The sequence below is a fragment of the Prosthecobacter fluviatilis genome, from assembly GCF_055388355.1.
In genome coordinates this window covers 286,515-517,200 of sequence record NZ_AP043782.1, presented here as the reverse complement: position 1 = coordinate 517,200, position 230,686 = coordinate 286,515, and the positions used below count along the sequence as shown (strand labels likewise).

General features: G+C 62.7%; 148 protein-coding genes and 1 tRNA gene (2 of these 149 only partly in view). 79 read left to right on the top strand and 70 right to left on the bottom strand.

All coding sequences use genetic code 11. From position 1 onward, the window contains the following. The 5 genes from ACZ5WW_RS01805 to ACZ5WW_RS01785 form a co-directional block, all read right to left on the bottom strand. Positions 1–938 carry the 5' end (the start) of an FtsK/SpoIIIE domain-containing protein gene (locus ACZ5WW_RS01805; RefSeq protein WP_377169452.1) on the bottom strand. The gene continues 2,713 nt to the left of window position 1, outside the view, so 938 of the gene's 3,651 nt are visible here — the first part of the coding sequence; the start codon lies at positions 936–938; the stop codon falls past the left edge of the window. Continuing rightward, positions 922–1,122 (bottom strand): hypothetical protein, encoded by a 201-nt coding sequence (locus ACZ5WW_RS01800; RefSeq protein ID WP_377169450.1) that lies wholly within the window; start codon positions 1,120–1,122, stop codon positions 922–924. The genes ACZ5WW_RS01805 and ACZ5WW_RS01800 overlap by 17 nt, the downstream gene beginning before the upstream one ends. A 12-nt stretch (positions 1,123–1,134) precedes the next feature. Further along, a complete protein-coding gene (locus ACZ5WW_RS01795) occupies positions 1,135–1,632 on the bottom strand; it encodes a hypothetical protein (RefSeq protein ID WP_377169448.1) in 498 nt (165 codons plus the stop codon). Positions 1,633–1,671: 39 nt separating this feature from the next. Next, entirely contained in the window at positions 1,672–1,944 is a 273-nt protein-coding gene (locus ACZ5WW_RS01790) for a WXG100 family type VII secretion target (protein WP_377169446.1), read from the bottom strand. A 318-nt stretch (positions 1,945–2,262) separates the two neighbouring features. After that, positions 2,263–4,911 (bottom strand): PSD1 and planctomycete cytochrome C domain-containing protein, encoded by a 2,649-nt coding sequence (locus ACZ5WW_RS01785; RefSeq protein WP_377169444.1) that lies wholly within the window; start codon positions 4,909–4,911, stop codon positions 2,263–2,265. Between the two features lie 81 nt (positions 4,912–4,992). Here ACZ5WW_RS01785 and ACZ5WW_RS01780 point away from each other — a divergent pair, with 81 nt between their 5' ends. Next, positions 4,993–5,598, top strand: coding sequence for a hypothetical protein (locus ACZ5WW_RS01780; RefSeq protein ID WP_377169442.1), 606 nt, complete (start codon positions 4,993–4,995; stop codon positions 5,596–5,598). A gap of 153 nt (positions 5,599–5,751) precedes the next feature. Here the strand turns inward: ACZ5WW_RS01780 and ACZ5WW_RS01775 are convergent, their stop codons facing one another. Both ACZ5WW_RS01775 and ACZ5WW_RS01770 read right to left on the bottom strand, forming a co-directional pair. Beyond that, positions 5,752–7,125 carry an aspartate aminotransferase family protein gene (locus ACZ5WW_RS01775; protein ID WP_377169440.1) on the bottom strand — a complete coding sequence of 458 codons (1,374 nt, stop codon included), beginning with the start codon at positions 7,123–7,125 and terminating at the stop codon, positions 5,752–5,754. A 143-nt stretch (positions 7,126–7,268) separates the two neighbouring features. Further along, positions 7,269–12,266: a beta strand repeat-containing protein gene (locus ACZ5WW_RS01770; RefSeq protein WP_377169438.1), complete on the bottom strand. Its 4,998-nt coding sequence runs from the start codon at positions 12,264–12,266 to the stop codon at positions 7,269–7,271. Between the two features lie 291 nt (positions 12,267–12,557). On the opposite strand from ACZ5WW_RS01770, the gene typA reads away from it, so the two are divergent. Next, positions 12,558–14,402: a translational GTPase TypA gene (gene typA / locus ACZ5WW_RS01765; protein WP_377169436.1), complete on the top strand. Its 1,845-nt coding sequence runs from the start codon at positions 12,558–12,560 to the stop codon at positions 14,400–14,402. 300 nt (positions 14,403–14,702) lie between these two features. Here typA and ACZ5WW_RS01760 read toward each other — a convergent pair whose 3' ends face one another. The 4 genes from ACZ5WW_RS01760 to ACZ5WW_RS01745 are packed head-to-tail and all read right to left on the bottom strand — an operon-like array spanning position 14,703 to position 44,470. Beyond that, positions 14,703–15,281 carry a DUF417 family protein gene (locus ACZ5WW_RS01760; protein WP_377169434.1) on the bottom strand — a complete coding sequence of 193 codons (579 nt, stop codon included), beginning with the start codon at positions 15,279–15,281 and terminating at the stop codon, positions 14,703–14,705. A 50-nt stretch (positions 15,282–15,331) separates the two neighbouring features. Beyond that, positions 15,332–16,192: a helix-turn-helix transcriptional regulator gene (locus tag ACZ5WW_RS01755; RefSeq protein ID WP_377169432.1), complete on the bottom strand. Its 861-nt coding sequence runs from the start codon at positions 16,190–16,192 to the stop codon at positions 15,332–15,334. Positions 16,193–16,211: 19 nt separating this feature from the next. Continuing rightward, positions 16,212–17,114: a DUF4159 domain-containing protein gene (locus ACZ5WW_RS01750; RefSeq protein ID WP_377169430.1), complete on the bottom strand. Its 903-nt coding sequence runs from the start codon at positions 17,112–17,114 to the stop codon at positions 16,212–16,214. Between the two features lie 44 nt (positions 17,115–17,158). Then, complete coding sequence (locus ACZ5WW_RS01745; protein WP_377169428.1) at positions 17,159–44,470, bottom strand: autotransporter-associated beta strand repeat-containing protein; 27,312 nt, start codon at positions 44,468–44,470, stop codon at positions 17,159–17,161. A gap of 708 nt (positions 44,471–45,178) precedes the next feature. Between ACZ5WW_RS01745 and ACZ5WW_RS01740 the strand changes: the two genes are divergently transcribed. Then, a complete protein-coding gene (locus ACZ5WW_RS01740) occupies positions 45,179–45,415 on the top strand; it encodes a GIY-YIG nuclease family protein (RefSeq protein ID WP_377169426.1) in 237 nt (78 codons plus the stop codon). A gap of 639 nt (positions 45,416–46,054) precedes the next feature. Here the strand turns inward: ACZ5WW_RS01740 and ACZ5WW_RS01735 are convergent. The 10 genes from ACZ5WW_RS01735 to ACZ5WW_RS01690 all read right to left on the bottom strand — a co-directional run bounded on the left by ACZ5WW_RS01735 (position 46,055) and on the right by ACZ5WW_RS01690 (position 60,029). Next, on the bottom strand, positions 46,055–50,485 hold the full coding sequence (locus ACZ5WW_RS01735; protein ID WP_377169423.1) for an autotransporter domain-containing protein: 4,431 nt from the start codon (positions 50,483–50,485) through the stop codon (positions 46,055–46,057). Between the two features lie 571 nt (positions 50,486–51,056). Next, entirely contained in the window at positions 51,057–51,998 is a 942-nt protein-coding gene (locus ACZ5WW_RS01730) for a hypothetical protein (protein ID WP_377169421.1), read from the bottom strand. Positions 51,999–52,005: 7 nt separating this feature from the next. Further along, entirely contained in the window at positions 52,006–53,670 is a 1,665-nt protein-coding gene (locus ACZ5WW_RS01725) for a right-handed parallel beta-helix repeat-containing protein (protein WP_377169419.1), read from the bottom strand. 137 nt (positions 53,671–53,807) lie between these two features. Continuing rightward, positions 53,808–53,894 (bottom strand) — tRNA-Leu (locus ACZ5WW_RS01720). A gap of 20 nt (positions 53,895–53,914) precedes the next feature. Next, positions 53,915–54,544 carry a hypothetical protein gene (locus ACZ5WW_RS01715; protein ID WP_377169417.1) on the bottom strand — a complete coding sequence of 210 codons (630 nt, stop codon included), beginning with the start codon at positions 54,542–54,544 and terminating at the stop codon, positions 53,915–53,917. A 22-nt stretch (positions 54,545–54,566) separates the two neighbouring features. Next, positions 54,567–55,577 carry a flotillin-like protein FloA gene (gene floA / locus ACZ5WW_RS01710; protein WP_377169415.1) on the bottom strand — a complete coding sequence of 337 codons (1,011 nt, stop codon included), beginning with the start codon at positions 55,575–55,577 and terminating at the stop codon, positions 54,567–54,569. 51 nt (positions 55,578–55,628) lie between these two features. After that, a complete protein-coding gene (locus ACZ5WW_RS01705; RefSeq protein ID WP_377169413.1) occupies positions 55,629–56,099 on the bottom strand; it encodes an NfeD family protein in 471 nt (156 codons plus the stop codon). Positions 56,100–56,170: 71 nt separating this feature from the next. Next, complete coding sequence (locus tag ACZ5WW_RS01700; RefSeq protein WP_377169411.1) at positions 56,171–57,598, bottom strand: transglutaminase-like domain-containing protein; 1,428 nt, start codon at positions 57,596–57,598, stop codon at positions 56,171–56,173. 116 nt (positions 57,599–57,714) lie between these two features. Next, positions 57,715–58,134 (bottom strand): hypothetical protein, encoded by a 420-nt coding sequence (locus ACZ5WW_RS01695; protein ID WP_377169409.1) that lies wholly within the window; start codon positions 58,132–58,134, stop codon positions 57,715–57,717. A gap of 65 nt (positions 58,135–58,199) precedes the next feature. Continuing rightward, positions 58,200–60,029 carry an arylsulfatase gene (locus ACZ5WW_RS01690; RefSeq protein ID WP_377169407.1) on the bottom strand — a complete coding sequence of 610 codons (1,830 nt, stop codon included), beginning with the start codon at positions 60,027–60,029 and terminating at the stop codon, positions 58,200–58,202. 166 nt (positions 60,030–60,195) lie between these two features. Between ACZ5WW_RS01690 and rpmE the strand changes: the two genes are divergently transcribed. Together rpmE and prfA are read left to right on the top strand one after the other, a co-directional pair. Continuing rightward, positions 60,196–60,456: a 50S ribosomal protein L31 gene (rpmE, locus tag ACZ5WW_RS01685; protein ID WP_377169405.1), complete on the top strand. Its 261-nt coding sequence runs from the start codon at positions 60,196–60,198 to the stop codon at positions 60,454–60,456. 99 nt (positions 60,457–60,555) lie between these two features. Next, the gene (gene prfA, locus ACZ5WW_RS01680; RefSeq protein WP_377169403.1) at positions 60,556–61,635 is read left to right on the top strand and encodes a peptide chain release factor 1; all 1,080 of its coding nucleotides are present in this window, start codon (positions 60,556–60,558) and stop codon (positions 61,633–61,635) included. Between the two features lie 23 nt (positions 61,636–61,658). On the opposite strand, the gene ACZ5WW_RS01675 is transcribed toward prfA, so the two are convergent. The 7 genes from ACZ5WW_RS01675 to ACZ5WW_RS01645 all read right to left on the bottom strand — a co-directional run bounded on the left by ACZ5WW_RS01675 (position 61,659) and on the right by ACZ5WW_RS01645 (position 72,194). Further along, complete coding sequence (locus ACZ5WW_RS01675; protein ID WP_377169401.1) at positions 61,659–62,258, bottom strand: hypothetical protein; 600 nt, start codon at positions 62,256–62,258, stop codon at positions 61,659–61,661. A 25-nt stretch (positions 62,259–62,283) separates the two neighbouring features. Continuing rightward, positions 62,284–62,766: a hypothetical protein gene (locus ACZ5WW_RS01670; protein WP_377169399.1), complete on the bottom strand. Its 483-nt coding sequence runs from the start codon at positions 62,764–62,766 to the stop codon at positions 62,284–62,286. Between the two features lie 57 nt (positions 62,767–62,823). Next, positions 62,824–65,070: a S9 family peptidase gene (locus tag ACZ5WW_RS01665; RefSeq protein ID WP_377169397.1), complete on the bottom strand. Its 2,247-nt coding sequence runs from the start codon at positions 65,068–65,070 to the stop codon at positions 62,824–62,826. A gap of 84 nt (positions 65,071–65,154) precedes the next feature. After that, the gene (locus ACZ5WW_RS01660; protein WP_377169395.1) at positions 65,155–65,472 is read right to left on the bottom strand and encodes a DUF2149 domain-containing protein; all 318 of its coding nucleotides are present in this window, start codon (positions 65,470–65,472) and stop codon (positions 65,155–65,157) included. Further along, positions 65,469–66,068, bottom strand: a complete 600-nt coding sequence (locus ACZ5WW_RS01655; RefSeq protein ID WP_377169393.1) for a MotA/TolQ/ExbB proton channel family protein — start codon at positions 66,066–66,068, stop codon at positions 65,469–65,471. The genes ACZ5WW_RS01660 and ACZ5WW_RS01655 overlap by 4 nt, the downstream gene beginning before the upstream one ends. Beyond that, positions 66,065–70,015 (bottom strand): cobaltochelatase subunit CobN, encoded by a 3,951-nt coding sequence (locus tag ACZ5WW_RS01650; protein WP_377169391.1) that lies wholly within the window; start codon positions 70,013–70,015, stop codon positions 66,065–66,067. The genes ACZ5WW_RS01655 and ACZ5WW_RS01650 overlap by 4 nt, the downstream gene beginning before the upstream one ends. 7 nt (positions 70,016–70,022) lie before the next feature. Next, the gene (locus tag ACZ5WW_RS01645) at positions 70,023–72,194 is read right to left on the bottom strand and encodes a TonB-dependent receptor (RefSeq protein ID WP_377169388.1); all 2,172 of its coding nucleotides are present in this window, start codon (positions 72,192–72,194) and stop codon (positions 70,023–70,025) included. A 217-nt stretch (positions 72,195–72,411) separates the two neighbouring features. Between ACZ5WW_RS01645 and ACZ5WW_RS01640 the strand changes: the two genes are divergently transcribed. The 7 genes from ACZ5WW_RS01640 (at position 72,412) to ACZ5WW_RS01610 (ending at position 81,641) form a co-directional block, all read left to right on the top strand. Then, positions 72,412–74,853 (top strand): DUF1592 domain-containing protein, encoded by a 2,442-nt coding sequence (locus ACZ5WW_RS01640; RefSeq protein ID WP_377169386.1) that lies wholly within the window; start codon positions 72,412–72,414, stop codon positions 74,851–74,853. 84 nt (positions 74,854–74,937) lie between these two features. Next, complete coding sequence (locus ACZ5WW_RS01635; protein ID WP_377169384.1) at positions 74,938–75,312, top strand: four helix bundle protein; 375 nt, start codon at positions 74,938–74,940, stop codon at positions 75,310–75,312. 43 nt (positions 75,313–75,355) lie between these two features. Then, positions 75,356–76,738, top strand: coding sequence for a DUF1552 domain-containing protein (locus ACZ5WW_RS01630; protein WP_377169382.1), 1,383 nt, complete (start codon positions 75,356–75,358; stop codon positions 76,736–76,738). Continuing rightward, the gene (locus tag ACZ5WW_RS01625; RefSeq protein ID WP_377169380.1) at positions 76,738–78,003 is read left to right on the top strand and encodes a hypothetical protein; all 1,266 of its coding nucleotides are present in this window, start codon (positions 76,738–76,740) and stop codon (positions 78,001–78,003) included. The genes ACZ5WW_RS01630 and ACZ5WW_RS01625 overlap by 1 nt, the downstream gene beginning before the upstream one ends. Before the next feature lie 56 nt (positions 78,004–78,059). After that, positions 78,060–79,319 carry a hypothetical protein gene (locus tag ACZ5WW_RS01620; RefSeq protein ID WP_377169378.1) on the top strand — a complete coding sequence of 420 codons (1,260 nt, stop codon included), beginning with the start codon at positions 78,060–78,062 and terminating at the stop codon, positions 79,317–79,319. Positions 79,320–79,360: 41 nt separating this feature from the next. Further along, positions 79,361–80,800, top strand: a complete 1,440-nt coding sequence (locus tag ACZ5WW_RS01615) for a Gfo/Idh/MocA family oxidoreductase (RefSeq protein ID WP_377169376.1) — start codon at positions 79,361–79,363, stop codon at positions 80,798–80,800. A 211-nt stretch (positions 80,801–81,011) separates the two neighbouring features. Continuing rightward, entirely contained in the window at positions 81,012–81,641 is a 630-nt protein-coding gene (locus ACZ5WW_RS01610) for a hypothetical protein (protein ID WP_377169374.1), read from the top strand. Between the two features lie 142 nt (positions 81,642–81,783). Here ACZ5WW_RS01610 and ACZ5WW_RS01605 read toward each other — a convergent pair whose 3' ends face one another. Continuing rightward, positions 81,784–82,281, bottom strand: a complete 498-nt coding sequence (locus ACZ5WW_RS01605) for a phosphatase domain-containing putative toxin (protein ID WP_377169372.1) — start codon at positions 82,279–82,281, stop codon at positions 81,784–81,786. Positions 82,282–82,415: 134 nt separating this feature from the next. On the opposite strand from ACZ5WW_RS01605, the gene ACZ5WW_RS01600 reads away from it, so the two are divergent. The 5 genes from ACZ5WW_RS01600 (at position 82,416) to ACZ5WW_RS01580 (ending at position 88,282) form a co-directional block, all read left to right on the top strand. Next, positions 82,416–82,946 (top strand): sigma-70 family RNA polymerase sigma factor, encoded by a 531-nt coding sequence (locus tag ACZ5WW_RS01600; protein WP_377169370.1) that lies wholly within the window; start codon positions 82,416–82,418, stop codon positions 82,944–82,946. Further along, positions 82,907–84,223, top strand: coding sequence for a FecR domain-containing protein (locus ACZ5WW_RS01595; protein ID WP_377169368.1), 1,317 nt, complete (start codon positions 82,907–82,909; stop codon positions 84,221–84,223). The genes ACZ5WW_RS01600 and ACZ5WW_RS01595 overlap by 40 nt, the downstream gene beginning before the upstream one ends. Positions 84,224–84,276: 53 nt before the next feature. After that, positions 84,277–86,001, top strand: a complete 1,725-nt coding sequence (locus tag ACZ5WW_RS01590; RefSeq protein ID WP_377169366.1) for a sulfatase-like hydrolase/transferase — start codon at positions 84,277–84,279, stop codon at positions 85,999–86,001. Between the two features lie 77 nt (positions 86,002–86,078). After that, the gene (locus tag ACZ5WW_RS01585) at positions 86,079–86,858 is read left to right on the top strand and encodes a PEP-CTERM sorting domain-containing protein (RefSeq protein ID WP_377169361.1); all 780 of its coding nucleotides are present in this window, start codon (positions 86,079–86,081) and stop codon (positions 86,856–86,858) included. After that, complete coding sequence (locus ACZ5WW_RS01580) at positions 86,855–88,282, top strand: sulfatase (protein WP_377169359.1); 1,428 nt, start codon at positions 86,855–86,857, stop codon at positions 88,280–88,282. The genes ACZ5WW_RS01585 and ACZ5WW_RS01580 overlap by 4 nt, the downstream gene beginning before the upstream one ends. Positions 88,283–88,308: 26 nt before the next feature. Here ACZ5WW_RS01580 and ACZ5WW_RS01575 read toward each other — a convergent pair whose 3' ends face one another. The 3 genes from ACZ5WW_RS01575 to ACZ5WW_RS01565 all read right to left on the bottom strand — a co-directional run bounded on the left by ACZ5WW_RS01575 (position 88,309) and on the right by ACZ5WW_RS01565 (position 93,025). Further along, the gene (locus tag ACZ5WW_RS01575) at positions 88,309–88,662 is read right to left on the bottom strand and encodes a cupin domain-containing protein (RefSeq protein WP_377169357.1); all 354 of its coding nucleotides are present in this window, start codon (positions 88,660–88,662) and stop codon (positions 88,309–88,311) included. Positions 88,663–88,896: 234 nt separating this feature from the next. After that, entirely contained in the window at positions 88,897–91,470 is a 2,574-nt protein-coding gene (locus ACZ5WW_RS01570) for a PAS domain S-box protein (RefSeq protein WP_377169355.1), read from the bottom strand. Further along, the gene (locus ACZ5WW_RS01565) at positions 91,460–93,025 is read right to left on the bottom strand and encodes a sensor histidine kinase (RefSeq protein WP_377169353.1); all 1,566 of its coding nucleotides are present in this window, start codon (positions 93,023–93,025) and stop codon (positions 91,460–91,462) included. The genes ACZ5WW_RS01570 and ACZ5WW_RS01565 overlap by 11 nt, the downstream gene beginning before the upstream one ends. A gap of 244 nt (positions 93,026–93,269) precedes the next feature. On the opposite strand from ACZ5WW_RS01565, the gene ACZ5WW_RS01560 reads away from it, so the two are divergent. The 4 genes from ACZ5WW_RS01560 to ACZ5WW_RS01545 all read left to right on the top strand — a co-directional run bounded on the left by ACZ5WW_RS01560 (position 93,270) and on the right by ACZ5WW_RS01545 (position 97,727). Next, entirely contained in the window at positions 93,270–94,073 is an 804-nt protein-coding gene (locus tag ACZ5WW_RS01560; protein WP_377169351.1) for an SDR family NAD(P)-dependent oxidoreductase, read from the top strand. Positions 94,074–94,355: 282 nt separating this feature from the next. Next, on the top strand, positions 94,356–94,949 hold the full coding sequence (locus ACZ5WW_RS01555) for a TPM domain-containing protein (RefSeq protein WP_377169349.1): 594 nt from the start codon (positions 94,356–94,358) through the stop codon (positions 94,947–94,949). Positions 94,950–95,054: 105 nt separating this feature from the next. Continuing rightward, on the top strand, positions 95,055–95,945 hold the full coding sequence (locus ACZ5WW_RS01550; protein ID WP_377169347.1) for an N-acetylmuramoyl-L-alanine amidase-like domain-containing protein: 891 nt from the start codon (positions 95,055–95,057) through the stop codon (positions 95,943–95,945). A gap of 888 nt (positions 95,946–96,833) precedes the next feature. Further along, positions 96,834–97,727 carry a nuclease-related domain-containing protein gene (locus ACZ5WW_RS01545; protein WP_377169345.1) on the top strand — a complete coding sequence of 298 codons (894 nt, stop codon included), beginning with the start codon at positions 96,834–96,836 and terminating at the stop codon, positions 97,725–97,727. Positions 97,728–97,940: 213 nt separating this feature from the next. On the opposite strand, the gene ACZ5WW_RS01540 is transcribed toward ACZ5WW_RS01545, so the two are convergent. From ACZ5WW_RS01540 to ACZ5WW_RS01515, 6 genes are all read right to left on the bottom strand, one after another. Next, the gene (locus ACZ5WW_RS01540; protein ID WP_377169343.1) at positions 97,941–99,941 is read right to left on the bottom strand and encodes a prenyltransferase/squalene oxidase repeat-containing protein; all 2,001 of its coding nucleotides are present in this window, start codon (positions 99,939–99,941) and stop codon (positions 97,941–97,943) included. A gap of 207 nt (positions 99,942–100,148) precedes the next feature. Further along, complete coding sequence (locus ACZ5WW_RS01535; protein ID WP_377169341.1) at positions 100,149–100,628, bottom strand: ExbD/TolR family protein; 480 nt, start codon at positions 100,626–100,628, stop codon at positions 100,149–100,151. A 12-nt stretch (positions 100,629–100,640) separates the two neighbouring features. Next, on the bottom strand, positions 100,641–101,069 hold the full coding sequence (locus ACZ5WW_RS01530; RefSeq protein ID WP_377169339.1) for an ExbD/TolR family protein: 429 nt from the start codon (positions 101,067–101,069) through the stop codon (positions 100,641–100,643). Between the two features lie 53 nt (positions 101,070–101,122). Then, positions 101,123–101,980 carry a MotA/TolQ/ExbB proton channel family protein gene (locus ACZ5WW_RS01525; protein ID WP_377169336.1) on the bottom strand — a complete coding sequence of 286 codons (858 nt, stop codon included), beginning with the start codon at positions 101,978–101,980 and terminating at the stop codon, positions 101,123–101,125. Between the two features lie 47 nt (positions 101,981–102,027). Then, complete coding sequence (locus tag ACZ5WW_RS01520) at positions 102,028–102,966, bottom strand: tetratricopeptide repeat protein (protein ID WP_377169334.1); 939 nt, start codon at positions 102,964–102,966, stop codon at positions 102,028–102,030. A 31-nt stretch (positions 102,967–102,997) separates the two neighbouring features. Next, complete coding sequence (locus ACZ5WW_RS01515) at positions 102,998–105,880, bottom strand: tetratricopeptide repeat protein (RefSeq protein WP_377169332.1); 2,883 nt, start codon at positions 105,878–105,880, stop codon at positions 102,998–103,000. 334 nt (positions 105,881–106,214) lie between these two features. On the opposite strand from ACZ5WW_RS01515, the gene ACZ5WW_RS01510 reads away from it, so the two are divergent. From ACZ5WW_RS01510 to ACZ5WW_RS01490, 5 genes are all read left to right on the top strand, one after another. Beyond that, positions 106,215–106,994, top strand: a complete 780-nt coding sequence (locus tag ACZ5WW_RS01510; protein ID WP_377169330.1) for an ABC transporter ATP-binding protein — start codon at positions 106,215–106,217, stop codon at positions 106,992–106,994. 8 nt (positions 106,995–107,002) lie between these two features. Further along, positions 107,003–108,109: a sialidase family protein gene (locus ACZ5WW_RS01505; protein ID WP_377169328.1), complete on the top strand. Its 1,107-nt coding sequence runs from the start codon at positions 107,003–107,005 to the stop codon at positions 108,107–108,109. 12 nt (positions 108,110–108,121) lie between these two features. Next, positions 108,122–110,095: a hypothetical protein gene (locus ACZ5WW_RS01500; protein ID WP_377169326.1), complete on the top strand. Its 1,974-nt coding sequence runs from the start codon at positions 108,122–108,124 to the stop codon at positions 110,093–110,095. Between the two features lie 76 nt (positions 110,096–110,171). Continuing rightward, a complete protein-coding gene (locus ACZ5WW_RS01495; protein WP_377169324.1) occupies positions 110,172–111,089 on the top strand; it encodes a hypothetical protein in 918 nt (305 codons plus the stop codon). 682 nt (positions 111,090–111,771) lie between these two features. Beyond that, positions 111,772–113,040, top strand: coding sequence for a right-handed parallel beta-helix repeat-containing protein (locus ACZ5WW_RS01490; protein WP_377169322.1), 1,269 nt, complete (start codon positions 111,772–111,774; stop codon positions 113,038–113,040). Between the two features lie 304 nt (positions 113,041–113,344). Here the strand turns inward: ACZ5WW_RS01490 and ACZ5WW_RS01485 are convergent, their stop codons facing one another. Further along, positions 113,345–114,007 (bottom strand): hypothetical protein, encoded by a 663-nt coding sequence (locus ACZ5WW_RS01485; protein WP_377169320.1) that lies wholly within the window; start codon positions 114,005–114,007, stop codon positions 113,345–113,347. Between the two features lie 225 nt (positions 114,008–114,232). On the opposite strand from ACZ5WW_RS01485, the gene ACZ5WW_RS01480 reads away from it, so the two are divergent. Further along, a complete protein-coding gene (locus ACZ5WW_RS01480; protein ID WP_377169318.1) occupies positions 114,233–114,736 on the top strand; it encodes a hypothetical protein in 504 nt (167 codons plus the stop codon). A gap of 281 nt (positions 114,737–115,017) precedes the next feature. Here ACZ5WW_RS01480 and ACZ5WW_RS01475 read toward each other — a convergent pair whose 3' ends face one another. Beyond that, on the bottom strand, positions 115,018–115,476 hold the full coding sequence (locus tag ACZ5WW_RS01475) for a hypothetical protein (RefSeq protein ID WP_377169316.1): 459 nt from the start codon (positions 115,474–115,476) through the stop codon (positions 115,018–115,020). Between the two features lie 806 nt (positions 115,477–116,282). On the opposite strand from ACZ5WW_RS01475, the gene ACZ5WW_RS01470 reads away from it, so the two are divergent. Beyond that, entirely contained in the window at positions 116,283–118,304 is a 2,022-nt protein-coding gene (locus ACZ5WW_RS01470; RefSeq protein ID WP_377169314.1) for an alpha/beta hydrolase family protein, read from the top strand. Between the two features lie 12 nt (positions 118,305–118,316). Here ACZ5WW_RS01470 and ACZ5WW_RS01465 read toward each other — a convergent pair whose 3' ends face one another. Continuing rightward, positions 118,317–120,197 carry an alpha/beta hydrolase family protein gene (locus ACZ5WW_RS01465; RefSeq protein WP_377169312.1) on the bottom strand — a complete coding sequence of 627 codons (1,881 nt, stop codon included), beginning with the start codon at positions 120,195–120,197 and terminating at the stop codon, positions 118,317–118,319. Positions 120,198–120,328: 131 nt separating this feature from the next. On the opposite strand from ACZ5WW_RS01465, the gene ACZ5WW_RS01460 reads away from it, so the two are divergent. The 6 genes from ACZ5WW_RS01460 to ACZ5WW_RS01435 are packed head-to-tail and all read left to right on the top strand — an operon-like array spanning position 120,329 to position 124,564. Next, complete coding sequence (locus ACZ5WW_RS01460) at positions 120,329–120,640, top strand: ArsR/SmtB family transcription factor (RefSeq protein ID WP_377169310.1); 312 nt, start codon at positions 120,329–120,331, stop codon at positions 120,638–120,640. Between the two features lie 15 nt (positions 120,641–120,655). Next, on the top strand, positions 120,656–121,138 hold the full coding sequence (locus ACZ5WW_RS01455) for a DUF6428 family protein (RefSeq protein WP_377169308.1): 483 nt from the start codon (positions 120,656–120,658) through the stop codon (positions 121,136–121,138). A gap of 9 nt (positions 121,139–121,147) precedes the next feature. Continuing rightward, positions 121,148–121,831, top strand: a complete 684-nt coding sequence (locus ACZ5WW_RS01450) for an MIP/aquaporin family protein (protein WP_377169306.1) — start codon at positions 121,148–121,150, stop codon at positions 121,829–121,831. Between the two features lie 39 nt (positions 121,832–121,870). Then, positions 121,871–122,200: an arsenite efflux transporter metallochaperone ArsD gene (gene arsD / locus ACZ5WW_RS01445; protein ID WP_377169304.1), complete on the top strand. Its 330-nt coding sequence runs from the start codon at positions 121,871–121,873 to the stop codon at positions 122,198–122,200. After that, a complete protein-coding gene (arsA, locus tag ACZ5WW_RS01440; RefSeq protein WP_377169302.1) occupies positions 122,197–124,008 on the top strand; it encodes an arsenical pump-driving ATPase in 1,812 nt (603 codons plus the stop codon). Before arsD ends, arsA begins: the two co-directional genes overlap by 4 nt. 49 nt (positions 124,009–124,057) lie before the next feature. Next, entirely contained in the window at positions 124,058–124,564 is a 507-nt protein-coding gene (locus ACZ5WW_RS01435) for an arsenate reductase ArsC (RefSeq protein WP_377169300.1), read from the top strand. A 13-nt stretch (positions 124,565–124,577) separates the two neighbouring features. Here the strand turns inward: ACZ5WW_RS01435 and ACZ5WW_RS01430 are convergent, their stop codons facing one another. Continuing rightward, a complete protein-coding gene (locus ACZ5WW_RS01430; protein ID WP_377169298.1) occupies positions 124,578–125,225 on the bottom strand; it encodes a hypothetical protein in 648 nt (215 codons plus the stop codon). A gap of 275 nt (positions 125,226–125,500) precedes the next feature. On the opposite strand from ACZ5WW_RS01430, the gene ACZ5WW_RS01425 reads away from it, so the two are divergent. The 12 genes from ACZ5WW_RS01425 (at position 125,501) to ACZ5WW_RS01370 (ending at position 150,140) form a co-directional block, all read left to right on the top strand. After that, the gene (locus ACZ5WW_RS01425) at positions 125,501–126,334 is read left to right on the top strand and encodes a PEP-CTERM sorting domain-containing protein (RefSeq protein ID WP_464694205.1); all 834 of its coding nucleotides are present in this window, start codon (positions 125,501–125,503) and stop codon (positions 126,332–126,334) included. Positions 126,335–126,391: 57 nt separating this feature from the next. Beyond that, positions 126,392–127,525, top strand: a complete 1,134-nt coding sequence (locus ACZ5WW_RS01420) for a type 2 periplasmic-binding domain-containing protein (RefSeq protein ID WP_377169294.1) — start codon at positions 126,392–126,394, stop codon at positions 127,523–127,525. Positions 127,526–127,672: 147 nt separating this feature from the next. After that, positions 127,673–128,320 (top strand): hypothetical protein, encoded by a 648-nt coding sequence (locus ACZ5WW_RS01415; RefSeq protein WP_377169291.1) that lies wholly within the window; start codon positions 127,673–127,675, stop codon positions 128,318–128,320. A gap of 208 nt (positions 128,321–128,528) precedes the next feature. After that, positions 128,529–130,190, top strand: a complete 1,662-nt coding sequence (locus ACZ5WW_RS01410; RefSeq protein ID WP_464694204.1) for a ShlB/FhaC/HecB family hemolysin secretion/activation protein — start codon at positions 128,529–128,531, stop codon at positions 130,188–130,190. A 50-nt stretch (positions 130,191–130,240) separates the two neighbouring features. After that, positions 130,241–132,094, top strand: a complete 1,854-nt coding sequence (locus tag ACZ5WW_RS01405; RefSeq protein ID WP_377169286.1) for a DUF2341 domain-containing protein — start codon at positions 130,241–130,243, stop codon at positions 132,092–132,094. Positions 132,095–132,100: 6 nt separating this feature from the next. After that, positions 132,101–132,505 (top strand): ExbD/TolR family protein, encoded by a 405-nt coding sequence (locus ACZ5WW_RS01400; RefSeq protein ID WP_377169284.1) that lies wholly within the window; start codon positions 132,101–132,103, stop codon positions 132,503–132,505. A 22-nt stretch (positions 132,506–132,527) separates the two neighbouring features. Beyond that, on the top strand, positions 132,528–133,235 hold the full coding sequence (locus tag ACZ5WW_RS01395) for a TonB C-terminal domain-containing protein (RefSeq protein ID WP_377169282.1): 708 nt from the start codon (positions 132,528–132,530) through the stop codon (positions 133,233–133,235). Positions 133,236–133,280: 45 nt separating this feature from the next. Then, positions 133,281–135,224 carry a putative porin gene (locus ACZ5WW_RS01390; RefSeq protein ID WP_377169280.1) on the top strand — a complete coding sequence of 648 codons (1,944 nt, stop codon included), beginning with the start codon at positions 133,281–133,283 and terminating at the stop codon, positions 135,222–135,224. Between the two features lie 2 nt (positions 135,225–135,226). Then, on the top strand, positions 135,227–135,934 hold the full coding sequence (locus ACZ5WW_RS01385) for a hypothetical protein (protein WP_377169278.1): 708 nt from the start codon (positions 135,227–135,229) through the stop codon (positions 135,932–135,934). Between the two features lie 13 nt (positions 135,935–135,947). After that, positions 135,948–136,844 carry a peptidylprolyl isomerase gene (locus ACZ5WW_RS01380; protein ID WP_377169276.1) on the top strand — a complete coding sequence of 299 codons (897 nt, stop codon included), beginning with the start codon at positions 135,948–135,950 and terminating at the stop codon, positions 136,842–136,844. A 20-nt stretch (positions 136,845–136,864) separates the two neighbouring features. Continuing rightward, entirely contained in the window at positions 136,865–148,309 is an 11,445-nt protein-coding gene (locus ACZ5WW_RS01375; RefSeq protein ID WP_377169274.1) for a filamentous haemagglutinin family protein, read from the top strand. 43 nt (positions 148,310–148,352) lie between these two features. Further along, the gene (locus ACZ5WW_RS01370) at positions 148,353–150,140 is read left to right on the top strand and encodes a hypothetical protein (RefSeq protein WP_377169272.1); all 1,788 of its coding nucleotides are present in this window, start codon (positions 148,353–148,355) and stop codon (positions 150,138–150,140) included. A gap of 52 nt (positions 150,141–150,192) precedes the next feature. Here the strand turns inward: ACZ5WW_RS01370 and ACZ5WW_RS01365 are convergent, their stop codons facing one another. The 4 genes from ACZ5WW_RS01365 to ACZ5WW_RS01350 all read right to left on the bottom strand — a co-directional run bounded on the left by ACZ5WW_RS01365 (position 150,193) and on the right by ACZ5WW_RS01350 (position 153,448). Further along, a complete protein-coding gene (locus ACZ5WW_RS01365) occupies positions 150,193–150,420 on the bottom strand; it encodes a TIGR03643 family protein (protein WP_377169270.1) in 228 nt (75 codons plus the stop codon). After that, entirely contained in the window at positions 150,417–151,427 is a 1,011-nt protein-coding gene (locus tag ACZ5WW_RS01360; protein ID WP_377169267.1) for an ADP-ribosylglycohydrolase family protein, read from the bottom strand. Before ACZ5WW_RS01360 ends, ACZ5WW_RS01365 begins: the two co-directional genes overlap by 4 nt. 10 nt (positions 151,428–151,437) lie before the next feature. Then, complete coding sequence (locus ACZ5WW_RS01355; protein WP_377169265.1) at positions 151,438–152,301, bottom strand: hypothetical protein; 864 nt, start codon at positions 152,299–152,301, stop codon at positions 151,438–151,440. Between the two features lie 160 nt (positions 152,302–152,461). Next, entirely contained in the window at positions 152,462–153,448 is a 987-nt protein-coding gene (locus ACZ5WW_RS01350) for an NAD(P)/FAD-dependent oxidoreductase (protein ID WP_377169262.1), read from the bottom strand. 814 nt (positions 153,449–154,262) lie between these two features. Between ACZ5WW_RS01350 and ACZ5WW_RS01345 the strand changes: the two genes are divergently transcribed. The 3 genes from ACZ5WW_RS01345 to ACZ5WW_RS01335 are packed head-to-tail and all read left to right on the top strand — an operon-like array spanning position 154,263 to position 157,814. Continuing rightward, positions 154,263–156,377, top strand: a complete 2,115-nt coding sequence (locus ACZ5WW_RS01345) for an AAA family ATPase (RefSeq protein WP_377169260.1) — start codon at positions 154,263–154,265, stop codon at positions 156,375–156,377. 32 nt (positions 156,378–156,409) lie between these two features. After that, the gene (locus ACZ5WW_RS01340) at positions 156,410–157,498 is read left to right on the top strand and encodes a 5-methylcytosine restriction system specificity protein McrC (RefSeq protein WP_377169257.1); all 1,089 of its coding nucleotides are present in this window, start codon (positions 156,410–156,412) and stop codon (positions 157,496–157,498) included. A 13-nt stretch (positions 157,499–157,511) separates the two neighbouring features. Then, on the top strand, positions 157,512–157,814 hold the full coding sequence (locus ACZ5WW_RS01335; protein ID WP_377169255.1) for a DUF7957 family protein: 303 nt from the start codon (positions 157,512–157,514) through the stop codon (positions 157,812–157,814). A gap of 115 nt (positions 157,815–157,929) precedes the next feature. Here the strand turns inward: ACZ5WW_RS01335 and ACZ5WW_RS01330 are convergent, their stop codons facing one another. Next, complete coding sequence (locus ACZ5WW_RS01330) at positions 157,930–159,063, bottom strand: sensor histidine kinase (protein ID WP_377169253.1); 1,134 nt, start codon at positions 159,061–159,063, stop codon at positions 157,930–157,932. Then, positions 159,060–159,758 (bottom strand): response regulator transcription factor, encoded by a 699-nt coding sequence (locus tag ACZ5WW_RS01325; RefSeq protein WP_377169251.1) that lies wholly within the window; start codon positions 159,756–159,758, stop codon positions 159,060–159,062. The genes ACZ5WW_RS01330 and ACZ5WW_RS01325 overlap by 4 nt, the downstream gene beginning before the upstream one ends. Positions 159,759–159,965: 207 nt before the next feature. Here ACZ5WW_RS01325 and ACZ5WW_RS01320 point away from each other — a divergent pair, with 207 nt between their 5' ends. After that, on the top strand, positions 159,966–160,364 hold the full coding sequence (locus ACZ5WW_RS01320; protein ID WP_377169249.1) for a hypothetical protein: 399 nt from the start codon (positions 159,966–159,968) through the stop codon (positions 160,362–160,364). Positions 160,365–160,523: 159 nt separating this feature from the next. Beyond that, positions 160,524–161,414 (top strand): UDP-2,3-diacylglucosamine diphosphatase, encoded by an 891-nt coding sequence (locus ACZ5WW_RS01315; RefSeq protein ID WP_377169247.1) that lies wholly within the window; start codon positions 160,524–160,526, stop codon positions 161,412–161,414. A gap of 186 nt (positions 161,415–161,600) precedes the next feature. Here ACZ5WW_RS01315 and ACZ5WW_RS01310 read toward each other — a convergent pair whose 3' ends face one another. From ACZ5WW_RS01310 to ACZ5WW_RS01300, 3 genes are all read right to left on the bottom strand, one after another. Beyond that, complete coding sequence (locus ACZ5WW_RS01310) at positions 161,601–162,629, bottom strand: hypothetical protein (RefSeq protein ID WP_377169245.1); 1,029 nt, start codon at positions 162,627–162,629, stop codon at positions 161,601–161,603. Positions 162,630–163,241: 612 nt separating this feature from the next. Continuing rightward, positions 163,242–164,018, bottom strand: coding sequence for a hypothetical protein (locus ACZ5WW_RS01305; protein WP_377169243.1), 777 nt, complete (start codon positions 164,016–164,018; stop codon positions 163,242–163,244). Between the two features lie 74 nt (positions 164,019–164,092). Further along, a complete protein-coding gene (locus ACZ5WW_RS01300) occupies positions 164,093–164,221 on the bottom strand; it encodes a hypothetical protein (protein ID WP_377169240.1) in 129 nt (42 codons plus the stop codon). Between the two features lie 142 nt (positions 164,222–164,363). Here ACZ5WW_RS01300 and ACZ5WW_RS01295 point away from each other — a divergent pair, with 142 nt between their 5' ends. Further along, positions 164,364–165,557, top strand: a complete 1,194-nt coding sequence (locus ACZ5WW_RS01295; protein WP_377169238.1) for an efflux RND transporter periplasmic adaptor subunit — start codon at positions 164,364–164,366, stop codon at positions 165,555–165,557. 12 nt (positions 165,558–165,569) lie between these two features. Next, a complete protein-coding gene (locus ACZ5WW_RS01290; protein WP_377169236.1) occupies positions 165,570–168,776 on the top strand; it encodes an efflux RND transporter permease subunit in 3,207 nt (1,068 codons plus the stop codon). A gap of 257 nt (positions 168,777–169,033) precedes the next feature. Here ACZ5WW_RS01290 and ACZ5WW_RS01285 read toward each other — a convergent pair whose 3' ends face one another. Continuing rightward, a complete protein-coding gene (locus ACZ5WW_RS01285) occupies positions 169,034–172,090 on the bottom strand; it encodes an SEL1-like repeat protein (RefSeq protein WP_377169234.1) in 3,057 nt (1,018 codons plus the stop codon). A gap of 158 nt (positions 172,091–172,248) precedes the next feature. Here ACZ5WW_RS01285 and dinB point away from each other — a divergent pair, with 158 nt between their 5' ends. The 4 genes from dinB (at position 172,249) to ACZ5WW_RS01265 (ending at position 175,523) form a co-directional block, all read left to right on the top strand. Beyond that, on the top strand, positions 172,249–173,328 hold the full coding sequence (gene dinB / locus ACZ5WW_RS01280) for a DNA polymerase IV (protein WP_377169232.1): 1,080 nt from the start codon (positions 172,249–172,251) through the stop codon (positions 173,326–173,328). Between the two features lie 154 nt (positions 173,329–173,482). Beyond that, positions 173,483–174,433, top strand: a complete 951-nt coding sequence (locus ACZ5WW_RS01275; RefSeq protein ID WP_377172273.1) for an IS30 family transposase — start codon at positions 173,483–173,485, stop codon at positions 174,431–174,433. Between the two features lie 64 nt (positions 174,434–174,497). Then, positions 174,498–174,731, top strand: coding sequence for a DinB/UmuC family translesion DNA polymerase (locus ACZ5WW_RS01270; RefSeq protein WP_377172264.1), 234 nt, complete (start codon positions 174,498–174,500; stop codon positions 174,729–174,731). Positions 174,732–174,899: 168 nt separating this feature from the next. Next, the gene (locus tag ACZ5WW_RS01265; RefSeq protein ID WP_377172266.1) at positions 174,900–175,523 is read left to right on the top strand and encodes a hypothetical protein; all 624 of its coding nucleotides are present in this window, start codon (positions 174,900–174,902) and stop codon (positions 175,521–175,523) included. A gap of 487 nt (positions 175,524–176,010) precedes the next feature. Here ACZ5WW_RS01265 and ACZ5WW_RS01260 read toward each other — a convergent pair whose 3' ends face one another. Both ACZ5WW_RS01260 and ACZ5WW_RS01255 read right to left on the bottom strand, forming a co-directional pair. Beyond that, positions 176,011–176,961, bottom strand: coding sequence for an IS30 family transposase (locus ACZ5WW_RS01260; RefSeq protein ID WP_464694180.1), 951 nt, complete (start codon positions 176,959–176,961; stop codon positions 176,011–176,013). Positions 176,962–176,976: 15 nt separating this feature from the next. Next, on the bottom strand, positions 176,977–177,717 hold the full coding sequence (locus tag ACZ5WW_RS01255) for a transposase (RefSeq protein ID WP_377172275.1): 741 nt from the start codon (positions 177,715–177,717) through the stop codon (positions 176,977–176,979). Positions 177,718–177,798: 81 nt separating this feature from the next. Here ACZ5WW_RS01255 and ACZ5WW_RS01250 point away from each other — a divergent pair, with 81 nt between their 5' ends. The 3 genes from ACZ5WW_RS01250 to ACZ5WW_RS01240 all read left to right on the top strand — a co-directional run bounded on the left by ACZ5WW_RS01250 (position 177,799) and on the right by ACZ5WW_RS01240 (position 180,055). Further along, entirely contained in the window at positions 177,799–178,749 is a 951-nt protein-coding gene (locus tag ACZ5WW_RS01250) for an IS30 family transposase (RefSeq protein WP_464694180.1), read from the top strand. A gap of 18 nt (positions 178,750–178,767) precedes the next feature. Next, positions 178,768–179,232, top strand: a complete 465-nt coding sequence (locus ACZ5WW_RS01245; RefSeq protein WP_377170208.1) for a hypothetical protein — start codon at positions 178,768–178,770, stop codon at positions 179,230–179,232. 349 nt (positions 179,233–179,581) lie between these two features. After that, complete coding sequence (locus tag ACZ5WW_RS01240; RefSeq protein WP_377170210.1) at positions 179,582–180,055, top strand: hypothetical protein; 474 nt, start codon at positions 179,582–179,584, stop codon at positions 180,053–180,055. Positions 180,056–180,079: 24 nt separating this feature from the next. On the opposite strand, the gene ACZ5WW_RS01235 is transcribed toward ACZ5WW_RS01240, so the two are convergent. Further along, positions 180,080–182,212: a hypothetical protein gene (locus ACZ5WW_RS01235; protein WP_377170212.1), complete on the bottom strand. Its 2,133-nt coding sequence runs from the start codon at positions 182,210–182,212 to the stop codon at positions 180,080–180,082. A 264-nt stretch (positions 182,213–182,476) separates the two neighbouring features. Between ACZ5WW_RS01235 and ACZ5WW_RS01230 the strand changes: the two genes are divergently transcribed. From ACZ5WW_RS01230 to ACZ5WW_RS01205, 6 genes are all read left to right on the top strand, one after another. Then, a complete protein-coding gene (locus ACZ5WW_RS01230; RefSeq protein ID WP_377170214.1) occupies positions 182,477–182,929 on the top strand; it encodes a hypothetical protein in 453 nt (150 codons plus the stop codon). 117 nt (positions 182,930–183,046) lie between these two features. Continuing rightward, positions 183,047–184,264, top strand: a complete 1,218-nt coding sequence (locus ACZ5WW_RS01225) for a TolC family protein (protein ID WP_377170216.1) — start codon at positions 183,047–183,049, stop codon at positions 184,262–184,264. Positions 184,265–184,278: 14 nt separating this feature from the next. After that, a complete protein-coding gene (locus ACZ5WW_RS01220; protein ID WP_377170218.1) occupies positions 184,279–185,403 on the top strand; it encodes an efflux RND transporter periplasmic adaptor subunit in 1,125 nt (374 codons plus the stop codon). A gap of 3 nt (positions 185,404–185,406) precedes the next feature. After that, the gene (locus tag ACZ5WW_RS01215; RefSeq protein WP_377170220.1) at positions 185,407–188,541 is read left to right on the top strand and encodes an efflux RND transporter permease subunit; all 3,135 of its coding nucleotides are present in this window, start codon (positions 185,407–185,409) and stop codon (positions 188,539–188,541) included. Positions 188,542–188,567: 26 nt separating this feature from the next. Next, on the top strand, positions 188,568–189,356 hold the full coding sequence (locus ACZ5WW_RS01210) for a hypothetical protein (RefSeq protein WP_377170222.1): 789 nt from the start codon (positions 188,568–188,570) through the stop codon (positions 189,354–189,356). A 58-nt stretch (positions 189,357–189,414) separates the two neighbouring features. Next, a complete protein-coding gene (locus tag ACZ5WW_RS01205) occupies positions 189,415–189,900 on the top strand; it encodes a hypothetical protein (protein WP_377170224.1) in 486 nt (161 codons plus the stop codon). A 547-nt stretch (positions 189,901–190,447) separates the two neighbouring features. On the opposite strand, the gene ACZ5WW_RS01200 is transcribed toward ACZ5WW_RS01205, so the two are convergent. Together ACZ5WW_RS01200 and ACZ5WW_RS01195 are read right to left on the bottom strand one after the other, a co-directional pair. Continuing rightward, on the bottom strand, positions 190,448–192,514 hold the full coding sequence (locus ACZ5WW_RS01200; protein WP_377170226.1) for a transglycosylase domain-containing protein: 2,067 nt from the start codon (positions 192,512–192,514) through the stop codon (positions 190,448–190,450). A gap of 20 nt (positions 192,515–192,534) precedes the next feature. Continuing rightward, positions 192,535–194,472 (bottom strand): peptidoglycan D,D-transpeptidase FtsI family protein, encoded by a 1,938-nt coding sequence (locus ACZ5WW_RS01195; protein ID WP_377170229.1) that lies wholly within the window; start codon positions 194,470–194,472, stop codon positions 192,535–192,537. A gap of 338 nt (positions 194,473–194,810) precedes the next feature. Here ACZ5WW_RS01195 and ACZ5WW_RS01190 point away from each other — a divergent pair, with 338 nt between their 5' ends. From ACZ5WW_RS01190 to ACZ5WW_RS01175, 4 genes are all read left to right on the top strand, one after another. Beyond that, on the top strand, positions 194,811–194,957 hold the full coding sequence (locus ACZ5WW_RS01190; RefSeq protein ID WP_377170231.1) for a hypothetical protein: 147 nt from the start codon (positions 194,811–194,813) through the stop codon (positions 194,955–194,957). Positions 194,958–195,184: 227 nt separating this feature from the next. Then, on the top strand, positions 195,185–195,562 hold the full coding sequence (locus tag ACZ5WW_RS01185) for a hypothetical protein (protein WP_377170233.1): 378 nt from the start codon (positions 195,185–195,187) through the stop codon (positions 195,560–195,562). Between the two features lie 230 nt (positions 195,563–195,792). After that, the gene (locus tag ACZ5WW_RS01180) at positions 195,793–196,641 is read left to right on the top strand and encodes a hypothetical protein (protein ID WP_377170235.1); all 849 of its coding nucleotides are present in this window, start codon (positions 195,793–195,795) and stop codon (positions 196,639–196,641) included. 187 nt (positions 196,642–196,828) lie between these two features. Continuing rightward, positions 196,829–197,116, top strand: coding sequence for a hypothetical protein (locus ACZ5WW_RS01175; protein WP_377170237.1), 288 nt, complete (start codon positions 196,829–196,831; stop codon positions 197,114–197,116). Between the two features lie 1,050 nt (positions 197,117–198,166). Here ACZ5WW_RS01175 and ACZ5WW_RS01170 read toward each other — a convergent pair. The 4 genes from ACZ5WW_RS01170 to ACZ5WW_RS01155 all read right to left on the bottom strand — a co-directional run bounded on the left by ACZ5WW_RS01170 (position 198,167) and on the right by ACZ5WW_RS01155 (position 201,062). Beyond that, on the bottom strand, positions 198,167–199,192 hold the full coding sequence (locus ACZ5WW_RS01170) for a ComEC/Rec2 family competence protein (RefSeq protein WP_377170239.1): 1,026 nt from the start codon (positions 199,190–199,192) through the stop codon (positions 198,167–198,169). 209 nt (positions 199,193–199,401) lie between these two features. After that, positions 199,402–200,091 (bottom strand): zeta toxin family protein, encoded by a 690-nt coding sequence (locus ACZ5WW_RS01165; protein WP_377170241.1) that lies wholly within the window; start codon positions 200,089–200,091, stop codon positions 199,402–199,404. After that, entirely contained in the window at positions 200,088–200,309 is a 222-nt protein-coding gene (locus tag ACZ5WW_RS01160; RefSeq protein WP_377170243.1) for a hypothetical protein, read from the bottom strand. The genes ACZ5WW_RS01165 and ACZ5WW_RS01160 overlap by 4 nt, the downstream gene beginning before the upstream one ends. A 117-nt stretch (positions 200,310–200,426) precedes the next feature. Then, positions 200,427–201,062: an adenylate/guanylate cyclase domain-containing protein gene (locus tag ACZ5WW_RS01155; protein ID WP_377170245.1), complete on the bottom strand. Its 636-nt coding sequence runs from the start codon at positions 201,060–201,062 to the stop codon at positions 200,427–200,429. Positions 201,063–201,554: 492 nt separating this feature from the next. Here ACZ5WW_RS01155 and ACZ5WW_RS01150 point away from each other — a divergent pair, with 492 nt between their 5' ends. Beyond that, the gene (locus tag ACZ5WW_RS01150) at positions 201,555–204,968 is read left to right on the top strand and encodes a hypothetical protein (RefSeq protein WP_377170247.1); all 3,414 of its coding nucleotides are present in this window, start codon (positions 201,555–201,557) and stop codon (positions 204,966–204,968) included. 90 nt (positions 204,969–205,058) lie between these two features. Here ACZ5WW_RS01150 and ACZ5WW_RS01145 read toward each other — a convergent pair whose 3' ends face one another. Next, positions 205,059–205,661, bottom strand: coding sequence for a DUF4919 domain-containing protein (locus ACZ5WW_RS01145; RefSeq protein WP_377170249.1), 603 nt, complete (start codon positions 205,659–205,661; stop codon positions 205,059–205,061). Between the two features lie 149 nt (positions 205,662–205,810). On the opposite strand from ACZ5WW_RS01145, the gene ACZ5WW_RS01140 reads away from it, so the two are divergent. From ACZ5WW_RS01140 to ACZ5WW_RS01130, 3 genes are all read left to right on the top strand, one after another. Continuing rightward, positions 205,811–206,425 carry a class I SAM-dependent methyltransferase gene (locus ACZ5WW_RS01140; protein WP_377170251.1) on the top strand — a complete coding sequence of 205 codons (615 nt, stop codon included), beginning with the start codon at positions 205,811–205,813 and terminating at the stop codon, positions 206,423–206,425. A gap of 341 nt (positions 206,426–206,766) precedes the next feature. Continuing rightward, positions 206,767–207,351, top strand: coding sequence for a hypothetical protein (locus tag ACZ5WW_RS01135; protein WP_377170253.1), 585 nt, complete (start codon positions 206,767–206,769; stop codon positions 207,349–207,351). Positions 207,352–207,490: 139 nt separating this feature from the next. Continuing rightward, positions 207,491–208,231 (top strand): hypothetical protein, encoded by a 741-nt coding sequence (locus tag ACZ5WW_RS01130; protein ID WP_377170255.1) that lies wholly within the window; start codon positions 207,491–207,493, stop codon positions 208,229–208,231. 300 nt (positions 208,232–208,531) lie between these two features. Here the strand turns inward: ACZ5WW_RS01130 and ACZ5WW_RS01125 are convergent, their stop codons facing one another. Both ACZ5WW_RS01125 and ACZ5WW_RS01120 read right to left on the bottom strand, forming a co-directional pair. Continuing rightward, positions 208,532–209,137 carry a hypothetical protein gene (locus ACZ5WW_RS01125; protein ID WP_377170257.1) on the bottom strand — a complete coding sequence of 202 codons (606 nt, stop codon included), beginning with the start codon at positions 209,135–209,137 and terminating at the stop codon, positions 208,532–208,534. Between the two features lie 67 nt (positions 209,138–209,204). Continuing rightward, positions 209,205–210,623: a DUF1552 domain-containing protein gene (locus ACZ5WW_RS01120; protein WP_377170259.1), complete on the bottom strand. Its 1,419-nt coding sequence runs from the start codon at positions 210,621–210,623 to the stop codon at positions 209,205–209,207. A 188-nt stretch (positions 210,624–210,811) separates the two neighbouring features. Between ACZ5WW_RS01120 and ACZ5WW_RS01115 the strand changes: the two genes are divergently transcribed. After that, positions 210,812–211,018: a DUF7660 family protein gene (locus ACZ5WW_RS01115; RefSeq protein ID WP_377170261.1), complete on the top strand. Its 207-nt coding sequence runs from the start codon at positions 210,812–210,814 to the stop codon at positions 211,016–211,018. 114 nt (positions 211,019–211,132) lie between these two features. Here the strand turns inward: ACZ5WW_RS01115 and ACZ5WW_RS01110 are convergent, their stop codons facing one another. Further along, complete coding sequence (locus ACZ5WW_RS01110) at positions 211,133–211,438, bottom strand: hypothetical protein (RefSeq protein WP_377170263.1); 306 nt, start codon at positions 211,436–211,438, stop codon at positions 211,133–211,135. Between the two features lie 274 nt (positions 211,439–211,712). Beyond that, a complete protein-coding gene (locus ACZ5WW_RS01105; protein WP_377170265.1) occupies positions 211,713–212,468 on the bottom strand; it encodes a hypothetical protein in 756 nt (251 codons plus the stop codon). Between the two features lie 262 nt (positions 212,469–212,730). Between ACZ5WW_RS01105 and ACZ5WW_RS01100 the strand changes: the two genes are divergently transcribed. The 3 genes from ACZ5WW_RS01100 to ACZ5WW_RS01090 all read left to right on the top strand — a co-directional run bounded on the left by ACZ5WW_RS01100 (position 212,731) and on the right by ACZ5WW_RS01090 (position 215,958). Continuing rightward, the gene (locus ACZ5WW_RS01100) at positions 212,731–213,207 is read left to right on the top strand and encodes a hypothetical protein (RefSeq protein ID WP_377170267.1); all 477 of its coding nucleotides are present in this window, start codon (positions 212,731–212,733) and stop codon (positions 213,205–213,207) included. Between the two features lie 398 nt (positions 213,208–213,605). Further along, entirely contained in the window at positions 213,606–214,841 is a 1,236-nt protein-coding gene (locus ACZ5WW_RS01095) for a hypothetical protein (protein ID WP_377170269.1), read from the top strand. Positions 214,842–214,899: 58 nt separating this feature from the next. Next, positions 214,900–215,958, top strand: coding sequence for a hypothetical protein (locus tag ACZ5WW_RS01090; protein WP_377170271.1), 1,059 nt, complete (start codon positions 214,900–214,902; stop codon positions 215,956–215,958). Positions 215,959–217,187: 1,229 nt separating this feature from the next. Here the strand turns inward: ACZ5WW_RS01090 and ACZ5WW_RS01085 are convergent. Together ACZ5WW_RS01085 and ACZ5WW_RS01080 are read right to left on the bottom strand one after the other, a co-directional pair. Then, positions 217,188–219,704, bottom strand: a complete 2,517-nt coding sequence (locus tag ACZ5WW_RS01085) for a DUF1592 domain-containing protein (RefSeq protein ID WP_377170274.1) — start codon at positions 219,702–219,704, stop codon at positions 217,188–217,190. A gap of 353 nt (positions 219,705–220,057) precedes the next feature. After that, positions 220,058–220,210 carry a hypothetical protein gene (locus ACZ5WW_RS01080; RefSeq protein WP_377170276.1) on the bottom strand — a complete coding sequence of 51 codons (153 nt, stop codon included), beginning with the start codon at positions 220,208–220,210 and terminating at the stop codon, positions 220,058–220,060. Positions 220,211–220,458: 248 nt separating this feature from the next. Here ACZ5WW_RS01080 and ACZ5WW_RS01075 point away from each other — a divergent pair, with 248 nt between their 5' ends. Then, the gene (locus tag ACZ5WW_RS01075) at positions 220,459–221,166 is read left to right on the top strand and encodes a DUF4231 domain-containing protein (protein ID WP_377170278.1); all 708 of its coding nucleotides are present in this window, start codon (positions 220,459–220,461) and stop codon (positions 221,164–221,166) included. Between the two features lie 1,480 nt (positions 221,167–222,646). Here ACZ5WW_RS01075 and ACZ5WW_RS01070 read toward each other — a convergent pair. Beyond that, on the bottom strand, positions 222,647–224,554 hold the full coding sequence (locus tag ACZ5WW_RS01070) for a hypothetical protein (RefSeq protein ID WP_377170280.1): 1,908 nt from the start codon (positions 224,552–224,554) through the stop codon (positions 222,647–222,649). A 72-nt stretch (positions 224,555–224,626) separates the two neighbouring features. After that, positions 224,627–230,686 carry the 3' portion of an AAA-like domain-containing protein gene (locus tag ACZ5WW_RS01065; protein WP_377170282.1) on the bottom strand. Its footprint extends 312 nt past the window's final position, so the window shows 6,060 of its 6,372 coding nt (coding positions 313–6,372); the start codon falls outside the window, past its right edge — the gene reads right to left on this strand; its stop codon occupies positions 224,627–224,629.

The window sequence follows — 230,686 nt, the reverse complement described above, 5'->3', positions numbered from 1 at the left end:
AGCGGGGCGCTGACCTGGGCGAGGGCGGCGGCCTTCTGCACCTCAAAGCGCTGCACATTGCGGACGAGCAGGCGCTCGTTGCGCGCGAGGCAGGCGGGGATCTGCGTGGCAAGCCTGCGCAGCATGGCCAGCCGATATTTTTCCGCCACTTCCTCCGTGCGGTTCCAGTCGGCGGTGACGAGGGCGTCCGTGTGTTCAAATTCGGCCTGGAGCTGGGCTGCGGCGGCGTCTTTGGCGGCATGGAGCTCCTGCAGGCAGGTTTCATAGTCCAGCACGGCGGCGCTGAGCTCCAGCAAGTCCACGCGGGGTTTGGAGAACATCTTGAACATGCCGGAGCTCTTGCCGGAGGCGAGCTGCTCTTCGAGGCCCTGCGCATGGCCCTCGATGTCGGCGATGCGGGCGGGGATGTCCGCCAGGGTGAGGCTGGTGTTGGGTGCGGGGGCGGTCTTGCGGCCGAGGCGTTCGCCGGTGGCTTTGAGCACCGCGAGCAGGCGCTCTTTCGCCGCGGTCAGGCGCACAAGCAGGGCGTCGGCGCTGTGCTCGAGCTGCTGGAGGCCGCGCTTGCGGATGGCGTCTGCATGCACACGGCGCATCTGCTGCCTGCCGAGCCAGCGCTCGCGCTCTTTCTGCACCATGGCCTGGAGATCGCGCTTGATGCGGTCTTCGTAGCGTTTGAAGGAAGTCCGGCGCACCGCATGGCGTGCGTGGATGGTTTTCACGTACTCGTCCCACTGGGCCGCCATTTCACTGACGGTGGCGGCGTGCTGCGCGTCAAAGGCCTCCAGCTGCTGGAGATGGGCCTGCTCTGAGGTGTAGCGTTTGGAGCGGGTCTCACGGGAGATCTGCTCGCTGCGCGTGGAGAAATCACCCACGGTTTCACGCAGCGAAGTGTGCAGGGAGGCAATGCGAGAGGAGCGAAGGTCAGGGGAGCTGTTCACAGTCTTTGCGGATCTTTCGGAGCAGGTTTTCGAGTTCGTTGATCATGGCGCCGGTCTTGGTGACGAGGCCGGGCAGCGGCTCCAGATACGTCTTTTCAAACTCCAGCGCCTTGGCATCGCGCCAGTGCACCTTGGTGGCATGCCAGTGCTCGGAAAGCTCGCGGGCGTTTTGGATGAGATTCATGAGGGCAGTCGGTCAGGAGTCGGAACTCGCTGGAGGGGCGGGAGTTTCGTTGTAGGCCTGAAGAATTTTCTGAATTTCGACGAGATAGGCCACGGCTTTGGCGAGATCTGTTTCAAGGTAGTCACGCAGGGAGTCCGTTTTGCGCGCCAGGGGATCGACGGTGCGGTCAAAGTCCCGGCCCCAGGCCTTGGTGCGCTCCGCCTTGGCCTGTGCCTCCTCGAGTGCGGCGCGGGCCTTGCGCACCGCCATCTGCTGAGCGGCGGGGTTGTCCACAAACTCGGACATGCGAGCGCTCATGAGCTCCTGCTGCGCCTGGTCGAGCTTCTTCTGCCGCATGCGGATCTGCTGCTGCCAGTAGGCCGGCTGCTCTGTCTGCACCCAGCCACGCGTCTTTTTCACAGAGTCCTGCACGGAGTCAAGCACCTGCTGAGTCTTGCTGATGAAGATGATGAGGGCAGCACGAAAGGCCTCGATGGAGTCGAGGTTGGAGATGCGCGCCTGGTCAGCCATGGGGCGGGTGTTCTTGGTTCCTGGGGCCTGGTTCCTGGATTAGCGCTGGCTGAGGTACTCCTCGATGCGCTGGGCCTTGCGGAGGAGGAAGGGGGTGTGCTGCTCGGACATCTCCATGAAGCGCTTGATGGCCTTCATGGTGGTGTTGAACTCGGCGGCGAATTTTTCGTGCTCGGCGTCCTGCCAGGTCTCGCCCAAGGCGGTGAAGCGGCTCTGCAGGGAGGCGGAGCGCTGCTGCATTTCTGTGTTGAAGCGCTTCAGCTCCTGCGCAAAGCGCCGGACCTCCTCGGGGTTCATGATTGCCTGAGCCATGCGTCAATCATGTAGAAGGAATGCAGATTGACGAATGGTTTTGCGACGAATTTGGCTGGCTGCACACTCCCACGATACGCTGTGCCGGCATCTCCTGGCCTGCATGCGGAAGTTCGCCTCCGTTCCTGAGCACGTTGGGAAATCGGAGGCCGGTCAACCTTGCGTGACATCCCCCTTCCCCCACGGCGCGGGAATCACAGAGCCGTTGAGGGCGCCTATGTTTTATAGGTCTTGGGCTTACCTCGTTTCGACTCAGACGCGAGATGAACCACGCTGAAAACACGGCGCGTGTTCTCGCGTGGGGAGGCACCGCGCCGTCTAGTCCACATACAGCAGCGCATTGGAGCTGAGGAGGGCGTGGCAGAGGGCGGTGAGGCCGAGGAAGGCGGGGTCTCCGGGGGTCTTGGACGGTGCGCCCAGCTGGACCTCGAGCGGCGTCGGGTTCGCCTTGTAGAACTCCGTCTGCGCCTGCACAAACTCGACGCTCTGCTGCACATCGGACTCCGAGGGCGACCTGCCGCTGACGAGCCTGAAGGCGTAACGCACCTGATCGGCGGTGTCTTTGCCGCCTTCGCTCTGCACGCGCTGGGCGAACTGCTGGGCATGCACGCGCATGGTGGTGCTGTTCATGAGCAGGAGGCTCTGCGGGCTTACGGTGGTGACGGTGCGGGCATCGCAGCTGGGCTCCATGATGGGGGCGTCAAAGGTGGCAAACATCTCCAGCGGGCGGGAGCGCCGGGCCTGCACGTAGATGCTGCGACGGAATTCATCACCATTGAGCGGGATGACTTTGCCGGAGGGACGGCCTGCGGTGTCCGTGGTGTCGATGCCGATGACCACCTGCCCCTCTTCATTGAACATGACGGGCACGGGAGCGCCGCCCACCTGGGGATTGAGCTTGCCGCTGACGGCGAGCAGGCTGTCGCGCAGGATCTCGGCCTCCAGACGGCGGACGCTCATGCGACTGAGGTAGGAATTGTCGGGGTCGATGCGGTCGCGCGTGGCATCCCTGGTGGAGGCCTGGCGGTAGGTGCGGGAGGTCATGATCTGGCGGTGCAGCTGTTTCAGACTCCAGCCACGTGCCATGAAGTCGGTGGCCAGCCAGTCGAGCAGCTCGGGGTGCGTGGGCTTGGTGCCGAGCTGGCCAAAGTCCCCGGCACTGGTCACGATGCCTTTGCCAAAGTGGTGCATCCACACGCGGTTCACCATGACGCGGGCCACGAGGGGGTGCTTGCCGTCGGTGAGTTCATTGGCGAGGGCGAGACGGCGGCCGGTGGTGGGCAGCGCGGCGTTTTTCTCGGGGATCTCGATCTTGCGGAAGGCGGCGAGCACGGTGAGGTCGCTGGGCTTCACCTGCTCCTTGGGCTGGTCAAACTGGCCGCGGTTGAAGATGTAGGTGGCGGGCACGGCCTCAGGCTTCTTGGGCAGCTCGGTGAAGGCATGGAGAAACTCCTGCTTCGGCTTGGTGGCGCGCACGTCGGCGGCTTCTGCGGCCATCTTCTTCAGTGTATCCGCGTGCTTGGTCTTGTAGGTGGTGTCGTAGAGGTAGAGGGAGCCGGAGCTGAGCTGGTTCACGCGAGGCCAGGCTTTGAGGAGCTTGGTCTGATCTGCGGTGCGTTTCTTGACCTCGGTGCGGTAGGCGGTGCGCAGGGCGGCGCGGTCGGCCTCGGGGGCTTTGAGGAGTTCCTTTTCCAGCACTTCGGTGATGAATTCCTCGGCCTTGGCCGTGCGTGCGGCGTCGAGCTTCTTGGCCTCGATTTCGATCTTGGCGGATTCGGCGATTTCCTTTTCCGTCAGCAGCGAGACGAGGCGGCTGCCGGGGCCGCGCCAGGCCTTGGTGTCAAAACCGGGCTCAAACACAGCGCGCAGGCGGTAGTAGTCCGCCTGAGAGATGGGATCGTAGCGGTGATCATGGCACTGCGCGCAGCCGATGGTCAGACCATAGAGCGAGGTGCCCACCATTTTGAGCGTGTCGGCGATGTTGGCATTCTGTGTGGCGGCGTCGTTTTTCTCTCCGGTGCCGTTGGGAGACATGCGCAGGAAGCCGGTGGCGGCGAGTTTTTCGATGGCGTCCGGCGAGAGGTCCTTGTACGGCTGCGGCACCATTTCATCTCCGGCGAGCTGCTCGCGCACGAACTGATCGAAGGGCTTGTCCTTGTTGAAGGCATTGATGACGTAGTCGCGGTACTTCCAGGCCCAGGGGCGCTCCAGATCGCGCTCGCCAAAGCCCTCGCTGTCGGCATAGCCAGCGGCATCCAGCCAGTGACGGCCCCAGCGCTCGCCATAGTGCGGGGAGGCCAGCAGGCGGTCCACCAGATGCTCGATGCTGAGCTGCGGATTTTTGATGTAAGCGGCGACGAATTCATCCACCTCCGCAGGTGTGGGTGGCAGGCCGATGAGGTCAAAGCTGGCACGGCGGATGAAGGTGACGGGATCGGCCTCAGGTGAAAAGGACAGCCCTTTTTCTTCAAGCTTGGCGGCGATGAAGGCATCAATGCTGGTGGCGCCTTTTTTCTCCACCGGGGGCTTCACGGCGTGAATGGGCTGCAGCGACCACCAGGCGCGCTCTTCATCGGTGAAGGCGTGCTCCGGGCCGAGCTTTTCGGGCTCGGGGCGGGCGGTTTTGGCCCCTTGGGCCACCCAGGCTTCGAGGGTGGCGATGTCCTTGTCTGCGAGCTTGGTTTTGCCCTTGGGCATCTCGCCTTTTTTGACGAGGTCGATGAGGTGGCTCTCGGCCACTTTGCCGGGGACGATCACGGGGCCGTCCTTGCCGCCTTTGAGGATGAAGCGCGCCAGGCGCACATCCAGCCCGCCCTTCATTTCGCCGTCTTCACCGTGGCAGTGGAAGCAGTGCGTTTTGAGAATGGGGCGCACGTCTTTTTCAAACATCACGGGCGCGGCCACCGCCCAGGCGGGCGAGGCAGTCAACAGCACGAGGGCGAGGCGTGAATGGAGGCGGCGTGTCATGTGGTGAAATTACGGGGTGGCGGGCTTGGCTCTTGCATCCCGGTCTCAAAGCTGATGTCATGGGCAAAGACAGCTTTTTCCATGCCAGCCGAGTCCATCCTTGCGCACCCGAAGCCGACCTACTGGCTGAGCTACCTGCTGGTCATGCCGGTGGCGGGTTTCATCTTCAATGCGATGATCCTCCTCGGCCTTGGCGGCCTGCTGGGCTTCAAGCCCACCGGCGCTCAACTGCTCGGCGGCTGGGCCATCACGACGGCGCTCCTCACCTTTTTTGCGCTGAACATCGACCGGCGGAAGCCGCACTTTGAGCTCACAGACTCCACACTGCGCATCGGGCGAGGGGCGTATGCGACAGTGATCCCGCTGGAGGAGATTGAATCCGCAGTGTTTGGCCTGCCAGCCCACACGCCCTGGTGGTTCCGCATCATGCGGTTTGCACCGCAGAGCCGTGGCACGCATGGGTTCATTTCCATGACGCGGGCGAACACCTTGTTCCTCCGCTTTGGCAGCGGGCGCTACGTGCCGCTGTGCCTTTACTACACCTGGATGCAAAATGGACGTGAGTTGATGGAAGCGCTGCGGGAGCGGCTGAGAGAGAAACTCGTGGGCGCTGAAAGCTACACGCCAGCGGAGATGAAGGCGCTGGGGCTGGCGAAGTTTAACCGCGTGGGTGTGGTGCGGGGGTGACGTGTTGGCTGGCGGTCTTAGTAGCATCGGGTGCGAATGGACATTCGCCCGAAATGGACATTCGCCCGAAAGAGATGAGGGCATCGGCGTTCCCAGCAAAAAGCTGCGCCCGGCATGACCCGTGGCGCAGCTCGCAGCGATGACTTCCCTTCCCTACTTCCCGGCGACAGCGTCATCCACGGCGCTGTCGAGGACGTCGCAGGCTTCGATGAGGGCTTCTTCGGTGACGGTGAGGGGGGGGCAGATCTTGACGGTCTGGCCCCAGGCGCCGACGGGGGCGAAGAGGAGCAGGCCGCGCTGGTAGCAGAGCTCGATGATGCGGTGGGCGAGATCGTGGTTCGGCTCCTTTTTGCCGGGAAGAACAATCTGCAATCCGGCGACGAGGCCTGCGCAGGTGACGTTTCCAACGACGTGCGGGTGGCGGTTCTGGATGGCCTTGCAGCGCTCGTGCAAGATGGGACCGAGGCGGGCGGCGTTGCCGGTGAGGTCTTCGTCGAGCAACTTCTTGATGTTGGCCACTGCGGCGGCGCAGCAGACGGGATTGCCTGTGTGCGTGCTGGTCATGCTGCCAGGGGGGAACTGATCCATGATCTCCACGCGACCGATGACGGCGCTGAGAGGCATGCCGCTGCTGATGCCTTTGCCGCAGCAGATGATGTCTGGTGTGACGCCGTAGTGCTCGAAGGCCCAGAATTTGCCGGTGCGGCCAAAGCCGGCCTGCACTTCGTCAAAGGTGAGGACGACCTTGTGTTCATCGCACCAGGCGCGGAGTTTCTGAATATACTCCACGGGGGCAAAGTCGGGGCCGACGCCCTGATAGCTCTCGATGATGACGCCGGCGATGTTGGCTCCGGTGAGGCCTTTGTCGGCGATGGTTTTGAGGAAGGTGTCAAAGCTGGTGTCTTCGGTCCAGTAGCCGTCCGGGAAGGGCGCATTGAGAATGGCGGGATCTTCATTGACGATCCAGGCCTTCTGCCCGGCCATGCCGCCGGCCTGCTGGCTGGCGAGGGTGCGGCCGTGGAAGCCACGGGTGAAGCCGATGATGCCAATCTTCTCTTTTCCGCCAACCTTGATACCGTGGCTGCGGCTGAGCTTGATGGCGCACTCGGTGGCTTCACTGCCGGTGCTGAGGAGGAAGACTTTTTTCAAGCCTTCCGGGGAAACGGAGGCGATGAGTTCGGCGGCTTCGGCGCGCTCCTCGCTGGGGAAGACGTAGTTGTGGATGAGGCCGCTGTTGATCTGGTCGACCATGGCCTTGCAGATTTCCGGAGCGGCGTGGCCGGCATTGGTCACGAGCACACCGCTGCTCCAGTCGAGCCACTTGTTGCCGTACTTGTCGAAGATGTGGATGTCCAGGGCCTTGTCCCACACGATGGGGGGCATGCCGCGCATGGACTGGGGCTCAAAGTGACGCAGTTTTTCCAAAGTGGGCACAGAGTCCGGATGCGGCAATGGCGTGCAGATGCGGCGGTGCTTGGTTTCGACGTAAGGGACGGTCTGTGGTGTGATGCTGAATTCTTTGCCCATGGGACGATACTGCACGCGACTTTATTTGCGTGCTACTCGCTTTGCAGCAGGTCGCGGTATTTTTGTGCGCATACGAATTATCTGGCCGTCAATATAAATGTGCCGGCGGATGAAAAAGGCGGCAGCACAGCGGCTTTCAGCCCTCACTTCCGCCTGCGCCGCAGCACCATGCCCAGCGCTGCGCAGAGCAGCAGCAGGCCGCGTGTGGGCTCGGGCACGGCCACGACGACGAGCGTCAGAGCGCCGGCGTCGAGCATGCTGCTGATCTGCCAGAGGCCCGTGCCGGTGATGTCGGGGAGGTCGAGGTTGCCTTCATTGCCGTCGGCGTTGGCTCCGGTGCGGAGGTTGGTGCCGGTGCTGAAGCCGTTGAGGCTCACGACGCCGCTCCAGTCCAGCAGGGTGAAGGTGTCGCCAACGGCGGCAGTGTAGCCGGTGCCGTCCACCATGAGGTTGCTCAAGCTGCTGAGCGTGAGCGTGCCGGTGATGCTGATCCGGTCGGCGGCGAGGTCTGTCCCGGCGCTGGAGCCGGTGATCTGCAGCTCGGCCACGGCGCTGCTGGCGGCCGGAGTGAAGGCCAGGCTGTGGGTGTACAGTGTGCCCGTGGCCGCGCCGCCGCTGTCGCCGGGTCTGATGACGCCGGAGACCACGGTGGTGCTGCCAGTGATGCTGCCCGTGCCCGCCAGCACGGCGGTGGCTCCGTTGACGGTGAGCGCGCCTGAGCCGCTCTGGCCAAAGCCGCTGACTCCGACCTGCAGGGTGCCCGCGCTCACGGTGGTGGTGCCGGTGTAGGTGTTGCTGCCGGTCAGGGTGGCGGTGCCTGCGCCCACCTTGGTCAGAGCCCCGCTGCCGGAGACGACGGCATTGATGGTCAGATCTCCGCTGCCACCCACGCTGGAGTCAGAGGCCAGGTTCACGCTGGTGAGATTGGCCGTGGCGCTGCCGGTGCCGCCGCTGAGGCTGACAGCTGGCGCGCCGGAATAACCGCCGCCACTGGCTTCCAGCGTGACGCCGTTGAGCACAAAGGCTCCGTCGTTTCCCACCGCCGTGGCAGCCGCCCCGGTGCCGCCGGCAATGGTGACCGCAGGCGTGGAGGTGAAGCCGGTGCCCGGATTCACAATGGTAAGACCTACCACGGTGTAGTTGGAGTTGTTGCCCGCCACCGTGGGGTCCTTCCCGAGCACCAGCACCGTGCCACCGGTGAATTTGGCGGTCGGTGTTCCGGTGAAATTGCTGCCCGCACTCGTGACCGTGATGCTCACCACCTTGCCGTTGGCGTCCAGATTTGCGACCCCTGTGGCCCCGTTGGAAAGGGTGACCGTGGGAGCCACCGAGTAGGTCGTGGTATTGGATGTGACGGTGTATGAGGCGCTGGTCACCCCCACCGAAGCGATGACAACCGCCCCCGTGCCACCCGTTACGGTGACTGTGGGTGCCAGTCCGTAGCCGGAGCCGCCGCTGGTCAGCGTGAGGCTGCCGGTGCCGAGCCCGAGCTGGGCCGTGGCGCTGGCGGAGGAGCCACCGGATGAGGGATCGACCGCCACAGCGGCCGCAGCCGACCAGCCGGCGGTGCTCACGCCGGTGAAGCTCAGCGAGGCCACACCGCTGCCGATGCTGGCCGCCGTGCCACTATTATTCACCAGGGCACCGTCGCCGCCCACGCCCGTGCCATTCAGCGTGATGACCTCCTGCACCTCCGTCTGACCGTTGAGGTCCAGCGTTGCACCGGCATTTACCGTGGTGCCGCCTGCGCCCGCCGCCAGGGAGGCTCCGCCGCCGCCCAGCGCCCTGGTATTTCCCAGCATGAGGGTCCCCTGGTTCACGGTGGTGGCTCCGGTGTAGGTGCCCGCCCCGGCCAGCACAAAGGTGCCCGCGCCGTCCTTGATGAAGCCCACGTTGTTGTTTGCGCCGGTGTTGTTGGGAGCTCCCGTGCCGCTCCCTGAGCCGAGGCTGCCGCCGTAGGTCTGCGTGCCGGAGGAGACGCTCACTTCCAGCAGGCTGGTGGAGGTGAGGCTGCCGCCGATGACGGCATTGGCCGTGCCGGTGCCTGCGGTGATGAGTCCGGCGAGGCTCTGGGAGAAGCCGCTGAGCTGCAGCACACCGGAGGTGGTGCCGGTGCCGAGCGTGACCGTGGTGCCGGTGGGCAGGCGGTCATTGCCCAGGTCGATGCGCAGCGTGCCATTTTCCACGAGGGTGCTGCCTGCGTAGGTGTTGTCTCGCGAGGTCAGGGTCAGCACGCCGTTGCCGGTTTTGTCGAGCCCGCCGGGGCCGGTCACACTCCCGGTGATGATCATCTGGGAGAGGCTGCCGATGGCGGTGCCGTTTTCCACCTGAATGCGTGAGGTGCTCTGCAGCGCCACCTCGTTGATGATGGTGGTCTTGGGGTCCACAAAGGCGGAGCCCGGCGTCTGGTCGGTGAGACGGATGGCTCCGTTACCGCCAAAGCCGTTGCCGTTGATGATGAGGCGGCCGTTGGCGGCATTGGCCCCGAAGGTGTCTGTGGCGTCGTCATTCACCTCATAGGTGCCACCGCTGTTCACGGTGATGCTGGGCACGCTGGTAAACTGCTGGCTGTTCATGCGCAGCACGCCGTTGTTGATCACGATGTCTCCGCTGAAGGTGCTGACGCTGGTGCCCACCGCGATGCCGCCGGTGCCTGAGAGGGTCAGCGTGCCGGTGCCGGTCAGCCCATTCCCCTGCACTGCCTGCACTACGGAGAAATTAAAGGTGGCCCCCGCAGAGCCGATGGTGATGACGTGACCGGGAGCGAGAGCGTCATTGCCGATCGTGCCCAACGTGCCGCTGGCCAGGATGAGCGTGGCGCCATTCAGCGTCAGCCCCGTGGTGCCGGTGCCGAGGTTTGCACTGGCGGTGACGGAAAGGGAGCCGCCATTGACGATGGTATTCCCGGTGTAGGTGTTGGTGGCGGTGAGCACGAGCGCGCCATCGCCGGATTTGACGAGGTTGGTGCCGCTGATGACGGCATGAATGCTGAGTGTGGAAGCGCTCTGCTGGTGGATGATGAGCTCCCCTGTGGAGGTGGCGAGCACGCCGCGCCTGCTCGTGGCACCGATGCTGGTGGCCCCAGCCGTGGAGGACACGAGGAGGCCGCCGCTCTCCAGCGTCAGCGTGTCTGCGGCTGCGGCAAAGGCGATGGCCGAGGTGCCGGTGAGGCGCAGCGTGTTGGTGGTGGCCCCTCCGGCCCCCAGGGTGGTGGTGGTGGCGCTCAGGCTGGTGTGCTGGCCGCTGCCAAAGCCGGTGGTGTAGCTCCCCGCCGAGAGGGCGGAGACGTTGCCAAAGCCGTCATTCACCGCCCAGTCATTGAGCTGGTAGGTGGCGTATGCGCCGAGAATGTTCATGGCACTGTTGCCAGTGCTCACGCTGGTGTTGTTGGCTGTGGCGGTGGTGATGCCCGCGACTCCGGAGCCGATGCCGACCGGATTGAAATTCACGGTGGCACCGGTGTTGCGGGTGATGCCGTTGAGCACCAGCGTGATGTTCTGACTGCTCCCGCTCGTCACGGTGATGCGGGCTGCACCACCGAGCACGCCGGAGCTGTTTCCCAGCGTGAGTCCGGCCACGGTTTCGGATGACCCCGAGTCGCTGCTGCCTGTGAGACTGAGAGAGCCGCCATTGAGGATGAGCGCAGAGGAGGCGCTGAGCTTGGCGGCATTGTTCAGGCTGTAGTCCAGCAGCAAGGTGCCGCCGCTGACGGTGGTCGCGCCCATGTAGGTGTTGCTTCCGCGAAAGGCCACCGTGCCGCCGCCGACGAGGGTCACGGTGTCCCCGCTTCCCGTGGCTCCAACGGCCTGCAGCAGCCCGCCGGTAAACTCCACGGTGCCGCCGCTCACGGAGCTCAGGGTTATGCCCTTGGCCGCGCCGCTGTCTGTGCCCAAAATGACATTGCCTGCGTAGGTCACCGTGCCGGAGGCATTGAGCCCGCCCACCATCATCACGCCAGTGTTGCCGGACTGCAGGCGGATGTTTCGCCCGATGGTGACGCCTGCGGTGTCGATGAGCAAACGGGCCAGGCCTGAGCCGCTGGTATTTCCCACCAGTACGTCCGAGGTGGCATTTCCCAGCGCACCGGCACTGCCGCTGGGCGCATTGGCAGAGACAATGAGGCGGCCGGCCGCGATGGTGGTGGTGCCCACGTAGTCGCTCGCCGAGCCGGACATCACCAGCGTGTGCGACGCGCCCGACACCACGAGGAAGGACAAGCTGTCTGTGCCGGAGAGCTTGCCCGAGAACACATAGTACCCTGCAGAGGTGACGGTGATTCCCGCCGCTGTCTCCAGGATGGTGCCGCCGCCCGAGATCGCACCCATCGTTTCAGGATTGGCGCCAAAGTCAAAGGTGGCGCCGCTGGCCACGTTCAGCGTGGTCGAATTTCCAAACAAGTCCCCGGCGCTGCCGCTGAAGCGCACTGTGCCCGTGCCGCTGACGTTGATCGTGGTGTTCGTCATCCCGCCCATGTCGGCGATGTTGATGAACTTGCCGACCGTGGAGTTGTTGATCAGGTTGATCACCACGCCGGTGTTGGTGCCGGCGTTGGAGTAGGCCGGGCCGTCGCCCAGGGTCAGGGTGCCGGTGCCGCTGTTGATGAAGGTCTGCTTGGTGCCGTTGGCAAAAGTCTGCGCGCCGGTGCTGAAGGTCAGCGTGCCGGAGCCGGCATTGGTCACGGTCGTTTCCCCATCCCAGATCACGGGCGCTGTGATGGTGGCGCTGCCAGGGCCCGTAAGCGTGATGACGGATAGCATGGCGTGGTCTGAGCTGGCATTTGTGAAGTCCAGCGCATTGGTGGTGGGAGAGCCCGCAAGGGTGATGGTACCTGCGGTGTTATTAAAGAGGAGCTGGTTCAGCGTGAAGTTGCTGATGTTGTTCGTGCTCGTGTAGCTGGTGGAGCCGCCGAAGACGAGGGAGGTGGCGGTGTCACTGGCAGGCACGGTGGCGCCAGACCATTTGGCGGTGTCATTCCAGCTGCCCGTACCGCCGGACCAGACGGACTGGGCGGGGGCCTGCTGGGCCAGCAAAAGGGCCACGCTGCACAGCGCAGCACGAGGGGACAGCAAAGAAGACGCACTGCGGCGGAACGGGACCGCCAGGCGGCGTGCGACGGCCGCTTGAGCAAAAAGAGGGGGCATGGGGGTCCGGCCTCATAAGCAGATCCATCACCGCCAGACCAACACTTCACGGTGAAGATAACGTTTCATAAACCAATGATTTTGAATGAATTGGAAACAGAATCGTCACACAAAAGACATTTGGGCTGGCGCACCTGTACATCATGTCACTTTGCCGCCTGGGAGGGCCTGCTTCCCCGGCCCCGGACAGCCACCGGCTTCCGCTCCATGCCCCAAAACGGGTGCAGCGAAGTGGTTGCCTATGGCCCAGACGCTGCTACTCTCGCGGCCCCCTTCCCCTCAAACTGCCCCATGACCCCTGACAAAATTCGCAATATCGCCATCATCGCTCACGTCGACCACGGCAAAACCACGCTCGTCGACGGCCTGCTGCGCGCCAGTGGCAATTTCCGCGAGAACCAAGCCATCGCAGAACGCGCCATGGACTCCATGGATCTGGAGCGCGAGAAGGGCATCACCATCAAGGCCAAGAACACCTCCGTTCACTGGAACGACTACATCATCAACATCGTGGACACCCCCGGCCATGCCGACTTCGGTGGTGAAGTGGAGCGTGTGATGAAGATGGTGGACGGCGTGATGCTCGTGGTGGACGCCTATGAAGGGCCGCAGGCGCAGACGCGCTTCGTTTTGAAGAAGGCGCTGGAGCAGGGCATCAAGCCCATCGTGCTCATCAACAAGATGGACCGCCCGCACATCGAGCCCCAGAAGGTGCACGACAAGGTGCTGGAGCTCTTCCTGGAGCTGGACGCCACTGAAGAGCAGTTCAATGCCGCCTTCGTTTACGGCAGCGCCCGCGCAGGCTGGGTCACCGACTCCCCCACTGGCGAGCAGCACGACATGACCTTCCTCCTGGGCAAGATCGTGGAGCACATCCCCGCTCCGAAGGCGGAAGTGGAAGGCTGCTTCGAGATGCTCGTCTCCAACATCGACTGGGACAACTTCGTGGGCCGTGTGGCCATCGGCAAGGTGACCCGTGGCAGCGTGAAGCTGGGAGACAAGGTCTTCCTCCTGGGCAAGACCCCGGAAGAAAAAGCCATCCCGGTGAAAGTGACGAAGGTCTTCCAGTACACCACCCTGACCACCAGCGACTCCGTGGAAGGCATCGCTGGCGACATCGTCGGCATCTCCGGCTTTGAAGACGTGGACATCGGCCAGACCGTGGCCGGCAGCGCAGACGCCGTGGCCCTGCCCTTCGTGGCCATCGACCCGCCGACCATCGTCATGCAGTTCGCCGTGAATGACGGCCCGCTGGCCGGACGCGAAGGCGAGCACGTGACCTCCCGCAAGATCCGCGACCGCCTGGACCGCGAGCAGAAGATGAACGTGACCATCAGCGTGAAGGACACGGACACCGCCGGTATCTTTGACGTGAGCGCCCGTGGCGCCATGCAGATCGCCGTGCTGGTGGAGCAGATGCGCCGCGAAGGCTTTGAGGTCCTCGTCTCCCGCCCCATGGTCATCATGAAGCGCGTGAACGACGAACTCGTCGAGCCCTTTGAAACCCTGTACGTGGACGTGCCGGACGACTACCTCGGCGGCGTGATGAAATCCATCTCCGAGCGTAAAGGCAAGATCGAAGACATGAGCGCGCACAACGGCCGCACCAGCCTGCAGGCCTATGTGCCGACTCGCGGCCTCATTGGCTTTGAGTTTGAACTGATGAACCTGACCAGCGGTCACGGCATTCACAGCCACCTCTTCCGCGAATACGCCCCGCACGCCGGACCCATGCAGACCCGCAGCACCGGCACGCTGGTGAGCACCGAAGCAGGCGAAGCCACCAGCTACGCCCTCGACACCATTCAGGTGCGCGGCAAGCTCTTCATCGGCGCAGGCGAGCAGGTGTATGACGGCATGATCATCGGCGAAAACCCACGCGCCGACGATCTGCCCGTGAACCCCACACGCAGCAAGCAGCTCACCAACTTCCGCGCCGCCGGCAACGACAAGGGCATCCAGCTCACCCCGCCGATCCGCTTCAGCCTGGAGCGCGCCATCGAGTACATCGCCCCCGATGAACTCGCCGAGTGTACGCCCAAGAGCATCCGCATCCGCAAGCGCATCCTCGACAGCAACGTGCGCCAGCGCGAGAAGAAGAAGACCGAAGCGCAGCTCGAAGGCGCGGCTGCGTAAGGCGGCAGTCAGCAGTCAAAGAGTCAAAAGCTAACAAGAAGGCCAAGGCATCACCGCCTTGGCCTTTTTGCTGTGTGGGTGGCGCGACGCCTACGCCTGCATCGGAGCTACCTCTTTCGGGCGTCTGCTGGCACACGTAGAATCAAGGAGTCAGCGGGCGTCCCAAACGGCCCTATGCTCGGAGGAGATGTGCCATGCGCCACCCGTCCGGCCTGCGAAAGCGGTAGCTGCGCTCGTTCCTCGCTCCGCGACCGCACTCCAAATGGGCGGCATTGCGCCATGGACTCAGGAGTGCGGACCTCAACGCTCTCTTTTGCGCAAATAGGTGGCGGCAGAATCAGCCATCGTAACCCAGGCGGCACCGAGCATGATGAAGTCCTTCACCACCAGCCGGCCTCTGCCGCTCAAGAGCGGAAAGCCATGCTCTGTATTGCCCAGATTGGGCACCCAGCTTTCGGGGGTCGTCACCAAAAAGGACAGGGTTGTGAGCGACATGATGACGACGAGGGCGCTGCCGACCGCTGCGACCTGCGGCAGCCAGGGATTCAGGGCGATCATGAGTCCATAGAGCACGATCACCGCACCGAGCCCCAGCGCAAAGGTGTAGGTGTGGTTCGCCTCATGCCAGGCGCGGTTGGCCGGCACCAGTGCGCCCTCAGGGTTCATATGCTTGGTGTACTCCGGAGCGGGATGCTTGTAGAAAAAGCTCATGACCGGGCTGTTGGCCACGAATGGCACGATGCCGTCCGCTTCATACTTGTAGATCTTGAGGGCCCCGATCCAGACCAGAACGACAATGAGGCCAAAACGGGTGAGCGAAAAGCCAAGGCCACGGCTGTTTGCGGCGAGAGTGAATGCTTTGTCTGTGAGAGTGTTCATCCGGCAAGCTATCATGCGCGCCGCTGGCCCGGAATGGACGAACAGCCCGATCACATGGACAAATTGGCACCGCCCCGGCTCAGCGTCTCCTGCTCACGGAAGACAGCCGGAGAGCAGCCAAAAGCGCGCTTGAAGAGCCGGCTGAAATAGAACTCATCATCAAAGCCCACCTCATAGGCGACTTCCTTGACGGGCTTGAGGGTATGCAAAAGCTGCCACTTGGCATGCTTCATCACCCGGTCACGGATGATCTCGGCCAGAGTCTTGTGAAAGTGGGTTTTGGAGAGCCGGGCCAGTGTCTTGGGTGAAATGCCCAGCAGCCGCGCGTATTCAGACGGACTGTGCAGAGTCTGGTAGCGGGTCTCCAGCAATTCCCTGAAACGGCGCAGCGCTTCAGGCCGCCGGGTGGCCGCCAGTCCGTCAGAGCCCTGCTGCTCAAGCTTCAGGCGGGTGGCTTTGATGAGCAGAATCTTGAGACAGGAGAGGAGCACCTCCTGGTGGGCCACCGCCTGCTGCCGCAGCTCATGGTCCATCTCTTCCATCAGCCGGCCAAACTGGAGCAGCAGCCCGGCATCCAGCCTCACCAGCGGCACGTCATACACTTCGTTGAAGAGCACTCCATTGCAGCCCACGGCGTGGTGATGCGTCTCGATGCAGAAAAAGTTGGCGTGAAACTGCAGCATCCAGCCGGATGCCGCACGCTTCGTCACGAATGACACACGCTGGTAGGGGTTCAGGCAGAGCAGCACCGGGGCTGCAAAATCGTGCACGGCGTAGTCCACACGCACCATGCCGCTGCCCTGCTCCAGCAAAAACAGCGTGAAGCACGGCGTGCGTGCCAGCTTGCTGACGCCCGTGAATGAAAACCTCCGCACTGCGAGGCTCGGCAGGGTGGCGTCAGGCGGGTTCATGCTGAGATCATGCGCCCCATCAGTGCGTCAGCGAATAAAAGATGATGTTGATGCCCAGCGGGTACGCATACTTCTCGGAGAACTCTTTGAAGTACCACGGGTCCGTGCCTTCCTGCTCCCAGCCTTCGCCGGTGTCGGTGTTCCAGCAGATGACCATCATGAGGCGGCGCTTGTCGTCGAAGTAGCCGCGGTAGTGCACGTGCTCGGAGCCGGGCTTGTCGAACTCATAGGTGATGCCCTGGTTGATCACATACTCGGCAAAGCGAATGTGCGGGATCTGCGGCTTTACCTTGAGGGGGAAGACCATGTGGAAGATCTCATGCTCCAGCGGGATCTCCTCGATCTTGCGGTCCGGCCAGATCTGCTTGAGGGCCACCTCAAAGTTGTCCCACTCGCGCGTGCCCCAGAAGTCGTCCACCATGATGAAGCCGCCGTTGAGCATGTACTCGCGCAGGGTTTTGGCCTCTTCGTCAGTGAGGTCGATGTCTCCCACCTCGATCATGTAGAGAAAGGGAAAATGGCGGATCTGCTCGGGGTGGATGTCCACCACAGCGCCGTTGGGGTTCACCTGCAGGGAGGTGAGCTGCTGCAGGCGGTAGGACATGTTCATGTCCGAGTCCGGATAATCGGTGGCCCATTTGCGGTTGGAGCGCCCCCAGCCACGCCCGCCACGGCTCATGGAGTTGTAGCGCACGCGGGCAAAGGTGAAGGTGTCATTCGGCAGCTCCTTGCTCACCGGCCAGGTGGGGTAGCCCTCTTCCTGGCCCCTGCGGGTGTCTCGCGGATCTTCCGGCACGCTGCCATCCTTGACGCCAAACTGGGTCGGCCGCCCGCCTTGCGTGTCTTGCTCCACCGCCCAGACGACGCAGCCGAGCAATGCCAGGGCGATGAGGAGGACGGGGGCGGATCGGGGTTTGCGCATGAATCTGATAACGTGGCTCGTCACCGACTCCTGCGCACTTCTTTTCATGCCATGGGTCCTGCCTGAGGCCTGCGGCGGCGCAGGAAGAGGGCGGCCAGCCCAAAGAGCAGGAGCACCATGCGGCCGGGCTCTGGGACGATGACGATGATGCCGTAGGTGGCAAAGGCGGAGGTATCCCAGAAGAGGCCGGAGCCGAGTTCGGGAAGGACCAGGTCGCTGGCGGTGTCGAAGGCGGAGCCGCCGGCTGGAGTGCCGATGCTGCCCGCCGTACCGGAGCTCACCGAGGCCCAGTCCATCAGCTTGAAGACATCTCCAAACGCCATTCCGGAGGCGTCTGCAGTCTGCACCAGAACTGTCGGAGTGCCACCGGCGCTGGCTCCGAGGCTCAAGGTCTGTCCTGCCAGACTGAGGGAGCTGTAGGTGCCGCTGACGGTGTTCCACTGGGTGTAGATGGAATCAGGTGTGCTGCCGACTCCTGCCATGGCATGAATGCCGAGGTAATCGGCGGCCGTCACGTCCGAGGTCCAGCCAGAGTCCAGGGCCTGGGCATTATGGCTGCTGGAGGTGACTTCAAACTGGATCTGCGAACCTGAGTTGACGGTGAGCGCACCGGTGAGGGTGAGCTGGCCGGGAGTGCCACCGGCAGCATCCCCCGGACGGAGGACGCCTACGTTCGAGAGACTGCCCAGGGTGACCGCTCCGACTGTGCCGGTGCCAGAAAGCGTGGGAGCAGCGAGCTCGTTTGCCGAGACGACGGCGGCGGCGACCGGCGCGCCGGAGACCCCGGAGACGGTGGAGGTGGTGCCCGTGCCCGAGACAGTGATGGCGGAGGAGGCTGCCGAACCGCTGCCGCCTGAGCCAACCTGCAGGCTGCCACCAGTGACCTGCGTGTCTCCCGAGTAAGTATTGGTCGCGGTGAGCAGCAGTTTGCCGGAGTCCTGTTTGATCACACCGCCGGTTCCTGTCTGCACCGCAGCGGTGATGGTGGTGTCTCCTGTGCCGGCGACGGTGAGGTTCATGTCTGCTCCCGTGATGGTCGAGCCATTGACCACAAGAGCATTGCTGCTGCTGTTGGTCCAAGTTTGTGAAGCACCGAGAATGACGCTCATGCCGAGGGTGCTGGTTCCTGCGCCGCTGCTGTGGGTGATGCCGCCCGCGCCGATGGTCAGGGTGTTGGCGTCGCTGCCGTTGTTGCCGATGGTCACAGCACCTGTGGCGGAGCTGGTGAAGGTCAGGCTGGCAATGGAGGTGGCGGAGCCGAGGTAGCTCGTGGTGAGATTGGAGGCCTCAGGAGTCGTCGTGTTGAAGAACACATCGGTGGTCGCGTCCGGAGTGGCCTGGGTGTCCACGTCGCTCGCGGCGTCCGTGCGCCAGTTGGTCACGCCACCGGCGTTGTTGGTGCTCCAGCTGCCATCGAGAGAGCCGGACCAATAGGCTGTGGTCGGGGCCACCACGGTGACGTTCAGCGCCGTCTGCGTGGTGGTGTTCTGCGCACCTGCGAGCGTCAAGTTGTAGGTCTTGCTGCCCCAGGCGCCGGCGAGTGTGAGTGTCGTGTTGGCGAGGGTGAAGTTGTTTGTGCCCGTGCCGGTGAAGCCACCGCCTGCGGTGATGAGCTGGATGACGCCTGTGGCGATGCCCGTGGCTCCGGTGACGGCGTTAAGATTGATTGTGGCACCAGAGGCGATGCTGGCGTTCTTGGTGACCGTGATCTTGTCCGCACCGCCATACACGCCCGAGACGGCGGACACGCTGCCGATGTCAAAGTAGAGGTTGGAAGTGGAGGACGCCGTCAGGCCGGTCAGCGCGAAGGTGGCGCCTTCGAGAATGTTGAACGTACCGAGCGCACTGTCACGCATGTCGAGTTTGGAGCCTGCGCCCAGGTTCAGGCTGGCCCCTTCGGTGCTGATGGTGGTGCTGCCGACATTGATGACCGTGGTAGGCGCGCCGGTGGCCACGGTCGCCATGAGGGACACACCAGAACCGACGGTGATGGCGGTGTTGCCCAGTGTGGCAAAGGTGGCGCTGCCGCTCGTGTTTTGGATCTGCAAACCACCCGCTGTGCCGCCGATGGTGGTGGCACCGCTGTAGGTGTTTTTTCCGGTGAGCGTCTGGAGTCCCGTGCCGGTCTTGACCAGGATGAGATTTCCCGTGGTGGCCACGCCGCCCTTGGTGTCGGTGAGGATGCCTGCGTACGTCGTGCTGGTGTTGTCTGCACCGACGGTCAGTGTGGCCGAAGTACCGGTGACGGAGTTGGTGATCATCCCGCCGGTGGTGGTGGTGTCTCCAGCGAGGGAGCCGAGAGTTTCAGACTTGCCATTGAGATCGAAAGCAGCACCCGCGGCGACGATAAGGGCCGAGGCGTCTGGAATCACCGCGGCGAGGCCGAGCTGGAGCACGCCGCCGGAGACAGTGGTGGAACCGCCGTAGTTGTTGGCCGAGGAGCTGAGGATCAGGGTGCCCGCGCCCGCCTTGGTCAGGTTTGTGCCGCCGGTGATCTGGCCGCTAATGGTAGCGGTGACCTGTGGGCTTGCGACGGTGATGGTGTGCGAACCCGCAGCGAGGGTCATGGTGTTGACCAGAGTCAGGTTGTGCGTGGCGGCCGTGCCGCCAAAGGTGAAGTCGCCGACGACGTTGGTGGCATTGCCAATGCTGCGCGCGGCGGTACCGGCCAGGATGGTGGTGCCGGAGCCGATGGTGATGGTGCCCGTGCCGTAAGGCGTGGTGGCTGCGGTGTTGTCAAAGATCACCGTGCCCTGCTCAATGTTCAGGCCGCCGGCCAGCACATGCGCCGTGGAACCGCTGAGAACGAGCGAGCCCGTGCCGCGCTTCTTGATCGTGCCACCGCCCGTGGTGGTGAGCGGCGCGGAGATGATCAGGCCTTCGGGAGAGAGGCCGTTCACGGTGATGACGGGAGACGCATTTGTCAGCGTCAGCCCTGTGCCGCTGATGGTCGGCGTGCTGGCCAGATTGTCATTGGTCACGGTGATGGCGTTGGCGGCGCTGAGATTGAGCAGTGTGGCCGTGGCCACCGTGGGTGTGGCCGTGCCGCCGTTGCCATTGAAGGTCAGGCTGGAGAGCGTGTTCGTGCCAAACATCGTCAGCGTGCCGCCGCCGTTGATCAGCACGCTGGCGGATTGAGCGATCTGGTTGGCGATCGTTTCCGTGACCGTCGCGCCGTTGTTGATGACCAGGCTGTAGCCCGTGATGGTGGAGCTGCCGTTGGTGCCCGCTCCGGCGGCAATCGAAACGTTGCTGGTGCCATTTGCGCTGGCATTGCTGAGAGTCAGCGTGCCTGCATTGACCACCGTGCCGCCGGTGTAGGTGTTGTTGCTGGCGCTGGAGATGGTGAGGCCCGCCGTGCCGGATTTGACGAGGCTGACCATGTTGCCGCTGACGCCTGCGTTGTAAGTGCCGTTGTCCGCGATGACCAGTCCGGTGGAGAGCGACATGAGGCCGGTGTTGTTGGCGTAGATGTCCAGCTCGGCTGCGGTGCCGTTGTTGGCTCCCGCCGTCAGAATTCCGTTTTGCAGGGTTGTGGTTCCGGACGTGCCAATGCTGGTGCGCATGATGCCACCTGATGTGATGATCAGCGCACCCGCCCCCAGATCGAGAATCTGCGCCCCGGCTGCGGCTCCGGTAAGCTGCAGGGAGTTCACGGTGTTGCCACCTGCGGCGAGGTTGATCGCAGCGGTGATCCCGCTGAACTGATAGTTGCCGCTGGCGGTGGTGGTGCTTTGAGAGCCTGTGGCGCTGACAACCGTGTAGGCCGCGGCGTTCAGGGCGGAGATGCCGGCGGCGGTGAGTGCGGCATTCCCCGTGGCAGTTGTAGCGGAGGCGTTCTGCGAGATGGTAAACACCGTCGCGCTGGTGATGCCCGTGATGTAGGAACCGACGGGAATGGCCGTGCCACTGATCTGCTGGCCGACGATCATGGTGGTGGTGTCCCCTGAGGTGAGGGTCACGATGTTGCTGTTGAAGGTCGTCGCGACGTTTCCGGTCAGTGTCTGTGCCGAGATGTTGGTGGCCCAGTTGTCGTTGGTGGCGGCTGTCGCTCCCACCGTGGCCCAGCCACCGAGCAGGCCGCTGGCGAGCGTGCCGCCATTGAGGTTGTTCACAAAAATCTGCGCGCTTCCGGGCAGCGTCTGGCCTAGAGCCGTGCCAGTGAACATGGCGACCGCACCTGTGCCGATGGTGCGTGTGAGATTGTCGATGGTCAGCGCCGCGGTGTTGTTGGTGGCGGCAGCAGGAGCGGTGACGGTGATCGTGCTGAGCCCCTGATTGAGTGCCACGCCCGTGCCCATGCCGATGGTTTCAGCGGTGGATGATTGATTGGCCCCGGTGAGATTGATGGTGCCGGAGTTCAGGGTGATGGCCGCCGTGCTGGAGATGCGTGTGTTGCTGGCAGAGAGGCCGCTGTTCACGAGAGAGAGCGTGGCACCGCTGACGGTGAAAGTGGTGCTGGCGAGAGATCCGCTGTCCTGCAGCACGAGGGAGCCTCCCTGAACATTGGTCGTGCCCGTGTAGGTGTTGGCGCTGGTGAGTGTGAGGGAACCAGTTCCGGCCTTGTAGAGATTGATGGCGTTGTTGCTCGAGCCACCGCCGATCACACCGCCAAAGGTGGTTCCATTGGAGGTGGTGAAAAGATTGGCAGTGGTCGCGCTGATGATGGAGCCGCCGCTTCCGCCGACGGTGTTGTTGTTGCTGAGTCCGGCCACGGCCTGATCCTTGCCATTGAGATCCAAAGTGCCGGCATTGACGAAGAGATTCTGTAGTGTGGCCACGGTGGCGGTGGGGGCGACGAGAAGGGTGTTGGCGGAGCCGCTGTTGAGCTTGAGCACGCCGCCGTTGATTGTCGTGGGTCCGGCATAGTAGGCGGCGTTGTTCAGATTCAGCGTGCCGCCGTCCGCCTTGACCAGACCGCCGGTGGTGCCAAGCAGGAAGGCATTCAGATTGAGCACGGAGGTGCCGGTGACGTGAATTTGGAACTGGACGTTTCCGGACGTGGTGATGGATCCGGCATTGATCGTGCTGGTGCCATCATAGGTATTGAGGATGCCACCGGTGTTGAGGAGCAGTGCATTGAGCACGCCGGTGTTGGTGTAGTTTTGAATGACCGAGCCCTGGGCAGCCTGGCCGCCCCCAGTGGAGGTGATGGCAAAGGCGGTGTTCAAGGTCAGACTGTTGAGCGAGGTCGCAGCGTTGTAGGTCTGCGTGGCGCTGAAGTTGCCAAAGTTTGTGGTCAGACTGCTGGTGAGCGTGGTGGCCAGCTCGCTGGTGGCCATGGCGCGCAGGTAGGTGCCTGCACCGGTGTCTTTCACGAGGAACCCCGTGCCCGTGCCTGTGGCGGAGGCGTCTGCGATGATGTCCGCACGAATGGTCATGGTGCTGGTTCCACTGGCGCCGCCGCCCTGGGTCACACCGGCTATGGCCACGCCGGCGGTAGCACTGAATGCACTGGACGTGGTCATGTTTGCAAGGCCAGCTCCGGTGGTGGAAGACAATCCGCGGATGAGCAGGCTGCCGCCGCTGGCCAGGGCTTCCGCTGTCAGTGTGGTGGCGGTGAACGTGGTGTTCCCGCCTGTGCCGCCGTTGAGGGTCAGGGAGCCGCCGCCATTTGAGACGGTCAGAGTGGCGACGGTTTCAGATGTGTTAGTGCTGGCCACGCTGGTGCCGTTCAGTATCACGGAGCCGCCCTGGATGGTCAGCGCCTTGCCGCCGAGACGGTTGGTCAGATTGTTCAGGGTGTTGTCAATGGTGAGCGAGCCGGTGGAGGCGATGGTGTCTGCAAAGGAGATCATGCCAAAGGCGCCGCTGAGAGTCACCCCGCCCTGATACACCGTCATGCTGCCGCTGGCGGTGTTCAGATTCGTTAGGGTCAGCGTGCCGCCGCCGATCTTGGTAAGGCCGAGCGAGGTGCCCTGCGCCATGATGCCGTCAAACTGATAGCTGCCGCTCGCACCGTTGCCCACCGTGAGGACCGCCGTTCCCGAGGCTGTGACGAGACCGGAGCCAGAGAGTGCGCCGATGGTAGTCGCCATACTGGCGATGTCAAAAACACCGCCAGCGCCCACAGACACCGCACCGGTGAGCGGAAGCGCATTGGCCACCCCCATCTGGAGCAGACCGCCGCTGACCGTGGTGGTGCCGGTATAGGAGTTGCCACCGCTGCTGAGCTTCAAAATGCCATTGCCAGCCTTGTTCAGACCTGCAGAGCCGGAGATGGCGCCGCCCAGCGTGGAGGTGTTCTGCGGGCTGCTGACGGTGATGGTGCGAGTGGCGCTGCCCAGATTGACAGCACCATTGAGGATCACGCCATTGGCAGCCACCATGCCACCAAAGGTGAAGTCACCGTTGACTGTCACGTTGTTGGATACGGTCTGAATGGCGGCGCCGGACTGCAGGGTGGTCCCTCCGGCGATTGTCAGCGTGCCGATGCCTAGCGGACCTGTGCTGCTCTGAATGAGCGGAACGCCCGCCGCTGTCAGCGAACTGCTGGCGCCAAGGATAAGCGTGCCCTCATTCAACTGAACGCCTCCGTTGAAAGTGCTGGCACCACCGAGCACGAGCGAGCCAGAACCAGCTTTGATAATGCCTGCCGCAGAGCTGGTGCCACCGATGAGGTTCTGAATGACGTTATTCAAAATCAAATCAATCGGCGAGAGCCCGGAGGTGGTGATGGTGCGATTCAGCGCCGCGAGCTCCCAGATCGTTGCATTCGAGATAATTGGCGTGCTGCCGTAACTGTCATTGACCGCCGTGATGGCATTGGTCGTACCGCTGAGCACAAAGGTGCCGCCAGTGATGTTGGTCGTGGCCTGCGCTCCACCGGCGCCATTGAAGGTCAGAGTGGCGAAGGCATTGGTGCCGACGAGGGTCAGCACGCCGGCATTGCCATTGAAGGTGATGTTGCTGCCGGAGGCTATCTGCCCGCTGAGAGTTTCCGTGACATTGCCGTTGTTGAGGATCAAATCTCCCGGAACTTGGACACTGCCTAGGGTGCCGCTCAAAGTCAGCGATCCCGCCCCCTGGTTCACAATGGTCGGCCCGGAATAGGAATTGGAATACCCGCCGATGGTGGGCGAGCCGATCGTGGTGGCCACATTGGTACCGGCAGTGACGCCTGCGCCCGTGGTGATCGTGAAGGTCGTGGGCCCCGTGATGGCGGTAATGAATTCACCGGCGGGAATGCTCGGATTTCCTGTGACAGGCATGCCCACATAGAGGCCAATGGTACTGGCCACAGTGACCGTAGCAGAACCCGCCGTGGTGCTGGCCTGCACTCCGGTGATGCTGCCGCCGGAGGGATTGAGCGCGGCACCGATGGTGAACGGAGCAGACGTCACAGTCATAAGTGCTGGAACGGAGAGCACAAAGTGTGTACTGTCTGTGATGCTGCTGACCGTGGCCCCTATGGGGATGCCTGCACCATTGACGCTTTGACCGGGAACAAGCCCGGCTGTGCTGGCCACCGTGACCGTCGCGCTCGAAGCGAGCGTGGCGCCCGACACCGTGAGTCCTACTGGCTGCAGCCCAAAGTATTCATTCGCAGCACCGGTCGTCGTGGCGTTTTGGGAGAGGGTGACCATGGTGACGCCCGTGCCCTGAACGATGCCGGTAACGGTGGCCCCTTGAGGGATGCCATTCCCCTGCACCGACTGGCCGACGAACAAGGTGGGTGTGCCCAGAACGGTGATGGTGTTGCTGCCGCTGACCGTGCTCGCAGTGAGTGACTGTGCAGTCGGCGCCGAGGCGGTGGTGGTGATGATGGTGGCTACACTGCCGCCGGTGCCAGTGGCTGGGGCGGAGATCGTAAAGATTGTCGGACTGATGATGGACGTGATCGTCGCGCCTGCCGGAATGTTCGCATTTCCTGAGATGACCTCGCCAATATAGAGACCGCTCGTGGAGGTGGAAAGGGTCACGACATTGCTGCCCGCAGTGGTGCTGGCCAAGGCGGTGGTGGCGGTGGATGCGGCGATCGTTCCGAAGAGCACCGTGGCGGCACTGGTGGGCACTGTGGAGAAAGAGCCATTCAGCGTAACAATGTTTCCGGAGACACTGGCCACCGTGGTCGCGGTGAGCGCGCCCCCCCCTGCGGCAGCAGCGGCGAGGCTCACGCTCATGCCAGGGTAGATGACACTGCCGGCAGGGACGGTGATCGTATTGCTGGTGAAGCCGCTGTTTGGAATGGTCAGCACCTGCGAGGTGGGCAGGGAGAACTGAGTACCGGCGGCGGTGGTGCTGCCCGTAACGACATTCGCGCTGAGCGTGTAGTGCGTGGCGTCCGTGATGCCGATGACCACTGCCCCTGCGGTCTGCCCCGCGCTGGCATTGACCACCTGACCGATCGCAAGGCCGGCGGTGCCTGTCACCGTGACGATGTTTGAACTGGTGGTGGTGGAGGTCGTCCACACCGTCGGCAGAACATTAAGCGTCGTGGTGCTGGCGCCGGACTTCACGAGCGTGAGAAGGTTGCTGTTGCTGTAGTTCGTGATGGCGCTGTTGATCGTGGCCGTGTTGTTGGCGTAGTTGTAAAGAGTGGAGGACGTGTTGGTGGGTGCCCCAGCAGTGAGACGGCCGCCAGCAAGGACACTGGCTGCGCCGTTGGTGAGCAAACCGCCGGAAGCGATGTCGATGGCATCTCCCAGCGTGCTCTGTGTCACAGTCGAGACGGCGGAGATGCGCAGGGAGTTGATTGTGCGGCTGGTGACGTTGGTGGCACTCGCGGCAATGGTGATGTTGTCAGTGGCCACGCCAGCAGTGAGCAGGCTGGCAGAGTAAGCACCAAACGGCGTGGTGCTGTTAATGGAGAGGCCAAGTGCGCCCACACCCATGGCTCCTGTCACAGGATCAATGGTGGAGCGATAGCTGGCAAAGTCTGTGCCGCCCACCACCGCCCAGCCGCCGATGATGCCATTCACGAGCGTGGGAGCCGAAGTGATGATGATTTGAGAATTGGACGACGCCGTGAGGGGAGCGAGACCATTCATGCCGAGAACGGAGGCGCCAAGCGTACCACCACCCACCGTAAAGTTGACGGTCGCGGTGCCGCTTTGATTCAGGCTGGCGAGTGTCCATACCGCAGACCCCGTACCTGTGGCGCTGCTGCCGAACAGGTTGGCAGCGATGATGCTGCCACCGGAGACCAGATTGAGAGCACCGGCAATGCCCAGGGCATCGGTTCCCTGCTTTGCACCGAGGGTCAAAGTGCCGCCTACCAGATTAATGGAAGACGAGCCGGTGCGGGATGTCAGCGCAGACAGCCCGGAATTGTCCAGAGTCAGGCCAGAGTAATACACCGTAATGGCACCGTCGTTGGTGATCGTGCCACTGTCCTTGAGGGTCAGCGTGCCGCCACGGATGTTGGTGAGCATGTTCGCGTTGCGACCGTCCGTATTGGTCAGCACCAGATTGTTCCCGCCTGATTTATCGAGGGTGATGTTTCCGGCAATCGTACCTAGGAAGGTCGTCGTCGCCGTGCTGGGAATGGTGTAAAGCGTGGCGGTGGTGCCGGTGTTTGTCACCGTGCCCGCCGCGCCGGGCAGAAGATTGCCATTGGTCTGAGTCAGGGATGCGATGGCCTGGCTGAAGCCATTGAGATCCACGGTGCCGCCGTTGAGATTGAGCGCGGCTGTAGTGACGACGGTGGCCGTGGGGATGACGAGGAGGGTGTTGGCACCGCTGGTGAGATCAAGCTCTCCGGCATTCACAAAGGTGGCCCCGGAGATGAGGCTGGATTTTTGCAGATTGAGGATACCGCTGTCAGCCTTCACCAACGCACCGCTGCCGACGAGGTAGGAGTTCACGGTGAGCGTGTCCAAGGTGTGGAATATGAGTCCTGCCGCCCCCTGGGTAAGCGCACCGCCGGTGAATCCAGCGTTGCCCGTTTTCGAGACCACGGCCCCGCTGGTGATCGTCAGTGTGTTGAGCGCGCCAGATGCATTGAAGAGCATGGTGCCAGTGGCAAGACTGGTGGCGTAGTTCACGGCGATGCCACCGCCGGTCGAGGTCACGCCACCGCCGCTGCTCAGGGTCAGCGAGTTGATGGTGGTCGATGCGTAGAGATTCAGATTCTGCGAAGTGGCAAAGACATTCGATCCGGCAGCTGCATTGGAGGCCGTACCGACCAATGCGGTGATGGCCCCTGGAGTCGCCGTGCCGAGATAGCTGCCGGTGGGTGCAAAGTAACCGAGCGCCGTGTCCGCCGAGGTGAGGAGGCGGAAGCCGTTGGTGTCTGAAGTGACTAGGCCAGTGCCAGTGCTGTCAGAGCCGATGATGTCGGGGCGAATGCCACTGACCAAGGTGGGGGTGGTGGCGAAGACATTGACGCGTCCTGTGCCGGCTGCGGCTCCGCCGAGGATGCCTGTGGTGGAAATGACGAGCGTCCCGGTGTTGGTGGCGCTCTGGGCGGTGACTGTTGTGATGTTCACCGTCGTGCCGAAGGCTCCCGTGCTGGGCGTGAGGTTGAATAGGCTTTGACCGGCCACGAGGGTCATGGTGCCGAGTGTTTCGGTGAGTGATGCATTGTTGTTGCCCAGGTAGTTCAGCGTACCGCCCTGGAAGTTCAAAATGCGGGTCGTGCCGGAGATCGCCACTGCGCCACCGAGACGGTTGTTGATCGCATTGGCGGCAGCGCCGCTGTTGTCCAGCGTGAGCACGCCTCCCTGGGAGAGTGTTTCTACTGCGAAGCCGATCTTTCCGGTCGTGCCGCTGAGAGTGACCGTGCCGGCATTCACCAGCAATGTGCCGCTGATGCCTGCGCTGCTGTCGCCGGTGAGCACCCAGTTGCCGGAACCAATCTTCGTCACATTGAGCACACCGCCTGTGGAACCGGTTGTGAAGTAGTCGCTGCTGAAGGTCCCGGCAAAAGTGCCCCCGGTACTGTCACCAGTGACAAGCGTTCCCGCCGTGGCCACGCTGAAGTTCTTGATGATGGCCCCTGCGACGCCCGTGATCGTCCCCACCTGCAGGTTGGTCTGGCCGCGCATGTCGAGAATGTTGCCGCTGTAGCCCAGATTGATCGTGGTGCCCGCGTAGTTGGAATTTGCGCCGAGCACGATCGCACCGCTGGAACCGTCGGTGAAACCGAAGGTGTTCGCGACATAGCTGACACCGCCGAACTGAAGCGCTCCGGTTCCGGCTTTGAGGATCGTGCCGCTGGAGAGAATGTTGCTGTTGATGGTGAGACCGAGCTGGTTGTTGCCGTTCACCGCGGCATTGGTGACTGGATCCACGGTCACCGTCGTGCTGCTTGCGAGGCTGAGCAGCCCGAGCAGGGCCGGCACCGCACGCACATCATCAAGACTGGTGGAGGTGATGCCGCCCGTGAGAGTCAGCGCACCTGCGCCCGTGAGGACGATCGGTCCATTCCCTGCGGTGCCTCCACCCTGGCTGTTGAAGACGAGGCTGCCGATGGTTTCATTAAAGCCATTGAGCGTCCACTGCGCACCACCGCGCACGGTCACGGTGGCGCTGTCGGCGATCTGCTGCGAAGCCAGATTCACCACCTGGGCATTCGCGATGGGCATGGAGTCCGTGGCATTGTTATTGCCACCGCTGATGATGAGACTGCCGGTGATGGCATTGCCTGCACCGCTGAGGTTGTTGAGATTCACCACCATGGCGTTCACATAGGCAGTGCCCAGATAGGTATTGGCTCCGGCCAGTGTCAGCGTGGGTGTGCTGGTGCTCTGGCTCAGACCGTCCATGACGAGGTTCAGACCGCCGCTCACACCATTGTCGATGATGGAGGAGTTCACCGTGAGGACGTTGGCTCCCACGTGCAGGAAGAGTTCAGACTGCCCTGAGCCCGCTGTGAGCTGGCCTCGAACCGCCGTGCTGCCGATCGATGTTGCAAAGTTGTTGGTTCCCACGAGCAGACCGCCGCTGGTGAGTATCAGCGTATCGGTGCCCGAGCTGAAGGAAAGGGCGCGTGCCGCCGTGAGACCGTTCCAGGTCAGCGTGTTCACGACGGCGCCGCCGGTTGGCACGGTGATGGCCGTGTCACCGAAGCGCAGATTGCTTGTGCTGGTGGAGGTGGCAAAACTGGTGGTCTGCATGGCAGCGGTCAGTCCCCGCACCCCGGTGACAGGATCGTAAGTGGCAAATTCTGCGTTGGCCGTTGTGCTGGCGACGACAGAGTCCAGCCCGATAACAGTGGCCCAGCCGCCGATGATGCCATTGGTCAGAGTGGGCGCCGTGGTGAAAAGGATGGAGGGGTTGTCTCCCATCGTGCCGGTGCCTGCATAAAAGTTCAGCGTGGCCCCGAGGCTGCGTGAAAATGCCCCCGTGATGTTCAGGGTCGCCGTCCCGATGCCCGTCCCTGCCCCGGCGCCGGCCCCTACGTCCAGACGCAGTTCGTTTGCTGCGCCGGTCAAGGCAAGGCTTCCAATGGAAGCACTGCCAGCAGTGCCGCTGCGGCTGATGAACTGGAAGGCACCGCCATTGAGCGTGAGCGGCACGTTTGAGGCAAGACGGTTGCTCATGGCCTGAATGCCGGTGTCGTTCCACTGAAGGACCGCGTTGCGGACGAAGATACCGCTGGTGGCGGAGAGCCTGCCCTGATCGATCAGGGAAACGACACTCCCCTGAATCGTAGTGCTGCCGGCATAGCTGTTGTTGTCATGCATGGAGAGTGTGAATGCCCCTGTCTTGACGAAATTGATGATGTGCGACGCGTCTCCGGTGATCTGCCCCGCCCAGTCCGCTGCGGCACTGCTGGCGATGGTGAGGGTGGAGGCCGTGGTGGAGGTATTGGTCACGACGCCGCCTGTACCGGGCAGAATGCCCACGCTGGTAAAGTTGCCAGTGGTCTGCGTGTTGCCATTCAGGTCCAGCGTAGCGCCTGCATTCACGGTGAGCGCGCTGGCGTTCAGCGTAGAGGTGAGCGTGGAAATCGCAGGACCGGTGGTGGCAAGGAAGAAGAGGCTGTTGGTGGTGGGAGACGCGGCAGCAAGCTGCAGCGTCCCCAGATTGATGCGCGTCTGACCGGTGTAGTTGTTCTGCGCTGCACCCAGGATCAGGGTGCCATTGCCGCTCTTTGTCAGGCCGCTGGTGGATGGAGCGATGACGCCACCCAGAGCGGCATTGACCGTCAGCGTCGTGCCGCTGCCAGCGGTATGTATGATGATTTCACGCGTAGAACCACTGGCATTGGCCGCATTGATAAAGCCGCCGCCGACCGCGCCGATGGTGGAGCTCACAGTGGCCAGGATGCCGCCGCTCTCCACGGTCACATTGCGTCCGGAGTTGATCGTCAGCGTTGGATTCAGGGCTGTGCTGAAGGTCAGGGAGTTGACGTTCGTCGATGTATAAGCAGTGGCTGCCGTACCCGCATAAGTGCCGATGGCGGCACCGGCCGTGAGAGCCGTCGTCGTGTTGAGCAGGATGTTGTTGGAGGCCGTGAAAGTGGTGTCCATTTCCGTCCCTGCCACCAGTGCACGAAGTCCATTTGTCCCATAGAAGGCGAAGCTGACACCAGAACCGCCGCTGCCAGTGTCATCCACGATCATCCAGGGAATGATGGCCGCGTTCTTGGCGGCGGCAGCTCCCGCCTGACCGATGGCCGTGGGCGCGCCACCGAGCACCACGTTGGTCTTGCCGACCGTGAGCACAGCGGCGGTGCCCAGGCCGGCACCACGAATGAGCAAGGTTCCCGTGTTGGCCGCACGAGTGATGGTGTTCGTGCTGGTGGTGGACAGCGCCAGGGTGGAGGTGGCATTGACATCCAGCGTGATCAGATTGAAGCCGCCGGCAATCGTCAGGCTGTTGGCCCCCAGGGATTCATTCTGCGCCGTGATGTTGCCGGTATTGGCCGTCAGCAGCAGCGTGCCGCCGTTCATGGTAATGGCGTGGGAATTGAGCCGGTTCACCGAAGTGGCACCGAGCCCGGTGTAATCGAGCTGAAGCGTGTTGGAGGGGGTGAGGCCGGTGACGGGGCCGCCGTTGATATTGATCGCGGTGGTGGTGGTGCCTAGCATCGTGGTAGATGCGCCGGAGATCACCACTTTGCCCAAGGCCACGGTCAGGCCCGTCACGGTGGAGGCGGAGGTCACGCCGGTGAGTCTCAGGGTGTTGGCCCCCACCTTGGTAAGTGTGGTGCTGCCGGTCACCTGCGCCCCGAGTGTGAGATCGCCAAAGGTGGTGGCGCCAAGCCCGCTGGTTGAGTTGATGTAGTTCGTACCGATGCTGGTGGCGCCCCCGAGCGTGACAACGCCTGCGTAGCTGGCTGCGGTGGTGGAGGTGTTGATCAATGCGCCGAGCGAGCTGACGCTGCCGTAGCCTGTAATCGTGCCGCTGCCGCCGTAGCCGACGCCGGAGATGGTCAGGGCGTTGGCATTGGTGAGTGTCATGCCGTTCAAGTCGAGAACGGCACCGGTGGCAATGGTGATCGTGTTGGACGCAGCGCCCAGGGCTCCGGCGTTGCCCAGCTTGAGCGTACCGAGCGAGATGCTGGTATTGAAAACCTGGGTGCCGTTGCTGGCATTGAGCGTCAGAGTATTCGTACCCTGTTTCGTCAGAGTGATGCCGCTGCCGCCCACAATGGAGTTCAGCGTGAGGTCGCCATTGCCACCCACCGTGGAGCTGGAGCCCAGGGTGAGTATGCCGCTCAGGCTGGCGGCGGTGAGGCTGCTGTTCCACAGGGCGCCGCTGGAGCCTGCGGCAAGAACGGCCGTCGGTGTGGCGGAGGCGGAGGGAATGAGCGCCCCCGCGCCATTGATCGTCACATTTCCAGCCACCGAAGTCTGGCCATTGAGATCAAGCATGCCTGAGGCATTGAAGTAATAGGTGCCGGAAGCGCTGGAGACAGCGGCCTGGGAGAGCGTCACCGTGGTGCCGCTGATGGCGGTGATGTACGTACCCACAGGGATGCCTGTGCCGGAAACGCTCATGCCGACCTGCAGGGAAAGCGAGGTGGCTGTGTCAGCGCCTGCCAGCGTGAGCGTCGTGGAACCGCTGGTCACTGTTGGCAGAGAGGTCGTCGAGGAGTTGATGTTGCGAATGAGCGTACCGCCGAGGCTGGCCGTGGTACCGCCGCTCAGGGCTGACGCACTGTTGAGCTGGACAAAACCGGACTGGATGACGAGGTCGCCTGTGAAGCCGGTATTGCTGCCACCGAGGATCAAAGAGCCGGTGCCTGCCTTGTACATGGCATTCGCAGTGCCGCCACCTGCATGAGTGATGGCACCGATCAAATTGAGAGTTCCCGCGCCCTGGCTGGCGGTGTTTGTGGTGGCGATGACCACGCCGTTCCCAATCGTGATCGCCCCATCCACACCGACCCATCCTGCGCCGTAGATGCCGTTCGCACCGTTCACGATGTTGAGCTTCGAGTTGTTGTTCAAGACCATGGCCGTGCCGGTCATTGGCGCGATCACAGCGCCCAGCGGCGAGGCAAGCGTGTCGATGGTGGCCGAAGCGCCGGCAGCGAGGGTGTAGTTGTTGTTAATGATCGCCGCAAAGTTGTAGCTGTTGGCCGCAGTCGGCGCCGCCGTGGCATAGAAGAGATTGCTGGAGGAGATGGACTGGAAGCCGCCCGTGGCCCCGGCCACGGTATTGCCCACGCCATTGCTGGCTGTGTCAGCACCTGAGTAGAGCAGCCGGTAGGAGCCGGAACTCGTGGCATTGTAGGCGGTGTAGGTGATGGTATGGTAGCCGCTGCTAAGCGTGATCTGTCCATTCCCCGTGGCCTCGGTCAGCCCGGCATGAGGACCGATGTCGCTGATGAGCAGCTGACCGTCGATGTAAAGCACGCTCGCGTCATCCGAGGCGCTGCGAAAAGTGTAGGTGCCGCCCGTGGTGATTTTCAGCAGCCCTTGCAGCGTGCTGATGCCGTTGGTGAATGAGGCCGAGGTCGCTGCCGCACGATTGTTCATGCTTGCATCGTTCAGCAGGCCCACGGTGCCGACGCCGGAGAAGCCGATGCCCGCCACATTGACATTGAGAACTCCCTGCGCGGCAGCAAGGCTGCTGTAGCCGGCATTTAAACCACCAGCCGTGTAGCCAGCCGGCGTGGTGGATGGCGCTGTCGAGGGCGCTTGAATCAGCAGCGGGTAGTAGCTGCTGCCATTGTAGCTGGAAAGCTCAATAGGATTGGTGGCAACGGTCGTGGTCGTGCCCTGAGTCACGATGTCGGGGAAATACAGGGAACCCAGGCCGATGTTGACCGGCTTGTTTCCAGCCGTGTAACCGTAGACGTAGGCCGTCGTGCCAGCTGCGACGTTGAAGCGGGGAGCCCCCGTCGTGTCTGTGACGTTTTGGAAGATGATCGAATACGCGTTGGCGCTGGTCAGATTCAGCACCTGCGTTCCGGTCATCGTCAGCTGCGGCACTTTGATGGCGTTGCCTGTGCCGTTGCCAGAGACCGTCACGCCGATGCCGGCCGCATTGCCCACGAAGAGGTTCGCATAGTTGGAGTCCGGATTGACGGTGATCGACAGTCCCTGATAAACAATGAGACCGCTGTTGCTCAGACCATTGTTCTCAAGCGCCAGAGTGCCATTGCTGGTGATCGTAACATTGGCATTGGCCAGAGGCTGTGGAGTGTTGCCTGTGACTCCCCCCAGCACCATGACACCTTCATTGACGATGATGGAACCGCCAAAGCTGTTGTTGTTGGTCAGAGCCAGAGTGCCAAGACCGGTCTTGATGATGCTCGAAGCCCCGCCGCCCGCACCACCGTTATCGGTGATGACACCACCCAGCGTGAGGAATGTTCCGGGAACATCCACATTCACCGTTGTGCTGCCAGAATTGAGGGTCAGAGATCCGTTCAGCGTCAAACCATTTGGTCCTTTGTAGCTGAGATCATTGCCACCCAATACCAGCGCATTGGAGATCACGTTGGCGGCTGATGTCGAAGTCAGGTAGGTGCCTGTGCCGATGGTGAACGTGCCCGTGCCGAGAGGCCCGCTGATCACCGCGCCACCCACGCCAGCGGTAATGCTGCTGCCACCGATGGCTATGCCACCTGCAGAGAGATTCACACCACCGTCAAATGTGCTGGCACCGCTCATTTGCAGCAGCCCGTTGCCCGCCTTGGTGATGCCAACGCCCGCACCTGTCGTGCCGATGCCCACGATTGGAGAAGCAATGGAGAGAGAGGCCGTCAGCTGGGTGACCGTGCTGCCTGCGATCTGGATGGGGTTCACCGTGATGGTGTTCTGGCCCGTGGCGAGACCGAGGGATGCAACGCTGATGAGGGAGACGGTGGCTGGATTGCTGGAGCTTGCTGTGATGGGAGCTGAACTCGATAGATTGAGCACGCTCACCGGTATGGTCGTGGCCGTGGTCACGGTGGGAGCCCCTTCACCACCGTTGTTGTTAAACACAAGACTGTTCAGCGTCTGCGTGCCGGCCAGATTCACAGTGGACTTGCCGATGATGGTCAGGGTGTTGCTGGACTCTATCTGGCCGCCGATGCCGACCGCATTGCCTCCGGAAGCGCTGATGCCAACATTCAGCGTGGTGGCGGTCACGCCGGTGGCGGCGCCCACGAGCGTGAGTCCGCCGCCCGGAATCACGATGGTGCCGGCGGTCGCGGCCGCGAGATTCACGGTGCCCTGATTGATGACCGTGCCACCTGTGTAGGTGTTTGCAGCGGTGAGTGTGAGTGTGCCAGTGCCAGCCTTGTTCAGGCGCGTCACACTCCCCAGGCCGTTGTCCTGAATGATGGAATTGATCACCATGTCGGAGGCAAAGGTCAGGGTCTGCGCGCCGCTGGTGGAAAGAGCATTGTAGTTGATGGACAACTGGGTTCCGCTCAGCACCTGGGTGATGTATGCGCCGGTGGGGATGCCCGTCCCGCTGATCGCCATGCCTGCAAAGAGACCAGTGGTCGAAGTGATGGTGACCACGTTGCTGTTGGCCACCGTGCCCGTACCGGCGACACCCGTGCCTGTGACAGTACTTGCGGTGTTATATACCACCAGCTCAGAAGTGCCCGATGTTGCCGTGCCGCCTGTAGTCAGGAAGCCGCGGACCCCGGGCGTGCCGATCATGGTGGACCCCACGCCGCTGTTGCTGTGAAGGAGCCCCCCCTTGATGATGTTCAGCACATCGTCCGGGCTGGTGAACGCCAGGTCGTTTTCAGCCACACCGGCAAAGCGCAGGTAGTCCGTGGTCGCACCGCCAGACGGCAGAGTGATCACCTGGTTGATGCCGGCGATGCCGTTGAGAATGTTGGTCACGTTGCCTGCGCCAAAGCCGTTGAGCGTGCCGCCAGAGTAGGTGTTCAGCACGTTGGCTCCCGCCACCGCCGTGGTGGTGGTGACGGTACCTCCGGACATGTAGCCGCCGGCGTAGCCTTGATATCCAACGGTTCCCACTGCGCCGATGCCCATCGAGGGATTGAAGCCCGCCCATGTGTCCGAGTTGGCAATGGCCCAGGCCCCGATGACGCCGGTGGCGGTGCTGTACCCCATGCTGGCGCTGTTGGTGACGAGAATGCGCGGGTTCGAGCCATCAGCCCCCAGCGTGGTGCCGAGGAAGTTCAGGATGGCGTCCGCTGTGCGTGTGATGCTGGCGAAACCCAGGTCTGCATTCGAAAACGTACCGGTGCCCCCGATGGCCACCGAGATGGTGCTGACACCCGAGGCTGCAGTGAGGGCCCCCAGGCTCTCGGCAGTGTAGGTGTTGGCGCGTCCGGTGAGAATGATGTTGCCAGCGTTGATGGAAATCGTCGCCGCGTCATTGATGCGGTCATTGTTGTTGGTGAACAGATCCGTGTTGTTGTTCAGGCTGAGGTTCGCATAATTCAGCGTGATGGAGGAGGTGTTGGAGAGCGTGGCATTATCCTGAAGCGTGAGCCCGCCCCCCAGAATGATCGTGGCACCGTAGTAGGGGTTGGCGGAAAGCATCAGGGTGGTGTTGCCGTTGACCCGGGCAAACGTGATGGCATTGGCCAGGCTGCCGGTGATGCTGCCTGCCCAGGTGCCAGTGGTGGCGTTGGAAACCAGCAAAGCGGGTCCATTGCTACTGGTGACCGTACCGCCAGCCCCAGGAACCACGCCGCCATTGCTGCTGAAGTTGCCCACGTATTGCACGGTGCCGTTCAGATCCAGCGTGGCTCCGTAGTTCACCGTCAGCGCGCCTCCGTTGTCAAACAGGGTGTTGTTCCCGGCCGCAAGCTTCGTGGTGCCGCCGTTGAGAACAGTGGCCCCGGTGTAAAACTGCCGGGCGGTGATGTTGAGATTTCCGCTGAGCCCCTTGGTCAGCCCGCTGATGGCTACACTGGCCACGGGGCTCGCTGTGTTCGGGAAGAAGTTGGTGCCTGCGAGATTTTGATTGGTCACCAGGGTGCCGACGAGCGTGCCGCCGAGATTCAAGGTGGAACCGCTCGCCACCTGGATGATGGCTTCCGTGCCCGTCGTGCTGGGATTGGCAGTGGTGGTCACGTTCACCGGCGCCAGCACAATGCGTGTGGCGTTCAGCGTGTTCGTACCGCCATTCACCAAAATGCCACCGCTGCTCAGGGTGAGTGAGAGATCGCTGGCCAGCCCCGTTGCGGCATCCGTGCCCACACCCACGGTGAGGCCGTTGCCGTTGATGGAGAGTGCATTGAGCATGCGACCGCCCGGTGCAGCCCCGGCTGAATAGAGTGCATTCGTGGTACTGCCCGTCACCTGCAGCGTGATCGTCGGCGTCGAGATCAGGCTCGCAAGTGTGACATCAGCTGGAGTGCTGTAGTTGGTAAAAGTGGTGAGACCATTGGCCCCCATGGCCGCCCAGGAGGTGCCTCCGATGGTGATGCGGGGAAGCAGCGCATTGGCGGAAGAGGTGATCGCCCCATACGCAGGCACACCGAAAGTGATCCCACTCCCGGAGGCCACTCCGGAAGCAGCCACAGCCTGGCTCAGTGTGACCGTGGTGCTGGTGAGGCTCGAAATCGTGGTGCCGTTCAGGATGCCGACACCCGTCACAGCCTGGCCGGTGGCAAGCCCCGTCGTTGAGGCAACGGTAAGGGTGGTCCCTGTCACGGTGGCTGCGCTTGTGTTCAACAAGCTGCCAAAGTTCACCTGGTTGGTGCTGGTGCCGAGGGCCACATTGGAGGTGACATCCAGTGTGCTGCCGGCGTTGACGGTCAGTGAGGAGAAGTTCAGCTTGGTGGTGCCGCCGTTGCTGGTGATGTTCATGGCGCTCTGGCCGCTTGTCCCCATGACCAGAGCCCCGGCTCCTGTGCCGGCTGTGCCCTCAATGCTTCCCGCGCTGTTGCCGATGAAATTGAACGTGCCACCGGCGAGTGTCAGCGGATGATTGGCCAGACGATTGCCCAGGGCGGATCCGCTGTTGTCCAGCGTAAGTGTTGCGGAAGGATTCACGGTAATGCCGGACGTGCCGCTCAGGGCGCCAGCCGCTCCGTTGATCACCGTCGTACCGCTGTTCAGCGTGGTGGCTCCGGTATAGAGGTTGGCTGCCGTCAGCGTCAGCGTACCGGTGCCCGAATAAGCGAGGGCGTTTGCGCCTGTGCCTGCGTTATAGACACCGCTGATGAGCACATTGCCAGAACCGGCCAGAGTCAGGGTTGAGGCGGCGGTGTTGGTGATCCCCCCGGAGAGAATGAAGGATGACCCGCCGGCAATGTTGTTGGTCATCAACCGGCTGGCCCCAAGAGCCAGCACACCGGCAAACTCAATCGAGTTGCTCCCGGACAGCACGGTCACAGAACTGGTGATAGACACGGGATTGACGATGGCATTGGTCCCTGTCAGCGCCAGGGAGCCGGCACTCAGCGTTCCCCCGCCAAAGGTGAAAGTTCCGGCCGAGGTGCCAAAGGGATTCTTGGCATTCACGATGACATTCCCCTCCGTCAAGCTCACCCCGCCGGTATGCGCATTGCTCGCGTTCAGGGTCACTGTGCCGAGCGTGTTGAAGGTCAGCAGCGAAGTGTAGGTCGAGGGCAGGCCTGCATTGAAGATGGTGTTTCCTGTGCCTCCGAGGGTCAGCGCCGCACTGGCAGTCACCGAAAAAGGACCGCCGAATGTCAGCGTGCCACTGGGGGCGATGTTGTTGAAGATGGAGCCTGCAGCTCCCAGGTTGATGATGGTGGTGCCGGTGAATGCGATGGAGTTCAGGCCATTGAAGGTGAAATTGATGCCGGAAGAGCCCGTGAGAGAAACGGTGCTGGCGATGGTGGTTCCCGCCGAATTCAGCGTAAACATCCCGCCTGTGGCTCCCAGAGTGAGCAGTGTGCCTGCGCTCATGCCCAGCGGATTGGCGCTGCTGGCGGAGATGGTGCTCCAGCCGGAGCCAATGCCCAGGAAACCATCGGAGATGGTGACGCCGCCGGTAAAGGTGTTGGCCCCGTTCAGGATCCAGACACCGCCGTTGCCCTTGGTCAGGGACAGGCTTCCCCCATTGTCTGCCAGCACAGAGGTGATGGTGTTGGCATCGCGGCTTTCCCCCGTCAAAGTCAACCCCTTGGCACCGCTGCCAAGATTGATGATCTTGGTGATGTTCAACGCTCCGCTGCCACTGGAGTCGATGGTGTTGCTGGCGGTGGTCGTGTTGAGATTGATGGTGCGTGTGACCGTTTCGCCAGTGCCGACGTAGAGGAGGTAGCCACCGGCAGTGGTGCCATTGCCGAGGTTCAGCGTTCCGGTGGCATCACCAAAGGAACTCGACATGCCGCCTGCCCCAATGCTTTGAACCGCAAAGGCACCTCCCCCGCTGATGAAGGTGTTGCCGGTGTAGGTGTTTGCCCCATTGATGAGGAACATGGTGCCTGCGGGTGTGGACAAAGTCAGCGAGCTGCCGGTGGCTCCGCTGATGTTACCGGCCAGCGTGTAGATGTCAGCAGCGGTGGTTCCATTGTCCGTGACGGTGATGGTTCTTGCGCCCCCGTTCAGATCGATAGGATTCAGAATGGTCGTGTCTGAAAGTGCGGTGGCAGAGCCCAGCAGCAAGGTGCCGCTGGTGAAAGTGGAAGAGCCAAAGGTCAGCGTCGACAGCGACGAAAGACCGCCGATGGCAACAATGAGCGAAGAGCCTGATGCCGCAAAGCCACCGTTGGAGGAACCTGAGAGCCACTGCACCTGCCCTGCCCCCGTGCCCAGACTGCGTGTGAAAATGCCGGAGGTCTCCAGCACCCCGCCTGCCAGCACCAGATTGCTGTTGGCAGAGAGACTGCCGACACTGCCAAAGGTCAGGGACGTTCCGCTGGCCACGGTGTTTGCGGTGCTCAGCCGGATCTGCAAAGGGCCGAGGATGCTGGCAATCGTGGTCCCGGGGGCAATGCCGGCACCGGTGACCGTCTGGCCCACCGCGAGTCCCGCCGTGCTGGCGAGATCCAGCACCGTCGAGGCGGTGGCATTGGCAACAGTAGTCGCTGTGGTGAGCGTGGAGCCTGCGTCCTGGGCGCGCAGAGTGCCCGCCGAGATGGTGGTGGCGCCGCTGTAAGTGTTGGCGGCGTTGCCGAGGATCCACAGGCCCGTGCCCGCCTTGGTCACGCTGAGCGCCGTGCTGTCTATGGTGTTGTTGATAAGCTTCAGGTCGATCTCGTTGTCTCCCGTGGAGTTGCCCTGCAGCGTCAGCGTCTTCGCACCGGAGGTGGAGAAGGCAATAGATCCGGTGTTGGTGAACCAGATGGCTGCGTTGTTCTGGTTGCCGGTGCCGACGGCTGAGTTCCCATATCCTCCTGAGGAATCCAGGGCTCCATTGCCCGCGAGTGTGAAAAGGCGGTTCGTCTGCACGGACGGTGACTGGATGGTCGAAAGGAAGGAGTTGCTGTTTTGCCCTATGTATTGAAGCACGCCCGCCGCAGCACCTGCGGAGCTGCCGAGGACAAGGCTGGCGGCATTCCCCTGGGCGCTGCCAGTGCCAATGCTGCTGACGCTGCCGTAATTGGCCAGGAGTGACACGGCCAGAGTGCCCTGGGCGATGGTGGTCACACCGCTGTATGTGTTGTAACCGATGCTGCCCAGTGTCTGCCCAGTGGGAGTGGTGCTGGAGACGGCTCCGTTGAGAGGATTCAGATACTGCGTGCCCGAGCCGTTTTTGGTGACATTGAGCACGCCATCACCATCTTTCAGCAGACCGGAGAAACCGGCGCTGGCCGTGGTGGTGACGTTGTACGCACCAATGTTCAGCGTGGCTGCCGTGTTGCTGCCGCCACCGCTGTTGGTGACAGTGCCCGCACCTGTGAGCGCGCCGATCGTGATGGTATTGCCCGCGCCTGCGGCGTTGAGGTCGAGCACGGCATCCTGGCGGACAGCGGTAATGTTGCCAACAGTGGTGATGGCGCCCAGCGTGGCAGTGGCGCCCGACAGCTGAAGGGTGCCTGCGTCGATGTTGACGTTGCCGGTGAAGGCATTCGCGCCGCTGATGATCAGCTTGCCCGAGCCTGCCTTGGTCAGAGCCCCTGCACCGCTGCTGATGGCTGCGCTGATGGTGAGAGTGTTGTCGTTGTTGCTGCCACCGGTATAGACGATGATTTCACTGCCTGCACCGCCCAGCGTGAAAGATGCGGAGCTGGCGCTGATGGTGGCCGAGCCTGTGGAGTTGTCGAAAAGTACGCCGCTGGTGCTGCCCGCCGTGCCGAGTGTCAGCACTCCGCCAAGGGTCAGAGAAGTATTGCCGGAGATCTTGAGCGCATTGATCGTTTCCGGCGCCGTGGTGGTGACTGTGCCGCTGCTCAGCCAGTAGGTGCTGGTAGCGGTGGAAAGCGAGGCGGGCAGCCCGGACACATAGCCCGCATAGGCAGACACCACGTAGGGCCCTGTGCCCGTCACGGTGGCAAAGTCCACCGCGCTGGTGGTTGGGTTTGTGTAGTAGGCGAAACCGTTGTTCGTGGTGAGGCCGATGATTCCGTTCACCAGAGTGGGCGAAGTGGTGAAGCGTATGGCAGTGCCAGCGCCGGCACTGAAGTTAAGCACCGCACCTGCGCCGCGCGTGCCGATGGGGGTGGCATTGCCAAAGGTAAGTGTCGGCGTGCCACCGTTGGCCGTGGTGGTGATGTTCCCCTGTCCTGCAGTGGGAATGAGCTGCCCGACGGTCATCGCCGTGGCTCCTGCGGCCGCAGATCCAAGCATCTGAAAAGTGCCTCCGGCATATCCGTTTCCAGTGAGGACATCCGTGGAGAACACCAGGTTGTTGCTGCTTGTCAGCGGCGCGGAGCCGTTGCCGCTGGCTGCCGTGGGCTGGACCTGCAGCGTACCGCCCGCCACCGTCACTGTGCCGCTGAAGCTCTGCGCCACACCGGTGGCCCCGACACTGCCAAAATACAGCGTGCTGCCTGCACCGATGGCAGTGGCAATGGTGTTGTTGAAAACCACATTGTTGCCGTAGATGGCCGTGATGAAAGTCCCGGCAGGCACGTTGGCCCCCGTCACGCTTTGGCCCACGACCAGTCCCGAGGCATTCGCCAGAGTGACAACGTTGGTGTTGGCGGCGCCGTTAAAGCTCAGTGCTGAGGAGGCGGCAATGGCTGCGGTCGTGGCAGCACTCAGCGTGATGGTGTTGGTGGTGCTGTTGATCGCTGTAATGTAGGTGCCCGCTGGAAGGCCCGCGCTTGCAGTAACGATCATCCCCACATTCAGCCCCGTCGTGCTGGCGAGTGTCACAGACGTGCTTCCTGAGGCGGTACTGCCGCTGGTCGCAATGGTGGGAATGGTGGCCGCAGATGAGGCCTCACCGCCAAAGACGATGGAAGCACCGCTGCTGATGGCACCGGACGTGCCCACACTGAGGGTGACCGTGGTGGCCGTCAGCGCACTGATGTATGTCCCCGCGGCGATGCCTGTACCGAAGACCTGCTGTCCCACCGCCAGCCCATTGGTACTGGCAAAATTCAGCACCGTTCCGCCACTTGAGGTGGTGTTGTTCGTGGCCACCGTGGCGCCTGCGGCCACTGCTGCAGCTGCGTAGGAAGAAGCCGCCGGCGCATAGAGCCAGGTGCCGGAACCGCCTTTGATGAGCGAGGTCCTGTTCGCCGCGAGAACACCATTGTCCAGGATCACGCCAGTGATCTGATTGATCACCGCAGCTGTGCCCGTGTTGTTGTACCCTTCCAGGTAGAGTGTTTTGGCCCCCGCTCCCGGAGCGGCGATGCTGCTGGTCAGCGTGAGCCCCGTGGCCCCAGTGTTTGCCGCCGCCTGCTGCTGATTGGCAAACAGCACCGCCCCACCCGTCGTGCCTGAAAGCAGGATGGCCTTGTTGGAAGTTTCCCCCACACCGCCTGCGGCTGATCCCAGGTAATTCAGAATGCCGTTGGTGGTGGTGCTTCCAATCTGGATGCCACCACTGCCCGTGCCCGTGGTAGTGTTCACATTGAGCGCACTCAGGGCATTGACGTACACACTGCCGTTGGTGATGTTAAATACGCCGACATTGGTGGAGGCTGTACCTTGAATGGCCAGAGCACCATACCCGGCCTTGGACCAGATCTGGTCCACGTTGCCCACGGAGCTCAGCAGGTTGCCGGTCAGCAGCACATCACCGTTGGCGGTGATGGTATAGGTCCGGGTGGCGGTGCTGTCCTGGGAGAGAAAGCTCGTGTTCAGCGTGAGCAGTCCGTTCAGGCTGCTGGTATAGCTGTGGTTGTTCCCGGCGGTGGCAGAGAAGCCATAGGCGATCGTCCCTCCAGACCCAATGGTGATCCCATAGCCGTCATTGCCGTTGAAAGTGGTCACGAGCGCGCTGGTGGAAAACAGTGCTTCATTGAGACCTGGAGAGACGACGCCGTTCACACTGGCGCCGCCAATGGTGACGGTTTGATTGATGCCCACACCTCCGACTGAGCGCCCGGCATAAATGGTGGAACCAGCGGCATTGACATAGGCAACCGTCTTTTTCGAGAAGTCCGTGTTGCCTTCATCCACGCGCAGTTCGTAGGTGCCGGCGTAGGAATAAATGGATTTGATGTCAACGGCGGCTCCCAGGGCACCCGGCGAGTAGGCACGGAGGAAAGAGCCGGTCACTTCCACTGCTCCGAGGAAGTTGTTGTAAGGGTTGGCCAGGGTGACCTGACCAAGCAGACCGCCGCCACTCCAACGGTAGAATGAAAGAGAGCCCACAGTCCCTCCGGTCACGAAACCGTTGAAGCTGGAGTTGCCATAGCCGTTGATCTGAAGGTCAAGCCCGCCGGCAATGTTGATCGTGGAGGCACTGGTGAAGTTCATGGTTCCAGCGACAGAAGCCACACGTGTCTCGGTGTTCGAGGCTGCGGTGAAGATGCCGCTGAAATTATTGTTGCCGATGTTCACCAAGGCATATCCGGCGCTGTTGTTGGCACCACTGATGCCGTAGCCCGCCACGCCCAGATTGCGGGTAAAATTGAGCCCTGTGGTGCCGCCCTGCACCACCAGCGCACCACCGGCGAGCGAGCTGTTCAAGCCCGCAACGGAGATCGTCGTGGTGGAGGCCCCCAGCTGCCCCATGTTGCTGATGACCAGGGTGCCGCCGAGGACGTTGGTAAATCCGGTGTAGCTGTTGTTGTTGGTCAGGTACACCACACCTCCGCCCGTTATCGCCAGGGACCCGCTGCCGGACAGCAGACCGGCAAAAGTGTTCCATGAACTGGAGTTGGCGATGTTTGTGTTCACAGAATAGCCGCCCACAGCCGAAGTAAGCGCTCCGCCGATCGTCAGCACCGCGCCATTCCCCAGCACCACGTTTCCGCCCAGCGCACCGCCGCCAGAGAGAGAGCCCACGGATTGATTGAAGCCATTGAGATCCAGCGTGGCTCCCGCGACATTGGCCAGAGAGAGCGCCGAGCCCGCACTGAGAGCATAGGCGCTTCCTGCCTTCAGGGTACCTGCCAGAATGCTGGTGGCCCCTGTATATGAGTTGCTGCCAGAAAGTGTCACGATGCCCGTGCCCGTGCTGTTGATGGTCAGCCCTCCTGCGCCACTGATGCCACCGCTGCTCGTCATATCCCCGCTGGATGTGTTGGCGAGGGTGAGAAGGTTGCCACCATTGGTGATGCTCCCCACAATGGAAAGCAGACCACCGGAGCTGTTGGTGAATGATTCGGCTGCACCCAGCGCCAAAGTCAGCTTGCTGTCACCGATCGTGATCGTCCCGCTGGAAGCCCCCACCGCAATCCCCCCTGCCCCGAGGGTGAGAACCTGCGCCAGCCCGTTGCTGACGAGTGTGTACCCGGAGGTATCAAAGCTCAGCCCGCCAGCGGTGATTCCTGCGGCCAGGGTGACCAGACCGCCCGCGCCCTGAAAGGCCGCCGTGTTTCCGCCTGCATTATTCCAGATGTCATCAGTTCCACCTCCAAGCCAGTTGGAAGTGGTCATGTCCCAAGTACCGGCACCTCCACTGCCACTTTGATCCTGCGCGGGATCCCAGATCACAGTCGCTGCGCTCAAAGGCACAGGCAGCGTCATCAGAGGCATCAGCAAAAACAGACACATGCCTGTGAATCGGGCCAGAATGGAGAGCTGATTGTCTAAAGCTCCGGGACGATTGGTCGATCTTATTTTCTTGAACAGTGTTAGGTTGTTCAAGGCATGGGCATGCCTGAAAAAAGCAGAAGAAAAGCGCTTCATAGAGGGTGGAACGAGCGCCTCTCAATTCAGCACGGGCTGATCCAACACCCAATTCTCCAACACCCCGAATTCCGCTTATTAGACGCTAAATGTGCACATTGACTCCATTAAAGACATTTCGAGGGTCATCGTGGCACGCACCATGATGAAGTCCGTTCGTCGATGAGACATTCCATCTCATTTTTTGAAACACCCCATGCGCCCCTATGGGCTCACAATCCTGGCATTCCCAGCCCCCCTGCGAATCTGGCTTCTTTGATGGTATGAGAGTCGAATGGCAAGGAAATGCCGGTCACGAGAGATTGCGCATTTTTATGGCCATCGGGTTCTCTGAGAACTGGATCAGACCAAATCCATGGTAAAGCAAAACGTTCCGTACACGGAATGTGCATTGGATATCGTCCGAAGGGTGGATTCTTTCTGGCGATCAAAGCAGCAGACCACACGCATCCTTGTCGCTCCTGAAACGAAAGGCCTAAAAAACGTGTTAACGGAAATGCTGCTGCACCTGCCCCCCGGGAAAGGAGTGCAAAGGCTGTCATTGCACCCGTTGCACCTGGCAGATTGTGATGAGTGCTTGCAACCCAATGCACATCTCCTCCCCCAACAGCTCAAACTATTCCACTTCGAGAATCCCCTTTCAGTGTGGTTGGGCTCTGCCTTCTTTCGGGCACTCCGTCTGTGCCTGGGGTCTATTTCTTTTACGACAAGGAGGGTGACCTGCCATACATCGGTAAGTCGTTGGATCTCAAAAAGCGCATTGCTCGCTATCGGTATGTGACTCCGGAGAAAAAACCAAGCGAACGCTGAAACTGGTGCATCGGAGTGTCAGGATCGAATGGAAGGAATGTGCTACGCAACCCGACGCCATTGAGCTTGAGCACATGCTGCCTCCAGAACATCGACAACCATTTAATCGTGCTGGTGTATGGAAGGTGGCCCCATGGCGGCTGAAAATTGATGCCCCGTCCGAAAGATTGAATCTTGAACTGGTTCGTGAGGAAGGCGGCACCGGCCCTCATCCATTCGAGTGACTTTAGCCGCCTCCAATGTCAAAATGAGCGCCAGGTAACCAGACCTCATACACTTTGTTCGCTGAATGGCAGTCCGGACCGCGTCACCATTCGCGGGATTGCTTGGAAAAAGTGCCGGCCTGGACGGCGCATGCGTGGCATTGCCCACCGGCTGTTCTTTGGCAGGAGCTGGATTCAAAGGCGTAGGGCGAGAGGGCGCAGTGTCTCCTGGGAAACCCGTCGGCCGCCCCGGCGTGGCTGGCCCCCAGGATACGGATTTGAAGCTGAAGCCTGCATCAATATCTCATGATGCTGCGAACCAGCACCGCCAGTTCACCTGGTTTCATTATTCCAAATTGGCTGGCTCGCAGGTTCACTTCGCGACCGCAGTCCATATTAGAGGTGGGTCGCGAAGGCTGAGAAGCGGAGGCGCTGATCAAAACTTGTAGCCGAAGCGGATGCTGCCGAAGTGGGCTTCCATGTTGTTGCGGAAGAGCTGGACCTGGTAGCCGAGGAGCATGCTGAAGTCGGGGGTGAACTGGAAGTTCACGCCGGTGCCAAGGACCATGTAATCTTGGCCGGGAGTCTGATTGCCACCAGCGGCGGTGAATGGGGCATTGATGAGGCTGACGCTGGTGCCGTTGTTTTTGAGGTTCTGGCGCTCGTAGCTGAGGCGGAACTGCGGGGTGATGTCCGCCCAATCAGTGTGGAATTTCTTGGAGGTGGACCAGCCGACGCGGGTGACAAGGGACTCGAAGGTCTGCTTGTTGAAGCGCAGCGCGCCGAGACCGCCGCCGGTTTCGCTGTAGGCGTCCACGGTGCCGTGGAGGTAGTCGATGCCGATGAAGGGACCGGTGACGAGGCTGCGATCCGGGAGGAAATGGAAGTTCCAGCCGGTGTTGTATTGGATGGCGTTGGTGTAGGCGTCGGTGGCACCGGCGGCGGATGGGAGGCCGAGGCCGGGATTGCGCTGGGAGCCGAGGTCGTAGGCGCCAAAGGAGTAGAGCAGGCTGCCCCAGAAGCCTTTGCGAGCATACGCGAGGTAGGCGGAGAGCATGGGGCCTTCGAGATCGATCTTGCCGAGGCCGCCGGTGTAGGTCTGGGAGCTCTGGAGGAAGGTGACGGCAAAGCCGAGGGTGAGGCCGCGGGAGAGGTGGCGCTCAATACCGACGCTGGAGGCCCAGGAGTCGATCTGCACGCCGGACTGGGTGCTGATGGGATTGAGCTTCACGTTGCCGTAGTTGACGGTGGTGAAGACTTCCCACTGGCGGCTGCGCAGCACCTTTTTGGCGATGGGGTTTTTGTCCTCGGGGCCGTCTCCTTCTCCCATGACGACGCCGTAGTCGAGCGCGGCGGAGATGCTGCCATCGGACTCCTCTTCCTCTTCACCGCCGCCGCTGCGGAGATTGAAGAGGTGGTTGTTGATGTCGTTGAGGCCGGTTTGCACGCCGGAGATGATGGCCTGACCCTCAGCATTGGCCATGGCGAGGCCGCTGCTGTAGGCGGTGAGTTCGGGGCGACGGTCGGCGATGGAATAGATGCCGGTGGTCTGGTCAAAGGTGCCGAAGAAACCTGTAGCGAGGCCGAGGGCGCTGTCATTGACGGCAAGGTGGCCGGTGATGGTGCCGCCTCCGGAATTGAGCTCGATGACTTTCCACTGATCGCCACCTGCAAAGACGGGCGTGACGAGCTGATTGCCAATGACAAGGGTGCCGCCGGCGGAGGCATCGAGGATCCCGTGCAGATTGAGCTGATCTGCGGCAGTGGAGATGCCGGTGTTGTCTCCCAGGCCTGCGCCCGTGTAGAGATTGACCAGGATGACGCTGTCTGCGCCCATGACGATGGCTCCAGAGCCGGAGGTGGTGACTGAGAGCACCTGCGCGCCGGGAAGAGCGGTGGGATCTCCAACGCTGATGGCACCATTGACGAAGATGGATCGGTCCGGCGTCAGCTCCACCTTGCCTGACCCGGCCAGAGTGCCCGCGGTGCCGACGGTGAGATCACCTTTGCCGAGGAAGTTCACACTGCTGTTGATGGCAAGCAGAGCGTTGACGGTGGTGGCATTGTTGACCGTGAGGGTCTGCTTTCCCGAGCCGGAGATGCCGGTGTCGCTCTCGATGGTGAGGCTCTTGATGGTGGTGTCCACGTCCAGGTTGGTCTGAGTGCTGCCCACGCCGGTGGCGGAGAAGGTCACATCCGTGAGGGCGCCGGGCAGTGCGGCGGTGTCGGTGACGCCATCCACGGTGGTGGCCCAGTTGCTGGTGCCGGAGCTAAGGGAGGACCAGTTGCTGTCCACCTTGCCGGTCCAGTAGGCGGTGACGGGACGGGTGTAGACCAGTTTCAAGGTGGTGCCGTCATACACGAGCGTGAAATCTGTGGGCAGCGGGGCGCTGAGGGTGAAAGCGTGTGCGCTGTCGAGGCCGCTGGCAGCGGTGATCAGGGTGTAGCTGGTGGCCGTGAGGTCGGAGGTGGTTTCCAGAGAAAGGATGGCACCGGCGGCGATGGTGGCGGCTCCGCTGAGATTCAGGCTGGTCAGGAGAGTGCCGCCGCCCTGCAGGGAAAAGACGCTGCCGCTGTCAAAGGTGGCGCTGATGCCGGAGAGCGCACCGAGGCCCAGGAAGTTTCCGGGTTTCAAGACGCCGCCACTTTGCACATGAAGATTTCCGCCGAGCGTGCCCATGCCGCTGAGGGTGGCGGTGTTTTCCACGGTGACACTGCCGGTCGCGGCGGTGAAGTCTCCATTGATGAAGACGGTGCCGTTGCTGATGACTGTCTCTCCAGTGTAGGTGGCGCTGCCATTGAGCAGGGTGGTGCCGGTGCCTGCCACACGCAGCCCGCTGCCGCCATTGTCCAGGATGGGGGCGTTGATGGAGACGGTGCTGCTGTTGTAGTTGTTGATCTGGAGCATGCCGGCTGCCGTGGCTGCGGTGAGGCCTGAGGCGACGGAGTCGGTGGTGATGACGTAGGTGTTGCCGCCGGTGCCGCCAAAGTTCCAGACGTCCGTGCTGATCACTGCGCCAGGTGCCAGGGTGAGGATGCCGGAGGAGGCGGTGGTGTCCACCGTGATGCTGCGGGCAGACTCTGAGGCGCTGACGACCAGGGAGGCACTGCCTGCGGTGGAACTGCCGCCGTCATTGTTGTCGATGCGGTAGTCCGTGCCGGCGGTTGCGCCAGTGGCCGGGAGCAGGTCCGTGGTGGTGAGGCGGATGATTTGATTGAGTGCATTGACTGTGGCCAGGCCAAAGCCGGTGGAGTCGGTGACGGTGAAGCCCGGATTGATGGCGCTGCCGGCGGTCTGGCCGGAGAGCAGGACGACGCCGCTGCCCACGGTGCCTCCGTTCGCGCCACCGGCGGCGGTGTTGAAGTTCAGTGAGGAGCCTTTGCCTGCGGAAGTCAGTGCGCCCAAGTCCAGGGTGTTGCTGTCCCCGATGACGATGCTGCTGCCCGTTCCTGCAACGGTGGTGAGGCCGTTCACGGTCTGGGTGCCCGTGCCGGTGAGGCTGAGGGTACCACCGCCGAGGGTGAGGGCGGAGCTGCTGGAGATAATGTCCGCCGACACAGTGCCAAAGCCCAGCTCCAGCGTGCCACCGAGCACGGAGGTCTTGCCGGTGTAGGTGTTCGCCGCAGTGAGGGTGGTGGTGCCGGGTCCGATGTGGTTCACCGTGAGATTGCCATCCAGCGTGGGGGAGAAGTAGAGGCTGCCGGTGTGGTTGAAGTTCACCACGGCGGTGCCGTCACCACCGAAGATGCTGGCCGCATTCAGCGTGCCCGCCGCGCCTCCGGTGCCGAGGTTCAGCGTGCCGCTGCTGCCGCTGTTCGTCCCCATGTACAGCGTGCCGCTGCCAGAGTAAACTGTGATGATGCCGCTATCCGTGAGGTTCACCACCCCTGTGCCGCCATAGCCGAGGTAAGAACTGAGCATGGTCCATGTCCCACCGCTCACATTCACCGTGCCGCTGCTGCCAGTTTGGGTGCCAATATAGTTCGTCGTGCCGCTGGCGTTGACAGTGCCGCTGGTCAGGTTCAAGACTCCGGTGCCGTAAAGACCGACGGTGAAAGCGCTGCCGCTGGTCCAAGTCCCGCCGCTCACATTCGCAGTGCCGCTGCTGCCGGATTGGTTGCCGACATAGGCGACGTTGTTGCTGAGGCTGCCGCCGGAAATGTTTAGCAGCCCGGTACCGGAATAGCCGATATTAAGAGAGCCGTTTACCCAGGTCCCGCCGCTCACATTCGCCGTGCCGCTGCCGCCCCCGTTGTAGCCAAGATTGAGCTGGCCGGCTCCGGCGCTGCCGTACAAAGTACCACCGCTGCCGCCAGAGAGGTTCAGCACGCCGGTGCCATCATTGCCGACGAGGAGAGCTGAGCCGTAGGTCCAGGTCCCGCCGGTCACATCCACCGTGCCGCTGCTGCCTGCCTGATTGCCGATGTAGTTAAAATCTCCGCCGCCGAAGCCGAAGCCGATGGTGCCGCCGCTGATGAGAAGCCGGGCGACGTCTCCGGACTGATCGGCAACGAAGAGGCTGGCATTCATCTGGGAGAAACTGGCCCCGTCCACCACCTGAAGCGTGCCGGCGCGTATGTAGGTGTCGTTGGTGTAGGTGTTGAGGCCGGAGAGAATCAGGGTGCCTGCGCCCGCCTTGATCACCAGGCCCGTGCCGCTGATCACGCCGCTCTGCGTGGCAGTGCCTGAGAGGATGCTCAGGGTGGTGGGGTCATTTGGCGAACTGGTGCTGTAGCTTGTTGCATCTGTCTGGCCGTCAGTGTAGTCGATCTGGACTTGGGCAGCGAGCGGGGTGGTCAGCAGTACTGCCGTCAGGCAGCTGAGCAGGTAAGTGGTCAGGCGGTGGAAACGACGGGTGGGGAGCATGAAAAAAAAGATGAAGCGTGGTTAATTAACTGCCAGTGAAAGAGATGGCCATGGTTTCTTGTTTCACTTAAGACTAGCGTCGTGCGCAGCGGACCAATCAACATGGGGGAGTGCCCAGGCTGATTGTAACGCCGGGCACTGCTTTATAGATTTTTCCGTTCAAGAAAACCGCGCCGATTAAGAAATTCTTTAAAACAAGAATGCCGCCAATCAAGCCAATTGAAAAGGATTTCAATGGTTTTTTGTTTAAGGCGTTTGAAGCGACTATTTGCCAGGCAAATCTCTGAATTGGGCAAGCGATGAGCCTATGTAATGGCAAGGGGGTTCTTTGCTGTTGCGGAAGGGGGCAGAAACAGAAAAAACACGCCCCGCAATCGGGACGGTGATTTAAGTGAGGCTCCGGGACAAGAGCCTGAGCAGGTCCGCCTTTGGGGCGTCGGTGTCCCTACAACTTTTTCAAAGAAGCGATCAACCAACCATTCGCAAGCTGGCAAGGTTCCGGGAAAATGGCTGCTTCTGGAAGAAATGAGCTAAAAACAATATCCAGAATATTTGCGATTTATTATGCGGCTCAGCGCGTGGTCATGGGGCCCATCTTGACGACCTCGAGTTCTCTGCCCTTCACCTGGCGAATGGGCAGGAGTTCCTCATGGTGCCAGCGATCATCCGGCGCACCGCTGATGAACCAGTCGCCGCCGTTGTCTGCCAGGATCATGCCGTGCGTTTTGAGGCCTTCCAGGATCACTTTGGCCGCGCCTGAAAATCTAGAGGTGTCAAAGCTGGCCTTCAGGCGCACACGCATGCCCATGGGGGGCAGGTTGTCATCCTTGTGCGGACTGGCGAAGTGCGTGGCGGGCGGCACATAGGCACGGCGTGACTTTTTGACCGTGAAGCGCAGCGCATGGGCGAGCTTCTTCGTGCCGCAAATCTCATCGTAGCGAGCCAGGCCGGGCATGATGGGCAGGCCAGCGGCATCGGCACTGGTCCACCCGGCGGGGCGCGGCTTGGGCGCCTTCAGATCAAAGACGCTGCCGCTGTAGGCCTGCCATTCTTTGCCACCGGAGAGCGGAAATGCGCGGTAGATCTCATAGAGCTTCCAGTTGTCCTTATCGAGCACGAGGACGTGGCGGTCGCCATCGCTTTGGCTGCCGCCTTCGATCCAGGCATCCGGCGGGATGGGATAGGGGCCGGGATCGCTTTCATCTTTGGCTTCTCGGAAGATGACCGGCACCTTTGGCTGATCACCGCTGACAACGTAATAGGGGATGCCGCCGGGCTGCCCCTGCCACACGAGGCCGAAGTCCTCATGCAGTCCTTTCTCCGCGCCGATGGCCGCTATGATGGCGTCGCTGAGCGGATCGACCTCGTCTTTGGACACATCCCGGTTCCATTCGTCCCCAGCAGGCATGAGCAAAGCGCCGCCGAGGTCGGCATTCGGTCCCGTCTTGAGTTCAGGATGCTGCGCGAGGGCGCAGGCGGTGAAAACGCAGAGAAGCAGCGTGGCGGTTTTCATGGAGGAATCACTTGGGCTCGCCATCCGGCGGGAGAGTCGTTTCGCGAGGACCATAGACGGGCGCGTTCATTCCGGCCTCATGGGCACCCATGTCAGCCGCCGAGCCAGTGAAGGCGTCGTTTACATTGGGAAAGGGTCTCGCAATGTCTGCGGCCGCAGACTGGGGCTTGAGGCGCAGATCGGGCGGCTCATAAAATTTGGCGGGATCTTCAGGAAAGCTGGGATGTGCCAGCACCCCCAGCGTCACCTGCACTCCATGAGGCTCAAACTCGATACCTGGCAGTTTGCTGAAGGTCCAGGAACGCAGCTTGCCTTCAAACGCAAGGCCGTGCGTGGCGTAGGCATTGAAGTCGATGACGCAGTGCCCGCCGAAATTCTGCACGTCTGCTGCGCGCCCGCGCCCGGGGCTGTAGCCGCCGTATTGCCTCCCCTTTGTCACTTTGCCGCCGATGAAGAGGTTGTTTTGGATCAAGGCATGATCAAAGGGCTCCCCGGTGTAGTTGCCAAAGCCATCGCCCGCTTTGACGACGGTGTTGTGCAAGATGACATCGCCGACGCTGTAGCGGTGCAGCTTGAAGGCGCCGTAGGTGATGTTGAACATGACGTTGCGGATGAAGTAGTTCGGGCCGCCGAGGCCGGGCTGGCTGCTGATCCCGACAAAGCAGTTCGTCAGGCGATTGCGCATGATGCGGCAGTTGTGATGGGCAAAATCCGCCTCGATGCCGTCGTCGAGCCCGGCGCTGATATCGTTGTTGAGGATGTCATTGCACGCCTGCACCACCGCGCCGCCATCCTCCATGTGGGAGATGCAGTCGCGGAAGCCGCTGACACGGTTGTGGCGGATCACATTGCCGCTGCCGGTGAATTCGATGCCCTCGCCTTCATTGTCGCCGCCCGCCCCCATGATGGAGGGGTCCCACTGGCGTATGCCCGTGATCACGTTGTCCTCGATGCAGGCATTTGTCATGCCGGGCTTGTAGGCCTTGATGCCATACTGGGCGGTGATCTTGCAACGCCTCACCACACAGTGCTCGGTGTTGTTCAGGCGCACCGGGCCATTCACCGTGATGCCTTCCAGATACACCCACTTTCGGTCGGTGAGGCCCGCTTCCCTGAAAACGGCCTTCCCGCTCGTGCTGCGATAAATGACGGGCTTTCCCGGCTCGCCATCGCGATTGAAGCGCACCTCGCCGTAGTCGCCATCGGCCAGCAAAAGCACCTCGCCGGGCTTCACGCTGTTGATCTCGGCCTTCGTGCCGTTTCTGATCACCGCGTCCTTGGCTGCGACGGCTTCGGGCCGCGTGCTTGCCTTGATGATGCGGGTGGCATCTCCACCATCAGGATCATGCAGAGTCAGGGCGATCTCATACTCCGTGCCAGGCCGCAGATCGAAGACGCTGCCGCTCAGGCGATTGGTCCAGGAGATGATCGGATCGGTCTTCTGGCTTGATCCCGCCGGGACGCGCTTGAGAGGCATGCCCGCGCGCCATTCGGCAGCCCCAACCGGACGAAACTTGATGTCACAGACCGCATCGAGATCGTCATCTCCCTCGATCTGCCATTCGACGGCGAGATTCGTGAGGGTGGGAAACGGCGAGGTGACTTCACCCGGCGTGGTGGAGTCACCCGCGTGCAAGCTAGCCAGCAAAAAGAACGGCAGCAGTCGAGTCATGGAGTTTCGTAGTGCCTGCCCTATGGCCGGACAAGCGGTAAATAAAGCCGCCAGGGTGGCTTCACTTCACCCGCACAGGACGGCATGGATGGAATCCTCTTTGGCCCCCGCTGAAACCTCTGCTGCAGCTTCTTTGATGGTACCGGCGGTCGGACTCGAACCGACACATCCTCACGGATACAAGATTTTGAGTCTAGCGCGTCTACCAATTTCACCACGCCGGCATGCTCAAAGAAGAGTTCGTTTAATTAGCGAACTCGTCGGAGGTTTGCAAGGCTTTTGGCGGGCCAAGTATCTCCTGCATCAAAATAGCCTGCCGCATCTGCGCGGGATCACGGCGCAAATGGCGCAGCGTGGCCAGGATGGAGCCTGTGGGGGCCTCCGATTTGGCGGGGTGGCTGGCTGGAGCTTCAGCGAGGGCTGCGGGTGACGGCGCTGCGACCACCGGCGGCACGGGCGGCGGAGCCGGAGCACGGGCCGCCTGCACGGAACGTTGCTGCACAGGCTGCTGACGCTGCTGCGGGCGCTGGGCCTGCGCTTTGCGCTGCTGCGGCGGCACAGGCCGGGCGGGAGCCGAGGCCTGCCTGGCTGTCTCCTGCAGTTCTTTCCAGGCTTTGCGCAGTTCATCCCACGGGGATGGCACCACCACAGGTGGCAGGGGGGGCTTGGCGGGGGGCGCAGGCTGCCCGGTCTGCTTGCGCCAGGCGGCTTCGCGGCGGCGCTGCTCCTCGGGGTCCGGAGGGGGCGTGGGTGCCGCTCCCTTCCTCAGTTGCCAGCTTTCCCACAGCCATTTCACAAAGCCCGCCAGCACGGCGATGACAATGATTGCCGCCTGAAACGGATCAAAATCGCTGCTCAGCAGAATGGGGTGCATGGTCACGACGACGCTTGCAGGGTTACTTCGCACCGGGGGAGTCCCCGGCGATCTTGGTGCGCATCTCGGTGTCTGCGAGCACGTTCTTGTATTTGGCAAAGTCCATCACACCAAGCTGGCCGTTGCGGAAAGCTTCGGCGATCGCCAGCGGCACCTGGGCCTCGGCCTCCACCACACGGGCGCGCATTTCCTGGGTGCGGGCAGACATTTCCTGCTCCAGCGCCACGGCGGCGGCGCGGCGCATTTCCGCCATCGCCTGCGCGATCTTCTTGTCGGCCTCGGCCTGCTCTGTCTGGAGCTTGGCACCGACGTTTTCACCCACGTCGATGTCGGCAATGTCGATGGAGAGAATTTCAAACGCCGTGCCGGCATCCACACCTTTGTGGAGCACGAGCTTGGAGATGGCGTCAGGATTTTCCAGCACGTCCTTGTACGAAGACGAGGAGCCGATGCAGGTGACGATGCCCTCACCCACACGGGCGATGACGGTTTCCTCCGTGGCACCGCCGACGAAGCGGTCCAGATTGGTGCGCACGGTCACCCGCGCACGCACGCGCAGGGAGATGCCGTCCTTGGCCACGGCGTCGATTTTCCCACCACGGCCCATGTCCGGGTGCGGGCAGTCGATGACCTTGGGATTGATGCTGGTGCGCACGGCTTCCAGCACCGTCTTGCTGGTGCCTTTGCAGGCCAGGTCGATGGCGCAGGCGCGGTTGAAATCGAGCGGGATGCCCGCCTTGTCAGACGCAATCAATGACAGCACCACGTGCGTCACCTCACCACCGGCGAGGAAGTGCGCCTCCAGCTGATCCGTGCCGATGGGGATGCCGGCCTTCGCGGCGGTGATGCGGGTATCGACGATCAGCGCATTGGGCACACCCCGCAGCCACATGGCCAGCAGGGTGGGGAAACTGACCGGCGCATTGGCGATACGCGCGCGCAGCCAGAGATTGAAAAACTTGGCCACCAGCAGGAAGAGGACAAGCGCGACAATGATGGTGGCGCCGATGATGAAAATTTCGAGAGAAGCCATGAGCGGGTTTGTTGGGGGTTGGGGAAATGAAAGGGCAGGAAAATCAGACCGTCAGAGCGTGCGCACGAGCAGGTTGCCAGGCTCCGTCGCGATCACCTCAATGCGTGCACCGGCCGCGGCGAGGCCCGTCTGGCAGCGCACTTCGTAGCGCTGGCCGGCGATCTCCGCACGCCCCAGCGGGCGCAGCTCGGTGAGGGCCACGCCCTGCGCACCCGGCGCGGCTCCAGCTGCGGCCGGGGTCTCGATGCTCGTGGTCAGCGTGAATGACCGGCGGAAAAACTTCACGGCGAACCACCGCAGCCAGACGGCCAGCACTCCCGTGGCACACACCACGATGCCCAGCACCAGACCCAGCCTCTGGGCAGGGCTCCAGCCTGCGAGCTCCTCAGACTTCAGGGCCAGCCACACCGCTGCAAACAGGGCGATCGTGCCTAGGATGCCCGCCACCCAGCCAGGCAGGAAGGTTTCCAGCATGATGAGCAGGATGCCGAACAGCGTAAGAATGGCGATGCTGGCGAGCATGAGTGCACCAAGCTGGATGCTGCAGGACGGGGCGTCAACACGTGATCACCCTCCACGCCTTCCGGCGGAGCTCAGGGCTGACGCGGCGGCACCATGGACTGACGCCAGTCTTTGGCCCCCACGGGAATGTCTCCCAGGTTGAGAAGCGTTGGCGAAGCCGGGCTGGCAAATGCCATTCGGGAGGGACGGCCACCCTCGCCTGCCGCACTGGTTTCGAGCAGGTTTTGTGTGCCCATTTTGATCGCAGTGCCCGTCGGTGCACGCGCCAGGATGGGGTCTCCCCCCAGCTCGGTCCGGGGCTCGACACGCGTCCAGGCATTGGCAGACCAGTAGTCCCCCTTCCAGTTGCGGTTGGCGCTGGTGGGCACGTAGATGGCAAACCGGTCAAACAGCACCTCCGGCACGTAGCGGCTGCCCACACGGCTGGCCAGCGGCGGGTCGCTCGGGTCAGGGCGGCTTTCCGTGGATTCGAGCAGGTACTCCTTGTCCTCGATCTTCACCACGCACCAGGCGTGGCCTCCCAGGTCTCCGTAGCGCCCCAGCGCCACGCGCACCTGAAAGCCGCGGGACATGAGCCAGTCCGCCAGAAAGATGGAGGAGTCCTCGCAGTCGCCCCGCTGCAGCCGCTGCGTCTCATCTGCAAACTGCCAGCAGTCCGTCTGTTCCGGCTTGGCAAAGCTGCTGCCCGCCTTCGCGCCGGGGTCGTTGGTGTAGCGGCAGTTGGCATGCACGGCGGACCAGATGGTGAAGAGCTGCTGCACACGCGACTGGTTTTTTGCAAACACCGCCGGGGGCGCGTAGCCCGTGAGGAACTCGTTTACGTAGTGAAACTTGCCCGCGCTGTCCGCCGCGATCACCGCATACTTGCGGTGGCACTTCGGGCACTCCAGCGCCATGCTGCGCTGCGCCTTGGAGAGCTTCATGAAGTGCGGCTGCTTGCAGTGCACGCAGGTGCTGAAAAAGGGCTCGTCTCCAGATTCTGAGAGCGCTTCAGGCGTGAAATCCCGCAGCCTCTGGCCCAGCACCAGCAGGGCCTCATGCATGAGCCCGCTGGCTCTTGGCCGCAGGCCGATGGCCATATGCGTCATTTCCGGCTGCGCGCTGTGGGCATGCTCATGAAAGCGCTGCAGCAGCTCGCGCAGGCTCGGGCTGCTGGCCACACACACCGAGACCCGGTAGTAGCGCGGCATGCCGTCCTGCACCAACTCGGTGACTTTGTCGAGGTTGGTCGTGTCGATCTTGGGAAACTCCCGGTCCAGCCAGGCCTCCATTTCAGGGTCCACCCGCAGCGTGGGGGTCTTTTCCGCCATGCGCGAGTAATTGAACTGGTCCACCAGATCAACGCGGAACTTAGCTGCGCTGTACTGCGCGCCGGGGCTCGTCATCAGCTCCCCGACCCTCATCTCCCAACCTCTCAGCCAGCCTTCCTTCATCGCAACGATCCCCCCCGCCAGCAAGGCAGCAGAGGTGATGGACCAGAAGATAAGGCGACGGCTCATGCGGACAGTAAATTATAGTTTTTATAACACTGCGCGCAACGAAAACCACCCGCTATGACAAAGTAATTACGTTTAAATCCTCCCCATGGGGCGAGTGCCCCCACTCAGCCCGGCAGCTACTTTTTCACCTGAAACGGAATCTTCGGTGTGTAGGGCCACAGCTTCGGGGCATTGACTCCCACAGCCTCAAACAGCGTGCTGGGTTTCTGAGCCACCACGTCGGTCAGATCGCCAAACCAGGCGGCCTGCGGGTTGCCGGGGAGGCTGGAGACAAAAATACCCCCACGCTCGGCACGGCCAAGCAGCACGCCCTTGGTGCGAATGCGCTCCGGCGCCAGGTAGTAGGTGCCCTTGTCAGAAACGACCAGCGCTGTGTACAAACCGGCGGGAAACTCCACCTTCCCCTGGCCGCATTCGCGGAGTTCACCCGGACCGACCACGATCCCCGAAGTGCCAGTGGACACGGGGGCCACGGAACCACAGGAGGCAAGCAGCAGCGAAGCGAGGGCAAGGAAAAGAGCGCGGGACAGTTTCATACAGGTTGGGTTGGCAGATCTTCGTGATCAGAGACCCCTTACGGTATCAGGATTCATGCCATGAATCACTTTGTCTTCAGGGTCAGCGTCACACGCCGCACCTCCATGACCGTCTGGCCGGGGATCTCCAAGGCACGCAGCGTGAGAAGTCCGCGCTTGGCGGAAAGATTGATCGTGCCCAGCGGCAGGCTGTGAAAGTCGCGCATGTAGCTCTCCCCTTTGCGCGGCGCGCGGTCCTGATCATCCTCCAGCGGCGGGTACCAGCCGGGGCCGACTTTGCCCGTCGCCAGCGCCCCCTCAAAGCTCAGCTCCACCAGCGCCCCCGCATCCGCCTCCGGGCAGGCGTAGTCGATGTTCACCTCATACTCCCCGGCGGTGTGCACCTCGATATCCCACGTCATGCTGTCCTCCTTCGTCCTCCAGTTCACAAAGTAGGAGCAGTTGGGCGCGTTGGAGCTGCGTTTCACCTCACCATGCGGGACGCCATCGCGCGCAGGCAGCATGGTGATGGGGAACTCCGTGTAGCCCACCGGGTAGGGCCGATCATCCTCAAAGGGCTCCGCGCCGGGGTTTTTTCCTTTCGGCTTCGCCTTCCCCTGCCCTTTGCCTTTGCCACCACCGGCTGCGGGCACGTAGGGCTTTCCAAACACCTCCTGGTGCCAGGCCGTCGCCTTGGCAGCGAGCTCGGCGGCGATCTGCGGCTGCTCCGCTGTCACGTCCTTGGTCTGGTTCGGATCCGCCACCATGTCGTAGAGCACGCCGCTCGCATCCAGCCGATGAGTCTCCGACCGCACGCTGAGCCTGCCGCCGTTGTAGTTCATGAGCTCACGCGGCCCGCGCTTCCACTCGCCGCCGAGCAGCAGAGTGGAAAAATCCCAGCCGTCCAGCGGCTTGGTGCTCACCGGTTTCACCCCGGCCAGCGCCGTCAGCGTCGGCAGCAGATCGATCGCCCCCGAGATCCGCGTGACCCTGCTGCCCTCCTTGATTTTCCCCGGCCAGCGCATGAACAGCGCCGAGCGCACCCCGCCCTCATCCGTGGTGCCCTTTTTCCCCTTCATGCCGCCGTTCCAGCGGAAGCTGTTGGGGCCGTTGTCACTGAAATAGACCACGATGGTGTTTTCGCTCAGCTTCAGGTCATCGAGCTTCTTGAGCACACGGCCCACGTTCACGTCGATGTTGTCCATCATCGCCAGCACGGTGCGGCTCACGGCCAGGTCTTCCTTTTCCCCCTCCTCGCCGCGCATCGTCACCGGGGAGTCTTTGAACTTGTCCCAGTGCTCGTCAGGCACGCTGAAAGGCGAGTGCGGCGTCGTCAGCGGGATGTAGCAAAAGAAGGGCTTCTCGCGGTTCGCCTCGATGAACTCCATCGCCTTTCCCACCAGCACGTCCACGATGAACCCCTTGGCGCGGAACATCCTGCCGTTGTGCTCCAGCGGCGGGTCAAAGTACTCGCCCCAGTGGCCCGCCGTGTAGCCCACGTATTCCTGAAAGCCGCGCGCATTGGGGTGGTAGGGCCACTGGCTGCCATTGTGCCACTTCCCAAACGCCCCCGTCGAATAGCCCGCAGCCAGAAAGGCGTCCGCGATGGTCTTCTCATCCGTGTTCAGCCGCTCCAGCCCGGTGGACACGCCCTTCACCCCGCCACGCGAATGGTAGCGCCCCGTGAGAAACTCCCCCCGCGTGGGCGCGCACAGCGCACAGACAAAAAACCGGTCAAACTGCGCCCCCGACTGCGCCAGCTTGTCGATGTTCGGTGTTTTCAGGTTTGTATTCCCATGGATCGAGTAATCCCCCCAGCCCGAATCATCCGCCAGCATCACCACCACATTGGGCGCCGCCGCGTGGAGGTGGGTGCAGACAAGGAGGGAGACCAGAAGGCAGAATCGGTGGAGCATGGTTGGGCGCGGAAACGGAGCCGGAGAGGTAATGCTATCAACTCCTTGCCGTTCCTGGCATTACTCCTCTCTTGACCAAACCCCGAAATCCACTACCATGCCCGTCCCCACGCCCCGGCGAAAGCTGCGTACCGCGCCTCGCCGAACCACGTGGAGCCCCACCACCATGAAAGAAAACATCCATCCCAAGACCACCGAGACGACCATCACCTGCACCTGCGGTGCCGTGTACAACACGATCTCGACCGTGCCGAACCTCCGTATCGGCATCTGCTCCGCCTGCCATCCTTACTTCACCGGTGAGCAGCGCTTCATCGACACCGCCGGCCGCGTGGACAAGTTCGCCCAGCGCTACGGCTCCATCCGCGCCCGCCGCACCGCTCCGAAGCTCGCAGCCGCCGAAGCAGCCCCTGCTGCCGAAGCCTAGCTCTCAGCCCCCGCTATTTAGTCAAACGGTGTCCATGCCTCGCGCTGGGCACCGTTTTCTTTTTGTCTCCGCTCTCCGCTTCCCCTTCCCCCCGCCACCATGGACTACTCAGGCGTCATCGCCGGTAAACGCACCCGCTTCGCCGACCTCGAAGACATCATCGGCCGCCCGAACTTCTACGACGATGCCAAGAAGGCCGGGGAACTGCTGCGCGAGCACCGCAGCCTGCAGAACCTCCTCACCCACTGGGCGGATTTTGAAAAAACGCAGGTCGAGCTGGCCGACAGCCGCGTGATGGCCAAATCCCAGGAGGACAAGGAATTCGCCGAGATGGCCGCTGCGGAAATCCCCGTGCTGGAGCAGCGCCTCGTCGATCTGGAAAAGTCCATCCAGGAATCCATCCTGCCTCCTGATCCGCTGGAAGGCCGCGACATCATCCTCGAAATCCGTGCAGGCACCGGCGGCGATGAAGCATCCCTCTTTGCCGCCGATCTGCTGCGCATGTACACGCGCTTTGCGGAAGGCCGTGGCTGGAAGATCGAGCCTCTGGACAGCAGCCCCTCCGAAGTGGGCGGCCTGAAGGAAGTCATCGTCAAAATCAGCGGCGAGGACGTGTACCGCGTGATGAAATACGAAAGCGGTGTGCACCGCGTGCAGCGCGTGCCCGCCACGGAGGCGCAGGGCCGCATCCACACCTCCGCCGCCACCGTGGCCGTGCTGCCCGAGGCCGAGGAAGTGGACTTTGAGCTCAAGCCTGATGAAGTCCGCATCGAAGTCTGCCGCTCATCCGGCGCAGGCGGCCAGGGCGTGAACACCACCGACTCCGCCGTGCAGGTGCTGCACATCCCCACCGGCACCATCGTCCGCTGCCAGGACGGACGCAGCCAGATCAAAAACAAGGAAAAGGCCCTCAGCATCCTGCGCTCGCGCCTGCTGGAAAAGAAGCAGCAGGAAGAGGCCGCCAAGTACTCCGCCAACCGCAAAAGCCTCATCGGCAGCGGCGGGCGCGAAGAAAAAATCCGCACCTACAACTACCCGCAGAACCGCGTGACCGATCACCGCATCGAGCTCACGCTCTACAATCTCGACCAGTTCATGGAGGGCCGCATCGAAGGCATCCTCCAGGCCCTGCTGGCCAGCGATCTGAAGGAGCGTCTGGCCGAGGCCGGGCTGGCGTGATGGGACAGGCGCTCAAACCCTGATCAGGAAACCCAGCTCTCGAAGGCTTCTTCGATGAGCTTGGGGCCGTCCTCGGTGAAGGCCCACAGGTGAAGACCGCCCCGGGCAAACAGCGGCCCCAGGGTGGAGCAGTCATAGTGCACGCCGATGGGGGTGTCCGCGTCCAGGTTAAACCGCTCGCGCAGCGCCGTGAAATCCACGCCTTGCTCACCTTCCTCCAAGAAGCGCGACTGCAGCACGCAGTGGCACACATACCCAGGGTCGGGGTTGATCGCCATGCAGAAGTCAAAATCCGTCTTCCGGACATAGACCAACCTTCCGCTGGTGTCCCGGATGATCTCCCGGGCGGCCACCAGGCCAGGCTCGTCCATGACAAAAACAATGATGGGTTCCTTGTCCTCCGGCCTTTCTTCAGGAGGACGCATGTGCGCAAGAACATTCCGCTCCATAATGAGCTGAGGCCCCCAGTTTTCGAGCCAGCTCAAAAGATGCCCGCCGAGAATGCGGCACTGCATCTCCTGCAACGGCGTGAGGCTCTTCCGTGCGGGGATCGGCTCTTTCTCGAAACACTCCTTCACGAGGTTCCGCAATTCGTTCGCCCAAATTTCTTTGTAGGTGCTCATGAGTGATCTCCGTCCTTGCCTGCTTTCAGCGGTGGTAGTGCGGCACAGCTGGCAGCGTGCGGGCATAATTAAACACTCCGGTTCCTGCAGCCGGGCGGAAGACAAAGCCGTCCACCGCGTGCTTGCGCGAAAACCATGCCGCCTTGGGGTGAAACGGCGCCACGGGCAGGCCGATGTATTTGCCATGCTCAGTCTCCGCAGTCGCACACTGCACCACCACCAGATTTCCCCGGTGCGTATAGACCTTGAGCGGTTGCAGCTTCTGAATGCCCGGGTCCCAGTAGGCCGCAGGCACCTCGCGCCGAAAGGTCTCGCGGTGTTTCAGCAAGGCTTCATCATACGAGGCCAGCGTGCGCCACGCATCCCTCTGCAGGCCCTTGTGAAAGGTAGAGCCCGGATCTGCATGCTGCTCCTGCATGCAACTGCTTAAAAAGACCAGCAGCGCCACCATGAAGCCCGCACTCATCCGAGTCAGCAGAGTGCTGCGTGAAGGGATCTCATTCATCATTCACATTCAGCATTGCCCCCTGAACATTCAACCTTCTTCTGAAATGCGACCGCGAGCTCATTTCACAGGCAGATGCTGATGCAGGTAGTTCGTCATCAGTTCATACAGATGACGCTGGGTGCCTTTGCCGCTGTTGATGGCGTGATCACGGTTCGGATAAGGCATGACGGTGAAGTGTTTGTTTTTCGCCACGAGTTCATTGATCAGCTTCTCCGTGCCCTGGTAGTGCACATTGTCATCACCCGTGCCGTGCACGATGAGCAGATTCCCCTTCAAAGCTGCGGCATGAGTGATGGGAGAGCCGAGCCGATAGCCTTCTGCATTTCCTTTGGGCAGCCCCATGTAGCGCTCCTCATAAATGGTGTCATAGAGGCTGCGGTCGGGCACCGGTGCCACGGCCATGGCCGTTTGATAAAGATCGGGGTAGCGAAAGATGGCGTCCAGGCTGCTGCTGCCTCCGCCACTCCAGCCCCAGATGCCCACACGCTGCGGATCGAGGAAGGTGAAGCGCTGCAGCAAAGCCTGCGTGGCCGCCGCCTGCTCCTGGGAATTGATGACACCGAGCTTGAGATAGATGCCCTTGCGCCAGTCACGTCCGTGCGGGCCGGGCGTGCCGCGTGTGTCCACACTGGCCACCACATAGCCCTGCTGCGCCAGCATCCAGTGCCAGAGCCCGCGCTGCCCACTCCAGACATCCTTCACCGTCTGCCCGGCGGGCTCGCCATAAACATGCATCAGCAGCGGATGCGTTCGCGAATTGTCCAGATCCTGCGCGGTGATGCAAAAGGCATCGCATGAGATACCGCCGCCGATGTCCACGCGCATAAAATCGACCTTCGGCAGCTTGAGCGCCGCGAGCTTTTCACGCAGCCGCTTCTGCGATCTGAGCACGCTCTTCGTTTTGTGGTCGGGAAGCGAGACCAGCTGAATCACAGGCGGCGTGGTCGCCGTCGAATATGTGTGCACGGCCCACTGTGTATCCTCGCTCAGGCTGTAGGTGTGTGTCCCCGGCTGGTCCGCAGGCGAGAGCCGCTGCGGCTCGCCATCTTTGAGACCGATGCGATAGAGATACCGCTGCGTGGCGTTCGTGGGAGAGGCGTCATAGTACAGCCAGCCGCCTTTGGCATCGACCTGCCTGACATCCATGACATCAAACTCCCCCTGTGTGATGGGTGTCACCTCACCCGCCAGGGTGGCGCGGTAGGCATGGCGCCAGCCGCTGCGCTCGCTGAGCCAGAGGAAGTCATCCCCGATCCAGCGGACGGGGTTCATGTTGTCCACCCAGGCTTTGTCCGTCTCCGTAAGCACCACCTGCGTGGCCCCCGTGGCAGGATCTGCACGCATGACATGCAGCGTGTTTTGCAGGCGGTTGAACTGCTGCAGCAGCACCGCCTTGCCATCCGGCGTCCACTCGGCATGCGGCAGGTAATGCTCACGCGGATCTCCGGGCACGGCCAGCCAGGTGATGCCACCGCCTGCGGCAGAGACCACCCCGAGGCGCGTGGCTGAGTTCTTTTCGCCTGCCTTGGGATACGGAAATGTGGTGATGCGCGGATAGCGGCCATCGGCCTGGTTCACCAGCGTGAAGAGCTTCACATCGCGGGTATCAAACTGCCAGAACAGCAGGCGCGCGCCATCCGGGCTCCAGCGAAAGCAGTCGCGCAGCTCCAGCTCTTCTTCGTTCACCCAGTCGGAAGCGCCGTTGATCAGTGTGGCGGAGCCATCCGCCGTCACAGCGGTGATCTTCATGTCCGCCAGGCTTTGCACGTACAGGTTGTTCTTCTGCACGTAGGCCACGCGGCTGCCGTCGGGTGAAAACTTGGCAAACATCAGCGTCGCGGGCGCGGCATCTCCGCCGACCTTGCGCAAAGCTCCGGTGGCCACGTTCAGCACCCAGTAGTCGCCCCGTGTGTTCTTGCGCCACACCTTGCGCGTGTTGGCAAACAGCAGCACCTGCGACTCGTCCTCAGAGAACTCAAAGCTGTCCACGCTCAGCGGCTTCTTTTCGCCAGGAGCCGTCAGCGTTTTCGCCGAGGCGATGACCGTCTGCAGGCCCGTGGCCACCTCATGGCGCACGAGATCTTTGCCGGGAATGTCTTTGCCCTCCTTGTCCTTGCCCAGCGGTTCGAGGGAAAAGTAACACGCCCCCTTCTTGCTCCAGTGCAGCGCTTCCATTTTCTCCTCCTTGTACTCTTCGTCGGTGAAGATGGAGGCCAGCGTCAACTGCGCGGGATCACCTGCAGCATGCGTGAATGTTGCCCCTTGGAGGGCGGCCAGCAGAAAACAAAGCAGGCGGAATTTCATAAAGCCGCCATTTAGCGACATTGCATGCCGCGCTTCAATCCTTGAGTTGCGCCCGTGCAGCGGAAGCAGGAGCTCCCCGCCGCTTCACTTCTGCTTGTCCTTCACGTAGATGATCTCGCCGGACTTCAGCCTGTAAGCCGTGCCCAGCCGCTCCCCTTCACCGCTCTTGCTGGCCTTGCTTTCCTGAAAGCGGTCGATCTTGGTGCGTGCGGCATCAATGCTCTCCGCCGTGGGCGACTTGTCCGCCTGAGCCTCTGACGCGGCGGTGGGCTTGGGCAGGTTGAAGTAACTCACCACGGCCAGCAGCAGAGCGGCGGCAAAGGCGATCCACACATCAAAGAGATTGATGAGACCGGTGGCGGGGTCATCCCCTTCGGAGTCGTCCCACAGGCGCTTCTTCATGGCAGGGCTGGTTTGCTGGCATTGGCGAAGAGGTGCTCCAGCGTGCTCAGATCCCGCTGATACCAGTTCTTGCGCACGAGATTCATCGTGTAGGAGCAGCAGCCCAGCAGCACGCCTACCACAGTGGCGGTGAAGGCGACCACGAGATTGCTAGAAAGCGTGGCCAGATCTCCGGAGGCCAGCCCCGTCAGCGCAGGCCCCAGCGGGATGAGCGTGCCCATGAGCCCGAGCATCGGCGCGATGCGAGTCATCCAGGTGAGGCGTGACAAGGAAGACGCAACCTCAATCTCAAGATCCACCAGACAGTGCGCCAGATCCCCCGCCCCGCCCCATTGTGAAAGGAGCTGATGCAGCCGCGCGGGCAGGCCCGTGGTGGCGGTGCTGAGAATGCTCAGCATCCGCACCTGGTCCGCGCCCTCCACGTGCGCGCGACGCAAGGCGGTGATGACGGCTCCAACCTGCCGACGCCCCAGCCACTCGCGCAGCAGACCGCCCAGCAGCATGGCGCTCCAGGCCACGAGGATGATGATGGCCGCCAGCGTGGGCAGCAGCACGGCCTCGGAGATCAGGGAAAGGAGTTGTTCGAGCAGCTTCATGAAGTGGAACCGGACTTCCTGAAGAAGCCGAAGAGCATCAAAAGCACAGCTGCGGCTCCGATCAACCAGGCGAATGAATTCCACGTCGGTTCCAGCACCGGCCCCGCAGGCTGCGGCTTGCTTTCAGCGGGCGGCGTCTGCGGCTGCGCCTGCTCTTTCGCCTCGCCGATTTGCGGTCCGCTCACTTTCTCCACCTTCGCATCCGGTGCGGCGGCGCTCTCTTGCAGCTTGGCCTTCATGGCCTGCGCCAGCGCGGCAGATTCCTGGTCTCCCGGCGCATTGAGCTTGGCGCTGACAAAATCCGCCATGCGTGTGTTCCCGCCGCTGACGAGGCCGCCGGAGTCGCCATGCACCTTCACCGAAGTGGCATAAAGCTTCGTCAAAATCTGCAACTGCTCCGGCGTGGCCTTCCACAGGTCTTTGCGCGCAGCCTCGATCAGCGTGGCGCTGATCTCCTGCATGGCGTGCGGAGACACGCGCTCAAACCATTCGGGCAAATTGAGCTTGTGCTTGTCCTTCACGAGCACGTCATAAACCTCATCCCACGTCTCCTGCGTGACGCTCTCACGCCGCGTGACGGACCAGCCAAAGGTGTTCTTGACCAGTTCGGCGATGTGCCCTGCCCCGGCGTAGTCGTGGGATTTCATTCCTTCCAGCCAGCGGCGGTTCAGCAGCTCAGATTTCAGATTGGCCGCCAGCACTTCCTCAAAGTCGCGCACCCGCGCACCGCTGGGATCGCGCACATCGGAGATGACTGCGGCGGGAGATTTGCCAGTGACCTTCTTCACCGCCATGCTCAGACCGCCGAGATACTCGTACGCGTGATGATTCGAGAGCTGGCTGGTCATGTTCGAAGCCCACACGCGCAGCACGGTGTCGGTGTTTTGCAGCGCCTCTTCATAGAGGCCGTCCACCTTCTCGCCCCACGTGTCCTGGGTGTACACAAAGCTCATGTTGTCCGTGTACACATCGGTGATCTCATCGTCCTTGTCCCACACGCCCGAGCGCGGCACGAGGTAGAGGATGTGCGTGCCGCTCATGTTTCCCGGCTTGGTGCCAAAGATGCGCGCCGCAGCATACTGCTCTGCACGCGCGGCGGAGTAGCCGCGCGTGAGCAGGCGCTCCTTGGTGGCCGCCACCGCCTCGCGCACCGGATTCACACTCTCAGCAGCCGATGCAGCCAGACGCACGGCCTTGTCCAGCAGCGCCACACGCGTGGGAAAGTTTTCTTTATACTGCCCGCCCATGGCGACGAAGACCTCCACACGCGGCCTCCCCAGTTCCTCCGCAGGGATCAGCTCCACATCGATGACGAGATTGTTCTGGTTCCAAATCGGGCGCACGCCGAGCAGCGCGAGCACCTGCCCCTCCATCACGCCAAAGTCGCGCATCGTTTCCATGCCGTTCAGATCCATCGCAATCTTCTTCGGCTTGCGTGTGCGCAGCAGTTCATCCACCAGCTTGCGCGCGGTCTCCCACGCGGGGCGCGTCGGGATTTCCTCAGGGTTGAGCGAGTACAAATTACGTCCGCCCGGTGCCGTCGCCGGATTACGAATGGGGTCCGGCCCCGGTCCCGGCTCGATGTAATGTCCACCCAGCGCCGTGAGCAAACCGGCGTGCTCCTTGCCGGCGTCCAGCAGGCGTGCGCGCACATCCCGTGCAAAGGCCACATCCTTCTCCAGGTCCGTCGTCATCCGCACATCGGCGGGCGGTGCGCCATCCAGCACGGCGCGCAGAAATGCCTCGGCTGCAGCGCGATCCTGCTGTTTGTGCTCCAAAGCCGCACGATGAATCCCGCGCGTGGAGGCCAGATGATCCAGCAGCGGCTCGCCAAGAATCTGCGCCAGATACGGCACCATCTCGGCCTCATGCGGCCCCTCACCCAGCACATGCAGGCGCAGCGGCGTGCGTGACTCCAGCAGATTGTGCAGATGCTCGTCCAGCCGCGTGACGGCGGCGTCATCCAGCACCTCGGCACCAGCGCCATGCAGCTTGGCGTCGCGTGCCTGCTGGCTCACACGCTTGCGGTACTCCTCCTTGAGCAGTCCATCTTCCAGCGTGCTGAATTTGTGAATGTCCTCGTGCAGGTTTTTGAAATCGCCATCCAGCCCGGCGGCGAGGGTAGGCGGCGGCAGGTGGTCCACCAGCGCAGCGTAGGAGCGGCGGCGCGAAAGCGTGGCCTCGCCCAGGTTGTCCGTGATCCACAGGTTCACCACCGGCATGTGACCCACGCAGATGTCGCTCCAGCAGTCTTTGGAAAGCCCCGCCTCCTTGCCCGGCAGCAGCTCCAGAGTGCCGTGCGTGCCCCAGTGTACAATGGCGTCCGCATGATACTGCTCCTCCAGCCACCAGTAGAAGGCCAGATAGTTGTGCGGGGGCGGCACATCGCGGTTGTGCAGCAGGTTTTCATCCTGCTTCTCGCCGCGCTCCGGCTGCGGCATGAGGATGAGATTTCCCATCTCCAGCTTCGGCAAAACAATGTGCGGCTCACCGTTGCGCTTCACCACCATGATGCGTCCGGGTGGCGGTCCAAATTTCTCCACCACCGTCTTCCGCGCCGCTTCGCTCAGCTTCGTGTTGAACCACTCCTCATACTGATGCAGCGGCACCAGCACCGGCTGCGATTCATCCACCAGCTTCTCCAGATCTCCCTGCACCCACGGCCCAATGTTCCGCCCACCGCGCTTCATCGCCTCGATCAGCGCTGGGGTGTTTGCCGGAGTGTCTTTCAGCGTGAACCCGGCCTCCTTCATTTTCGGCAGGAAGCGCATGAAACTCTCCGGTGCGTCAAGGAATCCGCCCGTGGGGCTGCCGCGCATCAGGTCATCCTGGCCCAGCCCTTTGTTGTAATAGATGAGTGCGATTTTCTTCTCCGCATTGCTCTTGCGCTTCAGCGAAGCCCAGCGCGCAGCACGCGCAGCGAAGGCCTCGATGCGGTCCGGGATCGGCTCATGCAGGCGGAAGCCCTGGATGTTTTCCTTCAATCCACCCACCACCACCGGCTCCAACGTGCCCCAGGACTCCTGCAGCGCCATGAACATGCCTACATCCCGGTGCGAGAGGCCGCGCGGATCCTTCAGCCATTCTTCATTCGTGGTGGCCAGCATGGAGATGGGCCGCAGGTAAGGTGCATCCAGTTCCTTCAGCAGCGCCGTGCTCTGCCACATCGCACCGTGGCGATCCTCAATGAGAATCGTCGGTGCCGCCGCACGCGTCAGCTTGGTCACGTTCTCTTCGCGATCGCCAAACACCGGCACCACATTCAGCCCCCGCTTTTCCAGCGCGGCGATCTGCGCATCGATCACCCGTAGATCATGCGTGATCCAGAATGACTGCTGCAGGATGAGCACCGCCACCGAAGCTCCCTCCACCCAACGCTGCTTGCCGCGTTTGAAGGCGATGAACTCGTTGATGTCTGAAAAGGACTCCTCCCGCGCCGGATCATAGTAACCCGAGTCCGGGATGAGCACCGGAGGCTCGATCTCCCCCGGCTGGCCGCAGTGCTTTACCATGCAGTAGCGGATCAGCCGCCGCACATTCACCGTGCCATTCGGCCGCCAGTAGGTCGGCACCGCTTCGTCCTTGAGAAGCAGCCCCGCTTTTTCGATGTCCATCTGGCTTCCGCGCGCATCCAGCGGGATCACCCGCTGCTCCGGATTCAGCGCCCGTGCCTCCTTCAGCCGCTGCGTGAGCGCAGGCGCCTGCTCCGCCTCCAGGTTCAGCACAAACACCAGCCGAAACTGTGCAGCCAGCTCCGCCTTCTGCGTCTCATTGAAGGCCTTCCCTTTGAAAAACTCCACCTGCACGCCGCTCTCACGGCAGGCTGCCTCCACCTGCGGCATCGAGCGATCCCACACGCCGATGAAGGCCCATTTCAGCGCCTCCGCAGCGCTCAGATTCCCTGCCAGCAGCAGGCAAAAACTCAGCCAGCAGAAGATGCCACGCATGGTTCTCTTAGAAGGTGAAGCGTCCGCCGACCACGACATTGAAGCCCGCCGCCTGAATCTGCTGCTGGGAGTATGCCTGGCGGTATTTGGTGTTGAAAACATTGTTCAGGTTGAGTGTGAGAGAGAACGAACGCGGCCCCTCTTCCCAGACCTTCCACCCGGTGCGGATGTTCGTCACGAAGAAACCCGGGATTTGGAAGTTCTGGTTGATCGGAGGGTTCGTCGCGCTGGGAGAGCCGTAGGCCGGATCGGTGGAGAAACCGGCGTCGATTTCATCGCTCGGATTGTGCCGGATCAGCGGCCCGGCCCAGAGTTCGGAAAGCTCCACCCAGCAGCGCTTTTCATCGCTTTCAAAGCGCACGCCAAAGTTGCCGTACAGCGGCGGAATGAAACGCAGCGGCACATTCTGAGACTGGTTCTGGCCGTAAGTCCACGTCGTGTTGTTGAAGATCGTGAAATGGCGGTCGATGTCATAGCTCAGCGAGAACTCCACGCCCGTGATGTACCCCTGCGCCGAATTCGAATTCCGCGTCGCATTGTAAGTTGTTCCACCGATCACCACCGTGCCCGAAGTGGTGGAGGTGATCAGGTCGGACAGCTTGGTGAGATAGCCCGTGAGCGAGCCATTGAGCTTTCCCGTATGCACCCGCGCACCGATTTCATACGTGATGCTCTTCTCCGGATTGATCATCGTGCTGGGCAATGAAGCGGTCTTGCTCGAAAACACCGGCGTGCCTGCACTCAGCAAATCGCTGTAAGTGGGGGAGCGGAATCCCGTGGCCACATTGGCCACCAGATCAAAGGACTTGGTCGCCTGATACACCGCACCCACGTTCCACGTCACCGCATTCCAGTATTTGTTCGCCGCCAGATCGCTGACCGTGTAGCCCGCCCCAGGAATGACGTCCAAAGGTTCCGGGTTCGAATGCAGATGCGTGTTCTCATAGCGCGCGCCCACATTCATCAGCAGCTTTTCCACGGGCTTGAAGTCCAGCGTGACAAAGGTGTCAAAGACCTCATAGGTGCCGTCCGGCGTGATGCCTGCCGGCTGGGAGACGGTGGTGACGCCCGTGGCCAGCACGGTGGAGTTCAGCATCTGCGAAGAGTTCAGATTCTCATGCCGGTAGTCCATGCCAAAGACCAGCCGGGTGCTTTTGCTCGGGCCAAAGTGCGCTGCGTTTTGAATGCCCACACCCCAGACGTCCTGGTTTGTGTCGGTGATGGTGTTGTTCAACTTCAGCGGCGCCGAAGTCGTGTCCTGGCGGCGCTCACGCACCTGGTCGTAGTACTGATAGTAGCCGTACACCTTGAGCTCGTCGCTCAGGAATCCCAGGTCCGAGGCGGTGTAGTCCAGCTTCACGATGCCGCGGCGCTCCAGCGGGCTGTAGATGCGTGGCAAACCACTGCTGGCATTCAGCTTTGACTGCACATAGCTGTTCACATTCGTGCGCTCATTGCCCACCCATGAAAGGCGGAAGACATGCCCCTTCACCGGCTGAAACGCCAGATTGGCATACCCGCCGCTGGTGTGAAAGCTGGTGGGAGCCATCGCCCCGCTGGGGGTGTGATAGTTGCCCGCATCCTGCACCGACCACCCGGCGGCAAACGCCCAGGTTTCATTGCTCGCATGCGTGTTCACCGCACTGGTAAACTCCGTGTTGTTGCTGCCGTAGCGCGAGTACACATCTCCGCCCACGTTCAGGCTTTCGGAAAACTCCCCACGCTTGGAAAACACATTGATCACCCCCCCGATGGCATCGCTGCCATACTGCACGGAGCCCGCACCGCGCACCACCTCCATGCGCCCGACGGCATCGATGGGGAACTGGTTGAAAAACGGATTCGGCCCGGAAAAGATCCCGCCGTTGTTGATGCGGATGCCATCCCAGAGATACACCAGCTTGTTGCCCATCTGGCCGCGGATCACCGGCGAGCCCTGCGCCGCCACCTGGTTCACCCACACTCCCGGCTGCTCCTGCAGCATCTCAGAGGGGCTCGTCGCCTGGTAGCGCTCGATGCGCTTCTGCTCCACCACATTGGTGGACTGCGGCACCTTCTTCTGATCCTGCGCCGTGCGGGACGCCGTGATCACCATCGTGGGCAGATCCTCCCCTTCCTCTTTCTTCGGCTTTTCAGCCGCCTGCAAATGCGCGGCAAGGAGCGCGCTCAGCGAAAACATCAATCTGGGAAAACGAAAATGGGAGACAACCATTCGTTACGCTTTGGCAGCCCCCGCACAATGCGCAACGCGTGCACCGGTTGAAAGTGCAACAATGGACAAAAATTGTCCATTCAAGCCCCTAAAAGCACTCAAAATGAACCTCACAGCTTCCTCCCCCCGAAAACTCGGGGTCGTCGCACAAAGGCTGAATCGGCCACGTATTGCTACTGACTCCATGACCCGTTTCGTTTTCAGCCTCTCCACCCTCGTTTTCATCAGCTCAGGCCTGCCAGAAGCCCTCGCCGCAACCGAGCCGTATGACGCCTTCCTGCAGAAGCACTGCATCAGCTGTCATGGCCCTGACAAGGAAAAGGGAGATCTGCGCATCGACAAGCTCTCACGCGATTTCAAACTGGGTGCGGACACCCACCACTGGGCGGAGATGATCGAGCAGGTGAATTCCGGCGAGATGCCGCCCAAAAAGGAAAAGCAGCCTACGCAGGAGGAGATCGCAGAATTTGTGACCAGTCTGGATGCGCACATCAAGCAGGGCCGCGCAGCACGCATGGCGGCCCGGCCTGCAGTGGCCCTTTATCGCCTGAGCCGGAAGGAGTATCAAAACACCGTCTATGATCTTCTCGGCGTGCGCTATGATCCGGCCAAACCGGGAGAGCTCAATGAAGACACCCTCTGGCATGGCTTTGAGCGCATCGGGTCGGAGCTGTCGCTCTCGCCCTCGCATGTGGACCGCTACTACCGCGCGGCGGAGCTGGTGCTGGACCGCGCGTTTACCGCCGCCTCAGCCGAGGCGCGCAAAGTCCACAAGACCGCCGCAGACATCCGCTACAACGGCGGCAAGGAGCAGCAGGTCGCGCTCGATCGCTTTGGCATCAAGCGCCCGCTGCGCTACCTCATGTTTCCCGGCAACACTCAGAATGCGCTCTCGCCCAACTGGTTCGGCAAGACCGGGCCGGAGCACAGCGGCCTCTACAAGCTCCGCATCCAGGCCAGCGGCATCCGCCCGCTCGGCGGCCAGACCGCCCACCTGAGCATCGGCAAGCGCACGGGCGAAGAAACGGTGGACGGCTTGATCGAGTTCGACATCACGGCCACGGAGGACAAACCCCAGGTGTATGAGTTCGAGGTCTTCCTCGAAATGCCCGCCACGCTGGACTTCTGCGTGGTGGCCACGGATGTGGTGGACCGCCGGCAGGGCGCCGCCTTCCGCAATGCGCTCAGCAGCCGGGGCGGCTACATTTTCACCCACAGCAGCGAGACCACACTGCTGAATCCGAACGCGCCGCAGATGTTTGATGACAAGGGCAACGGCCTTTTCTCCACCGTGCTGCTCGACTGGATCGAATGGGAAGGGCCGCTCGTGTCTGACTCAGAAAAGGCACGGCGCAAAGATGTGGTGCCGCCAGATGATGCCACGCCCGAGGTGGTCGCTGCGCATTTGCAGCGCTTCGCCGAGCGCGCCTGGCGTCGCCCCGTGAAAACGGAAGAGCTGGCCGAGTATTTGAAATCCTATGCTGATGAACGCGCAGCAGGCGAAAAGATGGCCGATGCCTATCGCGTCGCCTTGCAGGGCGTGCTGACCTCCCGCCACTTCATCTACATCGTCGAGGGCGACACCGTGGCCCGCGAGCAGCTCACCGACTCGGAGCTCGCCACCCGGCTTTCCTACCTCCTCTGGAGCTCGATGCCCGACAGCGGCCTCTTTGCCGCAGCCAAAAGCGGCGCGCTGAAGGGCGATGCCCTCGCCAAAGAGGTGGACCGCATGCTCGCAGACGGCAAGACCAGCCGCTTCATCGACGACTTCGCACGCCAGTGGCTGCAGCTCAACCGCGTGGGCATGTTCCCGCCGGACAAGAAGCTCTACCCCGCCTACGACGCGTGGCTGGAGGAAAGCATGCGCTCAGAGCCGGTGGAGTTCTTCCGCGAGATGTACGCCAAAAACCTGCCCCTCGACAGTTTCATTGATTCAGACTGGACCATCGCCAATGCCCGCCTCTGTGAATTCTACGGATTGCCTGAGCCCAAGTCCGGCGCCTTCCAGCGTGTGTCGCTCAAGCCTGAAAATCGTCGCGGCGGGCTCCTCACCATGGGCGCCGTGCTCGGCCTGACCTCCGACGGCACGCGCCATCGTCCGGTGCATCGTGGCGTATGGCTCAGCGAGGTCGTCCTCGGCAAGCCGCCGCCCCCGCCCCCGGCCAACGTGCCCGCCATCGAACCTCCAACGCCGCAAAGCGCCAAGGCAACCCTCCGCCAAAAGATCGAAGCCCACCGCGCCGACGCGAACTGCGCCGCCTGCCACGCCAAGATCGATCCCCTTGGCCTCGCCTGGGACAACTACGACGCCATCGGCCAGTGGCGCACCCATGAGAAAGTCCCCGCCGGTGTGGGAGCAGATCCCCTGATCAATCCTGCCGGCACCATGCCCGACGGCCGCGCATTCAAAGACGCCACCGAGTTCAAACGCCTGCTCCTCGAAGATCGCGATGAAGTCGCCCTCGCCTTCATCGAGCACCTCAGCACCTACGCCCTCCGCCGCGCCCTCTCCTTCGACGACCAGGACGACCTCAAACTCATTCAGGCGGAAGCCAAGAAGCAAGGCTATCGTATTAAAGATACTATCCGCGCCGTTGCCCTTTCAGATCTCATCCGCAAACGCTGAACTAGGACTGTTCTTCGTTCCTTGTTCTTCGTTCTTAGTTGTCCAACCAGTTCCGAACCAGCAAACCAAGAACCGCAGCCTCACATGACAATCCGTCGATTCGAAGACATAGAAGGCTGGCAGCTTGCACGAGAGCTGACGAGGCAAGTCTATGCTGTGGCCATGCGCGGGGTGTTTGCCAAGGATTTTGGACTTCGGGATCAAATGACTCGGGCGTCAGCTTCGACCATGCACAACATTGCCGAAGGATTCGATGGAGGAAGCAATGCAGAGTTCGTCAAGTTCCTGCGTTATTCACAACGTTCATGTTCCGAAGTACAGAGCCAGCTCTATGTCGCGTTTGACCAATCTTATATTTCGCAAACGGAGTTCGAATCCATCTACGAACAAGCAGCACTGACCCATGCCAAAGTGGGCGGGTTCATCCGCTATCTCTTGAACACTCCCAACGCGCGCTAACTCTTTAACAAAGAACCAAGAACAAGGAACCAAGAACACATTTATGAGCAACTATCTCTCTCAAAACTGGCTGATCGATCGCCGCCACGCGCTCAAGGCGCTGGGCTCATTCGTTTCGCTGCCCCTGCTTGAATGCATGGTGCCACTTAAAGCGGCTGCGGCTGAGAAGATCACGGCCACGCCGAAGCGCAGCGCCTTCATCTACCTCGCCAACGGCGTGCACTCGCTCAATTACCAGATCACCACGGCAGGAAAAGATTATCAATTCTCCCGCTCGCTGAAGCCGTTGGAGAAGCACCGCGATGTCATCACGCCCATCAGCGGACTTCATCATCCCGGAGCGCTGAGCCATCACCACAATTGCATCTCCGTCTGGCTCACCGGCGGCAAGCTGGGCCCGTCCGACCGCAACACGATCTCGGTGGACCAGAAGATGGCCGAAGTCTCCGCGCCCCACACGCGCTACCCCTCCATGGAGGTCGCCATCACACAAGACTCTCTGGCTTGGACCGCAGATGGTGTCCGCCTGCCCGCGATGCGGCGTTGCAGCGAGATTTTCGCCTCCCTCTTTGAAGAGCCGAAAGGCGGAAAAGCAGTGCAGCGCAGAGCCTTGCGCCGCAAAGGCAGCGTGCTGGACGCCAACCTCGCGGAAGTGCGTCAGCTTGAGAAAAAGATGGGCTCCGCAGACAAGGGCCGCCTGGAGCAGTACCTCACCTCCGTGCGTGAGGCGGAGATCCGCACGCGCCGGGCCGATGCCTGGCTCGACACTCCCCTGCCCGTCATCTCCGAGGCCGACCGCCAGCGCACCAACCGTGACATCGCCGCCACCCGGGCGGGCGATTACTTCCGCACCGTCTATGACCTCATGGTACTCGCCTTCCAGACGGACGTCACCCGCGTGGCCACCTTCAGCCTCGGCGGCGAGGGAGATGCCATCTCCATTCCTGAAATCGGCATCACCGAGTCGCGCCATCAGCTCAGCCACCACGGCGGCGACTTCGGCTACATGGAAAAGCTCACCAACTACGACACCTTCGCCATCGAGCAGTTCGGCTACTTCCTCACCCGCCTCGCGGAGACCAAGGATCTCAGTGGCAAGCCGCTCCTCGGCACCACCATGGCGCTCTTCGGCAGCGGCATGTCCTACGGTCACAGCCATGGCAATGCCAACCTCCCGCTGGTCTTCGCCGGCGGCACGGATCTCGGCCTCAAGCACGGCAGCCATCTCGACTTCAACAAAAAGGCCGCCTCCTTCCAGGGCTACGCACTCGGCGCGGACGGCGCGCTGACCACCGCTCACTACCAGCTCTGCAGCCGCCCGGCCAACTCCGACGCGCACATGAGCAATCTCCTCCTCCTCATGGCCCAGCGCTTTGGCGTGGAAATCGACCAGTTCGGCGACAGCAATCAAGTGATCGCGCTATAATGAAACAATTCCTTCTCGTTCTGGGGTCCTCGTTCCTTGTACTCGGTTCATGCACCGCATCTGCGGAGGACGCCCCCTTCCGCCCCGAGGCGGGCAAATTCCCCCCTTTGGAAAAAGCTCACACCTACCGCGGCGAGCTTGTGTTCGTGGATCACGCCACCCGCCGTGGCAGCCTTCGCGTGCAGGGCTCGGGCATGTTTTTCCGCAATGACCCACACCCCTTTGCCATGCTGCCTTATGGTATCGTGCGGTATCACGGCGCCCCGGCGGATCTGAGCGACATCCCGCTCGGCACCGTGCTGCATGTCCGCGCCTACCTCCCCCCGGACCCAAAGCTCTCATCTGTTCCGGTGCTGCCGGTGAACAACAAGACCCTCGACGCCAACCACAATCGCGGCGCCGGCATCGCCCCCGCCGAAAACCACGTCCTCCTCCTCGAAGACGAGCCCAGCCACTGCCAGCGCGAGGGCTTGGTCTGGAAGCTCAAAGATCTCGACATCAAAAACAACGAGGGAATGATCATCGCCATCCGGGAGCCAAGGCAAGGCGGCGACGCCAAGGCTGCCGAGGAGAAACTGACCTTTGATGCCGCCACCCGCGTCTGGCGCGGCAAGGAAGCCCTCACCATCGAGGACCTCGTTGCAGAAGGCATCTGGCCTGCGGAAGGAAAGAAATCCCTCGCTGGCCAGGCCGTGCAGCTCGGCATCTGCTGGAAGCCCACTCCCGACGGCATTTTCACCCGCTTTCACATCTCCGACATTTGGCTCGACGATGCCTCGTTACAACGCAGCGCCCACCAACAAGCCGAAACGCACAAGGCCTTCATCCGCAGCCGCTGGATGCCTGCGTTCATCGACGCCGTCGAGTATGGCAAGTTCGGCCGCGCCACCGTGACCGCGACCCTCTTTGGCGGCATGGACGCCGCCCTCTATGCCGATTTCACTAAAGGCAGCGGTGCCATGATGAACGCAGTCGAGAACACCCTGAAGCACACCCATGGTGCCTACGGCCCCGGCCACATGGCCTCGCGCGGCACATTGAAAGAAGTCATCAAGACACCGGGAGAATCCCCCCTCGGCAGCAGCGGCATCCAGATCACGTTTGAGACCGACCTCATCATTGAAGGCATTCGCCCTGGCAGGACCGTGCGCATCCGCCCCAATGTCTGGCCCCTCGTCAACGTCCCCCGCGAAGAATACCTCAACGACGGCTCCACCAGCGTTGACGAGCGCTTCCCCACGCCCTCCATCTTCACCAAATACTGATGACTCTTGTTCTGGTTTCTTCGAACTAAGAAGCAAGAACAAAGAACTTTGAAGACATGAGATTCGCCATCCTCACCGCCCTCGGGTGCGTGCTCAGCACCTTTGCCCCTGCCGCAGACGAGCCTTTCCGGCCTGTGGCGGGCAAGTTCCCCCCATTGGAAAAAGCCCACGCCTACCGGGGCGAGCTCGTGTTTGTGGATCATGCCAACCGTCGCGGCAGCATCCGCGTGGCGGGCAATGGCGTGTTTCGCCGGAACGATCCCCACCCCTTCGCCATGCTGCCTTATGGTATGGTGCGGTATCACGGAGCACCCGCAGACCTGCGTGACATCCCGCTCGGCACCCTCCTGCACGTCCGTGCCTTTCTCCCCCCGGACCCCCAGACCTCCGCCGTCCCCGTGCTGCCGGTCAACAACAAGGAAAAAGACGCCAACCACAGCCGCGGCGTCGGCATCGCCCCCGCCGAGAACCATGTCCTCCTTCTTGAAGACGAGCCCAGCCACTGCCTGCGCGAGGGTTTGGTGTGGAAACTCAAAGAACTCGACCTCAAGAACAACGAGGGAATGATCACCGCCAGCCGCGAGCCCAAGTCTGGCGCAGACGCCAAGGCCACCGAAGAAACGCTCACCTTCGACGCCGCCACCCGCATCTGGCGCGGTCGTGAATGCCTGGCTCCGGCAGACCTCATCGCCGAAGGGATCTGGCCCGGCAGCGGCAAGAAACCGCTCGGCAGCCAGCACGTTCTGCTCGGCATCACATGGAAGCCCACGCCCGGCTCCGTGTTCACCCGCTTCCACATCTCGGACATCTGGCTGGACGATGCCGCCACGCAGCGCGCCGCCCAGAGCCAGACCGAGGCCCACCGCACCTTCATCCGCAGCCGCTGGATGCCCGCCTGGGTGGACGCCGTCGAGTACGGCAAGTTTGGCCGCGCGACCGTGACAGCCACCCTCTTCGGCGGCATGGACGCAGCTCTCTACGCCGATTTCAAAGAACGCAGCCCTGCGCTGGTGAATGGAGTCGAAAACACCCTGAAGCACACCGAAGGCGGCACCGCCGGCCCTTCCCAGATGGCCGCACGCGGCTCCATCCTCGGCGTCACCAGACTGCCCGGAGACGCCCCGCTCGGCAGCAGCGGCATCCAGATCCGCTTTGAGACCGACCTCATCACCGAAGGCCTCCGACCCACCCGCGTCATCCGCATCCGCCCCGCAGCCTGGCCCGATGTCCACCTGCCGCGTGAAGAATACCTCGACGGCGGAAACCTCAGCCTCGACAACCGCTTCCCGACGCCTTCCATCTTTCCAAAGTATTGAGTGCTCCACGTTCTTCGTTACAATCCTTCTCACTTCCAACCATGAACACCCCTGAAAACTCTCCCGCCCCGACTCGCCGCAGCTTCGTCAAAAAGTCCCTCGCCGCAGGCCTTGGCTTCAATTTCATTCCCGCCTACCTCACCAGCGCACGCGCGGCGGACAATCCCCAGCTGCCGCCGAGCAAACGCATCAATCTCGGCTGCGTAGGCATCGGCGGCCGTGCAGGCAGCGTCATCCCCGGACTCACGGAAGGCGGCGCAGCTGTCCCCGTGGCCTTCACAGACGTGGACTTTGTCACCGCAAAGACGGAGAAAAATCTCACGACCTTCCCGGATGTGAAGCGCTTTCACGACTTCCGAGAGATGCTCGACAAAATGGGCAACGACATCGACGCCGTCAGCGTCGTCACCCCGGACCACACCCACTTCACCGCCGCCATCCACGCCATGGCACGCGGCAAGCATGTCTATGTGGAGAAGCCCCTCACCCACACCTTTGAAGAGGCGGAAATCCTCATGCGTGCGGAGAAGAAGTTCAACGTTGTGACACAGATGGGCAACCAGGGCCACACCTCCGCCGGTGCGGAGCAGTTCAAGCAGATGCTCGCCGCCGGCATCGTCGATGACATCGTCAAAATTGACGCCTGGAAGTCACCTTCCCTCTGGTTCATGAACGCCGCCGAGCGCGCGCTCGTCAAAGGCTACCCGCCCGAAGAGCCCATGCCCGAGTCCCTCAAAAGCTGGGACCTCTGGTGCGGCCCGCAGGAGGTGAAGCCCTTCAGCAAGATGTACCATCCCTTCAACTGGCGCGGCTTCCACCTCTATGGCGGCGGCATGTTTGGCGACTGGGGCGCTCACATCATCGACTTCGCCCATGATCACCTCAAGCTCGGCCTGCCCACCCGCATCACGCCATTGGCGCTCGCCGACTACAACCAGATCGCCTACCCGCTGAGCTCCGACATCCGGTTTGAATTCCCTGCCCGTGGCGAAAAAATGCCCGCCGTGGAGCTGCACTGGAAAGCAGGCGGCGACACCAAGATCGAGATCGCGGAAAAATTTGGCGATCCCGGCCCGGACGGCAAAATCACCCTCCCCAATCCCGGTGCCACCGGCTCCCTCCTGCACCGCAAGCAGGGCGACTACCTCGTGCAGCGCGGCTCCCACGACCGGCATTCCCTCGTGTATCCGCGCTCCAAGATGGTCGAGTTCAAAGACGCACTGGCCCTCCATCCGCCAAAGTACAATCACTTCCAGAGCTTCATCCAGGCCTGCATGGGCAATGGCAAAACCGAGTCCCCATTCAGCGTCGGCGGCCTGCTCACCCAGGTGCTGAACCTCGGCACCATCGCTGAATACCTGAACGTCGATCTTCAGTTTGATCCGGCGACCAAGCGCTTCATCAACAACGACGCCGCCAACGCACGCCTCTCCGGCCCGCCACCGCGCGCCGAGTGGGCCGACTGCTACAAGCTGGCATAAGGAAGCACCCTGTTCCTCCGGCCTGCGATTCGGCAGACCGGAGGACTCACCATTCCATCGGCCATGAGGCGAGCTTGTGCCGCCACATCCTCAAAACTTCCAGGCTGACAGGATCACAAAAGAGTTTTCGGAAGCTGGCCATGACCCGGCGCAGCAAGTGCCCGGCTTAAAAAGCGTTTGCCTCCTCATGCCACGGCTTCATCCTTCCGCCATGATCCGCACCCTGCTCTCCGCCGTGGCTTTGGGCATCGCCCTGCCAGCAGCTTACGCACAAACCAGCCCTGCCACCCCCGCTCAGGCTGTGGTAGACAAGGCCCTCACTGCAGTAGGCGGCAGGGACAAGCTGCTCAAGATTTTCCGCTTTGGAGAGACCTTTCATTTTGGCGACAAACCCGAGCCGCCCGAGGGGAAAAAACGCACGAGCCGGACTTCCGTCATCGAGCTGCCCAATCGCTGGTGGCTAGGCAAGAAGGAACGCGGCGATGAGCCCGCCAAAGAAGATGTGCGTGCCTGGTCGCTCGATCTGCTCGTTGATCCCAAGTCCCAGTTCGAGCCCATCGCGGAGATCACCGACGAGGGCAAGGCCTGTGAGGGCGTGCAGGTAAGCGGCAATGTGACACCGCCCATGAAGTTTTACTTCGACAAGGAAAGCCACCTACTTCATCGGCTCGACTGGCGTGGAGACTTCTACCGCTTCAGTGACTGGAAGGAGCACGATGGTCTGCGCTACGCTTCAAAGACCATCATCTACAAGCTCAAGGACGGGAAACCCTGGTTCTACCACGAGATCACCTCCATGGAGCGCCTCACCCAGCTTCCTGACGGACTGGCTAAGCCGTGATGTTGGCAAAGCCACCCCCGCTCATGCATTCTCATGCAGCGGATCGCTGTCCATACCCCGCGTTGTCTTTTATCCTGTCTGGCCACGGATAAGCGTTCAGTCTGCGGGCAGTCCGCCGACTTCATCCTCATCCTTTGCTGCCTCACTTGGCCCTGTACCTCCCCATCCACCGCTTCGCGCAGTCCACCTGCTCGCTCGTTTCCAGGCAGCACTTCCGCCGCGTACGGATCCACTTCACAGGATCGCTCCCCGCCGGGATCAAACCCGCCTTCGCACACCACGCCACGATGAACTGCCCCGTGCGCCCGCAGCCCGCCACGCAGTGTACCACCACAGGCTCACGGGCCGCATGGTGCGCATCCATCAGCGTCATAAACCTCTCCATCTGCGCATCCGTCGGCACCCCGTAGTCCGGCACATCGATGTGATAATACGCAAACTGCGGCGGCACATCCTTGCCGTTGTCAAACTCGCAGCAGTTCACCACCGCGCGAATGCCGTGCTCGTCATACAGGTCATACACATACGGGTCCGGCCACCACGACGCCGCGATCACCCCCTCCACAATCCAGGTGAAAGGCTCGGTGCGTTCAGGCTGGCCTCGTTCAGGCCAGTACCAGGGGCGGATCAATGATGGCATGGGGCTGGAGTTTTCTCATACAGCTTGATTCCCGCAAGCAGTCAATCAGCCCCTGAAGCGTTCTTAAATTCGTCCCCGTCACGTCATGTTGTTTTTTTCCGGCAACTCGCACATTCTCCGGCAGTATTCAGTACATGCCCGGCGATTTCCAAACCCATGCTCCTTTCCTCCGTCTCTACGTGGAGCATGAGCCGTCACTGCGCGGCTACGTGCGTTCGCTGGTGCCTGCCTTGCAGGATGCCCAGGATGTGATGCAGGAGGTGGCCGCCGCCTTGTGGAAGCGCTTCCACACCCTAAGTTCGCATGAAGACTTTCGCCGCTGGGCCTTCGGCGTGGCACGTCTGGAGGCCTTGGAATACCTGCGCAAGTGCCGCCGTGACCGCCATGTGTTTGGAGACGAAATGTTCGAACTGCTCGCGGCTGAGGCGGAGGAGGCTGCGGATGATCTGGTGGAAGAGCGCAAAGCCCTGGATGTGTGCCTGCAAAAGCTGCCCCATGAGCAGCGCAGCCTCGTAGAGAGCGCCTACGCACCCGGCGTGCGCATCGATATGCTGGCACAGCAGCTCGGGCGCACCGCCATGGCGCTGTACAAGACGCTCCACCGCATTCGCATGGCACTGATCGAATGCGCCAGAAAGCAGCTCTCCAGGGAGGAGCTGGCATGAGCCCGGAGCACGAAAAGGACATGGACCTCATCGCACGCTATCTCGCGGGTGCGGCCACGGCGGATGAAGTTCTTCTGCTGGAGAAACGCCTGCGGGCAGATACCGCGCTGCGTCGTGAGTTTTTAAGCCATGCCAATGTGGACTCCGCCCTGCTGGCGTCGGTCAATCCTTCGGTCCCCAGGGCCAGGCCCGCGCCGGCACGCTGGCGCACGGGGGTGAAATGGCTCGCTGCGGCTGCCGCTGTCGCACTGGGCGTATTTTGGTTGCAAGGCAACGGTGTAGAGGCCCGCGTGCTCGCATCCAGCTCCGGAGAGTGGCGGGTCGGCCAGGTGAAAAGCCTGAGTCTGCTCGACTTGAAAACCGGAACATTGCAGCTCGGCCTTACAAATGGCGTGGTGCTGGATCTCGTGGCTCCAGTGCGCATGCGCTTTGAAGATGCGATGCGCGCGCAGGTGCTGGCTGGCAGTGTGACGGCGGACGTAGGCCCTGCAGGCAGCGGGTTCACACTCGACACGCCCAGCGCTCATGTCGTGGACCTTGGCACCCGTTTCGGTGTAAACGTGCTGGATGATGGAGACACAGATGTGGCGGTGTTTCAGGGCAAGGTGGAGGTGCACGAACCCAAAGGCTCTAGTCATAATAGCAACGCCGTCACCCTGCATGCTGGAGATTCCGTGCGTGTGAGCTCGCAGGCGATCATCCGACGTCAGGCATTGATCGCGACACGCGGAGAGAGCGCCTTCATTCTCGCCCCACCTCCGCCCGATGCGTTGGTGACAGGTGTGTCTGACAACATTGAAGGAGACGACTTCCGCAGCTTTTACACCCTCCAGCGTGGCGCGATGCATCCCGGGGTACGTCCTTACTCCACGCTTGGCAGGCCACGCTGGCATGCTCTGCCCGGAGAAAGTTTTCCAGAGGAACTCCTCGGTGCAGACGTGATCGGCACTTTCTCCGCAGACCGCCATGAGCGTGAACTGCAACTCCAGGTCAAGGTCTCACGCGCATGCACGGTGTACGTGATGCTCGACTCCCGCAGCCAGGTGCCGGACTGGGTACGGCGAGACTTTACAGACACAGGCCTCCGGCTTAGCAGCGGACCGTGGGCGGACAATCCGGTCGTTCAGGGCATGACTGCGGATGGCAGCGGGGAGATTCATGTGGACTACACGGTTTGGAAAAAAATCCAGCCATCTGCAGGCTCCGTCACCCTGGGACCGCCCTATCCGGCAGGAGATGCAGTTCATCGCGCCATGTATGGCATCGCGGTGAAGTGATTTTTTCCGGCAACTGAAGACGGCAGCGGCAGTGCTTCATGCAACCAGCCATCATGCACCGCTTCATCATTCTTCTCATCGCCATCTGCCCGCTGCTTGCACCTGCGGCCCCCAACGTACTCTTCATCGCCATTGATGACATGCGGCCCGACCTTGGCTGCTATGGAGCCACGCATGCAAAGACACCCAACATCGACCGCCTCGCGGCGCGCGGCATTGTTTTTGACAAGGCCTACTGCCAGCAGGCGGTGTGCAGTCCCTCGCGCACGGCCATTCTCACCGGCCTGCGGCCCGATGTGACGAAGGTCTGGGATCTCAACACCCACTTCCGTGCTGCGCAGCCGGACTGCGTCACGCTTCCTCAGTACTTTCGTGAGAGTGGCTATCACACTGTGGCGCTCGGCAAACTGGAGCATCATGGTTTTGAAGACGGCCGCTCCTGGTCGGAGCCGCGCTGGTTTGCCAGCGGGCAGTTGGTCAGCGTGGACCCTGCCGACTGGACAAAGCACACCATCACCAGCTTCGACGGAGTACAAAGCGAGTATGCGAATCCCGTTTCCAAAACCGAGGGCAAGAAAAACTCGAAGGGCAAAATCAAGACCGGCCCAGCCTATGAGGTCAGCCCAAAGTCGGATGACGAGCTGCCTGACGGAGCCACCGCTGCCGAGGCCGTGAGACGGCTGAGCACTCTCAAAGCCAGGGGCGAGCCCTTCTTCCTCGCTGTCGGATTCGTAAAGCCGCACCTGCCCTTCGTGGCGCCCAAAAAATACTGGGACATGCATGATGCAAACGCCATTCCGCCACCGGCGATCGATCACATGCCCACCGGCACGCCGGACTTTGTAGGACATACCAACAGCGAGGTTCATGCCTACCTCGGCGTGCCAGCCGAGAATCCCATTCCTGCCGACTTTGCCAAAACTCTGCGCCACGGCTACCACGCCTGCATCAGCTACACAGACGCCCAGGTCGGACGCCTGCTGGATGCGCTGGAGAAGGAGGGCTTGGCGGACAACACCATCATCATCCTTTGGGGCGACCACGGCTGGCAGCTCGGTGATCACGGACTCTGGCACAAACACACCAACTTTGAAATCGCCGCTCGTTCCCCACTGCTCATCAGCCTGCCCGGTAGCGTCAACGCAGGCCGCCACTGCGCCGCCCCCGTGGAGTTTGTCGATGTCTATCCCACTCTCGCAGACGTCTGCGGTCTGCCCATTCCCTCTGGCCTCGGTGGCAGCAGCCTGAAGCCATACCTTCAGAATCCTGATGCGCCGATGCAAAAGCCCGCCATAAGCCAGTACCCCAAATCATCCAAAGAGCACGGCGGCTCTCTCATGGGCTACAGCATCCGCACCGAAGACTGGCGCTGCACCTTCTGGCGCAAGCGCGGAGGTGAAGACATAGGCTTCATCGAACTCTACGACGAGAAAAACGACCCGAACGAAACCGTGAACCTCGCCAGCAAGCCCGAGCATGCAGAACTCATCGCTTCATTGAAGAAACATCTGCCTCCTCCCGGCTCAGATGCGCAACCGCCCAAGACTGCCAAACCTGCTCACTCCCCCAAAAAGAAGGCGATGTCCTATGACCCCAACGAGCCCCGCGACAAACGCTATGACCGCCTCTATCCCGGCAAGGCACGGCTCACGCTTGATGAATACCTCTCAGGCCAGGGCGGCGATTCAGATTCCGCCAAAGCTCGCTTCACCAAACAGGACAAGGACAAAGACGGATTTGTGAGCCGCGAAGAGTTTATCGGCGGATCCAAAAAGTAACCCAGCCCAGAAACTGAAAAATGTTTCGAAAGACCGGCAAACGAACCTCTGGCCGGCAGTGAATTCAGACACCCACCATGAAGTCCCGTTTGTTTTATTGCCTTGCACTAGGTCTGCTCCTTTCTGCACCGCTCCACGCCTCGATCACCCTCGTGGGCTCTCCTCAGATCGCATCTGACAACGCCACAACCGGAAACACCACCTTTTCCGGCGTCACCGTGATGGCAGGTGATTATGTGGTCGTCGCCACCGCTTCAAACAAGAGTTTCGCTCAAAACCAGCTCACTTACTCGTGGTCGGGCACCGAGGGAAGTTCGGGCGTCTCCACCAGTCTCAGCGTAGAGCAAAGTTTTGCCTCCTATCTTTCCTACACCTCCGTGATCACTGCAGGCACCTATGATTTCAATGTGCTTGCTGCCAATAGTACCCTGACCGCCAGCAGCGCCCTCTACATCCTCCGCTCGGGAGCCGGGGAAACAATTACCGTGGCAAACACCGCCTCCCAGGCAAGTGCTTCCGCATCAGCCGCCAACCTGTCCTACCTGTTCGGCAGCAATCTCACCAGCGCCATGGCCATCGAAGCCGCGACAACCCGCTTTGGCGGCGCATTCACGCTCGACTCGAACTACATCACACCGAACTCAACCGCCGCATCCAGTGGCCGCCTGCTCAGCTACAGCACAGGTGTGACAGGCAGCACCTGGTCGTCAAGCAATCCCTTTACAACCACTCCTTCGGACATTGCCGCCATCGGGGCCGTTTTCACTACGACGGCGTCACTCACACCTGAGCCCTCACGCACACTGCTGCTTGCCGCCGGACTGGTGGCCATGATTCTTCGCCACCGCCGCCCATGAAATGCTTCTCCATCCTCCTTTCCGTCATCTTTTTGCTGCAGTCATGCTTTGCAGCAGAGACTCGCCCAAATGTACTCTTCATCCTTGTTGATGACTTCGGTTCCCATGATCTGGGCTGTTACGGTTCCGCACTCTACGAGACACCAAACATGGACCGCCTGGCCGCGAGCGGCGCGAAGTTCACCCAGGCTTACGTGGCATATCCTCGCTGCGTGCCATCGCGTTTTGGCATCTTTACTGGCAAACACCCCGCCCGTGTACAGGGAAAGAAAGACAGTCCTCATGTTGAACCCGACCGGGATGCAACCATCGGCCAGGCATTCAAAGATGCAGGCTACTCGACGTTTTACTGCGGAAAGTGGCATCTGGGCGAAGGTCCGTCCAATCCCGACAAGGTCGGCTTTGACACCATCGTCGCCGCGGGTGCCGCAGGTGCGACAAAGTCCCACTTTGCACCCTACAACACTTCACGCAGCAAAGGTGGTGGTGGCGGCGACGAAAAAGACGACATCGTCGGTCTCGATGACGCCCCCGAGGGTGAATACCTCGCCGACCGGCTTACTCAGGAGACCCTGAAGTTCATCGACACGCATAAGGACAAGCCCTTCTGCGCCGTGCTGGCCCACTACGCAGTGCACACCCCCATCGAAGCCAAGCCTCACCTCACCCGGCGCTACTCCGACAAGCTCGTCACGATGCCCAAGCCCGCTGCCGAATGGGAAAAGGAAAGCGCCGGCGAAAACCTCCTCGTGCAGAACAACGCCACCTACGCCGCAATGATCGAGAGCGTGGACCACGGCGTGGGCCGCCTGCTGAACCAGCTAAAAAAGCTGGGCATCGAAGACAACACCATTGTCATCCTCGCCAGCGACCACGGCGGCCTCAGCTCGCGGGGAAGCAAGCGCGAGGTGGCTACTTCAAACCGCCCACTGCGCGCAGGCAAAGGACACCTCTATGAAGGTGGCCTGCGCATCCCCCTGCTCATTCGCTGGCCCGGCCATACGAAGCCCGGCACGGAGATAGCCACTCCCGTGTGGTCGCTCGATCTGTTCCCCACTCTCGTGGAGATGGCAGGCATCGCCACACCGGCAAACGCTGGAACCGACGGCATCAGCCTCATAGGCCTGTTGCAGGGAATATCCATCCCTTCTCGCGACACCTTTTTCTGGCACAATCCCGCCCCTCGCCCCACAAGCACGGGAGACTGGTTTTCATCAGCGATTCGCATCGGCAGCCTGAAGCTCATCGACTTTCCCGAACAAAAACAAGTCGAGCTCTACGACCTCGAAACTGATGTGGGAGAATCCAAAAACCTCGCCACCGAACGCCCCGCAGACCGTGATCGCCTTCTCGCTAAGCTCAACGCCTGGCGCCAGGAAGTCGGCGCATCAACGGCTCCGAAACTCAATCGTAAGAAAAAGTGAGCCCCTCTGGATTGGAAAGCGCTCAGTTACTGAAAATAGGTATCCTCATGCGCATACGGCGGCGCACAGCAGCAAAGAAAGTGCAGCGTCTGCGTAGCGGTGATCTGGTGCCAGGCGCCGGGCGGGATGAGGATGGCGTCTCCGGGACCTACAGGGCGGGTCTCGCTGTCGATCTCCATGGTCCCCTGCCCTTCGAGGATGAAGTAAAACTCCTCGCTGAGCTTGTGGTAGTGGCGGTCGGTTGGCTGGCCTACGGGAACGGTGGCCTCGGCGAGGCTCTGATTTTGCACCGGGGCGTTGGTGCGGTCCAGGATGCTGCGGATGGTGCTGCCGTCCTTGGTGGTGAAAGGGGCCTGCTTGGAGAGCTGATTGAGGGTCATGGGCTTTCCTCCAGACTCGTTGCTACCGCCGGTCCCGCCACTTGAAAATGCACGTCCGGCAGATCATTCTGGCAGCTCTTTGACTCCGGCTCTCAAAACAAGACGGCCCTTGGCTTCCGGCCAGCACCGCAGCCGTCAGAGTGAGCCGCCTGCCATTGGAAAACAGCAGACATGCCCACCGCACGGATGCCCCGCCACGCGGACGGACCATCCGAAAAGGATTTTGTAAGCGGCCTAGGCCACCAGCCCCAGCTCTGAGGAGGGCTGGGGTGAGCGATCGGAAGCGAGCAGCTCGCCGATGGCGGTGAGGATTTCGTTGGCCGAGTACGGCTTGTTGAGAAAGGTGTTGATCTGCAGCGAGGCCAGCGCGGCGGCCTTGTCCTGCCGTCCTTTGGCGCTGCCCATGCCGCTGGTGGCAATGATCTGGATGGTGGGGTCCATCTTCTTCAGGGTGCGTGAAAGCGTGACGCCATCCATGAAGGGCATCATGATGTCGGTCAGCACGGCTTTGATCTCCCCGCGGTTCTGCGAAAACTGCGCGATGGCCTCGGTGCCGTCTCCCGCGGTGATGACTCGGTAGCCATGCGCACTGAGGGTCTTCTGCACGACATCGCGGATGACCTCTTCATCGTCCACGACGAGGATGAGCTCTCCCTGCCCGCGCGGCGCCTGCATGTCGGGGGCGGCGCTGCTCATGGCCACCGCATCGGGTGTGGCCGGGAGATAGATTTCAAACACGCTGCCCATGGCCACACGGCTGCGCAGATTGACGAATCCCTGGTGGCTTTTGACGATGCCCATCACCGTGGAAAGGCCCAGCCCGGTGCCCTTGCCTGTTTCCTTGGTCGTGAAAAAGGGATCAAAGATCTTGTCGATCACCTCGGGGGCGATCCCTTCCCCGGTGTCTGAAACACGGATCAGCACATAGGGGCCGGGCCTGGCGTCCACATTCATCGCGGCAAAGTTTTCGTCCAGACGGGTGTTTTCGATGTTCAGCGTGAGCACGCCGCCGGCAGGCATGGCATCGCGGGCGTTGACACACAGATTGAGCAGCACCTGATGGAGCTGGGTGGGGTCTCCCATGACGGGCCAGATGTCCTCGGGCGTGCTGGCCGTGAGGGTGATGTTTTTGGGAAAGGTGCCGGACATGATCTTCATCATGTCCTTGGCGATCTGGTTGATCTCCACGACGTGGCGCTGGCCGCTCATGTCGCAGTTGACGGTGAGCAGCTGCTTGATGAGGTCCGCGCCGCGCTGGGCGTTGGTCTCGATGTTGGCGAGCATTTTTTCAAAGTCCTCCGGCGGCAGGTTGCGGCGCAGCATGAAGGACGAGATGAAGATGGGCGTCAGGATGTTGTTCATGTCGTGGGCGATGCCGCTGGAAAGCCGCCCGACGCTCTCCATGCGCTGCGAGCGCAGAAACTGAGCCTCCATGTTTTTCTTTTCCGTGATGTCCTCGACCACGGCCACAAAGGATCTCACACCGTCGATTTCCAGCACGCTGATGCGTGAGCGCGTGATGAACGAGCTGCCGTCTTTTTTGCGGGAGCCCATCTCGCCCATCCAGGCGCCTTTTTCGCGCAGCACGCCAAAGAGCTCGTCCATGGCACGCCGCCCCTCCTCCGCCGGCAGGTTGCGGATGACAGAATAATGCTGGCCGATGAGCTCGCCGCTTTCATAGCCAAACATGGTGTTGCAGGAGTCGTTGCTGAACACAATAAGGCCGTCCTCATCGCAGACGGTCACGCCTTCGGCCATGCTTTCCAGCACCCGTCCCTGCATCTTGAGAGCCTCATCTGTCTTCTTGCGTCCGGTGATGTCGGTGTTGATCGCCAGCACCGACTTGGGCTGCCCGGCCGCATCGCGCACGAGCGTCCAGTGCCCCACGATCACCAGACCGCGTCCATCCCTGCTGATCTGCTGCAGCTCTCCCACCCACTCTCCTGTCTGAATGACCTGCTCGCTGGCCCTTTGGAAGGCTTCGGGGTCTTTGTACAGCAGCTGCGCCACGGAATGACCGGCCGCCTCCTGCGCGCTCCACCCATACAAGCGCTCCGCGCCTTTGTTCCAGTAGGTGATGCGATGCTCCAGATCATGCGCCAGGATGGCGTCCTGCGCCTTGTCGAGCAGGGAGGCCTGCTCGCGGAATTTTTCCTCCAGCATGCGCCGCTCGGTCATCTCACGCTTGAGCTCCTCATAGGCCTGCTCGGCTTTTTCACGATGGCGCACGGCATCCGCCATCATGCTGACGGCTGCGGCCTGCGACTCCTCCAGCTCACGTGTGCGCTCGCTGACCATGTGCTGCAGATCACCAAACTCCACCTTCGACTCCTGCAGCCGCAGCCACTTTTGCGTCAGCGCATTGGCCATCTGCAGAATCTCGATGGTGTCGAAGGGCTTCTTGAGCACCATCAGCCGGTCCTGCGGGTTGATCTTCGCCTGCATCTCGCTCCATGAGCAGTCTGAAAAGGCGGTGCAGATGACCACCTGCAGGTCTGGGCAGACCTGCCAGATGCGCTGGGTCGTTTCGATGCCGTCCCAGCCCGGAGGCATGCGCACATCCACAAACGCCATGGCATAGGGACGCCCCTCAGCCATGGCCTTCTCCACCATCTTCAGGCCTTCCTCCCCTTGGGAGGCGGTGTCGATCTCAAAGAGCATCACGGTCGGCGCGCCAAACAGCCTGGCCTCAGCCGCCTGCAGCTCCGCATCTTCAGAATCTGCGTCGCTGAGAATCTTCCGAAAATCGTCATGGATGGCCTGGTTGTCATCGATGACAAGGATGCGGCGGTTGAGATTATCGGTCATGTTTTTCATCAGATGAAGGTGGGGGATTCGACAAAGGGAGTTCCAGGGTAAAGACAGCGCCGCAGCCTAGGCCGTTGCTGTCGGCAGTGAGTTTTCCGCCCATTTCACGCGCCGCCAGAGCGCCGCTGTGCAGGCCAAAGCCGTGGCCGTCTTTCTTGGTGGTGAAGCCGTGCTGAAAGACGCGCGTCAAATTTTCTGGCGCGATGCCTGCGCCGTTGTCGATGACCTTGATCAGGACGGAGTCCCCCTCTCCCTGCAGGACCCGCACCTTGAGCAGCTTGAGATCTCCCGCCTGGGCCAGCGCCTGGGTGGCATTGCTGAGCAAATTCACCAGAATGGGCATCACTTTATGGCGGTCCAGCACGACTGGCGGCACCTCCTGGAATTCCCGCACCAGAGACACTCCATGGCGCGTGAGGCTGATGCCGCAGATGTTGATGGCGTCTTCAATGATTTCCACCACATCGAGCGTTTCATGCACCCCGGCCACACGTGCATGGCTCTGCTGCATGGAGACGATCTGCTTGATGTGCTCGATGTTGTTTTGCAGCAGCTTCACCTCGTCCAGGATGGATTTCTGGGGCTCGGCCAGATTTTCAGCCAGCTTGACGAGGTAGCCGGGCAGCTCCTTGCCGCGCGGGTCCTTGGTAAGAAAGTCCGGAAGGTCCTGCTCATGCTCCCTGAGGAGCTGGGCCACGTTTTTCAGGCTGGAAATTCTGAAATGCCGTATCTTCCCGGCCACGGTCTCCGCAGACACATTCACGCTGTTGAGCACGTTCCCGACGTTGTGGAGCACATTCGTCGCCACCTCCGCCATGCCGGCCTGCCGGGACGTCAGGACCAGTTGCTTGTGCGCCTCGGTCAGCTCCGCCGTGCGTTCGATCACCTGGTGCTCGATCTGCGCATTGATGCTCTCCAGCCTGCTGCGGCGCTTGGCCACCTCCAGGGTCTCGGTGAGGTTCTGCTGGATCGAAATCATCAGGAAGACATCTTCGATCAGCACCCAGCCGACGTGCTCCAGCCATCTCCACTGGCTCACCTCCGTCACCCCAAAGATCGACTGCGGCCACAGGACGCCGCGCACCAGATGGTCTGCTGTCACCACCAGTGTGGCCGTCACGAGCACACGCCAGTCCCGGTAGAAGGCCAGAAAAGTCAGCGAGCCAAAGATGTGAAAGTGTGTCTCAAAACGGCCGCCGGTGAGATGAATGAGCAGGGCTGACGTCAGAACCTGGGACACGGCAATGACATGGCGCGTCACCACGCGCCCAGGCCGCCGCCAGGCCAGCAGCACCGGGGGGGCGCTGATGGCTGCGCCTAGGCAGATGGCCGCCCAGACATGCCACAGCGGGAGAATGGAGGAGCCATTCCATGCCTTGGGGGAGATCCATACGGCGATGACGATGCCGCCGAGCCACTGCATGACCATGAGCTTGGCGAAGAGGCGGTCGGTGAGGATGTGGTTGCGCCTCTGGGAGAGGCGGTAAAGCCGAGCGGTGCGTTCTTCCTCGACCGCTGCCATTTCTGCGCTCTTTTTGCCTGCTACGGAGTACATGCAGAGCCTCCCTGCGGGTTCATTGTCGCAAGTGCCGCCTTTTTTGCGTCATGGAGTTCCATTAATATCATCAGATAAGCGCATATTTAACATTATTTATAATTTCTGTAAATTGATATAAGCATAGCTTTGGACAATTTTCAGGCCGATTTCGGCCGTTTGGAGGCCAGATCTGGGGGCAGCGCGGGTGCATTTGGAGGAAAGCGAGTTGCTGCCTGCGTGGCTTTTGGCTACTTCTGACCGTATGCCTGATGGATTTCCCCTCGAAAAGTGCCGTGCTGTGATCACTGGAGCGTCTTCTGGACTGGGGGCGGAGTTTGCGCGGCAGCTGGCGCCGCAGGCGGAGGTGCTGGTGCTGGTGGCGCGGAGGGGGGAGGCGTTGGAAAAGGTGAAAATGGAGCTGTCCGGGACGCGGACAAAAGTGCTGTGCTGTGTGTCGGATCTGGCAACAGAGGCGGGCCGAAGGGCTGTTTTCACGTTTTTGGCGGAAAATGGGGTGAGGCCAAATTTGCTGATCAATAATGCGGGGATGGGCGACTACGGGTGCTTTGCGGATTCGCCGACGGAAAAGACGCGGGGGCTGATTGAGCTGAACATCACGGCGCTGACGATGCTGACGCATGAGATGCTGCCGCTGATGGAGAGACCGGGGGGGATTGTGAATGTGAGCTCTCTGGCGAGCACGCTGCCGATGCCTGAGCTGGCGGTGTATGCGGCGAGCAAGGCGTATGTGACGAGCTTTTCGGAGGCGCTGGCGATCGAGCTGGCTCCGAGGGGGATCACGGTGAGCTGTGTGTGCCCGGGGCCGACGCCGACGAACTTTAGCCAGACGGCGAAGCGGGCGGATGGGAGTGACACGAACCGGGATGGTCAGGGTCTGCTGCGGATCCCGCCTGCGCAGGTGGTGGGTGAGGCGCTGGGGGCGCTGCGGGCGGCTCGGGCGTGTGTGTTTCCGGGAGTGGGGGTGTCGATCGCGGGGCGGGTGTTTCGGCTGATGCCGAGGGGGATTCTGCGGTGGGTGCTGAGAAGACGAAGTGCGAAGGTGTGAGCTGGGGAACGGATGAAGTGTTCATGCCATGCCCTTTGCGGCATGGGCGGGCGTGGCTGTTTGTCAGCGTGCGGAGGACGCTGGGGCGTATGGATGCGCTGGTGGTCGGTCGGTTTGGCGGCGGGAGTGGTGGAAGGTGGGGGAACGCTGGGCGCCAAACACAACCAACCTACGTCCGGAGCGCGGCGCGTGGTCTGAGATGGTTTCTAATGATCGTTGCGCGGGGGTGGTGGGGTGATGTACATTCGTGGTGTGCGCTGTCCTGCCTGCCGAGCTCCTGCGATGGAAACTGACGCTGCCTGCGGGCAGTGTGGGTTTTCGCTGGAGGTGGCGGATCGGGCGTTTGGGATCGCTCCGGCACTGCAGCGTCCGATCGCGGATGTGGCGGGTGTGCTGGGGGCGCTGGCGGTGAGGCGTGCGGGGCATGTGATCGCGGAGGTGGAGCGGCGGTTTCCGCAGGTGGGGATCGCGGTGGTGCTGATGGCGGTGCCGGTGGAGGCGCCGCTGCTGCCGTTTGCGTTCTGGCTGTTCAACCGCGGGAGTCTTTCGAGCGCGGTGGACAAGGGCGGGGCGAACCGGCTGGTGATGCTGCTGGTGGACACGGGCTCTGACCGCGCGATGACGATGGTGGGCTATGGCCTGGAGCCGTTTGTGCAGGAGACGTGTCTGCAATCGTGCCTGCAGGCGGCGGAACAGCCGCTGCGGCGGAGGCGGTATGGGCAGGCGATCGAGTCGTTTGCGCGGGAGCTGGACCGGCAGCTGGTGGAGCTGTGCCGTCTGGTGCCGAGGCAGTTTGGCCTGGTGGATGAGGCGCTGTGGTTGAATGCGGGGGCTGCGGGTGATGGGGCTTTGGGGATGGCGGAAAATTTGTATTGATGTAGGGTTTGAAATGTCTTGGGGGGCTGGCTTTTTCATGAGGCGGACAGGAGTGTCTGCGGTCCTCTCTGCCGGGCTTTTAAATTTTTGAATCTCTTTTGGACCATGCTGACACGTCGCTGCTTTTTATCTCTGAGTCTGATGGGCGGATGCCCTGCGCTGCTGCGTGCGGGGGAGTTTCTGCCGCAGTCGGTGACGTTTAAGGGGCGGGAGAAATTTGAGGAGGTGGTGGCGCGGGCGATGGCGGAGAACTGGGCGGCACTGCCGATGGGGGCGCGGGTGGCGCAGTTTGGGCTGGCGCTGCGGGGCATCCGGTATGTGGGGTGGACGCTGGAGATTGATGACCGGGTGGAGTCGCCTTCGGTGAATTTCACGGGGCTGGACTGCTGGACGTTTTTTGAGGTGTCGCTGGGGCTGGCGCGGATGATTGGGCGGCGGCAGCGGGCTTATGCGCCGAGTGATCTGCTCAGGGAGATCGAGTGGACGCGGTATCGCGGGGGTGTGTGCCATGGGAACTACCTGGACCGGATTCATTACCTGGATGAGTGGTTCACGGACAACGCGGCGCGTGGGAACATCCGGTCTGTGACGCGGGAGGTGGGGCCGGTGGTGAGGCTGACGGGACGTGGCAATGATGAGATGTCGCTGAATCCGAAGCTGTACCGTTATTTGAGGGCGTCCCCTGCCCTGGTGCCGCAGCTGAGGCAGATGGAGGCACGATTGGAGAAGGTGCCGTTTGATTTCATTCCGAAGGACCAGGTGGCTGCGTGTGAGGGGCGGATTCAAAGCGGGGACATCATCGGGATCGTGACGAACCGGGCGCATGTGTACTGCTCTCATGTGGGGCTGGCGCTACGGACGGCTGACGGGGCCTGCCGGTTCATGCATGCGTCGGCGACGTATAAGAAGGTGGTGGTTGATAAGACGATCCATGAGTATTTGCACTCGGTGAAGAGTCATGCGGGGATCGTGGTGGGGAGGCCGACGCAGCGTTGACGGTTGTTTGGCTGAGGAGAGCCGGAGGTTTCAATCACGGAACACACGAAATACGAGGAAGGCCGGACCGAGCCTGGAGACGGAATTTGCACCGCAGAGATTGGAAAGACGCAGAGATGAGGCGGGTGCGAGAGCGGAGGTTTTTTTAACCGCTGATGAGACGCTGATATGACGCTGATTTAGAAGCTGAGGTCGAGATGTGAGGGGGGAGATTGGCCGCAAAAAGCTCAAAACCGATCCCCAAAAAAACGGAGTCGGAGTTTGAACCGCTGAGGAGGGACTGACTGTTACGCTTTTATGATTCCTGAAAGGAATTCTGCACCGCAGAGATTGGAAAGACGCAGAGATGAGGCGGGGTTGCGAAGGAGCGGGGGCGAGAGCGGAGTTTTTTTAACCGCTGATGAGACGCTGATATGACGCTGATTCAGAAGCTGAGGTCGAGATGAGAGAGGGAGGAGATTGGCCGCAAAAAACTCAAAACCGATCCCCAAAAGACGGAGTCGGAATTTGAATCACCGAGGGGATGCTTATCGGTCACGCAGTCTGCGGCGGTGGGGCGTTGGGTGGTCGCGGTGTGTGAAGAAGGGGCGGGTTGGCTGCCAGGAGGTGCTGGTAAAATCAAGGGGAGCCGCGCTGAAGCGCGACACCCCGGGGGATCTAGGAGGACTCTGTTAAGTGCGGAGGAGTTGGTCCGGCGGTCTTGGGTGATTGGGATGCGCTGGCCGACAGGCAGGAGTGCCTGTCGTACTTCAATCCTTGACGCTGGCCAAGGGGCGAGGTGGGAGTGAATCTGGGAGAAGGCGATGGTGATATGCAGCGGGGTGAACACCATCCTTGCAAATTGACCGTGGACCGCCTCCGGAGAAGCACCTAGAAGATGAGGCATTCATGACTTCCCCAACAAGCTTATACATCATCGTGGGCTCTCTGCTGGTACCGTCGTGCGCGGTGCTGGGCATGGCCCATGTGCTGCGCTGGCGCAGGGAGAAACGCCAAAGACTGGCGCGCGCACCTATTTCTGAAAAGCTGCTGAGGCCTGCAGGAGAATCTCTGCGGCTGAGGATCGATGATCTTGCGGAGCAATTTGGAGAGCGCCTGTCCTTTGCCATGATCCTGCCGGGGGCGATGCTGGCTGCGGTGCTGCTGATGTCTCCGGATAGCAGCATTTCCCGAAGCCGTGCGGTCGCGGCGTTCGTGATCTGCACGATTTTGCTGCTCATCCTGCTGCGACGTGCATTCCAGAATCATGAGGAGCTCTCAAATTGCAGGCTGGGCTTTCATGGGGAGCGGGCTGTGGCGGAGGAGCTGAACCAGCTGATGGCTGAGGGGTGCCGCGTGTTTCACGATCTGCCGATGGAGCCGTACGGCAATATTGACCATGTGATTGTCTCCACGGCGGGTGTCTTTGCGGTGGAAACCAAAATGCGCCGCAAACGCCCGCCCCCCCAAGGGAAACGGGACTGTGATGCTGTGTTTGACGGTGAGGCCGTCCACTTTCCCACATGGACGGAGACGAGGATGGTGGACCAGGCGAGGATGCAGGCGGAGCGGCTGAGCACCTTTTTGACGAGTGCTGTGGGCGCGGCAGTGGCTGTGCAGGCTGTGCTCACGCTGCCAGGCTGGTTTCTGACGAGCCGCGTGCCACCCGGCAAGGTGCGAGTGCTTAATCCGAAGGGGATTCGAAGCATCGCTGTGGATGCGCGTGCCTTAAAGCTGAGCGCGGAGATGATCCAGCGCATCTGCCACCAGCTGGAGGCCAAATGCCGTACGGTGGAGCTTTGAAGGGAGCGGCGTTTTTGCTGGACATGAATGTCTGTGGGACAACAGCCTTGAGCGTGAGCGTTGGAGCTGCGCCACGTTCGGAATCGCAGCGGGAGTGCCTTGATGACGCTGCTGGCAGGCGTGGTGGCGGGGACGCTGGGCGACAGGCTGGAGCGCCTGTCGTACTTTCCGGAGGGGCGATTTGCCGAAGCGTGGCGGGGGCGGGCTTTTTGATTACTTGTCGAAGAAGGAGGCTTCTTCGCGGTCGCCGACTTTGAGGTAGCGGTAGTAAACTTCAAGCTGGAGGGTGCAGAGGCACTGGCGGTAGATGGGGTCTGAGGCGTCGCCTGCGGGCCAGTTGGGGCGGCCGGCCTTGAAGGAGCCGTCTGGCTGCTGGGCGCTGAGGACCTGGGGGAGGAACTGCTGGTTGTAGAACTTCCAGTCTTCGCCGCCCTGCTGGAAGAAGGCCTGGGTGTAGTAGTACCAGCAGTAGAGGTTGCAGTTTTTGTTCCAGTCGAGGGGTTCGGCGGTGATGAAGTCGGTGAGGAACTTGATGCCTTTTTTGATGGGGGTGGTCTTGCCTTTGGCCATGGTCTGGAGGCCGAGGATGCCGACGCCGGAGAGGGACCACTGGTTGTAGTGGGCGTCGCGGTTGGCTCCTCCAAAACCGCCGTCCTTGGTCTGCTTCTCTTCGAGGTATTTGGTCATCTTGGTGATGGAGCTGTGGAGTCCATCAATCTTGAGGCCGGTGTTCTTGGCGGCTTTGAGGGCCTGGAACTGCCAGCCTGCGACGGAGAGGTCTTCGCGGCTTTTTTTGCCTGCATAGAAACCGGTCTCACCGTCATAGACCCAGCTGCCGCTGTCCTGCTGGTTGTCGATGATGATTTTGACGCCCTGCTCGAAGGCTTCGCGCATGCCGGGGAGGCTCTTGCTGCCGAGGCGGGCGAGGGTGTACATTTCACCGAGGGCGTAGGTGGCGATGCCGTGCTCATAGACGGGGGCGTTGCCTTTTTCACCCTGGCTGAAGAGCTTGTTTTTGTTCTTCTTCTGCGCCTCGATGAGGAACATGATGCCCTTCATGACGTTGTCGCCGTAGAAGGGGGATTCGGGGGTCTCGCAGCGGCCGAGGTAGCAGAGGAGGGCGAGGCCGGTCATGGCGCACTTGTTGGTGCGGCCCCAGGAGCCGTCTGCGTTTTGCTTGCCTTTGAGCCATTCGAGGGAGGCGGACACGGCGGCCTCGCACTCGGGGGTGCCGCCGTTTTGACGGAGCTTTTCAAGGCGCTCCTGCGTGGAGCAGCGGCTGCGCATGGAGGGTGGCAGGGTGACGAAACCGCCTGCGGCTCCCATGCCGCCCATGCCTTTGCCAAAGCCGCCGCCGGCTCCGGCCATGCCGAAGCCTCCGGCTCCGCCGAGGGCGCCGCCGCCCATCATGGCGCTGACGTCTGGCATGTCGAGGGAGTCTGGCGGTGCCTCGGGCAGCGAGATGGCTGCGTTGACGCTGGTGCTCACCAGCTTCTTCATGGGCATGTTTTTGTTGATGGAGCTGCGCTTCTTCTGCTGCACTTTGTGCTGCAGGTCGGCGCTGGCTGCGGCGCCCTGGGCGGTGCCGCCGCCGGGGAGGAAGTCCACCTGCTTGTCCATGACGCCGGACTGGAAGACGATGAAGAGGGCGAGGACGCCGAGCCCGGCGTGGATGAGGATGCTGAGCAGGAGGGAGCTGGCACCGGCTTTGCGCCAGAGCTGCACGAACTTGTTCGGCGGCTTGGCGATTTCGATGTGGGTGAGCGCGGGCGGGTGGTAGATCTCGCCGACGTGATGCTCGGAGGCGGGTGAGGCTTCGGCTTCGCCTTCGTCTGCCGGGGTGGCGGGGGCGGCTGCCGTGACCACGGGGGCACTGGGGACGGGCATGGCCGGGGCTACAGCGGCAGGCACTGGCATGGCTGCGACGGGCACGGCGGTGCTGACGGGCCTAGGAGCCGGTGCGGATGTGGGGACGGCACCGGTGGAAGGCACGGGTGGCGGCGGCATGGCCGGCATGGGCATCTGCGGCATGTAGCCTGGAGGGTAGCCGGGCATCTGGGGCGGGTAGCCCTGGGGCATGGGGTAGCCGGGGGGATAGCCAGGCATCTGCGGTGGGTAGCCCTGAGGATAACCCTGCGGGTAGCCCTGGGGATAGCCGGGCATCTGGGGCGGATAGCCCTGGGGCATGGGGTAGCCGGGGGGATAGCCGGGCATCTGTGGGGGGTAACCCTGCGGAGGAGGATAGCCCTGGGGATACCCCTGGGGCGGCAAGGGCTGCGTGGCTCCTGGATTTGGAGGCTGCGGCGGGTTTTGCGGTGTTCCTGGCTGCGAAGGATTCATGAAAGCGTGCTTTTCAAAAATAGAAGACCGATCTGCCGCCCATTTCTTGGGGGCAGATCGTGAAAAAAAATGGAGTCCTGATCAGAACCCTTCGTCGCCACCGACGGTGAAGGTCACGTTGGCGACCTTGGCGACTGCGAGGGCATTGAGCACGTCGATGACGCGCTCATAGGTGGCCTGCTCTTCAGCCTGGATGGTGACGATGACCTTGGCGTTGCGGTTGTCCGCCTCCTGCTTGAGACGCTTGAGGGTGCTGATGAAGTCGGGTAGGGACTTGTCAGGACGGTTGCTGTCGAACTCCTCTTCATTGAGGGTGACGGCGCCTGATTCTTCAACTCCGACGATGATTTCATCGGGCATTTCCTGGGGGGCGTCGGCACTGGGCGGTGCGAGGCCGGGAAGCTGGCTCTTGAGCTCGCGCTCCACCTTCACGGAGCCGACCATCACCATGAAGAAGAGCATGATGACGAACACCACGTCGATCATGGGAGCGATCTGGAAGCCGACAGCAAGCTGTTCAGACTCGATTTCGCGATGCTTTTTTTTGCCGGGGGCAGACATGAGGGGATGGAATTACTCTTTGTTCAAGGCGGAGAAGGAGATGTCATCAATGCCCGCCTGGGCGATGACGCTCATGACGCGCTGGATTTCGATGGCGGGGAGACGTTTGTCTCCGCGAATGACGGCACGGTACTTGGCGTTGGCGTCGTGACGTGCCCGGAGCTTTTCGACCAGGGGCTCCACGACATCATAGGAGCTGTTTTCGAAGAGGATGGTGGCCTTGCCATTCGTCCAGCGGACGTTGATGTTGGCCTCGTTCTGAACGTCCTTTTCCTTTTTCTTGGCGTCTTTGGCGACGGGGAGCTGGATCTCCTTGTCGATACTCAACACCTGTGCCGAGGTGATGCTCATGAAGAAAATGAGCAGCACCAAGAGCACGTCAATCATCGGAGCAATCTGGAACTCCGGTTCGCCATCACCACCGCCGCCGCCGCCGCCCATAGTGTTAGAAGGTCAAGGGTTGAGTATTGTGTAAGAGAAAGGATGGGGTGAGATCAGGCGGCAGAAACAGCCTGAGCGTCGCCTGCGACCCAGTTTGGAATGGCGGCGTAGAACTCTTCTTCACCGACGTGGGCGTCCTTGAGGTGGTGGTAGGGCATCTTGCGGAAGAGGCCCATGACGATTTCCTGGAGATCGCTCATGGAGACCTGGAGGCGATTGCGGAGGAAGTAGAAGAACATGAAGGCAGGAACGGCGATGAAGAGACCGGAGGCGGTAGCGATAAGCACCTCACCGATAGCGCCGGAGAGCTTGGCGGGGTCCCCTGCACCGCTGGTCTTCAGGGTGGAGAAGGCGCGCATCATGCCCGTCACTGTTCCGGTGAGACCGATCATAGGGGTGCAAACACCGATAACGGAGAGGTAGTTGATGCGGGTCTGGATGGCGGCGTTGACCTTGTTGAGCTCGGTGAAGAGAGCGGCTTCGGTGGCTTCATGGCCGTCACCGAGGAAGCTGAGGCCGACACGGGTGGTGTTGGTGAAGGGAGAGGGGCTGCCTTTGCAGAACTGGTAGGCGCCGACGTAGTCACCGGCACGGAAGAGGTCCTGAACCTGGGCGACCTGGGCGGGAGGGGCGGCCTTTTTGATGCCGGTGCGCATCCAGAGATCCACGGTGAGCCAGACGAGGGCGATGGAGCAGGCGGTGATGGGGTACATGACCCAGCCGCCTTCGATGAAGCGGTCGATCATGGACTCGGTGTGGACGGCCTCAGCGCCGCCTTCCGGGGGAGCGGCGTCTTCAGCGTAAAGGTTGAACGAAGTGAGGACTCCCAGGGCCAGCAGGACGCAGAGGAACGCGCGGGCAGGGCCGTGTGGGATGTGGCGGGTCATGTTGGTGGCAGTGTTGGTTTGCATGGGGAAGTGATTGAGGCTTTGGAAAGGGTTCAGACTTGGGAAACGGTTCAGGCTTTGGGCTTGGAGTCGGCGGCTTTGGCGGGTTCGCCTTCCTTGGGTTTGGCAGCGTCCGACTTGCCGTCTGCGGCGGCGGCTTCCGCCTCCTCTTCGGGGACATTCTTCATTCCGGCAATGGCGGCTTTCTCCTTGGTGGCGGTTTCTGCGACGGGGGAGCCGGGGTAGGACTCGCTGATGCGGGCGAGGAAGGCGTTGGCGTCTTCGTAGCGCTTCATCTTGATGAGGGTCTTGGCGGCGTTGAGCTCGGCCTCGGGGACGCGCTGCATCTGGGTGCCGTAGAAGACGGGGATGCGGAGGTAGGCGAGGAGGGCCTTTTCCCATTCCTTTTTGCGGGTGTAAACGTCTGCCATGATGGCCCAGAGGGAGGCGCCGATGGCGGAGTCGTCGGTTTCCTTGAGGATGCTCTGGGCTTCGACGATGATGCCGGTGTAGTCGGAGGTGGTCTGGCGCTCGATGTCGAGCTGGATGATACGGAGGCGCATTTTCTGAGCGTCGGAGAGCTTGAGTGCGCGGAGGGAGGGGAGAGATTTGACGACGTCGTCGAACTTGCCGCCCTGATTGAGGGCTTCGATGTAGCCGAAGAAGATGTCCACGTACCAGTTGCCTTCGATGCCTTCGAAGTTTTCGAAGAAGTCCTTTCCTTTCTTGAGGACGGCGATGGCGTCGTCGGTCTTGCCCTTGGCGAGGAGGTCGGCGGATTCGGTGAGCTCAGCGGGATAGGGCCACTCGAGGGAGTCGATGTTTTTCTTGTCGATGATGCTGGTGGCCTTGTTTTCACCGATCTGGACGGTGCGTACGATCTTGCCGTCCTGAATGGAGAACTCGGAGGAGAAGACGCGGTTGCCGTCCTTGAGGACGATGGCCTGGCCGAAGGCGGAGCCTGCGGCGAAGACGGCGAAGAGGAGCAAAAAGCGGGCGAACGATTGCATGGGGGTCGTGGGATGGGCTCGCATCTGAAAATTACATGGTCGGGAGGAGTTTTTCAGCCTCTTTCTTTTCCGGCTGATTCTCGAGGTCCTTGCGGCCGATCATCTCCTGGAGGGTGGCCTTGGCTTCGTCAGACTTGCCGAGAGCCTTGAAGGATTTGGCGCAGAGGAGGTAGGCCTTGGCCATTTCATCCTTCCATTTCTGGTGTGCGATGAAGACGCGCTGGAAGTAGGCGATGGCGGCCTCGTGCTTGCCATTGAGGGACTCGATCTCCCCGAGCATGCGGAGGGCGTTGGCGGTGGCGTGGCCGCGCCATTCCTTGGTGTTGGCGACCTGCTCAAAGATCTTCTTGGCGTCTTCGTACTTCTTGAGTTTGACGAGGGTTTTGGCCTCGCCCTGGGTGGCGTCGAGGACGTGGGAGCTGCCGGGGTAGTTGTTGAGGGCGTCGCGGAAGAGCTCGAGGGCTTTGTCGTACTCGCCTTTTTCAAAGGCGATCTCTGCGAGGCCGACGGGTGCGCCGTCGGAGAATTCGCTGTCCTTGAAGAAGTCGCGGAGGCGGATGTAGCAGCCGGTGGCTTTGTCGAGGTCGCCTTTCTTGCGGGCGCTGTCGCCGACGATGTTGAGGAGCATGGGGCTGAGGTCGTCGGGCTTGGCGACTTCGATGATGATGTTGAGGTACTTTTCAGCCTTGTCCGGAAGCTTCATGGTCTTGGCGAGCCAGGCCTTGGCGAAGAGGATGCGCATCTGGGCGGTGCCGTTCATGGCGGCCTGAGGCGGGCTGAGGAGGGCTTCGAGCTGCTTTTCGACGTCCTCAAAGGTGAGATCCGGCGCGGGTGGCGGTGCGGGAGCGGGTGCGGCTTCGCCGGGCTTGGCGGCGGCTGGGGCCGTGGAGGCGGCAGCGGCGCGGCGGCGCTTGGGTGCGGAGATGGAGACGAGCTGCTGGATGAGGCCTTCGACCTGCTGATTGGCGACGATGGGGATGCGGGTCTTGATGTGCTCTGCGAGGAGCTTTTTGGCGTCGTCGACCTTGCCTTCCTTGATGTTGGCGCGGCTGATCCAGAGGATGGCCTTGAGGGAGAGGTCGTCGTTGTTTTTGTGGGTGTTGTAGTAGCGCTGCCAGATTTCGGAGAGCTCCTTCCACTTGCTGGCGCCGACGTAGAGGTCTGTGAGCTGGTCGAGGGAGTAGTTGAGGACGTCGTCGGACTTTGCCTTGTCGACGGCGAAGGCGAACTGGATCATGGCGTTTTCATAGTCCGCGCGCTGATTGTAGATGTCTCCGAGGAGGGCGTGGACCTGGCCGATGTTCTGGTCGTTGGGCTTGTCTTTGACGATGCTGAGGAGCTCGGATTCGGCGGCTTTTTTGTCGCCGCCCTGGAAGTCGATGAAGGCGAGGCGGTAGCGTGCGTCGACGACGTACTGGCCGGCGGCGTTTTCCTTGATGTAGGTCTTGAGCGCCTTGGTGACGCTCTTGGAGTCGTTTTGGTAGAAGTAGGTGAGGGCGATGCGGTACTGGATGTCGTCCTTGTAAGTGGTGGTGGGAAACTCCTGGAGGATGGTTTCGTAGGTGGTGCGGCATTCGTCGAAGCTCTGGAGCTCAAACTGAACGCTGCCGATGAGGAAGCTGAGGCGCTCCTTGTCAGCCTTGGGGAAGCTTTTGGCTTTTTTCCAGGCTGCGATGGCCTCCTTGAGCTGCTTGTTCTGGTAAGCGAGCATGCCGAACATCATGGAGACTTCGCCGACCATGTCGCTGTCCGGGAAGGCTTCGATGAACTCCTCGCAGAGCTGGCGGGACTCCTTGATGCGCTTGAGGGAGGAGTTGACCATGATGAGGCCGTACATGCACTTGTCGCGCTGGGCGAACTGCTTGAAGTCCTTGACGACGACTTCGAAGGCGAGGATGGCCTGCCAGAGGCGGGAGGGGTCGCCGACGCCGCTCTCGCTGGGGGCGCCCATTTCATAGTAGCAGCGGCCGAGGCGGTAGTAGAGGGAGGCGTCGTAGTCGGTGCGCTTCTCGATTTCGGCCATGATTTCCTTGTTGGCCTTGAGCTTGGTTTCGATCTCGTCTTTGCGGACGCCTTTGGCGGTCTTGAGCTGGGCTTCGAGCTTGGCGATCTGCTCGTTCTGGATGCGTGAGATTTCGGCCTTTTTGCGAACGAGCTGATAGGCGCCGAGGGCCTCCTTGTAGGCCTTCTTTTCCATCATTTCATCGCCGAGCTTGAGATAGATGTTGTTCATCTGGGCGATGCTGTCGCCGCCGGAGGCGAAATTGCGCACCTTGTCCATGAGCGCGGTTGCCTGGTCGAGCTGGCCGCTGGCGACGTAGATGTTGGCGGCGAGCATGGCGGCCTGGATGGACTCTGCGCTGCGGATGCCGTCTGCGAGGACGTTGGTGAGGATTTTGAGGGCCTCCTCCTTTTTGTCCTGCTTGTTGAGGGTGTCTGCAATGATGAGGCCGGCCTCGGCCTTCTTTTCGGGGGATTCGCGGACGACGTTGGTGAGGACTTCGATGCCTTTGTCCTCCTTTTTGCTGGCGATGTAGGAACGGCCGAGGGCCATGTTGACATCGATGATGGCGGAGCCTTTGGGGAACTCCTTCACGTAGGCCTCAAGGGCCTCGATGGCCTTGGGGTAGTCGTTGAGGTTGTAGTAGCAGGCGCCTTCGGTGAAGAGGATGCTTTCGAAGGGCTTGTTGTTGAGGTTCTTCTTGGCAATGGCGAGCTTTGAGAGGGCCTCCTGATACTTGGCCTCGGCGAAGAGTGCGCCGGCGGCATTGATGAGGGCTTCGGTCTCCTGCTGGATGTTGAGGGCAGCGGGTGCTGCGGGGGCCGCAGGAGCGGGAGCAGGTGCAGGCGGAGCCTGGGAAAATACAGGCGTGACAGCGGCCAAAGCCAGGGCGGCACAGAAAAGGGGTCTCATGAGTTGCAGGGAGCGTTGCAGATCAGCGCAAAATAAGAAAAAACTACAACGACGCACAAGCTGGAATTCATGCTTGTGGTCGCAAGCGATGTGGTTTTTTGGCTGGGCGTCTGGAGAAACTGACATTTTTCAAGAAAGGGATTTGAGATTAGCAGGATGGATATTTTTGTCACGGGAGAAAAATCAAAAGGACAAATTCTATCCAAACGGATTCTTTTGAAGCAGAGTGACCCGGCGAACGAGCGAAAGGCCTGAACGCGAGCCCCTGGCGTTCATTGAAGACGACGTCAACATGGCTCGACATCGGGTGAATGTGATTCAATGATGCGGGAGCATGAACCTGCCTGTACTCGAAGTCACTGATCTCACTTTCCGCCGCGGCCGCCCGATCCTGAAAGGGATCTCATGGAGGGTGGAGGCGGGCGAGCACTGGTGCATCCTGGGGCCGAACGGGTGCGGGAAGACGTCGCTGATCAACCTGATCACGGGCTATGACAGTGCGACGGGCGGGAGCCTGAGGATCGGGGAGAGTGTGTTTGGGGATGATGACTGGCGGGAGGTGAGGCGAAGGGTGGGGCTGGTGACGAACACGCTGACGACGTACCTGGAGAGCGGGGAGCCGGTGATCGATGTGATCTCAAGCGGGAGGGAGGCGAAGCTGAACCTGATCGAGGAGCCGCCGGCGGCGGTGCGGCGGGAGGCTGCACGGCTGCTGAAGCAGGTGGGGTGCGAGTACCTGAAGGAGGCGGTGTGGGGGCCGCTCTCGCAGGGTGAGAAGCAGAAGGTGCTGATCTGCCGTGCGCTGATGGCGAAATTTCAAGTGCTGATCCTGGACGAGCCGTGCGCGGGGCTGGACCCGGTGGCGCGGGAGAACTACCTGAGGTGGATGGAGTCGCTGGCGGTGCAGCCGGACTCCCCTTCCCTGGTGATGGTGACGCACCATGTGGAGGAGATCCTGCCGAGCATCACGCACTGCCTGCTGCTGAAGGACGGGCAGGTGCATGCGGCGGGGACGAAGGAGGAGGTGCTGAACAGCCGGAACCTGAGCGAGATTTATGGGGCTCCGCTGAAGCTTGGGAGGCGCAAGGGACGTTACTGGCTGCATCTTGCCTGACTCCAGCCATGAAACGATGCTTCACCGCCCTGCTGATCCTGACGGTTTTCACCCACGGGGCGGAGGTGGTGTTTGAGCGGGTGCCTGAGGGCGGGGTGCAGCCGCAGGTGGCGGCCACGAGCGCCGGCACCCTGCATCTGGTGTATCTGAAGGGGGACCCGCGGGGTGGCGATGTACGCCATGCGGTGAAAAAAAGAGGGGCTGCCGGGTGGAGCGCGCCTGCCACGCTGAACAGCACGCCGGGGACGGCGGTGGCTGCGGGAACGATCCGGGGGGCGCAGATGGCTGTGGGCCGGGACGACTCCCTGCATGTGGTGTGGAACGGCCCGGGCGGCAAAAACGTGCCTGCGCCTCTTTATTACTCCCGGTCTCTGAACGGCGGGGCGAGCTTTGAAACGCAGCGTGACCTGCGCGCGGACACGCAGGCTCTGGATGGCGGGGCATCGGTGGCGGCGAGCGCGAAGGGGGAGGTCTTTGTGGTCTGGCACGGGGCGCCTGCAGGAGCGGAGCCCGGGGAGATGCACCGGCGGGTGTTCATTCTGAAATCGGGCGACAATGGCGGCAGCTTCTCCAAGCCGGTGGTCGCGAATGCCGATGATCCGGGGGTGTGTGCGTGCTGCTCTCTGAAGGCGTTTGTGAGCCCGGGCGGGGAACTGCTGACGCTGTACCGTGCGGCGCGCAGCCCGGGGCAGCGGGACATCACGCTGATGACATCACGGGATGGCGGGGGGACTTTTGAGCACCGAAACGTGGGGCCGTGGGCGATCCAGGCGTGCCCGATGAGCAGCGCGAGTGTGGTGGCGGCGGGGAGGAAAACGCGGGCGGCGTGGGAGGCGGAGGGCAAGGTGTACACGGCGCTGCTGGATGAGAGCTCGGCGGCGCTGGCGGTGTCTGAGGACAAGGCGAGGCACCCTGCCCTGGCGGTGAATGCGCGGGGTGAGACGCTGATCACGTGGAGCGTGGGGACGGGATGGCAGAGAGGCGGGCAGCTGGGCTGGCTGGTGCTGGATGCTGCCGGCAAGGCGACAGGCGAGCGCGGCATGAAGCCGGGGGTTCCGGTCTGGGGCTTCAGCGCGGCGTATGCGGAGGGCGACCGGTTTGTGATTCTCTACTAACAAATAACAGCCATGCGCACGGTCTTCCTCCTTTGCTGTGTGTTTGCCGCTTCTTTGAGGGCGCAGAGTCCGAGCGGCCTCTTCACGCTGCTGCACACGAAGCCTTTTGTGGCGGAGGTGACGAGCGTGAGCAGCAGCGCGGGAGGCTTCAAGCTGGCGCTGCGGGCGGATGATGGGGCTGAGAGCAGCTATGAGTACCGCAGCTCGAACCCGACGAGGGAGCAGCAGTTTGTGGCGCAGCTCAAGGAGCACCGGCGCTACGCCTTTCCGCAGTGCCTGATGGATTTCCTGGGGCTGGATGAGACGGTGAGGCTGGTGCGCATCCTGCCGAGGACTGCCTCATTGATGCCCACCGCGCCCAGTGTGCCGAGCGGGCTGATGGATCTGGGGCGCGAGCATCCCTTCCGTGCGACGGTGCTGGACGCAGGGCTGGGTGAAAAGAGCTGCGCGATGGTGCTGATGGGGGCGGATTCGCGGCTGTATCTGGCGAGCGGGCCGTACCCGAGCGATGTGGCCCCAAAGGTGGCCGAGAGGCTGAAGCGCGGGGAGACGTATGAGTTTCCTGCGGCGCTGGAGGATGTGCTGCTTTCCGAAGATCAACGCGCGGCGAGGGCGCGGCCGAAATCGGCTGAGATCGCGGTGCTGGGGCGGTACATCGGGGCCTGGAGCGGGACGGTGGAGGGGGATGCGACTGCGAGGGTGCAGATGAACTGCCACTGGCTGGCGGATGGCACGGGCATCTGGCGGGAGCTGCACTTTGCCCGTGAGGGCGCGGAGGAATCGCCCACGGTGGACATTGCGCGCATCCTCTATCATTCGGGCGCGAAGGCGTATGTGAGCGCGGATCCTGCGGCGGGCGGTGCCACGGCGCTGACGAGCACGTGGGATGAGGCGACGCGGACTTTCACCTCGGTGCTGCCCGCGCCAGAGAGCGGACAGACGCGGATCAACACGGCGACCTTTACGACGGAGGCGCGGATCGACTGGAAAACGGTGACGCGGGATGCGAGCGGCAAAGTGATGGCGACGAAGCGCGGGAGCTATGTGCGCACGGCCAGGAAGGTGCCGCCGGTGAAACTGCCGGCGGCGGCGCCGAAGGTCGCGCTGGAGTCGCAGCCTGCCGGAGGAAATGGCAGCTATACGGCGATGAGCAGCACCACGGGCATGCTTTCGATGGTCACAGCAGGGCAGCAGAAGGTGGTGGCACCGCGTGCGCTGATGGAGCCTGTGATCGACACGGATCTTTTCAAAATGCGCGAGCTGCCGCCGTTTCGTGGGAGGGTGACGCACCTTGAATTCAACGCGGACTCGATCAGAGCGACGGTGGAGCGGGTGGATCAGCGGCAGGTGAAGATCCACCACACGCGTGATGCGGACTGGGATGAGGCGGTGAAGATGGCGAAGCGGCTGAGGCCGGGCACGATGCATGAGTTTCCAGCGGCGCTGGCGGAGGGGTACCAGCCGCCGGCGGAGGGATCTGTGGCACTGCCGAGCACGGATGCGATGCGGGCGCTTTCGGCCTTCATCGGCGAATGGAGCATGCACTGGACGGCGGGACCGGGCCGGGACCGGAATGACAAGATCACGGTGAACTACTTCTGGAGCCATGACGGCACGGGGCTGTGGCGGGAGGTGCATCTGCCGGAGGGCATCCGCACGGGCTCCGGCACGGGCGGTGCGGCGCAGGGGGATGCGAGGCCTTATGTGGAGGCGTCTCTCACGACGTATGATCCGGCGACGCAGAAGTATTCTGAGACCTACTCCTCCTCACCCAAGGGGGACGGAAGTGTGGACGTGGAGTGGGATGCGAAAACGCAGACGTATTCGCTGCTGATGAAGGCGGCGCCATCGGCTGCCGGCCTGCAGAACCGCGGCATGCGGCGGATTGTTTCGCCGGAGAGGATCGAGTTTCACACGAAGACGATGACGGCTGATGGGAACGTGCTGAGTGAGAGCGGCGGGTATTACAGGAGGATCGGGCCTTGATTCCGAAAAGCGGGCGTGGAGAGAATGACAAAAGGCTTGTCATTTTTTCCGCCACCTGATAATTCGGGCGGATTCCATGAGCACGCCCAGCAAGCCTCTCCGCCAGCCCGGCCTGATCGTTTACCTGTGCGGGCTGGCCACTTCGGCGCTGGTGCTGTGGGGGGTGCAGGTGGCGAATGAGAACGGTGAGAACATCATGGGCTGGTATGCGAACGGGATCATCCCTGCGGGGGCGTTTCTGGTGGGGATCGCGAGCGGCGTGGGGTATGCGGTGGGGTCGCGGCTGCTGCAGGTGAAGCTGAGCAAGGCGTTTGTGTTTGGGATGATCACGACGGCCATTGTGGATTACTTTGCGGCGCACTACCTCACGTATCTGAATGTGATTGAGCTGCATCACATCCCGGCGGAGCGCTACGGCTTCATCGACTACTTCCGGGAGATCAGCGAAGGCATGGCCTTCAAGGACAAGCACTCCGGCGAGCCGGGGAGCCCGCTGGGGATGTGGGGCTATGTTTACAAGGTGCTGGAGATCGGGGGCTACTCGGTGGGGGCTATGTTCCCTTCCCTGATGGTGTTTGGGATGCCGTACTGCAAGGGCTGCCAGCAGTACCTGAAGAAGCACCGCACGGGGTACCTGCATGCGCCTGAGCCGTGGAGCGTGGTGAAGAAGCTGAAGAAGAAGGAACGCCTCGCCGCGCTGCAGGCGTCGATCAAAGACCTGATTGGACGCGCGAATGAGTTCACCGGGCCGATTGCTGCTGCGCCGCTGGCGGAGACGGAGGCGGCACTGGCGACGCTGGATCAGACGATCAACAAGGATGCTGCTGCGCGCATCACCTACACTTTGAAGAAGTGTCCGAGGTGTGATGCGCACCATCTGGAACTGAGCCTGTTTAATTACACGGAGGACAAGAAGGTGGCGAACTCGAACGTGGCGAAGATTGACAAGACGAAGGTGGTCGCTGCCGATTCAACGGAAGCGGCGGCGGCTTAAGGGGGATCGCTGATGCAGACTTGGGTGAGGGAGGTGGGGCGAGATGAGATGTCTTGGGTATGAACGCGGAGGCAGGGACTGCGAGATCAAGCGCCTCTTTGGTGGGCGCGCATGCTTCGATTTAGCATTCCACCACCATGCTTCATGTTATGAATGGCGCACATAATGACTGGCATGAATGGCACTCGGTTAAGCGCATGGATTTGTGGGATGGGGAAGGCTGGCCACTTCAGCAAGCCGTGCTTTTGGAGTGCGGTCGCGCAACGACGAAGGAGTGAAGCTACCGCTTTCGAGGGGTTCACGGCAGGCGTGGGAGCTGGGGCTGGCGGGGGCGTCACCGGCTGCCGCTTTCGGGTATGTGCTGGCAGGCGGAGTCTCCGAGCACGACCAAAGCGGTAGCTGCGTTCGTTCCTCACTCCGCGACCGCACTCCATATCGGAGGCTGCAGTGCGCTCTATGGCATGCGTGGCCAAAACGCCGCCAGCCAGACCTGCAAAATGAACGGCACCCCGCCTTGAACGAGCGCCATTCTTGCCTGGCATGTTTTGTGGGTGGAGCGAGGCATCAGGGATGTTCGCCCAGAGGCCGACAGAATGTCGGCGCTCCCAGGACAGAGGGCTGAGGCGCGAGTTTTGAGAGGAGATGGGGAAAGCCGAGGGGGCTGAGGGGCGTTGGTTCGGGGATGAAACGATTTTTGCTGTGCCTGATGTTTGTGAGTCCCCTGCCCTCGGCTGAGCGGCCTGGGGTGACGGTGCCGCGCCAGACGAGCGGTGATGCTGCGGTGCAGCCGAAGTGGGAGGAGGGGCTGAGGATCACGGTGGGGGTGAAGGATGCGGACATCGTGGGGAGTGACCAGCGGGCGATCCAGGCGGCGGTGGACTCTGTGGCACGAATGGGCGGCGGGACGGTGCACATCCAGGCGGGGACGTACCGGCTGCGGAATGCGGTGTATTTGCAGTCGGGGGTGAACCTGACGGGCGAGGGCGAGAAGACGGTGCTGATCAAAGAGCCGTCTGTGATGACGCCGCTGAAGCTGGACAGTGACTGGTATGACCAGGAGATCACGCTGCACGATGCGAGCGGATTTCGCGTGGGGGACGGGGTGTGCCTGCGGGCGAAGGATGCGAAGACGGGACGGCAGACGGTGATCAAGCGGACGCTGGTGGCGAGGAGCGGCAACCGCTTCAAGCTGGACAAGGCGCTGCGTGAGAACCTGTGGCAGATGAACGAGGCGACGTGCGCGACGCTGTTTCCGCTGCTGAGCGGTGAATTGGTGAACGATGTGAGGATCGAGAATCTGGTGCTGGACGGCAACCGTGAGCACAATGCGGAGCTGGATGGCAACTATGCGGGCTGCATTTTTCTGCAGGACTGCAACCGTGTGCACATGAGCGGGGTGACGGCGCGGAACAACCACGGGGACGGGATCAGCTGGCAGATCTGCCATGATGTGGTGGTGGAAAACTGCGTGAGCGAAAACAACAGCGGGCTGGGTTTGCACCCGGGGAGCGGATCGCAGCGGCCGATCATCCGCAACAGCACGCTGCGTGGGAATGACATCGGGATTTTCTTCTGCTGGGGCGTGAAGTATGGGCTGGCGGAGGGGAACCGGATCGAGGGGAACCGCGTTGGGGTTTCGATCGGCCATCGGGACACGGACAATCTGGTGACGGGGAACACGATCCGGGGCAGCAAGGTGAACGGGCTGCTCTTCCGCCCGGAACGGGGGCCGGACTTTGCGGGGCATCGCAACCGGATCGAGAAGAACCGCTTCATCGACAACGCGCCGGAAGGCGGGGCGGTGATCGACATCCAGGGTGGGACGGAGGCGATCACGATCAGCGGGAACGAGTTTACGGAGACGCGGGGCGGGAAGGCGCGTGTGACGGTGAAGCAGGGGCCGGAGACGAAGGGGATCGTGATTGAAGGGAGCCGGAGCGAGGGGTTTTAGCTAGCTGCGTGCATGCGCAGAGGTTTGAAACTAAACCCACACGTGTGAGGCAGCCGCGATGTGAGGGAAGGCAGGAACCGACGCGGATTGGGTTGGAGAAAGAAGAGCTGCTGCGACGAAACGAAAGTCGGCTTGGCTTTGGGAGATTGCCCGATCACGCGGCTCTTTGGTCGGCGCGAATTCTTCATTTTTGCTTTGGAATCCAATGCTTTATGACATTCATGACGTACATAATGCCTGGCATTTTTTCTTACGCAGTGGATGGCTTGAAGACCCACTATGCCCGGATGCCAGGGGCTTTACTTCACTTTGCAGGTTTAATCAGCGTGGGCAGTGCAATTGGATGATACTTCCTCACGAAGTCAGCATAGAATGCCAGCGCTTCCTCAATGGTCGGATCTAACTCTTCTCGGGTCTTTCCCGTCTCCAAATGATACCATATCCATCCAGTTGTTGAGTTGTGGAAGTAGCGATTCGTGACATCGAGATCGCGAAGGATTTTCAGATTATCAACTTCCTTGTGATCCTCATCATGCTTTATCCCCTCTTGATGCATTCCAATGTTCTGTGTGGCAATCTGGCGTGGGAAGTCCTGGCGCTTGATCTCATCGAATGCAGTTCCGTTTTGATCTATCCTGCAGTAAGCGAACTGAGTCAGTCCCTCAGTGAGATTGATTTGTTTATAGATTAAATAGAGAGCGCCCTTCCAAGATCGCAGACTGACGGGATGCTGTAGGTCATAGTATCCAGCTTGACCCCTGTGATAAGCCCCCGCCCAATAGACTGTCTTGCCATTCCACTGGCAACGAAACCATGCCCGTCCTTCTTGGCCTTCAATGCGGAGCCATTCGCCAGGTGCAACTTCGACTTCGCCATTCCAGTTTGCGGTAGGCCTGTTACCCCCGCAGCCCGTCAAGTAGGCCAAGCAGATGAATGCAGCAGTGAACAGCCAGTGTAGAGTTCTCATCGAAGCAATGTTGATTTTTTCACCGTCTGATAGCCTTGAATTTATCTTGCGTACATAATGCCTGGCATTTTTTCTCTTTTTCTCAACAGCAAACGAAGGACCGTAGTCATAAAGATGAAAAGCATTGGGAGGCGGGAACCGTTAAGACTGATCCTGTAACCGGAACGGTGCTAATAAATAAATACGGACGGCCTCGACTTCAGAGCGACAAATCCAAGGTTGATTATGAATAATCGTCAGAAAGAAACCCGCCGTCTAACAGCACTTCCTCTTTACCTTAAAGAGCTTTCCACGTTGGTGGGGAGAATCGTGCATGAAAGCGAATTATCGCCATTTACACAAATGGAAATTGTTCGTGAAAAGCTACGCTCCGTATCGAAGGGGTCTTGTCGTTCAGTCACTCTGCCATTCGAAGCGCGAACGGGAGTTGAGTTTGCTCAAATAATTGATCAACTTAGGAGGCTTAATTCTTCGTCGATCTACTTGTGGCCGAGCCGCGCAAATGAATGCGGGCTTTTAGAGGTCGCTGATTTGAATCAGATTAAATTCTCCTTTCCGTTCGACCTTAATCCAGACGGTATTTTAGTTGTAGCCACTTCGGATGGCAACGATTCGATGTTGCTGGAATGGAGCGATGATGAGCGTGGCGTGAGGATGCTTGAAGTTGAGTTCCGAGGTCCGAATTGGAGCAAACCCCAAATTGAAATTGAACCACGCCCCAAGCAATAACGTTGCGGTGGAGCCAGGTCAGCCAGCTTGTGAGAACGCCCGGAACGAACCCGCCGGAGAGTGGCGACGAACGCGGAGGCGTTGAATTGAACGTATCCGTCATCCATGCCCCCGTCGCAACGGTCTTGATTGTGCCGGTCCAACTACATCGGCAGGACGGCTGACTGAGCCAGCGCCTGGCGCAGCGATGCCTGCTCCGTGGCCCAGGCCTTGAGCGTGAGCCGGAGTGCATAATGCCTGGCATTTTTTCCGACCGCAAACGCGGTGGATGGCTCGTGGGTTCATTTTTCATTGCCCTTAATGACTATTTCGTGCGGAAATCTGTCAATATCGAAATGGTCGATCACCATTATGGTGTTGCCGTCTATCAAAATAGTTACGTCCCAAACTTTTGCAAAATCCCCCCATATTTTCCTGAGTGAAACCGAGTCTTCACTATGCGAAATCCCAAATTTCCCAACACGCCCCGTTGCAATCACCACCCTTAATTCTTTTGCCAGATACCTAGCACTATTAATTTCAAGTTCCGGAAGTTTTCTTTGCATTACTTCTTGCAAGGCAAAACAAGATAGAAAGAAATCGTCTTCATTGATATTGAATGGATTAAAAACTATCGAATCAAACGCCGACGCTAGCGTGTACTTCTCATCCGCCGAGGTTTTTTGAGAACAATATGACAGATCTAGGATAAGCATTGTCAAAACAGCTAACTTAAACCCAAGATTACTTATTGTTTTCATGCACTTATTTTGCGTTGTATTCCGACCTCAGATGACGCACACAATGACTGGCATTTTTTTCTCGTGGGTTCACAATTTCATCCACCGATTGATTGCATAAACTTAGCCAAAACATTCCAGTCACCTTGATGCGTTGCGGCGAATTTTTCTGGTGAAAATTTGATGTACTCAATTCGTTCTATATTCCATTAATAGCACAGGAGTTCGATTTTAAACTCTCTCAACATCTGAGGAATGTTATGCACATGATTTGCTTCACATCTTACTGCATCAACATTGGATGCGTTGTCTCTGATGAGAAGAATTGAACGCTCCAAAATTGACATGAGCGCAAGCTTTGCGTTTTGTTCGGCATTCATCAATAAGCAGCCAGCTTTGCATAATGCCTGGCATTTTTCTTGATTTCATTATTTCAAATAGGCTGGCGCGTCCCGCGCTATTGGTTGGCGCGTGGTTCATTCTGGATGCAGAATCGAGGTCAATTACTTTAATCTCCACCGATTTGTATGGTGACTTAGGCATTTTTGCAAATATCGAATGGTATCAACCATGCTTCCGTTAGGAATCTTGCTTTTAGCAAAACGGATAACCGTGACAGTTTTCGCAATCGAGACGACGCCCTCAAAAGGCAGATTCGTTAACACAAGCGGTCCATCTTTCGTAGTGGCCCGGTCCATGACTGGCCGAAGGCTGCCCTGCCCGCTTCACCTGAGGTGGCGCGGCGCGGTGGAAATGTGAGTTTGCGAGCTTCGTGATGAACTTTGGGGGTTCATGGCGTTTGTTTGGGCTCTGTCTTTTTCCCCACCATGAAATCCAAGCTGCTGCTCCTTGCCGTTCTCGCTTCGTCCCTTGTCCGTGCTGAGGACAGCCGGGTGCAGGCGCCGAAGGATCTGAACGGGTACTTTCCGTTTAATCCGCCGTCTTCGCTGAGCGAGTGGGAGGCACGAAGGGAGCAGGTGCGGAAGCAGATCCTGGTGGCGGAGGGGCTGTGGCCGATGCCGACGAAGACGCCGCTGAATGCGGTGGTGCATGGGAAGGTGGAGGGGGATGGCTTCACGGTGGAGAAGGTGTACTTTGAGAGTGCGCCGGGATTTTTTGTGACGGGGAGCCTGTGGAAGCCGAAGGTGATCAAGGGGAAGGTGCCGGGGGTGATGTTTGCGCACGGTCACTGGAAGGATGCACGGCTGTCGCTGGCGGAGCCGGACAAGCTGCGCGCGGAGATCGCCACGGGTGGGGAGCGCTTTGAGCGGGGCGGGAAGAGCATTTTTCAGTCGCTGTGCGTGCAGCTGGCGCGGATGGGCTGCGTGGTGTGGCAGTGGGACATGCTGAGCGATTCGGACTCGGTGCAGATCCCGCGTGAGATCGTGCACACGTTTGCGAAGCAGCGGCCGGAGATGAACACGACGGAGAACTGGGGGCTGTACAGCCCGCAGGCGGAGGCGCACCTGCAGTCGATCATGGGGCTGCAGACGTGGAACGCGGTGCGGGGGCTGGATTTCCTGCTGTCTTTGCCGGAGGTGGACCCGGAGCGCACGGCGATCACGGGGGCGAGCGGCGGGGGCACGCAGACGATGCTGCTGGCGGCGATCGATGACCGGATCAAGCTCTCCTTTCCGTGTGTGATGGTGAGCACGGCGATGCAGGGGGGCTGCACGTGCGAGAACACGTCGCTGCTGCGGATCGGGACGGGGAATGTGGAGTTTGCGGGGCTGTTTGCGCCGAAGCCGCAGGGGATGAACACGGCGAATGACTGGACGAAGGAGATGGCGACGAAGGGTTTTCCTGACCTGCAGAAGCTGTACACGACCTACGGTGCGAAGGACAATGTGTTCCTGCTGCGGGGGGAGCACTTCCCGCACAACTACAATGCGGTGACGCGCTCGGCGTTTTACACGTTTGTGAACAAGCACTTCAAGCTGGGCTTCCCTGCCCCGGTGATCGAGCAGGACTATGAGCCGCTGACGCGGGAGCAGCTGACGGTGTGGGATGAGAAGCACCCTGCGCCGAAGGCGGGTGATGCGGAGTTTGAGCGGAAGCTGCTGAAGTACCTGGCGACGGATGCGGAGAAGGTGCTGCGTGAGGCGGACGCGAAGGTGCTGCGCGAGGGGATCGAAGTGGTGACAGGCCGGACGTATGACAAGGCGGGCGAGGTGGAGTGGACGCTGAAGGACAAGCAGGACCGTGGCGACCACCTGGAAATGACGGGGACGCTGACGAACAAGACGTACAACGAGGAGGTGAGCGTGGCGTGGCTGTACCCGAAGGCGTGGAACGGGCGTGTGGTGGTCTGGCTGGATGACGCGGGCAAGTCCGGCATCTCGGGGAACAAGGAGGTGAAGGAGCTGGTGGCCGGCGGTGCGGCGGTGCTGGGGGCGGACCTGCTTTTCCAGGGGAGCGAACTGGCAAAGCAGAACCGGCTGGTGGCGAATCCGCGTGAGTTTGCGGGATACACGTACGGGTATAACAACGCGCTGTACGCGCAGCGTGTGCATGATGTGCTGACGCTGACGACCTTTCTGCGAAACACGAAGGTGGGCAGCCACCCGAGCCCGAAGACGGTGTGTGTGGCGGCGTTTGGGGAGCAGACGGGGCCCATCGCGGTGGCGGCACGTGCGCTGGCGGGGAGCGCGATCGACCGCGCGGCCGTGGACACCCATGGCTTCCGGTTTGGCAAGCTGCTGGACTACCGTGACCCAATGTTCCTGCCGGGTGGTGCGAAATACCAGGACCTGCCGGGGATGATGGCGCTGCAGGCCGGGCTGCCGCAGTGGGTGAAGGGCGAAGGCCAGGAGCCGAAGGGCACGGCGGTGAAGTGGCTGCTGGAGTAGAGCAGGCCTGGATCAGGCCCACTCCACGCGGACAAACTCGGGCGCGGAGCCCGCCCATGGCGCAGGGGTGGTGTCGGTGTCGCCGGGGAGTGTGTGGCGGGCGCAGAGGCCGAGCTGGTCGATCTGCGCCCAGCTTTGGGGGGAAGATCCGTCGCGGCTGGTGAAGTCCCTGAGCTCCAGGGCGAGGGTCTGCGGCTCTGCGGAGCCGGTGATCTCGCGCCTGCAGACGTAGGTTTTGCGCGGGCCGCGATAGCTGCGCCATTCGTTTTCCTCGACGACGAAGGCCATGCGGTTTGTCTTTGGCATCCTGAGGGTGATGGCGAGCCTGGCGCCTGCGGGGCCGCGCCAGAGGGGATCGGTGACTTTGCGGGTCCACATCTGCTGATGGGAGGTGTTGCCCTGATTGAGGACGTACCAGTCGCGCAGGCCGTGGCTGAAGTCGTCGATGAGGCGGGTGGGCTGTGCGGTGAGGGGCACCTGGGATTTTTGCAGTTCTTCCGCGCTGCGGGTGTGGAGGAGGGTGCTGATGCAGACCTCTGTGACAGGCGTGCCGTAGCCGCCGAGCACGGAGAGCGAGACGGGCTGAGGCAGGGTGAAGTACACATTGGCAAAGGCGTGCAGGGCGGACTCGCGCGCATGCAGGGGGAGCCGGGCGGTGAAGCCGCCGCCTGGCTGGGGGGTGACGTCTGCGCTGCGCCAGAAGCGGGCGCGGGGGTCGTCATCGATGGAGTAGAAGATCTCGCAGCGTGCCACGGGCCAGGGGTGTGCAGCGGGCTGCACCTGCAGGGCGGGTGCGGGTGTGAGGAGGAGCTGGCTCTGAGGTGTGGCGGGCAGCGGGGGGCCGCCTTTGAGGTGGTGGTCAAACCACAGGGGCATGGTGACGGCGACGGCCGGGGTGAGGCGGTGATTGAGGTGCGGGGCCCAGCTGTAACGTGTGGGCTGGGGGATGAGCGCATTGGTGCGGTAGACGTCGTCCATCCAGCCATGGAAGTCATTGGTACCGCTGCGGTGGAGGACCGGGCAGGCGATGCGGGGGGCGTAGCTTTCAAAGCTGAGGGTTTTGCGGAAGAGCTCCACGTCCCCCTTCACGGCGTCCTGGGGGTCTGACTTCACGCCGCCAAAGACATGCGGCTGCCAGCGCCAGCCCTGGCCGCCGACGGCAGGCACGGCGGCCTTTACGCGCGAGTCTGTGCCGGCGACATACATGGTGAGGTTTCCGCCCATGGAGTAGCCGTGCACGCCGAGGCGTGCGGAGTCCACGCCGGGCTGCTGCGCGAGGAAGGTGAGGCCACGGCGGCAGCCGAGTGCCAGAAGATACCAGTTGTTGTTTTTCGGGTGCTCGCGGTCCTCGAAGAGCTGCTTTGGACCGGGCAGGATGGAGGCATAGCCGGGGACGTTGAGCTGGGTGGGGTCCACGGCGCCCCAGTCGGTATTGGGATCGCCAGGCAGGGCTTTTTCACACGAGTTGAAGGGGGGCTTTCCGGTGCCGCTGCCGCCCCAGTTGACAGAGAGGGCGGCGTAACCGCGCGAGACGAGGAGCCTGACCTCCGCGACGGAGCCGCGCTGGCCGCCGCCGTGGATGTGCATGACGGCGGGCAAGAGGCCCTGAGCCTGATGCGGAAAGCCATAGACGGCGGACATGAAGGCCTTGGTGCCTTTGAAGGTGCCGATGAGGTAGCAGACATGGCGGAGGATGGCGCCGTCTTCCGACCACTCGCGGATGACCTCGGACTCGAGCGGGTCTTTGAGCGGGTCAAAGTCCGCCCAGAGCTCTGCCACGGACTGAGGGACGGCGGGGTCTGCGGCGTGGGCAGGCAGCACGAAAGCGGGAATGGCGGCGGCGCTGGAAAGGAGAAAACGGCGGCGGCCGGAGGTGAAGTCTGGGGGATGCATGCGTGAGGTGGAGAGTACGCGGATGCGGCGGAAACTTTCCACGGAAGATGGTGGGAGGGTGCGCCGGGGGAGGAAAGGAGTTGCGCGGGGCGACTATTTGGTTATTTTGCCAAATAACCAACCGATTGACCATGCCCGCGAGCAAAACCGTCTCAAACAAACGAACCGCCGTGATCAAGGCGCTGGCGCACCCTTCCCGGCTGCTGATCGCGGAGGCGCTGATGGACGGGGAGATGTGCGTGTGCGACCTGAAGGAGCTGGTGGGCGCGGACATGTCCACGGTGTCCAAGCACCTGAGCATGATGCGCCAGGCCGGGGTGCTGGTGTCTGAGAAGCGGGGGCTGAACATTTATTACCGGCTGGCGTGCGACTGCCTGGGGGATTTCCTGCGCTGCCTGGACCAGCTGGCGCCGAAGAAGGCCACCACCAAACCCTGCTGCTAACTGCTTTTTCCTACCATGAACATCACCGAATTTCTCACCCACCTGAACTCGAATGCGGCCAAGCCGCTGCTGTTTGTGCTGCCGGACGGCGGCATGATCCCGGCGCACTACCACGTCACGGAAGTGGGGCATGTGATGAAGAACTTCATCGACTGCGGCGGCACGCGGCGGACGCTGGAGACCTGCCTGCTGCAGACGTGGGTGCATGATGATGTGGAGCACCGGCTGCTGTGCGGCAAGCTGGCGGCGATCTTTGAACGTGCGGACGATGTGCTGCCGCACCACAACCTGCCGGTGGAGATCGAATACGAGGACGGGGTGGTGGCGCAGTTTCCGGTGGAGCGTGCGGAGGTGATCGACGGTGCGCTGGCGTTTCACCTGGGGCTGAAGCACACGGACTGCCTGGCGCGGGGGATCTGCCTGCCGGGCGAGTGTGCGCCTGCGCCGAAAGCGGAGGCGGCGGCCTCCTGCTGCACGCCGGGCTCCAAATGCTGCTGAGACCTCCCTATGAAGAGACAACGCCTTGCTGAATTTCTGGGTACTTTCGCGCTCGTCTTTGCGGGCACGGGGGCGATCGTGATCAATGGCGCAAGCCACGGGGCCATCGGGCATGCGGGGATCGCGCTGACCTTCGGGCTGGTGGTGATGGCGATGATTCACACCTTTGGCGATGTGAGCGGGGCACACCTAAACCCTGCGGTGACGCTGGCGTTTGCGGTGGCACGGCGCTTTGCGTGGCGGGATGTGCCGGGGTATCTCGGTGCGCAGATGGGCGGGGCGCTGGCTGCGAGCATTTTGCTGAACGGGCTGTATCCGCATGATGCCACGCTGGGGGCCACGCTGCCTGCGGGGTCTGAGATGCAGAGCTTTGTGCTGGAGCTGGTGCTGACGGCGATGCTGATGCTGACGATTTTGAGCGTGTCCACGGGTGCGAAGGAAAAAGGCATCACGGCGGGCATCACCATCGGCGGAGTCGTGGCGCTGGAGGCGATGTTTGCAGGACCGGCGTGCGGCGCCTCGATGAATCCTGCGCGGTCGCTCGCGCCTGCGCTGATCTCAGGGCACACGGAGCATCTGTGGATTTACCTCGTGGCGCCCGTGCTCGGGGCGCTGGTGGCGGTGCCGCTGTGCAGCCAGCTCCAGGCCAAAGGCTGCTGCGATGGCCAGTGCGGGCCAGGCCCGTCCGCGTAAAGATTTGAAAAAAACATCCGACACAACCGATTCACTCCCATGAAGACCATCCAAGTCTATGATCCGCCCATGTGCTGCTCCACGGGCATCTGCGGGCCTGACATTGATCCTGATCTGGTGAACTTTGCGGCGATGCTCTCGCAACTGGGCGCCCATCAGGTGAAGATCGAGCGCTACAACCTGGGGCAGCAGCCGATGGCGTTTGCGCAAAATGAGGCGGTGAAAGCGATCCTGGAAAAAGAGGGGACGGAGGCTCTGCCGCTGATTTTCTGGGATGGCGAGCTGCATCTGCAGGGCCGGTACCCAACGAAGGCGGAACGGCCCGCGTGGTTCATCGCCGCGCTCGGCACCAAGGGGGCAGCATCATGAACCTGCCACTCTACCGGCCGACTGCGGCAGAGAGCACCCGCTTCCTGTTTTTCACCGGGAAAGGCGGGGTGGGCAAGACCTCGCTCTCGTGCGCAACGGCGCTGGTGCTGGCCGAGGTCGGCAGGCGTGTGCTGCTGGTGAGCACCGACCCGGCGTCCAATCTGGACGAGGTGCTGGGCACGCGGCTGAGCAACCGGCCGACGGCCATTCCCGGGGTGCCGGGACTGAGTGCGCTGAACATCAACCCGAGCGAAGCGGCGGCGGCGTACCGGGAGCGGCTGATCGGGCCCATGCGGGGGCTGCTGCCTGCGGCGGCGCTGCGGAGCATGGAGGAGCAGCTGTCCGGCTCGTGCACGGTGGAGATCGCGGCATTTGACGAATTTTCCGCGTTCATCGGGAATCCTGACGCGGCGCGGGAGTACGATCATGTGATCTTTGACACCGCCCCCACGGGCCACACGCTGAGGCTGATGAGTCTGGCGAAGGCGTGGGACCAGTTTCTGGACAGCAACACGAGCGGCACCTCGTGCCTGGGGCCGCTGGCGGGCCTGGAAAAGCAGCGTGAAATCTATGCCGCGACAGTGAGCACGCTGGCGGATGCCGCAGCGACGACGCTGGTGCTGGTGAGCCGTCCGCAGCATGCGGCGCTGAGGGAGGCGGAGCGGACCTCGCGTGAACTGCGCGCGATCGGCGTGGGGAACCAATGCCTGGTGATCAATGGCACCTTCACCACCGCCTGCACGACGGATGAGGTGGCGCAGGCGATGCAGCAGCGAGGGCGGGCGGCGCTGGAGAAATCTGCCGGATTCATCGAGAGCATGCCGAGCTTTGTCGTGCCGCTGCGCTCCATCAACATCCTGGGTGTGGACGGACTGCGCGTGCTGATGAACGGCGATGACTCCGCACGTGCCGACGCAGGAGGCGCCGCCGTGGGAGCGGAGCACGGGTGGAGCCCGCCGCCGATGGAGAGCCTGGCCGATCTGGTGACCGACCTGGAGAAGCAGGGGCACGGCGTGATCATGACGATGGGCAAAGGCGGCGTGGGCAAGACCACGGTGGCTGCAGCGGTGGCCGTGATGCTGGCGCAGCGCGGGCATGCGGTGCACCTGAGCACCACCGACCCGGCCGCGCATGTGGCGCAGACATTGGCCGGCCAGGTGCCGGGCCTGAGCCTGAGCAAGATCGACCCGGCGGCCGAGACGGCCGCGTACACGCAGGAGGTGATGGCCGCGCAGGGCGCCCAGATGGATGAGGCGGGGCGCTCGCTGCTGGAGGAAGATCTGCGCTCTCCGTGCACGGAGGAGATCGCGGTCTTCCGCGCGTTTGCGCGTGAAGTGGGGCAAGGGACAAGGCGATTTGTGGTGCTGGACACGGCACCGACGGGACACACGCTGCTGCTGCTGGATGCGAGCGAGGCCTACCAGCGCGAGCTGGAGCGGCAGGCGCGGAGCACGCAGCCGGAGGAGGTGCTGCGGCTGCTGGAGCACCTGCGAGATGCTGAGTTTACCCGCATCCTGCTCGTGACGCTGCCGGAGGCCACGCCTGTGCATGAGGCGGCCGCGTTGCAGGCGGACCTGCGGCGGGCGCGGATCGAGCCCTATGCGTGGGTGATCAACCAAAGCCTGCTGAACAGCGGCTCCGGCGATGCGCTGCTGCAGCGCCGTGAAGAGGCGGAGCACCGTTACCTGAGCGAAGTCGCCACGGAGCAGGCCCGCCGCACCGCCTGGCTGCCGTGGCAGCCGGAGGAGCCTGTGGGACCAGAGGCGCTGGCGCACCTGGGCAGCGCCAGACTCGCGGTGCAGGCCTGAGCTTCTTTTGTTTTACAACTCTCCATCCATTTACCCAAACAACTCCCCCATGAACAAACCTACCATCCTCATTCTCTGCACGGGCAACTCGTGCCGCTCCCACCTTGCCGAAGGCATCCTGCGCCGTGCGCTGGGAGAGGGCTACACGGTGGCGAGCGCGGGGTCGAAGCCTGCGGGCTACGTGCATCCTCTTGGCATCAAGGCGATGGCGGAGATCGGCATCGACATTTCCGGCCACCATTCGAAGCACTTGAGCGAGTTTTTGAACCAGGAGATCGAAACGGTGATCACGGTGTGCGGGAACGCGGACCAGGCGTGCCCGATGTTTCCGGGCCAGGTGAACCGGCACCACTGGGGCTTTGACGACCCTGCGCATGCGACGGGTACGGAGGAGGAGCAGATGGAGGTCTTTCGCCGGGTGCGCGATGAGATCCGCGAGGTGTTTGAGTCCTATGCGTCCGGCAGGAAGAACCAGGCTGCGATGGCGGCCAAGGCGGCACCGCTGGCTGCGCTGGCGTACAGCGACGGGCATGCGGACGAGCAGAAGATGAAGTGAGGTGACCGCGGGCTCAGCGGGCTGCCGGTGCGGGCGATGGGAAAACGGGCAGCACCGGCCTGCCCTGGGCGGGAGCGGGTGCCTGGACGGGGATGTGGAGGGGCAACGGGGGCTCCACGGTGCTGACTTTGACAGTGGGAGAGGCTGGAGGAGTGCGCTTTGCAGAGGGCAGCGGAGGAAGCTGCCCGCCTTTGGCTGCGGGTGCGGGCTTTGAGGTGGCCATGCGGCTGGTCTCGGCAGCGGCGAGCTGGCTGAGGTAGGCGGCGTCGTAGGTGAGCGAGGCGACCTGAGAGCCCTGCGAGATCTCCACGCGGCACTCGGCACGACGGCTGGTGAGGTGGACGGAGATGAGGCGCAGGCCTGAGGGTGAGGGATGGTCTTTGCGGAGGGGGGTGCGCTCACCGGTGCGGACATTGACGATGACGACGGTGGGGCTTTCCGCAGCGCCGTAGTGCGCGCCGATGGCGAGGTCTCTGGCGAAGGAGTCCTGGGCGAGGAGGGACGCGGCGGTTTTGAGCGTGAAGGGATTTTTGCTCCAGCCTGCCTCATAGCGCGAGGCGGGATACGCCTGGGGCGGGGTGAAGACGGCGGGCTCCTGCGCGCGAAGAGGCGCCGCTGCGTGCATGGCGAGCAGCAGGCAAAAGATGCCGTGTGCAGGCATGAAGCGAGGAGAAAGGACTGGGGCTAGGAGGTGAAGCACGCACATGACCTATGCAGCATGGATGAGACGGCGAGTGTGACATCTTTTTCGCCGAGGAGCGTTTGACAAAACGCGGCAGGGCCTGCGGAAGGGCGGACGAGTGCAACCATACTGTAACAGTGATGATCTCGCCGGGGTGTGCGCGGGGTGGCATAGCAGGGCGTGCCGGAGACCGGCTGTTTCCAGCAGTCTGCCCCGGCCCACTCCCGACACTCAGCGCAATATCACACACACTAATGAAACTGACCAAACTATTCAGAGCAGGCATGATTGCCTTGGTCTGCGGCGCGTTCTCCGCGTCTTCTCTCCGAGCGGCCATGACCTACACGCAGGGCGACCTGCTGCTGGTCTTCCGCCAAACCGGAAACAACCAGACCTACATGGTCGATCTCGGCTCCGCGACGACATTCCGTGACGCCACCAACACCATCAACCTGGGCATCACCGGCATCGCCGCGGACCTGTCCGGAGCGTTTGGCAGCAACTGGTACACGGACGGCACCGTCTATGCGTCCATCGTGGGCGGCAACAACCAGCCGACGGCTCTGCCTGGCGACGGTACGGGCGGCACCCTGCCCTACTACAACAAGTCGATCTACGTTTCCAAGTCCGGAACGGGGAGCCTTTCTGACACACCCTTCAACACGCTGGCGCAGTCCACCGTGGCGACCATGGCGAACACCATCGGCGTGACGCTGGGCAACGTGTTTGCGGCGGGCACGGCCACCGGCAACAACAGTGCGGGCACCTTCATCCCGACGGCCACGGCCAACGACTACACGGACCTGATCCCGCCGACGGCGGCAAACTACTTTGGCGGTCTGACGGCCTCCACGGAAGTGAACCCCAACGGCACGTTTGACCTCTACCGCATCCTGGCAAACACCAACGGAGCCACCGATGCGCCCACCGGAAACGGTGTGTCCCAGTACCAGGGCGCGTTCACCATCTCCAGCGCTGGCGCGGTCAGCTTTGCGCCGCAGGTCAGCGCTGTGCCGGAGCCTTCACGCGTGATCCTGATGGGCCTGGGCCTGTCCGGTCTGCTGCTGCGCCGCCGCCGCAAGGCCTGATTGCCCGCCAGTCATCCAGCCACTCTTCACCTTACTTTTAACTGTTCACTGAATCTCATGAAAAATTCCTTCCTGAAAGTCGCCACCCTTGGCGCCCTGCTTACCACCTCCGCCTCTGCGGCGAACTACACGATCAACCTCACGGGCTCCACAGCCTTCCGATCCTCCACACACGCCGCCATCGTGGCGAACCTGACGAGCCCGACCTTTGCCTACACCGACAAGGCCAGCAACGGCCGTGACAAGGCGACGTACGTGATCTTCAAGGGCACCATCGGCTCTGACAACTACACGATCCGCTGCACGTGGTCGGGCTCTGTGGAAGGCGTCATCGACGTCGGCCACCAGAACTCCATCCCTGCCCTGCCGACGAGCCAGGCGACGACCACCAGCCCGGGCACGGCGCTGGTGAACTCAAGCGAGGCGACCTTTGCCACGGCAACAATGACGCCCGATGGCGCGATGTCTGACGTGTTCCAGAGCTCGACGTCCGAGACCGCGACGCTGAACGACAAAGTCGTGGCCGTGGTGCCGTTCAAGTTCATCGCCAGCAACGGAGCCCCGGCCGGGATCGACAACATGACGCCACAGATCTTCCGCACGATCTACGGCCCAGGCGGCGCGCCGCAGTCCATCCTGACGGGCAATCCTGCCGACACGAATTACGTGATCGGTGTGGGCCGCGACATCGGCTCCGGCACACGTGCCACGGCGATGGCTGAATCTGGCTACGGAATCTTCACGGCCCCTTCGCAGTACATCATCACCACGGCAGGCAGCAGCTGGAGCATCGGCAACGCGGTGTCGCAGTCCGGCACGAGCGGCTACACCAGCGGCAGCACGCTGGCGGGAGACCTGGCCAAGTCGTCCTCTGACGGCCTGGTGGCGGTGGGCTACGTGGGCGTGGCCGACTTCAACGTGAACAACGTGGAACTGAAGTACAACGGCGTGAGCTACTCCGCGGCGAATGTGTACAACGGCAAGTATACCTTCTGGGGCTATGAGCACCTCTTCACCCCGACGCGTGTGTCCACCGCCACAAGCGGCAACGACCTGGCGGCGAAAAACTTCTTTGCGAACGTGGGCACCACGCTGGCAAGCAACCCCGGCGCTGCCGGCCTGAACCCCGCCAACATGCAGGTGCATCGTGACGGTGACGGCGCGACCGTGCTGGCCGGACCGCTGCCATGATGCTGATGATCTCTCCGAGACTTTAAAAAACCCAGGGGTGGCAGGGCTTCGGCCTTGCCACCCTTCTCGCGTCTCAAGCCGCTGCTGCCTGACGGATGAAGCGCCTCACGATTTGCACGATTTCAAGACAGCCCCCCTTTCCAACCCATGATGCTTTCCCCCCGCATAATAGTGCCAGCCGGAGCCGCTGGCGCTCTGATCATGACGTTTGCCGGATTTCAACTGGGGAGCCCCAAGCAAGCCAGGCATGGCATGGCGGTGCCGCCGCCGGTGGCGATGGCTGCTGTGAAAGAAAAGCCACGCGCTGCAAGCGTGCCGGTGACGGCAGGGAGCCGCACCTCCAGGGCAGTGAGCGAGCCAGCCAACACCCCTGCCACGGCGAACGCGCAGCCCGCAGCAGCCGCTGCGCCGCTGACGGCTGAGAACCAGAAGATACCAGCCCCTCAGGGGAGGCTGATGCAGGGACAGGCCCGCAGCGGCATGACGAGCCCCAGAGCGGCGCTGCCTGCGGCTGCCAAGACGCCGGAGTGGCCGATGATTTTTAAAATGACGGATGCCACCGCTGGCGGTGTGCAGACGCTGCCGGCGCAGTACCAGGCGGCGGTGCAAAAGCTGCAGGACCAGTTTGTGAAGGAGGTGGGCGGGACGCAGCAGAATGCGGCCGACCCCGCATATGCGGACCGCTGGCTGAGCGCGACACAGCGCGCGGATGATCTTCTGAGAGCGCAGATCGGGTGGCAGGCATTCAATGCGTACTCCCTGTCTCTGGCGAAGGCGAACGGGGCTCCGCAGTGAGCGAAGCGCGTGAATAAAAGACGCAAGCGGAGCGCCTTCGGTGTCAGCATTGTAACAATTCTGCGTGCTGCGAAGGGAGATGCACGCGAGAGGGCGGCAACGTGTGACGCATTCGTAACAGCGGCCAGCTTGAGAGGGGCTGCGGGTGAAGGAAAAGGAAGGCGCTCCGAAACACGCGCCAATGCCGCCCCTTCTCTTTCAAACAAGCTTGAAAAAAAGCGATGCCAGCCGGACCCACCGGGAACTCTGCCGAAGCGTGCGCACCCTGGCATGCATGGCGGGACTGGGCGCCTTTGGCAGCCTGGCGTGCCACGGGGCGACACCACCGGACACGACCACCACGGCAGAAAATGCGACGCCGCCCACGGCGCTCTCCCAGCTGGGAAACCTGTATGTGCGGGAGTATCGTGTGCGTGGAAACCACCTGCTGAAGGCGGTGGAGATCGAGGAGGCGGTGTACCCCTACATGGGGCCGGGGCGTTCTGAGAATGACATCGAAGGAGCGCGCGCGGCGCTGGAGAAAATTTACAAGGACAAGGGCTACCAGAGCGTGGGCGTGCAGGTGCCGGCGCAGACGGGGAACCGTGGTGTGATCTACCTGGAAGTGGTAGAAACGCCGGTGGGACGCCTGAGGGTGAAGGGGGCGCGGTATTTCCTGCCGAGCAAGATCAAGGAGCAGGCGCCCTCGATGAAGGAGGGGACGGTGCCGAACTTCAACGAGATCAGCAAGGACATCGTGGCGCTGAACCGGTGGAGGGACCGCAAGATCACGCCGGAACTGCGCGCGGGCGTGGTGCCGGGGACGGTGGACATCGACCTGAAGGTGGAGGACAAGCTGCCGCTGCACGGGAGCTGGGAGATCAACAACCAGCACAATGCGAACACGGTGCCGCTGAGGCTGAGCGGATCGCTGAGCTACAGCAACCTGTGGCAGATGGGGCACACGCTGGGAGCGAGCTTTCAGATCGCGCCGGAGAGGATGAGCGACAGCGCTGTGTATTCCGCCTTTTACCAGGCGCCGGTGCAAAGCGTGGAAGGGCTGAGCGTGATGCTGACGGGCACGGTGCAGGACAGCAACATCGCGGCGCTGGGCGGGACGACGGTGATCGGGAAAGGGCAGATCGTGGGCTTCCGGCTGATGAAGACGCTGCCGTCGAAGCAGGGGTACTTTCACTCGATCAGCTTTGGGATGGACTACAAAAACTTTGTGCAGGATGTGAACGCGGCGGGGACGCTGGTGTCGTCCCCCATCGCGTATTACCCTTTCAACCTGTCCTACAGCCTGAGCCATGTGACGGAGAAGACGTACACGGAATTTAACACGGCGCTGACGTGGCACCTGAGCGGGATGGGCGGCTCGCAGACGCAGTTTGCAGCGCGGCGGTTTGCGGCGACGGACAGCTTTTTCTACCTGCGCGGGGACCTTTCCCACACGCATGACATCGCGCAGGGGTTTCAGGTGTACACGCGGGTGCAGGGGCAGGCGACTCCGGATGCGCTGATCAACACGGAGCAGACTTCGGGCGGCGGGTACAACACGGCGCGCGGCTACCTGATCGCGACGCGGCTGGGGGACTCGGGTGTGTTTGGCACGCTGGAGCTGCGCAGCCCGAACTTTCTGGGCTCTGCGAAGGACCGCGAGAACCAGTGGAGGCTGTACGCCTTTCTGGAAGGCGGCAAGCTGTACACGAACAAGACGCTGCCTGCGGAAAAGCGGACCTACGACCTGGCGAGCGCGGGCTTTGGCACACGGGTGCGCTACCTGAACCACCTGACGGGCTCGGTCGATCTGGCGATGCCGCTGATCTCGCAGCCGAACGCCCTGGCTCACGACCTCTTCCTTCTGTTCCGCCTGGGAATGGACTTCTAGGCCGACCCCATTTTTTCACCCTCTCAATGCACAGCCCCAAACTACGCTTCATGTCCCGCACTCCACGCTTTGTAAACTCCGTGCTGCTCGCCCTGGCGCTCACGACGACCTTTGCCGCCGCTGCTGAAAACTGGTGGGATGCAAAGTGGCCGACACGCAAGAAGATCGAGATCGACACCACGGGCAAGGGCGTGGCGATCGCGGAGCCGATCGGTACGACGGCGGTGCTGGTGCGGCTGCATGAGGGTGTGTTCAGCTTCATGTCGGCGAAGGAGGACGGGAGCGACCTGCGCTTTGTCTCCGAAGACGGCAAGACGGTGCTGAAGCACCATGTGGAGAAGTGGGACTCGCTGCTGAACGAGGCGTATGTGTGGGTGCAGGTGCCGGAGCTGAAGCCTGCGAGCGCGACGGCGATCTGGCTGTACTACGGCAACACGGAGGCGCCTGCGCCGGAGGCGGCGAAGGAGACGTATGATGCGAGCACGACGCTGGTGTACCACTTTGCGAAGGGAGGCACGGACTCCTCTGCGACGGGTGCGAATGCGGAGGGTGCGCCGACGCCGACGGGGGCGCTGATCGGCGATGGTGTGAGGCTGTTTGGACAGACGCCGGTGAAGGTGGCTGCGCCGCCGCTGCCGGAGTGGGCGCCGGGAGCGCCGCTGACGGTGTCTGCATGGATCAAGCCGAGCGCGCTGCAGCCGAATGCGGTGATCCTGAGCCGGCGCGAGGGGACGAACGCCTTCATCCTGGGCCTGGACAACGGTGTGCCGTTTGTGGAGGTGAACAAGCAGCGGAGCAGCCCGGGAGCGCCCATCGCGGCAGGCGGCTGGCACCATGTGGCGGCGGTGGCGGACGCGGGCACGATCACGGTGTATGTGGACGGGAAATCCTACGGGGCGCTGACGGCGGCGATGCCGCTGCTGAAGGGGCCGGTGGAGCTGGACAAGGACAGCTCGCCTGCGGCGGGAAGCCTGGCGGGCTTTACCGGGGAGCTGGACGAGGTGCAGATCTCGAAGACGGCGCGGCCTGCGGGGTACATCCACTTTGCGGCGGTGAACCAGGGCACGGCGGCGGACAAGGACAAGCTGCTGAAGGTGGGCGAGGACGAGGCCTCCGACCATGAGGAGGAGGGCGAGATCATGAAGCACCTGACGCTGATCACGGACATCTCGAAGGATCTGACGTTTGACGGCTGGGTGGTGATCTTTCTGTGCACGCTGCTGGCTGTGGTGGGCTGGGGGATCGCGGTGGGCAAGGTGATGTACCTGAACACGATTGAGAAGGCCTCGAAGGAGTTCATGAAGCGGTGGGAGAAAATCTCCAACGACCTGACGGCGATCGACACGGAGGATGCGGACAGCGTGCAGAACCTGGGCGGCAGCGTGAGCGGGAAGACGCAGAAGCTGATGAGGCAGTCGCCGCTGTACCAGCTCTACCACCTGGGGGCGCAGGAGATCAGCCACCGCATGAAGAGCTTCCGCCAGGTGACCTTCAACCCGCAGGAGCGGAAGGAAGCGAAGGTGATGGGGCTTTCGGGGCGGTCGATCCAGGCGATCAAGGCGACGCTGCACGGCGGCATGGTGCGCGAGGTGCAGAAGCTGAACGGGAAGCTGGTGTTTCTGACGATCGGGATCGCGGGCGGCCCCTACCTGGGACTGCTGGGAACGGTGATCGGGGTGATGATCACGTTCGCCGTGATTGCGAAATCCGGCGAGGTGGAGGTGAACTCCATCGCACCGGGTATCGCGGGCGCGCTGCTGGCGACGGTGGCGGGCCTGGCGGTGGCGATTCCGGCGCTGTTTATCTACAGCTACCTGAGCAGCCGGATCAAGGACGTGGTCTCGAACATGGAGACCTTCATCGACGAGTTCGTCACGAAGATGGCGGAACACTACAAGGAGTAACATTCTATGCAGGCTGACAGCAAATCATACGACGACATCAATGTGACACCGATGGTGGACCTCTACCTGGTGCTGCTGCTGATCTTCATCATCATGACGACGGCGGGGGTGCAGGGGGTGAAGGTGAACCTGCCGCGCGGGGGGCCGTCCACGTCCAAGCCGATCGAAGGGCCGAAGATGCAGGCGGTGACGGTGGACGACCAGGGGAACATCAAGCTGAACGCGTCGGTGGTGACGATGGACGAGCTTTCGAGCAAGCTGGAGGCGATCAAGGCCTCGATGCCGGACGCGCCGGTGGTGGTGCGCGGGAGCACGGGGACGTCGTACCAGACGATCATGGACGTGCTGACGGCGGTGGGCCGTGCCGGCTTTACGAACATCGGCCTGGCGACGCAGGCACCCAAGAAATAACCCCGCAGACAGGCACCATAACATGGCATCTCCTCACATAGAAGACGACGAGCCTGGATTTTTCCGGCGCTATCTCTGGCTGATCATCCTCGGCGGGCTGGTGCTGGCGGGCGGGGGCTACTTTGCGGCGAACCGCAAGCCTTCAAAGTCCACGCCGAAGAAGAAGCTGGAGATGATCTCGATCTCCATGCCGCCACCGCCTGCGCCGCCTCCCCCACCTCCGCCGAAGAAGGAGGAGCCACCGCCTGAGGAAGAGAAGAAGGAGGAGGAGATGATCGAGCAGGCGCCGGAAGAGATCGCGGAGAAGCCTGATGACAAACCGGCCGACAAGCCTGCGGACGAGCCGCTGGGCACGGCCATCGGCGGTGGTGACGGCAGCGGCCTGGGCATGGGCGGCGGCGGCGGTGGCGGCGGAGGAATGATCGGCGGCACCGGTGGCAAAGGCGGCAGCAAGTGGGGCTGGTATGCCGGGCAGGTGCAGAACCGCCTGGCGGATGCGCTGAGGAACCACCCGGTGACGAAGCGTGCCGGATTCAGCAACGTGATCAAGATCTGGTCTGACAACACCGGGCGCATCGTGCGTGTGAAGCTCACAGGGAGCACGGGCGACAGCAAGGTGGACACGGCGATCGAGAACGAAGTTTTCAAGGGGCTGGTGCTGAATGAACCGCCGCCCGACGACATGCCGATGCCCATCAACCTGCGAATGACCGCGCGCAAAGCGAACTGACCGAACGCCCCTTCCCTACCCTTTTCCTTTTTTTTCCTGCTCTCCATGCTCACTCCAAAACAAGTCTGGCGAAGAACGTACGCCTGTTTCACAGCCTCCCTCCTCGCCGCATTGCAGCCTTCGCTGATGCTGGCTGCGGAACCCACCCTGCCCGAGCCGCTGCCGCTGCTGGCCGAGAATGCGGCAGCCGCCCCTGCTGCTGCGGCGGCGGGAGTGCCTGCGCCGATCGCGGCAGATCCTGCGGCCGGTGCGGCTGTGCTGCCAGACCCGAATGGTGCGGCTCCGCAGCCGATCCTGAACGCGCCTTCGCAGAATGTGACGCTGAACCTGATCAACCGTCTGGTGCAGAAGGGCATCCTGACGCATGCGGAGGCGTCTGACCTGATCAAGGGTGCGGAGGAGGATGCGGCGTTTGCGAAGGCGCAGGCCCAGGCGCTGGCGGAGACGCAGGCGGCGGTGGTGGCGCAGAACGCGATGCCGCCGGTGCAGCCGGACGCCGAGGAAGTGCGGGTGACGTACATCCCCGAGGCGGTGAAGAACCAGATCCGCGACCAGCTGCGGACGGAGGTGCTGGCGCAGGCGCGTGAACAGCACTGGGCCGCGCCAGGCACGGTGCCGGAGTGGACGCAGCGCCTCAAGATTTTTGGGGACGTGAGGACGATGTACCAGGGCTTCAGCTTCCCGGACGGCAACAACACGACGGGTGTGTTCCCGAACTTCAACCAGATCAACACGGGGCAGCCTTTTGATGTGTCCGGGACGGTGTTTTCCCCGCAGCTGAACGTGAACAAGCACCGTGACACGTACCTGATGCGGATGCGCCTGGGATTTGACATCGACCTGGAGGACGGGTTTACGGCGGGCATCCGCTTTGCGACGGGAAGCACGAACACGCCGGTCTCGACGAACCAGGCGCTGGCGGCAGCGGGGCCGGGAGGTCAGGGAGGACAGGGAGGGAACTTTGCGAAGTACCAGCTGTGGCTGGACCGCGCGTTTGTGAAGTATGATGCGTCGCTGGCGCAGGATTCGCACATCGCCTTCTGGCTGGGCCGGTTTGACAACCTGTTCATGACCTCGAGCGAGATCATGTGGGACGAGGACGTGGCGCTGGACGGAGTGGCCTTCAAGCTGGACAACAGCTGGACCCCCAACTTCAAGACGTGGCTGAGCGGCGGAGCGTTCACGGTGTTTAACACGGCGCTGAACTTCCCGGACAACAGCCCCAACAAGGCGGCGAGCTATGACAAGTACCTGTTTGCGGCGCAGTTTGGCGTGGAGTTCAAGCCGGCGGATGACATCGAGGTGAAGATGGGGATCGCCTACTACGACTGGAAGAACATCGAGGGGCGTCTTTCGGACCCGTTTGTGCCGCTGAACAATGTGGATGCAGGAAGCACGGACGACAGCCGCCCGCTGTTTGCGCAGAAGGGGAACACGTACCGGCCGATCCGCAACATCACGCCGAGCGCGCTGAACGGGTTTGGGACGACGAACCAGTTCCAGTACTTCGGCCTTGCGACGCCGTTCCGGCAGATCGCGTGGAGCGGGCGGATGGACTTCAACTACTGGGAGCCGATGCAGGTGTCGCTGCTGGGAGAGTTTGTGAAGAACATGGCGTTCAACCGTGCGAACATCAACTCGGTGGCGGTGAACAACCGCACGGGCGGGGGCACGGGGAACTTTGCGGGTGGAGACACGGCCTGGTACATGGGCGTGAACGTGGGCAAGCCGTACAGCCTTTTCAACGAGCGCGGGGACTGGAACATGGGAGTGGGCTACCGCTACGTGGAGTCTGACGCGGTGGTGGACGGGTTCACGGACTCGAACTTCGGCGGCGGCGGGACGAACATGAAGGGCTACACGCTGAGCGCAGCGATGGCGCTGTCCAAAGCGACTGCGATCCGACTTTCCTACATGACGGCCGCCCAGATCGCCGGGCCGACGCTGCGCTCGGACGTCGTGATGTTTGACCTTACCGCGAAATTTTAACCATGAAGCACCTACCTTTCCAAGTGATCGTCCTCGCCGGCCTGCTGACCGGCTCCCTGAAAGCCGCCGAGGAGGCGGACCCGGCCATGGCCGTGCTGAAACGCATGCGTGAGCAGCTGCGCAATGTGATGGTGCAGCAGCAGAAGACGGAGGCGGAGCGCGCGACGCTGCAGGCCGCAAACCTGGAGCTGGAGGAGAAGGTGAAGAAGCAGGATGCGGAATTCAAGAAGCTGGCGAAGAGCAGCAACGAACAGAAGGACGCGGATGCGAAGAGCATCGCGGAGCTGAAGGCGAAGGTGATGGAGCAGGAGCGCGAGCAGGCGCGGCTGCAGGAGTCGCTGGCGAACTGGAAGGCGGGGCACGAGAAGCTGAAGCAGGCGGCGATGAAGGTGGATGCGCAGCGTGCGGAGCTGGCGGCGCGGGTGATCTTGCAGGACCGCAAGGTGGCGGACTACCAGCGGAAGAACGACGAGCTGTACAAGATCGGGAGCGAGATCCTGTCCAGGTACGAGGGCTTTGGGCTGGGCACGGCCATCGCGGCGCGGGAGCCTTTCACGAAGAACATGCGGGTGAAGCTGGAGACGCTGGTGCAGGACTACGGCGACAAGCTGGTGGACAACAAGATCAAGCCGGATGAGGCGCCGAAGGGCGCGGCAAAGGCGACCCCCAAAGAGGACGCGGCCAAAGTGCAGGCACCTGCCAAACGCTGAGATGATGATGACGATGCGCCCCAACCGATGGTCCTGCGTGCTGCTTTTCTGCGGCTGGAGCAGCCTTGTGATGGCAGCTGATGGCGACCCGGTGGTGGGGAGCATCGGGGAGATCGAGCTGCGGCAGAGCGAGGTGCTGGCGTCCCTGGGGACGATGAGCGCGGTGGACAAGGAGGCGCTGGCGCGAGATCCCGGCTCACTCAACCAGCTGGTGCGCTCGCTGCTGGTGCAGCGGGTGGTGCTGCAGGAGGCGCTGGAAAAGAAATGGGACGAGGAGCCGAGCATCCAGCCGCTGCTGAAAAGCACGCGGGAGGCTGCGATCAGCGACAGCTATTTGAAAGCGGTGAGCCGGCCGCCGGAGTCGTACCCGAGCGAGGGTGAGCTGAAGCTGGCGTATGAAAACGGGCGCGCGGCGCTGACGGTACCGCGGTCCTTCCGGCTGGCGCAGATTTTTGTGGCCGAGGAGGCGGGGGCGGAGAAGAAGCTGAAGGCGGTGCTGCAGCGGCTGAAGGAGAAGCCTGAGAACTTTGGCCAGGTGGCGCGTGAGATGAGCGAGGAGAAGGAGAGCGCGTCACGCGACGGGGAGATCGGCTGGCTCAGGGAGCAGCAGATCCAGCCGGAAATCCTGGCGCAGCTGCCAAAGCTGAGCGTGAACATGGTGTCCGGGCCGGTGAGGCTGAAGGACGGGTGGCACATCCTGAAGGTGCTGGATGTGCGCGAGGCGTTCACGCCGATCTTTGAGCAGGTGCGTGTGCAGCTGGCGCAGCGCATGCGGGCGGAGAAGAGCCGCGCGAACGTGCAGTCGCATGTGTCGGAACTGTTACAAGATCGCCCTGTGGCTGTGAACGAGGTCGCGCTGTCTAAGCTGCTGCTGGAAGTGCCGACCCAGGCTGTGCCAGCCAAACCCTGACCCCCTTCTTTTTTTTTTTCATGATGCGCTCCAACAAGCCCCGCCGCCACCGTCAGCGGCTCCCATGGTTCCACGTCGTGCTTGTGCATGCACAGGTGCTTCTTCTGCTGCTGACGCCCTGCACGCAGGCGGGCGACATCCTGCACATGGCGGGGGCCGCAGGCGGCGGCACCGGCGGCACGGGGACGACCACGCCGAACAGCGCGGCGCCGGTGGACACGGCGGCGGCCACGGCGCAGGCGCAGGGACATGCGCAGGACATGCTGGCACGAAATACCATGGCCTTGCAGGCTGTGACGGCGATGCAGGAGGCGGCGCACGCTGCGGCGGCAGGCGCGACGAACGCGGGTGCGAACCCGAACTTCCCCGGACAGACGCTGCCTGACGTGCCGAACGGGCTGGGCACGGGGGGGCTGGACATCGCGGGAACGCCGACGGGGGCGAACGCGCCGACGCAGTCGATGGAGAATGCGCGCACGATTGTGAACATCCAGCAGACGCAGCAGCAGGCGCTGCTGTACTGGAACACGTTCAACGTGGGCAGCAGCACGACGGTGAAGTTTGACCAGAGCGCGGGCGGGGCGGATGCGGGGACGTGGATCGCGTTCAACAAGATCACGGACCCGTCGGGGAATCCGACGCAGATCCTGGGCTCGATCGAGGCGCAGGGGCAGGTGTACATCATCAACCAGAACGGGATCATCTTTGGCGCGGGGAGCGAGGTGAGCACGCATGCGCTGGTGGCGTCTGCGCTGCCGCTGAACGACAACCTGGTGACGCGGGGCCTGCTGAACAATCCGGACTCGCAGTTCCTTTTCTCGGCGCTGGCGCAGCCTGCGGGGACGAAGGGGCCGACGCCTGCGTACACGCCTCCGGCACCGCCGGCAGGAAAGATCGGGAGCGTGACGGTGCAGACGGGGGCGAAGATCACTTCCCCCACCTCTTCTGCAAACGTAGGGGGGCTGGTGGCGCTGATCGGGCCGAACGTGACGAACAACGGCAGGATCAGCACGCCGGACGGGCAGACGGTGCTGGCGGCGGGGATGCAGGTGGGCTTTACGGCGCATGCGTCCGGCGACGCGAGCCTGCGAGGGCTGGATGTGTACGTGGGCGATGTGGGGACCGAGGGAACGGTGACGAACAACGGCATCATCGACAGTGCGCGGGCAAACGTGACGATGGCGGGGAAAAACGTGAACCAGACGGGGGTGATCACGTCATCCACGTCGGTGACGCTGAACGGGCGGATCGACATCGACGCGAGCTACAACGCGACGCCGAACACGTTTTATGATTCGGTGAACCGGCCGAGCGACCCGCAGTTTCTGAAACGCTCCACGGGTGCGGTGGTGTTTGGGGCGAACAGCGTGACGCAGATCCTGCCGGAGTGGAGCAGCACGCAGACGGTGGTGGGGACAGAGCTGGCGCTGCGCTCGCAGATGAATGTGACCGGGCTGACGGTGTACTTTGGGCAGGACAGCGTGGTGTATGCGCCGAATGCGGTGGTGGCGGTGAGCGCGGGCGTGTGGGAGTACACCTCCTCCAATGCCGGAAGCACGAACACGCTGGTGCATTCCTCCGGGCAGATCTACCTGGACGAGGGTGCGGAGATCAATGTGCAGGGGTCCACGGATGTGAACGTGCCGGTGACGCAGTACATCCAGCAGATCACGCTGCGCCAGGCGGAGCTGGCGAACTTCCCGGTGCAGAAAAACAGCGGTCTGCTGAACTCGACGATCACGGTGGACCTGCGGAGGAGCGGGGTGAGGACGGATGGCAGCATCTGGTATGGCACGCCGCTGGCGGACCTTTCCGGGTATGTGGGCGTGATCCAGCGGACGGTGGGAGAGCTGACGACGGCGGGGGGCTCAGTGACGCTGAACGCAGGCGGGAGCGTGGTGCTGCAGACGGGTGCGCAGGTGGATGTTTCCGGCGGCTGGGTGGACTACGGCGGGAGCACGGTGCAGACGACGCAGCTGCTGCTCTCGAACCAGACGGTGGACATCGCGAATGCGGACCCGACGATCCGGTATGACGGCATCTACCAGCCGGGCAGCAGCACGACGGACCCGCGCTTTGGGGTGACGAGCAGCAGCGGCGCCATCTGGACGCCGGGGAGCTACTACCAGCCGGGCTACCTGCAGGGCGGGAGCGGCGGGAGCCTGAGCATCTCCGCAGCCGCGATGGCGCTGGACGGGGTGATGACCGGGCTGACGGTTTCCGGGCCCTATCAGCGAGAGATTCCGGCCGCCGCGTCATCTCTGGACCTGAAATGGCAGGCGGATGTTTCGGGCTTTCCGGACTTTCTTTTCAACTCGCCGACGCCGCCGCTGATTGAGTTTGGGACGACGGGGACGCAGGCGCCTGCGGGGGCGTTTACGGTGGACTCCAACGGGCTGCCGCTGGCGCTGAGCGCGGACCGGACCAACCATGTGATGCTCTCCCCCACCCTGCTGACGAGCAGCGGATTTGGCCGGCTGAGCGTGGTGAATTTTGACGGGCAGATCATCGTGCCGGAGGGCGTGACGCTGCAGACGCAGGTGCTCGGGGCGGTGACGCTGGTGGGCGCGAATGTGAGCGTGCTGGGGAGCATCGTGGCTCCGGGCGGGGAGATCACTCTCAAGGCGTACAACATTTCTCCGGCTGAGATGGCGCGGCTGACGCGGCAGCCACCGGCCGCAGACCCGGCGCCGAACAGCGGGCGCGGCGTGCTGACGCTGGGCGCGGCGTCTGTGCTGAGCACGGCGGGACTGCTGGTGAATGACGTCACGGCCGCCGGGCTGGCGGAGGCGCGGCCGATCATCATCCAGGGCGGCAGCATCACGGCAGAGGCCTACTCGATCGTGGCGCAGGAGGGCAGTGTGCTGGATGTGTCCGGCGGTGTGTACCTGAGGACCAACGGGACCTTTCAGTATGGGAATGCGGGCACGCTGAGCCTGCTGGCAGGGGCCAACCCTGACTACTCGTACCGGGTGGGGTCGCAGGACATTCACCTGGACCTGAAGGGGGTGACGGGTGGGACTTTTGAGCTGGGCTCGACGATGCTGGGCTTTTCCGGGGCGAAGGGCGGGACGCTGAACCTGCAGGCGCAGATGATCCAGGTGGGCGGGAGCACGGGGAATGCACAGACGCTGCTGCTGGATGCGGGGCTTTTCAGCCGAGGGGGATTTTCCACCTTTGACCTGACGGGATTTGGGACGGTGGGCGGCGCGGACTATCTGCCGGCAGTGAGCATCGCTGCGGGGACGCAGATCATGCCGCAGGTGATGAGCTACGTGGCCACTGCGAACAGCAGCGTGGCGGGAGGCATCAGCCTGACGCGGTGGCTGGCGCAGGAGGGGGTGAGGAATCCGGCGACGCTGAACTTCCATGCGCCGGGGCTGACGGATGACTTTTCCACGCTGCTGACGGTGCGCGGGGATTTTGTGATGGGTGCCAACTCCTCGATCGTGACGGATGCGCTGGGGGCGATCCACATCAATGCGCAGACGGCGAGCATCCTGGGCAGCCTGACGGCGCCGGGGGGCGAGATCGAGATCATCACGGCAGGGCAGTTCCCGACGCTGACGACGCTGAACAATGCGCAACCGACACTGTATGTGAGCGCGCAGAGCACCCTGTCCGCCGCCGGAAAGACGCTGCTGCTGCCGGACGCCTACGGGCGGAAGGTGGGCACGGTGCTGGCGGGCGGCACGGTGTACCTGCAGGGGAACATCGTGGCGGCAGCGGGGTCTGTGATGAATGTGTCCGGCACGAGCAACACTCTGGATGTGAACCTGGGATCTCTGGGGTATGCGGTGGGCACGGCGGCGCTGACGGCCACGGGGCTGCCGTCTGTGGGGCTGACGACGCAGCGCGCGCGCGTGGACACGAATGCGGGGAAGATCACGCTGGTGGGTGGCGAGGAGCTGTTTGTGGACAGCACGCTGCAAGGCTATGCGGGTGGCAGCAACGCGGTGGGCGGGACGCTGGCGGTTTCCTCCGGGCGCTTTTATGCGAGCGGGGTGATCGCGGACCCGCGTGACATCACGCTGTGGGTGCAGCAGTCCGGGACGGTGCTGCCTTCCACGTTTGGGGGGATCGGCAATCCGGTGAGAAATGCGGACACGAGCATCGTCCCGGGTGCGGGGTATTTTGCCGTGAGCTCGTTTTCCCAGGGCGGGTTTGACTCGCTGACGCTGGGCGGAAACGTGGGCTTTGTGGGTGCGGTGGACATCACTGCAGCGGGTGCGCTGAGCGTTGGGAGCAAGGGCATCATCCAGGCAGACAGCCAGGTGAACCTGACGGCCTCGTATGTGTCGCTGGGGCGGGCTTTTGTGAACCCGCAGCAGCCGCAGGAGGTGCTGACGCCGTTTACCAAGATCTCCGACACGGGGGCTTTGAACTTCTTCTACTTCAGCCCGACGTACGGAAGCGGGACGGTGAATGTGACGGCGAAGCTGATCGATGTGGGGACGCTTTCCCTGCAAGGGGTGGGGCAGCTGAACCTGATGGCTGACAACGGAGCGATCCGGGGAGACGGCGTGCTGGATGTGGCGGGCAGCATCTACATGCGGGCGGCGCAGATCTACCCGCCGACGGCGGTGAGCTTCAACGTGTTTGCGTATGACTACATGAGCGGCGGGAGCTCGCACGCGGGCTCGGTGACGATCGTGGGGTCCGGGCAGCAGCCGCTGCCGCTCTCTGCGGGAGGGACGCTGGGGATCTACGCCTCTGAGATCACGCAGGGTGGCACGCTGGTGGCACCGTTTGGGACGATCAATCTGGGGTGGGACGGGATAGGCGGCTGGGATGGTGCGCAGAGCGGGCCGGTGGACCTGATCACGAACCAAACAGCGCCGGTGACGAGGCAGCTGACGCTGCTGACGGGGAGCGTGACGTCCGTGTCTGCTGTGGATCCGCTGACGGGCCAGGGACTGACGATTCCGTATGGCATCAATCTGAACGGCACCTCGTGGATCGACCCGCGGGGCATCGACATCACCGGGGGTGGCGGGCCGGAAAAGGCGGTGCATCTCTCGGCGCTGAATGTGAGCACGCAGACGGGGTCTGTGATCAATCTTTCAGGAGGCGGGGAGCTGTATGCGTACCGCTGGGTGACGGGGAACGGCGGGACGAACGATGTGCTGGCGTCCGAGGGGAGCTTTGCGGTGCTGCCGGGATATGCGGCGGATTATGCGCCGTTCGGGGCGTACAACTCGACGGCCTCCGGTGCGACGCTGGGAACTGACAAGGGCTACACGAACTCGACGCTGCATGTGGGAGACAAGATCTACCTGGGTGCGTCTCCGGGGATGGCGGCGGGTGTGTACACGCTGCTGCCTGCGAGGTATGCGCTGCTGCCGGGTGCGTTTCTGGTGACGCCGGGCAGCGGTGCGCCGGCAGGGAGCCAGCTGCTGCCCAGCGGGGCCTACACGGTGAGCGGCTACCGGTTTGACGGGCTGAACAGCAACGTGGTGTCCGAGGCGCTGATGAGCAGCTTTGAGGTGGCAGCCGGGAGCGTGGTGCGCAAGTCGGCGCAGTATGATGACTATGTGGCGAGCACCTTCCTGAAAGCGCAGGCGGCACAGCTGGGCGTGGCGGTGCCGCAGCTCCCTGCGGATGCGGGGCATGTGGTGCTGCAGGCGGTGCAGTCGATGCTGCTGCAGGGGACGCTGATCGGGCAGACGGGGACGGGCGGGAACGGTGCGCTGGTGGACATCAGCAGCCCGGTGGACATCGTGATCAGCAGCCCGGGAGCGGCGCCGGTGAGCGGCAAGCTGCAGCTGGACTCCGCGAGCCTGAGCCTGATCGGGGCGGGGAGCCTGCTGATCGGCGGTGTGCGTACGTCGGGGACGGACGGGACGCATGTGACGGTGAGTACGAACAACCTGACGGTGGACAATGCGGGCAGCACGCTGAGCGGCACGGAGGTGCTGCTGGTGGCGAAGCAGGTGCTGGAGGTGAAGTCGGGCTCGCAGATCGTGCAGGGCACGGCGGGGACGGCGAGCAGCACGGAGAAGCTGATCTTTGGCAGTGCGGGCAGCACGGGCAGCGGAGACGGTGCGCTGGTGCGGGTGGGGAGCAGTGCGAATGCGACGATCACACGGCTGGGGCGCTCGGGCTCGACACTGCCGACGCTGATCGTGGGAAGCGGTGTGCTGCTGCAGGGGAACAGCCTGGTGCTGGACACGACCTATGGGACGAGCCTGGATGCGGGCGCTGTTTTGAACAGTGCGAACATCGCGCTGAACAGCGGGAGCCTGGCGCTGCAGCTGGACAGCACGGTGGCGGTGCCGCCGACGACGGGGCTGGTACTTTCAGGCACAGCGCTGCAAAGCCTGGCGAGCGCGAAGACGCTCTCCCTGCTGAGCTACACGACGCTGGACATCTACGGAGCGGGCCAGGTGGGCAACAGCTCGCTGGTGAACCTGGAGGTGCATGCGGGGCAGATCCGGGGCTTCAACCAGGGCGGCGGGACGGCGGCCTTTGTGGCGCAGAACCTCCTGGTGGACAACAGCGCGAACGCGGCGAACGGCACGGCGGTGGCGGGGAACGGTACGCTGAGCTTTAGCGCGAATGTGATACGGCTGGGGAGCGGCACGCTGCAGGCCAACCAGTTCAGCGCGGTGCAGATGCAGGCGAGCTCCGGGGTGCAGCTGGAGGGGAACGGAGGATTCACGACGAACGCGGCGCTGACGATCACGACGCCGGTGATTGCCGGGCTGGCCGGTGCGGTGCAGAGCATCCGCTCTGACGCGGCGCTGATGATCCAGGCGCCGGTGAGCAGTGGCACGGCCCTGGCGACGAACGGCCTGGGAGCAAGCCTGAGCCTGCAGGGAGCGCGGGTGGAGGTGGACACGCTGGTGAAGCTGCCGAGCGGCAGCCTGAAGGTGCTGGCGACGAACGGGGACGTGGTGGTGAACGGCACGCTGGACCTGAGCGGCGTGAGGCGTGACTTTCAGGATGTGAGCACGTTTACGAGCGGCGGCCAGGTGAGCCTGACCTCCAGCACGGGCAATGTGAGCCTGGGTGCGACGGCGGTGGTGAATGTCTCCGCCAATGCGGGCGGCGGGAACGCGGGCTCTGTGAGCATCAGCGCGCCTACGGGGATGCTGACGGTGGCGGGTGGAGCGACCATGTCCGGCCTGGCGGGCACGGGCGGGGTGAACGGCAGCTTTACGCTGGATGTGAGCAGCCTGGGCGGGCTGCTGCTGGGCAGCATCGCGGGCACGGCGAGCGCCTCCTTCACGGAGTCTCTGAGCGTGCGGGTGCGGACGGGGGATGTGGTGATCAATGACACGATCAAGGCGCACCAGTTCCAACTGGCGGCGGATGCGGGTTCCATCACCGTGGGCAGCACGGGGAAGATCGACGCCTCGGGAACGACGGGCGGCACGATCCGGCTGGTGGCGCGCAAGGATGTGGTGCTGCAGGGGGACAGCGTGAACAACCGGGGGGCGACGCTGACGGTGGCGGCGCAGAAGTTTGACTCTGCGGGCAAGGGCGGGGCGGTGTCTCTGGAAGCAGGAGCCGCGGCGCTGGTGAGCGGGACGTATGGCGTGGGCACGGGCACGGTGGACATCCAGAGCCTTTCGAGCATCAATCTTTCGGTGGCCGCCCAGACTGCTGCGAGCGCGGGGCTGGGACAGTTCAGCGGAGTGCTGCACCTGCGTGCGCCGCAGATTTCCGGCGGCACGGATGTTTCGGTGAACGCGATCCAGGGCACGATCACGGGAGCGTCGAGCGTGACGGTGGAGGGCTACTTCATCCAGGACCTGACCAGCTCCGGGGGGACGATCACGAGCACGGTGCAGAGCACGGTGCAGAGCAATGGGAACACCTTCCTGGGAGCGGGCTACACGGCGATGTACAACCGGATCGTGGGCACCAACCCGCTGAACTCGGGCCTGGGGTCTGTGCTGGTGCTGCAGCCGGGGGCGGAGATCGTGAACCGCAGCGGGGACCTGACGCTGGGGACGACGTCGTCCACGACGACGAGCGACTGGAATCTTTCCACCTTCCGGTTTGGGACGAAGGCGGCGCCGGGGGTGCTGACGCTGCGCGCGGCGGGCAACCTGGTGTTTTACAATGCGCTGAGCGACGGCTTCACGCCGACGCTGGCAAACAGCAACGCCTCCTGGCTGTGGCTGGCGCCAGTGACGACCCAGGTGAGCACGCTGCCGGTGAACACGCAGTCGTGGTCCTACCACTTGACAGCGGGGGCGGATCTCTCGGGCGTGGACTTCCACACGGTGCAGCCGATGAGCACGCTCTCCGGCCAGAGCGGCCTGCTGAATGGCGCGACGGCGGGGTCTGTGCTGGTGGGCAAGAACGGCGGGCTGGCCCTGCCAACGACGCCGGGGACGAATGCAACGACGAGCTCGGCGATTTCAAGACTGTACCAGGTGATCCGCACGGGGACGGGAGACATCGACATTTCGGCCGGGGGTGATGTGATTTTGCTGAACCAGTTTGCGACGATCTACACGGCGGGCGTGGGCGTGCAGAGCGCGACGTCGGTGTTTGCGAGCAATGACTTTGTAGTGCCGGTGCTGTCGAAGGCCGGGACGCAGCCTGCGCAGGGGCCGCTGGGGGTCATCCAGCAGACGTATGCGGCCAGCTACACGATGGCAGGCGGGAATGTGTGGGTCTCCGCAGGGAACGACATCACGCACAAGACGCAGAACACGCAGGGCGTGCTGATCGATGACTCTGAGAGGCAGCTGCCGGTGAACTGGCTGTACCGGCGCGGGTTTGTGGACCCGCTGACCGGGCTGTTTGGCTCTGCCGGGGTGACGGGCAATCCGCTGACGACGCTGAACGACCCGACGGCGTCCACGACGTGGTGGGTGGACTTCAGCAACTTCTTTGAAGGCGTGGGCGCGCTGGGCGGCGGCAATGTGACGCTGAAGGCCGGACGTGATGTGGCGAATGTGGACGCGGTGTCTGCGACGAACGCACGCATGCCGGGCAAGGACCCGAGCACGGGGCTGAACGTGAAGCCGGACGCGGACAAGCTGCTGCAGCTGGGCGGTGGCAATGTGGTGGTGGAGGCGGGACGCAACATCGACGGCGGTGTGTACTACGTGGAGCGCGGACGCGGGACGCTGACTGCGGGCAACAGCATCACGACGAACGCCACACGCACGCTTTCGCTGGGGATTCTGAACGGCTTCAACGCGCCGATCATCAAGGACTCGAGCACGTGGCTGCCGACGACGTTGTTTGTGGGGGATGCGACGTTTGACGTGAGCGCGAAGAAGGATGTGCTGCTGGGCCCGGTGGCGAACCCCTTTCTGCTGCCGCAGGGGATGAGCAACCGCTACTGGTACAAGACGTACTTCTCCACCTACACGGCGAACAGCGGCGTGAATGTGTCCTCCCTGGGCGGGAGCGTGACCTTCCGCGAGGCTGCGACGCCCGGGAACACGACGGCGGACCCGCTGCTGTACCAGTGGCTGACGAATGTGCTGCTGTTTAACACGTCGGCGACGCAGAACGCCTCCTACAGCCAGCCGTGGCTGCGGCTGGCGGAGTCCTCCACGAATGCGTTTGCGTCCGTGTCCTCGATCATGCCGCCGACGCTGAAGGCGACGTCCTTCTCCGGGGATGTGAACCTGGTGGGTGCGCTGACGCTGTTCCCTTCGGCAGTGGGCACGATCGACCTGCTGGCGGCGGGCTCGGTGAACGGGCTGCGCCCGACGGGGACCTCGACGCAGCTGGTGCCGGGGCAGACGGTGGTGAGCTGGGGAGCCTCGACGATCAATCTTTCGGACGCAAACCCGCTGGCCATCCCCTCCTACTACACGCCGTATGCGTATGCGACGCTGGCGGGCAAGGCGGGGACGGCGAACACGAGCGCGAACGGCTTCCTGTCGTTCATCGAAAACCTGTTCAACGAGACGGGCTCCACCTCCGGGGTGTCGTCTGTGCTGCAGAACAAGCAGTCGCTGCATGCGCCGGGGGTGCTGCATGCGAACGACCGCACGCCGGTGCATATTTATGCGAGCACGGGAGACATCACGGGAATCACCTTCTACTCGGCGAAGCAGGCGCAGATCATCGCCGGAAACGATGTGTCTGACATCTCCTTCTACATTCAGAACACGCGTGCGGACAGCACGTCGATCGTGGCCTCGGGGCGCGACATCATCGCCTACAATGAGAACACGCTGTCACGCATCCAGTCGCGGCTTGCGGGGAATTCGCTGATCATCGGGCAGTCGGCGCTGGCGGGAGACATCCAGATCAGCGGTCCGGGAAGCCTGGAGGTGCTGGCAGGGCGGAACCTGGACCTGGGCACGGGGGCGAACAAGACGGACGGCACGGGGGTGGGGATCACGAGCATCGGGAACGGGCGCAATCCCTACCTGCCGTTTGGCGGGGCGGACATCACGGTGGCCGCCGGGATGGGCGGTGCCGCGCTGGGGCTGGGTGGCTCGGGGATGGATTTCACGACATTCATGACGCAGTTTGTGAACTCGGCCGCGGGTACGCGCTACCTGGGTGAGCTGGCGGAGATGCTGGGGGTGACGACGGTGAACCTGAACGACCCTGCGCTGACGCCGGAGCAGCAGAAGCAGCTGGCGCTGGCGGTGTACTACCTGGTGCTGCGGGACGCGGGCCGCGACCACAACAATCCGGAGAGCCCGAATGCGGGAACGTACACGGACGGCTTTGCGGCGATCTCTGCGCTGTTCCCGACGACGACGACGGGCACGATCCACACGCAGGCGCGTGACATCCGCACGAAGAGCGGCGGGGACATCAACATCCTGACGCCGGGAGGCGGGCTGGAGATGGCCTCGACGACGATCGGCAGCACGCTGGCGCCGCCGGGGATCATCACGGAGTCGGGCGGGAACATCAACATTTTTGCCGACAAGGATGTGACGATCGGGATCGCGCGTATCTTCACGCTGCGTGGGGGTGATATTATGATCTGGTCTTCGCAGGGAGACATCGCGGCGGGCTCGTCTTCCAAGACGGTGCAGTCGGCGCCGCCGACGCGGGTGCTGATCGACCCGCAGAGTGCGAATGTGGCGACGGACCTCGCGGGTCTGGCGACGGGCGGGGGCATCGGGGTGCTGGCGTCGGTGGCGGGCGTGAAGCCTGGGAACGTGGACCTGATTGCGCCGGTGGGTGCGGTGGACGCGGGTGACGCGGGCATCCGTGCGACGGGAAACCTGAACATCGCGGCGACGATCGTGCTGAATGCGGCAAACATCTCGGTGGGCGGCACGAGCGCGGGTACGCCTGCGGCGCCTGCGGTGGCGGCCCCGAGCCTGGGCGGACTGGCGGCGGCGTCCAGCAGCGCGGCGGCGGCGACGTCTGCCACGAACAGCCAGGCTCCGTCGCAGAACAAGGAGGAGCAGGCGCTCTCGCAGGAGCAGCCGTCGGTGATCACGGTGCAGGTGATCGGCTACGGCGGCGGAGATGGAACGGATGAACGCAAACGCCGCAATGACCAGCCGGGTGAGTGAGTGATGTGCACAGCACTCCCCTGCCCTTTCCTTTTTTCAGACCATGGCCTTTCAATTTGACTCGAACTCGCAGCAGAAGATCCCTGAGATGCAGCCGCCGAGGGAGCGGATCGGGAAATTTTCACTGCTGACGATGGGGGCGTTCATGCTGCTGATCGTGTGCCTGGTGGGGTGGCACCCGGCGACGTCGGCGGTGCGCGCGATGCTGGCACGGAGGAATGTGAAGGAGGTGCTGGCGGCAACGGAGGCGAAGGACTGGGTGAGGGCGCACCAGGCGCTGATGCTGGCGCGCCAGCGTGCGCCTGAGGATGTGGAGGTGATCCTGGCGACGGTGGAGTTTCTGAAGGCGACGGGCTCTGACCCGGGAGGGCTGGCGCAGGCGCTGCAACGGCTGAAGCAGAAACGGCCGCTGACGGCGGAGGAGGAGCTGGTGCTGGGACGCGCGCTGATCAGCAGCGGGAAGACGAAGGATGCGCGTGAGGTTTACGAGAAGCTGCCGGCCAAGGAGAGCACGCAGCAGCCGGGGCTGGAGCTGCTGTCGAGCATCCTGACGGCCGAGGGGCACGGGAAGGAGGCGGCGGAGATCGCGCAGCGTGCGGCGGCACAGGGGACGGCGGGCGAAAAGACGCCGGAGGCGCACCTGCAGGCGGCGGTGGCGGACCTGGGCAGTCATTTTGCGGAGGTGCAGGGGCAGGCGCAGAAGCAGCTGTGGGAGCTGGCGGAGCTGGGCTCGAAGACGGGGATGGATGCGATCCTGCGGCTGAGTGTGGCGCCCGGGCTGACGGTGCCGGAGGCGGAGCGCCTGCTGGCGCTGGAGGAGAACCACCCGCAGCATGCGCTGGGGACGCGGCTGACGGTGGTGTCTGCACAGATGCGGCTGCAGCCGGAGCTGCGCGCGAAGCTGGCGGAGGCGGAGGTGCGGCGCTTCAAGGAGGACAAGAGCGGACGGCTGGAGGACATGGCCTTCTGGCTGATGCGGGAGAAATTTAACGAGGAGGTGCTGCGGCTGGTGCCGATGGAGATGGTGGCGCAGTCACGCGAGCTGTACCCCATCGTGGTGCAGACGCTGTCCCAGGCGGAGCGGTGGGAGGAGCTGCAGAAGCTGCTGAAAACGCCGAACCCGCCGGTGCCTGCGAGCCTGGTGGACCTGGCGATGGCGGAGGTGCTGAGCCACCTGAAGCCCGACCTGCGGGAGTGCCGGCAGCTGCTGCAGGGCACGGTGCTGAATGCGGCGCAGGCGGGGGATGTGGCGACGCTGCAGGCGGCGGGGGCGCTGGCGGAGCAGCTGAGCTTTGCGGATGTGTCCTGCCAGGCCTACCGCGCGGCGGGGATGAAGGCTGCGGAGAACAACGCGAGCGAGGCGGCGCTGCAAAACCTGCAGAAGGGTGCGGAGCTGGCGCTGCGCGCCAAGGACACGGAGATGCTGCTGGATGTGGCGCGGAGGCTGCACATCCTGAGCCCGAGCAGCGCGGTGTTTGCGGACCGCTTTGAGTACCTGCGGCTGGTGCTGGGGGTGGAGATGGAGCTGGTGGATGTGAAGGGGCTCATGAAGCAGCCGGAGGGAAGCCCGGCTGCGGGGGTGACGCTGGAGCGCATCCCGCCGGAGCTGCTGCTGGCGCTGGCGGCGTATCGCGCGGGAGATCGTGCAGAGATGGAGAAACACCTGGCCTCCCTGCCCCGTGCGGAGGGCCTCTCCCCTGGCCCGCGTGCGGTGGCTGCGGGACTGCTGACGCTGGTGGGGAAAGCGGACCGCGCGTTTCAACTGGCGGAGAAGATCCAGGGAGCGCTGCTGCTGGATGAGGAGAAGGCGTTTCTGATGCGGGCGCTGTGAGGGATGCGGGCGAGTGCAGGGAGTGGCTTGCGCCGGCCCGCCTGCAGTTACGTCAGCCTTTGAGCCTTAGCTCAAGCAGCTTGCGGTGTTTGGTAACGCGACCGCTGACGCGCTTCCGCCAGCAGCGGAAGCTGGAGGGCTTGAGTTCGCGGCGCATGAGGTCGATGACCTGGCTTTCCACCAAGCCGGTGCGCTCTCTGATTTCTTCAAAGCTGGTGCGGTCCTCCCAGGCGAGGCGCACGACGAAAGAGGTCAGCTCACTGCTGAGGCGGGTCTTCATGGACGAGTGACGAGGGTTTCGATCTGACGTTTGAGGTGCGTGGCATCAGCGATGCCATCGACATATCTTTGAGGGATCTTTGAAACGCCGACCGCAGCGCCGATGAGCGCACCGAGGACGGCGCCACGATGGCAGTTGTCACCGCCGACATTGGCATTGGCGATGACGCCACTTTCAAAGTCATCCGCATATTTCCATGCCAGATACAAGGATGCGGGGAAGGCCTCGGCAATGTAGCAGGCGGGACTGAGGTGCCTGCCGATCACGACTTCGTCGGGGCATTGGGACCATTCCCGCGCTTTGCGCCGAGAGAACCAGTCATTGCCATGGGCGAGGATGGCCTCACGCAGTGGCGCGCCCTTGAGCAGGTCACAGACAATCCTGACCATGGCGTCTGCTGCGGCCAGCACTTCAGGGGAGCGGTGGGTGAGACTGATGTGCTCGCGGACGGCTGCGCGTGTGGCGCTGAGGTCGCCGCGAAAACTGACGCATAGCACAGCGACATGGGCCAGCCCGCCGATGTGGATGTCTGTGCCGGCGCATTTTCGCGGTGCGGTGCCGCGCGCATAGGCGGTGAAGAATTTACGATGACACTCCTCGATGTAGGTGTCCCGATGCCTCCCCGGCGTGAGCATGAAGCCGATGTAACGTGTGAGGTAGTCGTCCGCATCGTAGGAGCCGCAGGCGATGAGGGAGTCCAGCAAGACTTTGGCGAGCTGGAGGTTGAGCGTGTTTTCGCCTTTGCGCAGGAATTGGTGATAGTGAATGCCGCGCTGCCCCCAGTAACGTGCCTGATCATGCAGGATCTCGCCACGGGCATTGAGCGCGGTGTATTCAGAGCGCCAGAGAATGCTGCCGGGATGCGGAGACTTCGGCGCCGCATAGTCACGGACGATGCCGTAGTCCTGCCGCAGCGCTGAGCGGTCGTAGTACCAATGCACGGGCATGGCGAGGGCATCCCCGATGAAGCCGCCCATGGCGAGGCCGGTGAGTGAGTCCGGAGACATCTCCATAAGATCAGTGTGGGAGCGCCGGGGTGGGCCGGGCTGCCTTGTCAGTCCAGCGGTCGAGTTTTAAATCGTGGGCGCGCAGGCCGCGATTGATCTCCAGGCCGCGAAGATTCCAGTGATGGGCATGCAGCTTGAAAGGGCAGCGGATGCGCTCGTCAAAGTCGGTCGGCCAAAGGACGCCGTCGATTTTTTTGAACTGACGGAAGGTCACGTCCACCTCGGCTCCACGGGTGCTGTCGAGGCCGTTGAGTGTGAGGCGCACGCGGCGCAGCACTTTGCTGCCGCGGTCGATATGGAGGATGCAGCGGTCCTCTTCTGCCATGCCCAAACCTGGGCGCAGGATGGCGAGCACTTCATCACACAGGGCCTCATCCACGAGGGATTCGCCATTCATGGCGAAGACGGTGCCGCTTTGCTGGAAGTAGAATGGCCCGAGCAGAAAGAGAGTGTAGGCATCCGCCACGAGCGCGGCGGCCTGATTGGCCCCGGCTTCCCGGGACAGGGTGCCGTTGTAGGCGATGGCGATCTGACCGGGGGAGCGCAGCACTTTTTTCACGCCTCCGGGGCCGGTGTGCGTTTGCGCGATGATTCGGGGCGAGAGGATGATGCGCTCCTGGGAGACTCCACGAAATTTCGAGTCCACCAGAACAGGCTGAAAGCGTGGGCCGATGGACGCCCACCTGCCTTCATAGCTGACGCTGAGATCCCTGATGCGATCAAACGCTGCGCGTCCATGAGCCTTCTGTGAGGCGGTGACGAGTGCCAGCGCCTGGGGCTCTGAGGTGGTGATGGGACGGGTGCAGATCTGCCTGGAAGCGCAGGAACTGAGCAGGCCGATCAGCAAGATGAGCATCCAGGGAGTTTGTTTCATGAGGCAAAGGGTGGCGGGCGGAAATCGCCAGAGCCTTTACGGACGGCGGAAGTCGTGGGGACCAAGTTTCTCACGCCTTGTCAAACTTCAGGCGGTGCGGGTGTGGCGCAGCCGGCCATGGTCACTGAGGCAAAAGCTGTGCGGCGCGACGGCCCGGATCTCAGGGATGAGGCAGGTGGGCCAGCAGGGTCTCGGCAGCGGCAAATCCGGAGAGAGCCGCGCCTTCGACTCGCGGCCCTGCAAAGGCGTCTCCGGCGATGACGAGGGGTGGAGATGCCTGCAAGAGGGCGCAGGGATGAGCATCGACCTGGAGGGGCTTGCTGTAGCGCCAGCCGTGGACCTGGTAGCTGACCACTTCGGCACCCAGCCAGGGGCGTGCAGCCTCAAGCAGCATGCGCCCGCTTTCCATGCGATCTTCATCCCAGTGCGCGAGGCTGAACTCATGGGTGGCATGAATCGTGACCGCAGGCTCTGCGGAGATGCCTTTGAGCTGATTGTCGGCAATCCATGAGACGGGGCCGCTGGCCGGCGCAAATCCGCCTGGAGGGGGAATCAAAGAGGGCTCTTTGAGCACGGCCATGACGGCCAGGCAGCGCTCGTATTGAATGGATTCGAGCCGCGTCCGCATCGCTGGATCGAGCTCGATTTCACCGGTGGCCAGCAGGGCGAGCGATTGGGGCACCGGTGGTGTGAGCAGCACGGCCGCCGCGGAGTAACAATCTCCGGTGCTCGTCTCGACCGAATAGCGATCTGCGGCAGGTCTGAGGGCCACGACCTGCTTTTCCATTCGTGCTTCCAGGCCCTGGGCCAGATACTTGGCGAAGGCGGTCATGGCTGGCCGCCCCCGCCAGCGCGTGTGGCCGTCTGCCGCAGCGGAGAAGCCCCGGCACCATTCCTGCATGATGCCAGCCTGCGCGCCTTGTTTGAGGATCTCTTCAAAACGGGCATCACGGGTGGTGATGAACTGCGCCCCGTGATCGAAGGTGGCGGCACCGATGCGACGACTGGCAAGCCTGCCGCCCAGACCACGTCCTTTATCCAGCAAAAGCACGCTGCGACCACCCCGCTGGATCTCACGCGCCGCGATGAGGCCGGAGACACCGGTGCCAATGATCAGCACATCCACGGGAGGTTCATGAGTCGGCATGGTGTTTTTCAAAAGAGGGGAGCTGGGGTGTGTCTTTGCTGGTGGGAGCTACTTTTACGCTTGAGGGCTGCGAACGGTTCATGGCATGAGCGTTTCATGCCTCGTGAATTGATTGACTGCGGAGTTTTGGGGAGAGGATGAGATGCGGAGAATGTGTGGCACTCAGTGCTCAGTGGACTGCGGAGGGGTGGAGTGGCGGAGTGGCGGAGTGGTGGATGCATGCGCGGGTGCGCTGGACGGTGCGAGAGCGTGAGGGATCGGGACGATCCCTCTCCGCCGGAGGGCTGGCGTGTGCGGAGCTCTGGCGGAGTGGGACCCTCTTGGTCCCAACACACTCCGCAAAGTCTGCGGCATGGCGTAACGGATGGGGGGGAGCCAGACCTGGCGCGGGGGCTATGGGGGGCTATGGGGGGCTATGGGGGGCTATGGGGGGCTATGGGGGGCTATGGGGGGTGATGTGGAATGCGGGGAGCGCTGGGTGTGGCGGGGGCGTGAGGGATCGGGACGATCCCTCTCCGCCGGAGGGCGGAGGCTCTGGCGGAGTGGGACCCTCTTGGTCCCACCACACTCCGCAAAGTCTGCGGCATGGCGTAACGGATGGGGGGAGCCAGACCTGGCGCGGGGGCTGTGGGGGGTGATGTGGAATGCGGGGAGCGCTGGGTGTGGCGAGAGCGTGAGGGATCGGGACGATCCCTCTCCGCCGGAGGGCTGGCGGAGTGGTGGATTCGGAGGCTCGTGGCATGACATTTGAGGTGCAGGCCTATGATAGGTGGCCATACTAGCGGTTTACCGACCTATTTCCTAACCACCTTTCATGACCTCTGTCTCTGCCGCCCAATGGCAGGAGCTGCGCGAGCGCTTCCTGCTGCGTTACCCTGATTTCATTGATTTCTCACAGCCGGGCCGGTTTGCGGAAAATGAGCTGAACTACAAGCGGGGCATTTTGCAGCGGTTTGAGGAGAGCGGGCTGCGGCAGCGCATCCCGGAGATGGTGGCGGAGGGAAAAGGCCAGGAGGTGATCAAGGCGCTGGTGAGGGTGAAGTTTGAAAACCTGATCACGGCGTTTCATTTCTGGTCGATCCAATTTGGCAGGACGGATGAGCAGGCCTGCACGGTGCTGCGGGGGCTGCTGGAGACGGTGGCTGTGCCCTACACGGGGCCTGAAACACTGCGCCCGCTGCTGGATGCGACCGAGGCGGCGGGGACCAAGGCGGACTGGGATGTGCTGAAAATCCTGTGGCTTTTCCGCCCGCAGGACTACTTCCCGGTGGGGATCTCGAAGATGCGGGCCTTTGCGTGGAAGCTGGATGTGCCGCTGGCGGGCAAGAAGCGGCTTTCAATGGAGCACTACCCGCCGCTGCGGGACTTTGTGCTGGGCTTTGGCCCTTTCATGGAAGCGTGGAAGCCGCAGGACCCGACGGACATCCAGAGCGTGGTGTGGGACATGGCCTACCATGAGCTGGGACAAGATGGCGGGAATGATGATGACGACGACCAGGAAGAGGAGCCTGCCGCAGTGTCTGTGGTGAAGGAGGCTGCGGTGGAGCAGCACGCGACGCCGAAGGGGCGCATGTGGGTGATCGCGGCAGGGAGGCAGGCGCAGTTTTGGGATGAGTGGCGCAAGGAGGGCTACATGGCGCTGGGATGGCAGATCGGGGATGTGAGCGTGATGAAGTCGAAGCAGGCGATCCTGGAGGCGCTGCTGGAGACGGAGGATGGCGGAGGCCAGAATGATGTGAGCACGATCCACCAGTTTGCGCGCGAGATTCAGCCGGGGGACCGGGTGTTTGTGAAGCAGGGGCGCAGCCGTCTGGTGGGCTGGGGGATCGTGGAGTCAGCCTATCGCTACGAGGCAGATGCGGACTACCCGCACCGCCGCTCGGTCAAGTGGGTGTCTCACGAGGTGCGTGCGCTGCCACCGCCCGCTCTGGCGATGAAGACGCTCTCGCCGATCCCACGCCATCATGCGCACTATCAGACGATCCGGCGGCTGTACCAGATCGATGCGGCAGACCCGGGGCCGCAAGTGGCGGCGAAGGCAGCGCCGTACACGCGGGAGGAGGCGCTGAGGGATCTTTTCATGCCAGGGGCGGAGATGGACCAGATCCTGGCGCAGCTGAAGCGGCGCAAGAATGTGGTGCTGCAGGGGCCGCCGGGTGTGGGGAAGACCTTTGTGGCGAAACGGCTGGCATTCCTGATGATGGGTGAGCGCGCAGCGGAGAGGGTGAAGATGGTGCAGTTTCACCAAAGCTACAGCTACGAGGACTTCATCCAGGGCTTCCGGCCATGCGCGGACGGGGGCTTCAGGCTGCACTTCGGGCACTTTTATGAGTTTTGCAAAACGGCGGAGGCGGACGCGGGGAACGATTACTTTTTCATCATTGATGAGATCAACCGGGGCAACCTTTCGAAGATCTTCGGCGAGCTGATGATGCTGCTGGAGCATGACAAGCGGGGGCCGGAGTTTTCGGTGGGGCTGGCGTACTCCAACGGTGAGGCGGAGGAGGCGGAGGAGTTTTCCGTGCCGGCGAATGTGCATGTGATCGGAACAATGAACACGGCGGACAAGTCGCTGGCGCTGGTGGACTTTGCGATGCGGAGGCGTTTTGCGTTTGTGAGCCTGCGCCCGCAGTTTGGGGAGGCGTATCAACGCTGGATGACGGAGGTGCGCGGAGCGCCTGCGGCCTTTGTGACGAGGCTGGTCAGCCGTGTGAAGAGCCTGAACGAGGAGATCGCGGCGGACAGACAGCTGGGGCCGGGGTGCTGCCTGGGCCACAGCTTTTTCACGCCGGGGCATGCGGTGCGACCGGAGGAGTGGCAGGCGTGGCTGGGAGATGTGGTGCGCGGGGAGGTGGAGCCGCTGCTGCTGGAGTACTGGCCTGAGGATGCGAGCCATGCGGAGCTGGCGGCTGCGGCGCTGCTGGCGTGAACCTGAACCACCTTCCCTCCCCTCTCTGCGCGATGTCACGCATACCGGTGCAAAACCTCTACTACCTGCTGTCCTATGCGTGGGACCTGCTGAGCGAGAGCGCGCCGGCGGAGGTGGCGATGGATGATACGCGCTCTGCGCCGGAGATGCTGGCGCTGCTGCTGGCGGGGGGCGTGGAGGCGCTGGGGAGGCGCGGGCTGTACCGTGACTACCAGGGCCGTGTGGAGGAGACCTCGCGGCTGCGGGGGAAGATCGACTTCATGACGAGTGTGCGGCGGCTGACGCACCTGGAGGCGCGGCTGGTGTGTGACTTTGACGAGCTGGGCACGGACAACCTGGTGAACGGCATCCTGCGTGCGACGCTGGACCGGCTGCTGGCCTCGGAGTCGATCTCGCGGGAGATCAGGATGCGGCTGAAGGAGGCGGCGGGAGTGCTGAGGGACGTGCCTGCGGCGCATCTGAGGCGGGGGTGCTTTCAAAGGGCGAAGGTGACGCGGCACCACCGTGCCTACCGCATGGCGCTTTCGGTGTGCGAGATGCTGTATGAGCTGGCGCAGCCGGATGCGAGCGGGAGGGCCTACCATTTTGCAGACCCCTGGGCGGACAAGGGGATGCCGCGGGTGTTTGAGACGTTTGTGCGAAACTTCCTGAGCAGACACCTGCCCGGGGCTGCGGTGGGTGCGCGGCGCCTGAGCTGGGATGCAAGGGGCGACACGGAGGAGGCGCAGGCGCTGCTGCCGGGGATGGTGACGGATGTGACGATCGAGTGGGGTGACGAGCGCTGCGTGGTGCTGGACTGCAAGTTTTACGAGAACAGCTTTACGGAGCGCTTTGACCAGATGCGGCTGAAGTCTGAAAACCTGTACCAGATGGCGGCCTACCTGCACCACCACCCGCTGCGGGCGAAGGGCGGGACGATGCATGGGGTGCTGCTGTACCCGACGGTGGAGGCGGACTTTCTGCACGAGTATGACTTCATGGGGCACCGGCTGATGATCGCGAGCGTGGACCTGGGGCAGCGCTGGCAGGGCATCCATGAGCGGCTGCTGGAGATCGTGAGGAGATCCGGTTTAAAAGCAGGCGGATCAACCCATGGAGCCTTTCAGCAACAGCTGTCATAAACAGACCGCGGCCATGAAACAAATCGATCTTCAGCAGGCATCAACGGTGGTCCGATTGTCGGACGAGTTTCTGCTGGCTCTCATCTCCTATGAATGCCTCGACACTGAGGAAGATCGGCGTCGAAACCTTTTCAAGGTCGATGAAACTGGGATGGTACTCTGGCAGGTCGGAGACTACGTCGCGACACCATCACTTTCCACTTTCACCAATGTGGAGCTGCGGAATCAGGAGGTTTGGGCCTTTAATTTCGACGGCGGCCTGTACCGAATTGATCAGGGCAGCGGCGCAGTCCTGGCTTCGAATTTCGTCAAATGAGCGTTGTCATTCCACCAACATGCAGTGGTGAATGGCCTGGTTTGATTTTGATTCCTGAGGCGGGCTGGTTTCTCGCGGGGGTGGGTGTTTGCGGAGCGGGAGAACGAGGACGATTTTAGCCGGGGAGTGGCACGCGGATGGTGAAGGTGGTGGCGTGGCCGGGGTGGCTTTCGAGGTCGATGGTGCCGCCGTGGAGCTCGACGGCGCGCTTGACGATGGAGAGGCCGAGGCCGGTGCCTTTGGAGTCCTGGCTGGTGCGGTAGAAACGCCTGAAGGCGTAGGGCAGGTCTTCGGGACGGATGCCGACGCCGTCGTCTGTGACGGTGATGAGGCACTCGTGCTGGGTCCAGCGACCGGCGATGGCGATGCGGAGGCCGGTGCGGGGATTCTCCTTGAGGGCGTTTTCGATGAGATTGGAAAAAATCTGGTCCCAGTAGAAGCGGTCGCCGCTGAGGAGGCCGCCGTCCGGGGGGAAGTCGAGGGTGATGTGGGGCTGGCGGACTTCGATGAGGGGGGTGAGGTGCTCGATGGCGTCGTGCACGCAGCCACGGAGGAGGAAGGTCTCGGTCTTGAGAGGCTCTTCGAGCCCTTCGAGCCGGGCGAGGGTGAGCATGTCGTCGATGATGCGCATCATGCGACGGGAGTGCTTTTCCATGACATCGAGACAGCGGCCGAGGGAGGCGGTGTTTTTGATCATGCCGCTTTTCAGCGTCTCGATGTAGCCGTGGATGAGGGAGAGCGGGGTGCGGAGCTCGTGACCGGCGCTGGTGACGAAGTCCTGGCGTGTCTGGGCGATGGTGTCGTGCTCGGTGCGGTCTTCGGCCATGACCCACACTCCGGTGCGGGGGCCCTCACTCCAGGGGGAGGCGATGAGGTGGTAGTGGCGCTCGTGGCTCCACTCGGCGGCGTAGCTGTGGGGGAGCGGGAGGCGGAGCTCGCCCTCGACGCGGGTGCGGCGTGCGCGTGCGTCTGAGATGATGCGGCTGACGGCCTCGAGGGCGGGTGCGGTGCCGAGGGGGCGGCCCTCCTCCAGGGGATGGGGGAGGAGCATGACGCTGATGGCGAGATTGGCAAAGAGGATGAGGCCGGCCTCGTCGAGGACGAGGATGCCCTGGGGGGCTTCATTGAGGAGGGCACCGAAGAGGCGGCAGTCGTCCTGCATGCACATGGGGGCTGCGGGAGGCGGCGCGGGCGCGGGTGCGGGTGCGGGTGCGGCGGCGAGGGGCGCGGGCTTTGCCTGGAGGGTCATGCGTCTGCCAGCTCCTGCACTATGCTCTGAAACATGTAGCCCTGGCGGCGGTGGGTGCCGATGTGGCGGCCGTGGTCTCCGAGCTTGTCGCGGAGGCGCTTGATGTGGGTGTCGAGGGTGCGGGAGTGGGTGTCGTCTGCGTAGCCCCACACAGCGCTGAGGAGCTCGCTGCGGGAGTGGATGACGTCCGGATTGGCCATGAGGGTGGTGATGAGCTTGAGCTCGGTGATGGTGAGCTCGACGAGCTTTCCGCTGATGGAGAGGGACATGTTTTTGCGGTCGAGGAGGAACTCGCCGATGCGCTGCTCTGCGAGCATGACGACCTTTTGCGAACGGCGGAGGACGGCGCCGATGCGGAGCATGAGCTCGCGGGGGCTGAAGGGCTTGGTGAGGTAGTCGTCTGCGCCGCTTTCGAGCCCGGCGATGCGGTCATTCGTCTGCGCCCGTGCGGTGAGCATGATGACGGGGATGTGGCGCGTGCGGGTGTCTGCACGGAGGCGGCGGTGGACCTGGACGCCGTCGATGCCGGGGAGCATGATGTCGAGGACGATGAGGTCTGGCGCGGTCTTGACGGCCATGGGGAGGACGGCGAGGCCGTTGCCTACGGAGACGACTTCGTGGCCTTCGCGCTGGAGGTGGAGGCTCACGAGTTCGACAATATCCTTCTCATCATCGACTACCAGGATTCTGCTCATGTTCGGGTGACGAGACTGTGACGGCAGGAATGGAGTGCTGCCAAAGACAAGGATGTTACGATCTCGTCGCAGAGTGTGGCGGTGGTGAAGGGTGACGGATTTGTTGCGGAGGGAGGTGAAGGAAAGCGGGGTGTGCTGGCGGGGGATAAAGAGGGCGGCTTTTCAACGAAGGCGTGCCACTTATTCATGGGTAGCTTCTGACACTACATGACACGAGGCCTGTGGTGGTGGGACGGATGCGATGGCGACGCCAGAGGTGTGCGCGATGAGCCCCTGGGGCTGGGCGCAGGCGGTCACATCACGTGGTGGTCACATAATTGTGACGCGTTCGTGTTTGAGGAGCGGCTGAGGGCTCTCAATGATGAAGACATGTTCAAGCCGAGACATGATGAACTTCACTGCTTCCTGCAATGGCGCCGGCAGACGCGCTTCATCCGCCATCATGGCGGGCCGATCATGGCTGTGACGCTGTTCTTCACGTGCCTGTGGTTTGTGTGGCGTGCGTGTGAGAGCCGCAGGCAGACGGAGGACCTGCCGCAGGTGGAGACGCTGCGCATGCATGAGCTGGACCGCAAGCTGCAGGTGGCACAGATGCCGCGGCTGTGAGGCGCACGGGGTGGCGCACCCGTGACGAAAACGTTTGAGTTGCGGTCTTTCACGCGGGGCGCGGCGGCACGATGTCTGGTGACAAGGCCGTGACTATTCACAGGTGCCCGCTGTCCGGGTGCCGTGGCTGGCACGGCTGACACATCCCGACTCCACAAGATGAAAACGAAACTTCGCATCAAGACGCTGTTCATGTCCGACGTGCACCTGGGCATGGCGGACTCCAAGGCCGTGCAGGCGGCGCATCTGATCCGGCACTGCAAGTGCGAGAAGCTGGTGCTCAACGGCGACATCATCGATGTGTGGGCGCTGAAGAGCTCGGGGCGCTGGACGCAGGAGCACACGCACTTTGTGCGCACGGTGCTCAAAAAGATGGAGAAGGAGAACACGGAGGTGATCTACCTGCGCGGGAACCATGATGACATCCTGGAGAAGTTTCTGCCGTTCAAGCTGGCGGGCCTTTCGCTGGTGGACGAGCACATCCATGAGTCGCCGCACGGGCGCTACCTGGTGGTGCACGGGGATGGCTTTGACCATGTGACGACGAACCACGTGTGGCTGGCAAAGGTGGGTGCGGTGGGCTATGAGCTGCTGCTGCGCGTGAACCGGCTGTACAATGCGTGGCTGCGCTGGCGCAACCAGGAGGCCTTTTCCCTGAGCCGGTGGGTGAAGATGAAGGTGAAGAATGTGGTGAGCTTTGTGGGCCGCTACGAGGAGCAGTTGCAGAAGCTGGCGCGCTGGAAGGGCTGCAGCGGGATCATCTGCGGGCACATCCACACGCCAGCGGACAAGATGATCGAGGACGTGCACTACCTGAACTCGGGAGACTGGGTGGAGAGCATGACGGTGGTGGTGGAGCATCTGGACCGCACGTTTGAGGTGCTGAGTTATCATGACTTCTGCCGCCTGACGGGCCGCAAGCCCAAGGGGGGAGACCCGAGCATGGATGTGAGCGACATCAGCAACCGCGCGCCGGGACTGCCTGCGCCAGTGAGCTATGAGGAGACGGAGGATGCTGAAGAGGAAGCCGAGGAGATGGCGGGGGTGTAGCCTGGTGGCAGTGCCGCCTTATCTTATCCAATCTGCTTTGATCTGGTCTTATCTGGTTTGATCTACCCTGCCCTGCGCGGGGCTGCGGCTATGCGTGAGTGCCATTCACGGCTGGCATCATTTTTGAAAGAGATCAGGCGTGTGAAGTGAGCGCCATGTTCAGCCCCGGGAGGGTGCTGCGGGTCTTCAGTCTTCGGTGATGATGGGGATGTCCTTGGAGTCGCGGGCGGATTTGGCCTCGTCGAGTTTTCCGTCCTTGATGAGGCGTGTGATGATCTGCTCGGCCTTCTGATTATAGTCCTCCATGACCGGGAGGGAGGCTTTGGCGCGGGCGGCCTGGAGGCTCATGAGGGCGCTCTCGTAGGTGGAGCGCAGGGAGGCGAGCGAGGGAGCCTGGGCGGGCACGGTCTGTCGGGAGGGACGGCCGGTCTTCACGACGGTGTCCTTCTCACTGCGGAGGGCGAGCGCTTCGTCGAGCTGGCCCTGGGACTGGGCGGTTTTGAGAGCTTTGTCGATGGCGGCGAGGTACCTGTCATTGAGCGCGGCGACGCTCTGCTCGTAGGTTTTCCAGATCTGGGCGCGGAGGGCGCGCTCTGTGGCCGAGCGGAGGATTTTGAGCTCTCCGGTGGAGGTGTCCGCGACCTTGGCGGGGAGGGCGGCTGCAGGGGCGGTGTCCTTGTCACTGAGGCGGCCTGTTTTCAGCCACCAGCTGTCTGGAAAGCGGCTGGCCTTGGAGGGCTCGCTCTCGAAGATCTTGACGCCTGCGTAGCGGACGATGGTGACGGAGTCCTCGACGTGGGAGGCCTTGTCTCCGGTGATGCCTTCGATCTGTTTGTTGGTCTCAGAAAAGCTGATGTAAACCTCCTCGGCGCCTTTGCGGGCGATGACGAAGTCCTGGCGGCATCTGAGGACGTACCAGGCCTTGTCATGGGTGCGGAAGAGCATGCGGACTTCGGCGCTGAGCTTTCCGGCCACGCTGGCCTGGGGCCCGGTGTTGACGACGGGCAGCCTGGCTTTGATGAAGGTGGCGGTGCGGGTGTCCTGCGGAGCGGCGTCTGCGGCTCTGAAGCGCAGCCCTTTGACGATGGCCTGATCATCTGCGGAGAGGGTGCTGACATCGGCCTCCTGCTGCTGGGCGTGCACAGGGATGTGAAGCAGCGCCGCAGCGAGGAAGAGGCGGAGTGTGCTCACGATGGAACGACTGAGGCGGGACATGCATCGTATTCACCTGAAAAGGCGGAGGAATGCAAGGCTTACTTAACAGGACTGCTGATGGTGGCAGGCCATGCGGTGAGGCTGCGCCCGTGTCCTGACACTGCATCTGCGAGGAGCGTGGAATGTGGGGTGAGGCTTTGTCTAAGGCATGAATGGCACTCAGTTAAGGTCATGGATTTGTGGGATGGGGAAGGCTGGCCACTTCAGCAAGCCGTGCTTTTGGAACCGAAGCGCAGCGGAGGTAGACAGCCGCAGGCTGCCCGAAGGGTGAGCGTAGCGAATCAATGCGGTCGCGCAGATGCACGGCGCAGGCCTGCATCGGAGCTACCGCTTTCTAGGGGGGCACGGCGGGCGTGGGGCTGGGGCTGGCGAGGGTGTCACCGGCTGCCGCTTTCGGGTGTGTGCTGGTAGGCGGAGTCACCGAGCACGGCCAAAGCGGTAGCTGCGGTCGTTCCTCCCTTCGCGACCGCAGTCCATATTATGGGAGGCTGCGAATGCGGAGCCAAAACACTGCCAGCCAGACCTGCAAAATGAACGACGGCCCGCCTTAACTGAGTGCCATTCATGCCGGGCATTTGATTACCCCAGCGTCTTCTCCATCGCGGCCTGAGGCTACCAAGCAGGTTTGACCACAATATCTCCGGCTCCTTCGACGCTCATGATATAGATCGCCCCGTGGGCGCGAATGTGCACCTTGAGCACTCCTCCATTGGCGAGGGGATAAAAAGCGGCGGCCTTGTTGTCCACCTGCTCCCAGGGCTGACCGTTTCCCAGTTTGAAGATACGGCCTTGCTTGAAGCCTGTGAAAGTCCTGCCGGAAATCCAGTTGTCCAAGGGGACATGCACGGGCCCCTGAAATGCAGGAGCTGCGACTTTGGGCTTCACCTCGGGGTGACGCGCTTGACGCACCTGGTTCAGCCAAGCCGAAAGCGACTGCACTTCAGAGGCAGACAGATTATTCGCGCTGTTGATCCATCTTGGAATAATGGCCGAGGGGCGTTCGACATAATCTTTTAACACCAGCTGCTCACTCTCATTGAGCTTGTCGACGCCTGTCACCTGCCGCTCGCGATTTGTCATCATGGCCGCGAGCGGTCCAGCGGGCGCCCGCCTGCCGACGCCAGCCGCAGCGGGGTTGGTGGGGTCTATGATGCTGACGAGGAATTCAATGCTACGGCCCTGGGAATGGGTGAACTGGATGCGCTGAGTGTCGAGGGCCTCGATTTTCACACGAGTGTAAACTCTGCCGGCCTGTGTGCGGAGCTCTGCCAGCCGCATGCCTGGACTGAGCTGGTAGGCCCAGGCAGGGGCCAGCACCTCCACCACCTGTGCTCTGGCAGGAGAAAGGGCGAGTGCAATGCCTGCGAGCAAACCAGTAAAAAACTTCATGCGACACCTTGAATTCGCCACCCCCATTGGTCAACCCGACTAGCATAAAGAACCTTCTTTCGTGGAACAGGCTGTCAGATGGACACGGCCACATCTCCTCCCATGAGGATGGTTTTGCGGCTGGTGGGTTGCTCGTGCGGGCATGCCCGCTCGCGGTTGATGGAGACAGGGCGCTGGGTGCATGTGGCGGTTTGCCATTCCATGGATAAGTGATACGCCTATGAATGCTTTGAGCAGCCTGTGAGGGGTGGGGCTGAGGGGGTATATGGCTTGTGGGGTCCGCAGGGGATAGGGCCTCCTTTGCTTTACATTGGTGCGTCGGGGCATAGAATCATGCCACCCCTTATGAGTTATAGAGACCACTCCACCGTGTTCAGTCCGTTTCACTCCACTGAGAGCTGCAAGGCCAGGGGGCTGCGACCTGGGAGGTGGGCGGCTCTGATGTGCGCGGGACTGCTGGCGCTGACGCTGAGCAGCTGCGACCACAAAGATGAGCACGCCAAGGATGGGCACCACGCAGAGGAGGCGGAGGAGGAAGAATCCCAGCTGGTGCTGACGAAGCCGATCCGCCGGGACACGGTGATCACGCGTGATTATGTGTGCCAGATCCGCTCATGCCGGAACATTGAGATCCGTGCACTGGAGCGCGGCTACCTGGAGGTGGTGAATGTGAAGGAGGGCCAGTTTCTGAAGGAGGGTGACCTGATGTTTTCCATCCTGCCGCGGGTGTACAACGCGGTGGTGAAGCGTGCGGAGGCGGAGGCGCAGGTGGCGCGGGTGGAGTATGAGAACACGAAGCGCCTGCTGGCCTCGAACGTGGTGTCTGACAAGGAGCTGACGATGGCGAAGGCCAAGCTGGACCAGAAGCTGGCGGAGGTGAACCTTTCGCAGACGCACCTGGGCTTTACGACGATCAAGGCGCCGTTTTCCGGGCTGATGGACCGGCTGCGGCTGCGGAACGGGAGCCTGGTGGAGGTGGGGGATCTGCTGACGACGCTGTCTGACAACAGCGAGATGTGGATCTACTTCAACGTGCCTGAGGCGGACTACCTGGAGTATGCCTCGCACAAGCAGTCGGAGGAGAGCAAGCAGGTGAGCCTGGTGATGGCGAACGGCAAGCTGTTTGACCAGAAGGGACGTGTGAACGTGATCGAGGGCGAGTTTAACAACAAGACGGGGACGATCCCCTTCCGTGCGGATTTCCCGAATCCCAAGGGGCTGCTGAGGCACGGGGAGACGGGCAACATCCGCATGCAGCGGACGGTGAAGAATGCGCTGCTGGTGCCGCAGAAGTCCACCTTTGAGCTGGGGGGCGACCACTACATCTACAGCGTGAGCAAGGATGATGTGATCAAGCAGGCGAAGATCGAGGTGGCCGAAGAGCTGGAGGATCTGTACGTGGTGAGCTCCGGACTGGCTGAAGAGGACCGGATCATTTTTGAAGGCCAGCGCCAGGTGCATGATGGCGAGAAGGCCGAGGACTACCGATACGAAGAGCCGAAGGAGGCGTATGCCCACCTGAAGCTCCAGGCGCAGTAAATTCCAACCTCCATGTTTTCGAAGATCTTACAGCGGCCTGCCCTGGCCATTGTAATCTCGTTGATCATTGTGTTTTTGGGCGGGCTCTCGATCGTGAGGCTGCCCATCTCACAGTTTCCCAACGTGGCGCCGGTGGTGGTGATGGTGAACATCACCTACCCCGGGGCGAGTGCGAAGGTGCTGGAGGAGAGCGTGCTGGTGCTGCTGGACCAGGCGATCAACGGGGTGCAGGACATGAAGTACATGATGTCTGACGCGACGAGCGCGGGCGAGGCCACGATCCAGGTGGTGTTTCACCTGGGGACGGACCCGAATGATGCGACGGTGAACGTGCTGAACCGGGTGAACCAGGTGAGGAACCAGCTGCCGCCGCTGGTGCAGCGGGAGGGGATCATCGTGAACAACGTGAGCCCGAACATGCTGATGTACGTGAACCTGTACAGCACGGACAAGAACGCGGACATGCAGTTTCTTTTCAACTACGCGTTTGTGCAGCTGCAGCCGGAGCTGGCGCGCATCCGGGGGGTGGGGCAGGTGCGCATCCTGGGCACACGAAACTATGCGATGCGTATCTGGCTGAAGCCGGACCGGATGCGGGCGTACAATGTGTCCACGGACGCTGTGATGAAGGCGCTGGAGGAGCAGAGCGTGATCGGGACGCCGGGGAGGCTGGGGCGGGCGGATGCGCAGCGCTCCCAGGCGCTGGAGTATGTGCTGACGTACAAGGGGCGCTACAACACGCAGGAGCAGTATGAGAAGGTGATCCTGCGAGCGACGGAAAACGGGGAGATCCTGAGGCTGAAGGATGTGGCGCGGGTGGAGCTGGGGAGCGAGTTTTATGACCTGTATTCGGATTTGGACGGGCACCCTTCGGCGGCGATCGTGATCAAGCAGAGCTACAACAGCAACGCGCATGAGGTGATCGGGCAGCTGAAGGACCGTCTGGAACTGATGAAACGCAAGAGCTTCCCGGCGGGGATGGACTACGAGATCAGCTATGATGTGTCGAAGTTTCTGGATGCGTCGATCGAGAAGGTGCTGCACACGCTGCTGGAGGCCTTCATCCTGGTGTCGCTGGTGGTGTTTGTGTTTCTGGGGGATTTGCGGAGCACGCTGATCCCGACGCTGGCGGTGCCGGTGTCGCTGATCGGGGCGTTTTTCCTGATGCAGATGTGCGGGGTGAGCATCAACCTGATCACGCTGTTTGCGCTGGTGCTGGCGATCGGGATCGTGGTGGACGACCCGATCGTGGTGGTGGAGGCGGTGCATGCGAAGATGCACGGGACGAAGCACACGCCGTATGAGGCGGTGCAGAAGGTGATGGTGGAGATCGCGGGGGCGGTGATCGCGATCACGCTGGTGATGACGGCGGTGTTTGTGCCGGTGACGTTCATGTCCGGGCCGGTGGGGGTGTTTTACCGGGAATTTTCCATCACGATGGCGTCTGCGATCATCCTCTCCGGGATCATGGCGCTGACGCTGACGCCGGTGCTGTGCGCGATGATTTTGCGGAGGCCGGAGGTGCAGCACCAGCACAAGCACCGGAGGAGGGGGCCGGTGGAGTGGGTGCTGGAGCACTTTAACAGCGCCTTTGAAAAGCTGACGCGGGTGTATGTGGGACTGCTGAAGAAGATCGTGCACCGCCAGGGCATGACGCTGGGCATTCTGGTGCTGGCGGGCGGGGCCATCTATGTGGTGAACCAGTCACTGTCTCCGGGATTCATCCCGGCTGAGGACCAGGGGATGATCTACGCCATTTTGCAGACGCCGCCGGGGAGCACGCTGGAGCGGACGTTTGCGAAGTCGCTGGAGCTGGAGAAGATCGCGAAGCAGATCCCGGGGGTGCAGTCGGTGTCGTCGCTGGCGGGGTATGAGGTGCTGACGGAGGGGCGCGGGTCGAACGCGGGGACGTGCCTGATCAATCTGAAAAACTGGAGCGAGCGGAAGATGAACTCGCGGCAGATTATCGCGGCGCTGGAGAAGCGGTGCCATGTGATCTCGGGGGTGAAGCTGGAGTTTTACGAGCCGCCGGCGGTGCCGGGCTACGGGGCGGCGGGGGGCTTTTCCCTGCGGCTGCTGGACAAGACGAGCAGCGGTGACTACGACCGGCTGCAGGTGGTGAACGACGAATTCATGGAGGCGCTGAAGAAGCGCAAGGAGCTGCACGGGCTGTTCACGTTTTTCAGCGCGAACTACCCGCAGCTGGACATCGAGATCGACAACCAGATGGCGATGCAGAAGGGGGTGTCCATCAAGACGGCGATGGAGAGCCTGGCGATCCTGGTGGCGAGCACGTATGAGCAGGGCTTCATCAAGTTTGGGCGGTTCTGGAAGCTGTATGTGCAGGCGGACCCGAAGTACCGTGAGATGCCGAAGGACCTGCAGGACCTGTATGTGGGCAATGACAAGGGGGAGATGGTGCCGTTCTCGGAGTTTGTGGTGCTGAAGCAGAAGCAGGGGCTCAATGAGATCACGCGGTACAACGCCTACCCTGCCCCGTCCATCCAGGGTGCGCCAGCGGCGGGGTACAGCAGCGGGGACGCGATCAAGGCGATCGAGGAGGTGGCGGAGAAGACGCTGCCGCGCGGGTATGACATCGGGTGGGCGGGGCTGGCGTTTGACGAGGTGGCGCGCGGGAACGAGGCCATCTACATCTTCATCGTGGTGCTGATGTTTGTGTACCTGGTGCTGGTGGGGCAGTATGAGAGCTTTCTGCTGCCGCTGGCGGTGATTCTTTCCCTGCCGATCGGGGTGATGGGGTCGTTTGTGATGCTGCACACGTTTGGGCTGGACAATGACATCTTTGCGCAGGTGGGGCTGATCATGCTGGTGGGGCTGCTGGGGAAGAACGCGATTTTGATCGTGGAATTTGCGACGCAGAAGCACCAGCAGGGGCTGCCGATTTTGGATGCGGCGATCGAGGGCGCGCGGGTGCGCTTCCGGCCGATTTTGATGACGTCGTTTGCGTTCATCGCGGGGATGGTTCCCCTGCTCCGCGCATCGGGTGCGGGCGCGATCGCGAACAAGACGATCGGTGCGTCTGCGGCGGGCGGGATGCTGCTGGGGACGCTGGTGGGGCTGCTGGTGATCCCGGGGCTGTACTTTCTCTTTGCCACCCTGGCTGACCGGCGGAAGCTGCTGCCAGATGAGCGGAACATGCCGCTGAGCGAGGCGAAGGGCCAGGGCGCGGCGGGAACGAGCGAGGCTGTGGAGCTGTGAGGGGGGCTTGGTTCTCGGTTCTCGGTTCTCGGTTCTTGGTTCTTGGTTCTTGGTTCTTGGTTCTCGGTTCTCGGTTCTCGGTTCTCGGTTCTCGGTTCTCGGTTCTCGGTTCTCGGTTCTCGGTTCTCGGTTCTTGATTCTCGGTTCTCGGTTCTCGGTTCTCGGTTCTTGGTGGTGGGGTGTTGGGAAAGTGTTATTCTAATCGTTAGTGGTATTTTATGTCACGACACTACCATGCTCTGAGGCCGGGGGCTGGCTCAGAGTGTGCGGGCTTTCTGGAACTCTTCGACGAGCTTTTCGGCGGCGGTGATCTGTGCGGGGGAGAGGGTCTTTTTGAGGGCGGCGACGGCGGTGATAGCGTCGGGCTGCTTCTGCGCGGCGGAGAGGAGGTACCAGTGGAGGGCGGCGACGGGGTCTTTGGCGGTGCCGGTGCCGTCGCGGCAGGCGTCTCCGAGGGCAAACTGGGCGTAGGCATCCTGCTGGTCTGCAGCTTTGCGGTACCAGGCCACGGCGGCGGCGGGATCTTTGGCGATGCCAAAGCCGTCCATGCAGCAGTCGCCGAGGCGTGCCTGGGCGAGGGGCTGGCCCTGGTCTGCGGCTTTGCGCAGCCACTGCACGGCCTGGGGGGGATCTTCGGGGATGGTGGTGCCGGCGTAGAGGGCTTCGCCGACTTCAAACTGGGCTGCGGCATGGCCCTGGGCGGCGGCTTTGAGAAACCACTGGTGGGCCTGCGCGGGGTCTTTGGGGACGCCGTCTCCGCTCTGGCAGTGCAGGCCGTAGGTGTACTGGGCGCTGGCGAGGCCCTTGTCTGCGGCCCGGCGGGTCCAGCGGGCACTTTCGCGGAGGTCTTTGGGCACGCCATCGCCATTGGCATAGACGCGGCCGAGGGCCTCGAGCGCGGTGGTGTAGTCCTGGGCGGCGGCCTTGAGGAGCCACTGGCGGGCGGTGGCGTCGTCTGCGGTCACGCCCATGCCCTCATGGTAGCAGACGCCCAGATTGTACTGGGCGGCGGGGTAGCCCTGGTCTGCGGCTTTGCGATACCATGCGGCGGACTGCACGAGGTCTCTGGGCACGCCCTTTCCGCTGGCGTAGTCTCTGCCGAGGCAGTACTGCGCGTACACATGCCCCTGAGCGGCTGCTTTGAGATACCACTGGATGGCATCGGTGGGACTGGCGGGGATGTCGCGGCCTTCATGGCAGGCATTTCCGAGCTCGTACTGGGAGCTGAGGTAGCCGCGCTCTGCGGCGAGGCGCAGCCAGCGGATGGACTCGGCCCCGTCCTTGCTGAAGTGCCTGGCCATGTCGTGCTGGGCAGGGGCGTAGTCCTGATCTGCGGCCCTGCGGGTCCAGCGCGCGGCCTGGGCGAGGTCTTGGGGCACGCTGCGGCCGTCTCTGAGGAGGGTGCCGAGATCGTACTGGGCGATGGCGAGGTTTTGCTCTGCGGCCCGTTGCAGCCATTGGAGGCCGGAGCGGGTGTCTGCGGCGGTGCCCCGGGCCTGCAGGCAGCATTTGCCGACGCGGTACTGGGCCTGCGGGTGGCCCTGCTGCGCGGCCTTGAGATTCCACTGGTAGAACTCGACGTCTTCGAAGGCGTAGTGCTGGGCGATGAGGTACTGGGCGTGGGCATCGCCCTTGTCTGCGGCGGTGCGGAGCCGCTTTTCGACGGCGAGCGGGTCTGTGGTGTGGTGGGGGCTCTGCGGGCAGGTGGGGTCTGAGGCGGCGAGCACGGCGGCCTGGCGTGACCAGCGCGCAGCAGCGACGGGGTCTTTGTGCAGACCGGTGCCCTCCTCGTAGAGCCGTGCCAGGGCGTGGAGAGCGGTGGCACTGCCATACTCGGCGGCAAAGCGCAGCCAGAAGGCGGCGGTGACGGGGTCTTTTTCCAGGCCCTCTCCGTGCAGGTAGCAGAGGCCGAGGGCGCAGCTGGCGGCGATGTGGCCGTGGTCTGCGGCGCGGAGAAAATAAGCGGCGGCGGCGGCGGGGTCTTTCGTGCCCTCCGCGCCCTGCTGGCAGGCGAGGCCGAGCTGATACTGCGCGTTTTCGCGGCCACGGCCATCGGAGCCGGGGAGATCTGCGGCGCTGTGCAGCCACTCGTAGGCGCGGGAGACGTTTTTGGTCACGCCCTGGCCGAGCAGGTAGCTCATGCCGAGGTGGTACTGGGCGCTGGAGTAGCGCTGCTCTGCGGCCTTGGCAAACCATTCGATGGCGGCGGATTCGTCGGTCTCGATGCCGTGGCCCCGCCAGAGGGCGGCGCCCATCATGTACTGGGCATAGGCCTGGCCCTGCTGTGCGGCACGGTTCAGCCAGCGCACGGCTTCTTCAGGATCGACGGGGCTGCCCTCGCCTTTCCAGTAGCTGAGGCCGAGGCGGTACTGGGAGTAGGGGTAGCCCTGCTCTGCGGCGGCGCGAAACCAGCGCACGCCCTCCGCAGCATCTGCGGGCAGGCCGATGCCGTCCGTGAAGCAGATGGCGAGGCGGTTTTGCGCATAGACGTCGCTCTGCGCGGCGGCTTTGCGCAGCCACACGATGGCTTTGGCGGGGTCTTTGGCCACGCCGGTGCCATTGAGGTAGCAGTGGCCAAGAAGGCTCTGGCCTGCGGCGAAGCCCTGATCTGCGGCGGCCTGATACCAGCGGGCGGCGGCGGGGAGATCTTTGTCGGTGCCTTTGCCGCTGTGGCAGAGCTGGCCCATGGCGACCTGGGCGCGGGGCTCGTGCATGTCTGCGGCGCGGCGGTACCACTGGAGGGCGAGCGCGAGGTCCTGCGGGATGCCTTCGCCGCTGGCATAGGCTGCGCCGAGGCCGTACATGCCGATGGCCGAGCCCTGATCGACGGAGCGGCGGATCCACTTGAGGGCCTCCTCGGGATTTTTGGGCATGTAGCGGCCCTCCTGATAGGCGATGCCAAAGCGTGCCTGCGATCTGGCAAAGCCCTGCTCGGCGGCTTTGCGGAGCCACCCGACGGCGACGGTGCCGTTGCGCTTGACGCCATCGCCGAGGAAGTAGGCGGTGGCGGCGGCGTCCTGGGCCTCGGCGTGGCCCTGATTGCCGGCTTTGCGATACCACTGCACGGCGGCAGCGGGGTCTTTGGGAACGCCTTTGCCTGCATGAAGGCGCTGACCCATGGCAAACTGGGCGGCGGCATCGCCTTTCTCGGCCAGAGCCTGGACCTCGGCGAGCGGGGTGTCATCGCCGATGGCGGGCGCAGTCGCGGACTGGGGCAAGGACTCCGGCTGCTGCGCGGGTGCGGGCGGTGCGATGAGGAGGCTCAGGATGGACAGGGTGACAACGAGTGCGTGCGATGCCTGGGTGGTGGTCATAGAGCCGTGACATGGAGCGAAGCATTGATGGGGCGTGGTGTCACGCGGGGAGTTGATTGTTCGTTCTTGGTTCTTGGTTCTTGGTTCTTGGTTCTTGGTTGTTCGTTGTTTGTCAGGCTGTATCTGGCAGGCAGCATCTCCCCTTCCCCCCTCACTCAATGGCACGCATCATCATGCACATGGACATGGACGCCTTCTTTGCGTCGGTGGAGCAGCGGGACAACCCGGAGTACCGGGGGAAGCCGGTGATCGTGGGATCTCCGCCGGACCGGCGGGGGGTGGTGTGCGCAGCGAGCTATGAGGCGCGGAAGTACAAGGTGCGCTCGGCCATGCCCTCGCGCACGGCGGGGCGGCTGTGCCCGCAGGGGATCTTTGTGCGGCCACGCATGGAGGTGTACCGGGCGGAGTCGAAGCGGATCATGGGCATCCTGAGCGAGCTGACGCCGGTGATCGAGCAGGTGTCCGTGGACGAGGCGTACCTGGACGTGAGCGCGCTGGTGGACGGTGCGCTGGAGGTGGATGAGGCGCTGGAGGCAGCGCGGCCGCTGGGGCTGGAGATCAAGCGGCGCATCCGCGAGGAGTGCGGGCTGACGGCGAGCGTGGGGATCAGCGTGAACAAGTTTCTGGCGAAGCTGGCGAGCGATTTCCAAAAGCCGGACGGGCTGACGGTGATCCTGGACCGGGACAAGATCGCGTTTCTGCGGCCGCTGCCGGTGAGCGCGATCCATGGCGTGGGGCCGGTGACGGCGCAGGGGCTGGAGTCGCTGGGGCTGCGGACGATCGGGGACCTGCAGGACACGACGCTGACGCTGGAAGGGGTGGCGGGCTCGTTTGCGGCCAAGCTGCGGGCACGGGCGATGGGGAATGATGACCGCGAGCTGGACCTGAGCGATGAGCGCAAGAGCATCAGCGCAGAAAACACGTTTCTCAATGACACGGACGCGCGGCCGGTGCTGCGCGCGGCGCTGAAGGAGATGGCGCTGGATGTGGCACAGACGCTGGGTCGGCACGGTGTGGGGGCGTTGACGGTGCAGGTGAAGGTGCGCTACAGCAACTTCACGACGCTGACGCGGCAACTCCGGCTGGAGGAGCCGGTGACGACGGAACGCGAGATCTACCGGATGGCGTGCTACCTGCTGGCGCGGCACCGGCTGGTAACGGGCCCGCTGAGACTGCTGGGCATCGGGGTCTCGACTCTGGTGGCGCCGGTGCAGCGGCAGTTGAGGCTGGGGATTTGAGGGGGACGGACGAGGCGTGTGGGTGATGGGCTGACCGGACACGCGGCACACTTGGGTGGAAACAAGTGGATTTAATTTTCTGACCTCGAAAGGTTTGTGCGGATTAACTGCCGAAGTGCATCACTCCCTGGGCGTTTGATAACTACTCACTCGTATGAAACGCTACCATCATCTCACCGTCTTCCATCGAAGAGCAATTGGACAACTGCTCAAGCAGGGAGTCTCTAAAACAAAAATCGCCACCATTCTGGGGGTTCACCGCACAACCATTTACCGGGAGTTCAGGCGTAACCGATCAGGATTTGGGTACTGCTGCTTTATCGCCAATGATATGACACAACACCGGCGTTTAATGGCCAACCACAAGCGGTCCAAACTGACCTTGGATGTTAAGCGTTTCATTCGTGCCAAGCTGATCTTGAAACTTAGTCCGGAACAGATCGCTTCTTTGTTTTCGAATCAATTCGGTCACACTTTTACGGCCCAGTCCATCTACCGACACATACGATCTTACGAAGGTCACACCCTTGGCCTCAGGACGCTGCTGCGCCGCAAAGGCAAACGCTACTTCGCTTCTTCATCACGCCGGGCCGCTGTGCGCAATCGTCCTTCCATCGATTGCAGGCCAACGGCATTCAGTGACCGCAGCACCTTCGGACACTGGGAGGCGGACCTGATGGAGGGTGCTCGTAAACAGGCCGGCTCACTGCTGGTTTTGGTTGAGCGCAAATCGCGTTATACGCTCATACGCCATGTCTCCAACAAAAAGGCTGCGTCTGTCTCCAAAGCCATCATCCATGCTTTGCGCCGCTTCCAGACACTTTCCATCACCTATGACAACGGCTGTGAGTTTGCCAGTTATAAGTCGGTAGCTCAAGCTACAGGTGGCGAGCCCTTTTTCTGCCATCCCTACCACGCCTGGGAAAAGGGCACCGTGGAAAACACCATCGGCCTTATTCGCGAGTACTGCCCCAAGGGAGAGCCTGTCAGCAACCGCATCACCGAACACCGAAAAACTCAAAACCAACTTAACTTCCGACCACGCAAAACACTCGGCTTTCAATCACCTCATTCCCTCTTGCCTTTCCTGCTCAAACCCATCTAATTCCAAAAACCAGCCCAGGTGCACTTTGGGTTTCAATCTGCATTGCATTCACAAGGCTTACTAAATGCCTGGCATCTTTTTACTGACGGTGCAGGTGAAGGTGCGCTACAGCGACTTCACAACGCTGACGCGGCAACTCCGGCTGGAGGAGCCAGTAACAACGGAACGCGAGATCTACCGGATGGCGTGCTACCTGCTGGCGCGGCACCGGCTGGTAACGGGCCCGCTGAGGCTGCTGGGCATCGGGGTCTCGACGCTGGTGGCGCCGGTGCAGCGACAGTTGAGGCTGGGGATTTGAGGGGGACGGACGGGGCGTGTGGGTGATGGGCTGACCGGACACGCGGCACACTTGGGTGGAAACAAGTGGATTTAATTTTCTGAGCTCGAAAGGTTTGCATTCATAGGGCTTACTAAATGCCTGGCATGAATGGCAGGATTTGGCTACACGCCCAAAAAATAAACAATTATGAACAAGTATATAAAAGCATTGATGATCTTGATTGTGGCAAATTGCAAGGCGGAAGACTTAACAATAAATAGCGCGGAACAATTATTCCGCAGTCATCATATTTCCCACATGCTTGCATCGCAGGATGCAAACGATGCTGTCGAGCTTTGTTTGTACTATGAGCAGAAAGTATTTCGCCCTGAAGCCGCGTATTATTGGGCTAATGTAGCAATCAAACTCGGAAGCACTGCGATTAATCGTGAAAAAATCAACAATTTAGAAGCGAAAATTCAGCAATCCACTTACACCCAAAATGAAATCGCATTGATGCCTGAAGCGTTAAAAAATCTAAAATTCCAAAAAGTGCGTTCTGATTTGATTGACAAAATTAAGGTGGATAAAATGAATTCATTTCAACATCTAAAATCGTTGTTCATGTTGAATTTAGACTTTGCCGAAGAGGCATTTTATTGGTTTTCTAAAGAAAATGAAATCAGCCAAAATTCGGACGATCGTTCATCTCTGAAAACCCTCCAACAAAGTATTTATTTATCAAAAGTAAATGGTTCTAGTGAGATTATTATTTCAGGGCTTATTGCATCAGAATCAGTTTTTTGGAGACGCTTGGGATTAAAAGAATAACTGAACCACGCGCCAACCAATAGTTTTGAACCACGCGCCAACCAATAGTTTTGAACCACGCGCCAACCAATAGAACTGAACGTGCCAGCCTATTTAAAAAATTGAAATCAGCGCAGCTTCTCGGTTTTTTGAACCCTCCTTTTTTGAAGCAAACCCATGAAGCCCCCGCAGCCAGCGTTTTCACACTTGCGGCTGCGGATCGTTCATGACCCTGACAACGTTTTTTACGGAGCAAAGAAAAACCTACCTCTTACAAAACACCTCAACGCATTGCCCTCCTCTGAGCGCTTGTCCCCGATCACCGGCGCCTTGCAGTCTTCAACGCAGTGATGGAAGACTTTGAGGGGCCACGACTTAGGTAGAGATGCGACTGTCCTGACGATGTAGCTGAAACTCATCGCCAGAGGAAAATATGCCAGGCATTTAGTTGATTGACGACGCCCGCTGCAGATTGAAACCCAAAGTGCACCTGGGCTGGTTTTTGGAATTAGATGGGTTTGAGCAGGAAAGGCAAGAGGGAATGAGGTGATTGAAAGCCGAGTGTTTTGCGTGGTCGGAAGTTAAGTTGGTTTTGAGTTTTTCGGTGTTCGGTGATGCGGTTGCTGACAGGCTCTCCCTTGGGGCAGTACTCGCGAATAAGGCCGATGGTGTTTTCCACGGTGCCCTTTTCCCAGGCGTGGTAGGGATGGCAGAAAAAGGGCTCGCCACCTGTAGCTTGAGCTACCGACTTATAACTGGCAAACTCACAGCCGTTGTCATAGGTGATGGAAAGTGTCTGGAAGCGGCGCAAAGCATGGATGATGGCTTTGGAGACAGACGCAGCCTTTTTGTTGGAGACATGGCGTATGAGCGTATAACGCGATTTGCGCTCAACCAAAACCAGCAGTGAGCCGGCCTGTTTACGAGCACCCTCCATCAGGTCCGCCTCCCAGTGTCCGAAGGTGCTGCGGTCACTGAATGCCGTTGGCCTGGAATCGATGGAAGGACGATTGCGCACAGCGGCCCGGCGTGATGAAGAAGCGAAGTAGCGTTTGCCTTTGCGGCGCAGCAGCGTCCTGAGGCCAAGGGTGTGACCTTCGTAAGATCGTATGTGTCGGTAGATGGACTGGGCCGTAAAAGTGTGACCGAATTGATTCGAAAACAGAGAAGCGATCTGTTCCGGACTAAGTTTCAAGATCAGCTTGGCACGAATGAAACGCTTAACATCCAAGGTCAGTTTGGACCGCTTGTGGTTGGCCATTAAGCGCCGGTGTTGTGTCATATCATTGGCGATAAAGCAGCAGTACCCAAATCCTGATCGGTTACGCCTGAACTCCCGGTAAATGGTTGTGCGGTGAACCCCCAGAATGGTGGCGATTTTTGTTTTAGAGACTCCCTGCTTGAGCAGTTGTCCAATTGCTCTTCGATGGAAGACGGTGAGATGATGGTAGCGTTTCATACGAGTGAGTAGTTATCAAACGCCCAGGGAGTGATGCACTTCGGCAGTTAATCCGCAGTCCTTCGGGTCCTTCACCAGCCCCGCGCGCACCGGATTCAGATCGATGTACGCCGCCATCGTGCGCAGCGGCTCGCCCTGGCCTTCCACCAGCACGCTCTTGAAGCGATCCATCCACAGCGTCCCCCGTCGGCCACGCCGCTTGTTGAACCAGCGGCTGAAGCGCTCCTTCACCTCCTTCACAAACAGCGACAGATCACAAAAACGCTTCTTCAGCGCCGTCAGCCTTTGCTCCGCCAGCACCGCCATGCCACGTGCGCGAAAGTCCGCCAGTTCATCACGCAGCAGTCCCAGATAGGCTTTGCTGTAGAGCGTGCTCAGATGCTCAAACAACCTCGCTTCGCCCTGTGGTCCCTCAAAGCGTTGCAACCACGTCTGCCGGTGCGGCACCTCCGCCAGCAGGTGGAAATGGTTCCCCATCACACAATAGGTCAGAACCTTGATGCCGGAGAACTCCGCCATGCGCCAGATCACCCGCCGCAGAGCTTCTTTCTCAACGTCATCAAAGAACACTTCACCACCAGTGGTGCGGGACATCACATGGTAGCAGTAGGACTCCAGCGGCCCCTTGCCAAGCACCCGCAGTCTGCCACCAGACCAGGAACGCGCGCCGGGATAGATCCCCGTTTTCGCATTCACACCGACAAGCTGCTCCTCAAGCGGGAGCGACTGGGGATCAGAGGTTTGGGCGAGCTTCATGGGGGCAAAGATGAGCAAGAAGCGTGCGGATTAACTGCCGAAGTGCATCACTCCCTGGGCGTTTGATAACTACTCACTCGTATGAAACGCTACCATCATCTCACCGTCTTCCATCGAAGAGCAATTGGACAACTGCTCAAGCAGGGAGTCTCTAAAACAAAAATCGCCACCATTCTGGGGGTTCACCGCACAACCATTTACCGGGAGTTCAGGCGTAACCGATCAGGATTTGGGTACTGCTGCTTTATCGCCAATGATATGACACAACACCGGCGTTTAATGGCCAACCACAAGCGGTCCAAACTGACCTTGGATGTTAAGCGTTTCATTCGTGCCAAGCTGATCTTGAAACTTAGTCCGGAACAGATCGCTTCTCTGTTTTCGAATCAATTCGGTCACACTTTTACGGCCCAGTCCATCTACCGACACATACGATCTTACGAAGGTCACACCCTTGGCCTCAGGACGCTGCTGCGCCGCAAAGGCAAACGCTACTTCGCTTCTTCATCACGCCGGGCCGCTGTGCGCAATCGTCCTTCCATCGATTCCAGGCCAACGGCATTCAGTGACCGCAGCACCTTCGGACACTGGGAGGCGGACCTGATGGAGGGTGCTCGTAAACAGGCCGGCTCACTGCTGGTTTTGGTTGAGCGCAAATCGCGTTATACGCTCATACGCCATGTCTCCAACAAAAAGGCTGCGTCTGTCTCCAAAGCCATCATCCATGCTTTGCGCCGCTTCCAGACACTTTCCATCACCTATGACAACGGCTGTGAGTTTGCCAGTTATAAGTCGGTAGCTCAAGCTACAGGTGGCGAGCCCTTTTTCTGCCATCCCTACCACGCCTGGGAAAAGGGCACCGTGGAAAACACCATCGGCCTTATTCGCGAGTACTGCCCCAAGGGAGAGCCTGTCAGCAACCGCATCACCGAACACCGAAAAACTCAAAACCAACTTAACTTCCGACCACGCAAAACACTCGGCTTTCAATCACCTCATTCCCTCTTGCCTTTCCTGCTCAAACCCATCTAATTCCAAAAACCAGCCCAGGTGCACTTTGGGTTTCAATCTGCAGACTATCGCTGGTGCGGCTATGCGGAGGCGCTGGGAGGGAGCCGCAGGGCGCAGCGTGGGTTGTGCAAGGCGCAAGGCAAGCCGGTGGACGGGTGGAGAAGCGCGGGAGCGGCGGAGGCGTATCGCTGCCTGCTGCATGCGGAGGGACGGGAGGTGAAGGACGCGCAGAACGAGAAGGTGGTGCAGCGCGGCGTGAGCGTGGAGTCGGCACGAGCGGTGCTGGCTGAGAAAGGCAGGCTGAGCCCGGCGGAACTGGTGCGGCTGCGGGTGCGTTATTTCACCGACGGCGTGGTGTTGGGCAGCCGGGAGTTTGTGGAAGGTGTCTTCGAGGCGCAGCGGGAGCAGTTTGGCCCGAAGAGGAAGAAAGGGGCACGGCGAATGGCGGAGTGTGAGGGGGCTTTCTACACGCTGCGGCAGCTTCGCGTGGGAGCCGTGGGGTAGGATGGGTTTGCCTTCATCATGCTCACTATTTGCCTGGTGGCATGTTTGCTGTGTTGGCTGGCATGTTTGCCTGCGACTGATCGGGATCGGCGTTTCGACGCTGGTGACGCCGGAGCAAAGGCGGCAGTTGAGGCTGGGGATTTGCGGGGGCTACGGGCGTGCGGCGGGGAGGGGCTCCCCTGCCCTGGGTGCGGCGGGCCTGGGCCGGGTGCAAGGTGGGGGCTGATTTTTCTGCGCGGTGGGCGCAACTGGCGGGCGGGGGGAGTGAATTTATATGAGAGACAAGCGGGCTGCGGGTGGTTATGCTGCGGTGGCTGGTTTGAGATTTTTCACTTTCCCTGATGCCTCTATGAAAACTCCCTCTCTTCTTTCCCTGTGTGTGCTGGCGGCGGTGTGCGGTGTGGCGACTTCCTGCACGGGCAATCTTTTCAAGCGCACGCTGCCCGCGGTGACGACGGCGACGAACTCCAAGCTGGCGTCTCCGGCCTTTGGCACGCCGGCGTATGTGAGCGAGCTGCGGCCCTACGGTGCGCCGTATGAGCGGAGCGGCTTTTACCCCTACAGCATGGCCCGCCCGGGCGGGATGGGCTACTATGACCGGGTGGCCTCGCCGCATGGGTCGTATGAGTACCTCTACCATGACATGGAGGTGCCGCACCCGGCGCCGGGGACGCGGCTGAAGGAGCGGACGGTGCGCTACACCTCGCACCACCCTTCGTCCTGGGGTGCGCCTGTGTGGGTGACGACTTTCAAGCCTGCGGTCTTTGCACGGCGCGGCAACGCGGCGGCGGCCTCACCTGCGGCCGGCTCTGGCTCTGAGTGAGGAGACAGGGGGGTGAGGCGGGTGCTACTCTTTTTTGGCGGCGGCCGGGAGGCGGAAGCCGAGGTAGGTGCCGTTGGAGATGCCGAGCAGGGCGAGGAGGGTGTCGTCAAACACGGGCAGTGAGCGGCTCTTGGCCACGGTGACGACAAAGACGACGCCGAGGACGAGCGTCCAGATGAGCATCTGGTAACGGTGAAAGCTGTAGCGGCCTTCCTCGGTCATCCAGTCGTCGAGCAGGCGCATGACGGGGCTGCCGCTCATGCGTGCGCAGTCGGCCTGCTGCTCCTTGAGCCTGGTGAGGTTTTCGACGAAGTCGGGGGAGTCTGCCTTCTGGGCGAGCTGGAGGGTTTTCTGCGACTGCGCGGAGCGTGCCTGGAGTGTGACGATCTCCGCCTGGAGCGTCCTGATCTTTTCTTCGAGTTCAGGGAGGTCCTTGTTGAGCTGGGTGGTGTGCCGCAGGTGCATGTCGGCGATGTCGCGACTGATGGCGGGGCGGTTTGCCTCTGCGGCGGTGTCGTGCTCCGCCTGTCTGGCTGCGATGTCGGCCTCGAGCCTGAGGATGGCGCGGTTCAGCGCTGGCAGGTCTGTGGACTGGGCTGCGGAGAGGGCCTGCTTCTTTTCGCCGATGGTCTGCCGGAGGTCGCTGATCTGGCGCAGGAGCTCGTCCTTGTCCACGGTGAGTGCGGTCTGCTGGGTGGCGACTTCGGAGTCGAGCCTGCGGATGAAGGCGGCGCGGCCTTCGGTGGGGAGGCGCTTGAAGGGGCGGGCATTGAGGCCGCCGCCGCTGCGGCTGCGGTCTTCGGTGATGACTGCGGCGCCGAGGGCGGTGCCTGCGCCGATGCCGATGAGCCAGAGGCAGGTGTTGTTGAGCACGGGCACCTTGTTCAGCGAGATGAAGAGAAAGAGGAAGGAGCCGATGACGAGGATGAACCAGAAGGCCATCTGCGAACGGGCGAGGCTGTAGGGCGGGATGCCGTCTGCGCGGAGGTCGCCCAAGGTGTCGCGGATGAGGTCTGTGCGGCTGGCGCTGACAAAGAAGAGCGCGAGGCAGACGACCATGAGCAGGAGCGCGATGGAGAAGAGCGTGCCGTCGATGACGACGAGCCTGAGGATGCTCATGCCCGGAAGGGGCTGGGTGTCTGAGGCGACGTACCTGATGGCGGTGGGGAGGAGAAAGGAGCGGTCTGCAAAGGGGCAGTTCAGGGTAAGCTGGACGCTGTCGTTCATGAGGATGCGCTTTCTGAGCTGCTGCCAGACGGCGGTGTTTTCTTCGTTTTCGACGATGGGGAAACGATACCAGAAGTAGTCGTCATAGTCGGTGGCGGGCCTGCGCTCGACCTTGGTCTGGGCCTCTTCATCGGGATTGGTGGGGGCGACGTTTTTGAGGTCGAGGTCATTGATGCGGAGGCGGAGCTCGGCGGCTTTTTTTCTCAGCATGCGCTTGATGAGCTGAGGCACCTCCTGCTCAAGCACGGAGACCTGCTGCTCTGCGGTGGAGGAGGCGAGCAGGGGGAGGAGGTTTTTGAAGCTGGGGAGCTTGAGCACGTCTGCCACGACGGCTTCTGCGGGGATCTCGTGCCTGCCGGGGGCGAGGGGGAGACGGCCAAAATCCCGTGGATCCGGGGGGCCGACGAGCTGGGCGTCTGCGGCGCGGAGCTGGTCGTTTTTGGCGCGGATGTCTGCGAGCACCCTGGCATCGTCTGCGGTGAGGGCCCCCTGCCCCACGTATTCATTGACGCGTGAGTCTGTCAGGACGCCGAGGGAGGCCTCGCGGATGATGAGGTTGGCGTCTGCGGCGCGCTTGAGGTAGCCGTTGAGGATGATGGAGCGTGCTTTTTCCGAGGTGCTTTTGGCGAGGTCTTCATCGACAAAATGAAGGTTGTCCGCCTGGCCGATGAGCCAGCCGTTGAAGTTTTTGACCTCGACGACGAGGACGTCACCGAGGGCGAAGCGGTCGCCCTCGCTGCGGGGCACGTTGCCCATGCCGCTGCCACGGGAGACCCAGGCGCGGAGGACGCCTTGGTGGAAATTTTCCGGTTCCGGCGGCACTGGGTCTGCCCGGACATGGCCGAGAAGGAGGGCGAGCAGGCAGCCGATGAGGACGGGGGTGCGGTGGCGCAGGAACGACACCTGGGAGGTGTTTTTGAGTGAATGCATGATTTTGACTCCCGTAATGTTCGTAGATTTGTGACGCAGTCTATCTGGCGGGTTCATTTGAATCCAGCAGGATTTTGTGCTGCGAATGGCGTGCAGGACAAGGGCGGGAGGCCGGGGCAGGAAGTCCCCCCCTGCCCTGCGTGCCTGGGCAAGCGCCCGCCCGCCAGCGCGGGAGGGAAAAGGACCTGCAGGCGGTGGCGGTGCGAATTTTCCCTGAAAAAGTTTGAAACAAACGGCCGCGTTTTGCATCTTAGCACGACTGCCATGCCTCGTCTGATCACACACCTCCTATCTGCGATGGTCCTTGCGGCCCTCGTTTCGGCGCAGGTGTTTGGCATGGGCCGGGGCTTTGTGTGCGACTGCGGCGGTGTGGAGACGGTGACGCTGGAGGAACACTGCCACGGCCCGCACTCCGCAGCCTGCCATGAGCACGAGCATGAGGCTGCGGAGCCCTGCCATGGTGGCGAGGATCATCGTGAGGGAGACAGCCATGAGCACGAGGCGCTGAGCGAAAGCCTGCGCGCGAGTGTGTCGCCAGGGCTGGCCTTTTCCGCCCCGGTGCTGAAGATTGTCACTGTGGTGCTGGAAGAATGGGGCTCGCCACTGCTGCTGCCTGATGCGCACAGCATGGCTGCCGAGGCGCGACCAGACACGGGACAGGCCGTGCAGCGACCGTGGCCGCAGGTGCTGACGCATGCGGTGGCTTTGAGAATGTGAGAGCGGGCACAGCCTGCCATCCCAAGACGGATGGCCGACGGGCTGTGATGCTGATGCTTCCCCCCATCCTTCAGGCATGGCTGGTCCACGCCTGTGCTCTCAAACTTTTCTGCCTTCATGAAATCCACTTTGCTTCTTACCCTGCTGCTTGGCGCCTTTGCCAGCAGCGCCCCGGCTTTGACCCTGTCTCTGGGAGAGATCGCGCCACGAGTGCGCACCCACAATCCTGCGCTGAAAGCGGCGCGCCTGACCATCGCGGAGGCGCAGGGCCGGCAGCTCGGCGCGGGACGGCTGAGCAATCCTTCCTTCAATTACGATTTTCAAAACCAGAGCCATGTGAGCCCGAGGACGGGCGTGTTCTCCTTTGACCAGTCCTTTCCCCTGACCCGGCGTCTGAGCCTGGAGAAGCAGCTCACCTCCCAGCTCGTGCAGGCCGCTGAACTGGAGGTGCGGGATGTGGAGCGCAAGCTCATCGCCGAGGCACAGCAGCAGGTGGTGCGGCTGCTGACGCTGACGCGGCAGAAGGATCTGCGGCAGCAGCAGACGGAGCTGGCGCAAAAGCTGGCGGACTTTGCCGACGGGCGCGCAAAGGCGGGCGAGGTCTCGCCGCTGGATGCGAAGCAGGTGCGGCTGGACTCGCAGCGGCTGCGGGTGGAGAGCCGCCTGCTGGAGGCGCAGAGCGTGAGCCTGCTGGGGCAGCTCAAGCCCATGCTGGGGCTGAATGCGGAGGACAGCCTGACGATCTCCGGCGACCTGCCGCCCATGGTGCTGCCGAAGGTGACGACGTGGACAGTGCGGCCGGACTACCGGCTGGCGCAGACGAAGATCATCGCCGCCGAGACCGACAAAAGCCTAGCGCGCGCCAACCGTCTGCAGGATGTGAAGATGGGCCTCTTCGCCTCGAATGAAATGCAGGATGTGCCAGGAACGGGGCGCGTGTACACGGGCTACGCGGGCTTCCGCTTTTCACTGCCGCTGCCGTTTTGGAACCGCAACCAGGGCGCCATCGCGGAGAAAACCGCCACTGCGGATCGCGCGCGCCTGGAGCGTGACGCGCTGGCGATGCAGATCAACAGTGAGTCCGGCACGGCGCGCAAGGAGATGGAGACGAACGCCTCGATCGTGCGCGAGGCGCGAGAGGACCTGCTGCCGCTGGCGGCGCAGCAGATGGAGGCGATGGAGAAGGCCTACGAGTCCGGGCAGGCGGAGCTGCAGTCCGTGCTGCGCTCGCGCGACCAGCGGCTGCAGCTTGAATCCTCCACGCTGGATGCGCTGCGGGATTTCCACCTGGCGCGGATCCGCTACGAGGCCGCCGTCGGCACCCACAGCCACTGATTCCCCCCCTTTCCATGAAGCGCTTTTTCCTTTCCCTCCTGCTGGTGCTGCCAGCCCTTTTTCTTCGCGCGGCGGACTCCGGCCGTGCGGACAACCTCATCATCCTGGACCCCGCTGCCGTGGCGAATCTGCAGCTCGAATACACCGAAGCCGAAGAGACCACGTTTGAGGACACCGTCTTTGCCCTGGGCGCGATCGAAGTGCTGCCGGGTAAAAAAGCCATTGTCAGCAGCCGCATCCCGGGCCGCGCGTACTCGGTGCTGGTCATTCCACACCAGGAGGTGAGGCAGGGGGACGAAGTGGCCTGGGTGGAAAGCCGCCAGCCCGGAGATCCGCCGCCCGTGGTGAAACTGGAGGCCCCGATCAGCGGGCTGGTGTCCAAGGTTCAGATCGCCCAAGGGCAGCCGCTTTCCCCGGATGATGCGCTGGTGGAGATCGTGGACCTCAGCATCATCGAGGCCAATGCGCATGTGCCGCAGCATTTTGCGGGGAAACTGGCCAAGGGGCAGACCGCGCACATCCGCGTGCCCTCGCTGCCAGACAAGGTGTTTGAAGCGCGGCTGGAACACATCGCCGCGGAGGCGGACGAAGCCACCGGCACGATCGAGGCGGCGTTTCACGTGGCCAATCCGCAGAAGCTTCTGAGGCCCGGGATGAAGGCGGAGTTCAACATCGTCGTGAGCAAGCGCGAGGGCGTGATGTCCATCCCCCGTACCGCCGTGCAGGGAGATGTGGCGGAGCGCTTTGTGTACATCAAAGACTACGAGCTGAAAAACGCCTTCCTGAAAAGCCCCGTCGTTGTCGGCGCGCAGAACGACCAGTTTGTGGAGGTGAAGGAGGGGCTGCTTCCCGGAGATGAAGTGGTGACGCGCGGAGCCTATGCCCTGGGCTTTGCGGGCAAGGGCAGCGTCAGCCTGAAGGAGGCCATGGACGCCGCCCATGGGCACCCCCATGCGGAGGACGGCAGCGAGCTGAGCGCGGAGGACCTGCAGAAGCAGCACGACCATGAAGACGGAGACGACCACGCGCATGCGAAAGGCTGGACACAGGCCACCACCTTTTTTGCCGCCACCAGCGCCCTGCTGCTGGTGCTGCTCATTCTCAGCATTCTCCAGAAACGGAATCCCGCCGCCCTCTGACCCATGCTCAACAAGCTCATCCGTTTCTCTCTGCACAACCGGCCGCTGATGCTCATGGCAGCGCTGTTTGTGCTGGTGTTTGGCTGGCAGACGCTGCTGCAGCTGCCGGTGGAGGTGCTGCCAGACATGACGAAGCCCACCGTCACCATCCTCACCGAGGCGCCCGGCCTCGCGCCGGAGGAGGTGGAGACACTCGTCACCCAGCCGCTGGAAAGCGCGGTGCAGGGAGTGGGCGGACTGGACCGCCTGCGCTCGAATTCGGACGTGGGGCTCTCGCTCATCTTTGCGGAGTTTGCCTGGGGCACGGACATCTACCGCGCGCGCCAGCTTGTGCAGGAGCGCATGCAGAATGTGCTGGCCACGCTGCCCAAGGACGCAACGCCGGGCATGACGCCGGTCTCCTCCCTCATGGGGGAGATCCTGCTCGTGGGCATGCGCTGCGATAAAAAACCCGGCGAACCGGGCTACATCCCGCCCATGGATCTGCGCACGCTCGCAGACTGGACGCTGCGCCGCCGCCTGCAGAGCATCAGCGGCATCGCGGAGGTGCTGACCATCGGCGGCGGGGTGAAGCAAATCCACGTGCAGCCCAATCCCTACCGCCTCGCGGCCTTTGGCATCACCTTCGCAGAGATCGAGGCCGCCGTGAGCCGTGCCGCCGGGAACTCCACCAGCGGCTACCTCCAGGCCGGCCCGCGTGAAATCATGGTGCGCAACCTCGGCATGACCACGCGACTGGAAGATCTCTCCCGCACCGTGATCAAGACCGTGGGCAGCCGCCCCGTGCTGATCAGCGACGTGGCGGAAGTGCGCCATGCCGTGCAGACGATGCGCGGAGACGCCAGCGTGAACGGCACGATGGGCGTGATCCTCAGCATCGACAAAGCGCCCGGCTTTGACACGCTCAAGCTCTCGCGCAAGATCGAGGACGCGCTCAAGGAGTTCCGCCCCACGCTGCCGGAGGGGGTGAGCGTGGAGATCATGTTCCGCCAGGGGGACTTCATCGAGCATGCCATCGGCAATCTCCGGGAGGCCATCCGCGACGGCGCCATCATGGTGGCCGTGATCCTCTTCATCTTTTTGCTGAACCTGCGCACCACCGCCATCACGCTGATGGCCATGCCGCTGTCCTTTGCCGTGACCATTCTCACCTTCAAGGTCTTCGGCATCAGCGTCAATTCCATGACGCTGGGGGGCCTGGCCGTGGCCATCGGCATGGTGGTGGACGACGCCATCGTGGATGTGGAGAACGTGTACCGCCGCCTGAAGGAGAACGCCTCCGCCCAGGCGCCGAAGCCGTTTCTGGACGTGATCGCCACGGCCTCGGGGGAGGTGCGCAACTCCATCCTCTACGCCACGGTGCTGATCATCCTGGTCTTCCTGCCCCTGCTCGGCCTGGAAGGGCTGGAGGGCCGCCTTTTCACGCCCATCGCCATCGCCACCATCACCAGCATGGCGGCGTCGTTTGTGGTCTCCCTCACGGTCATTCCGGTGCTGTGCTCCCTGCTGCTGAGTTCCAAGCCCTCCGGCCGGCCGCACCGGGACGGCTTTCTGGTGCGGGGGATGAAGTGGATCGTGCAGCGCACCTTTCTCAAGGCGGCGCTGGGCGCGCCCCTGCTGATCATCGCGGCGGCGGGCGTGCTGCTGATCGCCGCGCTGATGCTGTATCCCATCATGGGAAAAGAGTTTCTACCAGCCTTCAACGAAGGCAGCGCCACCATCTCTCTGGCCAGCGCGCCGGGGACCTCGCTGGCGCAGTCCAATGAGATCGGCGAAGTGGGCGTGCGGCTGCTGCAGGGCATCCCGGAGGTGAAGAGCGTGGGCCGCCGGGCCGGACGCGCGGAGCGTGACGACCATGTGATGCCCGTCAGCGTGAATGAATTTGACGTGGAGTTCAAGGAAGGCGGCAGGCCGCGTGAGGAGGTCTTTGCGGTGATCCGCGAGCAGCTCAAGGCCATCCCCGGAACCTTCCTGAATGTGGGCCAGCCCATCGGCCACCGCCTCTCCCACATGCTCAGCGGCGTGTCCGCAAAGATCGCGGTGAAAATCTTTGGCCCCGACCTGGGCGTGCTGCGGGAGAAAGGTGCGCAGGTGCGCGACGTGGCCAAAACGGTGCCCGGCCTGACCGATGTCATCCTCGAAGCGCAGGTGCCCATTCCGCAGATCAAGATCGAGGTGAACCGGGAGCGCGCCATCGCCTACGGCGTGCAGCCCGGGGCGCTCAATGAGCAGGTGTCCACGCTGCTCGGCGGCAAAACCATGACGGAACTGCGCGAAGGCCAGCGCACGGTGGATCTGGTGCTCCGCCTGCCCGAAGACTGGCGGGACTCCCCTGAGAAGCTCGGCGATCTGCTCATTGAAAATGACAGCGGCATGCGCATCCCCCTGAAGCTGGTGGCGGACATCCGGGAGGGCAAGGGCCCCAACGTCATCAATCGTGAAAACACCCAGCGCCGCATCGTCATCGGCGCCAACACCTCCGTGCGCGACCTGGAGTCTCTCGTGGGGCAGTGGGAGGCCGCCGTGAGGGAGAAGGTGAAGCTTCCGGAAGGCTACTTCCTGCGCTTTGAGGGCGAGTTCCAGGCGCAGCAGGCGGCGGCAAAGCGCATCGCCTTTTACTTCGCGCTCGTGCTGCTCGCCATCACCATCCTGCTCTACGGCTACTTCCGCAGCCTCTCGCTGGCGCTGCAGGTGATGGTGAACATTCCGCTCGCGCTCATGGGCGGGCTGGCGCTGACGTGGCTGCTGATCAACAACATCAGCATCGCCACCATCGTGGGCTTCATCGCGGTGGGCGGCGTGGCGGCGCGCAATGGCATCATGATGATCAGCCACTACCTGCACCTGATGGCGCATGAGGGGGAGAGCTTCAGCCCGGGCATGATCGTGCGGGGAACGCTGGAGCGGCTGGTGCCGGTGCTGATGACGGCGCTGAGCGCGGGCATCGCGCTCATTCCCCTGCTGCTGGCCGCCCACGAGCCTGGAAAGGAAATCCTGCATCCGGTGGCCGTGGTGATCGCGGGAGGCCTCGTCAGCAGCACCTTTCTCGACCTCATGGTCACACCGGCCGCCTTCTACCTCTTTGGCCGCCGGGCCTCGGCAGCCGCCCTGCGCAGCCGCGCTCCCGCAGCACTCTGATTTTTTCAACCCTACCAGACCAGCCCATGAAAAACCAGCTCATCACCGTCCTGGCCCTCATCGCCAGCATGGCCGCCGCGCACGAAGCCGTCACGCTCGGCCCCGATGGCGGGCGCGTCCTCTATGTGGACTCACCGGTCACGCCGAATGTGGAGGTGCTCGTCAACCCGGAGGGCCGCGCCGAGATCGCCCTTTTGGACAAGGACCGCCGGCCCATCTCCAACGGGGAGCAGACTCTCACCGTCACCGCAGGCCCGCGCACCGCGCTGAAAAAGCTCGCGCTGGAAAAGCAGGGCGCGAAATTTCTCACCGACAAAATGCCGGACGGCGCGCCCTATGTGATGGTGATCCAGATCAAGGAAACCGCCGGGGCCAAGCCCATCACCGTCCGCCTGAACTACGACCCCGCCCCTGCGGAATCCGGCAGGCCGAAGTACCTCGACAACAGCGTCAACGCCCACAGCGGTGAGAACATCGAAGTGCCCGCGACCGCCGCAGGCATCTGGGCGGAGATCAACCAGCACCAGTCCGAGCTGACCGAGGGCGTGGCCGAAAAGAAGTACGAGGCTCTGGACGAAGTCACCCGGGCCTATCCCAAACTCGCCAGAGCCCTCCCTGCGCAGTCCGGAGACAGTCAGGCCGCCGCACAGACGCTGGTGGACAGGCTGGTGAAACAGCTCGCGGACGTCCGCGAGGCCAGCGCGGCCCGGAAGCTCGACACCGCCGCCCCGGCGCTGGAAGGCATCGGCACCGTGCTGAAGAAGCTCAAGGCCCTCTACCCCGATGAAGTCGCCAATGCCACGCTCAAGAAATGATTCTCAACCACCTGCAAGCAACCTAACACAACCTACCACAACCCAACATAACGCACCCATGAAAACCCAGCTGATCACCATCCTTGCCGCTCTCGCGCTTGCCCTCGCCTGCACGGTCAACGCCGCCGAAGACAAGCATGACCACGGAAAAATCAAAGACGGGCCCACGGGCGGACGCCTCATCACCGAGGTGGAGCCGCATGCGGAGTTCTTTGTGAACAAGGAGAACAAGGTGGAGATCCGCTTTGTCGATGATGACAACAAGGTCGTGCCGCCCGGAGAGCAGATCGTGACTGTGACGCTGGGCGAGCGCTCCGCGCCGACGAAGCTGAGCTTCACCAAGGAGGGCGACAAGCTGATCAGCGACAAAACCATCCCCGCCGGCAACGACTACCCGACCGTGGTGCAGATCCGCGCCAAGGAGGGAGCGAAGCCGGTGAACGAGAAGTTTCACCTGAACCTGGACTCCTGCCCGACCTGCAAGAACAAGGAGTACGCCTGCACCTGCGCACACGGCGCTGAGGAGGAGAAGAAGGGCAAGTAGGCCGGAGAGAGGAGAGAGAGGCCCCCTGCCCCGGTGAGGGGTGGGGCTGCAGGGGGAGGATGGAGTGGAGGTGCCGCTTTCGAGGGGCTCACATCGGGCGTGGGGTGATGGGGCTGGCGAGGGTGTCACCGGCTGCCGCACTAGGGTATGTGCTGGTAGGCGGGAGCCACCGAGCACGGCCAAAGCGGTAGCTGCGCTCATTCTTCGCTCCGCGACCGCAGTCCATATGGGAGGCGAGCTTGCGGGGCGCTTTTGGAACCGAAGCGCAGCGGAGGTAGACAGCCGCAGGCTGCCCGTAGGGTGAGCGTAGCGAATCAATGCGGTCGCGCAGATGCACGGCGCAAGCCTGCATCGGAGCTGCCGCTTTCGAGGGTTCACGGCGGGCGTGGGAGCTGGGGCTGGCGAGAGCGTCACCGGCTGCCGCTCCCGGGTATGTGCTGGCAGGCGGAGCCACCGAGCACGGCCAAAGCGGTAGCTGCGGTCGTGCCTCCCTTCGCGACCGCAGTCCATATGGGAGGTGCGGCTTGGCGGGGCGCTGGATGGGAGACTACTGGGGCACGGGAATGGCCTTGGGGACGGCGTCGTCTTCGCGGGGGACGGGGATGGCTTTCGGAGCGCCGCCGGGGGCGGTGGTGCTTTGGTAGGGGTCTTTGCCGAGGACGACGGTGGACACCGGGGTGACGGGGATGACGCGGGCTTCCCCCTCCACAAAGAGGGCACGCGGTGGTGTGGCGAGGAGCTGGGAGGCGGGGGCTTTGCCGTCCCAGCCTTTGGGCTTGCCCTCGGTGACCATGGCGAAGACGGCGGCCCACAGGGGAAGCGCGGCGGTGGAGGCGGTGGTGGTGGCGCTGATGGGGGTGTCTTTGTCGTGCCCGATCCACACGAGGCAGGTGCGCTCGCGGTCGGAGCCGATGAACCAGGCGTCGGTGCGGTCGTAGGTGATGCCGCCATAGCCGGCGATGCTTTTGTTGGCGAGGCCGTGGGCGACGAGGGGCTTGCGGTATTCGGGGCGCTCCATGCCGGTGATGAGGGTGTCGCGCACATGGGCGACGGCGGAGGGGGCGAAGACTTCGGTGCTGCGGACGGTGGGACCGACGAGGAGGTGGGGGGCGGAGCAGGTGCGGCCGTCGTTGGCGATGGCGGTGAAGGCGTGGGCGACTTCGATGAGGCGGAGGGGGCTCTGGCCGAGGGTGAAGGCGGCCTCGGTGCGCAGCGGGGTGGTGAAGGCGCAGCGGTTGAGGGCGGCGCGGAGGGGATCGAGACCGACCTGGTAGCCGAGGCGGACGGTGGCGGCGGTGCGGCCCTCCAGCAGAGACTGCCTGGGGGTGATGGTGCCGCCGGTGTAGGCGACGGGCTCGCCCTCTGCGCCCCATTCGCCGAGGGTGCCGACCAAGCCGCCGATCATGGCCTGCTTGTTGTCGAGGGGGCCGTCGATCTGGGAGGCGTCGGTGAGGTCTGGCTGGGCGGTGAGGGCGGCGGCGTAAACGAGGGGGAGGAAGGCGGTGCCGGGGGGGCGGATGCCGTCGAGGGCGCGGTTGAAGGGGCTGGTGGTGAAGTCGCGCCCGCCCTGCATGGCGAGGATGGCGCCGGTGGTGTTGTCGAGGACGATGACGGCTCCCTGGAGGGCTTTGTCCTTGGGGGCGAGGGTTTCGAGGTGTTTGCGGACGAGGGCGTCCAGCTTGTGCTGCCAGTCGAGGCGGAGGGTCATGGTCATCTCCGGCGGGGTGCCGGGCTTGAGGCCGAGGCGCTGGAATTCGGCACGGGCGGCGGCGAGCATGTAGCCGGTGCGGACGCGGTTTTTGTCATGCCGGACGACGAGGGGCTGGGCGCGGGCGGCGGTGGCCTCTGCCTGGGTGATGCTGCGGGTCTCGGCCATGCGCTGGAGGGTGAGGTCGCGCTTCTGTTTGGCGAGGGCGGGCTGGGTGATGGGGGAGAAGGCGACGGGGGCTTTGATGATGCCAGCGAGCGTGGCGGACTCGACGAGGGAGAGGTCGCGGACGTCTTTGCCAAAGTAGCAGCGGGCGGCGGCACCGACGCCGCTGCAGCCGGTGCCGAGGTAGATGCGGTTCAGGTAGTGGGTGAGGATCTGCTCCTTGGTGCATTCGCGCTCGATGCGCATGGCGAGGAAGATTTCGGTGATCTTGCGCTCGTAGCTGCGGCCCTGGAGGCCGAAGGCATTGCGGGCGAGCTGCTGGGTGATGGTGCTGCCGCCCTGGCGGATGCCTTTGGCGGTGAAGTTGGCGACGGCGGCGCGGCTGAGGCCGATGATGTCGAAGCCAGGGTGGGAGAAGAAGCGGGCGTCCTCGGTGGCGATGACGGCCTGGACGAGGGTGATGGGGACGTCTGTGAGGGTGATGAGCTCGCGCTCGATGTCGCTGGCGCTGCCGATGGGCTCGCCTTTGGCGCCGATGATGAGGGTTTCATTCTGGCCGCGGTTGAGCGCGGCCATGTCGAAGGTGGCGGCGAGGGCGGAGTAATGACGCCAGACGAGGGCGAAGGCGCTGAGGCCGAGAAGCGCGAGGATGAGGCAGGTGCCGCCGACCCAGCGCAGCCAGCGCGGGAGGCGGCGGCCGAGGGTGCTGAGGGTGAGGAGAAGGCGGCGGAGGGGAAGCATGCGGGGGGAGAAGATTTTGTTTAGCGGAAGAGGCGCTGGAAGAAGCCGCCGATGCCGGGGGCGTCGTCGCGGTAGCGAGGGGGGCCGCCGTAGTAGCCGGGCGGGGGCTGGATGAGCTCGGGGGTGAGGGGGTCGTTTTCCTCGGGGACGGTGTCAGGGGTGAACTTGACGTCGTGGGCGGCGGGGCGGTCTTCGATGTCGCGGAGGACTTTGGCGATGACGGGGGCTGCGGTGCCGCCGCCGGAGAGGCCGCCCTGCCCTGCATCTCCCTCGACCATGACGGTGAAGGCGAGGGGGGGATTGGTGTCCACAAAGCCGGCGAACCAGACGACGTTGGCCTTGGCGCCGCGCAGCACCCACTGGGCGGTGCCGGTCTTGCCAAAGACGGCGACTTTTTTGAGTCGGGCGGCCTTGCCGGTGCCACGGGCGTGATTGACGACGCCAAACATGCCGCTGCGCACGGTTTCGAGGTCCATCTGGCTGACGGGGATGAGGGCGTCCCGGCAGGGCATGCTGACGTCTCCGAGGCGGCCGCTCTGGGACTGGGTGTGGGAGACGAGGCGCGGGCGGGGGCGGCAGGAGCCGTTGGCTAGGGTGGCCATGACCATGGCCATCTGGAGGGGGGAGGTCTCAGTGACGCCCTGGCCGATGGAGAGATTGGCGAGGTCGTGATTGGACGGGGCGGTCTGGGGGAGGTTTCCGGGGGCGGTCTTGAGCGGGAACACGGGGGCGCTGCCGAGGCCAAACTCGTGCGCCATGTAGAGGATGGGGCGGTCCCGGGTGACCATGGCGGACTGGTAGAAGTAGGTGTTGCAGGAGCGGATGAGGGCGGCGCGGGCATTGAACCAGCCGTGGTCGTCCTTGGACCAGTTGTCGAACTCGCGGCCGTCGATCATGAGGGAGGGGCCGCACTCAAACTCCTGCTGGGCGCCGACGGTGCCGGCGCGGAGCCCGGCCATGACGACGATGGGCTTGAAGATGGAGCCGGGGGGGTAGGTGCCGAGCAGGGCGCGGTCAAAGAGGGGGCCGTCGATGTCCTGGGCGAGGGCTGTGAAGTCGGTGGAGGAGATGCCGCCGGCGAAGGCGCCGGGGTCGTAGTGCGGGAGGCTGGCCATGGCGCGGATGTCTCCGGTGTAGGCGTCCACGATGACCATGGCGCAGCGGTGCTTTGACTGGGCGAGGGCGCTCTCTGCGAGGCGCTGCGTCTCGAGATTGAGGGTGGTGACGACGTCGCGCCCGGCGGCGGGCGGGGTGAAGACCTGCTGGTAGGCGACGCTACCAGCGTCTGCCATCATGAGGCAGAGTGTGCCATCGGTGCCGGTGAGCTGCTTGTTATAGGCGGCCTCGAGGCCGGTGGCGCCCTTCGTGCGCTGCCAGAGGGGTTCATTGCGGAGGATGGGGCCTGCGGGGGGCGGGCCGTCTGCGGAGATGTAGCCGAGGATGTGCGCGGCAAGGCCGCCGTGCGGGTAGTGGCGGAGGTACTCGGTGCGGAGGGTGGCGCGCGGGTGCTTCTGGGGATCGATGGCGAGGTCCTGGGGGAAGGCGTCGCTGACGGTGACGGGGAGCTCGCGGCGGCTCTCGTAGTGGCGCTTCAGGGTGTCGGCGTCGGGCATGCGGGCCATGGGGAGGTCGGCCTTGGTGGCGTCGATCTCCTTCTGCAGCCAGGCGGTGTAGGTCTCCAGGGTGCTGCGCTGGTCTGCGGGCACGGTGAACTGGAGGCGGCGCACGGTGGTGTTTTGCGCGAGGGGGCGGCCTTTGCGGTCAAGGATCTGCCCGCGAGGCGCGGGGATGGCGAAGTAGAAGGGCTTGACGTCAGAGCGGGAGCCGGTGCCGGGCACGAAGCCTGCAGGGGGCTCCTGCGCCTGGGCTGCGGAAAGCGCGAGGCCGAGGGCTGCGAGGATGCAGCGGCGGCGCAGGTGCCTGGGGGATGGGGCAGACGGCGGCGGGGAGGAAATCACGGGGGGAATTTGAGAGGGAGAATATCGCGAACGCGCGCGGACCGCCAACAAAACCGGCCTGCGCGTGAAGGATCGTCTCTGAAACGGCATTGGACGCGGTGAAGCGGGCGGGAGTTCAAATTTGGGGTGGTGAGGCGTGGTCTGATGCGCGTGTGGCGGTGGGTGGGACGCGGGACATGTCTGAAACACCATGAGAGCCGATCGTTGAGGCGGCGGCGCTGAGCACGTGAGCCGGTGTGGCGGGCAAGGACAGGCTGGAAGCCTGTCTCCCTCGGACAGCCGGGACGGCTATCCTCCGGGGGTTGGGCTTCGTAGGATGCCTGGGGGCGTTCGATGCCGTGAGAGCTCACGCGGGGGTCTGGGGGCAGCCTGCCGACCCCGGGCGCTTTGGCGTGACGGTGGCGGCGAATGCGGGGATGGTGACGGGCGTGTTTGCGGAGGAGGCGGAGGAGGCGGAGGCGCTGGAGTGGCTGCTGGGGGGATAAGAATCAACCGACAAAGAATGCGGCAGAGATGACGCTGCATGTGGCGGTGCCTCCCGATCTTTGCTCTGCCGCCCGATGAATTATTCATGGACCTCCGCCATGATTTCGGATGAGATGGGCTGCTGAACTGAGCAGGGAAAGGTGCGTCTGTGGGGCGTTTGCGCGGGCGGTGAATGCGCAGCGTTATATTGACCGCGCGGAATGGCCGGGGTAAGGCGGAGGGCCTCATGCCTGATCTTGTGTTTACCATCGTCTTTGTCTCAGCGTTTGCGTCGCTGTTCGTGGGCGGTGTTTTCACGGTGCTGAGCTTTGTGGCGTTTGACCGTCTGCTGCGCCAGGTGTGGGCGGAGTCTGAGGATGAGTGGATGAAGCTGGGAAAGCCGTGCGGCTTTTTCTGGGTGCCGCACGGGACGCGTGTCGGCTTCATGACGGGCTTTGTGCGCAGCGGACTCTATGACAAATGGGCGGCTGTGGATGAGGAGCCTTTTGCGGGGTGCGCGGAGTACCTGGGCAAGCTGAGGCGGTACCGGCGGATGTCCGGCTGGTGCCTTGCGGTGGGAGCGCTGCTGCTGGTGAGTGCGTTGGGGATGATGCTGGCGCAGTGAGCGGAGGGCCGTTCCTTTACGGCGGGTTGAGGGTGTGTTTGCAGGCGGGGCGGTGGCACAGGGCTCCCCTGCCCTGCCTAGGCAGGCCTGTCTGCGCAGGTTTCGGCCTGCCCATTTCAGGGCATCGACGGGAGCTGACTAAACTCGGCTAAAGATTGACTTAGGATTTTTAAAGCACGGCCTAGTTGCCAGACAGAGGAATGACTGGATGTTTGGGGCCTCATACCACGATGATGAAACCTTTCCATACTCTCCCCCTGCTCGCGGTGCTGGCCGCCACCTCTGTGTCACCGCTTTGTGCGGGCGAGCCTGCACCTGGCATCGCTGCGGCGGCGTCTGAGCCTGCGGTGTCTGCCATCAATGGCAAGCTGGACGCGAACTATGGGGCGATCAACCGCAGCTCCACGCGCGGGGTGGCGGGCACGTTTTCGCTGCCGCTGGGGCAGCGCTTTGGGGCGCAGCTGGACGGGCTGTACCAGCATGGGTTTTCGACCAACATCTTTGGCGTGGGCACGCACTTCTTTGCGCGTGATCCGGGCAAGGGGCTGATCGGCCTGGTGTTCAGCGGGATGACGAGCCAGAAGTTTACGGATGTGATCGTGGGCGCGGAGGGCGAGTACTACTTCAAGCAGCTGACGCTGGGCGCGGTGGCGGGGTATGACAACTACGACTCGCATGTGGCGACGACCTTTCCCGGGCTGGCGACGCACCAGAGCTTTGTGGCGGCACGCCTGTATGCGGCGGTGTATCCGGTGGATGATCTGATGATCCGCCTGGAGTACCAGAGCCGCTTTAACCACAACTTTTACATGGCGCATGTGGAGTGGCAGACGCCGCTGAAGGGCACGGCCGTGTATGTGGACGGGGGCGTGGGCGAAAACGGCTACGCGCACCTGCTGGGCGGGCTGCGCATCTACTTCGGCGGAGACAAGCCGCTGAAGGACCGCCATCGCCAGGACGACCCGTCCAATGTGAACTCGACTTTCATCGGCACGAACAGCGCAGGCTCCACCAATACGCAGCCTGCACCTGAAGCGCCGCCGGTGGAAGAATGCCATGATTGCTGTGAGTGCTGCTGACCTGCCGCGAGTCGGGCCAGCAGCTGCAAGTAAGTGTGTGTTATTTGATTGGGTTGGAAAATGCCCGGCGGGGAGGGGCTCCCTGCCGGGTGTTTTTTTGAAGGGTGCGGGGGCAAATGGTGGGTAGCGGGTGATTTTTAAACAACTGTTTATTTGAACAGTTTTTTAACTGTGCTAAAGAGGGTGCATGAGTCTGAGCTTCCGTGATCTTGCCGATATGGCTGCTGCCATCGAAGGAAATGAAGTCGCCGCACGCCAGTGGCTGCAGGCGGGGTTCTCCCCGGGGGATGCGGCGGCCTACGTGCGCGCGGGCTGCTTTGATGTGGACCGCACACAGGAGCTGCGCCAGGCGCACATCTCGCCCAGCCAGATCGCGGCGCTGGGGCTGGGCTGGGACTTCTGCGCGGGCACGGTGTCGCTGAAGGAGCTGCTGGCCTTCCGCACGCCCCAGGTGAAGGCGCCGATGCTTTGGTGAGGGGTGGCGTGGTGTGCAGGTGCCATGCCGCTCAGGTCATGCGCCCCCCCTGCTCTGGCGGAGTGGGACCAGCGTCGTAGCACTAGGCTGCGCGAAGTCTGCCGCATGGTGCAGCGGAAAACTGTCCGTCGGATGACGCGGGCGCGCTGGACGGTGCGAATGCGTGAGGGATCGGGACGATCCCTCTCCGCCGGAGGGCGTGTGCGGAGGCTCTGGCGGAGTGGGACCAGCGTCGTAGCACTAGGCTGCGCGAAGTCTGCCGCATGGTGCAGCGGAAAACTGTCCGTCGGATGACGCGGGCGCGCTGGACGGTGCGAATGCGTGAGGGATCGGGACGATCCCTCTCCGCCGGAGGGCGTGTGCGGAGGCTCTGGCGGAGTGGGACCAGCGTCGTAGCACTAGGCTGCGCAAAGTCTGCCGCATGGTGCAACGGAAAACTGTCCGTCGGATGACGCGGGCGCGCTGGACGGTGCGAGTGCGTGAGGGATCGGGACGATCCCTCTCCGCCGGAGGGCGTGTGCGGAGGCTCTGGCGGAGTGGGATCATCTTGATCCCACCACGCTCCGCAAAGTCTGCCGCATGGTACAGCGGAAAACTGTCCGTCGGATGACGCGGGTGCGCTGGACGGTGCGAGTGCGTGAGGGATCGGGACGATCCCTCTCCGCCGGAGGCTGGCGGGGGCGGAGGCTCTGGCGGAGTGGGATCATCTTGATCCCACCACGCTCCGCAAAGTCTGCCGTATGGTGCAGCGGAAAACTGTCCGTCGGATGACGCGGGTGCGCTGGACGGTACGAGTGCGTGAGGGATCGGGACGATCCCTCTCCGCCGGAGGCTGGCGGGGGCGGAGTTCTGGCGGAGTGGGATCATCTTGATCCCACCACGCTCCGCAAAGTCTGCCGCATGGTGCAGCGGAAAACTGTCCGTCGGATGACGCGGGTGCGCTGGACGGTGCGAGTGCGTGAGGGATCGGGACGATCCCTCTCCGCCGGAGGATCGCGCGGGGCGAAGCTCTGGCGTATACGCGACGAAGCTCTGGCTGGAGCACGCTGTTTACTTGGTTGGCGCGGCCTTGGCCGGGACGGGTGGGGGCGTGGCGGTGTCGTCGCGCTGGGTGGTGACCTGGTAGGTTTTGCCGTCGGTGGTGACGTTCACATTGCCGTGGAGGCCGGTGACGTAGGTTTTCGTGCCGAGGGCCTGAAGGTCTTTGGTGCTGCGGATGCCGCGTGCGTAGCGGGGGAAGACGCTGGCGATGGAGACTTCGGGGCGGGTGGCCTCACCGAACTCCTTGGGGATGGGGTGGATGCCGTGACCTGGGGCTACCAGAATGTGGCATTTGAGCTTTGAGCGATCAACAAAGGGCATGAGGCTGGCCTCGATGTCTTCGGTCTGGATGTCGCCGGGAAGGAGGAAGACGATGTCTCCGAACTGGATGCGGAGGGCGAGGGAGTTGGCGTTGACGAGGAAGTGGGAGGGGCTGTCGTTCTTGGGGCGGCCGGGGAGCTTGGGATCTTTGAAGAAGGTCTTGGGCGGGGCGATGACTTCGATCTTGAGATCGGGGTCGAGCGAGAGGGTTTCGCCGGCGGTGGCGCTGAGGTAGGCGTTGCGCGCGCGGAATTCTTCGCGGACGCGGGTGTAGTGGTCGAGCTCGGCTTTGTTGGTGCCGAGGTAGTCGGCTTCGAGGTCGCTGTGAAAGAGGTAGCCGCAGTCGATGAGGCGGCTGATTTGGAAGTGATCCTTGAGCCAGAGGAGGCCGCCGAAGTGATCGTAATGCGCGTGGCTCATAAACACGCCGTCGATGCGGGTGACGCCTGCCTTGGCGAGGTGCGGGGCGATGAGATCGCGCCCGGCATTGAAGTTGGCGAGCCAGCCGTCGGAGGAGAGTTTCTCAGGGTGCGCGGTGCCGGTGTCGTACAGCCAGGTCTTTCCAGAAGGCGTGCGCATGACGATGGCGAGGCCCGCGCCGCGCTGGATGTCGGGGATTTCGAGAACGGTGAAGCTGAAGGCGGGCTCGGCGGCGGGGGCGTGTGTGAGGAGGCAGGTGAGGAGCAGGAGGGAGGCGAGGATGCGGCAGGGCATGGGGGCTGGGGGAGGCGGGCAGATGGGTTCCAGACGAGAACGCTAGAGAGGGGAGGAATTAAACAGAGGAGTTTTGGGGGGACATGCTCTTCTGCTCATCACTTGGTGATGGCACTCTAAAGTCCTTTACGCTGATTTTTTTCAAAAAGCCGGCTGGTCGATCTTGTCCAAAACGGCGCGCTTAAACCAAGCTGGGATCTGGTCTGTTTTCAATTCCAGTCGCCTACCCTCGGTGATCTCTGCCAGCCAGGTGTGATTGTGGTCGGCATTGTCCGTGGAGTTGTCAAAGATATAGGCCCGGTTGGTGAAGCGAATGGCGGAGAGAAGCAGATCCAACGAGCGATAGTAGCGCTTCTCGACGCGGTCAGGGGCCACATCATGCCGTTCAATTTGACGCGGTTTTCCACGCGGGAGATATTGATGGCAGGATCATCTGTGGCCACATAATAGAGATAAGTGCGGTAGCCGGCTTTCTGGGCCTTCTGCAGCAACTCCACCTTGCCGGGGTGGGACATCACCGTCTCAAAGGTGAAGGTCCGCCGAGCCGCCATTAGCTGGTGCCGCAGAAAATCCGCGACCACAGAGGCAAAGTAGCTGTTGATGATGCGGGGTGGAAAGTACAGCCGTCCGTCAACAAAGCTCAAGCTACCGGCCGCTGCCGCCAAGTCCTGATGGATGAGGAATTCCGAATGGGTGAAGACCGCCAGAACTTCCGCCGCAGTGGTCTCGATGCCGAAGCTGTGCATGTCCACATAACCGCTGTCTCTCACAGCTTTCTCGATGTCATCCGGATTCAAATACACTCCCAGCAGCGGCTTCGGGAGGTAGGACTTCAGCACGCTCTTGCCAGACCCGTTCGGACCGGCAAACATGCGCAGCCTGGGTGTGGCCAGGCTCACTTGATCATGTAAACCGTGCCGGGTTTCACGCGGGTCGGGGGCTCGATGTGCTTGACCACCTCCCTGCGTCCGTCGGGGAAGACGCGGTAGATGGACGCACCCTCCGACTGCAGCACGCTCTGCCCCGATGCCAGCACCTGCGCGCTGGCGGCGGCAAAAGCCTGACCCGACAACGCGGGGAACTGGCTTTCGAGCACCTGGATATCGTGGTCTGACATGGGGCTAGATTAATGTACCTGCCACCTCAGATCAACCGCATCCTTCGTGCTGAGCGGGTGCGGAGACGAGGGGTGCAAATCCGATGAGCCATGAATGGACTGGCTGCTGCTGTTTTTTCACAGATCGTAAATCACCCGTGCGGCGCTGAGGGCGCCGGGTGGGTGGTCGGGGATGGATTCGAAGCGGAGGCCGGGGATCTGGGCGGCTTCGGCGGCGGTTTGGACGGAGTCGGTGACGAGGATTTCCCAGGGGCGGGCGGTGTCTTCGCCGAGCTTGCTGGCGGCGTTGACTTCGCGGCCAAAGACGTCGGAGTCGCCGATGCGGAGGACGGGGCCGTAACCGAGGCCGATGCATTGCAGGATGTGCTCCTCCTGGGGCTTGCCGGTGTTGTAGTCTTTGGCGGCGCGCTGCATGTCGATGGCGCACTGGAGGGCGCTGGCGACGGTGCGGAAGATGATGAGCATGCTGTCGCCTTCGACCTTCATGAGGAGGCCGTCGTTTCTGTCCACGCAGGGGGTGAAGATGCGCTGGGCCTCGTAGATGACCTGCAGGAAGTGGACGATGCCGAACTCGGCGGCATGGCCGGAGAAGCCGGAGAGATCGGTGAACATGACGGCCCAGGTCTCGCCAAAGAGGCTCCAGATGCGGGCGTCCACGGCGGCGCGGTCTGCGCCGGGGAGGAGGCGCTCTGCGAGGAGTTTTTCCAGACGCTGCTGAGAGGCGTGGATGGCGACTTCGTGGACGGAGGACATGAGGGGCTGCATGCAGTGGGAAAATGGGCGGTGTGGGGGCGCTGGGGTGCTGTGAAGGAGGGGAGCAACGGCGTGCCTGGAAATGGGTGGGGGTGCCTGGATGCTAGCTTTCCTGTGGTGCAAGCCAAGGCATTCTTCGGCTGCGGCTGCACAAGACCGCGCGCTGGGCACGGCGGCACGGCACTGGGACAGCAGGCGGTGTAGCGCGGGCTGCGGTGGGTCTCCGGGTGGCAGCGCTTGTCATTTAAGATTGGATGAAAGGTAAGTCTGAGCTTTATGAATATTTACACCCGAGCATTTAACCTATGCATTTATTATATTATTGACAGACTGGAGCGATTCACTTCCAATGGGCCGCATGGTGACCCCGGATTTATTCTTGGCCGCTGTGTGGCAGATGCCGGCGTGGTGCATGACTGCGCGGCGGCTGCGGCGTCGGGGTGTGGCGCGGACGGCGTGTGACGCTGAACCTCCCACCCAAGCCTGTGACGCATGAACAGCCAGGAAAAAAACAGCCCGCTCTTCTGGTGGCCAAACATCATGGTGATGGCAATGATGGCGGTGGGCATCCTGACGAAGCCGCAGTCGCTGACTTCGGTGCGGCCGTCCGGCACGCAGGGGGCGAAACCCGACGCGGTGCAGCCGGAGCACCGGCTGTGGGAGGACCCGCTGCCGACGCAGCCGAACAAGAAGAGCGAGGCGAATGCGACGCCTGCGCCGAAAGGTGAGACGCCCCCTGCCCCGCCCGAACTCACCGAGCAGCTGAAGACGTGGCTGAGCGGCGACCTGTCGGAGAGTGACAGCCGAGTATGCATCCTGATGGTGCACCTGCCGACCGGGGGCTACGCGGAGGAGGAGGAGCGGCGCATGCGCTTCCGCTACGCGATGCAGGCGGCCACGGGCTATGCGGGCTACAAGGCGGACGACCTGACGCCGATGGCGATCGTGCCGGTGAAGCATGCTGGAGCAAACCGCACGGTGGCGAAGGAGGTCTTCCGCCCTTTCAGCCCGGAGAGGAAAAACTGGCTGGCCAAAAAATACGATGTGGTGATGGTGGTGTACCTGGGAGATTTCCTGTTTGAGCTCAAGGCGGGCCAGCCGCCGCTGGCTGCGTGGCGGCAGGTGCTGCAAGCCATGGACCAACGCTGCGAGTACGTCTGCACCCAGACGGACAGAACAAAGCTGGAGGTGGACTTTCACATCATGGGGCCGAGCAATTCGGACCGGCTGGTGGACCTGTGCACGGACCTCTGCGTGGCGGAGGCAGAGGCTGAGGCTGAAGGCAAGACGACGAAGCTGGTGCAGCACGGGCAGGTGTGCTTTCACGCCTGCCTGCCCACGCTGGCCTCGGAGATCCTGATAAAGCTGGTGACCGACGCGGCGCCGAACAAGCCGGGCGGGCGTGACAGCTTTCAGTACCACTGCAGGCGGATGCTGGGGGACAAAAGAGTGATCGAGGCGACACGTGTGGGCGCCTCCCTGGTGCGGGTGGCGGGGGATGACTACGACCTCTGCAAGCTGCTGTATGATGAACTGGCCAGCCGGGGCGTACACCTGCAGGCGACGAGCGTGCCTGAGACCAAGGAGGATGCGACTGGCACCAAGGAGAAGACGCCGGAGCCAGCACTGAAGGCCAAGAAACATGATGACTGCCTGCTGGCGCTGATCTCCGAGTGGGACACGACGTACGGGCGGGCGCTGCCGCTGACGTTTAACGCGGTGATCCGGGAGTACGGCGCCCACCCGCAGCAAACCGAGGAGGAGAAAAAGAAAAACTGGTCCTGGCACTGGGAGGACCAAAACATGGAGTCGCGCACGCTGTGCCGGTTTTCCTACCTGCGCGGGCTGGACGGCCAGCTGCCGAATGACGCGGCGAAGAGCGGCCGCAGTGACAAGGAGGGCGGCGAGGGCGCGACGGACCGGCCGCAAGGACGCAGCCAGGCGGACTATGTGCACCGGATCGTGGAGCGGATGCAGGCGATCGAGCAGTCGGAGCTGCGGTCTTTCCGCGCCATCGGCATCCTGGGCAGCGACGTGTATGACAAGCTCATGATCCTGCGGGCGCTGCGGCCGGCGTTTCCCGGGGCGGTGTTTTTCACGACGGATCTGGACGCGAGCATGGACGACGCGAGCCAGTATGACTGGACGCAAAACCTGATCGTGGCCTCGCGGTTTGGCCTGCGGGCGCATGAGGCGTACCAGGGCTGGTCGCCGCCGTTCCGGGAGGGCTACCAGACGGGGTTTTACCTGGGGTGCCTGGAGGCGCTGGGGAGCACGTACTACGACTCCAATGCCAGGCTGCAGCACCTGACGCCGGTGGACTGGAGCGCGCCGTCGCTGCTGTTTGAGATCGGCCGCAGCGGGCCCTGGCAGCTGACGCCGCCGCCGGGCGCGGTGGCGAGGCTGCACGCTGCGGGCCATCCGCTGCTGTCGCTGTGGCCCGGCAAGCAGGAGTCCAAGTGGGAGCCGGAGCACCGGGTGAGATCCGGGGACGGGCAGAACATCGCGCCCCATGACATGCCGCACGCCAACCCGCAGCCGCAACCGATGGCGACGGTGACGGAGATGACCTTTCCGCTGACGCTGACGCTGGTGATCCTGGTGGCGGGTGTGTGCCTGAGCAGCTCGATGGGCCGCGAGCAGGAGGTGGTGACGGAAGAAGCGTCGTCGGTGGCCCTGAAAATGTGCACTTTGCTCCTGGGCTGGGTGTGGGTGGTGGGCATGTGCGGCTGGTGGCTGAGCAACAGGGAGGAGCCTTTCCTCTTTTGGAATGGCATCAGCGTGTGGCCGAGCGCGCTGATGCTCTCCACCGTGCCCTGCCTGTGCGTGCACTACTTGTGGACGTCATGGCTGAACCTGCGGCTGAACCGCGAGGCGCTGGCCAAGGAATGCGCCGCAGCCGCCGAGCCCTGGGTCGATGATGCCCCGGAGACACCCATGGAGAAGGCAAGGAGCGAAGGGATGGCACGCAGGCTCATCAAGCACCTCTTCCCGGCCTACAGCGATGGCGAAAGACTGGAGGAGCACTGGCAGAAGCACATCAAAAACTGCGGCTTTCAACGCTGCATGCGGCGCACGATAGCCTACGTCGTGGTGTGCACCCTGCTGAGCTGGATCGCGACGCTCTCGCTGCCGCATGTGCATACCAATCTGGTGCGCGGGGGCCTGAGCCGCATGCTGACGACGGAGTGGGTGCCGATGATGGCGCTGTTTTTCTTTTTGATGCTGCTGTTTTACGCGGTGGATGCCTGCCTGGTCTGCGCGGCGCTGCTGCGCACGGCGATCAAGAGCCTGAACGGGCGGGCCGACAAAGCGGCGGCTGCTGCGGAGCGGACGCATGCAGATGCCGGGACGAAAGCGGCCAATGATGCAGCGCCCAAGGTGGCAGTGACAAAGACGAGGGCAGCCGAAATGACACGCGCAGAGGCCAGGGCCCAGGCAGACGCCAAGGCGGAGGCAGAGGCGAAGATGGCGCGGCAGGTGCGGCAGATGATCAAGCGCTGCGCCTCGCGCGGGGACATCGTGGCGAGCTTTATCTACTACCCGTTCATCGTGCTGTTCATCCTGATCGCCTCGCGGCACCGGGTGCTGGACGGCTTTGACTGGTCGCTGGAGCCGCTGCTGATCTACTCGAGCAGCCTGCTGATCCTGGTGATCATCACGACGGTGCTGCAGGGCACGGCGAACCGGCTGAAAAAGGTGGCGGTGCGTGTGGTGGAAACCAGCCGGGAGCGCTCCCGCGGGGACACTTCCAGCCACGATGAGACGCTGAAGTACCTGGAGGGGATGGACTCGCCGGTGTTTTCCACGGTGTACTCGAACCCGGTCTTCCGCGCGGTGCTGATCCCGCTGGGCGGCACGGGGGCGCTGCATGGGCTGGATCTGCTGAGCACGCTGATGAAGTGATGCGCGGGCGCCGTTCGGGGCCTTATCTCATACCACGTTCTGCTGGAACCGGCCTGTCATGACACAATCCGTTTTCAAAGGATCGTGGTGCTACTTCTTTTTCGCGGGCTCGAAGGCGCGGGCGGTGGCGGCGAGGGAGATGGAGACGTCGAAGTAGTAGTCGGTCTCGGTGCCGTCGGGGAGGCTGACGTGCATTTTGTCGCAGGAGTCCACGAGGCTCTGGTCGATGAGCTTGGCGTCGATCTCATTGAGCAGGGCGTACTCCTCGGAGACGGAGATGACTTTCCAGGCGGTCTTGGGAGATTTGCCGTCGCCGGTGGCGGTGATGGAGCGCATGAGGCCGTAGAAGCAGTGGAAGTGGTGCATGCTGCCGGGGATGTCTCCGGCTTTCTTGAGGAAGTGGCCGCGGAGGTAGTGCACCTCGGCATCGACGGGGACTTTTTCGAGCCAGGCCTTGGAGAGTTCGAGGGCGCTCTTGTAGTCCTTGCTGCGGATGGCGGTGAAGACGGCCTGGCGCTCGGGCTCTACATTCCAGAAGGAGCTGAAGCCGGGCTGGGCGGCGTAGGCCATGCGCAGGGCGGTGTAGTCCTCTGCGCCGGGAAACGGCGGGACCTTGGGCGCTGCCGCCGGCTCGCTGTGGCCGACGCTGGTGAGGATGAGAACGAGCAGGAGGGTTAGGCAGGATGTTTTCATGACCGGGTTTCAGCGGTGTATTGATGGCTGGTGCGGTAAAGTGCGTAGCGATTCGCCCCGGGCAACGAACTTCTGAGGCGGATGAGATTCGGCGCGGTGAGGGAGGCGGAGATTGACGCCTGTGATGCGAAGACCTAGCGTTTCGGCTCATGAGTTCACCTTTGATCAAACTGCACCTCGGGGCCTTCAACTGTCCGCAGGAGGGGTGGTACAACACGGACATCACGCCGCATATCTGGGTGACGATGATCCCGGGGCTGCCGTGGCTGCTGCGGAAGGCGGGGCGCATCACGCAGGCTCGGCTGGAGGAGCATGAGCAGGGTGTGTTTAAAAAGCTGCACTACCTGAATGTGACGAAGCGCTTCCCGCTGGCGGACAACAGCTGCGAGTGCGTGTTCAGCTCGCACATGTTTGAGCATATTTTTGTGTGGGATGTGCCGCTGCTGCTGGGAGAGATCCTGCGCGTGCTGGCTCCGGGCGGGGTGGTGCGCTTTGTGATCCCGAGCCTGGACCACTACGTGAAGCTCTATGATCCGGAGGACCCGACGGCGATGCTGCTGGGCATCCTGGAATACGACGGCACCGGGGTGAAGAACCGGCACCAGTGGATGTACACGGAGAGTTCGCTGTGCAAGCTGCTGACGAAGCATGGCTTTGTGAACGCGCGGGCCTGCAAGTACCGCGAAGGGAAATGCGCGGACCTGGAGCGCATTGATAACCGGCCGGAGAACAGCATCTATGTGGAGGCGGAGAAGGCGGGGTGAGGGGGGGAGGTTGGAAAGTACTATCGAGCTTTAGCTCGTTCTGTGTTCTGGGAGAAGCGGGGCGGTTTCCAGAGTGAGCTAAAGCTCACGAGTACTTTAGTGGGGGCGCTGGAACGTTCGTGTTTGCCGCAGAGGAGCAGAGAGGCGGAGGGGGCAGAGGTTGGGGAGTGATGGATGGAGCGGGAAGAGTGTGCGATTTTGAGCTGCGTGTATGCGCTGGACGTTGCGTGAGCGTGAGGGATCGGGACGATCCCTCTCCTCCAGAGTGTGCTGCGGTGAGGTGAGACTGGCGGCTCTAGATCGTGCTTTACGGGTGGTGTGGTTTGTGGTGGGATTTGGGCATGGAGTTCTCGCCTTCTCTTCTGCGCATGCGCGGCGTGTGTGTGCCGGTGCTTGCCCTGGTGCTGGCATGGGTGTGCGGGGCGGCGCCAGTGATGGTCAAGAGTGCGGCGGCACGGAATGATGGCGCTGGGGTGGGAACGCAGCGGCAGGTGTGCCTGGTCCCCACGCAGCCTCTGTGCCTGAGCATTGATCCCGGCAGCTCCCGCTTCGGCCTGCATCTGCATTTCGATCCGCTCTTCGTGCTCGAAGTTCCCTCCCGGCTGCAGGAATTCCCGCAGGTGATTATGGACTACCTGCCCTGGTGGCGGGAGATGGAGATCAACTCACATTACCTCACTGGATGGCAAGTGAACTTGGTACCGCCAGAGGAGCGGTTTGGCTGGTGGCTCACGTGGATGTGTCAGCAAAGCCCCCTGCGGATTTCGCCAGAACTGCCCTATGTCTTTCCTGAGGGCGCTGGCTATTTTGACATTCGCGGGGACGTCTCGGGCGGGTATCCCTATGTCGTGGGTGGCCCGATGCCGCCGATGCCTGCCTACGGACCGCTGGGCCTAGTGCTGCGGATGGCTGAGAGGGGGCTTTGAGATGGAGGATGATGATACATGGCTGCGACGAAGGCTCAATGTGCGGGGATCAGGGTGATCCCCCCCTCCGGCTGGGGGTGCTGCGTAAGCGTGGTATTTCGTGCTTTACGGGTGGGGTGAGTTGTGGTGGGATTTGGGCATGTTCAGGACAATCACGCTTGTTGCTTTGGCATGTGCCGGTCTTGGCGTCACAGCACGCGGTGAGGAGGCGGCCGCGCCTGAGGTGATGTCGTTTGTGGAGCTGGTGAAGTGCCATGCGAGGTCTGCGACGCCCTTGAGCAAAGAACAGCAGCATGAGGTGACGATGGATGCGCATCGGCTGCGCAAAGCGGCCGACAGAGCGCACGGCATGAAGCTGACGCCGCTGGCAGACGAGGCGTTTTTGGCGGCGGTGGGAAAGCTGACGTCTGTGGCGCACCGGCTGGACGGAAACAACACCGAGGACCTGGATGTCTGGCACGGGCTCTCAAGCCTGCTGGAGACGGTGTTTTGGTCCAAAGGACTGAGTGCCGAGGGAGCGAAGAGAGTACTGGCTGCAGAGATCGGGATCTTGAAACGCTGCTTTGAAGAAGAGGAACTGCTGAAGAAGGCCGGGGCGTCTCCAGGGGTGGTCATGATTTACAATGTGGTCGGCGAAGGCCCTTCGGCTGCGGAACTGAAAAAGCAGGCGGCCAGGGCGCGGTACAATCTGGTGGAACGGGCCGAATGGCAGATGTTTGAGAGCCTCTGCCGCGCCTTGCGGAAATTGGAGCCCGGCACAGCGGAGCAGCGCAAAAGGTATCTCATGGCCGCGGGACTGACGGCGGGCGAGATCGAAAAGTGTCTGAGGCTGGGGCGGGAACTGGATGCTGAGGCGTTTGTGAGACATGCGCCGCTGTGATGGGGTGCGAAGGCGGGCCGCGCCGGCTAAAGCCTGCACTACAATACTCAGAGAGGCGGAGACGGGCTTTGAATGGACAAGGGGCTGAGGTGCGGCGGCTGAGGTGGCCCTTGTTCCGCAGGAACAAGGCTACCGGGCTGCGCCTGGTGCTGGCGGGTATTTTGTGGTATGACTCTGACGTCCGGTCTTTGGAAAGCGGCGGCTGCGGTCGTGGCACCCTTCGCGACCACACTCCATATCGGACGGGCGGGCGAAGCAGGGGGAGAGCGAAGAGGCGGCCCGGGTGGCACCTTCAGCGGCTCATTTGTACTTCGGGGAGATGTGGATCTGGATCACCGACTCACGGAAAGGGGTGGCTGTGGAGCGCGCTGCGCGGCTTTGCCCGTAGACCATGCGGCACTCGATCCAGACGATCCTGTCCTGATGAAGATAGGCGGCTCTCAGTCTCAGGTCATAGCCGTCTTTTGACTCCTCCAGAGACTGGGTGGACGTGGGAACGTCCATGATGGAAAAGAAGGCTTCATTTCCGGAGCGGGACGGCGGCAGCAGAGTCTGCAGCACTTCCTGGTAGGTGCGCGCTTCGGCCAGCTTTTCCAGCGTGGGCGGTTGAAAGGGGAACAGAGGATAGGAGGTGTCATCTGCGGTCTTGAGCGCCGCATAATCGTCCGCCACATGCAGCTTCTTGAACGGCACCTGGCTCCAGGCGTCTTGATCGAATGAAACGGCCACCTCCTTGTAGTTCACCGAGGATTCCTTCTGGATAAAATCGCCCAGCCCCTGCAAATCATAGAGCCTGAGGAAAGGCAGGATCTGCGCTCCTGTATAAACCTTCGGGCCGGGGGGCTGACCCGGCAGGCAGGTGATGGCGAGGAGCATGCACGCGAGAAGGAGGAGAGGTGGTTTCATCGGTTTGTGTATTCATCGCGCAACAAACGGCGAAGCCAAACTTTAAACCTTCAACCTCTCCCCTGCCCTACGCTTTCATCTCGCTGATCTGCTTGGTGGCGATGCCGATGGGCTTGTCGAGCGGGATGCCGGCACAGGAGAGGATGGTGGTGAGGAGGTCGCCCTGGTTGCCTTTGGTGTCGGGGAGGTAGCGGCCGGTTTTGACGGTGCCGCCAGCTTTTCCGGCGAGGATGAAGGGGAGGTTTTCGCGGGTGTGCTTGTTGCCGTCCTCCAGGCCGGAGCCCCACATCATGAGGCAGTTGTCGAGCAGGGTGCCGCTGCCTTCCTTGATGCTGTGCATCTTTTTCACCATGTAGGCAAACTGGGCGATGTTGAAGGCGGTGATGGCCTGCACTTTGTTCACCATTTCGGTGCGGTTGTTGTGGTGCGTCTGTGAGTGGTGCTCGTCCTTGAAGCCGAGCTCGGGATAGGAGACGCCGTTGGGCGTGGAGCCGATGTAGGTGCTCACGCGGGTGGTGTCTGTCTGAAAGGCGAGGACGGTGAGATCACACATGACCTGCATGTATTCGCTGCGCTTGTCGCCGAGGGGGATCTTGATCTCGATGGGCGGGGTGTCGGTGCCGCGATGGCGGCTGGGGGCGAGGCCGGATTTTTCGAGGGCGGCCTCCTTCTGGCGGATCTCGATGGCGGCGATGCGGCGCTCGACGGCGCGGACGCTGTCGAGGTATTCGTCGAGCTTGTGCTGGTCGTCCTGCGGGAGCTGCTTTCTCAGGTCCTTGGCGCCGGTGATGACGAGGTCGAGCATGCTGCGGTCCATCGCGCGTGCCTTCTGCGCGGCGGGGCTGGGGTCTGCGCTGACGCCGCCGGAGCCGCCCTGATTGAAGAGTCGGTTGAGCACGCTGCGGGGATTGATCTCCGCGGGCATGGCCTGGGTGGCGGAGCGAAAGCTGCAGTGGGAGTAGTAGCCTTCATTGAGCCCTTCCTGGTTCTCCTTGTGCGTCTGCGGCATGGTGGCGAGCTCGAGGGAGGGCAGCGCGGTGAGTGCGCCGATGTAGTTGGCGGCGATCTGGTCGGCGGAGATGGCGATGTTGATGCGGTTGCGCTGGCGGGCATCCGGAAGCTGGGCGGTGAGCCAGGTGGAGAGCTCGAGGGCGTGCGGTGCGCCATTGAAGGGCGCGATGGGGATGCCGCTGATGCCTTTCATGAGGAGGCACTGGTCCAAAACGCCGCGCAGGGACTCGAGTGCGGGCGGCGGGGTGGTGAGGTAGCTCTCCGGCGTGGCGGGCCAGAACTGATCCATGATGACGCCGTGGGGCATGTACATGAAGCCGAGGCGCACGGGCGGGCGCGCTGCGGCGGCCGTGGCTGCTGCCGCGCCTTTTTTGGCGGTGTCTGCCCAGCCCATGACTTCGAGCAAGGGAAGCGCGAGGGTGGTGCCGAGGCCGCGCAGGCAGGTGCGGCGGGAGATGAGGGGGCTGCGGGACATGGGGAGAGGAAGTGAAAAGGGGTAAGTGAAAAAGGGGCGTGTGCCGAGGGGGGCAGAGCGTCTGAGTACTTTTACTCGGAGAGGGCTTTGATTCTATCGGGGTGTTGAGGGGAGGCTGCGCTGCATCCCAATTTTCCCCGTGGCCGTTCATTGAATCATGCGCCGGCCTGGACTATGGCCGTGACTCCATGAAAACGCGTGATGATGTCGTTCTAACGCTGAAGTCTTTGCTGGCCGATCTGAGCCGTGACCGCAGCTCGTGGGAGAATCCATCGTTGGAGAGATATTTGGATGCCATGGCTGCATGGCTCGACTCGGCCCGGATGCGGAACACTGAAAAGCCCTCGTGGGAACTCATCTGTGAAATGCTGGAAGCCGCAAAAGTTTACGAATGACGAATGCGGCGAGGGACGCACTGCGAAGCGGTGGACGACTCCACGCTCCGCCGCCAAAAAAAAAGCCTGCCGGGGAATGGAGCATTCCCCGGCAGGCGGTGGATTCAGCGTGGATCAGCGGCGGCCGAAATGGAAGGGGAAGACCGAGGGGCGGCAGTTGCCGAAGCTGCTGCCATGGTGATGGCTCACAGGGCGGCAGTTGTGGCTGACGATGCGGTAGCCAAAGATGGGATGGCGGTGGCGGTCATAGCCGACGACGACGCGCTCGCGATACACGGGGGTGCCGCAGGAGTTGCAGTTGTTCGCGAAGCTGCGGCTGGGAGCGGGGCCATGGCGGTGGCCGTCAAAGGCATGCGAACTGGAAGGCGCGAAAACAGCCAGGCTGGCGGTGGCGGCGAGGAGGGTGATGATCTTTTTCATGACTTGAGGAGGTTTGCTTTTTTTGATCTGCTGCCGCTTTCTTGCGGCGTGTTCATGAGACGGGGGGCGGCCGGTCTTATTCGAGATCTGGCGATCTATTTTTTTTAACGCCCATGCGAGGCCCGCAAAAGCTGACGGAGGAAACCGGGGCTGCAGCCTGTGGAGCGAGTGCCGAATACAACGGATGAATTGACGGCGGGGCGGCGCAGGCATGGGCTGATGCAGCAGCACCTCCAGGTTCCTGACAGCTTTGCTCTTCAACGCGTGCAGAGGGTCACTTCACGGTGACCTGCTTGTCGAGCTTGTCGGCGGAGGAGCCGAAGAGGCCTTCGCGGCTTTTGGAAAAACGGAAATAGAGGGTCGAGGGCTTGTCGTCACTCCAGCCATCGACGGTGAGCAGGTCATCTGCGCCCTGGGTCCATTTGAGAGGCCATTCCTTGCCGGAGGCATTGGCCTGGATGCCGCTGCCGTCCGCCTTGAAGGTGAACTGGCTGCCGCTGGCGGTGGTCCATTTTTTTCCGACAAAGGTCCGGGGCTGGCGGGAGGGGGCTTCAGGGTTGCCGCCGATTTTTTCAAGCTCGCTCTTCGCGGCGAGGGCGTCTTCGAGCTTCCCTGCCTTGGCGTAGGTGTCCTGCAGTTTTTGCAGTTCGCGGACATAGACGGCGTCGCTTGGCTGCAGGGCTTTGTCGCGCGACTGGATCCAGGATTTTCGGAGGGCGACGAGCCTGGCGGGTTGTTTGTCGGAGGCGGGTGCTGAAGCCGCTGTGGCGGCGTCTTCGACCACGCTCTGGCTTTCGTTTTTGACGGCCATGGCGTCTTCGAGCTGCCCGGCCTTGGTGAAGGTGTCGAGCAGCTTCTGCAATTCGCGCAGGTAGCCTTCATCGATGGGCTGTGCGGCACGGGCGCGTGCCTGCTCCCAGGATTTTCTGAGCATGCTGATCTGGGTGGGCTCTGCAGTCAGCGCTGAGGCGGAGAAGGCAAAGATCGAAAGGCCGAGGACGATCCAGGTGCTGAGATGGCGTGTGTTCATGAACGAATTGTTTCGTTTGAGTGGAAGTCTGGCATCGGGGCTGAAAGCCCCTGCATGCGCCGCAATCTGAGCAGCGAACGGCGCGGCGGCGAGTCCAACTTTCGAAGGACCCGCAGACTGAAGAAATGCCCTAGGTGGCACTGACGACGCACCTGGAGAATGCGGACCACGGGCGTTGCGGCGGTGCTCCGGGTGGCTGAGAAGGCAGGCGCGGGAGTTGCACAACTTCTGCTTTCGTTCACTCTGTGAGCTGATCTTGTGTATGCGCCGCTTCCTCACACGCCTGCTTCTCCTTTCCGCCGCGCTCGGCCTGATGTCCTGCCGCTCTGTGAAGGAGGAGGAGGGAGACAGTGCGCGGTTTAGCGCCGGCAATTCATTCTCCTCCTGTGAGTACATTCTGAAGGGTACGCGAATGTCGTATTACACGATCGGGTACAATGGCGCGGATCGAAAGCGGGTGAGCACCAGAAAGCTGACGCCCGAGGAGCTGGCCGCGTTTTGGAAAGGGCTGGAGGACAACGATGTGTACCACTGGCGGAGCAAGTACGAGCCGTCAGGCGAGGTTCCCTACACGGATCCGGGAACCTGGGATCTCACGATCCACAAAGGAGGAAAACGAGTGCTGCAATGCTGGGGCTTTGCGGCCTACCCCAGCGATGCTGATCCGCGCAAAACGACCTCGTTTGAAGAGACTGACCGTTTCAAGAGGATGTTCAATCTCTTCATTCTCCACCTGTAAGCAGCTCCTGAAGAGGGGGCGGGGCTCCGTGGCTCAGAGAGGGGCACGGCGGGCGCTGGGCCTGCGCAGCAGATTTTCCTGTCCGTCATCTGCATGGCCCCTTTTGTGCTGCTGTGCACGCGCGCGCCGCATGCGTGGAGCCGGGATGGCGATGGCTGTGATGGACCTGCCTTGCCAGCAGGCGCAGCACGCTTTTCAAGTCCGGCCTTTCCGTGTTTTTATCTCGACAAGACCTGCGGAAACAAGCAATTAATTGAATCTATCACTTAATCCTTATTTATTTGTATCTTAGATAAAGACATTCTGAATATAGGGCGTTAGAAATTTTGTTTTTAGGACAATCCCATGTTTTTCCTCGTTGAAGTGACGAGCAGATCAACCTCCGACATTATAGAAGCATGACCCCGGCTCACATTTCCACCCGCAGCGCCCGCATTCAGTTTCGCTTTGTGATCGGGGTCTGCGCCTGCTCGCTGATGGCCTCCTGCGGGAGCGGCCCGAATTATTACCGCCCCAGCTTTGTGGAGATGGCGCGGGTGCCGCGAACGGTGAAGGTTCTGGATAAGAACGGCAAGCCGGTCGAGGTGGCGGTGGACAGCAGGACGGACCGCAATGCGGAGCTTCGCTTCAGCGACCAGGTGGCGATCAACTACGCGAATGAGATGATCAATGTGCTGGCGCCGAAGTTCAACCGGGCGCGGTATGCCAGCAATGCCTCCGCGACGCTGCAGACGGCCTCCTCCGGCCTGGTGGCTGGAAACGCCGCCACCAAGCTGGGCGCGCAGGCTCTTTCGTGGCTCGGCGTGACGAATCTGCTGCTGCCCGGCATCCAGGGGATCTTTGACGCGAAGGGACGCTCCCAGGCCTACCTGAAGGCTGCGTATGAGATCAAGAGCGCGATCAATGAGTACCAGTCGTTCAATCAGAACCCGTCCGGCACGGTGCTCACGCAGAACGGGGTGACGCTGGTGCACCGCACGGATGCGGCGATCCATGTGGTGGAGTCGTTCCTGGCAGGCGAGATGCCTGACCCGGTGAAGGTGCGCCAGATGGTGGAGCCGATGTCAACGAAGGGCGCCGTCGTCACGGCCGCCGGAGATCCGGTGTATAACAACATCTCGTCCAGCGGACTGAGGCAGGCGGTGGCCGAAATCCCGTTTAACCCAGGGAGGACCACGGATGACAAGATCACTCTGCCTGGCGCTGCGTACCTGAAGCGGGTGGATTCGCTGCTGGGGCGGGTGGATGGCATGAAAGCTGCCGATGCCATCAAAGCCGCCAATGACAATCTGGGGCTGACCCTGACCGCGAACGACGGCACCAAGGCGACCTCGCTCATCTACCGGGCGATAGCGGAGCTGCGCAACACGGAGGACGTGAAAGCAGTGGAAAAGTGGGAGGCGATTGTGCCGCCCCTGAGTGCGACGCAGAGCCGCATCGACAAATTGATTGATAAAGCCGGCGGCCTGGGAGACCGGGCAGTCGTCATAGCCAATCAGAAATGGCCGGGCGGCCCCTCCTTCACCAGCAAGGCGAAGGCGATCCAGGCCATCAGAAGGGCGCTCATCGTCCTGCAGCAAACCCCTGACGAAACCGAAATCGCCGACTGGGAGCAGCGGATCAACGGACCGTGAAGCCACGGACAGGCCCCCAGCTGCAACAGCCCGCCACAACACTCAGCCCTCCTAAAACATGCCTGACAACCTCATCACCAAATTCAAGGCCGCCACATTAGATGACCTGATCGAACATCTGCAGGTGAGCATCGAAGCCAACAACGGTGTCATTGTCTCCATTTCAAACCTGACGAGCACCGCAGAGGGCAAGACCGAGTATTTTCATGAGGTCGAATACTTCAAGCGTCCGGCAGGGACGGTGGTGAAGCCGGTGGAGTATCACGAGTTTAAGAGCGCGGAGGAGGCGGCCCAGCGGCTGGAAATGGCGGAGGTGCTCAGCCAGGGAAACTGCCCGGTGTGCTATTCGAGGCTGACGTTCATCGACGCAAATGGTGTGGCGATCGCGACGAATATTTTCTTTTACCGGCCTGATGGCGGGGCGTGGCTGGCGACGGTGACGAAACCGGCGATCAGCGCAGACCTGACGGGGACCATCCCGTGGAGCAAGGCCAAAAGAAGCCAGACAACCTACCAGGGGCTGAGCAAAGATGGCATTTCCTACTTTCCCAAAACGGGAGGCGGAAACGCTGCGGTGGTGACGGTCACGGACGCGGACATCGACACGGACGGCCCCGGGGGGAGCAAGGCGGTCGATCCCTACTGGCTGCCCAACACCTCGCTGACGGATGCGAACGGGAAGTCCTGCGACTCGCGCAAGTTTTTAGGGGTCGTGATTCCGCCGGGGCTGACGCATGAGTTTGGCATCCGCACGGGGGACTTTGCGCTGCTGAACTGGAAGGACAAGCAGGTGCCCGTGCAGGTGTATGATGTGGGGCCGAGCACGAAGATCGGAGAAATCAGCTTTGGCGCGGCTCTGGCGCTGGGCATCCACACAGACAGCAGCCCTGCCGGTGAAAAGGCGGCTGCCACCAGGGGAAATTCTGTGAAGGATCTGATGACGGTGTTTTTCCCGGGCTCCGGCGGCGGCAAGGCCGTGACTCAGGAGCAGACGACGGAGGCTGTGAAAAAGCGCCTGGCAGACTGGCTGGCGCCTGCTGCACCGGCGGTGGCACCGGCACCGGCTGCACCTGTGGTGGTCGCAGCGGCTCCTGCCAAACCAGCGGCCGGGGGCTAGCCCCCGGCGCAGGTGAAAAAGGGCCACGGATGAACGGCCGTTTGCACTCGTGATGGATGAAGGCGGAAAGCGGTAGCTGCGTTCGTGCCTCACTCCGCGACCGCAGTCCATATGGGGCTGGGTGTGCGGTGTTTTGGGGGATGGCGGAGGTGGCCGTTGTTGCACAGCAACAAGGCTGCTTTGCCGGAACCAGTTGCGGCGCAACTGGGCTGCTTTTTAGCGGGCGGGGTGGAGCGAGGGATTTTTTTGGAGTGCGGCTGCGCAACGAGGAACGAGTGGAGCTGCCGCTTTCGTGAGTCTCGTGGCGTGCGCATACCCAGGCTGTGAGCGAAAGATCATCGGCTGCCGCCTGCGGAATTTATCGGGTTCCCGCCCTTCGTCCGGCACGGCGAAAAGCGGTAGCTGCGTTCGTGCCTCACTCCGCGACCGCAGTCCATATGGGGCTGGGTGTGCGGTGTTTTGGGGGATGGCGGAGGTGGCCGTTGTTGCACAGCAACAAGGCTGCTTTGCCGGAACCAGTTGCGGTGCAACTGGGCTGCTTTTTGGCGGCGGGTTGGAGCGAGGGATTTTTTTGGAGTGCGGCTGCGCAACGAGGAACGAGTGGAGCTGCCGCTTTCGAGGGCGGTGTGATGGGCGTGGGGTGAGGAGCTGGCGAAGGATCACCGGCTGCCACGTCCGGTTGGGGCTGGGCGTGCGAGAGCTGTGATCGACGGCGGAAAGCGGTAGCTGCGTTCGTTCCTCACTCCGCGACCGCAGTCCAAATGGGGCTGGGTGTGCGGTGTTTGGGGGGATGGCGGAGGTGGCCCTTGTTGCACAGCAACAAGGCTGCTTTGCCGGAACCAGTTGCGGCGCAACTGGGCTGCTTTTTGGCGGGCGGGTTGGAGCGAGGGATTTTTTGGAGTGCGGCTGCGCAACGAGGGACGAGTGAAGCTGCCGCTTTCGAGGGCGGTGTGATGGGCGTGGGGTGAGGAGCTGGCGAAGGATCACCGGCTGCCGCGTCCGGTTGGGGCTGGGCGTGCGAGAGCTGTGATCGACGGCGGAAAGCGGTAGCTGCGTTCGTGCCTCACTCCGCGACCGCAGTCCAAATGGGGCTGGGTGTGCGGTGTTTGGGGGGATGGCGGAGGTGGCACTTGTTGCACAGCAACAAGGCTACTTTGCCGGAACCAGTTGCGGCGCAACTGGGCTACTTTTTGGCGGCTTTCCCGGGCTCCAGTTGCGGCGCAACTGGGCTACTTTTTAGCGGGCGCGGGTTTCGTGGCTGGCGCGGGCTTGGCAGCGGGCGCGGGCTTGGCAGCGGGCGCGGGCTTTGTTGTTGGCGCGGGCTTGGCGGCGGGGGCGCTGAGGGTCTCGACGACGCGGCGGTTGAGGAAGGGGTAGCTGGTCACGACAGAGGTGATGAGGGTCTGCATGCGGTGGTTGTCTTGGGAGATGCCGCGCATGAGGCCGTCGATGACGATTTCGTCGTGGCCTTCGAGCTGGCGGCAGAGGGCGTAGGCGAGGAACTTTTCGGCGAGGTTGCGGGTGAGGTCGTCTTTGCGCTGGGCGATGATGGCTTTCAGCTCGGCGGGGGTGGTGAAGCGTTTGCCGCCGGGGAGCTCGCCTGCGGCGTCGATGGGGCCGCCGGTGTCGTCCTGGGCGCGCCAGCGGCCGATGGCGTCGAAGTTTTCCAGGCCGAAACCGATGGGGTCGAGGATCTTGTGGCAGTTGGCGCAGACGGCGTTGGTGCGGTGGAGCTCGGTGCGCTGGCGGAGGGTCATGCTGGCGATTTTGTTTTTGTCCTGCTTCTCCAGGGTCGGGACGTTCGGCGGGGCGGGCGGGACGTGCTGGCCGAGGATCTGCTCGAGCACCCAGACGCCGCGCTTCACCGGGCTGGTGCGATTGGGGAAGGAGGTGACGGCGAGGATGCCGGGCATGCCGAGGATGCCGCCGCGATTGGGGTCGGGGAGTTTGACGCGGCGGAGTTTGGAGCCGGTGATTTCGGTGGCTGGCGCGCGAGCGGCCGGTGTCAGATCAGGCGGTGAGACGGCAGGCGCGGAGCTGGGAGCGGGGTCGTTTTCTTTGGGATTCTTTGGATGGCCAATGGCGCGCTCGAGAAACCCGAGCCGGGGGGCTTGCTCAGGCTTGATGCCATGCGTGTAGAGGGCGGCGAGGGATTCGTTGAGGTAGGTGTAATCTGCGGTGATGAAGGTGGAGACGGGGGCGTTGTCGCGGATGATGCTGGTGAAGAAGAGGCGGGCTTCGTCATACATGGCCTGACGGAGCTCGGGGGTCATCTGGGGGAATTTGGTGGTGTCGAAGGTCTTGCTGGCGAGATCGGCGAGGCCGAGCCACTGGGCGCCGAAGCCGTCGAAGAGGGCGCGGGAGCGGTCGTCTTTGAGCATGCGGGCGACCTGGGTCTTGAGGACGGCGGGGTCGTGGAGTTTGCCCTGGTCGGCGAGGGTGGAGAGTTCTTCATCGGGCATGGTGGCCCAGAGGAGGTAGGAGAGGCGGGAGGCGAGCATCCAGTCGTCTAGCGGGACGATCTCGGGGGCGGGTGGAGGCGTGGGTGAGGGCGTGGTCCCCTGCCCTGGGATGGTGACGGCCACCGGGGCAGAGGTAACGCCGGTGCTGGCGGGGGTGATGTAGAGGAACTGGGGGGAGACGAGGGCGGCCTTGAGCATGAGCTTGAGGGCATCGTCATAGGGGAGCTGGTTTTTCGTGGCGAGGTCGTAGACCTGCATGAGGACATCCACCTCCTGCGCGGTAGCGGGCCGGCGGTAGGCCTGCCGGGCGATTTTTTGCGCGACCTGCCGGGCGGCTGCGCGGTAGTCTGCGGGCGTGGAGTCGATGGTGGGTGCGGACGGGAGGTCGAAGAGGCGCTGCCGGACCTCCACCTGCGTGAGGGTGGCTGGGCCGCGGCGCGGGGGGAGGCCGAGGCGGAGGGCCTCATTGGCGATGCCGAGGTACTGCTCCATTTGCAACGGTGAGAGCGTGTTGAGGTAGCCTTCGCCGGGGACGTCGTCGGGGAGCTCTTTGACGATGTCCGGGGAGACGCCAAGGAGGTCGTGCAGGGTGTTGCCGTATTCGGTCTTGGTGAGGCGGCGGATGACGAAGGCGCCGGGGTCCTGGGGGCTGAGGTATTTGAGGCGGCTGACCCAGCTCATAAACTCCTCGCGCTCGGCGTCGGTGGGCTGCTTGTCGGCGTCGTCCGGGGGCATGTCGTGCGCGTTGACGGTGGCGAGGCCCATTTTCCAGCGGCGGGTGAAGGCGGGGTCGGCGGGGTTTTTGAGGGCGGGGGCGAAGTTGACGCCGCCTTTCATGCGGCGGTCGCCGTGGCACTCCCAGCAGTAGTTTCTGATGAAGGGGGTGATCTTGTCTTTGAAGGTGCGGCGGACTTCGTCCTGAACGGTGAGCGCGGCGGCGACGGTGGGCTTGGTGGTGGGTTTTGCGGCCGGCTGAGGAGCGGGAGTGGTGGCAGCGGGCCGGGCAGAGGCCTGTGAGGGTGTGGTAGATGCTGGTAGGGGCGCGGGCTTGGGCGCTGGGGCTGCGGTTTTGGCCGGGGCGGCTGCGGTGCTGGCGGGCGCTGGGGCTGCGGGGGCGCTGGCTGTTGCGGGAGCGGGCGCTTTGGCGGGTGTCGCGGCTGCGGCGGGCGCTTTGGCTGGCGCGGGGGTTTGGGCGTGCGGGATGGACGCGGGCAGCAGGGCGAGGAGGGCGCAGAGGAGGGGCAGGATGACGCGGAGGTCATGCCGCTGGGTGAGTGGGGGCATCAGGGGATTCTTCAATGGGGGGACCGTTGGGTTACGGTGCGCGCGGGGTGGGTCTTGCGCTGAGTCGATTTGCCCCCCCATGGGAAGGATGGGTTTGAGACAGATGGGGGGCTGCGGGCCAGAGACAGACGCCGTCGCTGGGGGAAATGGATGAAGGTTCCCAGTGTGGCCCGGAGCTGAGCCCTGCGGTCATGCTTTTTTTGCGCGCAGCCACTGGGCTGCCATGACGGGGGCTATGGAGAGAGAGCGGGGGGCCGCGCGGTTTTGCGGCCGCGGGCAGACCTGAACAGCTGATTCACAGAGGGGGAGAGGTCTCCCCCGCCCTGTGTGTGCTGACGGTGAGGGGGGAGAAATCAGCCCAGGACCTGAAGGAGGACGCGGCCGACGAGGAGGATGACGACGGAGGCGTAGATGATGGCGCTGACGGTGTCTTCCGGGTGCGTGACGCGCCTGGCGGGCACGGGTGCGCTTTCATCGAAGGTGAAGGAGGGCAGTGGCGATGTCATGGCGTGTGGGCGGGTGCGGGGTGGATGACGGCTGCGCGTTTGATTTCGCCACCAGATTACCCGGACTGCGGGGAAACACCGATAAGTAAAAGGTTCATATTGGCGGCCGGGTGCCGGGAGGGATGGGGGGCTGCGGGGCTGCTGCCTCCCCTGCCCCCCGGGGGCGCGGGCTGGCCCAGGGCGGGTGGTTCTTCTGAAAAAGGTCTGGCCAGACGGGGCATTGGGATTCATCATGGGGCTTTACTGCCATGGAAGAAGAGGTGTTTTCGAATTTCCTGAAGAAGCGTTACGAAGACCAGCTGCAATGGTTTGAGGCGAAGGCGGCGGCGCAGAAGCGGCGCTACCATGTGCTGCAGACGAGCGTGGTGGTGATCTCGTCTTCGATGCCGGTGATGGTGACGATGATGCCGCCGACGCAGAACTGGATCACGGCTTCGGCTTCGGTGATGCTGGCGCTGGGGACGGCGCTGCTGAAGATGCTGCACCTGCCGGAGGCGTGGATCAACTACCGGGACACGGCGCAGGCGCTGCGGCAGGAGATGTCGTGGATGGAATTTCAGACGGGGGTGTACGCGGAGCTGGACCTGCCGACGGCACGGAGGAAATTCATTGACCGCGTGGAGGACATCCTGCTGAAGGAGTCGGGCACGTGGCGCAGCACGGCGATGACGCCGGTGATGAACAACAACGGCGGTCAGCCAAACCCCTCCTATGGAGGTGGTGGCGGAGGCAGCGGAGGCTACCGGCCACCGCAGCAGCAGCAGTCGCGCGGGGATCGCGGTGACAGGCAGTCGTATAATAACGGGGACCGGGGTGAGCGCGGGGACCGCCAGAACCATGGAGGAGACCGTGCAGAGCGGCAAAACAACGGTGGGGACCGTGCAGAGCGACAGCCGCCACCGCCGATGCAGCAGCGAGTACCGCGCTCGACCGAGGTGGATCTGGAGAATGGGTGAGCACAGCGAATCCATGCGGCTGAGCAACGAGGGACGTGTGGAGCTGCCGCTTTTGTAATACCACGATCTGTTAAAAACGGGTCTGAAGGTGGAGGCACGAGCTGACGGAGGGGGATCATCTTGATCCCCCCACCTGCAGCGTGTTCGCGGATGTGCGAGAGCGCTGGATGATGAGGGAGGCTCGGCTTTGCGAAGGCACGAGAATGCAGGGCGATGCGTGAGCGTGAGGGATCGGGACGATCCCTCTCCGCCAGAGGCTTCGCCGCAGAGACGGAGGGGGATCATCTTGATCCCCCCACCTGCAGCGTGTTCGCGGATGTGCGAGAGCGCTGGATGATGAGGGAGGCCCGGCTTTGCGGAGGCACGAGAATGCAGGGCGATGCGTGAGCGTGAGGGATCGGGACGATCCCTCTCCGCCAGAGGCTTCGCCGCAGCGACGGAGGGGGATCATCTTGATCCCCCCACCTGCAGCGTGTTCGCGGATGTGCGAGAGCGCTGGATGATGAGGGAGGCTCGGCTTTGCGGAGGCACGAGAATGCAGGGCGATGCGTGAGCGTGAGGGATCGGGACGATCCCTCTCCGCCAGAGGCTTCGCCGCAGAGACGGAGGGGGATCATCTTGATCCCCCCACCTGCAGCGTGTTCGCGGATGTGCGAGAGCGCTGGATGATGAGGGAGGCTCGGCTTTGCGAAGGCACGAGAATGCAGGGCGATGCGTGAGCGTGAGGGATCGGGACGATCCCTCTCCGCCAGAGCGCTGGCTGGCCGCAGAGACGGAGGGGGATCATCTTGATCCCCCCACCTGCAGCGTGTTCGCGGATGTGCGAGAGCGCTGGATGATGAGGGAGGCTCGGCTTTGCGGAGGCACGAGAATGCAGGGCGATGCGGGAGCGTGAGGGATCGGGACGATCCCTCTCCGCCAGAGGCTTCGCCGCAGAGACGGAGGGGGATCATCTTGATCCCCCCACCTGCAGCGTGTTCGCGGATGTGCGAGAGCGCTGGATGATGAGGGAGGCCCGGCTTTGCGGAGGCACGAGAATGCAGGGCGATGCGGGAGCGTGAGGGATCGGGACGATCCCTCTCCGCCAGAGGCTTCGCCGCAGAGACGGAGGGGGATCATCTTGATCCCCCCACCTGCAGCGTGTTCGCGGATGTGCGAGAGCGGTGGATGATGAGGGAGGCTCGGCTTTGCGGAGGCACGAGTATGCAGGGCGATGCGGGAGCGTGAGGGATCGGGACGATCCCTCTCCGCCAGAGCGCTGGCTGGCCGCATGGGATGCTGGCTTACATCCATAAGACCCGTTTTCAACTGTGCGTGGTATAAGTCTCGTGGCGTGCGCATGCCCAGGCTGTGAGCGAAAGATCATCGGCTGCCGCCTGCGGAATTTATCGGGTTCCCGCCGTTCGTCCGGCACGGCGGAAAGCGGCAGCTGCGTTCGTGCCTCCCTTCGCGACCGCAGTCCCTATTCTGCGGCGAGGGCTCAGGGCCGGGTCATGAAGGGGCTGCGGGAGAAGCCGCGCTTGTCGTGGTTGGTGATGCTTTCGATGTACCACTCGTGGGCGTAGGAGTGGGCGTCGAGGTAGGCGTCCATGTCTTCCTTGAGCTCGATCTGGAAGCGGCTGAAGCGGGGGTGCCAGCCTTCGGGAGGGACGCCCTGGGCAAAGGCGGAGGTGCAGTAGTAGTCGAGGGGGTGGTACTGAATGACGCTGCTGAGGTCCCCCTGCTCTTTGACGTCGGGGAGCGGGGTGTCGAGGATGGTGAGGCGGAGGTTGGCGGGCCTGATGCCGAGGATGTCGAGGGTGCGTGCTGCGGCCATGACGACGAAACCGCCGGCGCTGTGGCCGATGAAGTGCATGGGCTGGTCGGCGCGGACTTTACCGGATTTGATCTGCATGGCGAGCTTGCAGCCGACGATCTTGCCGATCTCCTCGCCCATGGAGCGGATGGCGGCGAGGTCGTTGAGGAAATTGTGCTGGAGGGAGGGGTCCTGGGCGGCTTCGTGCCAGTCCACGAGGCAGATTTCGGGGACTTGCAGGGCGAGGTCTTTGCTTCTCTCCAGGGTGTTTTGCATGCGCTCCATCCAGCGGCTTTTGTCTTCCTTGCGGTTGGCGCCGTCATGCAGGCCGTGGGCGATGAGGATGAGGCCGTGGGCGGTGCGCTCTGGCCGGGGGTCCCAGCCGTCTGCGGTGGCGCTGGAGAGGAGGCGGCCATCCCGCCGGTGGATGGCGCTGGTGGCGACGTAGTCTTTGGGCACGTGCCAGGCGATCCAGGCGGAGGTGAGGACGATGGCGACGGCGACGACGACGAGGCGGCCGAGGATGACGGAGAGGATGAAGCTGAGGCTGGCGGTGAGGCCGCCGAGGAGGCGGTGGTGCCAGGTGTGGCGCGCCTGCTCGACGGTGGCGCGGATGGTGGCGGCCTCGTCGAGGTTTTTGCTGCGGTAGAAGAACTCGGAGTGCTCGGCCTGGTAAAACCATTCGACGACTTCGCCGAGGAGGACGGTCTCGACCTGGTGGACGATGGCCATGGCGTCGGGGAGGGTGGCGGCGTGCTGGAGGCGGGCGGCGGCGGCTTCGAGGAAGTCGATCTGCAGGGCGTAGCGCCCGGTGCGGCGGTTGAGCTCGAGGAAGGAGCTGAGGGACTGCATCAAAATGGCGACGAGCGGGAGGGTGGTGCCTGCGAGGCCCATGACGTAGTCGGAGCCGGAGACGCGGAGGAGGTAGTCTGCGCGGCCGCTGATGACGAGCGCGGCGCCGGCGACGGCGAGGAAGAGGGCGCCGTCGAGGGTGCGGGTGACCCAGCGGCTGAGGTTTTTGCGCTCGTGGATGGCGGCGCTGCGCTTTTCCTGGTAGTGGTCTCGCTGGTTGAGGATGCGCTCTGTGAGGTAGCGCTGGCGGAGGGAATCGAGGTCAGGCGTGCTCTCGGGGGCAGAGTCCTGGGGCAGGCCGGCGGCGATGACCTGGAGCTTTGGGACGGTGGAGAGGGCCTCGACGGTGACGCGGCCGGGCAGCCAGCCGGTGGCGGCGGCGGAGCGTGCGATCTCGGCCAGGAGGCGGGCGCGCGTCCAGGTGTGCTGCATGCCGCGCCAGCGCAGCCACCAGCAGACGCCGACGATGGCGAGGGTGCAGGTGAGCACGGCGGCGGCGGTGTAGCCGGGGTGCCAGCCGAGGCGGAGGACGAGGAGCCAGAGGAGCGGGAGGACGACGGCGACGCCCTCCAGCGCGAGGATCCAGCGCCAGAGCCTGCGGGTATTGGGCGCGAGGGTGCTGGCGACGGCGTCCGCCTTTTCCAGCACCTGCGCCGCCGTGGCTCCCGGCTGCAGGCCGAGGGCGGTGCAGAGGGGCTGGTACCACGCGGGGCGGTGAGGGTGTGCGGGGGGCTGCTCCATGGGGCAGAATGATGAATCGGCTCAGCGCCTACTTCAGCGCAGCATCTGTGCCTGCGTCAAGTGTGGGACGTGCTATTTCCGGGCGGTGTCCGCAGGTTTGTCCTTGGTGAATTCCGGCAGGGAGAGGGGGGCTTTGCGCATGTCTGCGGCGCGCTGGCGGAGAGCTTTGGCGATGTCTGATGCGGTCTTGCGGTTTTCGGGCTTGGTGAGGGGGAGGGCCTCCATCCAGGCGGCGAGGCGCTCTTCGCGCAGGGGCAGGTCGCCGAAGTTTTTCACGGCGGAGATGGCGACGAGCTCCTTCATGGCTGGCAGCGCGGCCAGGGCCTGGCTGTAGGGGGGATCAAAGAGCGCTGCGTCGGGATACAAGTGGAAGGACAATGAGACGACGCACTGGGCGAGGGCCTCCTCGTTGTCTCCCTGAAGGGCGGCGAGGATGGCTTTGTTGTAGGGGGTGGTGGAGCTGGGCTTTTTGTCCTTGGCGGCGCTTTCCTGAATCCTGCGGGCTGTTTCTTTGAGGTCTCCCAGAAGCCAGGGAAGCCAGATGTTTGCCGGGCGCTCTGCTTCCGGCATGCGGGCGGTCAGCGCCTCGGTTTCGTCGATGGTTTTCTTCATTTCGGCTTCGAGCGCGGGGATCTGGGCGGGAGCGGTGCCGGGGCTCAGGATCTCCCGCTTGAGGATCAATGCGAGCTGGTGAAGGCAGGACTGGCGCTTGCTCAGGGTGAGGCCCGAGTCTGGAGCGAGGGCGCGCTGCAGCACGGCTTTGGCCTCCGCGAGCCTGCCAGCCAGGCGCAGCGCACCGGCGTAGGCGCTGGCGTGAGTGATGCCGGCGATGCTGTCGGAGTCGGGCTCTGCGCGTTCAAAGAGCTGCTTGCGGATGGCGATGGCTTCGGGGAAGAGCCCCATGTCTTCCAGAAGTTCTGCGTGGGCGTCCTGGGCCCAGGTGGATGTGTCGTTGGGGAGTCCTTCGACGAAGCATTTTTCGCTGTCGGTGTACAAGCCGAGGCGGCGGAGGTTGTCCCCGAGTTCGGTGAGGACCCAGCCTTTGTTTCCTTCGTCAACGGCATGCTCATAGGCGTCCTTGTAGCCTGCCGCGGCTTCGAGGGTCTCGTTCTGCTGGCGGTAATGCGCGGCACGGCGGGAGACGAGGTGGAAGAGGATGTCCTTGTCCTCCTTTTCGCTGTCGGGCTTGACCTTCTTGAGGGCGGCCTCGATCCCCTGGTTGAGCACGCTGAGCGACCAGAGGCGGTATTCTTCATCGGGGCTGCTGGTGCCGTCCCAGAAGGCTTTGTAGAGCGGGAGGCTGTCTGGCTGGTCCTTGAAGACCTGCTCGGCAAAGGCCCGGGTTTCTTTGGCACGGCCGACGTCGTTCATGTGCTTGGCCACTTTGAGGAAGAGGGTGCGCCAGGGCTCCTCGAATTTTTTGCTGCCGGCGGCTTTTTCGATTTCGGCGGCACAGCGCAGGAGGTCTGCCTTGTCTCCGGAGAGGTCGGCGGCTTTGTCCTCCAGCTTGAAGCGGCGTGTCCAGGCCTCGTCCTCGCGGGCGGGGATGAGGGTGGCCTTGCGGACGTGGTCGAGGGCTTCGACGGGGCGGCCAAGCTCTTCGTGGAGGTAGGACCAGGAGAGCTCCGCAAAGGCCTTGTGGTCAGCCTCCTCGGCGAGGGTGGAGGTGAGCCTGAGGTAGGCGGTGGCGCGGTCATATTCCTTGAGGGCTCTGGCCTGGATGTAGGCCCTGGCGGTGCTGATGTAGTCGGGCGGGTAGCCGGACTTCACCGCCTCGTCATAGGCTTTGAGATAAGAGGTGCGGTCCTGCGGGGTGACGCCCGTGCCCTTTTTTTCGGTGATCTTTTCATAGAGTGCAGACAGGCTTGAGGACTGCTTCTGCATTTTGTCCAGGCGGGCCTTGATCTCGGACATCTGCGGACTCTCGTAGAAAAGCTGGCCTTTGCGGATGCTGAGGGCTCCGTTTGCGACGGCTTTTTTCACCGAGGCCACGCCTTCGTCGAAGACGCCCTGCCATTCGGAGGAGAGCGCCTCGCGCTTGATGCCGCCTATGTTGTGCATCTTCAGGCGCTGCTCGATGAGTCCGGCATAGTCCTGCCAGACTTCGCGGGACTGGGGCTGGGTGAGCTCCATGGACTTGAGGCGGGTGCTGAGCAGGAGCCAGCGCAGAGGAGCGGGCAGAGTTTCGATTTCGTCTATCCTGGCCTGGTCGGCCTCGGTGGCGGCGGGTTTCCAGTCCAGCAGTGTCTTGAACTTTTCCAGGTGCTGCATGTGCTGACAGTCCATGCCGCATTTTTCGAGCTTGCCGTGTGTGTTGCTGGCGCGGGCGAGGAGCGCGTCGATGTCCTCGCGGCGGACGTGCGCGCCCCCTCCTCGGTACCACTCGGTGACCTGGGCAAAGATGTGCCAGGAGTCGGCGATGTCCCGGGCGGCGTCTGCGTCGGCATGCATGTCGCGCCAGGACCTGTCCTCCCGGGCCACGCCGACGACGGAGAGCGCGTCTGAGACGTCCACGGACCAGCGGGACTTGGCGTCTTCGAGGGATTCGCCGGCGCGGATGATGGGGGTGGGTTTGGGGAAGAACTTCCAGAGGCGGAGCCAGCCGTGCTGATCTGCGGCGACGAGGCAGCGGCCGTCGGGTGAAAAGGCCACGGCCTCTGCCTGCGCGGGCTTTTCTGAAAAGGCGGGGATGGTCTCGAAGACCTCGCCGTCCCTGCCAAGGCGGATGGAGCCGTTTTTCAGACCGGCGGCATACCAGCTGCCCTCGGGTGAAAAGGCGAAGGTGACGGGCGGGAAGGAGGAGCGAAAAGAATTGGCGCGTTCGATGGAGTAGGTGCCGTGCGCGATCTGGAGGAAGATGCCGTCATTGCCGCCGTCCTTGGTGACGAGGTGGGTGAGGTCATCCGGTGCCATGACCACAGGGCCGGAGAAGTCGTCGCTGGACTCCACCTCTCCATCGGCAGATTTGTAGGTGATGTATTTTTTGTCGTCGCCTGCGATGAGCAGGAGGCCATGGCTGGCAAAGGAGAGGGTCTTGATGGCGCTTTTCGAGAATGACTTGCGCCAGCGGAAAACGGACCCGGCAGTGCCTGCGGTGTCGGGAATGGAGGGGTCTGGGAGGGTGATGTCGAGGAGGGCGACGTCGCCACTGGGGAAGCCTGCGGCGAGTGATTTTCCATCGCAGGACAAGGCGAGGCAGCAGGGGGCTTCATTGAAGATTCTGCCATCGGATTCGGTGCGGGACTGGTCGGTATCTTCGCCCTGACTGCGGCCTTTTTTGGAGGCTGCCGCCTTGCCTGTCTGGGCTTTGGGCTTGTTGAAGCTGGCGGCCGTGAGGAGCAGCGCACGGCGGGGGCCGGGGCCCTGGGCAAACTCGGCATCTCCCACCCAGGCACTCATTTCTTTGAAGCTTCTGGCGTAGCCGACTGCGACATGGGTGAGAGGCAGGGAACTGTAAGATCCATACAATCTTCTGGCGGACACGGACAGAGCCATGATGCCGTGCGGGGGACAGAAGCCCGCGGCGGTGAAGCCCTGGCTCGTGAGCTGGGGGATGGGGCTGGCTTCGGAGTCTTTTTTGGATTCAGGATCGGTGGTCAGGTACCGAAGTTCGCGCCCGATGGGGTCCAGCTCAAAGAGGGCCACATCCCCGCGCTCGGTTTCACCGAGATCCACCATGCCGGCATTGGCGATGGTTCCGCTGGGCAGGGTGAGGACGGGGCCGCGGGCAAATGAGAGGCTGCCCCGGTCTGAGAGCACATCTGTGCCATCTGCCGACCAGACGCCGATGCTGCCGGACCAGGTGCAGGCCACCAGGGAAGCACCATCTTTGCTGTAGCTGACATGGATGCGGCTGCCCCAGTCGATGTCTTTTTCATCGATGGAGTAGCCAATGCTGAGCTTGCGGATTTCGCCAAGAGTGGCGGCATCGAGCAGATAGGCATTTCCAAGCCGCCCGCCGAGGGCGATGCGTTTGCCGTCTGGAGAAACGGAGAGGGACTCCACGCCTTCCTTCAAAAGCATGAAGGCCCCGGCGGGCTTGCCGGTGCTGACATCCCGCAGCTCGACGGCTGCGGTCTCGGGGGCCCGGCCATACTCATGGGTGGAGGCGACGACGCAGGTCCTGCCGTCTGGCAGGAAGGAGAGGGCGGTGATCCGGCCTTCATGCTTCCACTGCACTGGGGGGGCTTTCTCCGGCCCGGTGCCGGCGACAACGACGGTGCCGTCTGCGAGGCCGGCGAGAAAGCGGTCTCCGGTGGGGCTGAGGGAGAGGGCGGTCCATTCGCCGAGCGGGGGCAGGATGGGCTCGGACTCGACTCCGGTGGCGAGCTCGATGGAGATGACCGGACCATCCTCGATGGCTGCGATGATTTTTTTGCCGTCCGGAAGCAGGGCTGCGGAGGCAAACTTGCGCCTGGTCTTGATGACCAGGGAGGTGACGCTGGGCTGAAGCTCCCAGACATGGAGGAGGCCGAGGCCATCCACCACCAGGAGGCGGCGGCCGTCCTTGCTGGCGTCGAGTGCGCGGACCAGCCTGCTAGTCTCATCATCAGTCCGGACACTCGCAAAGCTCAGGGGGAAAGCGAGGGAGGGCTTGGCCACTGCCTCCGGCTTGGGCTGACTGGCGAGGTCCCAGGCGAAAAGCTGGCTGAGTCTTTTGTCGTCCTCATCCTGCTGAACGACGAGAAAGCCGGGCTGGTGCCACCAGGGGATGATGCTGGTGACGGGCGTCTCCTTGGACAGCCTGAAGGCGCCGGCGGGCTCCACCTGAGAGGTGGCGGCGCGGGCAGCCGGAGCGAGTGCGGGCGCGGCTTTGGCCTCGTCGCTTGCTGCCGCTTCGTCAGGCAGAAGCTCGGCGGCGGCGGCATTGACCTCATCCTTGGCGCTTTGGGGGATGGCGGCCATGTCCTCCATGGCGCGGCGGAAGAACATCGCCTCGACGGTGCGCCTGCCTTCAGACCAGAAATTGATGGTCTGGGCCTTGTAGAGCTGGCCCATGGCGGCGGCAGCTTTCTGCTGCTGATCCTTGGCGATGGCGATTTCCGACCTGGCTTTTTTTTCGGCATCGGTGGCCACGGCTGCCTGCTGGGTGGCGGCGGTGGCCTCCGACTTGGCGCGCTCGCTGGCGGCGAGGGCCTCGGCCCGGCTTTTGTCCGCGGCTTCTTTTTCCAGGACGGTCTGCTGGAGAATGATTTCGGCGTTCTGCCGGGCGAGGTCCGCCTTGCTGCGCTGCATGAGCGCCCAGATGGCGACGGCGGGGCAGACGATGAGGAGGAGGACGGCGGCGGCGCGGCCCCAGAGGGCGGCCATGCGGGCCCAGTCCTTGGGCATGCGGTCGGAGATCCAGCGGGTGTTGAAGTTTTCCCGGTAGATGGGGTTCTTGACGATGAGCCAGCCTTTCTCTCCGCGCACGAGGCCGGTGAGCTTGAGGGCGGAGATTTCGGGCAGGACTTCGCTGTCCTCCACGCGGGAGCCTTTGAGGACGCGGCGGTAAACGCCGAGGAGCTTCTGGGTGAACTCGGGCTGGAGGGTGCGCTCTTTGTCGATGCGGTCGCGGATGGCGGTGAGGTTGTCGTCGGTCTCGCGGGCGCGCTGGGAGAGGAAGTTTTCGTGGACGATGCTGTCCACGTGCGCGGGGAGGGTGGCGGCCTCGTCTGCGGCGGCCATGGCGCAGATCTTTTGCGTGAGGTAGGGCTGGCCGCCGGTCCAGTGATAGACGCGGGAGACGATGTCCCGCGCGGCGTCCGGGGGGAGGCGGGTGAGGCCGTCTGCGAGGGCGAGGGACTCCTGCTGGGTGAAGTCGCGCAGCTCGATGCGGTGGCCGATGTTGAAGGGGGTGATGTCCTTGTTTTCGATGAGGTCGGCGGGACTGGCGACGCCCATGAGGCAGAAGCTGAGGCGCTCGAGCTCGGGGTCGCGGCTGCGGCGGTTGTAAAGCTCGCGGATGCCGGTGAAGAGCTCGTCTGTGGAGAAGGCGGTGATGCTGCGGACGTAGTCGATCTCGTCGATGACGATGACGATGCGGCCGGTGATCTCCGCGAGGAGGACGCGGCGGATGACTTCCTGCCACATCTGCTGGGGGCCGAGATTGGCATTGGCGGCGCGGAAGTCGTCGATCTCGTCCTCGATGCC

What these genes read in the sequence shown, in the direction of transcription:
- ACZ5WW_RS01800 (WP_377169450.1), bottom strand. Translation starts at nt 1,122, where the DNA reads ATGAATCTCATCCAAAACGCCCGCGAGCTTTCCGAGCACTGGCATGCC.
- ACZ5WW_RS01795 (WP_377169448.1), bottom strand. Translation starts at nt 1,632, where the DNA reads ATGGCTGACCAGGCGCGCATCTCCAACCTCGACTCCATCGAGGCCTTT.
- ACZ5WW_RS01790 (WP_377169446.1), bottom strand. Translation starts at nt 1,944, where the DNA reads ATGGCTCAGGCAATCATGAACCCCGAGGAGGTCCGGCGCTTTGCGCAG.
- ACZ5WW_RS01785 (WP_377169444.1), bottom strand. Translation starts at nt 4,911, where the DNA reads ATGACACGCCGCCTCCATTCACGCCTCGCCCTCGTGCTGTTGACTGCC.
- ACZ5WW_RS01780 (WP_377169442.1), top strand. Translation starts at nt 4,993, where the DNA reads ATGCCAGCCGAGTCCATCCTTGCGCACCCGAAGCCGACCTACTGGCTG.
- ACZ5WW_RS01775 (WP_377169440.1), bottom strand. Translation starts at nt 7,125, where the DNA reads ATGGGCAAAGAATTCAGCATCACACCACAGACCGTCCCTTACGTCGAA.
- ACZ5WW_RS01770 (WP_377169438.1), bottom strand. Translation starts at nt 12,266, where the DNA reads ATGCCCCCTCTTTTTGCTCAAGCGGCCGTCGCACGCCGCCTGGCGGTC.
- typA (WP_377169436.1), top strand. Translation starts at nt 12,558, where the DNA reads ATGACCCCTGACAAAATTCGCAATATCGCCATCATCGCTCACGTCGAC.
- ACZ5WW_RS01760 (WP_377169434.1), bottom strand. Translation starts at nt 15,281, where the DNA reads ATGAACACTCTCACAGACAAAGCATTCACTCTCGCCGCAAACAGCCGT.
- ACZ5WW_RS01755 (WP_377169432.1), bottom strand. Translation starts at nt 16,192, where the DNA reads ATGAACCCGCCTGACGCCACCCTGCCGAGCCTCGCAGTGCGGAGGTTT.
- ACZ5WW_RS01750 (WP_377169430.1), bottom strand. Translation starts at nt 17,114, where the DNA reads ATGCGCAAACCCCGATCCGCCCCCGTCCTCCTCATCGCCCTGGCATTG.
- ACZ5WW_RS01745 (WP_377169428.1), bottom strand. Translation starts at nt 44,470, where the DNA reads ATGTGTCTGTTTTTGCTGATGCCTCTGATGACGCTGCCTGTGCCTTTG.
- ACZ5WW_RS01735 (WP_377169423.1), bottom strand. Translation starts at nt 50,485, where the DNA reads ATGCTCCCCACCCGTCGTTTCCACCGCCTGACCACTTACCTGCTCAGC.
- ACZ5WW_RS01730 (WP_377169421.1), bottom strand. Translation starts at nt 51,998, where the DNA reads ATGAAAACCGCCACGCTGCTTCTCTGCGTTTTCACCGCCTGCGCCCTC.
- ACZ5WW_RS01725 (WP_377169419.1), bottom strand. Translation starts at nt 53,670, where the DNA reads ATGACTCGACTGCTGCCGTTCTTTTTGCTGGCTAGCTTGCACGCGGGT.
- ACZ5WW_RS01715 (WP_377169417.1), bottom strand. Translation starts at nt 54,544, where the DNA reads ATGCACCCCATTCTGCTGAGCAGCGATTTTGATCCGTTTCAGGCGGCA.
- floA (WP_377169415.1), bottom strand. Translation starts at nt 55,577, where the DNA reads ATGGCTTCTCTCGAAATTTTCATCATCGGCGCCACCATCATTGTCGCG.
- ACZ5WW_RS01705 (WP_377169413.1), bottom strand. Translation starts at nt 56,099, where the DNA reads ATGCTCGCCAGCATCGCCATTCTTACGCTGTTCGGCATCCTGCTCATC.
- ACZ5WW_RS01700 (WP_377169411.1), bottom strand. Translation starts at nt 57,598, where the DNA reads ATGAGCCGTCGCCTTATCTTCTGGTCCATCACCTCTGCTGCCTTGCTG.
- ACZ5WW_RS01695 (WP_377169409.1), bottom strand. Translation starts at nt 58,134, where the DNA reads ATGAAACTGTCCCGCGCTCTTTTCCTTGCCCTCGCTTCGCTGCTGCTT.
- ACZ5WW_RS01690 (WP_377169407.1), bottom strand. Translation starts at nt 60,029, where the DNA reads ATGCTCCACCGATTCTGCCTTCTGGTCTCCCTCCTTGTCTGCACCCAC.
- rpmE (WP_377169405.1), top strand. Translation starts at nt 60,196, where the DNA reads ATGAAAGAAAACATCCATCCCAAGACCACCGAGACGACCATCACCTGC.
- prfA (WP_377169403.1), top strand. Translation starts at nt 60,556, where the DNA reads ATGGACTACTCAGGCGTCATCGCCGGTAAACGCACCCGCTTCGCCGAC.
- ACZ5WW_RS01675 (WP_377169401.1), bottom strand. Translation starts at nt 62,258, where the DNA reads ATGAGCACCTACAAAGAAATTTGGGCGAACGAATTGCGGAACCTCGTG.
- ACZ5WW_RS01670 (WP_377169399.1), bottom strand. Translation starts at nt 62,766, where the DNA reads ATGATGAATGAGATCCCTTCACGCAGCACTCTGCTGACTCGGATGAGT.
- ACZ5WW_RS01665 (WP_377169397.1), bottom strand. Translation starts at nt 65,070, where the DNA reads ATGAAATTCCGCCTGCTTTGTTTTCTGCTGGCCGCCCTCCAAGGGGCA.
- ACZ5WW_RS01660 (WP_377169395.1), bottom strand. Translation starts at nt 65,472, where the DNA reads ATGAAGAAGCGCCTGTGGGACGACTCCGAAGGGGATGACCCCGCCACC.
- ACZ5WW_RS01655 (WP_377169393.1), bottom strand. Translation starts at nt 66,068, where the DNA reads ATGAAGCTGCTCGAACAACTCCTTTCCCTGATCTCCGAGGCCGTGCTG.
- ACZ5WW_RS01650 (WP_377169391.1), bottom strand. Translation starts at nt 70,015, where the DNA reads ATGCGTGGCATCTTCTGCTGGCTGAGTTTTTGCCTGCTGCTGGCAGGG.
- ACZ5WW_RS01645 (WP_377169388.1), bottom strand. Translation starts at nt 72,194, where the DNA reads ATGTTTTCGCTGAGCGCGCTCCTTGCCGCGCATTTGCAGGCGGCTGAA.
- ACZ5WW_RS01640 (WP_377169386.1), top strand. Translation starts at nt 72,412, where the DNA reads ATGACCCGTTTCGTTTTCAGCCTCTCCACCCTCGTTTTCATCAGCTCA.
- ACZ5WW_RS01635 (WP_377169384.1), top strand. Translation starts at nt 74,938, where the DNA reads ATGACAATCCGTCGATTCGAAGACATAGAAGGCTGGCAGCTTGCACGA.
- ACZ5WW_RS01630 (WP_377169382.1), top strand. Translation starts at nt 75,356, where the DNA reads ATGAGCAACTATCTCTCTCAAAACTGGCTGATCGATCGCCGCCACGCG.
- ACZ5WW_RS01625 (WP_377169380.1), top strand. Translation starts at nt 76,738, where the DNA reads ATGAAACAATTCCTTCTCGTTCTGGGGTCCTCGTTCCTTGTACTCGGT.
- ACZ5WW_RS01620 (WP_377169378.1), top strand. Translation starts at nt 78,060, where the DNA reads ATGAGATTCGCCATCCTCACCGCCCTCGGGTGCGTGCTCAGCACCTTT.
- ACZ5WW_RS01615 (WP_377169376.1), top strand. Translation starts at nt 79,361, where the DNA reads ATGAACACCCCTGAAAACTCTCCCGCCCCGACTCGCCGCAGCTTCGTC.
- ACZ5WW_RS01610 (WP_377169374.1), top strand. Translation starts at nt 81,012, where the DNA reads ATGATCCGCACCCTGCTCTCCGCCGTGGCTTTGGGCATCGCCCTGCCA.
- ACZ5WW_RS01605 (WP_377169372.1), bottom strand. Translation starts at nt 82,281, where the DNA reads ATGCCATCATTGATCCGCCCCTGGTACTGGCCTGAACGAGGCCAGCCT.
- ACZ5WW_RS01600 (WP_377169370.1), top strand. Translation starts at nt 82,416, where the DNA reads ATGCCCGGCGATTTCCAAACCCATGCTCCTTTCCTCCGTCTCTACGTG.
- ACZ5WW_RS01595 (WP_377169368.1), top strand. Translation starts at nt 82,907, where the DNA reads ATGCGCCAGAAAGCAGCTCTCCAGGGAGGAGCTGGCATGAGCCCGGAG.
- ACZ5WW_RS01590 (WP_377169366.1), top strand. Translation starts at nt 84,277, where the DNA reads ATGCACCGCTTCATCATTCTTCTCATCGCCATCTGCCCGCTGCTTGCA.
- ACZ5WW_RS01585 (WP_377169361.1), top strand. Translation starts at nt 86,079, where the DNA reads ATGAAGTCCCGTTTGTTTTATTGCCTTGCACTAGGTCTGCTCCTTTCT.
- ACZ5WW_RS01580 (WP_377169359.1), top strand. Translation starts at nt 86,855, where the DNA reads ATGAAATGCTTCTCCATCCTCCTTTCCGTCATCTTTTTGCTGCAGTCA.
- ACZ5WW_RS01575 (WP_377169357.1), bottom strand. Translation starts at nt 88,662, where the DNA reads ATGACCCTCAATCAGCTCTCCAAGCAGGCCCCTTTCACCACCAAGGAC.
- ACZ5WW_RS01570 (WP_377169355.1), bottom strand. Translation starts at nt 91,470, where the DNA reads ATGACCGATAATCTCAACCGCCGCATCCTTGTCATCGATGACAACCAG.
- ACZ5WW_RS01565 (WP_377169353.1), bottom strand. Translation starts at nt 93,025, where the DNA reads ATGTACTCCGTAGCAGGCAAAAAGAGCGCAGAAATGGCAGCGGTCGAG.
- ACZ5WW_RS01560 (WP_377169351.1), top strand. Translation starts at nt 93,270, where the DNA reads ATGCCTGATGGATTTCCCCTCGAAAAGTGCCGTGCTGTGATCACTGGA.
- ACZ5WW_RS01555 (WP_377169349.1), top strand. Translation starts at nt 94,356, where the DNA reads ATGGAAACTGACGCTGCCTGCGGGCAGTGTGGGTTTTCGCTGGAGGTG.
- ACZ5WW_RS01550 (WP_377169347.1), top strand. Translation starts at nt 95,055, where the DNA reads ATGCTGACACGTCGCTGCTTTTTATCTCTGAGTCTGATGGGCGGATGC.
- ACZ5WW_RS01545 (WP_377169345.1), top strand. Translation starts at nt 96,834, where the DNA reads ATGACTTCCCCAACAAGCTTATACATCATCGTGGGCTCTCTGCTGGTA.
- ACZ5WW_RS01540 (WP_377169343.1), bottom strand. Translation starts at nt 99,941, where the DNA reads ATGCCCGGCTATCCCCCCGGCTACCCCATGCCCCAGGGCTATCCGCCC.
- ACZ5WW_RS01535 (WP_377169341.1), bottom strand. Translation starts at nt 100,628, where the DNA reads ATGTCTGCCCCCGGCAAAAAAAAGCATCGCGAAATCGAGTCTGAACAG.
- ACZ5WW_RS01530 (WP_377169339.1), bottom strand. Translation starts at nt 101,069, where the DNA reads ATGGGCGGCGGCGGCGGCGGTGGTGATGGCGAACCGGAGTTCCAGATT.
- ACZ5WW_RS01525 (WP_377169336.1), bottom strand. Translation starts at nt 101,980, where the DNA reads ATGCAAACCAACACTGCCACCAACATGACCCGCCACATCCCACACGGC.
- ACZ5WW_RS01520 (WP_377169334.1), bottom strand. Translation starts at nt 102,966, where the DNA reads ATGCAATCGTTCGCCCGCTTTTTGCTCCTCTTCGCCGTCTTCGCCGCA.
- ACZ5WW_RS01515 (WP_377169332.1), bottom strand. Translation starts at nt 105,880, where the DNA reads ATGAGACCCCTTTTCTGTGCCGCCCTGGCTTTGGCCGCTGTCACGCCT.
- ACZ5WW_RS01510 (WP_377169330.1), top strand. Translation starts at nt 106,215, where the DNA reads ATGAACCTGCCTGTACTCGAAGTCACTGATCTCACTTTCCGCCGCGGC.
- ACZ5WW_RS01505 (WP_377169328.1), top strand. Translation starts at nt 107,003, where the DNA reads ATGAAACGATGCTTCACCGCCCTGCTGATCCTGACGGTTTTCACCCAC.
- ACZ5WW_RS01500 (WP_377169326.1), top strand. Translation starts at nt 108,122, where the DNA reads ATGCGCACGGTCTTCCTCCTTTGCTGTGTGTTTGCCGCTTCTTTGAGG.
- ACZ5WW_RS01495 (WP_377169324.1), top strand. Translation starts at nt 110,172, where the DNA reads ATGAGCACGCCCAGCAAGCCTCTCCGCCAGCCCGGCCTGATCGTTTAC.
- ACZ5WW_RS01490 (WP_377169322.1), top strand. Translation starts at nt 111,772, where the DNA reads ATGAAACGATTTTTGCTGTGCCTGATGTTTGTGAGTCCCCTGCCCTCG.
- ACZ5WW_RS01485 (WP_377169320.1), bottom strand. Translation starts at nt 114,007, where the DNA reads ATGAGAACTCTACACTGGCTGTTCACTGCTGCATTCATCTGCTTGGCC.
- ACZ5WW_RS01480 (WP_377169318.1), top strand. Translation starts at nt 114,233, where the DNA reads ATGAATAATCGTCAGAAAGAAACCCGCCGTCTAACAGCACTTCCTCTT.
- ACZ5WW_RS01475 (WP_377169316.1), bottom strand. Translation starts at nt 115,476, where the DNA reads ATGAAAACAATAAGTAATCTTGGGTTTAAGTTAGCTGTTTTGACAATG.
- ACZ5WW_RS01470 (WP_377169314.1), top strand. Translation starts at nt 116,283, where the DNA reads ATGAAATCCAAGCTGCTGCTCCTTGCCGTTCTCGCTTCGTCCCTTGTC.
- ACZ5WW_RS01465 (WP_377169312.1), bottom strand. Translation starts at nt 120,197, where the DNA reads ATGCATCCCCCAGACTTCACCTCCGGCCGCCGCCGTTTTCTCCTTTCC.
- ACZ5WW_RS01460 (WP_377169310.1), top strand. Translation starts at nt 120,329, where the DNA reads ATGCCCGCGAGCAAAACCGTCTCAAACAAACGAACCGCCGTGATCAAG.
- ACZ5WW_RS01455 (WP_377169308.1), top strand. Translation starts at nt 120,656, where the DNA reads ATGAACATCACCGAATTTCTCACCCACCTGAACTCGAATGCGGCCAAG.
- ACZ5WW_RS01450 (WP_377169306.1), top strand. Translation starts at nt 121,148, where the DNA reads ATGAAGAGACAACGCCTTGCTGAATTTCTGGGTACTTTCGCGCTCGTC.
- arsD (WP_377169304.1), top strand. Translation starts at nt 121,871, where the DNA reads ATGAAGACCATCCAAGTCTATGATCCGCCCATGTGCTGCTCCACGGGC.
- arsA (WP_377169302.1), top strand. Translation starts at nt 122,197, where the DNA reads ATGAACCTGCCACTCTACCGGCCGACTGCGGCAGAGAGCACCCGCTTC.
- ACZ5WW_RS01435 (WP_377169300.1), top strand. Translation starts at nt 124,058, where the DNA reads ATGAACAAACCTACCATCCTCATTCTCTGCACGGGCAACTCGTGCCGC.
- ACZ5WW_RS01430 (WP_377169298.1), bottom strand. Translation starts at nt 125,225, where the DNA reads ATGCCTGCACACGGCATCTTTTGCCTGCTGCTCGCCATGCACGCAGCG.
- ACZ5WW_RS01425 (WP_464694205.1), top strand. Translation starts at nt 125,501, where the DNA reads ATGAAACTGACCAAACTATTCAGAGCAGGCATGATTGCCTTGGTCTGC.
- ACZ5WW_RS01420 (WP_377169294.1), top strand. Translation starts at nt 126,392, where the DNA reads ATGAAAAATTCCTTCCTGAAAGTCGCCACCCTTGGCGCCCTGCTTACC.
- ACZ5WW_RS01415 (WP_377169291.1), top strand. Translation starts at nt 127,673, where the DNA reads ATGATGCTTTCCCCCCGCATAATAGTGCCAGCCGGAGCCGCTGGCGCT.
- ACZ5WW_RS01405 (WP_377169286.1), top strand. Translation starts at nt 130,241, where the DNA reads ATGTCCCGCACTCCACGCTTTGTAAACTCCGTGCTGCTCGCCCTGGCG.
- ACZ5WW_RS01400 (WP_377169284.1), top strand. Translation starts at nt 132,101, where the DNA reads ATGCAGGCTGACAGCAAATCATACGACGACATCAATGTGACACCGATG.
- ACZ5WW_RS01395 (WP_377169282.1), top strand. Translation starts at nt 132,528, where the DNA reads ATGGCATCTCCTCACATAGAAGACGACGAGCCTGGATTTTTCCGGCGC.
- ACZ5WW_RS01390 (WP_377169280.1), top strand. Translation starts at nt 133,281, where the DNA reads ATGCTCACTCCAAAACAAGTCTGGCGAAGAACGTACGCCTGTTTCACA.
- ACZ5WW_RS01385 (WP_377169278.1), top strand. Translation starts at nt 135,227, where the DNA reads ATGAAGCACCTACCTTTCCAAGTGATCGTCCTCGCCGGCCTGCTGACC.
- ACZ5WW_RS01380 (WP_377169276.1), top strand. Translation starts at nt 135,948, where the DNA reads ATGCGCCCCAACCGATGGTCCTGCGTGCTGCTTTTCTGCGGCTGGAGC.
- ACZ5WW_RS01375 (WP_377169274.1), top strand. Translation starts at nt 136,865, where the DNA reads ATGATGCGCTCCAACAAGCCCCGCCGCCACCGTCAGCGGCTCCCATGG.
- ACZ5WW_RS01370 (WP_377169272.1), top strand. Translation starts at nt 148,353, where the DNA reads ATGGCCTTTCAATTTGACTCGAACTCGCAGCAGAAGATCCCTGAGATG.
- ACZ5WW_RS01365 (WP_377169270.1), bottom strand. Translation starts at nt 150,420, where the DNA reads ATGAAGACCCGCCTCAGCAGTGAGCTGACCTCTTTCGTCGTGCGCCTC.
- ACZ5WW_RS01360 (WP_377169267.1), bottom strand. Translation starts at nt 151,427, where the DNA reads ATGTCTCCGGACTCACTCACCGGCCTCGCCATGGGCGGCTTCATCGGG.
- ACZ5WW_RS01355 (WP_377169265.1), bottom strand. Translation starts at nt 152,301, where the DNA reads ATGAAACAAACTCCCTGGATGCTCATCTTGCTGATCGGCCTGCTCAGT.
- ACZ5WW_RS01350 (WP_377169262.1), bottom strand. Translation starts at nt 153,448, where the DNA reads ATGCCGACTCATGAACCTCCCGTGGATGTGCTGATCATTGGCACCGGT.
- ACZ5WW_RS01345 (WP_377169260.1), top strand. Translation starts at nt 154,263, where the DNA reads ATGACCTCTGTCTCTGCCGCCCAATGGCAGGAGCTGCGCGAGCGCTTC.
- ACZ5WW_RS01340 (WP_377169257.1), top strand. Translation starts at nt 156,410, where the DNA reads ATGTCACGCATACCGGTGCAAAACCTCTACTACCTGCTGTCCTATGCG.
- ACZ5WW_RS01335 (WP_377169255.1), top strand. Translation starts at nt 157,512, where the DNA reads ATGAAACAAATCGATCTTCAGCAGGCATCAACGGTGGTCCGATTGTCG.
- ACZ5WW_RS01330 (WP_377169253.1), bottom strand. Translation starts at nt 159,063, where the DNA reads ATGACCCTCCAGGCAAAGCCCGCGCCCCTCGCCGCCGCACCCGCACCC.
- ACZ5WW_RS01325 (WP_377169251.1), bottom strand. Translation starts at nt 159,758, where the DNA reads ATGAGCAGAATCCTGGTAGTCGATGATGAGAAGGATATTGTCGAACTC.
- ACZ5WW_RS01320 (WP_377169249.1), top strand. Translation starts at nt 159,966, where the DNA reads ATGACACGAGGCCTGTGGTGGTGGGACGGATGCGATGGCGACGCCAGA.
- ACZ5WW_RS01315 (WP_377169247.1), top strand. Translation starts at nt 160,524, where the DNA reads ATGAAAACGAAACTTCGCATCAAGACGCTGTTCATGTCCGACGTGCAC.
- ACZ5WW_RS01310 (WP_377169245.1), bottom strand. Translation starts at nt 162,629, where the DNA reads ATGTCCCGCCTCAGTCGTTCCATCGTGAGCACACTCCGCCTCTTCCTC.
- ACZ5WW_RS01305 (WP_377169243.1), bottom strand. Translation starts at nt 164,018, where the DNA reads ATGAAGTTTTTTACTGGTTTGCTCGCAGGCATTGCACTCGCCCTTTCT.
- ACZ5WW_RS01300 (WP_377169240.1), bottom strand. Translation starts at nt 164,221, where the DNA reads ATGGAATGGCAAACCGCCACATGCACCCAGCGCCCTGTCTCCATCAAC.
- ACZ5WW_RS01295 (WP_377169238.1), top strand. Translation starts at nt 164,364, where the DNA reads ATGAGTTATAGAGACCACTCCACCGTGTTCAGTCCGTTTCACTCCACT.
- ACZ5WW_RS01290 (WP_377169236.1), top strand. Translation starts at nt 165,570, where the DNA reads ATGTTTTCGAAGATCTTACAGCGGCCTGCCCTGGCCATTGTAATCTCG.
- ACZ5WW_RS01285 (WP_377169234.1), bottom strand. Translation starts at nt 172,090, where the DNA reads ATGACCACCACCCAGGCATCGCACGCACTCGTTGTCACCCTGTCCATC.
- dinB (WP_377169232.1), top strand. Translation starts at nt 172,249, where the DNA reads ATGGCACGCATCATCATGCACATGGACATGGACGCCTTCTTTGCGTCG.
- ACZ5WW_RS01275 (WP_377172273.1), top strand. Translation starts at nt 173,483, where the DNA reads ATGAAACGCTACCATCATCTCACCGTCTTCCATCGAAGAGCAATTGGA.
- ACZ5WW_RS01270 (WP_377172264.1), top strand. Translation starts at nt 174,498, where the DNA reads ATGCCTGGCATCTTTTTACTGACGGTGCAGGTGAAGGTGCGCTACAGC.
- ACZ5WW_RS01265 (WP_377172266.1), top strand. Translation starts at nt 174,900, where the DNA reads ATGAACAAGTATATAAAAGCATTGATGATCTTGATTGTGGCAAATTGC.
- ACZ5WW_RS01260 (WP_464694180.1), bottom strand. Translation starts at nt 176,961, where the DNA reads ATGAAACGCTACCATCATCTCACCGTCTTCCATCGAAGAGCAATTGGA.
- ACZ5WW_RS01255 (WP_377172275.1), bottom strand. Translation starts at nt 177,717, where the DNA reads ATGAAGCTCGCCCAAACCTCTGATCCCCAGTCGCTCCCGCTTGAGGAG.
- ACZ5WW_RS01250 (WP_464694180.1), top strand. Translation starts at nt 177,799, where the DNA reads ATGAAACGCTACCATCATCTCACCGTCTTCCATCGAAGAGCAATTGGA.
- ACZ5WW_RS01240 (WP_377170210.1), top strand. Translation starts at nt 179,582, where the DNA reads ATGAAAACTCCCTCTCTTCTTTCCCTGTGTGTGCTGGCGGCGGTGTGC.
- ACZ5WW_RS01235 (WP_377170212.1), bottom strand. Translation starts at nt 182,212, where the DNA reads ATGCATTCACTCAAAAACACCTCCCAGGTGTCGTTCCTGCGCCACCGC.
- ACZ5WW_RS01230 (WP_377170214.1), top strand. Translation starts at nt 182,477, where the DNA reads ATGCCTCGTCTGATCACACACCTCCTATCTGCGATGGTCCTTGCGGCC.
- ACZ5WW_RS01225 (WP_377170216.1), top strand. Translation starts at nt 183,047, where the DNA reads ATGAAATCCACTTTGCTTCTTACCCTGCTGCTTGGCGCCTTTGCCAGC.
- ACZ5WW_RS01220 (WP_377170218.1), top strand. Translation starts at nt 184,279, where the DNA reads ATGAAGCGCTTTTTCCTTTCCCTCCTGCTGGTGCTGCCAGCCCTTTTT.
- ACZ5WW_RS01215 (WP_377170220.1), top strand. Translation starts at nt 185,407, where the DNA reads ATGCTCAACAAGCTCATCCGTTTCTCTCTGCACAACCGGCCGCTGATG.
- ACZ5WW_RS01210 (WP_377170222.1), top strand. Translation starts at nt 188,568, where the DNA reads ATGAAAAACCAGCTCATCACCGTCCTGGCCCTCATCGCCAGCATGGCC.
- ACZ5WW_RS01205 (WP_377170224.1), top strand. Translation starts at nt 189,415, where the DNA reads ATGAAAACCCAGCTGATCACCATCCTTGCCGCTCTCGCGCTTGCCCTC.
- ACZ5WW_RS01200 (WP_377170226.1), bottom strand. Translation starts at nt 192,514, where the DNA reads ATGCTTCCCCTCCGCCGCCTTCTCCTCACCCTCAGCACCCTCGGCCGC.
- ACZ5WW_RS01185 (WP_377170233.1), top strand. Translation starts at nt 195,185, where the DNA reads ATGCCTGATCTTGTGTTTACCATCGTCTTTGTCTCAGCGTTTGCGTCG.
- ACZ5WW_RS01180 (WP_377170235.1), top strand. Translation starts at nt 195,793, where the DNA reads ATGATGAAACCTTTCCATACTCTCCCCCTGCTCGCGGTGCTGGCCGCC.
- ACZ5WW_RS01175 (WP_377170237.1), top strand. Translation starts at nt 196,829, where the DNA reads ATGAGTCTGAGCTTCCGTGATCTTGCCGATATGGCTGCTGCCATCGAA.
- ACZ5WW_RS01170 (WP_377170239.1), bottom strand. Translation starts at nt 199,192, where the DNA reads ATGCCCTGCCGCATCCTCGCCTCCCTCCTGCTCCTCACCTGCCTCCTC.
- ACZ5WW_RS01160 (WP_377170243.1), bottom strand. Translation starts at nt 200,309, where the DNA reads ATGTCAGACCACGATATCCAGGTGCTCGAAAGCCAGTTCCCCGCGTTG.
- ACZ5WW_RS01155 (WP_377170245.1), bottom strand. Translation starts at nt 201,062, where the DNA reads ATGTCCTCCGTCCACGAAGTCGCCATCCACGCCTCTCAGCAGCGTCTG.
- ACZ5WW_RS01150 (WP_377170247.1), top strand. Translation starts at nt 201,555, where the DNA reads ATGAACAGCCAGGAAAAAAACAGCCCGCTCTTCTGGTGGCCAAACATC.
- ACZ5WW_RS01145 (WP_377170249.1), bottom strand. Translation starts at nt 205,661, where the DNA reads ATGAAAACATCCTGCCTAACCCTCCTGCTCGTTCTCATCCTCACCAGC.
- ACZ5WW_RS01140 (WP_377170251.1), top strand. Translation starts at nt 205,811, where the DNA reads ATGAGTTCACCTTTGATCAAACTGCACCTCGGGGCCTTCAACTGTCCG.
- ACZ5WW_RS01135 (WP_377170253.1), top strand. Translation starts at nt 206,767, where the DNA reads ATGGAGTTCTCGCCTTCTCTTCTGCGCATGCGCGGCGTGTGTGTGCCG.
- ACZ5WW_RS01130 (WP_377170255.1), top strand. Translation starts at nt 207,491, where the DNA reads ATGTTCAGGACAATCACGCTTGTTGCTTTGGCATGTGCCGGTCTTGGC.
- ACZ5WW_RS01125 (WP_377170257.1), bottom strand. Translation starts at nt 209,137, where the DNA reads ATGAAACCACCTCTCCTCCTTCTCGCGTGCATGCTCCTCGCCATCACC.
- ACZ5WW_RS01120 (WP_377170259.1), bottom strand. Translation starts at nt 210,623, where the DNA reads ATGTCCCGCAGCCCCCTCATCTCCCGCCGCACCTGCCTGCGCGGCCTC.
- ACZ5WW_RS01115 (WP_377170261.1), top strand. Translation starts at nt 210,812, where the DNA reads ATGAAAACGCGTGATGATGTCGTTCTAACGCTGAAGTCTTTGCTGGCC.
- ACZ5WW_RS01110 (WP_377170263.1), bottom strand. Translation starts at nt 211,438, where the DNA reads ATGAAAAAGATCATCACCCTCCTCGCCGCCACCGCCAGCCTGGCTGTT.
- ACZ5WW_RS01105 (WP_377170265.1), bottom strand. Translation starts at nt 212,468, where the DNA reads ATGAACACACGCCATCTCAGCACCTGGATCGTCCTCGGCCTTTCGATC.
- ACZ5WW_RS01100 (WP_377170267.1), top strand. Translation starts at nt 212,731, where the DNA reads ATGCGCCGCTTCCTCACACGCCTGCTTCTCCTTTCCGCCGCGCTCGGC.
- ACZ5WW_RS01095 (WP_377170269.1), top strand. Translation starts at nt 213,606, where the DNA reads ATGACCCCGGCTCACATTTCCACCCGCAGCGCCCGCATTCAGTTTCGC.
- ACZ5WW_RS01090 (WP_377170271.1), top strand. Translation starts at nt 214,900, where the DNA reads ATGCCTGACAACCTCATCACCAAATTCAAGGCCGCCACATTAGATGAC.
- ACZ5WW_RS01085 (WP_377170274.1), bottom strand. Translation starts at nt 219,704, where the DNA reads ATGCCCCCACTCACCCAGCGGCATGACCTCCGCGTCATCCTGCCCCTC.
- ACZ5WW_RS01080 (WP_377170276.1), bottom strand. Translation starts at nt 220,210, where the DNA reads ATGACATCGCCACTGCCCTCCTTCACCTTCGATGAAAGCGCACCCGTG.
- ACZ5WW_RS01075 (WP_377170278.1), top strand. Translation starts at nt 220,459, where the DNA reads ATGGAAGAAGAGGTGTTTTCGAATTTCCTGAAGAAGCGTTACGAAGAC.
- ACZ5WW_RS01070 (WP_377170280.1), bottom strand. Translation starts at nt 224,554, where the DNA reads ATGGAGCAGCCCCCCGCACACCCTCACCGCCCCGCGTGGTACCAGCCC.